Annotated in this window: 196 protein-coding genes, 3 tRNA genes, 1 pseudogene and 1 riboswitch (2 of these 201 only partly in view); of the genes and pseudogenes, 88 read left to right on the top strand and 112 right to left on the bottom strand. The window is 34.8% G+C overall.

The annotated features are described in order from the left end of the window. The 16 genes from sprA to ACP7AT_RS03435 form a co-directional block, all read right to left on the bottom strand. Positions 1-598, bottom strand: the 5' end (the start) of a protein-coding gene (gene sprA / locus ACP7AT_RS03510) for a cell surface protein SprA (protein WP_426062967.1). It extends 6,587 nt beyond the left edge of the window; the window shows 598 of its 7,185 coding nt (coding positions 1-598); it begins with the start codon at positions 596-598; its stop codon lies beyond the left edge, outside the window. 25 nt (positions 599-623) lie between these two features. Beyond that, positions 624-1,205, bottom strand: a complete 582-nt coding sequence (gene ruvA, locus ACP7AT_RS03505) for a Holliday junction branch migration protein RuvA (RefSeq protein WP_426062966.1) — start codon at positions 1,203-1,205, stop codon at positions 624-626. Between the two features lie 94 nt (positions 1,206-1,299). Next, positions 1,300-3,588 carry an NADP-dependent malic enzyme gene (locus ACP7AT_RS03500; RefSeq protein WP_426062965.1) on the bottom strand — a complete coding sequence of 763 codons (2,289 nt, stop codon included), beginning with the start codon at positions 3,586-3,588 and terminating at the stop codon, positions 1,300-1,302. Between the two features lie 156 nt (positions 3,589-3,744). Continuing rightward, on the bottom strand, positions 3,745-4,170 hold the full coding sequence (locus tag ACP7AT_RS03495) for a CBS domain-containing protein (protein ID WP_426062964.1): 426 nt from the start codon (positions 4,168-4,170) through the stop codon (positions 3,745-3,747). Between the two features lie 71 nt (positions 4,171-4,241). Then, positions 4,242-6,107, bottom strand: a complete 1,866-nt coding sequence (locus ACP7AT_RS03490) for a trehalase family glycosidase (protein WP_426062963.1) — start codon at positions 6,105-6,107, stop codon at positions 4,242-4,244. Further along, positions 6,104-7,318, bottom strand: a complete 1,215-nt coding sequence (locus ACP7AT_RS03485) for an MFS transporter (RefSeq protein ID WP_426062962.1) — start codon at positions 7,316-7,318, stop codon at positions 6,104-6,106. The genes ACP7AT_RS03490 and ACP7AT_RS03485 overlap by 4 nt, the downstream gene beginning before the upstream one ends. 43 nt (positions 7,319-7,361) lie before the next feature. After that, positions 7,362-8,300, bottom strand: a complete 939-nt coding sequence (locus ACP7AT_RS03480; RefSeq protein ID WP_426062961.1) for a carbohydrate kinase family protein — start codon at positions 8,298-8,300, stop codon at positions 7,362-7,364. Beyond that, a complete protein-coding gene (locus tag ACP7AT_RS03475) occupies positions 8,301-9,479 on the bottom strand; it encodes a fructofuranosidase/invertase (protein WP_426062960.1) in 1,179 nt (392 codons plus the stop codon). Further along, entirely contained in the window at positions 9,472-10,782 is a 1,311-nt protein-coding gene (locus ACP7AT_RS03470) for an MFS transporter (RefSeq protein WP_426062959.1), read from the bottom strand. Before ACP7AT_RS03470 ends, ACP7AT_RS03475 begins: the two co-directional genes overlap by 8 nt. A gap of 136 nt (positions 10,783-10,918) precedes the next feature. Continuing rightward, positions 10,919-11,836: a GyrI-like domain-containing protein gene (locus tag ACP7AT_RS03465; RefSeq protein ID WP_426062958.1), complete on the bottom strand. Its 918-nt coding sequence runs from the start codon at positions 11,834-11,836 to the stop codon at positions 10,919-10,921. After that, entirely contained in the window at positions 11,836-13,191 is a 1,356-nt protein-coding gene (locus ACP7AT_RS03460) for a vanadium-dependent haloperoxidase (RefSeq protein WP_426062957.1), read from the bottom strand. The genes ACP7AT_RS03465 and ACP7AT_RS03460 overlap by 1 nt, the downstream gene beginning before the upstream one ends. A gap of 34 nt (positions 13,192-13,225) precedes the next feature. Further along, positions 13,226-16,486: a VCBS repeat-containing protein gene (locus ACP7AT_RS03455; RefSeq protein ID WP_426062956.1), complete on the bottom strand. Its 3,261-nt coding sequence runs from the start codon at positions 16,484-16,486 to the stop codon at positions 13,226-13,228. After that, positions 16,479-19,811, bottom strand: a complete 3,333-nt coding sequence (locus ACP7AT_RS03450; RefSeq protein ID WP_426062955.1) for a VCBS repeat-containing protein — start codon at positions 19,809-19,811, stop codon at positions 16,479-16,481. Before ACP7AT_RS03450 ends, ACP7AT_RS03455 begins: the two co-directional genes overlap by 8 nt. A 143-nt stretch (positions 19,812-19,954) precedes the next feature. Continuing rightward, a complete protein-coding gene (locus ACP7AT_RS03445; protein WP_426062954.1) occupies positions 19,955-21,484 on the bottom strand; it encodes a RagB/SusD family nutrient uptake outer membrane protein in 1,530 nt (509 codons plus the stop codon). Between the two features lie 10 nt (positions 21,485-21,494). Further along, positions 21,495-24,482, bottom strand: a complete 2,988-nt coding sequence (locus ACP7AT_RS03440) for a SusC/RagA family TonB-linked outer membrane protein (RefSeq protein ID WP_426062953.1) — start codon at positions 24,480-24,482, stop codon at positions 21,495-21,497. Between the two features lie 715 nt (positions 24,483-25,197). After that, positions 25,198-27,204, bottom strand: coding sequence for a glycosyl hydrolase family 95 catalytic domain-containing protein (locus tag ACP7AT_RS03435; RefSeq protein ID WP_426062952.1), 2,007 nt, complete (start codon positions 27,202-27,204; stop codon positions 25,198-25,200). 196 nt (positions 27,205-27,400) lie between these two features. On the opposite strand from ACP7AT_RS03435, the gene ACP7AT_RS03430 reads away from it, so the two are divergent. The 5 genes and pseudogenes from ACP7AT_RS03430 to ACP7AT_RS03410 all read left to right on the top strand — a co-directional run bounded on the left by ACP7AT_RS03430 (position 27,401) and on the right by ACP7AT_RS03410 (position 33,439). Further along, positions 27,401-28,990 carry a glycoside hydrolase family 32 protein gene (locus tag ACP7AT_RS03430; RefSeq protein ID WP_426062951.1) on the top strand — a complete coding sequence of 530 codons (1,590 nt, stop codon included), beginning with the start codon at positions 27,401-27,403 and terminating at the stop codon, positions 28,988-28,990. Between the two features lie 43 nt (positions 28,991-29,033). Next, positions 29,034-30,362 (top strand): sugar porter family MFS transporter, encoded by a 1,329-nt coding sequence (locus tag ACP7AT_RS03425; RefSeq protein WP_426062950.1) that lies wholly within the window; start codon positions 29,034-29,036, stop codon positions 30,360-30,362. 2 nt (positions 30,363-30,364) lie between these two features. Then, positions 30,365-31,276, top strand: a complete 912-nt coding sequence (locus ACP7AT_RS03420) for a carbohydrate kinase family protein (protein WP_426062949.1) — start codon at positions 30,365-30,367, stop codon at positions 31,274-31,276. A 79-nt stretch (positions 31,277-31,355) separates the two neighbouring features. Next, positions 31,356-31,883: pseudogene (locus tag ACP7AT_RS03415) on the top strand (alpha-amylase family glycosyl hydrolase); the annotation flags it as partial. 524 nt (positions 31,884-32,407) lie between these two features. Continuing rightward, entirely contained in the window at positions 32,408-33,439 is a 1,032-nt protein-coding gene (locus ACP7AT_RS03410) for a LacI family DNA-binding transcriptional regulator (RefSeq protein WP_426062948.1), read from the top strand. A gap of 7 nt (positions 33,440-33,446) precedes the next feature. Here ACP7AT_RS03410 and queG read toward each other — a convergent pair whose 3' ends face one another. The 10 genes from queG to ACP7AT_RS03360 form a co-directional block, all read right to left on the bottom strand. Then, entirely contained in the window at positions 33,447-34,382 is a 936-nt protein-coding gene (gene queG / locus ACP7AT_RS03405; protein ID WP_426063065.1) for a tRNA epoxyqueuosine(34) reductase QueG, read from the bottom strand. A 106-nt stretch (positions 34,383-34,488) separates the two neighbouring features. Then, positions 34,489-35,511 carry a Holliday junction branch migration DNA helicase RuvB gene (ruvB, locus tag ACP7AT_RS03400; RefSeq protein WP_426062947.1) on the bottom strand — a complete coding sequence of 341 codons (1,023 nt, stop codon included), beginning with the start codon at positions 35,509-35,511 and terminating at the stop codon, positions 34,489-34,491. Positions 35,512-35,664: 153 nt separating this feature from the next. Next, complete coding sequence (locus ACP7AT_RS03395; RefSeq protein ID WP_426062946.1) at positions 35,665-37,461, bottom strand: cytochrome c oxidase subunit I; 1,797 nt, start codon at positions 37,459-37,461, stop codon at positions 35,665-35,667. A gap of 28 nt (positions 37,462-37,489) precedes the next feature. Further along, positions 37,490-38,647 (bottom strand): cytochrome c oxidase subunit II, encoded by a 1,158-nt coding sequence (locus tag ACP7AT_RS03390; protein WP_426062945.1) that lies wholly within the window; start codon positions 38,645-38,647, stop codon positions 37,490-37,492. A gap of 19 nt (positions 38,648-38,666) precedes the next feature. Beyond that, positions 38,667-40,142, bottom strand: coding sequence for a quinol:cytochrome C oxidoreductase (locus ACP7AT_RS03385; protein ID WP_426062944.1), 1,476 nt, complete (start codon positions 40,140-40,142; stop codon positions 38,667-38,669). Between the two features lie 27 nt (positions 40,143-40,169). Next, complete coding sequence (locus ACP7AT_RS03380) at positions 40,170-40,715, bottom strand: c-type cytochrome (protein ID WP_426062943.1); 546 nt, start codon at positions 40,713-40,715, stop codon at positions 40,170-40,172. Between the two features lie 7 nt (positions 40,716-40,722). Continuing rightward, the gene (locus tag ACP7AT_RS03375) at positions 40,723-41,247 is read right to left on the bottom strand and encodes a DUF3341 domain-containing protein (RefSeq protein WP_426062942.1); all 525 of its coding nucleotides are present in this window, start codon (positions 41,245-41,247) and stop codon (positions 40,723-40,725) included. Further along, positions 41,240-42,643 (bottom strand): NrfD/PsrC family molybdoenzyme membrane anchor subunit, encoded by a 1,404-nt coding sequence (gene nrfD / locus ACP7AT_RS03370; RefSeq protein ID WP_426062941.1) that lies wholly within the window; start codon positions 42,641-42,643, stop codon positions 41,240-41,242. The genes ACP7AT_RS03375 and nrfD overlap by 8 nt, the downstream gene beginning before the upstream one ends. Positions 42,644-42,680: 37 nt before the next feature. Further along, positions 42,681-45,737: a TAT-variant-translocated molybdopterin oxidoreductase gene (locus tag ACP7AT_RS03365; protein WP_426062940.1), complete on the bottom strand. Its 3,057-nt coding sequence runs from the start codon at positions 45,735-45,737 to the stop codon at positions 42,681-42,683. A 29-nt stretch (positions 45,738-45,766) separates the two neighbouring features. Then, complete coding sequence (locus tag ACP7AT_RS03360; protein ID WP_426062939.1) at positions 45,767-47,101, bottom strand: c-type cytochrome; 1,335 nt, start codon at positions 47,099-47,101, stop codon at positions 45,767-45,769. A gap of 215 nt (positions 47,102-47,316) precedes the next feature. On the opposite strand from ACP7AT_RS03360, the gene ACP7AT_RS03355 reads away from it, so the two are divergent. After that, positions 47,317-47,706 (top strand): SPOR domain-containing protein, encoded by a 390-nt coding sequence (locus ACP7AT_RS03355; protein ID WP_426062938.1) that lies wholly within the window; start codon positions 47,317-47,319, stop codon positions 47,704-47,706. A gap of 519 nt (positions 47,707-48,225) precedes the next feature. On the opposite strand, the gene ACP7AT_RS03350 is transcribed toward ACP7AT_RS03355, so the two are convergent. The 4 genes from ACP7AT_RS03350 to rimP all read right to left on the bottom strand — a co-directional run bounded on the left by ACP7AT_RS03350 (position 48,226) and on the right by rimP (position 54,145). After that, positions 48,226-49,326, bottom strand: coding sequence for a DUF6563 family protein (locus ACP7AT_RS03350; RefSeq protein WP_426062937.1), 1,101 nt, complete (start codon positions 49,324-49,326; stop codon positions 48,226-48,228). Between the two features lie 77 nt (positions 49,327-49,403). After that, positions 49,404-52,301 carry a translation initiation factor IF-2 gene (gene infB, locus ACP7AT_RS03345; RefSeq protein WP_426062936.1) on the bottom strand — a complete coding sequence of 966 codons (2,898 nt, stop codon included), beginning with the start codon at positions 52,299-52,301 and terminating at the stop codon, positions 49,404-49,406. A gap of 112 nt (positions 52,302-52,413) precedes the next feature. Then, positions 52,414-53,667 (bottom strand): transcription termination factor NusA, encoded by a 1,254-nt coding sequence (gene nusA, locus ACP7AT_RS03340; protein ID WP_282710868.1) that lies wholly within the window; start codon positions 53,665-53,667, stop codon positions 52,414-52,416. Positions 53,668-53,680: 13 nt separating this feature from the next. Continuing rightward, positions 53,681-54,145, bottom strand: a complete 465-nt coding sequence (gene rimP, locus ACP7AT_RS03335) for a ribosome assembly cofactor RimP (protein ID WP_426063064.1) — start codon at positions 54,143-54,145, stop codon at positions 53,681-53,683. 175 nt (positions 54,146-54,320) lie between these two features. Here rimP and ACP7AT_RS03330 point away from each other — a divergent pair, with 175 nt between their 5' ends. Then, positions 54,321-55,145 (top strand): universal stress protein, encoded by an 825-nt coding sequence (locus ACP7AT_RS03330; RefSeq protein WP_426062935.1) that lies wholly within the window; start codon positions 54,321-54,323, stop codon positions 55,143-55,145. A 131-nt stretch (positions 55,146-55,276) separates the two neighbouring features. Here ACP7AT_RS03330 and ACP7AT_RS03325 read toward each other — a convergent pair. Next, a tRNA-Gln gene (locus tag ACP7AT_RS03325) sits at positions 55,277-55,347 on the bottom strand. Positions 55,348-55,585: 238 nt separating this feature from the next. Here ACP7AT_RS03325 and ACP7AT_RS03320 point away from each other — a divergent pair. Both ACP7AT_RS03320 and ACP7AT_RS03315 read left to right on the top strand, forming a co-directional pair. Beyond that, positions 55,586-58,867, top strand: coding sequence for a glycosyltransferase family 117 protein (locus tag ACP7AT_RS03320; RefSeq protein ID WP_426062934.1), 3,282 nt, complete (start codon positions 55,586-55,588; stop codon positions 58,865-58,867). Between the two features lie 72 nt (positions 58,868-58,939). Next, positions 58,940-59,596, top strand: coding sequence for a polysaccharide deacetylase family protein (locus ACP7AT_RS03315; RefSeq protein ID WP_426062933.1), 657 nt, complete (start codon positions 58,940-58,942; stop codon positions 59,594-59,596). Here the strand turns inward: ACP7AT_RS03315 and ACP7AT_RS03310 are convergent. From ACP7AT_RS03310 to ACP7AT_RS03300, 3 genes are all read right to left on the bottom strand, one after another. Continuing rightward, a complete protein-coding gene (locus tag ACP7AT_RS03310) occupies positions 59,593-59,889 on the bottom strand; it encodes a thioredoxin family protein (protein ID WP_114754879.1) in 297 nt (98 codons plus the stop codon). The two genes, ACP7AT_RS03315 and ACP7AT_RS03310, sit on opposite strands and share 4 nt — an antisense overlap. A 73-nt stretch (positions 59,890-59,962) precedes the next feature. Continuing rightward, complete coding sequence (locus tag ACP7AT_RS03305; RefSeq protein WP_426062932.1) at positions 59,963-61,198, bottom strand: metallophosphoesterase; 1,236 nt, start codon at positions 61,196-61,198, stop codon at positions 59,963-59,965. A 204-nt stretch (positions 61,199-61,402) separates the two neighbouring features. After that, entirely contained in the window at positions 61,403-62,896 is a 1,494-nt protein-coding gene (locus ACP7AT_RS03300; protein WP_426062931.1) for a hypothetical protein, read from the bottom strand. A 368-nt stretch (positions 62,897-63,264) separates the two neighbouring features. Here ACP7AT_RS03300 and polA point away from each other — a divergent pair, with 368 nt between their 5' ends. Continuing rightward, the gene (polA, locus tag ACP7AT_RS03295) at positions 63,265-66,108 is read left to right on the top strand and encodes a DNA polymerase I (RefSeq protein ID WP_426062930.1); all 2,844 of its coding nucleotides are present in this window, start codon (positions 63,265-63,267) and stop codon (positions 66,106-66,108) included. Between the two features lie 83 nt (positions 66,109-66,191). Here polA and ACP7AT_RS03290 read toward each other — a convergent pair whose 3' ends face one another. From ACP7AT_RS03290 to ACP7AT_RS03275, 4 genes are all read right to left on the bottom strand, one after another. Then, positions 66,192-68,837: a hypothetical protein gene (locus tag ACP7AT_RS03290; RefSeq protein WP_426062929.1), complete on the bottom strand. Its 2,646-nt coding sequence runs from the start codon at positions 68,835-68,837 to the stop codon at positions 66,192-66,194. Positions 68,838-68,852: 15 nt separating this feature from the next. After that, positions 68,853-69,677, bottom strand: coding sequence for a GLPGLI family protein (locus ACP7AT_RS03285; RefSeq protein ID WP_426062928.1), 825 nt, complete (start codon positions 69,675-69,677; stop codon positions 68,853-68,855). Between the two features lie 51 nt (positions 69,678-69,728). Further along, positions 69,729-70,055 carry a hypothetical protein gene (locus ACP7AT_RS03280; RefSeq protein WP_426062927.1) on the bottom strand — a complete coding sequence of 109 codons (327 nt, stop codon included), beginning with the start codon at positions 70,053-70,055 and terminating at the stop codon, positions 69,729-69,731. 544 nt (positions 70,056-70,599) lie between these two features. After that, positions 70,600-71,622: a LacI family DNA-binding transcriptional regulator gene (locus tag ACP7AT_RS03275; protein ID WP_426062926.1), complete on the bottom strand. Its 1,023-nt coding sequence runs from the start codon at positions 71,620-71,622 to the stop codon at positions 70,600-70,602. 435 nt (positions 71,623-72,057) lie between these two features. Between ACP7AT_RS03275 and ACP7AT_RS03270 the strand changes: the two genes are divergently transcribed. The 17 genes from ACP7AT_RS03270 to ACP7AT_RS03190 all read left to right on the top strand — a co-directional run bounded on the left by ACP7AT_RS03270 (position 72,058) and on the right by ACP7AT_RS03190 (position 86,201). After that, on the top strand, positions 72,058-72,801 hold the full coding sequence (locus tag ACP7AT_RS03270) for a ferritin-like domain-containing protein (protein WP_426062925.1): 744 nt from the start codon (positions 72,058-72,060) through the stop codon (positions 72,799-72,801). A gap of 19 nt (positions 72,802-72,820) precedes the next feature. Next, complete coding sequence (locus tag ACP7AT_RS03265; protein WP_426062924.1) at positions 72,821-73,627, top strand: ferritin-like domain-containing protein; 807 nt, start codon at positions 72,821-72,823, stop codon at positions 73,625-73,627. 229 nt (positions 73,628-73,856) lie between these two features. Further along, positions 73,857-74,312, top strand: a complete 456-nt coding sequence (gene rplM, locus ACP7AT_RS03260) for a 50S ribosomal protein L13 (RefSeq protein WP_091202984.1) — start codon at positions 73,857-73,859, stop codon at positions 74,310-74,312. Continuing rightward, positions 74,312-74,698 carry a 30S ribosomal protein S9 gene (gene rpsI / locus ACP7AT_RS03255; RefSeq protein WP_091202987.1) on the top strand — a complete coding sequence of 129 codons (387 nt, stop codon included), beginning with the start codon at positions 74,312-74,314 and terminating at the stop codon, positions 74,696-74,698. The genes rplM and rpsI overlap by 1 nt, the downstream gene beginning before the upstream one ends. Before the next feature lie 219 nt (positions 74,699-74,917). Next, positions 74,918-75,724, top strand: a complete 807-nt coding sequence (gene rpsB, locus ACP7AT_RS03250) for a 30S ribosomal protein S2 (RefSeq protein ID WP_426062923.1) — start codon at positions 74,918-74,920, stop codon at positions 75,722-75,724. A 110-nt stretch (positions 75,725-75,834) separates the two neighbouring features. Then, positions 75,835-76,659, top strand: a complete 825-nt coding sequence (gene tsf, locus ACP7AT_RS03245; RefSeq protein WP_426062922.1) for a translation elongation factor Ts — start codon at positions 75,835-75,837, stop codon at positions 76,657-76,659. Between the two features lie 153 nt (positions 76,660-76,812). After that, a complete protein-coding gene (locus ACP7AT_RS03240) occupies positions 76,813-77,466 on the top strand; it encodes a queuosine precursor transporter (RefSeq protein WP_426062921.1) in 654 nt (217 codons plus the stop codon). Positions 77,467-77,468: 2 nt separating this feature from the next. Continuing rightward, positions 77,469-78,029 (top strand): DNA-3-methyladenine glycosylase I, encoded by a 561-nt coding sequence (locus ACP7AT_RS03235; RefSeq protein ID WP_426062920.1) that lies wholly within the window; start codon positions 77,469-77,471, stop codon positions 78,027-78,029. Positions 78,030-78,121: 92 nt separating this feature from the next. Continuing rightward, positions 78,122-78,218, top strand: a riboswitch (TPP riboswitch). A 63-nt stretch (positions 78,219-78,281) separates the two neighbouring features. Continuing rightward, positions 78,282-78,488 (top strand): sulfur carrier protein ThiS, encoded by a 207-nt coding sequence (thiS, locus tag ACP7AT_RS03230; RefSeq protein WP_426062919.1) that lies wholly within the window; start codon positions 78,282-78,284, stop codon positions 78,486-78,488. A gap of 285 nt (positions 78,489-78,773) precedes the next feature. Next, a complete protein-coding gene (gene thiC / locus ACP7AT_RS03225) occupies positions 78,774-80,597 on the top strand; it encodes a phosphomethylpyrimidine synthase ThiC (RefSeq protein ID WP_426062918.1) in 1,824 nt (607 codons plus the stop codon). A 38-nt stretch (positions 80,598-80,635) separates the two neighbouring features. Next, complete coding sequence (locus tag ACP7AT_RS03220; RefSeq protein ID WP_426062917.1) at positions 80,636-81,235, top strand: thiamine phosphate synthase; 600 nt, start codon at positions 80,636-80,638, stop codon at positions 81,233-81,235. Continuing rightward, complete coding sequence (locus ACP7AT_RS03215) at positions 81,208-81,963, top strand: hydroxymethylpyrimidine/phosphomethylpyrimidine kinase (protein ID WP_426062916.1); 756 nt, start codon at positions 81,208-81,210, stop codon at positions 81,961-81,963. Before ACP7AT_RS03220 ends, ACP7AT_RS03215 begins: the two co-directional genes overlap by 28 nt. Next, complete coding sequence (locus tag ACP7AT_RS03210; protein ID WP_426062915.1) at positions 81,956-82,588, top strand: thiamine phosphate synthase; 633 nt, start codon at positions 81,956-81,958, stop codon at positions 82,586-82,588. Before ACP7AT_RS03215 ends, ACP7AT_RS03210 begins: the two co-directional genes overlap by 8 nt. Next, on the top strand, positions 82,575-83,345 hold the full coding sequence (locus tag ACP7AT_RS03205) for a thiazole synthase (RefSeq protein WP_426062914.1): 771 nt from the start codon (positions 82,575-82,577) through the stop codon (positions 83,343-83,345). Before ACP7AT_RS03210 ends, ACP7AT_RS03205 begins: the two co-directional genes overlap by 14 nt. Positions 83,346-83,654: 309 nt before the next feature. Continuing rightward, entirely contained in the window at positions 83,655-84,032 is a 378-nt protein-coding gene (locus tag ACP7AT_RS03200) for a GxxExxY protein (protein ID WP_426062913.1), read from the top strand. Positions 84,033-84,152: 120 nt separating this feature from the next. Further along, positions 84,153-85,295 carry a 2-iminoacetate synthase ThiH gene (gene thiH / locus ACP7AT_RS03195; protein WP_426062912.1) on the top strand — a complete coding sequence of 381 codons (1,143 nt, stop codon included), beginning with the start codon at positions 84,153-84,155 and terminating at the stop codon, positions 85,293-85,295. A 195-nt stretch (positions 85,296-85,490) separates the two neighbouring features. Next, complete coding sequence (locus ACP7AT_RS03190; protein ID WP_426062911.1) at positions 85,491-86,201, top strand: HesA/MoeB/ThiF family protein; 711 nt, start codon at positions 85,491-85,493, stop codon at positions 86,199-86,201. A gap of 3 nt (positions 86,202-86,204) precedes the next feature. Here the strand turns inward: ACP7AT_RS03190 and aat are convergent, their stop codons facing one another. The 3 genes from aat to ACP7AT_RS03175 form a co-directional block, all read right to left on the bottom strand. Next, the gene (aat, locus tag ACP7AT_RS03185; protein ID WP_426062910.1) at positions 86,205-86,843 is read right to left on the bottom strand and encodes a leucyl/phenylalanyl-tRNA--protein transferase; all 639 of its coding nucleotides are present in this window, start codon (positions 86,841-86,843) and stop codon (positions 86,205-86,207) included. Between the two features lie 107 nt (positions 86,844-86,950). Further along, positions 86,951-87,328, bottom strand: coding sequence for a DUF3127 domain-containing protein (locus tag ACP7AT_RS03180; RefSeq protein ID WP_426062909.1), 378 nt, complete (start codon positions 87,326-87,328; stop codon positions 86,951-86,953). Between the two features lie 32 nt (positions 87,329-87,360). Then, a complete protein-coding gene (locus ACP7AT_RS03175) occupies positions 87,361-88,233 on the bottom strand; it encodes a flavin reductase family protein (protein WP_426062908.1) in 873 nt (290 codons plus the stop codon). A gap of 172 nt (positions 88,234-88,405) precedes the next feature. Here ACP7AT_RS03175 and ACP7AT_RS03170 point away from each other — a divergent pair, with 172 nt between their 5' ends. Continuing rightward, positions 88,406-89,557 carry a sensor histidine kinase gene (locus ACP7AT_RS03170; RefSeq protein ID WP_426062907.1) on the top strand — a complete coding sequence of 384 codons (1,152 nt, stop codon included), beginning with the start codon at positions 88,406-88,408 and terminating at the stop codon, positions 89,555-89,557. On the opposite strand, the gene ACP7AT_RS03165 is transcribed toward ACP7AT_RS03170, so the two are convergent. From ACP7AT_RS03165 to greA, 3 genes are all read right to left on the bottom strand, one after another. Then, positions 89,554-90,720, bottom strand: coding sequence for a transglutaminase domain-containing protein (locus ACP7AT_RS03165; RefSeq protein WP_426062906.1), 1,167 nt, complete (start codon positions 90,718-90,720; stop codon positions 89,554-89,556). The genes ACP7AT_RS03170 and ACP7AT_RS03165 overlap by 4 nt on opposite strands. Positions 90,721-90,819: 99 nt before the next feature. Continuing rightward, entirely contained in the window at positions 90,820-91,209 is a 390-nt protein-coding gene (locus ACP7AT_RS03160) for an HIT family protein (RefSeq protein ID WP_426062905.1), read from the bottom strand. A 34-nt stretch (positions 91,210-91,243) separates the two neighbouring features. Next, entirely contained in the window at positions 91,244-91,720 is a 477-nt protein-coding gene (gene greA / locus ACP7AT_RS03155; RefSeq protein ID WP_426062904.1) for a transcription elongation factor GreA, read from the bottom strand. A 162-nt stretch (positions 91,721-91,882) separates the two neighbouring features. Between greA and ACP7AT_RS03150 the strand changes: the two genes are divergently transcribed. Then, positions 91,883-92,296, top strand: a complete 414-nt coding sequence (locus ACP7AT_RS03150) for a hypothetical protein (protein WP_426062903.1) — start codon at positions 91,883-91,885, stop codon at positions 92,294-92,296. Between the two features lie 90 nt (positions 92,297-92,386). On the opposite strand, the gene ACP7AT_RS03145 is transcribed toward ACP7AT_RS03150, so the two are convergent. The 7 genes from ACP7AT_RS03145 to ACP7AT_RS03115 form a co-directional block, all read right to left on the bottom strand. Next, positions 92,387-92,836, bottom strand: a complete 450-nt coding sequence (locus ACP7AT_RS03145) for a hypothetical protein (RefSeq protein ID WP_426062902.1) — start codon at positions 92,834-92,836, stop codon at positions 92,387-92,389. A gap of 371 nt (positions 92,837-93,207) precedes the next feature. After that, complete coding sequence (locus ACP7AT_RS03140; protein ID WP_426062901.1) at positions 93,208-95,376, bottom strand: TonB-dependent receptor; 2,169 nt, start codon at positions 95,374-95,376, stop codon at positions 93,208-93,210. A gap of 265 nt (positions 95,377-95,641) precedes the next feature. After that, on the bottom strand, positions 95,642-96,046 hold the full coding sequence (gene arfB, locus ACP7AT_RS03135; protein WP_426062900.1) for an alternative ribosome rescue aminoacyl-tRNA hydrolase ArfB: 405 nt from the start codon (positions 96,044-96,046) through the stop codon (positions 95,642-95,644). A gap of 13 nt (positions 96,047-96,059) precedes the next feature. Beyond that, complete coding sequence (locus ACP7AT_RS03130; protein ID WP_426062899.1) at positions 96,060-98,183, bottom strand: DUF4301 family protein; 2,124 nt, start codon at positions 98,181-98,183, stop codon at positions 96,060-96,062. Next, positions 98,132-98,767 (bottom strand): nicotinamide riboside transporter PnuC, encoded by a 636-nt coding sequence (gene pnuC, locus ACP7AT_RS03125; RefSeq protein WP_426062898.1) that lies wholly within the window; start codon positions 98,765-98,767, stop codon positions 98,132-98,134. The genes ACP7AT_RS03130 and pnuC overlap by 52 nt, the downstream gene beginning before the upstream one ends. Further along, positions 98,767-99,486, bottom strand: coding sequence for a geranylgeranylglyceryl/heptaprenylglyceryl phosphate synthase (locus tag ACP7AT_RS03120; RefSeq protein WP_426062897.1), 720 nt, complete (start codon positions 99,484-99,486; stop codon positions 98,767-98,769). The genes pnuC and ACP7AT_RS03120 overlap by 1 nt, the downstream gene beginning before the upstream one ends. Before the next feature lie 144 nt (positions 99,487-99,630). Beyond that, entirely contained in the window at positions 99,631-100,272 is a 642-nt protein-coding gene (locus tag ACP7AT_RS03115; RefSeq protein ID WP_426062896.1) for a 4'-phosphopantetheinyl transferase family protein, read from the bottom strand. Between the two features lie 230 nt (positions 100,273-100,502). Here ACP7AT_RS03115 and ahcY point away from each other — a divergent pair, with 230 nt between their 5' ends. The 3 genes from ahcY to ACP7AT_RS03100 all read left to right on the top strand — a co-directional run bounded on the left by ahcY (position 100,503) and on the right by ACP7AT_RS03100 (position 102,830). Further along, positions 100,503-101,819, top strand: a complete 1,317-nt coding sequence (ahcY, locus tag ACP7AT_RS03110; RefSeq protein WP_091203022.1) for an adenosylhomocysteinase — start codon at positions 100,503-100,505, stop codon at positions 101,817-101,819. 326 nt (positions 101,820-102,145) lie between these two features. Then, positions 102,146-102,484 (top strand): DoxX family protein, encoded by a 339-nt coding sequence (locus ACP7AT_RS03105; RefSeq protein WP_426062895.1) that lies wholly within the window; start codon positions 102,146-102,148, stop codon positions 102,482-102,484. A gap of 7 nt (positions 102,485-102,491) precedes the next feature. Continuing rightward, positions 102,492-102,830, top strand: coding sequence for a DoxX family protein (locus ACP7AT_RS03100; protein WP_091203024.1), 339 nt, complete (start codon positions 102,492-102,494; stop codon positions 102,828-102,830). A 212-nt stretch (positions 102,831-103,042) separates the two neighbouring features. Here the strand turns inward: ACP7AT_RS03100 and rpmA are convergent, their stop codons facing one another. Together rpmA and rplU are read right to left on the bottom strand one after the other, a co-directional pair. After that, positions 103,043-103,309 (bottom strand): 50S ribosomal protein L27, encoded by a 267-nt coding sequence (gene rpmA, locus ACP7AT_RS03095; RefSeq protein WP_086453627.1) that lies wholly within the window; start codon positions 103,307-103,309, stop codon positions 103,043-103,045. Positions 103,310-103,332: 23 nt separating this feature from the next. After that, complete coding sequence (gene rplU / locus ACP7AT_RS03090; RefSeq protein WP_426062894.1) at positions 103,333-103,755, bottom strand: 50S ribosomal protein L21; 423 nt, start codon at positions 103,753-103,755, stop codon at positions 103,333-103,335. 238 nt (positions 103,756-103,993) lie between these two features. Between rplU and ACP7AT_RS03085 the strand changes: the two genes are divergently transcribed. Together ACP7AT_RS03085 and ACP7AT_RS03080 are read left to right on the top strand one after the other, a co-directional pair. Further along, positions 103,994-105,319: a M16 family metallopeptidase gene (locus ACP7AT_RS03085; RefSeq protein WP_426062893.1), complete on the top strand. Its 1,326-nt coding sequence runs from the start codon at positions 103,994-103,996 to the stop codon at positions 105,317-105,319. Between the two features lie 11 nt (positions 105,320-105,330). Next, positions 105,331-107,379 (top strand): insulinase family protein, encoded by a 2,049-nt coding sequence (locus ACP7AT_RS03080; RefSeq protein ID WP_426062892.1) that lies wholly within the window; start codon positions 105,331-105,333, stop codon positions 107,377-107,379. Positions 107,380-107,465: 86 nt separating this feature from the next. On the opposite strand, the gene ACP7AT_RS03075 is transcribed toward ACP7AT_RS03080, so the two are convergent. Beyond that, positions 107,466-108,332, bottom strand: coding sequence for a DMT family transporter (locus ACP7AT_RS03075; RefSeq protein WP_426062891.1), 867 nt, complete (start codon positions 108,330-108,332; stop codon positions 107,466-107,468). Positions 108,333-108,442: 110 nt separating this feature from the next. Between ACP7AT_RS03075 and ACP7AT_RS03070 the strand changes: the two genes are divergently transcribed. Further along, positions 108,443-108,847: a heavy-metal-associated domain-containing protein gene (locus ACP7AT_RS03070; RefSeq protein WP_426062890.1), complete on the top strand. Its 405-nt coding sequence runs from the start codon at positions 108,443-108,445 to the stop codon at positions 108,845-108,847. A gap of 174 nt (positions 108,848-109,021) precedes the next feature. Here the strand turns inward: ACP7AT_RS03070 and gldD are convergent, their stop codons facing one another. The 5 genes from gldD to mutY form a co-directional block, all read right to left on the bottom strand. Continuing rightward, complete coding sequence (gldD, locus tag ACP7AT_RS03065; protein WP_426062889.1) at positions 109,022-109,585, bottom strand: gliding motility lipoprotein GldD; 564 nt, start codon at positions 109,583-109,585, stop codon at positions 109,022-109,024. Between the two features lie 90 nt (positions 109,586-109,675). Continuing rightward, positions 109,676-110,971: a gliding motility-associated protein GldE gene (locus ACP7AT_RS03060; RefSeq protein WP_426063063.1), complete on the bottom strand. Its 1,296-nt coding sequence runs from the start codon at positions 110,969-110,971 to the stop codon at positions 109,676-109,678. Between the two features lie 23 nt (positions 110,972-110,994). Beyond that, positions 110,995-111,435: a single-stranded DNA-binding protein gene (locus ACP7AT_RS03055; protein WP_426062888.1), complete on the bottom strand. Its 441-nt coding sequence runs from the start codon at positions 111,433-111,435 to the stop codon at positions 110,995-110,997. A 97-nt stretch (positions 111,436-111,532) separates the two neighbouring features. Then, positions 111,533-112,309 (bottom strand): GLPGLI family protein, encoded by a 777-nt coding sequence (locus ACP7AT_RS03050; protein ID WP_426062887.1) that lies wholly within the window; start codon positions 112,307-112,309, stop codon positions 111,533-111,535. Between the two features lie 113 nt (positions 112,310-112,422). Further along, a complete protein-coding gene (mutY, locus tag ACP7AT_RS03045) occupies positions 112,423-113,460 on the bottom strand; it encodes an A/G-specific adenine glycosylase (RefSeq protein ID WP_426062886.1) in 1,038 nt (345 codons plus the stop codon). Positions 113,461-113,593: 133 nt separating this feature from the next. Here mutY and ACP7AT_RS03040 point away from each other — a divergent pair, with 133 nt between their 5' ends. Together ACP7AT_RS03040 and ACP7AT_RS03035 are read left to right on the top strand one after the other, a co-directional pair. After that, complete coding sequence (locus ACP7AT_RS03040; protein ID WP_066080765.1) at positions 113,594-113,884, top strand: HU family DNA-binding protein; 291 nt, start codon at positions 113,594-113,596, stop codon at positions 113,882-113,884. Between the two features lie 312 nt (positions 113,885-114,196). Next, positions 114,197-115,741 (top strand): Rne/Rng family ribonuclease, encoded by a 1,545-nt coding sequence (locus ACP7AT_RS03035; protein ID WP_091203035.1) that lies wholly within the window; start codon positions 114,197-114,199, stop codon positions 115,739-115,741. Positions 115,742-115,971: 230 nt separating this feature from the next. Here ACP7AT_RS03035 and pbpC read toward each other — a convergent pair whose 3' ends face one another. The 4 genes from pbpC to ACP7AT_RS03015 all read right to left on the bottom strand — a co-directional run bounded on the left by pbpC (position 115,972) and on the right by ACP7AT_RS03015 (position 125,724). Further along, positions 115,972-118,347, bottom strand: coding sequence for a penicillin-binding protein 1C (pbpC, locus tag ACP7AT_RS03030; protein ID WP_426062885.1), 2,376 nt, complete (start codon positions 118,345-118,347; stop codon positions 115,972-115,974). Positions 118,348-118,604: 257 nt separating this feature from the next. Continuing rightward, complete coding sequence (locus ACP7AT_RS03025) at positions 118,605-119,195, bottom strand: transposase (protein ID WP_426062884.1); 591 nt, start codon at positions 119,193-119,195, stop codon at positions 118,605-118,607. Between the two features lie 128 nt (positions 119,196-119,323). Next, the gene (locus ACP7AT_RS03020; RefSeq protein ID WP_426062883.1) at positions 119,324-124,981 is read right to left on the bottom strand and encodes an alpha-2-macroglobulin family protein; all 5,658 of its coding nucleotides are present in this window, start codon (positions 124,979-124,981) and stop codon (positions 119,324-119,326) included. A gap of 299 nt (positions 124,982-125,280) precedes the next feature. Then, positions 125,281-125,724, bottom strand: a complete 444-nt coding sequence (locus tag ACP7AT_RS03015; protein WP_426062882.1) for a nucleoside deaminase — start codon at positions 125,722-125,724, stop codon at positions 125,281-125,283. A 61-nt stretch (positions 125,725-125,785) separates the two neighbouring features. Between ACP7AT_RS03015 and ACP7AT_RS03010 the strand changes: the two genes are divergently transcribed. From ACP7AT_RS03010 to ACP7AT_RS03000, 3 genes are all read left to right on the top strand, one after another. Next, positions 125,786-126,637, top strand: a complete 852-nt coding sequence (locus ACP7AT_RS03010; RefSeq protein WP_426062881.1) for an energy transducer TonB — start codon at positions 125,786-125,788, stop codon at positions 126,635-126,637. Between the two features lie 185 nt (positions 126,638-126,822). Continuing rightward, the gene (locus ACP7AT_RS03005; RefSeq protein ID WP_426062880.1) at positions 126,823-128,604 is read left to right on the top strand and encodes a 1-deoxy-D-xylulose-5-phosphate synthase; all 1,782 of its coding nucleotides are present in this window, start codon (positions 126,823-126,825) and stop codon (positions 128,602-128,604) included. A 38-nt stretch (positions 128,605-128,642) separates the two neighbouring features. After that, on the top strand, positions 128,643-129,677 hold the full coding sequence (locus ACP7AT_RS03000) for a DUF3078 domain-containing protein (protein WP_426062879.1): 1,035 nt from the start codon (positions 128,643-128,645) through the stop codon (positions 129,675-129,677). Between the two features lie 3 nt (positions 129,678-129,680). Here ACP7AT_RS03000 and dgt read toward each other — a convergent pair whose 3' ends face one another. Both dgt and ACP7AT_RS02990 read right to left on the bottom strand, forming a co-directional pair. Further along, entirely contained in the window at positions 129,681-131,027 is a 1,347-nt protein-coding gene (gene dgt / locus ACP7AT_RS02995; protein WP_426062878.1) for a dGTP triphosphohydrolase, read from the bottom strand. A gap of 134 nt (positions 131,028-131,161) precedes the next feature. After that, positions 131,162-131,623 (bottom strand): Lrp/AsnC family transcriptional regulator, encoded by a 462-nt coding sequence (locus ACP7AT_RS02990; protein ID WP_426062877.1) that lies wholly within the window; start codon positions 131,621-131,623, stop codon positions 131,162-131,164. A gap of 157 nt (positions 131,624-131,780) precedes the next feature. Between ACP7AT_RS02990 and metE the strand changes: the two genes are divergently transcribed. Next, positions 131,781-134,105 (top strand): 5-methyltetrahydropteroyltriglutamate--homocysteine S-methyltransferase, encoded by a 2,325-nt coding sequence (gene metE, locus ACP7AT_RS02985; RefSeq protein WP_426062876.1) that lies wholly within the window; start codon positions 131,781-131,783, stop codon positions 134,103-134,105. Positions 134,106-134,188: 83 nt separating this feature from the next. Here metE and ACP7AT_RS02980 read toward each other — a convergent pair whose 3' ends face one another. From ACP7AT_RS02980 to ACP7AT_RS02955, 6 genes are all read right to left on the bottom strand, one after another. Then, complete coding sequence (locus tag ACP7AT_RS02980; RefSeq protein ID WP_426062875.1) at positions 134,189-134,884, bottom strand: type 1 glutamine amidotransferase; 696 nt, start codon at positions 134,882-134,884, stop codon at positions 134,189-134,191. Between the two features lie 56 nt (positions 134,885-134,940). Further along, complete coding sequence (locus tag ACP7AT_RS02975; protein ID WP_426062874.1) at positions 134,941-135,435, bottom strand: RDD family protein; 495 nt, start codon at positions 135,433-135,435, stop codon at positions 134,941-134,943. A 274-nt stretch (positions 135,436-135,709) separates the two neighbouring features. Beyond that, positions 135,710-138,124 carry a ribonucleoside-diphosphate reductase subunit alpha gene (locus tag ACP7AT_RS02970; RefSeq protein WP_426062873.1) on the bottom strand — a complete coding sequence of 805 codons (2,415 nt, stop codon included), beginning with the start codon at positions 138,122-138,124 and terminating at the stop codon, positions 135,710-135,712. A gap of 243 nt (positions 138,125-138,367) precedes the next feature. After that, positions 138,368-139,345: a ribonucleotide-diphosphate reductase subunit beta gene (locus ACP7AT_RS02965; protein WP_426062872.1), complete on the bottom strand. Its 978-nt coding sequence runs from the start codon at positions 139,343-139,345 to the stop codon at positions 138,368-138,370. A gap of 252 nt (positions 139,346-139,597) precedes the next feature. Then, positions 139,598-140,173: a DUF3109 family protein gene (locus tag ACP7AT_RS02960; RefSeq protein WP_091203042.1), complete on the bottom strand. Its 576-nt coding sequence runs from the start codon at positions 140,171-140,173 to the stop codon at positions 139,598-139,600. Between the two features lie 445 nt (positions 140,174-140,618). Continuing rightward, positions 140,619-140,750 (bottom strand): hypothetical protein, encoded by a 132-nt coding sequence (locus ACP7AT_RS02955; RefSeq protein WP_426062871.1) that lies wholly within the window; start codon positions 140,748-140,750, stop codon positions 140,619-140,621. Between the two features lie 521 nt (positions 140,751-141,271). On the opposite strand from ACP7AT_RS02955, the gene ACP7AT_RS02950 reads away from it, so the two are divergent. From ACP7AT_RS02950 to ACP7AT_RS02940, 3 genes are all read left to right on the top strand, one after another. Further along, positions 141,272-141,850 carry a MarC family protein gene (locus ACP7AT_RS02950; RefSeq protein WP_091203045.1) on the top strand — a complete coding sequence of 193 codons (579 nt, stop codon included), beginning with the start codon at positions 141,272-141,274 and terminating at the stop codon, positions 141,848-141,850. A 130-nt stretch (positions 141,851-141,980) separates the two neighbouring features. Beyond that, complete coding sequence (locus ACP7AT_RS02945; protein ID WP_113634088.1) at positions 141,981-142,181, top strand: hypothetical protein; 201 nt, start codon at positions 141,981-141,983, stop codon at positions 142,179-142,181. A 480-nt stretch (positions 142,182-142,661) separates the two neighbouring features. Further along, positions 142,662-142,793 (top strand): hypothetical protein, encoded by a 132-nt coding sequence (locus ACP7AT_RS02940; protein WP_426062870.1) that lies wholly within the window; start codon positions 142,662-142,664, stop codon positions 142,791-142,793. Positions 142,794-142,812: 19 nt separating this feature from the next. On the opposite strand, the gene ACP7AT_RS02935 is transcribed toward ACP7AT_RS02940, so the two are convergent. Genes ACP7AT_RS02935 through ACP7AT_RS02920 form a run of 4 tightly spaced genes read right to left on the bottom strand, consistent with a single transcriptional unit; the run spans position 142,813 to position 145,617 of the window. After that, the gene (locus ACP7AT_RS02935) at positions 142,813-142,977 is read right to left on the bottom strand and encodes a hypothetical protein (protein ID WP_426062869.1); all 165 of its coding nucleotides are present in this window, start codon (positions 142,975-142,977) and stop codon (positions 142,813-142,815) included. 38 nt (positions 142,978-143,015) lie between these two features. After that, positions 143,016-144,590 carry a S41 family peptidase gene (locus ACP7AT_RS02930; RefSeq protein ID WP_426062868.1) on the bottom strand — a complete coding sequence of 525 codons (1,575 nt, stop codon included), beginning with the start codon at positions 144,588-144,590 and terminating at the stop codon, positions 143,016-143,018. Next, positions 144,591-145,022, bottom strand: a complete 432-nt coding sequence (locus tag ACP7AT_RS02925; protein ID WP_426062867.1) for a deoxycytidylate deaminase — start codon at positions 145,020-145,022, stop codon at positions 144,591-144,593. A 1-nt stretch (position 145,023) separates the two neighbouring features. Then, a complete protein-coding gene (locus tag ACP7AT_RS02920; protein ID WP_426062866.1) occupies positions 145,024-145,617 on the bottom strand; it encodes a HupE/UreJ family protein in 594 nt (197 codons plus the stop codon). 180 nt (positions 145,618-145,797) lie between these two features. Here ACP7AT_RS02920 and ACP7AT_RS02915 point away from each other — a divergent pair, with 180 nt between their 5' ends. Continuing rightward, a complete protein-coding gene (locus ACP7AT_RS02915) occupies positions 145,798-146,229 on the top strand; it encodes a TerB family tellurite resistance protein (protein ID WP_426062865.1) in 432 nt (143 codons plus the stop codon). A gap of 60 nt (positions 146,230-146,289) precedes the next feature. Here ACP7AT_RS02915 and fbp read toward each other — a convergent pair whose 3' ends face one another. Further along, the gene (fbp, locus tag ACP7AT_RS02910; RefSeq protein WP_426062864.1) at positions 146,290-147,309 is read right to left on the bottom strand and encodes a class 1 fructose-bisphosphatase; all 1,020 of its coding nucleotides are present in this window, start codon (positions 147,307-147,309) and stop codon (positions 146,290-146,292) included. A gap of 170 nt (positions 147,310-147,479) precedes the next feature. Between fbp and ACP7AT_RS02905 the strand changes: the two genes are divergently transcribed. From ACP7AT_RS02905 to ACP7AT_RS02890, 4 genes are all read left to right on the top strand, one after another. Further along, complete coding sequence (locus tag ACP7AT_RS02905; RefSeq protein WP_426062863.1) at positions 147,480-147,986, top strand: GNAT family N-acetyltransferase; 507 nt, start codon at positions 147,480-147,482, stop codon at positions 147,984-147,986. 29 nt (positions 147,987-148,015) lie between these two features. Continuing rightward, entirely contained in the window at positions 148,016-149,272 is a 1,257-nt protein-coding gene (locus ACP7AT_RS02900) for an aspartate kinase (RefSeq protein ID WP_426062862.1), read from the top strand. 193 nt (positions 149,273-149,465) lie between these two features. Beyond that, positions 149,466-152,897, top strand: a complete 3,432-nt coding sequence (locus tag ACP7AT_RS02895) for a hypothetical protein (protein ID WP_426062861.1) — start codon at positions 149,466-149,468, stop codon at positions 152,895-152,897. Between the two features lie 96 nt (positions 152,898-152,993). Next, positions 152,994-154,061 (top strand): glycosyltransferase, encoded by a 1,068-nt coding sequence (locus tag ACP7AT_RS02890; protein WP_426062860.1) that lies wholly within the window; start codon positions 152,994-152,996, stop codon positions 154,059-154,061. 79 nt (positions 154,062-154,140) lie between these two features. Here ACP7AT_RS02890 and ACP7AT_RS02885 read toward each other — a convergent pair whose 3' ends face one another. Next, positions 154,141-155,190 (bottom strand): sensor histidine kinase, encoded by a 1,050-nt coding sequence (locus tag ACP7AT_RS02885; RefSeq protein ID WP_426062859.1) that lies wholly within the window; start codon positions 155,188-155,190, stop codon positions 154,141-154,143. Further along, positions 155,191-155,874, bottom strand: a complete 684-nt coding sequence (locus ACP7AT_RS02880) for a response regulator transcription factor (RefSeq protein WP_426062858.1) — start codon at positions 155,872-155,874, stop codon at positions 155,191-155,193. A gap of 175 nt (positions 155,875-156,049) precedes the next feature. On the opposite strand from ACP7AT_RS02880, the gene ACP7AT_RS02875 reads away from it, so the two are divergent. The 4 genes from ACP7AT_RS02875 (at position 156,050) to ACP7AT_RS02860 (ending at position 161,782) form a co-directional block, all read left to right on the top strand. Further along, positions 156,050-158,830, top strand: coding sequence for an outer membrane beta-barrel protein (locus ACP7AT_RS02875; protein ID WP_426062857.1), 2,781 nt, complete (start codon positions 156,050-156,052; stop codon positions 158,828-158,830). A 193-nt stretch (positions 158,831-159,023) separates the two neighbouring features. Beyond that, on the top strand, positions 159,024-160,211 hold the full coding sequence (locus ACP7AT_RS02870) for a hypothetical protein (RefSeq protein ID WP_426062856.1): 1,188 nt from the start codon (positions 159,024-159,026) through the stop codon (positions 160,209-160,211). A 104-nt stretch (positions 160,212-160,315) separates the two neighbouring features. Continuing rightward, positions 160,316-160,654, top strand: a complete 339-nt coding sequence (locus tag ACP7AT_RS02865; RefSeq protein ID WP_426062855.1) for a T9SS type A sorting domain-containing protein — start codon at positions 160,316-160,318, stop codon at positions 160,652-160,654. A 147-nt stretch (positions 160,655-160,801) separates the two neighbouring features. Beyond that, entirely contained in the window at positions 160,802-161,782 is a 981-nt protein-coding gene (locus ACP7AT_RS02860; RefSeq protein WP_426062854.1) for an acyl transferase, read from the top strand. Positions 161,783-161,851: 69 nt separating this feature from the next. Here ACP7AT_RS02860 and tyrS read toward each other — a convergent pair whose 3' ends face one another. Further along, complete coding sequence (gene tyrS, locus ACP7AT_RS02855; protein ID WP_426062853.1) at positions 161,852-163,144, bottom strand: tyrosine--tRNA ligase; 1,293 nt, start codon at positions 163,142-163,144, stop codon at positions 161,852-161,854. Between the two features lie 183 nt (positions 163,145-163,327). Between tyrS and ACP7AT_RS02850 the strand changes: the two genes are divergently transcribed. Next, on the top strand, positions 163,328-164,317 hold the full coding sequence (locus ACP7AT_RS02850) for an NAD-dependent epimerase/dehydratase family protein (protein WP_426062852.1): 990 nt from the start codon (positions 163,328-163,330) through the stop codon (positions 164,315-164,317). 13 nt (positions 164,318-164,330) lie between these two features. On the opposite strand, the gene ACP7AT_RS02845 is transcribed toward ACP7AT_RS02850, so the two are convergent. The 3 genes from ACP7AT_RS02845 to ACP7AT_RS02835 are packed head-to-tail and all read right to left on the bottom strand — an operon-like array spanning position 164,331 to position 166,845. Beyond that, entirely contained in the window at positions 164,331-164,756 is a 426-nt protein-coding gene (locus tag ACP7AT_RS02845; RefSeq protein WP_426062851.1) for a DUF4296 domain-containing protein, read from the bottom strand. Positions 164,757-164,766: 10 nt separating this feature from the next. After that, positions 164,767-166,107, bottom strand: a complete 1,341-nt coding sequence (locus ACP7AT_RS02840) for a dihydroorotase (RefSeq protein WP_426062850.1) — start codon at positions 166,105-166,107, stop codon at positions 164,767-164,769. A 12-nt stretch (positions 166,108-166,119) separates the two neighbouring features. Then, entirely contained in the window at positions 166,120-166,845 is a 726-nt protein-coding gene (locus ACP7AT_RS02835; protein ID WP_426062849.1) for a polyprenol monophosphomannose synthase, read from the bottom strand. A 103-nt stretch (positions 166,846-166,948) separates the two neighbouring features. Here ACP7AT_RS02835 and ACP7AT_RS02830 point away from each other — a divergent pair, with 103 nt between their 5' ends. The 3 genes from ACP7AT_RS02830 to ACP7AT_RS02820 all read left to right on the top strand — a co-directional run bounded on the left by ACP7AT_RS02830 (position 166,949) and on the right by ACP7AT_RS02820 (position 169,145). Continuing rightward, positions 166,949-167,620 (top strand): DUF4271 domain-containing protein, encoded by a 672-nt coding sequence (locus ACP7AT_RS02830; RefSeq protein WP_426062848.1) that lies wholly within the window; start codon positions 166,949-166,951, stop codon positions 167,618-167,620. 12 nt (positions 167,621-167,632) lie between these two features. Then, positions 167,633-168,382 carry a uroporphyrinogen-III synthase gene (locus ACP7AT_RS02825; protein ID WP_426062847.1) on the top strand — a complete coding sequence of 250 codons (750 nt, stop codon included), beginning with the start codon at positions 167,633-167,635 and terminating at the stop codon, positions 168,380-168,382. A 292-nt stretch (positions 168,383-168,674) separates the two neighbouring features. Continuing rightward, complete coding sequence (locus tag ACP7AT_RS02820) at positions 168,675-169,145, top strand: Lrp/AsnC ligand binding domain-containing protein (protein ID WP_426062846.1); 471 nt, start codon at positions 168,675-168,677, stop codon at positions 169,143-169,145. Between the two features lie 93 nt (positions 169,146-169,238). Here the strand turns inward: ACP7AT_RS02820 and ACP7AT_RS02815 are convergent, their stop codons facing one another. The 5 genes from ACP7AT_RS02815 to ACP7AT_RS02795 form a co-directional block, all read right to left on the bottom strand. Beyond that, positions 169,239-169,925: a zinc metallopeptidase gene (locus tag ACP7AT_RS02815; protein WP_426062845.1), complete on the bottom strand. Its 687-nt coding sequence runs from the start codon at positions 169,923-169,925 to the stop codon at positions 169,239-169,241. Between the two features lie 94 nt (positions 169,926-170,019). Further along, complete coding sequence (locus ACP7AT_RS02810) at positions 170,020-170,616, bottom strand: hypothetical protein (protein ID WP_426062844.1); 597 nt, start codon at positions 170,614-170,616, stop codon at positions 170,020-170,022. Continuing rightward, positions 170,606-171,076, bottom strand: a complete 471-nt coding sequence (locus ACP7AT_RS02805; protein WP_426062843.1) for an RNA polymerase sigma factor — start codon at positions 171,074-171,076, stop codon at positions 170,606-170,608. The genes ACP7AT_RS02810 and ACP7AT_RS02805 overlap by 11 nt, the downstream gene beginning before the upstream one ends. 2 nt (positions 171,077-171,078) lie before the next feature. Further along, entirely contained in the window at positions 171,079-171,927 is an 849-nt protein-coding gene (locus ACP7AT_RS02800; protein WP_426062842.1) for an alpha/beta fold hydrolase, read from the bottom strand. A 179-nt stretch (positions 171,928-172,106) separates the two neighbouring features. Next, positions 172,107-175,163: a leucine--tRNA ligase gene (locus ACP7AT_RS02795; protein WP_426062841.1), complete on the bottom strand. Its 3,057-nt coding sequence runs from the start codon at positions 175,161-175,163 to the stop codon at positions 172,107-172,109. Between the two features lie 376 nt (positions 175,164-175,539). Between ACP7AT_RS02795 and ACP7AT_RS02790 the strand changes: the two genes are divergently transcribed. The 4 genes from ACP7AT_RS02790 (at position 175,540) to truB (ending at position 178,282) form a co-directional block, all read left to right on the top strand. Next, complete coding sequence (locus tag ACP7AT_RS02790; RefSeq protein WP_426062840.1) at positions 175,540-176,415, top strand: cell division protein FtsX; 876 nt, start codon at positions 175,540-175,542, stop codon at positions 176,413-176,415. A gap of 73 nt (positions 176,416-176,488) precedes the next feature. Continuing rightward, positions 176,489-176,731 carry a DUF3098 domain-containing protein gene (locus tag ACP7AT_RS02785; RefSeq protein WP_426062839.1) on the top strand — a complete coding sequence of 81 codons (243 nt, stop codon included), beginning with the start codon at positions 176,489-176,491 and terminating at the stop codon, positions 176,729-176,731. Continuing rightward, positions 176,732-177,553 (top strand): undecaprenyl-diphosphate phosphatase, encoded by an 822-nt coding sequence (locus ACP7AT_RS02780; RefSeq protein ID WP_426062838.1) that lies wholly within the window; start codon positions 176,732-176,734, stop codon positions 177,551-177,553. A gap of 6 nt (positions 177,554-177,559) precedes the next feature. Then, on the top strand, positions 177,560-178,282 hold the full coding sequence (truB, locus tag ACP7AT_RS02775) for a tRNA pseudouridine(55) synthase TruB (protein ID WP_426062837.1): 723 nt from the start codon (positions 177,560-177,562) through the stop codon (positions 178,280-178,282). A gap of 350 nt (positions 178,283-178,632) precedes the next feature. On the opposite strand, the gene ACP7AT_RS02770 is transcribed toward truB, so the two are convergent. Next, positions 178,633-179,232 (bottom strand): thioredoxin family protein, encoded by a 600-nt coding sequence (locus ACP7AT_RS02770; RefSeq protein WP_426062836.1) that lies wholly within the window; start codon positions 179,230-179,232, stop codon positions 178,633-178,635. Between the two features lie 105 nt (positions 179,233-179,337). On the opposite strand from ACP7AT_RS02770, the gene ACP7AT_RS02765 reads away from it, so the two are divergent. From ACP7AT_RS02765 to frr, 3 genes are all read left to right on the top strand, one after another. Beyond that, the gene (locus ACP7AT_RS02765) at positions 179,338-180,117 is read left to right on the top strand and encodes a patatin-like phospholipase family protein (RefSeq protein ID WP_426062835.1); all 780 of its coding nucleotides are present in this window, start codon (positions 179,338-179,340) and stop codon (positions 180,115-180,117) included. Between the two features lie 68 nt (positions 180,118-180,185). Further along, positions 180,186-180,893: a UMP kinase gene (gene pyrH, locus ACP7AT_RS02760; RefSeq protein WP_426062834.1), complete on the top strand. Its 708-nt coding sequence runs from the start codon at positions 180,186-180,188 to the stop codon at positions 180,891-180,893. A gap of 74 nt (positions 180,894-180,967) precedes the next feature. Further along, positions 180,968-181,531, top strand: a complete 564-nt coding sequence (gene frr, locus ACP7AT_RS02755; protein ID WP_426062833.1) for a ribosome recycling factor — start codon at positions 180,968-180,970, stop codon at positions 181,529-181,531. Positions 181,532-181,615: 84 nt separating this feature from the next. Here the strand turns inward: frr and ACP7AT_RS02750 are convergent, their stop codons facing one another. Together ACP7AT_RS02750 and ACP7AT_RS02745 are read right to left on the bottom strand one after the other, a co-directional pair. Beyond that, the gene (locus ACP7AT_RS02750; protein WP_091207029.1) at positions 181,616-181,945 is read right to left on the bottom strand and encodes a DMT family transporter; all 330 of its coding nucleotides are present in this window, start codon (positions 181,943-181,945) and stop codon (positions 181,616-181,618) included. 1 nt (position 181,946) lies between these two features. Further along, complete coding sequence (locus ACP7AT_RS02745; RefSeq protein ID WP_426062832.1) at positions 181,947-184,217, bottom strand: cation:proton antiporter; 2,271 nt, start codon at positions 184,215-184,217, stop codon at positions 181,947-181,949. A gap of 197 nt (positions 184,218-184,414) precedes the next feature. Between ACP7AT_RS02745 and ACP7AT_RS02740 the strand changes: the two genes are divergently transcribed. From ACP7AT_RS02740 to ACP7AT_RS02715, 6 genes are all read left to right on the top strand, one after another. Next, the gene (locus ACP7AT_RS02740; RefSeq protein ID WP_426062831.1) at positions 184,415-186,832 is read left to right on the top strand and encodes an efflux RND transporter permease subunit; all 2,418 of its coding nucleotides are present in this window, start codon (positions 184,415-184,417) and stop codon (positions 186,830-186,832) included. Between the two features lie 539 nt (positions 186,833-187,371). Beyond that, positions 187,372-191,202, top strand: a complete 3,831-nt coding sequence (locus tag ACP7AT_RS02735; protein WP_426062830.1) for a T9SS type B sorting domain-containing protein — start codon at positions 187,372-187,374, stop codon at positions 191,200-191,202. 320 nt (positions 191,203-191,522) lie between these two features. Beyond that, positions 191,523-192,959 (top strand): asparagine--tRNA ligase, encoded by a 1,437-nt coding sequence (gene asnS / locus ACP7AT_RS02730; RefSeq protein ID WP_426062829.1) that lies wholly within the window; start codon positions 191,523-191,525, stop codon positions 192,957-192,959. 373 nt (positions 192,960-193,332) lie between these two features. Next, positions 193,333-193,728 (top strand): GxxExxY protein, encoded by a 396-nt coding sequence (locus ACP7AT_RS02725; protein ID WP_426062828.1) that lies wholly within the window; start codon positions 193,333-193,335, stop codon positions 193,726-193,728. A 130-nt stretch (positions 193,729-193,858) separates the two neighbouring features. Continuing rightward, positions 193,859-195,325, top strand: coding sequence for an RNA polymerase factor sigma-54 (rpoN, locus tag ACP7AT_RS02720; RefSeq protein WP_426062827.1), 1,467 nt, complete (start codon positions 193,859-193,861; stop codon positions 195,323-195,325). 395 nt (positions 195,326-195,720) lie between these two features. After that, positions 195,721-196,308, top strand: a complete 588-nt coding sequence (locus tag ACP7AT_RS02715; RefSeq protein WP_426062826.1) for a Uma2 family endonuclease — start codon at positions 195,721-195,723, stop codon at positions 196,306-196,308. A 114-nt stretch (positions 196,309-196,422) separates the two neighbouring features. Here the strand turns inward: ACP7AT_RS02715 and ACP7AT_RS02710 are convergent, their stop codons facing one another. Further along, a complete protein-coding gene (locus tag ACP7AT_RS02710; RefSeq protein WP_426062825.1) occupies positions 196,423-197,013 on the bottom strand; it encodes a thymidine kinase in 591 nt (196 codons plus the stop codon). 248 nt (positions 197,014-197,261) lie between these two features. Between ACP7AT_RS02710 and ACP7AT_RS02705 the strand changes: the two genes are divergently transcribed. The 7 genes from ACP7AT_RS02705 (at position 197,262) to ACP7AT_RS02675 (ending at position 204,131) form a co-directional block, all read left to right on the top strand. Continuing rightward, positions 197,262-198,341, top strand: coding sequence for a hypothetical protein (locus ACP7AT_RS02705; RefSeq protein ID WP_426062824.1), 1,080 nt, complete (start codon positions 197,262-197,264; stop codon positions 198,339-198,341). A gap of 76 nt (positions 198,342-198,417) precedes the next feature. Continuing rightward, positions 198,418-199,131, top strand: coding sequence for a 16S rRNA (cytidine(1402)-2'-O)-methyltransferase (rsmI, locus tag ACP7AT_RS02700; RefSeq protein ID WP_426062823.1), 714 nt, complete (start codon positions 198,418-198,420; stop codon positions 199,129-199,131). 2 nt (positions 199,132-199,133) lie between these two features. Beyond that, a complete protein-coding gene (locus ACP7AT_RS02695; RefSeq protein WP_426062822.1) occupies positions 199,134-200,186 on the top strand; it encodes a flavin monoamine oxidase family protein in 1,053 nt (350 codons plus the stop codon). A 13-nt stretch (positions 200,187-200,199) separates the two neighbouring features. Continuing rightward, positions 200,200-200,544 carry a HopJ type III effector protein gene (locus tag ACP7AT_RS02690; protein ID WP_426062821.1) on the top strand — a complete coding sequence of 115 codons (345 nt, stop codon included), beginning with the start codon at positions 200,200-200,202 and terminating at the stop codon, positions 200,542-200,544. A 116-nt stretch (positions 200,545-200,660) separates the two neighbouring features. Further along, positions 200,661-202,352, top strand: a complete 1,692-nt coding sequence (gene recJ / locus ACP7AT_RS02685) for a single-stranded-DNA-specific exonuclease RecJ (RefSeq protein ID WP_426062820.1) — start codon at positions 200,661-200,663, stop codon at positions 202,350-202,352. Between the two features lie 9 nt (positions 202,353-202,361). Beyond that, entirely contained in the window at positions 202,362-203,630 is a 1,269-nt protein-coding gene (locus tag ACP7AT_RS02680; protein WP_426062819.1) for an MFS transporter, read from the top strand. 144 nt (positions 203,631-203,774) lie between these two features. Beyond that, positions 203,775-204,131, top strand: a complete 357-nt coding sequence (locus tag ACP7AT_RS02675; RefSeq protein WP_426062818.1) for a hypothetical protein — start codon at positions 203,775-203,777, stop codon at positions 204,129-204,131. Positions 204,132-204,187: 56 nt separating this feature from the next. Here ACP7AT_RS02675 and ACP7AT_RS02670 read toward each other — a convergent pair whose 3' ends face one another. From ACP7AT_RS02670 to ACP7AT_RS02650, 5 genes are all read right to left on the bottom strand, one after another. Further along, on the bottom strand, positions 204,188-204,919 hold the full coding sequence (locus tag ACP7AT_RS02670; protein WP_426062817.1) for a hypothetical protein: 732 nt from the start codon (positions 204,917-204,919) through the stop codon (positions 204,188-204,190). Between the two features lie 163 nt (positions 204,920-205,082). After that, positions 205,083-205,835: a UDP-2,3-diacylglucosamine diphosphatase gene (locus ACP7AT_RS02665; protein ID WP_426062816.1), complete on the bottom strand. Its 753-nt coding sequence runs from the start codon at positions 205,833-205,835 to the stop codon at positions 205,083-205,085. A 4-nt stretch (positions 205,836-205,839) separates the two neighbouring features. Continuing rightward, positions 205,840-206,304, bottom strand: coding sequence for a 6-pyruvoyl trahydropterin synthase family protein (locus ACP7AT_RS02660; protein ID WP_426062815.1), 465 nt, complete (start codon positions 206,302-206,304; stop codon positions 205,840-205,842). Between the two features lie 33 nt (positions 206,305-206,337). Then, the gene (locus tag ACP7AT_RS02655; RefSeq protein ID WP_426062814.1) at positions 206,338-206,511 is read right to left on the bottom strand and encodes a hypothetical protein; all 174 of its coding nucleotides are present in this window, start codon (positions 206,509-206,511) and stop codon (positions 206,338-206,340) included. Positions 206,512-206,517: 6 nt separating this feature from the next. Then, on the bottom strand, positions 206,518-207,285 hold the full coding sequence (locus ACP7AT_RS02650; protein ID WP_426062813.1) for an enoyl-CoA hydratase/isomerase family protein: 768 nt from the start codon (positions 207,283-207,285) through the stop codon (positions 206,518-206,520). 125 nt (positions 207,286-207,410) lie between these two features. On the opposite strand from ACP7AT_RS02650, the gene ACP7AT_RS02645 reads away from it, so the two are divergent. The 6 genes from ACP7AT_RS02645 to ACP7AT_RS02620 all read left to right on the top strand — a co-directional run bounded on the left by ACP7AT_RS02645 (position 207,411) and on the right by ACP7AT_RS02620 (position 209,227). Beyond that, positions 207,411-207,487: transfer RNA gene (locus ACP7AT_RS02645), tRNA-Ala, on the top strand. Positions 207,488-207,536: 49 nt separating this feature from the next. Beyond that, positions 207,537-207,791 carry a GIY-YIG nuclease family protein gene (locus tag ACP7AT_RS02640; protein WP_426062812.1) on the top strand — a complete coding sequence of 85 codons (255 nt, stop codon included), beginning with the start codon at positions 207,537-207,539 and terminating at the stop codon, positions 207,789-207,791. Positions 207,792-207,895: 104 nt separating this feature from the next. Continuing rightward, positions 207,896-208,150, top strand: coding sequence for a GIY-YIG nuclease family protein (locus ACP7AT_RS02635; RefSeq protein WP_426062810.1), 255 nt, complete (start codon positions 207,896-207,898; stop codon positions 208,148-208,150). A gap of 104 nt (positions 208,151-208,254) precedes the next feature. Then, positions 208,255-208,509 carry a GIY-YIG nuclease family protein gene (locus ACP7AT_RS02630; RefSeq protein ID WP_426062811.1) on the top strand — a complete coding sequence of 85 codons (255 nt, stop codon included), beginning with the start codon at positions 208,255-208,257 and terminating at the stop codon, positions 208,507-208,509. A gap of 104 nt (positions 208,510-208,613) precedes the next feature. Further along, complete coding sequence (locus tag ACP7AT_RS02625) at positions 208,614-208,868, top strand: GIY-YIG nuclease family protein (RefSeq protein WP_426062810.1); 255 nt, start codon at positions 208,614-208,616, stop codon at positions 208,866-208,868. 104 nt (positions 208,869-208,972) lie between these two features. Then, positions 208,973-209,227, top strand: coding sequence for a GIY-YIG nuclease family protein (locus ACP7AT_RS02620; RefSeq protein WP_426062809.1), 255 nt, complete (start codon positions 208,973-208,975; stop codon positions 209,225-209,227). A 133-nt stretch (positions 209,228-209,360) separates the two neighbouring features. Here ACP7AT_RS02620 and mtgA read toward each other — a convergent pair whose 3' ends face one another. Together mtgA and ACP7AT_RS02610 are read right to left on the bottom strand one after the other, a co-directional pair. Further along, the gene (gene mtgA, locus ACP7AT_RS02615) at positions 209,361-210,107 is read right to left on the bottom strand and encodes a monofunctional biosynthetic peptidoglycan transglycosylase (protein WP_426062808.1); all 747 of its coding nucleotides are present in this window, start codon (positions 210,105-210,107) and stop codon (positions 209,361-209,363) included. After that, positions 210,107-211,219: an NAD(P)/FAD-dependent oxidoreductase gene (locus ACP7AT_RS02610; protein WP_426062807.1), complete on the bottom strand. Its 1,113-nt coding sequence runs from the start codon at positions 211,217-211,219 to the stop codon at positions 210,107-210,109. The genes mtgA and ACP7AT_RS02610 overlap by 1 nt, the downstream gene beginning before the upstream one ends. Positions 211,220-211,454: 235 nt before the next feature. Here ACP7AT_RS02610 and ACP7AT_RS02605 point away from each other — a divergent pair, with 235 nt between their 5' ends. Next, a complete protein-coding gene (locus ACP7AT_RS02605) occupies positions 211,455-213,356 on the top strand; it encodes an alpha/beta fold hydrolase (protein ID WP_426062806.1) in 1,902 nt (633 codons plus the stop codon). Positions 213,357-213,417: 61 nt separating this feature from the next. Here the strand turns inward: ACP7AT_RS02605 and accC are convergent, their stop codons facing one another. From accC to pdxA, 6 genes are all read right to left on the bottom strand, one after another. Then, positions 213,418-214,764, bottom strand: coding sequence for an acetyl-CoA carboxylase biotin carboxylase subunit (gene accC, locus ACP7AT_RS02600; protein WP_426062805.1), 1,347 nt, complete (start codon positions 214,762-214,764; stop codon positions 213,418-213,420). 84 nt (positions 214,765-214,848) lie between these two features. Continuing rightward, positions 214,849-215,328: an acetyl-CoA carboxylase biotin carboxyl carrier protein gene (gene accB / locus ACP7AT_RS02595; protein WP_426062804.1), complete on the bottom strand. Its 480-nt coding sequence runs from the start codon at positions 215,326-215,328 to the stop codon at positions 214,849-214,851. Positions 215,329-215,351: 23 nt separating this feature from the next. After that, positions 215,352-216,350, bottom strand: coding sequence for a beta-ketoacyl-ACP synthase III (locus ACP7AT_RS02590; RefSeq protein WP_426062803.1), 999 nt, complete (start codon positions 216,348-216,350; stop codon positions 215,352-215,354). Positions 216,351-216,520: 170 nt separating this feature from the next. Then, on the bottom strand, positions 216,521-216,715 hold the full coding sequence (gene rpmF, locus ACP7AT_RS02585; RefSeq protein WP_007137315.1) for a 50S ribosomal protein L32: 195 nt from the start codon (positions 216,713-216,715) through the stop codon (positions 216,521-216,523). Positions 216,716-216,724: 9 nt separating this feature from the next. Next, on the bottom strand, positions 216,725-217,267 hold the full coding sequence (locus tag ACP7AT_RS02580) for a YceD family protein (RefSeq protein WP_426062802.1): 543 nt from the start codon (positions 217,265-217,267) through the stop codon (positions 216,725-216,727). An 85-nt stretch (positions 217,268-217,352) separates the two neighbouring features. Then, entirely contained in the window at positions 217,353-218,402 is a 1,050-nt protein-coding gene (gene pdxA / locus ACP7AT_RS02575) for a 4-hydroxythreonine-4-phosphate dehydrogenase PdxA (protein WP_426062801.1), read from the bottom strand. Between the two features lie 58 nt (positions 218,403-218,460). On the opposite strand from pdxA, the gene ACP7AT_RS02570 reads away from it, so the two are divergent. Continuing rightward, positions 218,461-219,048, top strand: a complete 588-nt coding sequence (locus tag ACP7AT_RS02570; RefSeq protein ID WP_426062800.1) for a riboflavin synthase — start codon at positions 218,461-218,463, stop codon at positions 219,046-219,048. Positions 219,049-219,080: 32 nt separating this feature from the next. Here the strand turns inward: ACP7AT_RS02570 and ACP7AT_RS02565 are convergent, their stop codons facing one another. The 3 genes from ACP7AT_RS02565 to mce form a co-directional block, all read right to left on the bottom strand. After that, positions 219,081-219,308: a hypothetical protein gene (locus tag ACP7AT_RS02565; RefSeq protein ID WP_426062799.1), complete on the bottom strand. Its 228-nt coding sequence runs from the start codon at positions 219,306-219,308 to the stop codon at positions 219,081-219,083. Between the two features lie 195 nt (positions 219,309-219,503). After that, positions 219,504-219,577: transfer RNA gene (locus ACP7AT_RS02560), tRNA-Ile, on the bottom strand. A 142-nt stretch (positions 219,578-219,719) separates the two neighbouring features. Further along, the gene (gene mce / locus ACP7AT_RS02555; protein ID WP_426063062.1) at positions 219,720-220,121 is read right to left on the bottom strand and encodes a methylmalonyl-CoA epimerase; all 402 of its coding nucleotides are present in this window, start codon (positions 220,119-220,121) and stop codon (positions 219,720-219,722) included. Positions 220,122-220,331: 210 nt separating this feature from the next. Between mce and ACP7AT_RS02550 the strand changes: the two genes are divergently transcribed. Continuing rightward, positions 220,332-221,984: an Ig-like domain-containing protein gene (locus tag ACP7AT_RS02550; protein WP_426062798.1), complete on the top strand. Its 1,653-nt coding sequence runs from the start codon at positions 220,332-220,334 to the stop codon at positions 221,982-221,984. Positions 221,985-221,987: 3 nt separating this feature from the next. On the opposite strand, the gene ACP7AT_RS02545 is transcribed toward ACP7AT_RS02550, so the two are convergent. Further along, positions 221,988-222,758 carry a nitrilase family protein gene (locus ACP7AT_RS02545; RefSeq protein ID WP_426062797.1) on the bottom strand — a complete coding sequence of 257 codons (771 nt, stop codon included), beginning with the start codon at positions 222,756-222,758 and terminating at the stop codon, positions 221,988-221,990. Positions 222,759-222,831: 73 nt separating this feature from the next. Here ACP7AT_RS02545 and ACP7AT_RS02540 point away from each other — a divergent pair, with 73 nt between their 5' ends. Continuing rightward, positions 222,832-223,395 carry a hypothetical protein gene (locus tag ACP7AT_RS02540; RefSeq protein WP_426062796.1) on the top strand — a complete coding sequence of 188 codons (564 nt, stop codon included), beginning with the start codon at positions 222,832-222,834 and terminating at the stop codon, positions 223,393-223,395. A 117-nt stretch (positions 223,396-223,512) separates the two neighbouring features. Here the strand turns inward: ACP7AT_RS02540 and ACP7AT_RS02535 are convergent, their stop codons facing one another. From ACP7AT_RS02535 to ACP7AT_RS02520, 4 genes are all read right to left on the bottom strand, one after another. Then, a complete protein-coding gene (locus ACP7AT_RS02535; RefSeq protein ID WP_426062795.1) occupies positions 223,513-224,259 on the bottom strand; it encodes a succinate dehydrogenase/fumarate reductase iron-sulfur subunit in 747 nt (248 codons plus the stop codon). Positions 224,260-224,347: 88 nt separating this feature from the next. After that, a complete protein-coding gene (locus tag ACP7AT_RS02530) occupies positions 224,348-226,348 on the bottom strand; it encodes a fumarate reductase/succinate dehydrogenase flavoprotein subunit (protein WP_426062794.1) in 2,001 nt (666 codons plus the stop codon). Between the two features lie 13 nt (positions 226,349-226,361). Continuing rightward, the gene (locus tag ACP7AT_RS02525) at positions 226,362-227,027 is read right to left on the bottom strand and encodes a succinate dehydrogenase cytochrome b subunit (protein WP_426062793.1); all 666 of its coding nucleotides are present in this window, start codon (positions 227,025-227,027) and stop codon (positions 226,362-226,364) included. Between the two features lie 464 nt (positions 227,028-227,491). Then, positions 227,492-228,973 (bottom strand): helix-turn-helix domain-containing protein, encoded by a 1,482-nt coding sequence (locus ACP7AT_RS02520; RefSeq protein ID WP_426062792.1) that lies wholly within the window; start codon positions 228,971-228,973, stop codon positions 227,492-227,494. A 161-nt stretch (positions 228,974-229,134) separates the two neighbouring features. Here ACP7AT_RS02520 and aceB point away from each other — a divergent pair, with 161 nt between their 5' ends. Next, positions 229,135-230,686 carry the 5' portion of a malate synthase A gene (gene aceB / locus ACP7AT_RS02515; RefSeq protein WP_426062791.1) on the top strand. It continues 50 nt past the right edge of the window, so only the first 1,552 of its 1,602 coding nucleotides appear in the window; the start codon lies at positions 229,135-229,137; the stop codon falls past the right edge of the window.

Genomic DNA, 230,686 nt, shown 5'->3' with positions numbered 1-230,686 from the left:
CAAATGTAGACTGCGTATCATAATTGGCATTCACATTTAGTCGTGTTCCTACTTTCCCCATCAAGCTCATACTTATTCTTTGATCAAAATCGAAAGAAAGATTGGATCTGTTTCTTGGAGAAAAAGATGGATTATCTTGTTTGGTGTAGCGCATTCCCAAATCCATTTCTACAGATCCGGTAGGTTTTACATCAATTGTGTTACTTCCAAAAATAGATTCAAACAGTCCTGATTTTATGTAATATCTGGGTAACAAATCTCTTTTTGCAAGTTCGCTTCCTTCTTTTTTTCCATCAATTGCGTCTACCTTTTTCTTAAAATAATCACGCATCGATTCTTTCAAAACAAGGCTTTCATACTCTTTTGGTGTTAAAATAATAGGGTAATTGATAGAAAATCCATCAACAGAATTAGTGTAAACATAACGATCCGTAACAGGATCATACGTGTAAGCAGAAAGAATGCTTTGAGGGTTTTTTAGTTGAAGTTTCCCAATAGAAAAACCAGTTTTGACGGTATCCTGAGCTGCTTGTTCTACTTGTGCCTGCGACACTACTCCACAAAATAAAACAAGTAAAAAAATACAAATTTTATGCATACAACTCGTTTTTCTTGAATACCTTTTATAGGTTTTTTAAAGCTTTTTTGATAATTGATTCTACAGAAGCATCTGGATCTTCTTTGACTATTTTTTCAATAATTTTTTCTGAAGTTTTTCGTACAAACCCAAGAACTTCCAAAGCTGATAACGCTTCATCTCGATTAGTATTGCTTTGCGACATAGAAACTTCATCTAAATCATATAATTTTAATACTTTTTCCTTTAAATCCAATATTACCCTTTGAGCTGTTTTACTGCCTATTCCTTTTATTGATTGAATAGTTATTACATCCGCAGATGCAATGGCATTTGTAATTTGTTTTGGATCTAATGAGGAAAGCATGGTTCGGGCAATACTCGCTCCTATGCCGGAAACAGATAATAAAAGCCTAAAAATTTCTCTTTCTGACTTTTCCATAAAACCAAAAAGCGTATGCGCATCTTCTTTTATCTGAAGATGCGTATAGACTTTTATTAAATCTGTGTTTGGTAATAAGGAATACGTATGTAAAGAAATGTTTACATGGTAGCCAACACCGCCGCAATCAATGATTATTTGTGTCGGCGATTTCTCTACCAATTTGCCTTGTAAATGTGCTATCATGAAGTGTTAATATATTTCCAAATATAACAAAATTAGCATCGGGTTAAATTAAATTTATAATTTTAACGATGTTTGTTGTCTTCTGTGTATTAAATTAAATTTGTTTGGCTTTTTTCATTTCTTTTTCCTGTGCATCAATCACCGCAATTGCAGCCATATTGACCATTTCCTCAACACTTGCACCCAATTGAAATATATGGACTGGTTTTCCCATTCCCAGCATGATAGGTCCTATTGAATCTACTTTATTTAATTCTTTTAAAAGCTTATAGGTAATGTTTGCTGATTCTAAATTTGGAAAAATCAAAGTGTTTACTTTTTTACCTGCTAATTTTGAAAAAGGAAATTTTGCTTTCAGCATTTCTGGGTTTAAAGCAAAATCTGCCTGAAGCTCACCATCAATGATCATCTCCGGATGATTTTTATGCAAATAAGTTACCGCTTCTCTTACTTTGGCTGCGCTTTCACTTGTAGACGATCCGAAATTAGAGAATGATATCATTGCAATTACCGGTTCTACCCCAAACATTTTGGCTGTTTTAGCCGTCATTATGGCAATTTTAGCTAAATCATCTGCTGATGGATTAATGTTTATTGCAGTATCGGATAAAAACATGGGCCCACGAGCCGTCATCATCATGTTAGTAGTAGCTATAATAGAAGCTCCTGGCGCTTTTTCGATGAGTTGCAACATGGGTTTAACAACTGAAGGATAACTTCTTGAATGTCCTGTTACCAATGCATCTGCTTCTCCTTCATTGACCATCATTGCGGCAAAATAGTTTCTTTCACGCATTAATTTTTGAGCATCTAAAAAAGAAATTCCACGTCTTTGTCGAGTGGACCAATACGTATTTGCAAATTTATTTCTTCGTGCTTCTTCTTCGTTAATTTTAGGATCTATAATCTGAACATCGGCATCAAAACCGATTTCTGCTTTTAATTCTAAAATAATTTCTTTGTTCCCTAATAAAATTGGGAAACCGATACCTTCTTCCCATACAATTTGCGCTGCTTTAAGAACATCTAAATGATCTGCTTCAGCAAAAACAATTTTTTTAGGATCCATCTTAGCTCTATTGGTAATCAAACGAACCATTTTATTATCATTCCCTAAACGGTCTAATAATTCTTCTTCGTATTTTTTCCAATCTGTAATATGATTTAACGCTACACCAGAATCCATCGCTGCTTTTGCAACAGCTGGCGCAACAACAGTTATCAATCTAGGATCGAATGGAGAAGGAATTATATATTCTTTTCCAAAAACCAATTTTGTAGCGCCGTAAGCAATATTCACTTGTTCCGGAACCGATTCTTTCGCTAATGCCGCTAAGGCTCTTACTGCAGCCATTTTCATAGCCTCATTTATTTTGGTTGCACGAACATCTAATGCGCCTCTAAAAATATAGGGGAATCCTAAAACATTATTTACTTGATTAGGAAAATCAGAACGTCCTGTTGCCATTATAATATCTTTACGAGTTGCAATCGCAAGATTATAATCAATTTCCGGATCTGGATTTGCCATCGCAAAAACAATTGGATTTTCGGCCATCCCCAGCAACATTTTTGGAGTCATGATATTGCCAGATGACAATCCTAAAAAAAGATCTGCGCCCACTAATGCTTCTTCAAGACTTATCGGTTTTATGTCTTGTGCATATTTTTGTTGCAAAATAGATAAAGAAGGATTGTCTTTTGTCAAAACTCCTTTACTGTTAAACATTAATATATTCTCAATTTTTACACCTAATAAAACGTACATATTAGCACAAGCTAAGGCAGCAGAGCCGGCTCCAGAAACAACCATCTTTACATCTTCTGATTTTTTACCTGCCAATTCTAATGCATTCAACAGTGCCGCAGATGATATGATGGCAGTACCGTGCTGATCATCGTGCATTACAGGAATATTCAGCTCTTCAACCAGTCGTCTTTCAATTTCAAAAGATTCCGGTGCTTTAATGTCTTCTAAATTAATTCCACCAAAAGTGGGGGCTATATTTTTTACGGTCTGGATAAATTCTTCTATATCCTTTGTTCCAATTTCAATGTCAAATACATCAATATCAGCAAAGATTTTGAACAGTAATCCTTTCCCTTCCATTACTGGTTTTGATGCTTCCGGGCCAATGTCACCCAATCCTAAAACTGCAGTTCCATTGGTGATTACTGCAACTAAATTCCCTTTTGCGGTATATTTATAAACGTTGTTTACGTCTTTGGCTATTTCTAAACACGGCTCAGCTACACCAGGAGAATATGCCAAAGATAAATCTCTTTGTGTTGCATATTTCTTAGTAGGAACTACTTGAATTTTACCAGGAGTTGGCTTTGCGTGGTATAATAATGCTTCTCTTCTTTTGCTATTTTTGTCCATTGTTTTTAGATTTTATTCTAGTTCACAAAGATAGAAGACTTGCTTTAAAAAGTTTACTTTTATCCTATTCTTTTGTAAAAAACCCCTTTTTTGATTCCAAAAAAAAAAAGCTACATCAACTGTAGCTTTTTGTAATTATATCTTTTTAGATTGTTTTTATTGCGTAATGTAAGAGTTTAAATGTTGAATAGTATCTTTTTGCATTTCGATTATGGCTTTTACTACGTCACTGATTGAGATAATCCCAATTACAATCTGATTTTCCAAAACTGGCAAATGTCGAACTCTTTTTGTACTCATTAACTCCATGCAGTACTCTAAATTATCCGATGGATTTACCGTAACTACATCAGTTTCCATAATTTCATAAACAAAAGTTTTCTTTGAAGATTTTGCTTTCAAAACAATTTTTCGAGCATAATCTCTTTCAGATAAAACCCCTTTCAAAACTGTATCTTCAATGATAAGAATAGCTCCGATATTTTTTTCGCTCATCACTGTTAATGCTTCGTATACAGTGTTTGTAGAAAGTATGGAATAAACATCCTTTCCTTTGGTACTTAAAATTTGATTAACAGTCATAATTGATTCATTTAGTGAATCATAAAGTTAAAAAAAATATACATTCAAACAACAAAAAATATTTTTCAGTGCTAAAAAATAGTATCGGGAGAAATCAATTCTCCTAATTTCTCTTTTAATTCTTCGCTTAAAATTTGCAATCCATATTGATAAGACGCATTTACCCACCCAAAACCTTCTTTGGCGATGTAATCAAATTCGGTTCCCACATTTCCATATTCGGCAAAAACTTTATGCGAATTGATTTCCAAATCAAATTTTTCTGGAATTGTTCCATTATAATCCACTGCATTTTTTGTAATTAACCACAACCATCGGTACACCATTTCTTGTGCTTTATCCAAATAATTATAGTTAATCAATCCTTCCCATAGCAACATTTGGTGCGGTGCCCAACCAAAAGGATAATCCCATTGTCGCTGCGGAGCGTCTTTTGGAGCATTTGCAACACTTGCTTTGGTACTTCCCGTAATTCCTCCTGTTTTTATAAATTGCGGTAAGGCAACTTCCACTAATTTTTTAGCCTGATTTTCATCACACAACCCAGCCCACAAAGGAAAAAATGTTGTTGCTGCTTCAAACGCAAATTGCTCATGATTCACAAAATCATAGTCAAAATACATGCTTGACGCTTCGTTCCAACACAATTCATTGATTTTAGTTTTTCTGGAAAGTGCCTTTTGTTCCCATTCTTTTGAAGTGTAAACTACATTACCAACCTGAAAAGCAGTATCGAAATGCTCTTTTATTAAATAAGCGACATCTTTTTCATATTTATAAAGAAAACTGTTTACATCTACTGAATTCAAATTGGCACACCTATTAATGAGTCGGTTCGTGGTGTCGTGTCCACTTTCCCTCATGCTTCTGTCGTGAACAAAGTACTCATCCAGTTCCGCATCTACAACCGTTCTTTGTAAATATTGCTTTTCAAATTCTCGAACAGGCAAATTGTATTTTTTAGCAAAAGGTTCTAAAATATCATCAAAATGTCCCGGCTCCACTTCAAATGGCATACCAATTCCATCGGCTTTATATCGGTTTAAACTTGTTGGCGTCAATCGATTTCCTTGCACCATCCAAACCGTATTGTATTCTAAAATGACCGTTTCCAAATGACTTCTTAACCAGTCTAAACTTGGCATCTTCTTTTTTGCAATTTTAATTAGCAAAGAAGAATATAACGGTGGTTGCGTTCTTGTCAAATAATAACTTCTATTTGCATTCAAAATTTTTCCGTAATGAATAATTTGGTATTTAAAATTCTCAGCAATCGCCATTGCTTTATTTACTTGACCGTCTATCAATAAACCAACACCAATAAAATAGCTGTCCCAACCATACATTTCGTTAAATCTTCCGCCGGGAACCACAAAAGGAACACCTTGCAGACTGTATGTTTTTTGTTCCAAAGCCAAAGCTAGAATTCCCGGTTTCTCATTTAAAGTTTCCACATATTCCATCGAATAATTTTCCGGCAGAATTTCAACTTTAAAATTTGGCAATTCCTTTTCCAATTCTTGAAAATAAGCCACTCCCTGTTTGTCTTTGGCAGCAACATAAAGCCTTGCCACATCAGCAGATGTTTTTTCGTCTTCAATAATTTGCGTCAACCCTTTTTTATCAATGGTTCGAGTGAGCTCCTCCCAATAATCATCCTTAATTTTTCTTGAAATTCGGTGTACAGGATTCTCTTGAATACGACTTAAATCAACTTCCCCCAATGATAAATTCTCCTCCTTAAGCTGAGCTAATTCTTGCAATAAATTTGACAAATGATACGTCCCTGTGATAACCGCTTCTTGTTTCGTATTTTCGTCTACCAAAACAAATTCTTTAGGCCCATTATCGTCTTTAGTAATTTTTTTATCCTGATCTGTATCCTCTTGAAGCAATAGTTCTTGGAATACTTTGTCTATGTTGAGTACGAATTTCATTGTTTTGCGGTAAGTTTTTTTAGAATAAAGAAAGAGACAAGTAAAAGCCCCATTGGAATTAAGGTGTAATAAAATGCATTTTCCGGACCTTCGTTTTTAAATAGATAACCAATTACTCTGGAACCTAAAGTACCACCAAGTGCAGAAAATACTACAATTAAACCTGTCATTGAGCTATGTAATTTTTTGGGCAGTGCGCTTAAAACTACGGAATTTAAAAGCGGATAAATTGGCGCAATAAAAAGTCCCACTAATGGAAAGGCAAATCCTATCAAAGGAATATCCCCAAGCGAATTAATGTCTTTAACATTTAATCCAACTGCTTTTGGAAGTACAAAAACCACAATAAGCATTGCCGCTATAATACTACAACTAAGTACCCAAAACCAATTGACTCTTTTTGTAATAACGCCGGCCAAAAGTCGTCCAACAGCTAATGAAATAGCCAAAATACTTGCCATCATAATACTGATATTCTCTGGAAGATGCAATACCTTGCTGTTGAAAGTTGGCAGCCAAGACATGATTCCTTGCTCGATCATTACAAAAAGGAACGCACTGATTACAAAAACGATGGTTAATAGTTTCGTGAACAATTTGAACATTTGTTTAAAATCATCAACTAAATCAACACCCGGAATGTCCGTTTGACTTTCGAATTTGGTAAAAAATAAAAAGCCAAAAGACACAGCTGAAATTCCCGCCAATAGCCAATACACGTTCAACCAAGCATCTGGATTCGCATCAGAATTAAAAGCAGGAAATAAGAAATACGCCAACGCAATTCCTATCATAAACACGCCTTCAATGCTACTCATCAAACTATTGTGCTCCTGCTGATTCTCTGTTATGGTTCCAATAAGCGAATACACCGATACTTTTATCAGTGCAAAAGAAACGCCAACGGTAGCAAAAAGCAATTTTGCCGTTCCAAAAGAATTTCCGAAATACATACTGACGCAAGCTGCTGAAACCAAAGCCAAACCAATAAGCATAGCTCTCTTATATCCAATTCTGGGTAAAAACGAAGCGATTAAAAACGAAACAATGGCAATAGGTAAATCCTTGAAAGCTTCTAGAACACTGGCTTGCAACTCATCTACCCCATAATTTTTTTGTGCCTTTAATATCACAATTCCCACGCTGTTCAGCAGAATAGCAAATACAAAGTAATTGAGATACATGGCAATTTTAACCGTACTTTTTTTCATCTTTTACCTAATATTTTGAGTTGAATTAGCATTTAAATTTGGACTATACATTTATATTTAAATATTCCTGAATGTCTATTCCTTCCGGCAATCTGCCTACATTCTGAAGTTTCAATACTGCCAGTTTTTGAGCAATTGTAATGGTTTCTTCAAAGTTTTTATTGCGTAATTGAGCGTATAAAAAACCTGTCCAAAAAGCATCTCCTGCGCCTGTTGTGTCTTTGATATCTTCAACCGGTAAAGCTTTTTGATGAAACATTCCGGAATCAACATTCGATAAAACAACACCATCCTTCCCTTTTGTCAAACAAATGGTTGAAGCGCCTAAACTATGAAAATAATCAAAAATAAAATCTTCGGTTTTTGCTTCCGCAAAAAGACGGTAACAGTCGTCTTCGCTTAATTTTACTAACGGATCAGTTGACAAATATTCTCTCAAAACCTGTTTTGCTTCTTCACGATTCGGCCAAATCCTTTCCGAAAAATTAATATCAATGCTTGTTTGTAATCCTAACGCTTTTGCTCGTTTAGCACTTTCGACAATAGTTGTTCGAGCTGGATTTTTGCTTAAAGCAAAGCAAGTCGTATGGAAAATTTTAGCATTTTCCAGTAAGTCATTCGGTATTTGACTTTGCTGAATTTGACAATCAGCTTCTCGGTACGGAATAAAATCTGGCGTACTGGTCGATTTTGAAACAAATATTACAGAAGTGGGATGACTTTCTGATTTTCTAACATGTGATGTAATAACATGATTCGCTTTTAACTTCCTAACAATATATTCGCCTAATCCATCTTCTCCACAAGTAGCTACTAATACTGATTTCAAACCCAAGCGCGTTGCATTTACAGCAACATTTGTAGGTGAACCTCCCAAAAAACGATGGTAATCTTTGGTCCTGTTTATAGACGTATTCATTTCGTGACCAATAAAATCAATCAAAACTTCGCCTGCACATATTATGTCTATTGTCTTTTCCAATTAAACTAAAAATTTAAAATTTGTATGTAAACTTTGGTGTAAAAGCACCGTTGCCGCACCACTCCAAGCGCAAAAAGGAACACCGTTGGGCTCTTTGGTTTCACTATTGAAGTTTTCGTAAAAACTGAAATTTTCAGTAGCATTAGCGCTATTTATAGCTGTTAAAAGTGCATCAGCTTCCTTCTTCTTCCCTTTTGAAAGCAAGGCCAGACCATAAAAGCCATTGACCATTGACCAGCTTCCTCCATTATGAAACTCATTAGGGTAATTTCTAAACTCGTATTTGCAATTGTTTTTAAGCAAATTCCAGTCTAAATCAGTTTCTTTTATTGGTGGCCAAAAAGCAGGCAACAACTGCAATTTCATTTCGTTTATGAGCGCAATTGAATATTCTAAAATTGAATTTTGAAAATCTTCGGAACCAATGTTCAAATACAAAGCCAGCGAATTTGCAAAAGCATCAAACTGTGTTTTGTATCCTGCAGGCGAAAAGGAACATGGCATATATTTTTGAATATTTATCTCATTGTAAGCTCGTTCGTGGTATTTTTCACCTGTAGAGTTTGGTGTGAAATTAATTTCCAGTTGCTTTGTTATTGTGGCAATCTTTGCGGTAATAACCTCGTCATGTGCAAAATGATTGTAGCTCTTCAGAGCCCAAATTCGGAGCAATTGATCGTACAAAACATAACCGTCTGTAATGTATTCATCTGCCCAGTTTCCTGATAATGGCACATATAAAAGTCCTTTATTGTTAAATTCCCAAGCATCCAGGAGCGCAAAACACTTTTCAATTTCAGTATCGTATTTTGCCACGAAGGTAATGTCTTTTGTATAATAGGCATATTGGCAAATCCCAATTACAAACCAAGTCACCGCATCAACTCTTCCTGCCAATCCGCCATAACTAACCTCAACTTGGTCGCCATTTGTCATCACATTTGATGGAATAGTTCCGCTTTGATGTTGATTATTGGCTAATGTTTCTAATGTTTTACGAAATGTTACAATTAATTTCTCATCTCCTGAAGCTAAAGCCGCCAATCCACAAATCACTCCATCTCGCGCCCAAACTCTTCTGTAGTTGGAAATATTTTGTGCACTCGCCAAAAATCCTTCGGATGAGGAAACTTTCTCAAGCAACTCAATTGCTTTACTATAATTCAAATCACTATTCATACTTTGCTATTGAAACTTTTTTACTTTTAATCAAAAGGGTACAAAAAGCACTGATTAGCATCAGAACACCAGCAAAAGTAATGGCTTGGCGAGCATCATTGTCTAAGAAGTTCTTTAAAATATAACCAAAAGAGAGATTTTGGATAATCATTGGAATAACAATCATCATATTAATAATACCCATGTACACTCCATAACGCTCTTTTGGAATAACAGCAACGACCATTAAATATGGTATTCCCATCATACTTGCCCAAGCAATTCCGTAGCCAATAATTACCGCAAAAAACACATATTGATTTTGTACCATTGGAAACCATAAAAAAGAAACGGCTCCAAATAACAGACAAACAAAATGAATCATTTTCGCACCATGCTTTTTGGCTAATTTTGCCAAATAAAAAGCAATTGAAAACGTAACTATAAATCCAAAAGCACCGATTAACCCGTTCCATTCTACCGCTTTTTCGTAGCCCATTGCATTCATTGGGGTTACATTCCATACGGATAAAGCAATACTTTTTGAATTGTTTTGCCAATAACACATCATCGCATACCATTGAAACAAATAAACAAGAAATAGTTGCCACATTACAGTTGGCATTTCTAAAACTGCTTTATATATATCGATGAAAGGTGAAAAAATATGTAATGGTTGCGCTTTTAAAATTGCTATTTCTTCCGCTGTAGGCGGGATTTCTTTTGTTTTACCCATACTCCACCAAATGGAAGTTACAGAAAGGATCGCTCCTAAAAAGAAGGAGGCGTAAATCCAAGTGGGTAATGATCCGGTATATCCAACAAAAACAATTGGAAATAGAAACAGAGAAATATAGGCCAGAAACTGTCCGAAACCAGTAAAAAAACTTTGCGCCTGAAAACCTATTGGCTGTTGTTCTTCGTCCAGCGTATCCGCAATAAAAGCGCGATACGGTTCCATAGCGGTATTGTTACCGACATCCAGGATCCAAAGTAAACCCGCAGCCATCCACAAGGAACTGCTGAATGGGAATAGAAATAAAGCGATACTACAAATTATGGCTCCAATAAAAAAGTAAGGTTTCCGTCTTCCCCATCTTGGATGCCACGTTTTATCGCTCATCGCACCAATAATAGGTTGAATCAATAAACCAGTTAAAGGTCCCGCAAGATTTAGCATCGGGATTTGATCCGGGCTTGCATGTAGAAAATCGTAAATAGGATTGACGGCACTTTGTTGCAACCCAAAGCTGTATTGAATGCCAAAAAAACCAACATTCATATTGATTATCTGCCAAAAGCTCAATTTCACTTTTAAATTCATTCTGATTGGTTAATTTGTTAATTTTTACTAAAATTAATTTTAATAACGCTAATTAAAAACAGAATAAAAACAAAAACGTTTTCGGAAGAACCGAAATCGTTTTCGATATATGTAAATTACCTAAATAAACTGCTCTTTATTTGGACGCAAAAGGAATAATTATTTTAGTTTCCCATTCCAGCTCTGTTCCACCATTATAAGGATTTGACAAGAAATGCTCCAATACTTTATTTTCCAATTTAAGTTTGTGCTTTTTTGCATAATCAAGCAACGCAAACCAAGCTCTGTCTGAAGTTCTGAAATTACCATAATAAGTCGCTTTCAATCCTTTGAAGGCAGGTAAGGTTTTGAATTTTACATCGTTATTTACAATATTTGTTTTGGGTTTTTCAACTGGAAAACAATAATTAAAATCGATTGTTTCTTTATCAAGATCCCATTTTACAATTTCCAAGTAGGGTGTACCTATTATTTTTATTTGATTCTCGAAAAGAAAACCAGTAATAGTAGCGTCATTTGCAATCATATTTTGTGCTTTTTCCTGTAAAACACTTTTCAAATTGATGTAGGCAACAAATGTTTCTTCTGATGTACCTTCTCCATCAATTCTGACTTTGAAATTCTTCAAATGTTCGCTTAATCCTTTTTTAAAATCACTTATTTTTTTGATTTGTTCTTCCTTGAATTCAGTATTAAAAAAAGGTGCGGTTAGTTTATTGTACCAACTGTGATTTAAATCTTTGATGCCAATACTCACTTTTGTCATTGAATCGTTTACAGGAGTAATGTCCCAAGTGTAGTGCATTTGAACTTCTTTTTTGGTCATTTCGTGTTTGATAAAGTCAAAATTTCTTTTTTCTAAAATCACATACCTTTCAGACTCCTTTAAACCTTGAGCATTTGACCACTCCTGAATACCTTGAAATACGGTTCCTGTAGCTGCATTTACTTTAAAAGATATACAATAATCGGCCCGCTTTAGAAAGAAATACCAAACTAAAAACAAGGAAAACAAAATACTAAAACCAATTATAATTTTTTTTCTGACTGTCATTATTTTTTACTCATCTTTAATGTATTATTAATGTAATGCCCAATATTATTGCCTTGTACAATACCATTCTCAATAGCGGCTCTGTAATGAATTCCTCCATAAAGCCTACTTATTGAAGCTTCTGCTGCAGCTTGTTTAAATGATTTAAAAGGTCTTTTAGGCAATCCAAAAGAAACTTCTGAGTCATCGATATAACTAAAATTATCTCCAAAAATAGAGGTTAGAATAATTGCCGAGCACGACGAAACCACAGAATGTCCACTTACATATTCCGGAAAAGGAGGTGTTTGTAATTGTGGTCTCCAGTTTTCATCTATGTTTTGATTGATATACGTTTCAGGACGCACAACATTACTCCTATACTTTTCATCCCAACAACTAATGAAGCTCTCAAAAATTCCGATAGATGTTATAGTATAAGCAAAAACAGTAGTTTCAAAATCTGATTTTGATTTTTTTAAAGCAATTTTAGTAACATTAATCCAATGCGCGTCAGGTGTGTTTTTCTTCTTTGCAAACATCATATGCCCTTGTATGACGGTAGCATACGGATTACAATCCCAAAATGAAGCGATTGCAGATTCTTCAGGAATTGATTTGCTTTGGTTTTTCTCTACTTCAATTAATTTTTCGGAAATCATATTTCCTAAATCATAGGTTTCTTTTGCATCTTTATAAAAAGCAGAATTTTTATCGGTGGAAAATGGATAAGGTTTAATGGGTTTAAATTGAGACGCCGAATCCATAACTAAAGTTCTTATTTCGCCCCAATGAGGTTCAACACCATCCATGTAAGATGGAGGAGTTGGTTGCCATCTTCCAGCTTGATCTGCATAAACTGAAAATTTAGAAGAAGTCCGAGTTTGTTTATAATTATCTTTCCCCATCCACATTTTAATTCTGTCCACCACTTTTAACGCGTATTCTTTAGATACATCAAATTCTTTTTGATTTTCAGAACCCCATTTCTCATACAAACTATCTCTATATTTTTCTAAAGCTCCCTCCGAAAAAATCAATTGTTTACTTACCTCAATGTGAGCAATAATCGCTGCTAAATTTTTATTTACGCCACTTTTCGGATTTAGTTTAGGAATTGAATCTAATCCTTTCAACTGCCCTTGTAAACTTTCATATTTAGTATTGTTTTGAGCCATAATTTCATAAGCGGCAACATTAGGATAAACATAAATTCTACTCGCAACTGGAGGTGAAAATATATCATGAACCATAATTCCTGTTACTGTATCAACTGCCGCACAGAAATCATCTGTTGTTACCTTAATTGGTGTCTCTTTCTTACATGAAGTAAAAAAAAACATTATAAGTCCTAAAAGATAAATTTTAGAGTTCATGGTATTGGGTTTAATTGTTCTGTATGTCTTTGTATTATTTTATAGATGAAGGCATTTCATATACCTCAGCTTTTTTATTGTTGATGGTGACCAACATGAATTTTTTACCGTTGAAATTTACAATATCAAGATGTCTAACTGCTTTTTGGGTTAAATCAATTCCTATTTGATTTCCTAAAAATACGGTTTTGTAATTTTTAATTAAAGCGCCTGAAAACCCATCAAATCTACTGTGATACGGCGAAACTCCAAAGTAATTTCCTGCCGCAAAAACTTCTTCTTTCGCATCTGCATCAAAATTAGATTTCAGAAAACTGGTAATGGGAGCAACTTGCATTTTATTCGAAAAAGGAACAAAAGTAAATTTCCCTTTATAATTTCTTAAATAACCTGATTTTAAATTATGAACTTCAAACAATTTTCCTTTCTCGAGCATTTTTGGGTCAAAAACTTCTTCCAGTGTTTTTCCTGCAAAGGATTTGTAACTATTGAATTTCTTTTTTAGCATCCCGCTAAATTGCTCGGCTAATTCATCGAGGCCCAAAGTAGTGTAATATTTGCCGTTTTTTTCTATTGCCACTATCGTTTCAAAATATCCATTTCCATCAAAGTCATCATAATACATTTTCATAGGAAACTCTTGCGATGCTTTAAATTTAGAATTCTTGCCCCAGTTCCCAACCAAATAATCTTCATCGCCATCCTGATCAATATCAAAAGGAATTATTGATTGCCACAATCCATTATTTTTTCCTGGAAAAACAGCGTCAGATACATTACTGAATTTACCGTTTTTATTGGCAAAAAAAGTAGGCTTCATCCATTCTCCTATTACAATTAAATCTGTTTTTCCGTCGTTGTTAAAATCCGTAAAAACGGCATCTGTAACCATTCCTATTTTTGAAAAAGTTTTACTGTCGGCTACAGTAAACACTCCTTTATTATTGTTTAACAAATAACAATCCGGCATACTACCAAATCTATTATTTATTGAATTATTCCCAACAAAAATATCGAGATCCCCATCTTTATCATAATCAAACGCCTTAACTACTGATGCATTCTGGGCCAGCTTAGTTATGGTCGATTTTACAAATTGATTGCCTTTAATTACATACAATCGACTTTGTAAATTAGAAGCATTTTCACCTCCACCAGAAGCAACATACAAATCATTTAGTTTGTCATTATTAAAATCCCCAATGACAGCGGAACCATCTTCAAAAATAGAATCCTGTTCGATTTCAGCAACTCTTTTTTTAGCAAAACCATTTGAATTTTGAATGTAAATTGCTGCTTTTTTATCTTTGGAACCACCAAAAAAGATATCCTCTTTTCCATCTCCATTTAAATCCCCTACTGCAGTAGCCGGGCCGCGATCAGAACGTTGATATGGAATCAGTTTTTGAACTAAGAAATCAATGTATTCATTTTCCTGATGTATAAAGTCGATGCCCAATCCCGTTTCTACCTTTTTAAAAATTGGTAATACTGCTGGGTGTAACTTTCTGTAATCAAAAAATTTTCTATCCTTATTCGCTTTTATGGTAAGGGTCTGGTTCGCCTTCACATTTTTTAAAGTCTGAAAGGTTTTATCAGGCCAAATCACTACAATAGAATCTATCTTGCTTGTTTTACCATAACCAAAATGAAGTATTGACTCTGATGATGACTGAAATCCTCTGGTAGTTTGTAATTCTTTAAATTGTTTTTTCCCTTTGGAATAGGAAATCACTTTAGCTCCAATTCCGAATGTGTTTTTCCCTGTAAAACGCAATTTTAATTTTAAGTAGTTTGCCTTTTTATTAGTTGTATTAACGTAAATGGAAGCAATCGCATTTGTATTATTGGTAATCACATCAAGATCGCCATCGTTATCAATATCAGCATATCCACTTCCATTAGAAATTAACGAATCATTTTCTATCCAATCCTTCGATCGGTTTTTAAACTGCAAATCAGCTGCTCCTTGAAAAACATAATTGGTTACATTTCCCTTTGGCATACGCTTCAATGCTTCTTTGTCTAATAATTTTGTCGTATTGATTTTACTTTTAATCTGATCATTTGAATAGTATTTCACGTAATCCAAATCGTTAGGACGCTTTGGAATTCCGTTACACACAAATAAATCCTGTTCGCCATCTTGATCATAATCCCCAAATAATGTACTCCAACTCCAATCAGTAGCCGCCACGCCACTTAATAAAGCAGTCTCCGTGAAATGATTACCTCCTTGGTTCAATTGCAGCATGTTTCTGCTGTATTGATAATGATAGCCTAGTTTTTCGGTTCTTATTTTTAACATTTGAGAATTGTCATCGCCCAATGAAGATTTCAATACTTTTTCATCTTCCGGAAGCATGTCTAAGGTGAGAATATCTGGAAAACCATCATGATTAACATCCGCCACATCTACTCCCATGGAGAACCTGCTGGTATGCCCAAAATAGTTTTTTAAACTTTCTGTAAAAGTTCCATCTCCATTATTCAAATAATAATAATCATCTTCATGAAAATCATTCCCTACATAAATATCCGGATACCCATCTAGATTAAAATCGGAAACTGCCAATCCTAAACCGTACCCATTGGCACCACCAAAAATTCCTGCCTGTTCACTTACATCGACAAATTTTCCATTATCATTGCGAAATAATTTATCCCCGCACTCGTAACTTCGTTTATTTCTGGTATCGGCGTTCCCAAAAGATAATTCGGAGTGTACCGCATGATTCAGTAAATACATGTCTAAATCTCCATCTAAATCATAATCAAAGAAAGCGGCTGAAGAACTGTAGTTGTCCAAATCTAATCCATATTCAGCAGCACTTTCGGTAAATGTATTGTCCTTGTTATTTATGAACAATTCGTTTTGACCTTCAAAACCATTAATTCCTACGACAGCACAAACATAAATATCTAAATATCCATCTCCATTTACATCTGCCATTACCGTCCCCGTGTTCCAATCACTCTGGCTTTCCACTCCTGCTTTTACAGAAATATCTTCAAATTCATTACTGCCTTTGTTTAAGTATAATTTATTTTTTCCTTGATTTGACGTAAAATAAATATCCACTAAACCATCATTATTAATGTCACCCAGCGATACGCCTCCCCCATTGAAATAATAGAGATAATCTAAAATCGAAATATTCTTGGATTCTAATAATTGGTTGTTGAAGGTAATATTACTTTTCTCAGAAGACAATTTTTCAAATAATTGCGCTTCTTTTTTGGAACAACCCATAAACAGCAATGAAGCCAGTCCTATTCTAAAAAAATTATTCATTGCGTCTAAATATTTTAGGGGTATTATCATTTATAACTGCTATAATTGAAACTTTTTTATTCTTATCCTTTATTATTTTTACCTGTTTTACTTCACCTTTTACAAAGAAACCGGACTGATTATAAGGTACCCATGAAAAAGTTTCATTTTTATTTCCTAAAAGTACGCTGCCATAATTAGCGTCTAATCGGGAGAATTGCGGTTTAAACTCATATTGATTTCCACCCAAGATTAAATCCAAAATCCCATCCTTATTCACATCCAATGCAGTAATAGAGTTCACGCAGGAAAACTGAACTTCTTTTGGAAGTGCTTTTATTTCAAACTTACCATTTCCTTTGTTGATTGCAATTACACTTTCCTGAATGTTCACAGTCTTTTGAATTGAATTATCCACTACTTCCTTTGCAAATAATTCCTGAAATGTTTTCTTGGAATAATCCGAATAGTTCAAATTTTTCTTCTTAATCGAAGGAATTTGTTTGGCTAATTCTTGTTTTAGGCTTACCGGTAAATCCTTTCCAGCATTAGATCGAGTTGTAATTTGTTCAATGGTTCCGTTATTATCAAAATCATTGATAAATAATTTCATCGGATTAGCATTGGTCGCTTTATAGCTTGTATTTGTTCCTTTATTTCCCAGAATCAAATCTTTTTTACCGTCATTGTTCAAATCTACACAGCTGACTGCATTCCAAAAACCATGAAAATTCGTCAGATTCGATTTGAATTCTACCAATCTTCGTCCATTGTTTTTGAAAATCATTGGCGCTGTCCAATCCCCAACTAAGATTAAATCTTTTTTGGAATCATTATCTATATCTTCCCAAACTGCATCGGTAATCATTCCAACCGAGTTAATTTTAAATGCTTTTTTATCCGTTACATTTGTAAAATTTCCTTTTCCTTCATTTTCCAATAATAAATGTTTAGGATCAATTCCATAAACTCCCGGTACACTTCGGCTTCCTATAAATACATCGATATCGCCATCATTATCAAAATCATTTGGCGCAATTACCGAAACGTTATTGTTTGTAGTTGGGATATTGGTTTTACTTTTGATAAATATACCTTTCGCATTATTCAAATACAGACGATTTTTATAATTAGCCTGATCCGTTTTTTCGTTACCACCGGAACCAACTAATAAATCCATATCGCCATCATTATCCGCATCAAAAAAGCTGGCGGCAGTATCTTCAAAATTAGCATCTGCATCAAAATCTTTTTGATCCGTAATTGAATAATTACCATTCCCTTTATTTAGATATATTTTACCGGCTTGTCCTTTGGCTCCGCCAATAAAAACATCTTCGTTTCCATCGCCATTTATATCAGCCACCGCAAGTGAAGGCCCCTCTTGCGAAAGCATTTTAGAGATTAGCCCTTCATGATCAAAATCGACGTAATTATTTTCTTTATGTGCGATAAAAGGAGTTTTACTTTCCGTAAAGAAGGATTTTAAATTAACAGCATTCGGAGTATAATTTAATTTAGCATTTTTAATATCCAAATTTATTGTTGAATTATTAGTAATATTTTTAACCGTTTGAAATTTATCATTAGGCCAAATTACGTGTAGTGAATCTATTTTTTTGGTCCCAATTCCAAAAGTCATTACATAATCAACTGAAGACTGAAAACCTCTGGAAGGAATTAATTCTTGTCTGAGAATTTCTTTACCCGAGAATAATTCAACAATACTTCCTACAGCAAATTTATTCTGGTTATCTCCTTTTAGTTTTACTTTGACGTAATGATTTTTTTTGTTCTTCTCTGAGTTGTTTCTGTAGACAAAAGATTCCATATTAACATTATTGACAACTAGATCTAAATCCCCATCATTATCTAAATCTGCATAAGCAGCTCCATTAGAAAAACTAGGAGTATCCAGTCCCCACTTTTTGGCTTCATTAGTAAACGTTAAATTTTTATTGTTCTTGAAAGCGTAATTTGGAATCGGTGTGCTTGGCATTTTACTGATAATAGTCTGGATTTCTTCTTTTTTACCGGTTACCACCATTTTTTGCATAAACTCATTGGCAAAAAAATCTACAAAATCTTGATTGGTCAAATCATTATAAATTCCGTTACAAACGTAAATGTCTTTGTAACCATCATTGTCCATATCAAATAATAATGCGCCCCAACTCCAGTCGGTTTTGGCAACGCCAGCGTGATTAGCTATTTCAAGAAATTGATTGTCGCCGTTATTAATTTGCAGCGTATTTTGCATATATTGATTATAAAAACCAAGATTTACTTTTCTGATAAATAAATCATAGTTTTCAAAATTTGTAGTCGTTTTTAAGCGTTCGTCCGGTTCCGGTAACATATCCGTTACAAAAATATCGGCTTTCCCGTCATTGTTTACATCGGCCATATCAGCACCCATTGAAGATTGACTGATGTGTGCTGTCCATCCCTGAATTTGTTCGGTAAAGGTTCCGTTTTTGTTATTTATGTATAAATAATCTCTTTCATAAAAATCATTCGAAATATAAATATCCGGATACAAATCCCCATTTACATCGCCTACGGTAACGCCCAGACCAAAGCCAATTAAACTGCCATAAATGCCTGATTTTTCACTTACATCAACAAATTTTCCATTGTCATTACGCATTAGTTTATCACCGCCTCCTTTTAAAATTTCAGCAACATCCCAATCTTTATCTCGTAAGTCTCTTTTATTGGAATAATTAAGACTACTTACCGGAATAAAACTGTTGTTTAGAATATAAACATCTAAATCCCCATCTTTATCATAATCAAAAAAAGCGGCATGTGTTGTAATTCCAGTATCTGCAAGATTGTATTGTTCGGCTTTATCTGTAAATGTCAAGTTACCGTTATTAATAAAAAGTTGGCTTTTTCGTACCGAGTTAATAGTATTCCCAGCGTTACAAACATAAATATCAAGCAATCCATCTCCATTAAGATCAACCATAACCACGCCTGTCGACCATGACTTGTATCCTTCGACACCCGCTGTTTTAGAAATATCTTCGAATTTAAAATTTCCTTTATTTAAGTAAAGTTTGTTAGTTCCTAAATTTGAAGTAAAATATATATCCGAAAGACCATCATTATTAATATCGCCAATAGCTACACCACCGCCATTATAAAAGTTTCTGTATTTAAATATATTCATATCTGCACCGTTTTTAACTTCATTAATGAAATTAATTCCGGTTTGGGAAGCATCTAGTTTAGAAAACAAAGCGTCTTTGTTTTCTGAATTTTCTTTGGAGCAATTGGAAAAAAATAGAAGAATTAGGAGTAATAAGACAAAACGATTTGACATATTATATTGTAGCATTTTAGTTAGGTAATTGCTTGATTAGAATTGCCTAATTTATGTAATATTGATATAAAAAAAGAATAAAATAGATATAAAATAAAGAGGGTAATAAATACCCTCTTTATAACTAACTCAAAAAACAATTAATAGTAAACAAATCTTTAGTAACCAGGGTTTTGTACTACATTAGGGTTAAACAATGCATCCGCCGGAATTGGATACAATGCATATTTACCATTTGAAGCAGTTGGTTTTAACTCTCTTGGAGCTAAAAATTTCTCAAAACGGATCATGTCATTTCTTCTCCAGCCTTCATACCATAATTCTTTACCTCTTTCTAAATAAACAGCATCTAAAGTTGGTAAGCTTGCACTTGGCGTCAATTTGGCTCTAACATTTATTTGATCAATTATTATTTTAGCAGATGCTGCTCCACCTGCACCGCCTCTTAAGGCCGCTTCAGCTTTCATCAACAAGGCATCAGAATAACGCATCAAAACATAATCATTAGCAGGATTCCCTAGATTAGCATTATCTGGCTCATATTTTTGAGTACGTATACCAGCTGTTTCTAAAGTAGTTCCGCTTGTAATCATGGTAACTGCTGAAGTATAAAACAATGGTCTACCAGTTCTGTCTTTCAAAGGAGTTACCCCTCCTGGAGCAAACATTTGTCCTGCTTGAAAACCAATTGGATTACCAAAATTAGCGATGATCGATGAAGAAGTATGTTGTCTTCTGTCATCCGTCGCAGCAAACCTGTTGTAATATTCTGCTACCGTTGCAAAACCATTCCAACCATCTGGAGTTTGATTGTAGTGCATACTCATTCTCCATCTGGACTGAATACCTCCACCAGTGCCAAGTACATTTTTAGAAGAAAATAATATTTCTCCAGATGTATTGTTGGTTGGCGCAAAGTTACTCCAGTATTCTGATGCTAATGAACTATTAATCGCATTAACGTGAGTGATTACTTTATTCATGTCAGCGGCATCAAAAGTATAAGGACCTGAAGCGTTATCAGCATTAAAAACTCCTTTATTTAAATACAGTTTCGCTAATAAAAAATTACCTGCATCTTTATTTGCAATACTTGCGTCATTGGCAACACGTGCTGGCAAATCAGCTAAAACAGCTTCTAACTCGCTAATAACAAATGCAGTAGCTTCTTTTCGAGACCAGAATTTTGGATTTTCTGTAATAAGTGACCCTACTTCTCTGTAAGGCGCTTGACCAAATAAATCAATTACGTTATAATAATAAAAGGCTCTTAAAAAACGAGCTTGCGTTTTTTGTTGTGCAGTTGCCGTATTATTAATAACTAAATTACAATTATAAACATTTGTCAGCAAGGAGTTCCATGCATTTCTAATTTCAACATTGTCTGATCCCCAAGTATGAACGTGAAATTGTCTCCACTTAGCATTATCATCCCAGTCGCCTCCTCTGGTAGGGCCTACCAATCCATCACCAGACATTTCGTTCATTGTAAACATTTTGTCTTGATCCTGAAAACCTCTTAATCCTTCATAAGCTGATTGCAGAAAGTTTCCCGTATTTACATTTCCACCAGCGCCATCAGCAGTGATATAGCCATCTAACACTTCTTCTTCTAAATTTGTACAACTCACACTACATGCAATTGTACCTATAAAAAAGATGCTTTTTATAATATTTATTCTTTTCATTTTTTGTTAATTAAAATGTTACATTAAGTCCAACAGCGATACTTTTTTCTCTAGGATAGGATAAATAATCCATACCGGCAGAAGGTACTCCATTTAAAGCTTTATCGGTATCCACCTCTGGATCAAATCCAGAATATCCGGTAATAACGAATAAGTTTTGTCCACTTACAAAGAAACGGGCTGATTTAATTTTTAATTTTTCTAAAACATTCCCTTCAAGAGTATATCCTACAGTTAAATTCCCCATTCTTAAGAAATCACCACTTTCTAAATATTTTGTCGACGGTGAGTTTGGATCAGACTGAATCTGAGGAGTAGCCGCTGCCTCTGGAGTTACGTTTCTTCCTCCGATTAATGCTCCTTTAAAGAAATAAGCATTAGCCGTGTTATTGTACAAATAATGACCAAAAGCACCATAAAACGAAGCTCCTACATCAAATTTCTTGTAAGAAAAATTAGTGGAAAATCCTAAATTTATTTTTGGCAACGGTTGTTTGTCTAATAATTTTTTATCTGCATTACCTAAACCTGTATCAGATCCATCAGCAGCAGCATAAATAGAATTACCTGATGCGTCATACCCACGGAAATCATATAAAAAATAAGTATATAATGGGTAACCATCTTTGATAATTTCAGCATTAGCACCGGACAAACCTTGACCATTTACTCCACCTGCTAATAACGATACTGAACCAAAATTTTTAATTACGTTGTCTAAAAAAGCAACATTCCCTGAAATGTCCCAGGACATGTCCTCAGTATCGATAACTTTATAATTTAAAGCGACCTCAAAACCTTTGTTAATAAGATTCCCCGGTAAGTTAACACTTCTGTTTGATCCTGGCCCTGGTTGAGCTGTGGCTTGCGGTACAGGAGCAATTAAATCCTTTGTATCTCTATTGAAATAATCCAATGAACCTGTTAAGCGATTTTTTAAGAAGGTAAAGTCACTACCCACACCATAGGATCTAGTAGTTTCCCAACGCAATAAATTATTAGCTCCCGATATAGTATTTGGCGAACCACCATTTCCATAATTAGCTTTAGAAACCGCTGAATTTACAGCAAATTCCTGATTTCCTGTTACCCCATAATTTCCTCTAATTTTAAAGTCATTAACCGCCCCGTCTTTGCTGCTTATCAATTTGTAAGCTGCACCTACAGAAGGGAAATAACCCCATTTATTATCCGCACCCAATTTAGTGGATCCATCAGCACGTACTGTTCCTGTAAGAATCAAATCTTTATAAACAACAAATTCAGCTCTTGCAAAATAGGATTGTAATTCTGTTTTATTTCTAAAAGACGAAGCTCGAAATTCTGCTTGAATACCGCCTTGAATATTGTCTATTAAATTTGTTTGTTCTTTAACATATCCATGACCTCTTGCACTACTACCATCTACATCATAGGAATAATAGGAATAGCCTACTAATCCATTTAAAGATAAATTATCACTAAAATCGTTTGTGTATGTAAGTGTATGTTCTAATGTTTTATTAAACTTAGTTAAATCCGCAATTTCAGCAAAACCTCTTTTGGTAATACCACCATTAGCAGCATCACTTTTTACAAGATCTTGACTATTAATTTGGATGGTAGGAGCTATTTGTCTTTTTCTTATCGATGTTGATGTTTCAATACCGAATAAAATTTGATACTTTAAATGATTCGTAATCTTTAACGTAGCATTAATATTTCCTAATATCTTGTTCGTATTTGTGTAATCTTTATAGGCATTTAATAACTGCACCGGATTTAAATAATCATTCCCAACAAATGTGTAATCACCATTGTCCTGATAAATTGGCAAAGTCGGATTCCAGTAAAGGGCACTACCAATTAAATTTCCTATATAGCCCGCATTATTACTTAATAAAGTTGTTTCATCCTTTATCGCAGCATACAGCAACCTTGATTCTACTTTTAAGGCTTTATTGAAAAACTCATTCGTGTTCGCAAAAGACGCCGTATATTTATCAATACCCGTATTTTTTACAATTCCATCTGTTACATTAGCTCCAAATGAAAGTCTTGTATTTGAGTTATCAGTTGAACTACTGAATGCGATATCATGATTATTTGAGAAACCTCCACGCAAAATAGCATCTTCCCAATTGTAAGACCTTGATCCCTTGTCAATTCCACCAGCAGCAACAAATTCATCCCCGTTAAGCAACTTAAAATCACCTGATATTTTACTAAAACTAACAGAAGTATTATAAGTTAGCTGAGGAATTTTTGACTTCCCCTTTTTAGTCGTAATTACAATAACTCCATTCGCACCACGAGAACCATAAATAGCGGTAGAAGAGGCATCTTTTAAGATACTCATACTCTCGATATCATTTTGATTCACAAAATTTAATGGGTTTTTAGCCGAAGAAGCCCCTAAATCAGCAATCTCAGAACCTCCGGAAGAAACATTTCCTCCGTCAAGAGGAACTCCATCAATAACGATTAATGGTCCATTCCCTGATCGTATAGAAGAATTCCCTCTAATTCTGATAGAAACACCTGCACCTGGCTCTCCACTTGACTGTGTAACCTGAACTCCTGACACTTTACCTCTCAATAATTCAGCAGGCGATGTCGCAGCAACATTATCAAAATCTTCTGAAGTAATAATGTCTACCGCTCCAGTTGCGTCTTTCTTTCTAACCGTCCCATAACCAATGACAATTACTTCATTCAGTTGAGCCGAATCTTCTTTTAATTCTACATTAATTGTACTTTTCCCCGCCACATTTAGCTCTTGAGTTTTAAGACCAATGTAACTAAAAACTAAAACTGCGTTTGAGCCAACGTTTTTGATAGTAAATTTTCCATCGAAATCAGTTTGCGCTCCATTTGTTGTTCCTTTAACTATGATAGAAGCCCCTGGAAGCGGACCACTAGCATCAGATACTGTACCAGACACATCTTGCGAATACGTCAAACTTGTACAAAGTACCGTTAGAAACACCATCAAGCCTTTAATTAGACTATTTTTCATACGTAATAAATAAGTTGGTTAATAATTTGTTTAAATGGTTTGTTTAAATATTAACATCAAACATAATTATAATTTTGTGATAATATTAAGATATTAACAAACTATAACGTTTTCGTTGCAACGAAAACGTTTTCGATTTTAAAATTAATACCTTAAAAATTTAATACTAAAATTATATAAAACACAAAAAAAAGAGATTAAAAAACTTATTATAACAAATAAATAGCTTGTGAGTTAGAAATTAATTACGGATCAGTCAATAAACGATCCTGCTAGAAAATAAGATTGCGAATTATTCATCGTAATGAAGTTTTTTACGATAAATTGACAATTTAGTTCGATTTGCATTATAAGCTTCAAAATATCACTCCTTACATACCGTATCCGTTTTTTTATCTAAGTTTAAGTTGCTAAAAATATCACAATTATAAAACGTATTGTTAAAAAATTTAACAATTTCAAAAATAAATTTGGAAGAAATAACTTAAAAAAATAATTTTATTGTTCCGTTTTATTTTTTTAATTTAAATAATAAGTAGCAAAATAGTAAAAAAACGTAATTGTCTGGTTTCTTACACATTGTTTGAAATGCTTTTTATTGAAAATTTGCGTGCTGTCAAAATCCATTGGAAGATAAAAACAAAAAAGCCACGAATACAGTAACAATCCTCAAAATAGAATGATTATGCGTTCGTGGCAAGATTTCTTTATTTTATTACTTTATAACAATCGTTTTATCGTCAACTCCAATTCCTATAATCTTTAACGATTTCCATTGTTTTGGCAGCAATCCTTTGTTATATTTTAATCCCATATCTGTTTGTTCCACTCCGCCAAAACCATAAATAACCGCCTGAAGCATCGCTCCCGCTCCTGTTGCAAAATATGGGTTGTTACTGTTGGCTGATTCCGAAAACACACCAAACGGCGGTCGACTATTTGGCAAATAGGATTTTACAAAATAACGATACGCTTTTTCTCGATCTCCTAATCGCGCATACAAAACTGATAAAACACCAGAAGCCATCGCCGGACCATCTTTTTTGTCAATTTTCTCAGCGTAGTATTCCAAATCTTTTTCAATTTGAGCCTTGTCTGTAATTATGTGTAAAGGATATGCTAGCAAATTCACATCGGCTTGTTTTATCATTTGGCCCTGATAGCCTTTATAATTTTGAGTAATCCCATTTTCCCTGTGAATGAGTAATTTCTCCGAAACTTCTTTCCATAACGGACTAATTGGTTCGTTCAAAATTACGGCTGCTTTAATCGTATTTTTCAAAGACTCAATTGCTGATGCGTTTGTAAAGGCATTATCATCTACGTGTTGTGCGTATTCATCGGCACCAACAACATTCAAAATAGAGAAACTCCCGTCTTGATTTTTAACTACACGACTTACCCAAAAATCAGCCGTTTCTTTTAGAACCGCCCATTCTTTTTTCAACCAGACTTTATCTTGTGTATAGCTGTAATAATTCCAAAAAGCAATCGAAACATCGGCTGTAATATGTTGTTCAAAAATCCCGGTCAATGCCCAAGTTGGCGTTGCTTCTTCTCCAGTGTCATCTGATTCCCAAGGATACATCGCACCTTTATAACCATAAATAAAAGCTTTTTGCTTTGCTTTTTGCAAACGGTCTGAACGGTAATCCAAACACGATTTTGCCATATCTGGCTGCAACGCTAAAAGTGTGGGGTACATCCAAAGTTCCGTGTCCCAAAAAATATGTCCGTTATATCCCTGTGAAGACAAACCCATTGGCGCAATACTCTGTCTGGTTTCCGGACGGATATACGAATACAAATTGAACAAGGCAAAACGTACTCGTTGTTGCGCATCTAAATCGCCTTCGATTTGAATATCACCTGTGTTCCATAATTCGGCCCAAGCCTGTTTGTGACGATTTAATAATTTATCAATTCCTTCCTGCAAAGCGTATATTGGCTGTCTTTCGGATTCGTTCAAAGGATCCGTAACATCTTTCGAAGTGCAGATTCCTCCTGCAACTGCAAATCGGTATTTTTTACCTTTTTGCAATTTTTTAGTAAACCCAACTTCATTTTTAGTTTGCTTTAAAGTTTCTCCCTGACCGTCAAAAAGAAAAGTTGTTGAAGCCGCAACGGTATATTTTCCAGTTCGCGTTTTAGCAACTGTTCCAAAAACCGGCATTAAATACTGATTGTCTTTTAAAACCCGAAATTGACTTTTCGCCTCTTTCAATTCTTCAGGAACTACCATGTAATTATTAGCCGTAATTTCTATATCCTCATTTGGGGTAATTTCAACGATTGCCATTGCTGAAAAAGGAATAGCTCTATTAGCCAAAATTGTATAATTAATAGTTGCCAAATCTTTAAATGAAAATGAAGTGGTACTTGTCCCCTCTTTCATAGAAACCACTTGGCTCCAATTATCAATATTGTCTGATTTAATTTCTTGATTGTTTATGTTCAAATGCAGATTCAAAAACTCAATTCCTCGAACAATCCTGCTAATGCCATTTTCGGGGCTGCCATCGTAAACTCCGTTCAGAATAATTTCTTTTGTTTTCAGAGGAGTATCATCTGTAACAATTCCTATTTGACCATTTGCCATGGCTACACCATAATAATTTTCCCTAGAATTTGCCTGTAAATGCCATTCGTCTGATTTAGTTTGACCAAAAACAGTTGGACTAACTAAAAGCAGGAAGACTAGACTCTTGAATGTTGAAATCATAGTTGTATTTTTTTAATAATATTTTCAAACTTATATAATTTATTTCTTTAAAAAATGAATAGTTCCATATAGTACATGGAATACAATTCGAAAACGTTTTCGACTTACCAAAAACGTTTTTAGTGAAACGATTTTAAATTATTATAAAATAGAATTCTATTTTTATAAAGATAAAATAATAATAAATTTTTTTTTGATGAAATTTGCAACCAACACACTGTTAATTTTTTTTTTATTTGGAAGTATATTATTACTGCTTTCTTGTAAAAAAGAAGAAGGCCGTACAACCATTGCCATTATCGTATCTGAAAAAATAAAAATTGATTCCTCACAGGAATACAAAGAGCCGTTTAGACCTCAATTTCATTTTTCTCCAGAAAAAAAATGGATGAATGACCCTAACGGTATGGTTTTCTACAAAGGGATTTATCATTTGTTTTACCAATATTATCCGGACGATATTGTCTGGGGACCAATGCACTGGGGACACGCTACCAGCACCGATTTAATTCATTGGACACATAAAAAAATTGCTTTATTTCCTGATACATTAGGAATGATATTTTCAGGAAGCGCGGTTGTAGATCTAAACAACACCTCCGGCTTGGGAACAACCGATAATCCACCGATGATAGCAATTTTCACCTATCACAATATGGCAGGCGAAAAAGCGGCCAGAACGGATTATCAAACGCAAGGGTTGGCTTATAGTTTAGATGAAGGTGAAACTTGGTTGAAGTACGAAAAAAATCCCATTGTTAAAAATTCCGGTTTAAAAGACTTCAGAGACCCTAAAGTTTTTTGGAATAAAGAGACTAATCTTTGGAATATGGTTTTAGTAGCCGGAGATCATGCTCAATTTTATACCTCTGAAAATTTAATCAAGTGGAAATTCGAAAGTGAATTTGGCAAAATAACCGGTGCTCATGGCGGTGTTTGGGAATGTCCCGATATTTTTAAATTGAAAGTAGCTGGCTCAAAAGAAGAAAAATGGGTTTTACTCATTAGCATAAATCCTGGCGCACCACATGGCGGTTCCGGAACACAATATTTCGTGGGTGATTTTGATGGGAAAAGTTTTAGAACTACCCAAAAAGAGATAAAATGGATTGACAATGGCACTGATAATTATGCAGGAATTACTTATAACAATACTCCAGACAACAAGAGAATATTTATAGGCTGGATGAGCAATTGGCTTTATGCAAGAAATACACCCACAAAAAATTGGAGAAGCGCCATGACATTGCCTCGAGAGCTTTCTCTTGTAAAAATAAACAATAATTATGTCCTAAAAAATAGTCCTATTGAACCATTCAAAAAACAACTGGTTTTAGAATTCTCAGAGGATTTGTTGATTATTAAACCAATGCAAAAAATCAAATTTACTTATGATAATTTCAACCAATCTGAAATAAAATTTAAAGCAGCTTCAAAAAATTTAAAACTGGTTTTTTCTAATGAAGTCAACGATTCATTGGTTTTGAATTACGATGCTGCACAGAAAACTTTTTCAATAGACCGACGCCATTCCGGAATAGTAAATTTCGAAGAAAACTTTGGAAAAGAAATCCATACAACTGCAACGCCATGGATCATTTCGAAAAATGTGGACTTCCAAATTATTTTGGATTGGTCTTCTGTAGAAATTTTTCTGAACGGCGGCGTTTATAGTTTTACGGAACAAATTTTCCCGAACAAGCCGTACACAAAACTGAGCATTCAATCAGATGAAAAACAAGAAATAAAAAACCTTACTGTTCATAGAATTAAAGGAATCTGGTAACAATCTAAATCATTGATTCAACCAAAACTATAAATTATAAAAAATGAATAACAGAAAAATACTCTACTGGTCCATTATTGTTGCGTTTGCAGGTTTTTTATTTGGATTTGATACCGTAGTAATTTCGGGAGCGGATAAACAACTGCAACAATTGTGGGGTTCTTCAGAATTATTTCATGGATTAGTAGTGATGTCATCGGCATTATGGGGAACGGTTATTGGAGCTGTTTTTGGTGCTTTCCCTACGAATATTTTAGGTCGAAAAAAGACGTTGATAATCATTGGCTTATTGTTTTTTGTTTCCTCAGTAGGTACATCATTCGCCAATGACCCCATTTTCTTTTCCCTTTTTAGATTTATTGGCGGAATAGGAATTGGCGCTTCAACCATTGCTGCTCCAACCTATGTTTCTGAAATTGCTCCTGCTAAAGACCGAGGAAAACTGGTGGCTTTATATCAATTTAATATTGTTTTTGGTATTTTGATTGCCTTTACATCTAACTATTACTTACAGGATATCGGCGAAAATGCATGGCGATGGATGTTAGGAATACAAGCGTTCCCTTCTTTCCTTTACACTATTTTAGTATTTGGAATTCCGGAAAGTCCCCGTTGGATTTTAGAATATAAAAAAGACCGAGAAAAAGCAGTCGCTATTTTGAAACAAATCAATAGTGAAGCAGCAGTTGAAGCGGAAATTACAGCTATTGAAAAAGAAACATCTCACGAAGTAAAAAACGAATCTATTTTCATGGCAAAATACAGAAAACCATTACTCTTGGCGTTTTTTATTGCATTTTTCAATCAATTGTCCGGTATTAATGCCTTCTTGTATTATGCTCCCCGAATTTTTGAATTGGCCGGGTTAGAGAAATCAGCTTCTTTTTTGAGCAGTATTGGAATTGGAGTGATTAATTTAATATTTACCATGATTGGAATATCGCTAATTGACAAATACGGAAGAAAAACTCTTATGTATTTGGGTTCTATAGGATACATCATTTCTCTGGGATTAGTAACAACCGCTTTTCATTTTGAATGGAAAGGAATGGCTGTTCCATTATTTTTCTTCCTATTTATCGCTTCTCATGCCGTAGGTCAGGGAGCAGTAATTTGGGTCTTTATTTCTGAATTATTCCCTAATAAATTAAGAGCCGCCGGAACTTCTTTTGGCACGTCGGTTCACTGGATTTTAGCAGCTTTAATTCCATCATTTATTCCGTTTTTGTTTAAAGAAATTGGAACTACAATCGTTTTTGCCATCTTCTGTATTATGATGGTGTTCCAACTGATTTGGGTATTTACAAAAATGCCGGAAACCAAAGGAAGAACATTGGAAGAACTATCTGAAAGTTTATCAAAAAAAGAATAATCATGACCAAAAAAATAATTTGTTTCGGAGAAGTTTTGTTTGATGTTTTCCCAACACACAGAAAAATTGGCGGTGCACCACTAAATGTAGCATTAAGACTCGCATCACTTGGCGTAAATGCTCAAATAATCAGCCGCATTGGAAAGGATGAGATCGGAAAAGAAATACTAGCTTTTATTGAAAAAAACGGAGTTGATACCGATTCGATTCAAATAGACGAAAACTTATCTACCGGACAAGTTATTGTTGAATTGAACGAAAAAGGTTCTGCTTCATACACCATTAATTATCCGGTTGCCTGGGATAAAATTATTTGTATTCCAGAAGACAAAATCAAGCTCAAAAAAGCGGATGCGCTTGTTTTTGGCACCCTTGTGTGTAGAGATTTCGTTTCACATGCCTCACTTTTAGAAATGATAAATTTTGCAAAATACGCTGTTTTCGATGTTAATTTACGTGCACCTTTTTACACGCAACCAATACTGATTGATTTAATGATGCAGTCTGATTTTATAAAATTCAATGATGATGAGTTGTATGAAATCAGTGCTGCTATGAATTCCCCCTATCATTCACTGGAACAAAACATACTTTTTATTGCAGAGCTAACTAACACAAAACACATTTGTGTAACCAAAGGAAGTCATGGTGCGGTTTTGTATTACAATGAAAAAATGTACTACAATAGTGGCTACAAAATTAATGTTGTAGATACGGTAGGTTCCGGAGATTCCTTTTTGGCAGGACTACTTTCTAAACTATTAAATAATGCTACTCCCCAACAGGCAATTGATTTTGCTTGCGCGTTAGGGGCGATTGTAGCAAAAAACGAAGGGGCAAATCCAAAAATCTCCAATCAAGAAATCAATGCTTTTATGAATCCGATAAAAAAAACAAACACTCCTACATTTTAAATCAATGAAGCTGAAATTTACGACAATTACTGCAGTGGCACTATTACAACTTTTGAGTTTTTCATCCTGTACTTCTTTAATGGCGCAGAAAACAGCTTCTGCACTAGAAAAAAAATGGTGGAAAGAAGCCACTGTATATCAAATATATCCTAGAAGTTTCAAAGATAGCAATGGTGATGGCGTTGGAGATATAAAAGGAATTGTTTCTAAACTGGATTATGTGAAAAGCTTAGGAATTGATGCGGTTTGGAACAATCCTATTTACACGTCTCCAAATGATGACAACGGTTATGATATTAGTAATTATCGTGAGATCATGAAAGATTTTGGAACAATGGAAGATTTTGATCTTTTATTAAAAGAAATGCACAAAAGAAACCTTAAACTCATCATGGACTTAGTGGTAAATCACAGTAGTGATGAGCATGAATGGTTTCAACAATTCAGAAGTTCCAGAGACAACAAGTACCGCGATTATTACCATTGGTGGCCAGCCGAAAAGGGAAAACCGCCTTACAGATGGAGCTTTTTTGATGTAAATAGTAACGCTTGGAAATATGACGCCCAAACGAATTCTTATTACCTGCATTATTTTTCTTACAAGCAATCGACGAGCGCCCTAAAATCGACGCTATTTTTGCCGTTACAAATTTAGGTCCCTCAGGAATCATCAGATCCTTTAATGAAACAGAGATTACAATTCCACAATGCATCGGTGTTTTAGGTTTCAGCAATTGCTTTATGTAAAGCGTTATATCCCAAAAACTCTCCTCAATTGACTAACCGGGTTTTGAAATTGGAAGAAGAACAACATCGATTCTATTTGAAAAAATTAATCAAAAGAAAAAATTTGCCAGTGATTTTTCAGTTAATTAAATTAGAAACCAACATCATTGAAAGAGAATCAACATAACAAAATCGAATCCGCTGGTAATAATCTTGCTCTTCTTTATTTTATATAACGAATCAATATTAATTTGTTTATTTTGACAAAAAAAGTACAATTAAGATAAAAATTAATATCTTGGTAACGAATATTTAAAGTAAAAGTCGTTTCTAGTAAACATCAGAAAACTTAAAAAGTCATTTCTCAAATTATTTTCCAAAATTAAATACGTAGAAATTCGATTCATGAAAGATATTACTCTTAAAGAAATTGCAACAAAACTAGGAATTTCGATAACTACTGTTTCAAAAGCGCTAAAAAATTATCCCGATGTTAGTAAAAAAACTAAAAATTCGGTAATCGAACTTGCTCAGAAACTAAATTACACCCCTAATAGTTTTGCCGTAAATTTGAGAACAAAAGAGTCAAAAACTATCGGTTTAATAATTCCTGAAGTGGTGCATCACTTTTTTTCGAATGTCGTAAATGCCATTATTAACGAAGCACAAAAAAACGGATATCTTGTCATTATTTTACAATCCAATGAAACTCTAGCTTTGGAAAAAAAACAAGTAGAATTACTCATCAACAAGAGAGTCGATGGCATAATTATGTCACTTTCTAACGAATCTAACAATGATGATCATATCAAGGAAATTATTAGTAGAAACATTCCTTTTGTGATGTTCGACAAGATTGCCAAACTTTCTAAATGCTCAAAAGTGGTAATTGATGACCAGAAAGCAGCCTTTAATGCTGTCCAGCACTTAATTGATAATGGCTGCAAAAAAATCGCTCATATTCGTGGACCATTGAATCCTCAAAACGCGATAGACCGTTACATTGGCTATAAAAAAGCGTTAGAAAGTAACAACATTACTTTTGATACTAAATTAGTTTATACTTGTGAACACGTAACTTTTGAAGAAGGAAGAAATTTTGCGAAACAAATTATTACTGAACATCCTGACGTAGATGGTGTTTTTGCCATTACGGACTTAGTTGCGGTGGGCGCGCTGGCTTATTTCAATGAAAATAAAATTAATGTACCGGAACAAGTAGCAGTAATTGGATTTAGTAATTGGTTTATGTCACAAGTGCTAACGCCCAAATTAAGCACTGTAGATCAGCCCAGTCATCAAATGGGAATTGAATCTTTTAATTTATTATTAGAAGAAATGAATTGCCATAAAGAAGGAATTCCTTTTACTCCAAGAACTATAGAACTGGAAACTAAGGTTATCGTTAGAAAATCTTCAACTAAAATTAAAATTTAAGATACAGTTATTTTAAAAAATCTATATTTCTTTTCATACCTTGAAACTTTGCCCTCTTTAATGGCGAATTTTTAAAAATTACTTTAAATGTTTCTTCGGTTAATTCGATCCAGTCTTTCTTGGACATCGAAAGTAATTCTGGATTTGGGTTAAAAAGAGGTTCATTATGTGGTTTTGAAAACTTGTTCCAAGGACAAACATCCTGACAAACATCACAACCAAAAGCCCAATCATCAAACCTACCTTTCATTTCCTGTGGAATATTTTCTTTTAATTCAATCGTAAAATAGGAAATGCATTTACTGCCGTCGACCACATAAGGTGAAACTATTGCTTCTGTTGGACAAGCGTCAATGCAAGCGGTACAAGTTCCACAATGATCCGTTGTGGGGTTATCATAATCTAAATCTAGATCGATAATGAGTTCCGCAATAAAGTAAAAAGAACCAACTTTCTGAGTCAGTAAATTACTGTTTTTGCCTATCCAGCCTAAGCCACTTTTGGCAGCCCAAGCCTTATCGAGTACTGGTGCGGAATCGACAAAAACACGTCCAGAGACTTCTCCAATTGTTGATTGAATGGAAATTAAAAACTCTTTTAACTTTTCCTTAATTACAAAATGGTAATCCTGTCCATATGCATACTTTGAAATTTTATAAGAATCAGTTCCCACGCTCCGGGATTGTACTTCTTCAGGGTAATAATTAAGCAACAGTGAAACTATACTTTTGGCATCATCGACCAATAAAGTTGGATTTAGACGCTTGTCAAAGTGGTTTTCCATAAAAGACATTTGACCGTTTCTATTATTATTCAACCAGTTTTCTAAACGTGGCGCTTCATGTTCCAAGAAACCAGCTTTGGAAATTCCACAAGATAGAAAACCGAGGCGTTGCGCTTCAGATTTAATAAATTGCGTGTATGTAGTCTTGTGGTTGATAATAAAAAAAATAGAAGTTGATAAACGGAACTCCCTAGCCCTGATAGCAGCGGCATCCCGCGCTTTTTCTGCGCGGATATAGCGAATAGCAGGAAATAGCTCTTAAAAATTAGAATAAACCGCCTTGAACGTTTGATTTTAATTTTCCCAAATGTTTATAGGCCTTGTCAGTAACTTCACGACCTCGAGGAGTTCTCATAATAAATCCTTCCTGAATCAAAAACGGTTCGTAAACTTCTTCGATTGTTTCGCTACTTTCTGACACCGCTGTCGCTAAAGTAGTTAAGCCAACCGGTCCGCCCTTAAATTTATCGATAATTGTAGTTAGAATTTTATTGTCCATTTCATCTAGACCATGAGCATCTACATTAAGCGCTTTTAAGGCGTATCGGGCAATTTCTATATCAATTGTTCCATTTCCTTTGATCTGGGCAAAATCCCGTACACGACGCAGCAATGCATTAGCGATACGTGGTGTCCCTCTGCTTCTACCTGCAATTTCTATAGCTGCTTCCATAGATATTGGCATTTTAAATATGGTAGCACTTCTTTGCACGATCGTGGTTAATAACTCTGTGGTATAATATTGTAAACGGGAGGAAATTCCAAAACGAGCTCTCATGGGAGCAGTCAATAAACCGGAACGTGTAGTGGCTCCAATTAATGTAAATGGATTTAAATTAATTTGCACCGTTCTAGCATTTGGTCCTGATTCAATCATAATATCAATTTTGAAATCCTCCATTGCGGAATACAAATATTCTTCTACAATCGGACTCAAACGATGAATTTCATCAATAAATAAAACATCTCTTTCCTCAAGATTAGTCAACAAACCTGCCAAATCTCCGGGTTTGTCTAAAACTGGACCAGAAGTAATTTTGATACCCACTTGTAATTCATTAGCAAGGATATTAGCTAACGTAGTTTTTCCTAAACCGGGAGGACCATGAAAAAGCGTATGATCAAGTGCTTCATTTCGTTGATTTGCCGCTTGAACAAAAACTTTCAAATTTTCTAATATTTGATCTTGTCCTGCAAAATCATCAAAAGAAAGTGGTCTTAATTTTTTTTCAAGATCGATTTCTTCCGAATTATAACCGTTTGATGTTGGATCTAAATTTTCATTCATGTAACAAAGATAACAAAGCAAATTTGAATTTTAAATTTTAAATTTTAAATGCTCTAAAAATTAAAAAGTAAATGTGTGAAAGGATAACGCTTTGCTAAACAAAATAAAAAGCATAAAAAAGCCTCTACTTTCGCAGAGGCTTATCATAATGTTTTAGTGGTGTAAAACTTCTTCACCTTCTTTCATTGGAATATTTTGAGGTACAAAATCTACATCGTGTGCTGGATTACTATAGTCATAAGGCCAACGGTACACATGAGGAATTTCACCTGGCCAGTTACCGTGAATGTGTTCTACTGGAGCAGTCCACTCAAGTGTATTCGATTTCCATGGATTCATTACAGATTTTTTACCGTAAAAAATACTAACGAAAAAATTGTATAAGAAAACCAATTGAAAAGCTCCACCAATTAATGCAAATGTTGTTATCAAAACATTCACGTTTTGCAAATCATCAAATAACGGAAAGTTCGTGTTTGTGTAATAACGTCTTGGTAAACCAGCTAGTCCGATAAAGTGCATTGGAAAGAAAACTCCGTAAGCACAGATTGCAGTGACCCAAAAGTGTACATAACCAAGATTTTTGTTTAACATTCTTCCAAACATTCTTGGGAACCAATGATAAATTCCAGCAAACATACCATAAAGAGCAGAAATACCCATTACTAAGTGAAAGTGCGCTACTACAAAGTAAGTATCATGCACATTGATGTCCAAGGTACTATCCCCAAGAATAATTCCTGTTAAACCACCTGTAATAAATGTAGAAACTAATCCAATAGAAAACAGCATAGCAGGATTCAATTGTAAATTTCCTTTCCACAATGTGGTTATGTAATTAAACGCTTTTACTGCCGATGGAATAGCAATTAATAAAGTTGTAAAGGTAAATACTGAACCTAAAAATGGATTCATTCCAGAGACAAACATATGGTGTCCCCAAACAATAGTCGATAGAAATGCAATTGCGATTATTGACATAATCATCGCTCTGTAACCAAAAATTGGTTTGCGCGAATTTGTCGCAATCACTTCAGAAGTAATACCTAAAGCTGGTAGTAAAACAATGTATACTTCCGGATGCCCTAAAAACCAAAATAAGTGTTCGAACAATACTGGCGAACCACCTTGATAATGTAAAACTTCTCCAGCAATATAAATATCCGATAAGAAGAATGAAGTTCCAAAACTTCTATCAAAAATCAACAACAAAGCTGCCGATAAAAGAACCGGAAAAGAAACTATACCTATAATAGCAGTAACAAAGAAAGCCCAAATCGTAAGTGGCAACCTTGTCATCGACATTCCTTTTGTTCTAAGATTAATAACCGTCACAACATAATTCAACGATCCCATCAGGGATGAAGCAATAAATATTGCCATAGAAATCAACCATAAAGTCATACCTAGACCTGAACCAGATATTGCTTGTGGTAATGCACTTAAAGGAGGATAAATTGTCCATCCGGAATTCGCTGGTCCTGACTCAATGAATAATGAACTTATCATTATAACACTTGATAAAAAGAATAACCAATAGGAAATCATATTCATGAATCCTGATGCCATATCTCTTGCTCCAATTTGCAGTGGAATTAATAAGTTACTAAATGTTCCACTTAGAGCCGCTGTAAGAACAAAAAACACCATTATTGTTCCATGTATCGTAACCAATGAGAGGTAAATATCATTTGTCATCACTCCGTTTGGAGCCCATTTATCCCCAAGAAGAATATTAAAAATTTTAAATGATTCTTCTGGCCATGCCAATTGCATTCTAAATAGCATAGACATTCCAACTCCAATAATCCCCATGAAAATACCCGTAATTAAGTATTGCTTGGCAATCATTTTATGATCGATACTAAAGATATATTTAGTAATAAAAGTGTCTTTATGGTGATGTTCGTGTTCGTGATCTATCGTGTGATCGTGACCTTCTGCTGACATATATGTTTACTTTAAATTTTCTTGTTAATTATTTCATAGCCGTTACGACAGCCGCTGCAGTATCTTTTCCTTTTGTAGAATCGGTAACAGTTCCTGCATCTGTTGTAGCAGGTTCAGCCAAAGCAGCTTTTACTTCGCTTACGATAGTAGCTTTATCTTTCAACCATGCTTTATAGTCTTCAGGTGTATCTACAATAATTTTCATTTGCATGTTATAATGTGATGCCCCACAAATTTTATTACAAAGCAATAAGTAGTCAAAAGTATAAGGATCTAAAGCAGTTTCACCCTTCGCAACTAAATCAATACTTTTCTTCGTTCTCAAAGCATTAATGTTAGCTACTTTTTCTACCATAAAAGGTAATTCTCTGTATTCTGTTGTTGTATAAATAGGTTCAAAAGCAAATTGAGTAACCATACCTGGAACACAATTCATCTGAGCTCTAAAGTGAGGCATGTACGCTGAATGCAAAACATCTTGAGAACGCATTTTGAACAGAATTTTTTTACCCTTAGGGATATGCAATTCAGTTACCACAATATCATCTTGTGAATATGGATCAGCTAAATCAACTCCGACAGCGTTTGCTCCTTCAATAAATCTAACATTAGCCTTACCTAATACATTATCATTGCCTGAATATCTTGCTTTCCAGTTAAACTGTTGTGCATACAATTCTATAACAATAGTATCTTCATCTTCATCAACAAACATAATATTTGTCCAAGCGAAAAGTCCATAAAGAATCAAACCTGCTAAAACAACCGCCGGAATAACACTCCAGATCGCTTCTAACTTATTATTATCAGCAAAATAAAGCGCTTTTTGATCCTTTTTACCCCTGTATTTGAAAGCAAAGTAATGCAATAAAACTTGAGTAACAGCCTGTACTATAAAGATGAGAACCCATGTTATATTCATCAAGTTATCTACTTCACCACCATGCGCCGAAGCAGGTGTGTGAAGAACTAAAGGACCCCATTTAAACAATCCATAAATTGAAAAAATATAAATGAAAGCTAAAAACCCGAACATCAAATAACCTTGAACGTTATTGTCGTTATCTGTAGCTACTTCCGAACTATCTGAATTGGAACCAACTTGCGTCAGATCGAATATTTTAGTCAATTGCCATAAAGCAACAGCTAATAAAACTAAAACTATAATTACCAACAAACTTGTCATCTGTTTTTTTTATTAAATATTAATAATGAAAATGTTTACTTTCCTCAATAAAAGGATTTCTTTTTGCCAACAAAGGTGATTTAGTTAATGCCGTGAAAACAACATATATAAATAATCCTAAGAAGAAAAGAACGGATGCTATTTCTGATATACCTATGAACCATCTGTCTCCTACGGTTCCCGGCATAATCATATTAAAGAAATCAATATAATGGCCAGCTAATATAACAACTCCAGCCATAACCAATACCCAAGTAATTCTTTTAAAATCTGTATTGATTAATATCAATAAAGGGAATAAAAAATTCATTGCAACAGCACCAAAAAATGGAAGATTGTACAATTCAATTCTGGTTATAAAATACGTCACTTCTTCAGGAATATTAGCGTACCATATCAACATGTACTGTGAAAACCATAAATAGGTCCAAAAAACACTAAAACCAAACATGAATTTCGCTAAATCATGAATATGACTTGTATTGACATACTCTAAAAATCCTCTTGATTTCAAGTACAATGTAACTAAAGCAATAGTAGTTATAGCACTCACAAAAAAGCTAGAAAAAACATACCAACCAAACAATGTACTAAACCAGTGCGGATCGATTGACATTATCCAATCCCACGACATTATAGATTCAGATACTATAAAAAACACAAGGAACATTGCTGAAAGCTTAAAGTTCTTTTTGTAGTTAAGATCATCATTTGCCTCATCTTGCGCCAAACAATTTTTTCTTGAGAAATATTGGTATAAACTCCAACCCGTCAAAAATATAGCAGCTCTGACAATCCAAAAAGGAAAATTCAAATAACTTGATTTGTTCGCAATTAATTTATCATTCGCAACAACTTCAGGATCTAACCATATAAAAATGTGATTCAAATGTAATCCACACAATATTAAAATTACGAAAAAGATAACTGAACCCACAGGTAAATATGCCGTTATACCTTGCATAACTCTGAACAAGACCGGAGACCAACCGGCCTGCGCTACTTGTTGAATTGCATAAAAAACTAAAACACCTAATGAAACAAGCATAAAGAATATACAAGCAACATACAAAGCAGACCATGGTTTATTTTGTAATTGGTGCAGAACATGATTCAAATGTTCTTTATGTTCAGTCTCTTCACTAACTTCATGACCGTCCTTTTTTACAACCGACTCAATTTGAGTTTCTTCAATAGCTTTAGCTGTGTCAACCGCCATCGAATCAACAGTTGGATTAACTACTGTTGTAGATTCCACCACTTTAATGTCTTCAGTTGCTTCACCATGGCCAACAGCAACTTCATGCGACGATTCGACTGAATTAGCCCCTTCGTGTTTTGCTTCGCCATGTCCACCATGACTCTCGGCTGCAAGAAGTTTTTCAACGTCTTGAATATCTTTTGGTGCAGTTAAAAAACCATATCCAATTCCTAATATACCTATGGCCATTAAGATGAAAGAAAGAGTTTTTAATTTACTTGAAAATGTATACATATCTATTACGATCAGTTTGTTCAACAATTATAATTCGCTTTTTAGTTTTAGAACATAGTCAGTAACTAACCAACGTTCATGGGCACTCAATTGGTTTGCATGGGAACCCATTGAATTTAAACCATAAGTTATTACGTGAAAAATACTTCCTTCAGTGATAACTCTATCTTTATAACTAGGAACACCCAGAAATTTCTCTCTTTCAACAAGCTTTCCTTTACCATTTCCAGAAGCACCATGACAACTGATACAATATATTTCAAAAAGCGCTGCGCCTTTTTCAGCGTCTCTACTTAAAGAATCCAGTGGAGATTTGAGATTCGCTTTCGCCAACTCATATCCAGCTGTAGAATTTTCGTATTCAAACGGCTCAGTACCTCTATCTAAACTTCCTTCAGCTGGAAGTTGTCCTTCTTTACCATTTTTAAATGCATCCGATTCAGCATAAGTTTCATACCCTACTGATTCATACATATTTGGAAAATACTGATAGTTTGGTGCCGCATTATTATGGCATGATGAAACTAAAATAGTAAAACCAAATAAAAGTGTTATTTTATATACGCTTTTCATATCTATATTAATGCTTATCTATTACTTTAACTTCCACAGCTCCCGTACTTTTAAAAAAAGAAATCAATTCTTCTTCATTATCATTTACAGCAACTTCCATTAAAAAATGGTCATCCGTAGTTCTTACATCTGGATTCTCCGCATCTTTAAAAGGCCATAATTTACTCCTCATATAAAAAGTAATAACCATAAGATGGGCAGCAAAAAATACAGTAAGTTCAAACATAATCGGCACGAACGCCGGCATATTTTCAATGTAACTAAAACTAGGCTTACCACCAATATCCTGCGGCCAGTCTTGAATCATGATATAATTCATCATAGCTGTACCTACCGCCAGTCCAACACAACCATACAGAAAAGCGCAAACCGCTAATCTTGTCGGTGCAATTCCCATAGCTTTGTCCAAACCGTGAACCGGAAATGGAGTAAAAACCTCTTCAATATGATGATGAGCAGCTCTGGTTTTTTTCACCGCATCCATCAAAATATCATCGTCATTATAAATGGCGTATATTACTTTATTACTCATGATGTAAATCTTTATTTGCTTCTCTTGCTCTTTTGTAATTATCTCCAGTCCCTTTCAAAATCGTTTTCACCTCTGCCTGCGCGATTACAGGGAACGTACGTGAATATAATAAAAACAATACAAAAAAGAAACCTATTGTTCCAATGAAAATACCAATATCAACAAATGTAGGTGAAAACATTGTCCACGAAGATGGTAAATAATCTCTATGTAAAGAAGTTACAATAATCACAAATCTCTCAAACCACATTCCAATATTTACAACGATCGAAATAATAAACGAAAACAAGATACTGGTTCTTAATTTTTTAAACCACATAAACTGTGGAGAAAAAACATTACATGTCATCATCGACCAATATGCCCACCAGTATGGTCCTGTAGCTCTGTTCAAGAAAGCATATTGTTCGTATTCTACACCTGAATACCATGCCACAAACAATTCTGTTATATAAGCAACACCAACAATTGAACCCGTAATCATAATAACGATATTCATCAATTCAATGTGTTGAACCGTGATGTACGCTTCTAGATTAGATACTTTTCTCATGATAATCAGCAAGGTATTTACCATTGCAAATCCTGAGAAAACAGCTCCAGCAACAAAATATGGAGGAAAAATTGTAGTATGCCACCCCGGAATTACAGATGTAGCAAAATCCATCGATACAATAGTATGCACAGATAGTACAAGTGGAGTAGCTAAACCTGCGAGTACCAAAGATACTTCTTCAAAACGTTGCCAGTCTTTTGCTCTACCGCTCCATCCAAAACTTAATATAGAATACACTCTTTTGTTAAAAGGTGTAATAGCTCTATCACGTAACATCGCAAAATCAGGTAATAATCCAGTCCACCAGAATACTAATGAAACCGATAGATACGTTGAAATTGCAAACACGTCCCAAAGTAATGGCGAGTTAAAGTTTACCCAAAGAGAACCAAATTGATTCGGAATTGGCAAAACCCAATACGCTAACCATGGACGTCCCATGTGGATAATTGGAAACAAACCTGCCTGGATAACAGAGAAAATTGTCATTGCTTCTGCAGAACGGTTAATCGCCATTCTCCAACGCTGACGAAAAAGTAATAATACAGCAGAAATAAGAGTTCCCGCGTGACCGATACCAACCCACCAAACAAAGTTCGTGATATCCCAAGCCCATCCAACAGTTTTATTTAAACCCCATGTTCCAATACCTGTAGATACGGTGTAAATTATACAGCCAAGTCCCCAAAGGAAGGCTATTAATGCAATTGAAAACACAATCCACCAATGTTTGTTTGCTTTACCTTCTACAGGTGCGGCTACATCTACAGTTACATCGTGATAAGTTTTATCACCTATAACTAAGGGTTTTCTAATAGTTGCTTCGTAGTGAGACGACATAATCCTTAATATTGATTCTTAATTAATTATTTTTGTACTAGGTATTTCTAACTTTAACGTGATAAATCACATTTGGTTTTGTTCCAACATGCTCCAATAAATGATACATCCTTTCGTCAGTAGCTAATTTAGATACTACGCCTTCTTTATCATTTATATCGCCAAATTTCATTGCCCCATTAGAACAAGCATTTGAACATGCCGTTTGAAATTCACCATCAACAATAGCTCTTCCATCGTTTTTAGCTTTCAAAATTGTCGCTTGGGTCATTTGAATACACATTGAACATTTTTCCATAACTCCACGAGAACGAACATTAACATCTGGATTTAATACCATACGTCCTAAATCATCATTCATGTGATAATCAAATTCGCTGTTTTTGTTGTACAAGAACCAGTTAAAACGACGCACTTTATAAGGACAGTTGTTAGCGCAATAACGTGTTCCAACACATCTGTTGTAAGCCATGTGATTTTGACCTTGACGAGAGTGTGAAGTCGCAGCAACTGGACAAACCGTTTCACAAGGCGCATGATTACAATGTTGACACATTACCGGTTGAAAAGAAACCTGTGGGTTATCACCCGCTTTTTCCATTTCATTAAATGTAGACAATGAACTTGATAGACCTGCGATATTTTCTTTTCTTTCGTTATCGCCTTCAAAAGTGCTTTCAGAAGAATAATATCTGTCAATACGCAACCAGTGCATATCACGACTTCTTCTTACTTCTGATTTTCCAACAACAGGAACGTTATTTTCTGCATGACATGCAATTACGCAAGCGCCACAACCAGTACAAGCATTCAAATCAATTGAAAGATTAAAATGATGACCTACCGAACGATCAAAAGAACTCCATAAATCTACTTTAGTTGCCTCAACTTCTTTGTGATCCAATGAAACCATTGGTTGTTCATTCCAAACGTGAGCATCTTTTGTATTGAAAATTTCTAGAGAAGTTTCTTTAATGATATCTCCTCTTCCCATTAATGTTTTCTGACCTTGAACACAAGCAAACTCATGTTCTCCTCCGGCTTTCGCCAAAGTTACAGATTGTACATTATTAAAACCTTTATATAAAGAGTAAGCGTTTAAACCTACCATCATTTCTTCTTTCAAAGCCGCTTTACGACCATAACCTAATGCTAAACCAATAGTCCCAACAGCTTGACCTGGCTGAACAATTACCGGAACATTTTCTAATTTAAGTCCATCAACAGTAGTAATAGTGGCATAACTTCCGTTCAAACCACCGTTTGCTACAATTTCATTAGATAGTTCATATTTCTTTGCATCTGCATTCGAAACAGTAACATAATTATCCCAAGAAACTCTAGTAATTGGATCAGGAAACTCTTGCAACCAAGGGTTATTGGCTTGTTGTCCGTCTCCCATACCTGTTTTTGTGTATAAAACAAGTTCTAATCCTTGAGCAGCTTTTGATTGTGCCAAAGCATTTGCAGCAGCAGCAAAATCGGCAGAACCACCAGCAGAACCTGTAACAGCTCCTACGTAAATACCATCATGCAACACTTTATTCCAAGAGGAACCAGCTATTATTGTTGATGCATTAGCTTTAATGTAATCATAAAACGCTACTGTTGATCCATTCAATGACAACAATATATCTTGAAATTGTTTTGTATTAAAAAGTGGACGAATTGTAGGCTGAGTAATTCCATAAGTACCTTTTGTGATACTTACATCATTCCATGATTCTAAATAATGAGGAACAGCGGCAGCAATAGTACTTATTAAAGCCGTTTCATCTTCTTTTAATGAAAACGCCACTGATGTTTTTACTTTTTTAAGTCCTTCAACAAAAGAAACACTATCTGCTAAAGTATACACCGGATTAACACCACTCATTAACAAAGTATGAACACTACCCGCTTTCATATCATTGACTAACTGTGTAACTTTTGCATCAGAGCCTTTTCTGATTTGTCGTACTCCAGAAGTACTGAAAGCTTCACTTGCCAGCACTTGGTTGATTGCCAAAACTAACAATTGAGCATTTTTATCTTGAATACCAGAGACTAAAACTCCTTTTGAACCAGCAGCTTTCAACTGTTGAGCCGCTTTTGTAACTTCTGCTTTAAATTTATCTTCTAAACTTACAGCAACAGCAGAACCCGTTACAATATTATAAATATGAACTAATGCTTGTTTTTGATTCGCAGTAGACATTGGCAAACGCTTATCAGCAGCAGCACCAGACAAAGTCATATTTGCTTCTAATTGGAAATGACGAGACATTTTGCCTGCCTTAGGAATTCTTCCTTTAGCATAACCCGAATCATAACTTCCACCTTGCCAATCTCCAAGAAAATCAGCTCCAACAGAAACAATAAGTGAAGCTTTAGAAAAATCATAATCAACCAAAGCTCTTTCTCCATACACTGTTTCGAAAGCATCTAATGCTGCAGATTCAGATATAGCATCATAAACAATATGTTTAGCATTTGGATTTTTACCGATAAATTCAGCTATCAATTTTTCAGTTGACGGACTGGCTAATGTATTCGTCAAAAGCACTACTTGACCACCTTTTGCAGTGGCATCAGCTATGCTTGATTTAATTTTAGAATCAACAGCAGACCAAGTTGAATTTTTACCTTCAATTTTAGGTTCTTTCAAACGCATGCTATCATACAAAGAAAGAATTGAAGCATGAATTCTTGCGTTAGCACTAAACTTAGCTCCCGCAATAGTGTTATTGTCTATTTTAATAGGACGCCCTTCACGAGTTTTCACTAAAAGATTAGCAAAATCAAATCCATCAAAAACAGAAGTTGCATAATAATCCGCCACTCCAGGGATGATTTGTTCCGGCTGAAGAACGTAAGGTATAGACTTGTTCACAGGACCTTCGCAAGCTGCAAGCGTCGCTGCCGCAGTACTAAAACCAACGTACTTTAAAAAATCACGACGTGATGTTGACGAAGATGACAAAGCGTCATTATTTCCTAAAAATTCATCAGTAGGAATTTCTTCAACAAATTCGTTATTTCTAAGCGTCTCAACAATAGAACTATTTTTGTCTAGTTCTTCAACACTTTTCCAGTATTTTTTGTTTGATGACATATATAAATATTAAAATCTTAATAATTTGATTAATAGTGGCATTTACCACATTCCAAACCTCCCATTTGTGCCGCAGTCAACTTGTCTACGCCATATTTTTTAGAAAGTTCATCATGAATTTTTGTGTAATATTCGTTGCCTTCCATCTTAACCTCTGTTTTTCTGTGACAATTAATACACCAACTCATTGTGAGTGGAGCAAATTGTTTTTGGATTTCATACTCCTGAACAGGACCGTGACATGTTTGACATTCAATTCCAGCAACAGTTACGTGTTGAGAGTGGTTGAAGTAAACAAAGTCAGGCAAATTATGGATACGAACCCATTTAACGGGTTGCGTTTTACCAGTGTAAGTCTGTGTTGTTTGATCCCAGCCAACAGCTGTATACAATTTTTGAATTTGTTCATCATAAAAAGCTTTGCTATACTCCGGTGTAGCTGTCGATTCGGCAACTTCCGCAATATTTTTATGGCAATTCATGCACACATTTAAAGATGGTATTCCACCATTTTTACTAACTCTTGCCGCAGAATGGCAATACTTACAGTTAATTTCATTGTCTCCAGCATGTATTCTATGTGAATAATGGATTGGCTGGATTGGAGCGTAATTCTGATCTACACCAATTTGCATTAGATACCCATAAATAAAATAAGCACCAGCCAACAGCAAAAATACCGAAGTGACTAGGACCAGAAATTGATTTCTGGCAAATGCTTTCCAAATCGGAGTTGTTGGTGTTTTTGGAGCTATAACGATGCCATTAACTTTAGCAACTTTTGTTAAAACTTGATTCACCAAGAACAGCATTACAACTAAAATAATCATAACAAGAGCTAGAGCACCTAAGATAATGTTATTAGACATTCCATTGTCTGCTACGGCAGCACCAGGTACCGCTTCAGTCCCACCAGCAACTGCAGCAGGCGCTTCTGCTTTTGGCTCTGACGTGTATGCAATGATATTATCAATATCAGCATTAGATAACTGAGGAAAAGCCGACATCACTGCCTTGTTATTTTCTTCATAAACCTTTACAGCCTGAGCATCTCCAGACTTAATCAAGTCAGAACTGTTTTTAATCCACTTGTAAAGCCACGGCATATCATATTTACCAGCTATACCTCTTAGAGCAGGACCTGTAGCTTTAGCATCTAATTTATGGCATGCAGCACAATTTGCATTGAACAATTCTTTACCTTTTACAGCATCTCCACCAGTTACCGCGGCAGGGGCCGCAGCTGCATCAGTCACCGCAGGAGCAGCTTCTTGAGCAAATGAAGTTAAAGAGAAAATTACCGATGAGGCTAAGCCCAGAAATAATTTCCTTGTGATCGAATTATGGTTACCCACCTTTTTCATATAGTATAAAGATTATCTACTAAAATTTGGCACAGTTTTTTCTAAATGAATTGTAAAAACTGCTCCTTTATTTTAAAACTTGGACAAAAATACGACTTAAGAACTGTTCTCAAAACCTTAAAATAGTCTTAATTTCAATTTATATCTATTCTAAATAACATTTGACGTTTAGCATCATTCCTTAAATATTACTTTTGCACAAAAACAATCACATTATGAGAATTTTAGCCATTCAAAAAGCCTTTTTTATCTTTATTACAATATGTATTTCAAGCCTCAGCGCAAGTGCACAAGGTGGAAATATTACAATAAAACAAGATTCCAAATTCGAACAATTATTAAACGAAAAGCGAAAAACAAATATTTCTACTGCAGAAAATGACCGATATAAAATTCAAATTTTCAGTGGTGAAAGTGATAAAGCTAAAAACACATTGAATCAATTTAGGCAAGAATTCAGCGACTTAGATGGCACCATTATCTTTTTCACTCCCATTTACAAAGTTTGGATTGGAAATTTTAAAACACGAATTGAAGCTGAAAGAAACTTAATCGAAATTAGAAAAAGATACACTAATGTACATTTGATAAAACCTGTAAGCTAAAAATTATACTTCTTTTACATTGCAATTTTCAATGGATATAGGAAGGTAGCAGCAAGCAAAAAAGCAACACGTCTAGAGTTGCTTTTTTTGCTTTTTGTCTATCCTTTTAAACCAAAATCCAAAGATATTTACGCAACATTTCACCTTAAATTTAGCAAAGTAAGGAAATTCATTTTTTGTTTGAATTTGTCAACTGACACCGTTTACAAATTACTTAAGATTGACGATATATCCTCGCTAGGGATTTCACAAAGTATGTATAGTAAAAAAGATTACTTATGTTGTATAAGTTCAAACTTCTTTTATAAAATACTTACATGGGTGTGTTTTATTGTAAAGATAAACCGAGTTAGATTAATTAATAATTGAGATAAATAAATGTACAATCTAATATAAAACAATATCAATTATATTAAATTTTAACAAAATGAGCCCGATAAAATATCGAGCTTATCAAAATCATATTATTCATGAATTTATTTAAAATTTTGCTGCAGTTCAAATCAGGTATCTTTTTTATTAATGAGCTATTGTTTCTTGATAATATTTTTTAAGAATAGTTTTTCTATCCGAACTGCTTTTCTTGCTGTTTTTAAAATCTTTGAAGAGTACTGGATATGGCACCAGCATTGCTTTCATTTCATTATTTGATAAAAAAGAAGGCTGACCAGAATAACAATCAATAAGCATTGGCACTGAAGAGCTACTTGTCGCGGAAGCAATGACTACACCAATTAGCCCGAACATTGCGCCCATAGCAACAACATTATTGGTATTATAAACTACATTTTCTACATAATATTTACTTCCAATTATTTCGGTTTTCGCATAATATTTTGCGTTTGCATACTTTGATACATTTACATAAAAAACGTTTCCATCACTGAATCCGTAATAATTCAACTCTTTCGATTTAGTCGTTTTATTAAGCAAACAAAATCGCTCATTTTTGCTCGTCATTTCAAAATTACTATCGTTAAGCGGATTATTATTTAAAACGTCGACGTAGGTCAAATAAACACCCTTAGACGGAACCGCATCAAGTGTTTTACTTTTAATATTCTGATCAACATCAAAAACTATAGAAGTCTTATCATTATCGCTCGTTTTCATATAATTAGTTAAACATTCCTGCAAAACTTTTTTCAATCTTTCATCGTGTTTATTAGTAACATCCATACCACTACTTTCTGCCGAAGCGGCATATGTCCCTACGATATAGTCAATCCCTTCTTTAGGCTCAATAATATCGACGACTAAAGTCGCATATCCTGTTTCAGACATTGCTCGAGTAAGTTCAGAAACATATAATTCATTAATACGAATAGAGATTTCAGACTTATTTTTTTCTTTTGGACAGACAATAGCAAGGTAACCCGAAAATTCATCTATTATTGGATTTTCAAAATTCGCTAAAACTTTTCTGTTGAATCCTCCTTTTTGAACGGTACCAATATTTTCTTTAAACTGTCTACCATCGTAAACATTTTCGACATAAAAATTAAATTCTGAAACTTTATCATTTTTGTCTTTTAAAGATATTTTATGATATTCCGTTATATTTTGAGAACATGCAACGGTGTTAATTCCAATAAAAAATAATATAAGTAATTTATTCATGGATCAATTTTTTAGTAAGTTATAAAAATAAAAAAAATCCCGATTGCTCGAGATTTTAGTTTTATAATACTGAAATTTTATTTCAACTTCTTTTTGATAGCTACTTCATGGTACGATTCAATAACATCTCTCTCTTCGATGTCATTATATCCTTTTACTTGAATACCACAATCATAACCTTTGGCAACTTCTCGCACATCGTCTTTAAATCGCTTTAAAGCTAAAAGCTCTCCGGTAAAGACTACCACACCATCTCTGATAATTCTCATTTTGGCGTTCTTAACAATTTTACCATCCATTACCATACTTCCGGCAATTGAACCTACTTTAGAGATTTTAAATATCTCTCTGATCTCAGCTGTACCCAGAATTTCTTCTTTCATTTCCGGAGCTAACATTCCTTCCATGGCATCTTTCAAGTCATCAATGGCAGCATAGATGATAGAGTAGTAACGGATATCGATTTCCTCTTTGTCTGCTAATTGTCTTGCATTTCCAGCAGGACGAACATTAAATCCAATAATAATTGCATCTGAAGCAGAAGCTAACATTACATCAGTTTCAGTAATTGCTCCAACACCTTTGTGGATAATATTAATTTGAATTTCTTCAGTAGATAATTTAGAGAATGAATCAGACAAGGCTTCAACAGAACCATCCACATCTCCTTTAAGGATAATGTTTAATTCTTTAAATTGACCCAATGCAATTCTACGTCCAATTTCATCTAACGTAATATGACGTTGTGTACGTACGGATTGTTCACGCATCAACTGAGAACGTTTTGAAGCAATTTGTTTCGCTTCTTTTTCGTCTTCAAAAATATTGAACTTATCACCCGCAGTTGCTGCTCCATCAAGACCAAGAACTGAAACCGGAGTCGAAGGACCCGCAACAGTTACAATGTTCCCTCTTTCATCATGCATGGCCTTAATTTTACCATGATGCTTACCCGCCAACATATAATCTCCAATTTTCAATGTTCCGTTTTGAACTAATATTGTACTAACATATCCTTTTCCCTTGTCAAGGAAAGCTTCAACAACAGTTCCAGAAGCCGCTTTATTTGGATTTGCTTTCAAATCTAAAAGTTCCGCTTCTAATAATACTTTTTCTAATAATTCTTTCACGCCTGTTCCCACTTTCGCAGAAATATCATGAGATTGAATTTTTCCACCCCAATCTTCTACAAGTAAATTCATACCTGCTAATCTTTCTTTTACTTTTTCAGGATTAGCATTTGGCTTATCAATTTTATTGATAGCAAAAATGATTGGAACTCCAGCAGCTTGAGCATGGCTAATTGCTTCTTTGGTTTGCGGCATAATGTCATCATCAGCAGCAATCACAATAATAGCAATATCTGTGACTTGAGCACCACGCGCACGCATCGCAGTAAACGCTTCGTGACCCGGTGTATCTAAGAATGCGATTTTTTGTCCGTTATCCAAAGTTACTCCGTAGGCACCAATATGCTGTGTAATTCCTCCAGATTCACCTGCAATAACATTTTCTTTACGAATGTAATCCAGTAACGATGTTTTACCGTGATCGACGTGACCCATTACGGTTACAATTGGAGCTCTGAAAACTAAATCTTCTTCTCTGTCTTCAACGACCTGAATTGCTTCTTCGATGTCTACAGTGATAAATTCAACTTCATAACCAAATTCATCAGCAACTATAGTCAAGGTTTCTGCATCAAGACGTTGGTTCATGGTAACCATGATTCCAAGTGACATACATGTACCAATAACTTTAGTAATTGGCACATCCATCATGATGGCAATTTCACCAACTGTAACAAATTCAGTAACCTTTATAGTTTTACTTCCTTCGTCAATCGCTCTTTGTTCATCATCAGACTTCTGACGGTGCGTATCTCTTTTGTCTCTTCTATATTTAGCCGCTTTAGATTTACCACCTTTACCTTGTAGTTTCTCTAAAGTCTCTCTAATTTGATTTTTAACTTCTTCCTCAGTAGGCTCAACTTTGGCAACAATTGCAGGTCTGTTTCCTTTTACAAAACCAGGTCTTGCACTTCTGTTTGCGTTGAATCCACCGCCACCTACATTAGGTGTAATCTTGTTAGGATTTGGTGCACCAGGAACTCCTGGTACTGCAGGCGGTCTTGGAGCACCTGGTTTGGGAGCAATCCTTTTACGCTTGTTTTTATTTGCATTGGCTGCAGCCGAACCTGGAGCACCCGGTTTATTCGGAGTGATTTTTGGTTCTTCTTTTTTCTTTTTCGGTTTATTGAATTGCGATAAATCAATTATTTGACCAGTTAAAGTAGTTCCCGATAGTTTTTGATATTGCGTTGTGATAGTTTCATCAACAGGCGCTTCATCAACTTTAACTGCTTCGGTTTTGGCAACAACTTTTGGTTCCGCAGCGACTTCTTTTACAGCCTCTGTTTTCACCTCTTTTATTCCAACAACAGGTTTTGCCTCTTTTTTGTCTGTAACAACTTTTTCTTCCAAAGGTTTTTCTGCTGACGGTTTTTCAGCTAAAACTTCTTTTTGAACAGCTTTTACCTCAGCGATCTTAACAACCGGAGCCTCCACTTTTTCAACAGCTTTTACAGGCGGTACTATTGAAGGTTTCTTACGATTCAGATCAATCTTACCAACTTGAACAGGAGCAGCTATTACCGCTCTCGCTTTTATAACCTCTTGTTGCTTCAGACGATCTTCCTCTAGCTTACGTTTGTCTTCAATTTCTTTTTCTCGTTCTAAACGCAAAGCTTCTTTTTCTTTTCTTTTCTCTTCGCCAACTTCTTTTGAAGCTTCTTTATTCCCCTTGTCACCAGCAAACTGACCGCACAAGACATTGTATACATCATCAGAAATTTTTGCGTTTGGATTTGCTTCAATAGCAATCCCCTTATCTTTTAGATAATCCACAGCTCTTTCTAAAGAAATATTCAATTCCCTTAAAACTTTGTTTATTCTAATAATTCTCTCTTCAGACATAAAACCTTTTTATTATTACCTTTTTTGTTATTCCTCACTTTACTCCCAACTCGATACCTACCGAGCAAGAATTAATTGTAAAGTGGCATGTTTATCGTTGAAGACACATTGACTAACTATCAAATTCTTCTTTCAATATTCTCATTACATCCAGAATTGTTTCCTCTTCTAGGTCTGTTCTTCTTACTAAATCTTCTACATCTTGTTTTAAGATACTCTTTGCTGTATCCAAACCAATTTTTGCAAACTCTTCAATAACCCAGTCTTCAATTTCATCCGAAAACTCTGTTAATTCAACATCATCCTCATCAGCTGTAGCACCTGCAACATCTCCTTCACGAATAACATCTAACTCATAGCCAGTTAATAAACCTGCTAATTTAATGTTATGCCCACCACGACCAATAGCTTTTGAAACCTCTTCCAGTTTCAAGAAAACTTCTGCTCTTTTTGTATCTTCATTAATTTTAATAGAAGACACTTTTGCAGGACTTAATGCCCTTGTAATAAACAACTGTATGTTGCTGGTATAATTGATAACATCGATATTTTCGTTTCCTAATTCCCGAACAATTCCGTGAATACGAGACCCTTTCATACCTACACAAGCTCCAACAGGATCAATTCTGTCGTCATAAGAATCTACGGCTACTTTTGCTTTCTCACCAGGTATCCTTACCACTTTTTTAACCATAATTAAACCGTCAAATACCTCAGGAATTTCTTGTTCAAACAATTTTTCCAAAAACTTCTCAGAAGTTCTAGACATAATAATTTGAGGCTTATTTCCTTTTAATTCAACGCTTTCTATTATTCCTCTAACATTATCTCCTTTACGGAAAAAGTCAGAAGGTATTTGTTTTTCTTTAGGTAAAATGATTTCATTTCCTTCATCATCAACCAAAATCACAACTCTTGGGCGCACGTGGTGCACTTCAGCAGTATAAATATCGCCTATTAAATCTTTAAATTGTTTGTAAAGATTTGTATTATCATGTTCATGAATTTTAGAAATCAAATTCTGACGTAAAGCTAAAATTGCTCTTCTTCCTAAATCAATTAATTTTACTTCTTCGGAAACTTCTTCACCAATTTCAAAATCAGGCTCAATTTTTCTAGCTTCAGTTAAAGTAATCTCAAGATGGTCAAAATCTAAGTCTTCATCCGCAACGATTACTCTTCTCTGCCATATCTCCATATCTCCCTTATCAGGATTTATAATGATATCGAAATTATCATCTGAACCGTATTTTTTCTTCAATGCATTTCTAAATACATCTTCTAAAATTGCCATAAGCGTTACACGATCAATAAGTTTATCATCTTTAAACTCTGAGAATGAATCGATTAATGCTAAATTTTCCATGCGAATTCTTTAATTAAAATGTTACTGTAACAATTGCTTCTTTAATGTCTCCGTAATGAAGTTGTAGTTCTTTTTGAACTGTTTCCTTTCCTTTACCTATTTTTTTCGGCTCTCTTGCTTTCCATGACAAAACTACAAAATCATCATTAGCTTCCACTAATTCTGCTTCAATTAATTCTGCCCCAGTCTTCAAAATCAATGTGCGCCCTATATTTTTCTTGTATTGTCTTATTAATTTCAATGGCGAACCTACTCCTACCGACGCTACTTCTAAAGAGTAATCCTGCTCTTCGCGATCCAGTTCATTATCTATAAAACGACTTACATCGATACAGTCCTGAAGTGCTACCCCATTATCCCCATCTAAAGTTACAATAACCTTGAAAGCATCAGTAATAATAAGGTCTATCAAAAAAATTGATGGCTTTTCTAAAAGGCATTCCGCCAATAACGAATTTACTTTTTCTTTAAATGTCATATTTTTATAAAAAGAGGGGACATTTAGTCCCCTCATTATCTAGATTTTAATAAATAATGGTGCAAATATAGTGTTTTTTTTGTAAACTAAAATAATCGATTGCTGTAAAATAATTTCTTACCTTTATTAGTGTATCAAAATAGCAGTAATTACCATAATTTAACACTTCTTAATTATGAAACGCATTTTAGTCCCGATCGATTTCTCCGAACATGCTGAAAACGCTCTAAAAGCAGCTGCCATAATCGCAAAAAAGAACAAATGCGAGATCTTTTTACTACATTTATTAGAACTACCAAACCAAATGAGTGACGCCATGAAAAATGGCGGCAGTATTCCTGAAGTAATGTTATTCATTAAAAAAGCGAATGAAACCCTGCAAAAAATAACCGAACAACCCTTTTTAAACGGACTCTCTATAAATACTACTATTCAATTTGAAAGAGCATTTGACGGAATTTTATCGTTCAACAAGAAAAACAAGATTGACTTAATTGTTATGGGATCTCACGGAACTTCCGGAATCGAAGAAACACTTATTGGTTCTAATACCGAAAAAGTGGTGCGCCTCTCCGAAGTTCCAGTTTTAGTTATAAAAAAAGATGTTGGCGAAATAAAATTTAAAAACATTGTATTTGCATCTGATTTTTCAACAGAAATCAAAAAACCTTTCAAAAAAATGATTGAATTCGTTGAAATTTTTGATGCAAACCTGTTGTTAGTGATGATTTGCACCCCAAATAGCTTCAAGGCTACTGTTACTGCTGAAAAAACAATGAAAGAATTTATCGAAAACTATGATATAAAAAACTACTCTTTACATATTTTTAATGATGCCAATATTGAAAGTGGTATTTCCAATTTTTCAAAGACTGTTGATGCAGATTTAATTGGTCTTTGCACTCATGGCAGAACCGGATTGGCACATTTTTTTAACGGAAGCATAAGTGAAGACTTAGTGAATCACACCACAAAACCTGTAATTACTTTTAAAATCTGATGGATGTGAAATTTGAACTGTAATAAATAATCAATCCTAAAATTGATAAATCCAGGAACAAGGTATTAAGTAGATAATTCTGTTTAAAAATAAAAAAAAAAAACCTCTCAAATTATGAGAAGTTTTCTTTGTTGGTCTACAAGGACTCGAACCTTGAAAGACTGCACCAAAAACAGTTGTGTTACCATTACACCATAGACCAGTGTTGCTGTTAAGCGAGTGCAAATTTATACTAATTTTTAGTTTGCGCAAACTTTTTTCGTCTTTTTATCAAAAAATATTTTTCTAAAATTAAATTTAATTTCAAAAACAAACGAAAAAGATTCATAGTCAACACGTTATTCAATTACATTACTTTTCCAGAAAATAGTGTTAATGCTATGCAGGTTAAACAAAAAAACATTTTCTTTGTGACTTACAATTAAATTAAACTTTAGTACATGGATAAAGCACCATTCAATTTTAATAAATGGAATACAATTATTGGTTGGCTTACATTTGGAATCGCATTATTGACCTACACGCTCACCGTTGAGCCCACCATGAGTTTTTGGGATTGCGGCGAGTACATTGCCACAGCGGCCAAATTAGAAGTTGGCCACCCACCAGGAGCTCCTTTATACCAGATGATTGGTGCTTTCTTCGCCATGTTTGCTGCAGATGAAACTAAAATTGCCTTAATGGTGAATATGATGTCCGTGTTTTCAAGTGCTTTTACCATTTTATTCCTATTTTGGTCTTCCTCGATGATCTTAAAAAAATTAGTCTCCCGATTTTCAGAATTAAACAGAAACAATGAAATTGTAATCTTAGGAAGCTCGCTTGTAGGCGCTTTGACGTATACTTTTTCTGATAGTTTTTGGTACAATGCTGTTGAGGCCGAAGTTTACGCCATGGCTTCCTTATTTATTGCTTTATTATTTTGGCTCGGATTACGCTGGGAACAAGACATGAACAAACCGAGAGGAAATAAATGGTTATTAATCATTTCACTTGTTGTTGGACTCTCGTTTGGAGTTCACTTCATGGCTCTATTAACAATCCCTGCAATTGGATTTTTATACTTTTTCAAAAACTATAAAGTTGTTACAGTCAAAAGTTTCCTTATTGCGAACGTGGTGGTAATCGCTATTTTACTTTTTATATTCAAATTACTTCTTCCTATGACCATGGGATTCTTTGGTAAAACCGAAGTTTTTATGGTGAATAGCTTAGGATTACCGTTTGACTCCGGAACTATATTAGTCACTGTTTTACTGGCTGCGCTGTTTTATTTTGGATTAAAATACACCAACAATAGAGGTCTTGCAAATTACAACACTTTAATTCTCTGTGTTCTTTTTATCCTAATCGGATTTTCTACCTGGACAATGTTACCAATTCGTGCCAACGCTAACACCGTTATTAACGAAAACAAACCTTCTGATGCACGTGAAGTTCTTGCGTACTATAACAGAGAGCAATACGGTGTAAACCCATTGTTTTACGGTCCTCAATACACCGAAGCTTTTTCAGGTTTAGACGAAGACAATCCTTATCTGGACAAAGCCCCCAATTATGAAAGAGATTACAATACAGGAAAATATGTTATTGTCAATAATTTCAAAAATGCCGAACAAAATACGGATGACAACCACAAAACTATTTTACCAAGAATGTGGAGTGGTGATCATATTGAAAACTACATGAATTTCACAAATCCGCCAGAGTTCAGATTAAATCCTAATTATTCGTACGAAGACGATCTGGCCAAATATGGAATTGACCCAAGTCAACTTAGTGAAGAAGAATATAATAAAGCGATCGCACAACTGAAAAATGAAACCGAAAAAATCGTTAACGAATTTAGACAAGCTTACGCTCAAAAACAAATTGACAACGAAGGTTATATTAAATTTTTAAAAAGTTACGGTGATTATTTATTGGTTGACAAACCAACAACCGTTGATAATATTGGCTTTATGGTTGAATACCAATTTGGCTATATGTATTGGAGGTATTTAATGTGGAATTTCGTTGGTCGTCAGAATGATGTTCAGGGAAGGTACGATTACTTAGACGGGAATTGGCTTAGCGGAATTTCATTTATAGACGAATTACACTTGGGCAGTCAAGAAAATTTACCATCAGATGTATTGAACAACAAGGGTAGAAATGTCTATTTCTTTTTACCGTTTATTCTTGGTTTAATAGGTTTAATGTACCACGCCAATAAGGATTTAAAAAGTTTTTACGTTCTGCTGGCTTTATTTCTTTTTACAGGAATAGCATTAAAAATATACTTGAACGAAAGACCTTTTGAACCACGAGAACGGGATTATGCGTTAGTTGGCTCTTTTTACGTGTTTGCCATCTGGATTGGTTTTGGAGTTTATGCATTATACGAAAGCATCCAAAAATATTTAGCTCCAAAAATTGCCGGCCCAATAATTATCTGCGCCAGCTTATTGGCTGCTCCTGTATTAATGGCTGCTCAAAACTGGGATGATCACGATCGTTCAGGAAAATCTACTGCTGTAGCCATGGCAAAAGCATACCTTACTTCGTGTGATCCTAATGCTATTTTATTTACCATTGGTGATAACGACACTTTTCCGCTTTGGTACGCCCAAGAAATTGAAAAAGTAAGAACGGATGTCAAAATTGTAAATACTAGTTTATTCATGACGGATTGGTATATCGATCAGATGAAAACCAAAACATACGAGTCAGATCCATTACCTATTTCATTTACACACGATCAGTATGTGGGAGATAAATTGGATTATGTGGCACATATTCCAAAAGTGGAAACCCGTTGGGATATAAAAGATTTTATTGATTTTATAAAAAATCCAAAATCAACGGTTGAAATGCAAAACGGACAAACCATTCATTTTTATCCTACGAATAAAATTAGGATTCCAGTTGACAAAAACGTCATTATGCAAAATAAAGTAGTTTCTGCTAAATACAATGATTCTATTGTTCCCTATATTGATTTGGATATAAGTAAAAATGCATTGTACAAAAACAGATTAATGATGCTGGATATTGTTGCCAATAATAATTGGAAACGACCTATTTATTTTAGCGGAGGCGCGTTTGATGACGAAGATTACATCTGGATGAAAGAGTATCTTCAATTGGAAGGAATGGTATACAAATTAGTACCGATAAGAACAATTATTCCTAAAGATGGAGGCCCGCTTGAAATGGGACAAATAGACTCCGATAAAATGTATGAAAAAGTAATGAAATGGGATTGGGGAAACAGCGAAAGCAAAACCATATATCACGATCCTGAAACAAGAAAAAACAGCATTAATTATCGTTCATACCTTTCAAGATTAATGAATCAACTGATTATTGAAGGCAAAAAAGACAAAGCAAAAATCATAATTGATTTGGCTATGACAAAAATGCCTTTGGAATATTTCGGTTATTACTCTCTTTTAGAGCCTTTTGCTGGTGGTTATTATAAAATTGATGAAAAAGTAAAAGCACGACAATTGCTGGAAAAACTAATCGGTAAGTATCAAGAAAACCTCAACTATTACGGTAAACTTAAATCTTCCGAGCAAAGTAGTATTGCAACTCCTATAATAATCGATATCGAGCGTTATAGAAGCCTTTTGCAAGCCATGAAAGAAAATGGAGATTTAGATTTTTACAAGAAGCATAAAATCACTTTCAACACGTACATCAAAATGTTTGAACGTTTTGGAAGAGAGAAAGAGTAATTTTAAATTCAATTAGAAAAAATAGCGGTGTTGAAAAATGTCGCTATTTTTTTTTAATCTTAAAACTAAAAAATGAAATTTTACTGGGTCAAGACAAATTGGATCATCAAAAAAATATTTTCTAATTATACTTGGGATGTTTCCAATTCAGGAAATACCGTATATCTCACTTTCGATGACGGACCTATTCCAGAAATTACAACATGGGTTTTGGAAGAATTAAAAAAATACGACTTGAAATCTACTTTTTTTTGTATTGGAGAAAATATTGAGAAGCATCCCGAAATATTCAAAAAAGTAATCAGCGAAGGTCATGCCATAGGAAACCACACTTTCAATCATTTAAACGGATGGAAAACGCCGACTGAAGCTTACATTAAAAACATTAAATTGTGCGAAGAAGTAATCGAAAAAACTACAGATTACAATTCAAAATCTAAATTATTCCGTCCGCCTTACGGCAAATTAAAAACCGCTCAAGCAAGAGCAATAGAAAAATTGGGATATGAAATAATTATGTGGGATTTACTTAGCGCAGATTTTGATACAACACTATCTAAAGAACAATGTTTAAATAATGTGCTGTCAAAAGTAAAACCCGGAAGTATTATTGTGTTTCACGATAGTATTAAAGCCTTCAAAAATCTTGAATATGTTTTACCAAAAACACTGGCTTTTTTAAAAGAAAATAATTTTAATTGTGATGTTTTGCGACATAAACAATTTTAGAATTGTTCCTGAACGATTCCAATAAGCGTATTGGCATCTAATTCGCCAGATTGTCTCCAGATCATTTGACCTTGTTTGTAAATCATCAATGTTGGCAAACCTTTGATGCGCAAAGCATCTGCTAACTCTTGATTTTTATCTACATCAATTTTTATCACTTTCGCTTTATCGCCAAGAGCTGCTGCTACATCTCTGATAACAGGATGCATTGAAACTGAAGATTCGTTCCACTCTGTATAAAAATCAATTAATACAGGCACTTGAGTATTTATAAGTTCTCCAAATTTTGACATAAAACCAAAAATTTAATTTTTAAAATTCACTAAAAAGAGATATTTATTTTACAAATGTAGCATTTTAAACGAATTATGCCACATTAACGCCTTTTTTTAGTTCAATGACTGTTATTTCCGGCATAATACCTACTCTACCTGGATATGCGTGGAAACCAAATCCTCGATTGACATAAACGTATCGTCCAAGATTTTCATATAAACCAGCCCATTGCTTGTAAACATATTGAGCCAGGCTCCATTTGAAATAACCCGGAATTTCGATACCAAATTGCATTCCGTGCGTGTGACCAGAAAGCGTAAGGTGATAATGTTTCTCATCATGTTGCACGACATGCTCCCAATGTGAAGGATCGTGACTCATCAAAATCTTGAAATCTTCTTTCTTTAACGGTCCCCCAGCTTTATTTAAATCTCCGGCCTGCTTGAAGTTATGACCCCAGTTTTCGACACCAACCAACGCTATTTTAGCTCCTTCTTTTTCGATAAAAGTATGTTCATTCAGCAACAAATTGAAACCAATTTCCCCATACAAACTTTTTATAGCTTTAAAATTCTCTTCTTTGGCAGCCTCTGTTGGCCATGTTACATATTCGCCGTAATCGTGATTCCCCAAAACGGAATATTTACCATATTCGTGTTTTTTAATTCTATTGAAAGTTTCTATCCAAGGATGCATTTCCTTGGCATCCGTATTTACGATATCACCCGTAAACAAAATCAAATCTGAATTTTGTTCATTAACTAAATCAATAGCGTAATTAATTTTTTCCGGGTTATCAAAACTTCCGCTGTGAACATCCGATATTTGAGTAATCTTAAACCCATCAAAAGCTTCTGGCAAATCCGGGAAAAAAATACGTTGTTTGATTACTTTATAATTGTATTTTCCAATGGTCACACCATAAATTAAAGATAAAAAAGGAACTGCCGCTAACCCTAATCCTATTTGACTGACGAACTTTCGTCTGGAGTTGAGGAAATCCGTGCTCTTGTCATAATCGACAAAATAATTTACGGTTCCTGCTCCCAATCTAAAAATATCTTCGCTCATTAGGACAAGAGTCAAAATCAATTTGGGAACATAAACAATAAGCAGTAAACCTACAACACCCATCAATTGCCTAGTTTGCCCTGAATTTCGATCAAATTGCATCAAAGAATAAACAATATATACTAAAACCAGTAGGCTTATAAGCTGAATTGAAAATAATACTGGCTTTGATTTTATTAAAGTTTTTAATACCTGAAAAGTATATAGCTCAATAATAAGAAGGATGAGACACAAGAATACGATACGAAAGATCATTTTAATCAAATTTTACACAAAATAACAAAACAATTGATGAAAACGGTTTCTAATTAATTAAAATTTAACGGTTTCCCATCCTTCTTAATTGTGTGTCTATTTTTTTAATTAATATAAATCACTTAGTAAAATTCGATTTCAATTTAAAAAACCGCATTATTTAAAAAATTAAATAATGCAGCTTTTCTTTTTCACTAATTCCAACTATTTCAAAACTAAGGTCATGTTTGGGGTTATTATAATATCCGTATTCACTGTTGAAGTAAAACGTTGCGCATATACTTCAATATAATCATTCGTAGTCAATTCTACCAAAGCATTTAGTGGCAACACAACAATATCACTTGCAACTGTACCTCGTCCATAAATTTTATATTGAGTAACAACCGCTCCGTTTTTCGCAATATAAATAATATAAGTCCCTGGATTTGAAACCTGAAAGGAAATAGCGCCTGTCACTTGAAAAAATCTCTTCTTCTTTCCTAAATAGACTAATTTATTGTTGGTCAAACCGGTAGAAAATCTAAATAAATTTGTTGAAGCCGATTCCCCTAGAACTTTAGTAATATTACTAGGGTTATTTGTATTGAAATTAGTAGCGGCGCCAGATCCAACGGGATAGTCTACCGAAAACTCTCCTACAGCTGTAGCATCAGTTTCAGTGGGTATGCCTGCACAACGAACATTCCAGTTATTATTAAAATTATATCCCGTATAGCCCCCAATTGTGTATCCATTTACATATTTTCCGGTAGACAATGCACCTGTAAAAACAACGGTCTCCATAACTGCATCTCCAGTGATTGTTGGATTAGAAGAAACGTCAAAGCCAATACTCGTTCCAGAAACCTCGCTGAAACCTCCTTGTTTTTGCACTAAACCAAACGTCCCTTGTAATGTTTCATAAGTCCCTGTATTGTTGCTAAACCAACCTGCATTACCAATTAATAATTTACTGATAGTATTATAAACGATACCAGTAGTATTCCCAACAAATTGAACAATATTAACGAATACTAAGCCAAAACCAGTTATGGAACCAACATTTGAAGAAGCTACAACAATAGCGTCCCTAAAAATTAAATTTTGCGTTGCCGCTCCACTTAAGTTAAATACCTTTCCCCCTCCAGTGACCTGAATTGTTACGTTGCGAATACTCCCTCCTGTTGCGCCATCAAACAGATTTCCAGATGTTCTGACCAACTTATCCTCATTTACATCCTGACCAGAAACATAAGCATTATTCAATTCTATCGGCAAATCGACCATGATGGTTCCGTTAATTTCATATAAGGTTGTTGCATCCAAAAGATATTTATTTCCATTTCCTGCAGATTTCTCGGCCGCCAAAACCGTTGATAATACATCTGTAGATTTAATTCTCTTAAATTTTAATCTACCGGTAGTACCGCTATTAATAACATTCCAAGACGTTATAGAAGAATTGTAATGATAAAAAGATTTTAAATCCGTGTCGTACACCATTAAACCGTCAGCTGGAGATACAATGGCAACACGTTGTGCCGTTGTCATTCTGGGTGTCAACAATCCTTGAGTTGTAGAGGACACATCTAACACAGAACTCGCATTCGGAGTAATAGTTCCAATGCCTACTTGAGCAAATACATTTGTTGTTATTGTCATAAAAAATAACAAACAGGCTGGTAATACTTTTTTAGTAAAGTAATGTTTTTTCATTACGAATAAATTAAATTATTAAACTTCAACACTATAATTCAGCTTTTTAAGCTAAAGCTCAAAATTATACTTTACATCGATTAAATACTAATTTAATCGATTAAACACACTTTTTTAAATTTATTATGCTCATAATCTTACATTTTAATAATACTAAAAATATCCATTTTACTTTTTGTAATTATTTTCTTGTGTATAAAAGATGGTAAAATATCTATTCCAAACAAAATGATAAAATTTAGATTGTACTTTCAATTTATTCATTTCAAAATTGGATTTCATGGCGCATCTTAAAAGAAATAATTCGAACCTTTACTCCTTTATCTGCCAAGTTTCGTACTTTTGAAAACTTTACAAAATCACAATTCATGTCACAACAGAAACGACTTTTTCTCCTCGATGCTTATGCCTTAATCTTTAGAGGTTATTATGCTTTCATAAAAAACCCAAGAATCAACTCTAAAGGACTCGATACATCAGCCATTATGGGATTTATGAATTCCTTGATGGATGTTATAAAAAGAGAAAAACCAGACCATTTAGCCGTTGCATTTGATAATGGAGGAAGCCAATTGCGAAATGACATATTTCCCGATTACAAAGCCCATCGAGATGCCACTCCCGAAGCCATAAAAATTGCCATTCCATACATACAAGAACTATTGAAAGCCATGCACATTCCTATTATTGAAGTAAAAGGATATGAAGCTGATGATTTAATTGGGACTATTGCAAAACAAGCTGAAAAAGAAAACTACAAAGTCTTTATGGTTACACCAGATAAGGATTTTGCACAGCTTGTTTCCGAAAATATATTTATGTATAAACCCGCCCGAATGGGAAATGGAATAGAAATTTGGGGGATTCCTGAGGTTTTGGCAAAATTTGAAATCGAACGACCAGATCAAGTAATTGACTTTCTTGGAATGATGGGCGATGCTGCCGATAACATTCCGGGACTGCCCGGCGTGGGAGAAGTAACGGCTAAGAAACTTTTAAAGGAATTTGGAACTATGGAAAACCTTCTGGCCAACACAGACAAGCTGAAAGGAAAAATGAAAGAGAACATTGAAGCCAACAAGGAAAAAGGATTATTGTCCAAAACTTTAGCAACTATTCTTCTGGATTGTCCCGTTATTTTTGACGAAACAGATTATGAATTATCCACTCCTGATGTCGAGAAAACGGATGCGCTATTCAACGAATTAGAATTTAGACGAATGGCGGAACAATTTGACGCTATATTTAAAAAAGGCGGAACTGCCTCTAACAACACCAACCCAGTTGATGAAACCAAATTATACAAAAAACCTCAAGCTAAAAACGAAGAACAGTTCGACCTTTTTGGAACTACCATTCATGACGATTCTTCTGAAGAAACACGTCATCAATATTACAGTTCATTAGCAAATACAGAACATTCGTATCAGATAATCCTAGGGGATTTAGGACTGAAATTGCTGTTACAAAATTTACAAAAACAAACTTCAGTATGTTTTGATACCGAAACAACGGGTTTAGATGCTTTACATGCAGAGTTGGTTGGAATATCATTCTCTTACGAAAAAGGAAAAGGATTTTATGTTCCGTTTCCGGAAAATCAAGAGGAAGCACAGGCTTTAATCGAGAAATTCATTCCTTTTTTCGAAAATGAAAGCATCGAGAAAATTGGTCAAAATTTAAAATATGATTTAAAAATTCTTTCTAATTATAATGTTACCGTAAAAGGAAAGCTATTCGATACCATGATTGCACATTATCTTATTAATCCGGATATGCGTCATAATATGGATATTTTATCGGAAACGTATTTAAAATATTCGCCTCAATCCATTGAAACATTAATTGGAAAAAAAGGAAAAAACCAGAAATCAATGCGCGATGTTGAACTGGAAGAAATCAAAGAATATGCCGTTGAAGATGCCGATGTAACCTTGCAACTCAAAGAGATATTCACTTTGGAATTAGACAAAACCGGTACCAAAAAACTTTTTGAGGAAATCGAAATTCCATTGGTAAAAGTCTTGGCTGATATGGAAAAAGAAGGTATTCGTGTAGACGTAAATTTCTTGAAATCGCTTTCGAAAACATTGGATGATGATATTAAAATTTTAGAAGCGAACATATTTGAAACTGCCGGTGAAAAATTCAATCTCGCTTCCCCAAAACAATTAGGTGATGTTTTATTTGACAAATTGAAAATTGGTGGTGCAAAGCAAAAGAAAACCAAAACCGGTCAATACGCAACGGGAGAGGAAATCTTAAGTTATTTAGCCGCCGAAAACCCAATTGTAAAGGACATTCAGGACTGGCGACAATTAGTGAAACTGCAAAACACCTATGTTGATGCGCTGCCCAATCAAGTAGATGAAATCTCTCGCCGCATTCACACCGATTACATGCAAACTGTTGCCGCAACAGGTCGTTTAAGTTCCAATAATCCTAATTTACAAAATATTCCGATTCGTACGGAACGTGGTCGACAAATACGGAAAGCATTTGTGGCCCGAGATGAAAATTACACTTTGGTTTCTGCGGATTATTCTCAAATAGAATTGCGTGTAATTGCCGCATTAAGCGGGGAAGAAAACATGATAAAGGCATTCCAAAATCATGAAGACATTCACAAATCTACTGCTTCTAAAGTGTTTAATGTCCCGCTTGAAGAAGTGACACGTGAGCAACGAAGTCATGCCAAAACGGTAAATTTCGGAATTATATATGGAGTTTCAGCTTTTGGACTGAGCAATCAAACTTCATTGTCCAGAAGTGAAAGTGCGGCTCTGATTGAAGCGTATTACCAAACTTATCCAAGATTAAAATCCTATATTCAGGAACAAATAGAATTTGCCAGAGAGAACGGCTATGTGCAAACAATCCTTGGCCGTCGCCGTTATTTAAAAGATATCAATTCACAAAATGCCATTGTTCGTGGCGGTGCAGAACGAAACGCGGTAAACGCGCCGATACAAGGAAGTGCCGCCGATATTATCAAAATTGCGATGATTAACATTCATCAAAAACTAACCTCCGAAAACTGGAAAAGCAAAATGCTGCTACAGGTTCATGATGAACTTGTTTTCGATGTGCATAATTCGGAACTCGAAAAAATCAAACCAATGATTAAACACGAAATGGAACATGCTTACACACTTGCTGTTCCGTTGGATGTTCATTTAGGATCAGGAAAAGATTGGCTGGAAGCGCATTAAAATTATCTTTTATTCTACCCAAAAAAAATCTCTAATCATTTAAAAACGAGTAGAGATTTTTTTGTTAATTGTCGTGTTCAAAACTAGAAATTCCAAGAAAAAGTTACCAGAAAATATCTTGGCAGTAAAGTGCTTCTAAAAATATTGGTAGAATAATCGTTATTCTGAATTTGCTCAAAGTTTTTTTCATTAAATAAATTTTTCAATTCTACACCTAACCGCCACTTATTCTGTTTGGCTTGATAATCAAAACTACTGCTTAAAAATAAAAAATCGATACTTTTATCGTCACTATTTGGAAGAAAATAATCCGCAGAAACAGTCCATTTCCATCGCTTAAACGGGGTCACCAAAACGCTAAAGGTTTCTTGAAAACTAGAATTAGTGAATTGTTTCTGTTGACCTTGACTTTTTGCGACTGAATTTTGAAAAACAGAAGTGCTTTCAAAATTCACAGCAAAGTCAAATGCAGTTTTACAGAATAATTCATTTCTAAAAAAATTAATTTCATTATTTCTTAATTCCGAACTATTTATAATGTTTTTAAAATTAGAATAATTGAACGTGGAAGTTAATTTAAATGTAGATTCTAGAAAAGGAATGTATTTTGAAACTCTCATGTTCGCAGTCAAATCATTTGTCCATTCCGGCAAAAAGAAATTATTAACTACGGTTGTGTTTTCTGTGATGATTGCGTTAGAAAAGAAGTTCCCTTTAACTTTTTGGAAATTAATATCGGTAATAAATTCAAATTGATTAAACAAATCATTTCTTGTATAATCTAGGCTGTAATGTTGCCTTTTTTGTAATTCAAGCGAAGGTGTGTTGTTGTAACTAACTCGGTTATTAACAAGTATTGGATTTTGAAACAAGAAGGCTTCAGAATTATACAACTGCTTATATCCCATTGATGCATTCAAACTTGCTAGGGTCGAAATACGATAGGAAGCACTCAAACTAGGCTCAAAAATAAAATCCCGTTGTACATCACTTTGATCTACAACATAATCATTCCTTTTTTGCAACAAGTAGCGAAAGCTGCCACCAGGAGAAATACGCCACCTACCTTTATTAAAATGATAATTAGTGGAAAGAAAAATAGATTGTTGCACATAATTAAATCTGTTTTCGCTAATCTGATTATTCTCTGAGACTAAATTAGAATTAAAAGGATTTTCCTCTAAAATAGATCCTAAATTAAAATCGTATTTATTTTTTTTGATAGAGCCAAAAAATTTAAAAGTCCCTTCTAAATAATTTTTTCTAAAAGCACTTTCTTGCGTATCAATTCCATTTCCTGAATTAAACACTGATGGGGATATAATTAATTTTTGGGGACGATAATTGGTTGCTTGATAAAATGAGCCTTGAATTGCTTTGTTTTCGCTGAACTTATTTGTCCACAGCAACCGTTGCTTAAATAATATATCCTTCGAGGTTAAATTGGAACTAAACACATCCACTTCGTTTCTAAGAATACTGATTGGTGTCGCTATACTTTCTTCCTTTATCCTAGAGGTATATTCCAATGAAGATTTTTTGGACATAGTATATTTAATTTCTAAATCACCTCTATACTGTTCAGGCTTTTTAATATGGGAAGTATAATCTGATGTAGCAAAAGATTGATTGTTGATTTGAAATTGGTTTTCAACTAATTCGTTCCTGACTATTATATCCCTAATATAATAACCGTTTGTTTTTATACTTAAATGTTTTCCTATTTTAAAAATGCTGTTAAAATTACCAAAAAACTGGTTGTTAATATTCGCCCGCTCATTTCCCAGAGCACTAGAAAACATTGTTTCAGGTATTATTTTCATGGCATTTATGTCCCGCTCACGCAATTCCTCTGGATTTAAGTTAAAACCTGAATAATCAAATGGCGAAGTATTTTTGCCGATTGTATTGTAATTTAATGTGCCAAATGATTTGAAATTTTTAGTGATTCCTAAAAGCGTGGCACTGTCATCATGCGCCATCTTTCCTTTGTCGAAAAGACCTACTCCAGTCGTTATATCACCTGAAAAATCCAGTCGGCCCTTTTTTAAGATCAAATTCAAGGAAACCTTATCGTTTTGTTCTATTCCTTTAAGCAAAGGGTTTTCTGCATAATGATCGACTGCCTGCACTTGGTCGACCATATCTACATTGATATTTTTAGTTCCAACTGTATAGTTGTACCCAAATAAATTATCGCCTTCTAGTGTAACAGTCTCTATTTCTTTTCCCTTATATTTTATTCTACCTGAATTAGGCTCTACTGTTATACCAGGTAACTTTTTTATGATATCGTCTATCTTTCGTTCACTCCCATCGCGATATGCTGTCACATTATATTTTACAGTATCCTCAACTATCTCAAATCCTTTTTTCTTGGCAAGAATAACTACTTCTTTAAGATTTATTTTTTGCTCATTTTCTATTCTAAATTCTAGATTATAACTCTTGAGCGGTTCAGGATTTTCTATTATTTGTGTTGGAATTACAAATCCGTTTATTTGTACCTCGACCATGATTGCAGTGTACTTTTTTTTCAGAGAAATTGTAAAATTACCCTTTTTTACAGGAGTAAATTCCTTAATAAGTGCTGTGTTAGCAGCATCTTTAAACAATATATTAGCTGCATTGATCGGGTTGTTGTTTGCATCATAGACACGCCCCTTAATTGTTTGAGCGCAAATACTACTAGTCACGAATACGAGTAAAAAAGAGTAAAGTACCTTCATTAATACTACTTATGATTACTTATTTCCGTTCATTATTTTTTTCATCACTTTATCTGCTTGGTAGTCCTTATCATCTTCTTCAATGTAGCGCTCCACTCCCATTCTTGCTGTGACAATATTTAATTTTTCTCCTTCTTTGGTTATATACTTACTTGCAGCTATTGCTTTTTCTTTATACAACAACTTAAATTCAGACCACGTTAAAGCTTTATCTAAAACAAAAGGATTTTCAGGTTTAGGATAATCTGTTTTTTGTTTATTTGCAATTATCCCAATGGCTTCCCAACTTACATAATCATCTAATGCTTTTACCTCTAATATAGCTCCTGGTAAACTATCGAACTTCCAGGGCCCACAAACAGGTAGTGCAGTAGTAAACCATGCTTTATAATTTCTACCTCTAAAAGTAGTAGTCGCGGCTTGGCAATTATATCCCAGAATTGTTTTCGTTTCTTCTTTTATATCCCAATCAAAAATAGTTAAGGAATCTTTTTGAACAAAAAAACGAAAATTAATATCACTTTTCAAAAACATCTCATTTCCTGCATAATTCTTATATAGGGTTAAAAGATTTTTCCCTTTTGGCTTCCATTCAATCACAGCTGAATTACTTACTGGACTCTCTACCTTAGGAGCAATATTTTCCTCTTTATCATAGACAGATATTCCAAAATCTGAAAATAGTACTAAATTATACCCTCCTTTATAAGTAATATTTTTGGCAGCATTACCCCTTACTGTGTAATTATATTTTATAGTAAGCGACTGAATAGAATCTTTTTGTGCCCAAACGGTTGAGCTGACCATAAAAAGTAAACTTAAAACATACAAATTTCTCATATAAACTAAATTTTAATAGAGGCTTATAAAAAGCCTCTATATTGAACATTATTACATAGATATCTCAGCTTCGGCGATGTACGTTTGAGCTTTTGCATTTGCCTCTTGCAAACAGTTAGTTTGTGCGGTAACACAATCACCAGCAGTTGCAGATGCAAATACAGTTGTTCTGTATACCCCATTGAAATAGATATCTCCATAACAACTTGCAGAACAACTATCATCAATGCTCTCCTCTGTTGTAAATGCATCTATTGTCTTTTGCAGATAAACAATAGCTCCATTATCTACAACTGTATACAATTTGTCTTTTACTACATTTGCAAAAGACATAGCGGTAACCAAAAAGAATACCGTTAAAAATAAACATTTTTTCATTTTACTTTAAATTTTGTGATTAATAAATAAATCTGTTTGCAGACTGTCTGCCATTTAAGGGCGAAAACTTTAGCAACATGTAATAAATTAGATTAATTTCTTTCGCCCCGTTGACTTTACTTCCTTTTTAGAACATCCTTGCAAGGTTAGCTTACTATATTCGCGACTATCGTTTAGCTAATGCTTATATCGGGAGGTAAATCAACTTAAGAACCTGAACAACAAGTTCTCCAGTAAGACAAATATGAAAAAAAAAAAAAAAACGAATTAACGAATTATCTTATGATTTAACATATAATTAACAAGTTTAACACTTCAAACTATTTACATCATAATTTTAAAAGACTTCCTTATTAATTTATTACGCCGGCTCTTTAGAGCATAAATAAAAAACTTTTCCGCTGGATGTTTCGCTGGATGTAGATTTAGGATCAGGAAAAGACTGGCTGGAAGCGCATTAAAATTATCTCTTATTGTGCCAAAAAAAATCTCTAATCATTCCGAAACGATTAGAGATTTTTTTGTAGTTATAGTAAACAAGTTGCTACAATTTTCTTGTTGACTCTCTTTCTTTCAATTTTGTTTTAATGACAACGGTTTCATAAGGAACATGCTCTTCTTTGGATTCTAATCTGTCGATGAGCAATTTAGCAGCTACTTCTCCTATTTCTATTCCGTGTTGACTTATAGTTGTCAAACTGGGCGACAATCTACGGGAAGCAAGAATTCCATCGGCAAAACCAATGATTGAAATATGTTCTGGAACTTTAAATCCTTTTTTAAGCGCGATTCGTAATGCGGCAACAGAATCATTTTCTTCCAAAGCAAAAATCCCATCAATTTTATTTTCAAAAACTTTTTCGATTTTCTCTTTTAAATCTTCTTCAGAGTCCGTTCTTAGGATTACGGCGCTATTCACAGCAATATTATTTTTTTGCAAAGCTTTCAAATACCCTTCTGCTCTTAACTTACCAACACTTAAATTATCGATAGAAGACAACAAAGCGATATTTTTGCAGCCCAAATCAATTAAATGTTGGGTGGAATTTAAAGCAGAATCAAAATCATCTACAATTACTTTATCACAATCAACGCCTTCCGCAATTCGGTCAAACATAACAATGGGAGTTCCATCATTAATAATTGCTGAGAAATGACCGTAATCCTGATTTTTTTGTGCTTCCTCAGAAACTGAAACAATAAAGCCATCAATAGTTCCATTACTCAACATTTCCAGTGTATGCGCTTCTTTCTCTGACGATTCATTGGAAATACACATAATAACGTTGTATCCTTTTTCGTCCGCTACTTTTTCAATACCGCTAAATACTTTGGCAAAAAAAGAATTTAAAATATTTGGTATGATGACACCAATGGTTTTTGTTTTTCTGTTTTTAAGATTCAGACCAATAACATTGGGTTTGTAGTTTTTTAGTTTTGCGTATTCTTTAATTTTCACTTTAGTTACCTCACTAATTTCCGGACTATCATTAAGCGCTTTTGAAACTGTTGAGACAGAAACGTTAAGTTCTTTTGCTATTTGTTTTAATGTAGCTTTGGCTTTCATATATTTTAAAATATTAAAGGGAAACGAGAAGATGATATGGTAATTATACAAACTATTTCAACAATTCTATAATAATAATCAATATAATTACATCAATTTTACATTGTAATTAATTGAAAATCAATACACAAGACGTGGCTTATTATCATTATCTTTGTAATAACAATTCATCAATCGCAAATATACATATTAAATCATTAATCAGAAAGAATACAACTACTAACCTTTTAAATGTTCACAGTATGAAAAAATAGAGTTTTGATTCAATAAGTTAAACCAAAAACTACTCCTAATCTGCCCGAAAAATTACCGTAATTAAGTTTTTTATGTGGTATTATAAAAAAAATATAAAAATCTAAAACTGAACACCTTAAGAATTCGTTTATACCTACTAAACGTGTAATTACTATTAATAACCCTTAAAGAAAGTAAATTATGAAAAATGTAGTTTCGATTCAAGAAGTAAAACCATCTTGCACAAACAGAAGGAGCTTCCTGAAAATTAGTGGCCTCACACTTGTGGGCACCAGTTTGTTATTAGCGGGCTGTAATAATGACGATGATGAAAATAAACCAGTAAATCAGTTTCCCGGAGCACGAAATGGAGTTTTTGATTTAGGAGGCGGAGATTTTGGTGTTTTAACCTATGCTTATGCATTGGAACAATTAGAAGCCGATTTTTACACTAAAGTAGTAAACTCTTCAGGATTCACGACGAATTTCACAGCGCAAGATCAAATAATTCTTACCGATTTGTATCGTCATGAAGTAATTCACAGAGAATTTTTCAAGGCTGCCTTAACCGGTGCTTTACCCGACTCTAAAACTCAATTGCTACCCAACTTGTCTTTTACCTACGGAACCTTGAATTTTAGCAACCGCACCCAAGTCCTGGCTACAGCCAAAGCTTTAGAAGACACAGGAGTAGCTGCTTACAACGGTGCTGGAAAATTATTAGCTAGTCCTGACTACCTTTTATTAGCAGGGAAAATAGTTTCTGTTGAAGCAAGACACGCATCGGCTATTAGAAGTTTAATTAATCCAAATTCAAAAGATTTTGCCGGCGATGATGTTGTAAATGTAACTACGGGATTAGATGTTGCAAGTAATCCATCGCAAGTAATTCCAATAGCTGCCGGATTTATTACCACAAAATTTACTGCTCAGTATTTACCTTAAACTTTTAAATTTAGAAATTATGAACATATTAAAATTTATAGAGTCTCTTGCAGATGAAAGTGTAATGCAAGCTAAAGGCTCCAGAAGAGAAAGTTTAGGCCAATTCAGTAAATTAGGTAAAAATTTAGCACTAGCAGCTATCCCTTTCGGATTAGCATCAACTTCAGCCTATGCTGCTGATATTTCGCCAACTCCGAGTACGCCAATTGGAGCTTTACAATTGGCCTTGACATTAGAATATCTTGAAAAAGAATTTTATCAGATGGGTTTAGATTCCGGAGTCATTCCTCTACTTGAAAATTCAGGTCGTGATAGGAAAGTTTTTGAACAAATCTCCAAACACGAAACTAGTCATGTAACTTTTTTAATCGCAGGGTTGGGCGGTACGGCAAGTGCAAATTTTGTACCTAAACCCACTTTTGACTTTACAGTTGGCGGTGCTTTTAGACCCTTTAACGACTATCCAACATTTCTTGCCTTGGCGCAAGCCTTGGAAGACACAGGAGTAAGAGCGTACAAAGGACAGGCTGGAAATCTAATTTCAACTCCCGACTTGTTAACCGCTGCATTACAGATTCACTCTGTTGAAGCCCGACATGCCTCGGAAGTAAGAAGATTAAGAGGATTAAAAGGATGGATTACAGGAAATCAAAGAGGTGCAGGTATGCCCGCAGCAACACAAGCCGTATATGACGGTGAAGAAGTGACACTGCAAGCAGGATACAATACAGCTACACTATTTGGAGCAGATGCAGGTTCAGAATCTTATGACGAGCCATTGACTACAGCTCAAGCGGTAGCAATAGCAAATATTTTTATCGTATAAAACAATTGCGCTCCTGATTAAAACCATTTGAATTTATAATTCGAATGGTTTTTTTATGTATCACACTATATATTACCGTATTATTACATTTATTATCATTATTTTCATAAAATAATAATCTATGGATTCCTCGTTAAAATTATCTTTTACAGGTGTTTGTATTTAAAATAATTAATTGTACTTTTGCAACCCCTTTATTGGGGATGGAATGTTTAATTAAAAATATATTATGGACGCATTAAGCTACAAGACACAATCAGCAAGCAAAGCCACCGTTACAAAAGAGTGGATTGTTGTAGATGCTGATGGTCACAACTTAGGTCGTCTTGCTTCAAAAGTCGCTATGATTTTGAGAGGTAAGTACAAGCCAAGTTACACACCACACGTGGACTGCGGAGATAACGTAATCGTTATCAACTCAGAAAAAATTAACCTTACAGGTAACAAAATGGATGAAAAAACATACATCCGTCACACTGGTTACCCTGGAGGTCAAAGAACTTTAACTGCTAAAGTATTGCAAGCGAAGAATCCTGCATTACTAGTAGAAAAAGCGATAAAAGGAATGTTGCCAAAAAATAAAATTGGCGCTGAACTTTTTAGAAATTTAAATGTTGTTGTAGGATCAGAGCACAAACAAGGCGCTCAGAAACCTAGAACAGTTAACCTTAACGATCTTAAGTAATGGGAGTTATTCACAAAATCGGTAGAAGAAAAACCGCTGTTGCACGTGTTTATGTTTCGGAAGGAACAGGAGTAATCGTTGTAAACAAAAAACCATTCGAAACTTATTTCCCAACTGCAACTTTACAGTACAAAGTATTACAACCAATGTCTATGACAGAAAATGTAAGCAACTTTGACGTAAAAGTGAACGTTTACGGAGGTGGTTCAACTGGTCAAGCAGAAGCTGTAAGAATGGCATTGGCACGTGTTATGTGTGAAGTAAATGCTGAAAACAGAGCTATCTTGAAACCACAAGGTTTATTGACAAGAGATCCAAGAATGGTTGAACGTAAGAAATTCGGTCAGAAGAAAGCTCGTAAGAGATTCCAATTCTCTAAACGTTAATATTCAATCTGAACTTGTTTCAGATTATCAAGTTCATACGCTGGTTTTATTATCAGCCTAAAGTGAAAAGATGCTGAAATAAATTTAGCATAAAAATTTAAAAAAAACAGTTGTTGTTGCTCTCCTACTGAGGTAGGAAATAGTTTAGCATCTAAATGTATAAAGCCGAGAAATCGCCATTTATTCATTGCTAATCAACAGAACGTAAACTAGAACAAAATGGCAAACAAAGTAGAAGTAAAAGACTTACTAGAAGCAGGTGTTCACTTTGGACACATGACTAGAAAATGGGATCCAAACATGGCTCCTTACATCTATATGGAGCGTAATGGTATTCACATTATCAATCTATATAAAACTGCAGCAAAAATTGAAGAAGCGAATGAAGCTTTGAAAAAAATCGCTGCATCAGGTAGAAAAATATTATTCGTTGCTACCAAAAAACAAGCAAAAGACATTGTTGCTGAAAAAGCAAAAGCTGCAAACATGCCTTACATCACAGAAAGATGGCCTGGTGGAATGCTAACTAACTTCGTAACTATCCGTAAAGCTGTTAAAAAAATGGCTACTATTGATAAAATGAAGAAAGATGGTACATTCATGACTCTTTCTAAAAAAGAGCGTTTGCAAGTAGATCGTCTTCGTGCTAAATTAGAGAAAAACTTAGGTTCAATCGCTGACATGTCTAGACTACCGGCTGCATTGTTCGTAGTTGATATCAAAGCGGAACACATTGCAATAAAAGAAGCACAAAAATTAAACATTCCAGTTTTCGCAATGGTGGATACCAATTCTGACCCAAGAGAGGTTGAATTTGTAATCCCATCTAACGATGATGCTTCTAAATCAATTGATAAAATTTTAACTTTAGTTACAGCTGCAATTGTTGAAGGACTTTCTGATAGAGGTTCTGACAAGGAAGGTGATGCTACTGCTGAAGTTGTTGCTCCTACTGCTGAAGTTACTCCTGCTGTAGAAGCCGCTCCTGCTGCTGAAGCTGCTGCGCCGACTGCAACTGAAGAATAAATAAAATAAATTTAAAGATTGAAGGGTTTAAAGATTAAAAATTATTGATTGTAGAATTAGTAATTAAATCCTTAAATTTTTCAATCTTTTAATCTTTAAATATAAAAATTATGGCAACAATTACTGCTGCAGACGTAAATAAATTAAGAACAATCACTGGTGCAGGTATGATGGACTGCAAAAAAGCCTTGGTTGAATCAGAAGGAGATTTTGATTTAGCAATCGAAAACTTACGTAAAAAAGGACAAAAAGTAGCTGCAAACCGTTCTGACAGAGAATCTACTGAAGGTGCTGCAATTGCTGTTGTAAACGCTGATAAAACTGCTGGAGTTGTTATCACATTGAACTGTGAGACTGACTTCGTGGGGATGAATGAAAACTTTGTAAAAATGGCTACTGAAATGGCTAATTTAGCATTGAACTTCAATACTAAAGAAGAATTTTTAGCGGCTGATTTCAACGGAATCACTGTTGCTGATAAATTAATCGAGCAAACAGGAGTTATTGGTGAAAAATTAGAAATCAGAACTTTCGAGAAATTAGAAGGTGCTTTTATCGGATCTTACATCCACTCTGGAAACAAAATCGCCACTTTAGTTAGTTTATCAGCAAAATTAGAAGGTGCTGATGAAGTAGCAAGAAATATCGCTATGCAAGCTGCAGCTATGTCTCCTATTGCTTTAGACGAAAATGGTGTTGATGCTGAAACTATCGCTAAAGAAATCGAAATTGCTAAAGATATCTTACGTCAAGAAGGAAAACCAGAAGCAATGTTAGACAATATCGCTAAAGGTAAACTGGCTCGTTTCTTCAAAGACAATACTTTAGTAAACCAAGATTATATCAAAGACAACAAAATGAGCGTTGCTGCTTATGCTAAATCTTTAGATAAAGATCTTATCGTTACCGGTTTCAAAAGAGCTGCGTTAGGATAATCTATTCAAAATTTATTACAGAATCTTAAATTTATTTATATTTTGTTTAAAAATTCAAAATCCCATTCTTCAAATCGAATGGGATTTTTTTATTCCTTAAAACCACTTCTAAAAAAAAATTAAAACACTAAATTTGAAATTTAAATTTTATTTATGTTCAAAACCAAAAAAGACCTTGTCTTTGTTATTCTGGCCGGAATCTTCATTACTAACGCCGTTACAGCAGAACTAATTGGTGGAAAATTGATACAAATAGGTCCGTTTGTAATGAGTATAGGTATTTTGCCTTGGCCTATCGTTTTCCTGACGACTGATTTAATCAATGAATATTTTGGTGAAAAAGGAGTAAAAAAACTGTCCCTAATCACAGCCTGTTTAATTTCCTATTCTTTCCTTGTTTTACTTTTTGCAATCAATATTCCTGCAGCAAAAGGAATAAGCCCGGTAAATGATGAACAATTTTTTGCAGTTTTTGGTCAAAGCATGTGGATTATTGTAGGTAGCATTATTGCCTTCATGGTTTCTCAATTAATAGATGTGACTGTTTTTTGGTTTTTCAAAAACCGTACGGGAAACAACAAAATCTGGCTCAGAGCAACAGGCTCCACTATAATTTCTCAGTTGTTCGATTCATTTATTGTGTTGGGAATCGCTTTTTGGCTACCGGGAAAAATAAACTTTGATACTTTTATAACTTCGGCATTGACTGGTTATACATTCAAACTCGGAATTGCCATTCTCTTGACTCCTTTAATTTATTTGGGTCACTATTTAATAAAAAATTACTTGGCCTCTGAAAAAGAATAATTATGGATGAGAAAATGCGATGTGGTTGGTGCTCCTCAAGTGATTTATATAAAAAATACCATGATGAAGAATGGGGAGTTCCTGTTTATGAGGATCAAAAATTATTTGAATTTCTAATCTTGGAAACGTTCCAAGCTGGACTAAGTTGGATTACAATCCTAAGAAAAAGAGAAAACTTTAAATTAGCTTTTGATGATTTTGACTATAAAAAAGTAGCACTTTACACCGAAGATAAAATCCAGGAATTACTTCAAGATGCCGGAATAATTCGCAATCAATTAAAAATTCGTGCAGCTGTTTCCAATGCGATTGCCTTTATGAAAGTCCAACAAGAATTTGGCAGCTTTTCCAAATACATTTGGGAATTCACCGAAGGGAAACCCATTCAAAACAACCGGCAATCTTTACAAGAAGTTCCTTCAACCACGCCACTTTCTGATGAAATAAGCAAAGATTTGAAAAAACTCGGCTTCAAATTCGTCGGTTCTACGGTAGTTTATGCACACATGCAAGCAACCGGAATGGTCGATGATCATGTAGTCAATTGTTGGAAAAAACAGTAATTTTTCAAAAATCAATAACAAAACAAGTTTAAAAAGTTTCTTTTTTTTTTCAAAATTTAAGAATTACATCTAAAAAAATATCCTACATTTGTTTAACACTTTAGGGGTGTCTACAACATTGTAGGCTGAGAATTACCCTCTGAACCTGATCTAGTTCATACTAGCGTAGGGAAAAGTAAGATGACTTCCTGGTATATTTATGTACTCCTATAGCCATTCCTAAAGTATAATTGTATACTAAATTCAAAAGGAATGGAACTCAAAATCAACAATCAAACAAAACAATTTGCGACTGACAGTCTAACTCTTCAGGCACTTCTCGACTTGGAAATTCCCATTAAACAAAATGGAATTGCCGTAGCCATTAACAACACCGTTATTCCAAAATCCAACTGGAATTCTCACCGAATACAAGAAACCGACGACATTCTAATTATCTCTGCAACTCAAGGAGGATAGTTTGGCTGCTCGGGCGGGCTATCCATTTTAAGTCCGCAGTTACAATCCTATAAAACATAGTCTTAGTCAAAGCTTCCTTATGGTCGCTTCACTAATCCTTGTTTTATCTGGCTTTCAACTTTACGGGCTTTCCATTACTATCCCTAGCAGAACTATATGTCCGAAAAAATTACTATATAAAAGAGTTCAAAACGATTTAAGAAACAAGAGTCAAGACAAAAAAATCTGCTCCATCTCCCGAATCTGCGTGAAAAAATAGTTCAATAAACTTTAAGACCACTACAAATGAAATCCGAAGAAAAAATATCAACCACTCCTTTTCCAAACTCTACAAAAATTTATGTAGACGGAACCCTTCATCCCATAAAAGTAGCGATGCGGGAAATTACATTGGCTGACACTAAAATGTCAAATGGCCGAATAGAAAAAAATCCTCCCGTAACCGTTTATGATACTTCCGGTCCATTTACCGACCCGAATATCGAAATTGACATTCGAAAAGGACTGCCCCGAATTCGGGAACAATGGATTCTGAATCGTAATGATGTAGAAGAGTTAACTGAAATTTCTTCCGAATACGGTAAAAAGCGTTTGAATGACGAAAAACTAAACGAATTGCGTTTCGAATATTTACACAAACCCAAGCGTGCCAAAAAAGGAGCTAACGTATCCCAATTGTATTATGCAAAACAAGGAATCATTACTCCCGAAATGGAATACATTGCCATTCGTGAAAACCAACGCTTGGAGTTGATAAACGAACAAACCAAGGCAATGCAATGCCAACACAATGGAAATAGTTTTGGAGCCAATACGCCAAAATCTAAAATCACACCTGAATTTGTCCGCAGCGAAGTAGCCAGAGGCCGCGCCATTATTCCAAATAACATCAACCATCCCGAAAGTGAGCCTATGATTGTAGGTCGCAACTTCTTGGTAAAAATTAATGCTAACATTGGGAACAGTGCCGTAACCTCAACTATCGAAGAAGAAGTAGAAAAAGCAGTTTGGGCTTGCCGCTGGGGAGCTGACACGATTATGGATTTGTCTACGGGTAAAAACATTCACGAAACCAGAGAATGGATTATTCGAAATTCTCCAGTGCCAATTGGAACAGTGCCTATTTACCAAGCGCTAGAAAAAGTAAATGGCGTGGCCGAAGACTTGACTTGGGAAGTTTATCGGGATACGTTAATCGAACAAGCAGAACAAGGTGTTTCATATTTTACAATCCATGCTGGTGTTCTATTGCGTTACATTCATTTGACTGCGGAACGTGTTACCGGAATCGTTTCCCGTGGCGGTTCTATTATGGCAAAATGGTGTTTGTTTCACCATCAGGAAAACTTTCTTTACACCCATTTTGAGGAAATTTGCGAAATCATGAAACAATATGATGTAGCGTTTTCATTAGGAGACGGTTTGCGCCCAGGTTCTATTGCCGATGCGAATGATGCCGCTCAGTTTGCCGAATTAGAAACACTTGGTGAACTGACAAAAGTAGCCTGGAAACACGATGTTCAAGTATTTATTGAAGGCCCTGGTCACGTACCAATGCACATGATAAAAGAAAACATGGATAAACAACTGGAACATTGTGACGAAGCTCCGTTTTACACTTTAGGACCATTAACAACGGATATTGCTCCAGGTTATGACCACATCACTTCTGCCATTGGCGCGGCTATGATTGGTTGGTACGGTTGTGCGATGTTGTGTTACGTGACTCCAAAAGAACACCTTGGTTTACCCAACAAAAAAGACGTTAAAGACGGCGTAATCACGTATAAGATTTCGGCTCATGCCGCTGATTTGGCCAAAGGGCATCCCGGATCGCAATACCGTGACAATGCTTTAAGCAAAGCTCGTTTTGAATTCCGTTGGGAAGACCAATTCAACTTATCCTTAGATCCAGATACAGCTCGTGAATTTCATGATGAAACATTACCGGCAGATGGCGCCAAAGTAGCTCATTTTTGTTCCATGTGCGGACCAAAATTTTGTTCTATGAAAATCTCCCAGGAAATTCGTGATGTAGCCGAAACCGAAAAAGGAATGAAAGAGAAATCACAAGAATTTGTGGAAAGCGGAAAAGAAATTTACATATAAAAAATTAGAAGATCTAGAAAAGAGAATAGAGCAAAGTCATGATCGTAATCACAAATCCCCTTCCTGTAATTAATGAAATCGACACCATTCATTCTCTTTTTGAGAATGGACTGGAGTTGCTTCATATTCGGAAACCTGATTTTTCAGAAACAGAAACGAACGCTTTTTTATCCGAAATAAAATCCGATTTCAGACAGCAATTGGTTTTGCACAGTCATCATCAACTGGCTTCCGCAGCTGGAATACATCGGATCCATTTTACAGAAAAAGCAAGAATTGAAACATCCGAGAAAAGTTTAAAAATCTGGCAGAAAAACGGATTTTCACTCTCTACTTCGATTCATCAAATGATTGATTTTGAAGAACTATCTACTGTTTTTGCTTATGCTTTTTTCGGACCAGTTTTCGAAAGTATTTCTAAACCAAAGTACATTTCGAATATTGACTTTGTAAAGGAATTGGAACAAAGAAAGAATAACGAAACTTCATTAGTAGCACTAGGAGGAATTACTTATGATAAAATCAAAACCGCATTAAAATATGGCTTTGATGATGTGGCCCTTTTAGGAACCATTTGGAACAGTAATCATTCAATAGAAAATTTTAAACTATGTCAGAAAATAGGTCTTTCGTATTAACAATTGCAGGCTTTGATCCGTCTGGAGGCGCAGGGGTTTTGGCAGACATCAAAACATTCGAGCAACATCACGTTTATGGTTTTGCTGTCAATACCGGCAATACCATTCAAACCGAAAATCAGTTCTTCGAAATGGAATGGACTGACCAAGCTTATGTTTTGAAAACACTGGATAAACTGTTTAAAAATTACAGTATCAAAGCAGTGAAAATTGGAATTGTTCCTTCACTGGATTACCTGAAAGATATTGTTTTTGCTATAAAAAAGCTTTCGCCAAAAACAAAGATCGTTTGGGACACCGTTTTAAAATCTACAACCGAATTCCCTTTTATAACGATAGACAATCAAACTCTTTTGATTGAAATAGTAGAACAAATAGATTTGATAACACCCAATTACAATGAAATATTACAGTTTTCTACAGCAGAAAAAAATCCGAATTTAATTGCTCACGATGTATCAAAACATTGTGCTGTATTACTAAAAGGGGGTCACAATCCTCTGGTAATTGGTGTTGATTGTTTATATACTGGAAAGGAAATCTTCAGGCTCGCGCCAAATACTACTTTGGTTTTCGAAAAACACGGCTCCGGCTGTGTATTATCATCAGCGATTACAGCCAATTTAGCTTTAGGACAAGATTTAAAAACGGCTTGCTTCAATGCCAAAAAATATATAGAAACCTATTTACAATCTAATCAAACCAAATTAGGATACCATCATGTTTAATAAGCTACAATACATTTCGCAAGGAAATACAGTCGAAGAACAATTGCACAACATTCACAAAGCACTGGATAATGGTTGTGAATGGATACAAATGCGATTCAAAAATCAAAACGCGCTTGAAGTTTTCACTTTGGCGGAAGCCGTAAAAATAGTATGCAAAGAATACTTAGCCACTTTTATCATCAATGACAACGTCCATTTAGCAAAGCAATTGGATGCAGATGGAGTTCATTTAGGTTTGAGTGACATGAGCGCTAAAGAAGCAAGACTCATCTTAGGAAAAACAAAAATCATTGGGGTAACTGCAAACACTTTTGAAGATGTGCTCCAAAGAACAGCCGAAAAGTGTGATTATATTGGTCTGGGTCCGTTTCAATTTACGACAACCAAACAAAATTTAAGCCCCATTTTAGGATTGGAAGGGTACCGATTAATAATCCAACAAACGAAAATAAAAAACATCCAAATTCCCATTTATGCCATTGGAGGAATTACACTTGAAAATGTAGAAAGTCTAATGAAAACTGGAATTCACGGCATAGCCGTTTCCGGTTTGATTACACAAAGCGAAAATCTATCTCAACTTATCACTCAACTTAACGTCAAATTATATGCTACCATTTAAAATAGGAGACAAAACCTTTAAATCCCGCTTGTTTTTAGGCACAGGAAAATTCGGTTCGAATCAACAGATGGAAGAAGCCATTTTAGCCTCTGGAACCGAGTTGGTAACCGTGGCACTAAAACGTATCGATTTAGAAACCAAAACCGATGCCATTTTATCCCATCTTAAACATCCAAGGATTAATTTGCTACCCAATACTTCTGGCGCACGTAATGCCAAAGAAGCCATTTTTGCGGCACAATTAGCGAGAGAAGCCTTGGAAACCAATTGGCTTAAACTGGAAATTCATCCCGATCCAAAATATTTAATGCCCGATGCAATTGAAACCTTAAAAGCTACGGAAGCTTTAGCCAAATTAGGGTTTATTATTTTGCCTTACATCCATGCAGATCCGGTTTTGTGCAAGCGTTTGGAAGACGCCGGAACTTCAGCGGTGATGCCTTTAGGTTCTCCAATAGGTAGTAACAAAGGATTAAAAACCATCGATTTTTTAGAAATAATAATCGAACAGAGCAACGTTCCCGTGATTATAGATGCCGGAATTGGCGCACCATCTGATGCTGCAAAAGCAATGGAACTTGGCGCTGATGCAGTTTTGGTAAACACAGCAATTGCTGTGGCAGGAAATCCAATATTGATGGCAGAAGCTTTTAGAGAAGCGGTTATTGCCGGCAGAAAAGCTTACGAAGCGCAATTAGCGCAAAAAGTAAATCGTGCGATAGCTTCAAGTCCTTTGACAGCGTTTTTGTACGAGTAATGTTTTTTGGTCTATTTACAAGAAAACCACTGAAAAAATGGCACGCAGATTTTACAGATTTACGCAGATGGTAAATAAAAAATCTGCTAAAATCCCTAGAATCTGCGTGCAACAAAAATTTATAAGCTAGTCGAAAGTTTAAACGTCGTAAAGTCAAAAGAAGTACTATTGTAAACAGTAATTTAAAATCAATCTATTGCGTCATTTTGTCTGATTTTAAAATACGAAATTATACAATAGCTGTTACTTAATTGTACGAAAATAACTATATTTAGTTTTTAATTAGCACTAATTCTAAATTCTTAAAAAATGACCGAAAACGACATATCATTCAAAATAAGAGGAGCCATTTTCAAAGTGTACAACACTCTCGGTCCAGGATTATTTGAATCTGTTTACGAAAGTGCTTTGTATTATGAATTAACTAAAATAAATTTAAAAGTTGAAAGACAACTTGAAATCACTATTCCTTACTGCGAAATTATATTAGATGTTGCTTTTAAAATTGATTTATTAGTAGAAGACAAAGTAATTATTGAATTAAAATCTGTCGAAGATTTAGCACCTATTCACTATAAACAAATTACAAACTATTTAAAACTTACTGATAAAAAATTAGGCCTACTTGTCAATTTTAACACAGTCACTATTTTAAATGACATTAAAAGAATTGCAAATAAATTATAATTGAGAATAAAAGATTAGTACTCAGATTTTGCAAATAAAATTGAGAAATCATAGAAAAATCTGCAAAAATCCGTAAAATCTGCGTGCCAAAAAACAGCATATTCTTTTTACAAAAAAACTATGAAAACATTTAATTCGGTTTTTAACACCTATGATTGGGATAGTATTAAATCCAAAATATACGGCACAACAACACTTCAAGTTGAACAGGCTTTATCCAAAAACAAACGCAGTCTCGATGATTTTTTGGCATTAGTTTCACCAGCTGCCAAACCTTACTTAGAGCAAATGGCACAGCTGACACATGAATTAACAAAAAAAAGATTTGGTAAAACGATTCAAATGTATGCTCCTTTATATTTAAGCAACGAATGCCAAAACATTTGTACGTATTGTGGGTTTAGTTTAGACAACAAAATAAAACGAAAAACGCTTACCGAAAATGAAATTACGCAAGAAATTGAGGTCCTGAAAAAAGCGGGATTTGATCATGTTTTGTTGGTTACTGGCGAAGCCAATCACACGGTAAATATCCATTATTTTCTAAAGGCAATTGCTCAAATAAGAAATGATTTCTCTACCATTTCAGCCGAAGTGCAACCGCTTTGTACAGAAGAATACGAACAATTACACGAAGCGGGTGTCTTTTCGATTTTAGTATATCAGGAAACCTATCATCGCGATGTTTATAAACAATACCATACAAAAGGCAAAAAATCCAATTTTGATTTTCGTCTAGAAACACCGGATCGAGTTGGAACTGCTGGTATTCATAAAATAGGATTAGGGGTTTTATTAGGATTAGAAGATTGGCGCACTGACAGTTTTTTTAATGCCTTGCATTTAGATTATTTACAAAAAACGTATTGGCAAACTAAATATGCAGTTTCATTTCCCAGATTACGACCGGCTGAAGGAGTTATTAAACCCAACTTTATCATGGATGATGCTGATTTGACCCAGCTCATTTGTGCCTATCGTTTGTGGAATGAAGACTTAGAAATTTCCCTGTCCACACGTGAAAACGAAAAATTTCGAGATAATATTATTCCAATCGGAATCACCAGTGTGAGTGCCGGTTCCAAAACTAATCCGGGCGGTTATGTAGTTGATCCACAGTCCTTGGAACAATTTGAAATCAGCGATGAACGTTCTGCTGCCGAAATTGCAAAAATTATTTCCAGCAAAGGGTACGAACCCGTTTGGAAGGATTGGGATAAAAATTTTAGTCAAAGGTCGAATGTCGAAAGTCAAAAAATTTAGTCAAAGGCCAAGAGTCAAGAGTCAATAATCTAAAAGTTTAGAAAGCAACATGGGTCCACACCTTATATCTATTACTAATAGCAACCGACTTTAAAAAAGTTCTCCAATGCGCTCGAACTGACCTGTTTTTAACCTTTGACTTTTCAACTTTATGACTTTCCAACTTTATGACTTTTCAACTTTAAGACTAAAAAAATGAGTATCATTCAAGATTTTTTACGATATAACCGCCAGATGATGCTGCCGGAAATAGGCGATTCCGGACAGGAAAAACTCAAAAAAGCTAAAGTTTTAATGATCGGCGCAGGCGGATTGGGTTGTCCAATCTTACAATATATTGCAACGGCCGGAGTAGGAACTATTGGCATAGTTGATTTTGACAAAATCGAATTGCACAACTTACACCGCCAAATTTTATACACGGAACAGCAAGTTGGCAAATCAAAAGCACTTACAGCAAAATCAGTTTTGGAATCTTTAAATCCATTGATTGATATTGTTGCTTTTGAAGAAAAACTAACTATGGAAAATGCTATGCAAATCATCATGAATTTTGATGTAGTTGTGGATGGGAGTGATAATTTTGCTACTCGCTATTTAGTAAACGATACCTGTGTGATCTTAGGAAAATCATTGATTTACGGCAGCATTTTAAAATTTGAGGGACAAATGGCGGTTTTCAACTATAATGGAAATAAAAATCTTCGTGACTTATTCCCTGAACCACCAAATCCTAAAGATGTTCCTAATTGCAATTTTAATGGTGTACTAGGCACGCTTCCGGGAATTATTGGCACAATGATGGCGCAGGAGACGTTGAAACTGATTATGAATTTGCCAACATTGAAAAATGAATTGGTTCTTTTTAATACGTTGGATTGGAGTTTTAAGAAGCTAAAATTTTAAATATTATTTACTTTTTAATATTTTCATAAAATCTGTTCTGTCAATTTCCCTGCAACCCAAACTTTCGAGATGAGGATTATAAACCTGACAATCCAAGAGTTTATAATCTTCCTTTTTTAATTGGTTGACCAACGCTATAAGAGCCACTTTTGACGCATTTGATACTATTGAAAACATACTTTCACCACAAAAAACATGTCCCAAATCGATTCCGTATAAACCACCAACTAATACTTTATCTTGCCAGACCTCAACTGATTTTGCTATTCCTAATTCATGAAGTTTACAATAGGCTTCTATCATGTCATTGGTAATCCAAGTTCCGTTTTGACCGTCACGTTCTATATTTTGACAGTTTGAAATTACGTCTCTGAAATTTTGATTGAAAGTAACAGTGAAAATATTCCTATTCAGAATGTTTCGCATACTTTTTGAAACAATCAATTCACCCAAAAATAGCACCATTCTCGGATTTGGTGACCACCACATAATGGGTTCGCCTTCTTCAAACCATGGAAAGATGCCGCTTTTATAAGAAAGCTGCAATCGTTCCAAAGATAAATCTCCGCCAATGGCCAAAACGCCATCCCAATTGGCTTCGGAAACAGGCGGAAAAAATAAATCTGAAGATAAATAATACATTTTTCAATTTCAAAAATTAATGGCAATCGCAATTTCAAAAAATAAAAAAGTCAGAAATTTAAGTAAAACTCAAACTTCTGACTTGTAACTTGTGACTTTTTTATCTCTTAGAATGGTAAATCGTCTGCTTCTTCTTCGTTTAGGTTTGTTGCTGGTGCAAATGCTTCAGCCGCTGGCATCGGAGGCATTTGCGCAGCAGTCGCTTCAGTCGATACTCTTTCTACTCTCCAACCTTGGATGGCGTTAAAATATTTAGTCACTCCTTGCGGATCAACCCATTCGCGTCCTCTCAAATTGATAGAAACTTTAACCGCTTCACCCACTTTAAAACTGTTCAATAAATCACACTTATCTTGTACAAATTCTACTAAAATATGTTGTGGATACTGCTCCTCAGTGGTTACAACTAATTCTCTTTTCAAGAAACTTCCGCTTCCCACATTTTTTGCATCCCCAAGCATTTTAATTTTTCCTGAAACTTCCATCTTCGTTGTTTTTAATGTTATTTATAATATTATTATTTTGCCAAAAGTACTTTCCAAGCCGATAAAACATCATTGTCATCCAGATATTTTTTTGCCGCCAAGTGTACTTTTTGCTGATCATCAGCACTTAAAACTCCTTTTACAGCAAAATTCTGTTGTACAAATATACTAACTTCTTCTGGTGTAGGCAAGGCTTCTACATTCCCCAACATACCTAAATCATTTCCGTTGAAAACCGGACTTTCTTTTACAAAATTAGGAATTGCATCCACTCCAATTCCTAATGTAGATAATGGTTTTGGCACTTCAAAAAGTCCTTGGTTCGATCTGGAATACCAATTGCCGCCTAATCTGGAAACCAAGTCAATTTTATATTGATCAATTGCTCTATTTTCGTCTAAAACAGACTCGTCAATATGAATACGAACTACTTCACAAAGCACTAAATTCCCAGCTCCACCCTCTGTCCCAAGCGGAATAATCTGAGTGACTTTACATTCAAATTGAACAGGCGATTCTTTTACTCGAAAGGGTTTTACTACCTCCGAAGCGATCGGCGTCAAGCCTGATTTTAAAAACTCATCAACACCATCAGCGTACTCCGTACTGGCCAAGGAAATCTGTTGAACCATATCATAATTCACCACATTAATGACTACTTCCCCAGTTGATTCAACATTAATTAACGTGTGTTTTATTGAATTGTCCCGAACGCGTCTTGCGGGTGAAAATATAAGGATTGGGGGATTCGCACTAAACACATTAAAGAAACTAAAAGGCGACACATTTGAATTTCCTTTTGCATCCATGGTACTGGCAAAAGCAATAGGTCTTGGCCCCACTGAACATTGCAAATAACCCTGTAATTTCGCCGTTTCAATGCTTTTTGGATCAATAGTAATCATATATTTCAAAATTTGCTTAAGATACAAAAGTAGACAAATCGATTTAGTTTTTGCAGCAGAAGTCCCAATTTGAATAAAATTATGTGTGGATTTATTTTAAAAAAAAATCTTTAAGTAAAACTAAAATACTGCAGCATTTATTTCGTTACATTTATAATTCAAATTTTCATTTATGCAGTTTTCTGAAAGAAGAAATACAACCCGTTGGATTATAATTTTCGCCTCTTTTTTAATCATTTCACTGATACTTTGGAACACCTACACCTTTTTTCAAATTTTCAAAAATGAAGAACGATTAAAAATGAATCTTTGGGCACAAGCTCAAAAAACACTGATTAACGCTGGTGAAAATACAGATGTTGACCTTCCGCTTCAAATTTTTAGTGACAATACATCGATTCCTATTATACTCACAGAAAATGACAGCATTATAAACACCGTGAACATTGATGAGGTTATTGTAAAAAACAATAAAAAGGCAGTCGCATTTTTGTATGATTTAAAAAGCGAAAACGTGCCTATTGTCATTGAATATGTCCCCGGAAAATTTCAAAAACTCTATTATGGAAATTCGGCTTTACTAAATAAATTAAAATATTATCCCGTTGCTTTAGTGCTAATTATTGTGCTTTTTGGCGGTTTAGTTTACAATTTTTATCGAAGTACCAAAATGGCAACGCAAAACAAACTTTGGGCCGGTATGGCCAAAGAAACTGCACACCAGATCGGAACCCCACTCTCTTCTCTAATTGGTTGGGTCGAACTTTTAAAATCCGAAAATGAGGATGAAAGCACCACTTTTGAAATTGAAAAAGACATTGAACGTTTGCAAACCATTACCGATCGTTTTTCGAAAATAGGCTCGGAACCCAAATTAGAAAACAAAGATATTGTAGCCGAAACACGGCAATCTTATGACTATTTACAATCCCGATTCTCCAAACAAATTGAGTTTTCGTTCACAGCGCCAAAAGCTCCTATTATGGTGTCCCTCAATCCCACCCTTCACAGTTGGACAATCGAAAATTTGGTAAAAAACGCCATCGATGCGATGAAAGGAAAAGGAAAATTAGCTTTAGAAATTGATCAAGAAGGAAATTATGTAAAAATAAACGTTTCAGATACCGGCGGTGGAATTAAAAAAAAACAGTTTAAAAGCATTTTTGAACCTGGCTTTACCACCAAAAAAAGAGGTTGGGGATTGGGACTTTCATTAACCAAAAGAATCGTGGAGGAATACCATAAAGGAACCATAAAAGTCTTAAATTCTGAAATTGGCAAAGGAACAACAATGCAAGTAAGTTTAAAAAAAAATCTAACTTAACGAGCTCCTAAACGGGACACTTTATAGAACATCGTTTTTCTGACTGTTTTAGAGGAATTCAAATAGTCTTGCACGAAAGAAGAATGCTCTTCGGCTTGCGACACAGCTCTGCTTATAGATTTTTTGATGGAAGCTACATTTGAAGCATTCTCACTGCCCACTGAGCCAACTTTGTAAATATCATTTTGACATTTGGATAATTTTTCTCTTGGTGCTTCAATCATACGGTAAATTTCATCATCTGAAAAAACAGGGCTGAACTTATTGTTTCTATAACGGACAAAATCATTTAATAACACAACGGCCTCATTCATTTCATTCACAATTGAATTTAATTTTTCTATATTAGTACTGTGTTGTAAATAGATTAATTGTTTCTTTTTACCTTCATACCGTGCTGAAATCATGCCGTTGATCAATCCGTTTTTTTCGATTCGTTGTGCTGAAGCAAATAATTGATCAGCTTCAGACAAGCCATTATATTTGGCGATTTCTTTCCCAAAATCAAAGTATTTCTTGCTTGTATTGATTTGGATTTTACCTTCATAAAACTCCTTATTAGTAATAGGATAATTCGAAAATTGCCATAAATAGTCAAATGGAATATGGGAAGCGATTATTTTAGAAGGTTCTGCTTTAAAATAAGCATTATCTAATTTTTTATAAAATCTCCCATTATTGACATAACCTGAGCCCCAGGTTGGGTCAAAAACATACCATTTTTTATCGATTTTTGCGGCAATCCAAGCGTGAGCCAGCTCACTTACTTTTGCATTCTGTTTAGTGTATCCTTCAATTATATAGGATTGAATTCCTATTTTTTGGGAGAGATCATTAAAAACAGAGGCGTAATGAATACAAACGCCTTTTCTGGTTTTTAAAGCCCTTGTGATTTTTTGTTGTACCGTCTCGCTAAAATTTACTGCATACATTCCGGGAACATCATAACTGATATTAGATGACGTCCAATAATATGCAGCTCGGATTTTATCCGTTTCTGTTTTAAAATTTGCATTGATATACTTTGCAATTGCTTGGGTTGAAGTTGTCGCTTTCTCGGGAATAGCCGCCATTTTAGCATCAATCAAAGAATATTCAGTGTTGACCTGTCCAAAACTAAAAAGTGAGCAAAAGAAAGAAAGAAAGAAAAAAATGTTTTTCATAGTATAGAATGAAGGCTTCATAAATCAGAAAAGGGAACAGGTTTTCACCTATTCCCTTTTAAACGAAAACCATACCAAAATATTTTATTTCTGCAACTATTATAAATTGGTTTTTATACTTTCTGCCAAAGCTTCAAATTCGTCTTTGGACAGCGATACTTTATTGTGAAAACGCATTTCATCCATTTCATTCAACGGAATCAAATGAACGTGCGCATGAGGAACTTCAAGTCCTACAACTGCCATTCCGATTCGTTTACAAGGAACCGTTTTTTCAAGGGCAATTGCTATTTTCTTAGAAAACTGCATTAGTCCCGCATACAAATCATCTTCCATCTCAAAAATCTTATTTATTTCCTGTTTCGGAATACAAAGCGTGTGTCCTTTTGCATTTGGATTTACATCCAAAAAAGCCAAGAAATTTTCATCTTCAGCAATTTTGTAGCACGGAATTTCTCCGTTTATAATTTTTGTAAAAATACTTGACATTGTGAAATGGGTTAATTGTTAAATCTTTCGCTGTTTAATCGCGTGAAATTTCTAAAATTTCAAATTTCAAAACACCGTTCGGAACCGTGATCTCAGCAAATTCTCCAACTGATTTTCCTAACAAACCTTTTCCAATAGGTGATGTAACCGAGATTTTACCTGTTTTTAAATCGGCTTCACTTTCGGCAACTAATGTATAAGTCATTTCCATTCCGTTGGTTTGGTTTTTAATTTTTACATTCGATAAAACCAATACTTTAGAAAGATCTAGGTGAGACTCATCAATTAATCGAGCGTTCGAATGTACGTCTTCTAATTTAGCAATACGCATTTCAAGCATGCCTTGTGCTTCCTTAGCCGCATCATACTCTGCGTTCTCAGAAAGATCGCCTTTATCTCTTGCTTCAGCTATATCCGCGGATGCTTTTGGACGCATTACGCTCTTTAAATAATCCAATTCTTCTCTTAATTTTTTTAAACCTTCTGCGGTGTAATACGATACTGTACTCATAAATTCCTCATTTATATAAATAGAAAAAATCCCATCAGGACGGGATTTCTTTCCACAAAGATATTATTATTTCTTTTTCGTCAATAAATATACGTTAATCATATATAATTCAAAGTTAAATAAATTAAATTTGTTTCACTAATACTTTGACACTATTTTAAAATGAAAAAAATTCTGTTGCTCTTCGTTGCTGTTCCTTTCTTTTTTTCGTGCAGTGATTCAGGTTTTGACAACACAAATCCTTTTGTCCCTAATTACACTTTTACGATAGATATTAATATGAATTTGCCAGCGTCTTCGAATCTTAAATACGTAAGCAATTCGGTTTATTATCCCGGAATAGGCGCACGTGGCATTATTATTTTTAATAGCGGCAGTGGTTACAATGCTTTTGATGCCGCATGTCCCAATCAAGCGATAAGTTCTTGTTCTACCATGACCATAAATGGTATAAACGCCGTTTGCGCATGTGACACTGAAGAATACAGTTTATTTACTGGACAGGGGACACTAAAATATCCTATGAAGCAATATAGAGTTCAAGTCAACGGAACGTCACTTCGGGTTTATAATTAAACCAAAAAATCAGGAACGTTTAAAAACTTTTCGGATTTTTTAAAATGATGACAAAGCGCTTGTTTTAAAAGGGAAATATTATATTCTGAGTTACAATTTTGAATTATTTTTTTTGTCAAAAGTATATCTAATACCAAAAAGGCTTCTGATAATAACATCATCTTCAAACCTAAATTCTGGTGCCAGTTCGAAAATTATCGCTATTTTTTTAAAATCCTTGATTGGAAAAATTTCTAATACGGCTGGAATCACAAATGAATTCATTTGATCAGGACTACTAAAGGGACTCAAATTAATCCCAAATCCAATGGAGAATCTGTGGTATTCTTTAGTTTTAAAATTATAAAACACAGTACCTTCTACCGGCATATCTTCTAAATAATTGTTGGTAAAAATCTTTATTTCAAAACTTACTGCCTTGTTTTTATTGGTATTTATTCCCAAAGCATAATGAGAATATCCTGTTACAGCGATTTGCGAATAACTTTCAAGGCTTAGAGAAAACAAAATGATGATGAATAAAGGTTTGAAATTTTTCATTGTAATAGTGATTGAGATTATAAATAGTTTTTTGTTTAACCATTGTAAATTTCAAAAAAAAAATATAATTTAAAGAATTGCCTTGTTTAATTAACTAAAATTTAACAAGTTTAATTTTATACTCATATTTCTAACTATCTTACATTTTGGTGTTTAAATCCAATAGATTTAATTCTATTACTACGAGAATTCAAATCCTATAAGAACAAATTTTATTTTTCTGACAAATTTAAAACAGAATATTTTTTTTCTAAAAAAATAAAATTAACTTTCAGATAGATTTGCATCAAAATTCCTTGCTAATAGTACTATTCAAAAAATCCTGACAGTTAAACTATCAGGATTTTTTTCATTATAACTGATATAATACGCTAAAACTTCAGTGTCAATCCGGCAAGAAAATTAATTCCCGCTTGCGGATAATAATACGGATAAATATCATACATATATCCATTAGAAACATATTTTTTGTCCAAAAAATTATTTACTAAACCCGTCAAAATAATCGATTTAAAAACCGATTTTGGCTTAAACTCAAACGCAACGTTCAAATCATTCACAAAATAATCTGCCAACTTTGCAGCCGGCAATTCGATATTATTCATGTATTGTTCCCCAACGAATTTTTGCAACCATGAAATATGAAGATTCTCTACTGGTGTATAAACCAAAATATTTCCTGCAATAATTGATGGTGAGTATGCGATTTCAGTAGTCCCATAATCCTGACCTTCAACTGCTAAATCAATATTTTTATTGGCACTCAACGTAAAATTAGGACGAATAATCAATTGGTTTGTTAACGCTATTGTAGCATCAACTTCCAACCCTAAACGATAACTTTTTTCGCTGTTGGAACGTATTGGAGCGCCTACATCATCTAAACTTCCTGTCAGAATCAACTGGTCTTTGTAGGCCATATAATACACATTCGAATTGAATTGTACTTTCTCTGCAACATATCTCCAACCCAATTCAAAGTCATTCAGCTTTTCCGGCTTTACATTTCCGCCTTCATAATCACTCCTATTCGGTTCGCGATTGGCTCTGGCATAAGACAAATACACCGAATTTCCAGAATTGATTGTGTAAGTAAATCCCGTTTTGGGGTTAAAGAAATTAAAAGTATCATCCACAACTGTTGACTGAACGCCGTTGGCTTTATAATTGACGGATCTATATTGCAAATCTCCAAATAAGCTTAATTGCTCCGTGATTTGGTAATTAGCTTTCGCAAAAATATTTCCGTCCGTTTTAATGGCATAATCATCATAATAGCGATCTCCTAACTCACTCTGCGAGGCATTTCGTGCCCAAATCACTTTACCAAAATGATCGCCTTCGTACTTGTTCCATCCACCACCAAAAATAACATCCAGTTTTTCATCTTTATAATTAGCAGAAAAGGTAGTTCCGTAGAAATCATTTTCTAACCATTTCTGACGCACTAAATCCGTCGTTGTTACTGCGCCAGCGGGCTGTAATCCATAATCAGCAAAATCAGCGTCTTCTTTATAATTTTCGTAAAATCCTTTTCCTTTGGTGTAATGCAAAGCAAAATTAGTATTCCAGTTTTCAGATATTTTTTCGTTCCAATGCAACTGAGAGTGATCTTGCTGGTAATTGTCGGTTTCATTGTCATAAAAACGAGCATTTCCTTGTTCGTCCGTAAAAGCACCTGCTGAATTGAATGTTCGATCATTTTGCAGCGTTTCTGCATCTATTCCGTTCCAAGACTGATACGTTTTTTCGGCACCTCCAAAAACCAATGCTTTTATCAAAGTAGTTTTACCCACGTACGTTCCCTGCAGGAAATACGATTTCAAATCAGATGCTCCACGATCCACAAATCCATCCGACTTGATAGCCGATAGTCGTCCCGCGATTTCGAAATGATTGTTCATTAAACCTGTACTAAATTTTACGGTGTGTTTTCTGGTGTTGAAACTTCCAAAAGAGTTGGAAAGTTCACCCGAGCTTTCTTTGGAAAAATTATCGGTAAGCATATTTAAGCTGGCGCCAAAAGCACCCGCTCCGTTAGTTGATGTTCCTACGCCGCGTTGCAATTGCAAACTCTCCAATGATGATGCAAAATCAGGCATATTTACCCAATAGGTTCCATGACTTTCAGAATCATTGTACGGAATTCCGTTGATCGTAACATTTACTCTGGTGGCATCGCTACCACGAACCCGAATTCCGGTATATCCTACACCATTTCCTGCATCAGAAGTCGTGACAACTGACGGCAAATAATTCATCAGAATAGGAATATCCTGTCCTAAATTACGGAATTTAATTTCTTTTTTACCTAAATTGCTAAAACTTACCGGTGTTTTTGTAGTAACCCGCACCGCAGAAACCAAGACTTCATCAAGTTGGTTTACTTTTGTGGTGTCTTTAATTTGAGAAAAACAGAGAAAAGAAAACAGAGAAAAGAAAATAGAAAATAGACGAATCGAAAGTGAGTTTGAAGGTTTCGCCTTTGCGCTTTGTGCTTTTTTGCCTTTGTGGCCAATAATATAAAGTAAAGTATTCATCCGTAAAAAGATTACGAATAAAAGGGGGAATTATTCTTTTGTTAAATTAAAAAATGATTGTTTTCTATGACAAATAAAGTAGTGTGCACGCTATTTTTTTATCATTTTTTCCCTTAACAGCATTACCTGTTCAGGTTCGTTGGGTATAATCTCAGCTCGTTATTTAGAGCACCCCTTTGAGACAGCGCAAATTTAGAAAAGATTTTTAGATATTCAGATAGTTTGACCGTTAGATTTTAAAAAAAAATAAAACTAAAAATTACAATTAATTTAAATCTGGTTTCCTGCGATTTTTCTTGACCTCAGAAATATTCTTTTTATCCTTTATTCGCTTTCTAATTACTGATTTTGGAATTTTAGTGGGCTTTCTTTCCTTAGGAATAAATAATGCATTTTTAATCAATTCCAAAAATCGCTTAATTACAATTTCTTTATTTCTAAACTGACTTCGGTGTTCATCGCAATTCAAGATCAGAACAGCATCAGTAGTCAATCTGAAAGATAATTTGGTTGCAACCAACAGTTTTTCCTCATCCGTTAACCCCTGAGAATGGTGCACATCAAAACTTAATACCACTTTCGAGGAAACTTTATTTACGTTCTGGCCGCCAGCTCCACTGCTGCGTACTGCTTTGAAACTTAATTCAGATAAGATTTTATCGATTTCCATTGCAAGTGATTTTTTAAGATTGATGTGCAGGTTTCAACAAATCATTCACTGTTTTTACTGGATTAAAAGTAATCAAAGGCACTTGAACAAAAACCGTCAGCCAGTTTGCCATTGCGCCGTTCCACAAACCGGGTAATTCGTATCCTTTGATACTTTCGCCCGACACATTTTTTTCAACAATAAAACCGCTGTTGTCGTCCACAAATTGAGTCAGATCAAAATTCTCATTTTTATAATTTTTAATGCCACAAACTAAATCAACCGGATTGAAATGCGTAGCGGCATTCAGAATTGCCTTTTGAGTATCATTATCCAAATCGAATTGAGAACTTTCTACTATTTGTAATGAAATCCCTCCTAGATCATCCCGTAACCAAAATGGACCACCGCCAGGTTCTCCCTCGTTTTTCACCATTCCACATACACGTATTGGTCTGTTTAAAATCGTTTGCAGTTCCGTAATTTTATTTTTCAAGCTTTTGGAATAAAAACCATCCTTCATTGAAACATTTAAATTATCCTTCAAAAAAAGAATAATTTCATCTATTAATTCGGGTTCAATTGAAACAGAATCCAAAGCGTTTAAATAACTAAAAACCTTTTGCTGAATCCCTAATAATAACCCCGCCAAGCCTTTTTTGTACAGAGAAATTTTCTCTAAATTATTTTGAATTACATTATCAATATTTTTGATAAACACAATATCAGCATCCAGATTATTCAAATTTTCAATCAAAGCTCCATGGCCTGCGGGTCTAAAAACTAATTGTCCGTTTTCATCTCGCAAAGGCTTATTTTTCGTAGTTACCGCAAGGGTATCTGTGCTTTTATTTTGATACGAATAACTAATATTTATTGTTACACCTGACTTATTTTCAATTTCAGGTTTAATGGTATCTATGATGTTTTCAAAATGTTGTTGCTGTGATTCTGAAACTGTAAAATGCAAATGAGAACTATTATTAGCACTTGAATAATGAGTGCATTCCAGCAAATGCTCTTCAACAGGAGTTGCGATATGGGTTTTATACTTGTGAAAAGGAAGAATGCCTTTTGGCTGATTTGCAAAATCAAAAGATTTCGATGACAAAAGTAATTTTATAAAATAGTAATTCTTAAAACTGCGGTCCAAAGAATCAAAATCTGTAAACTCCGCTCTCAGTTGCTTATCTATTGCTTTAAAAAAAGGAAATTGCTCCATTCCTACTATGAAAATAGAAAGTTTACTTGCTTTTTTTCGGTTGATGTAAGCGTTTATCGATTCGTTTTCAATATCAAATTCATTAATAAATTCCGTCAAAAACTTAAACATTCTGCTGGCTGCCCCAGAAGCTGGAACAAATTTGTTTAATTTTAGGTTTAATTTATGGGCATCAAAAAAATTAGCTTTTTCTTGAAAATCTTTTTCAGATAATTTCAAAATACCATTTGACAATGTTGCCGGATTAATGACATCCGCTTTTGGTATTCCCTCTTTAAAAAAATTCAATTGCTTTTGAATATTTTTCATTGGAATTCCACACTCCTTTATATATACAAAATCAGCTGATGAAAACCCTAATTCTCTCGCTAAATTCAAATCATCGATAATAGCAATTGCTTTTTGAAGTCGCAAATCCTTGTTTCCGGAAAGTGTTATGAATGGCTTATTATTATCGATCAATGATTGCTTAAACACCGCAAAAACAGACTCTCTGCCTTCGGCTTTGTCTCTCAAGTCGTCTCTTTCCCAAGGCACATCAATGTCCGTTAGAAAAAACAAATCATACTCGTGATTGCGAGCCGCTTCATTCAACAACGGGTCACAATAGTTATAATATACCTCCGAAAAAACTTTAGTCACCATTAAATTAGTATCACAAAAAAGATATTTATTGGCAATCAGCGTTCGCTCATTTTCTAATTTGGCTTGACCATAAGCAATTGAAAGCATGTCGTCAACAGTACATATTTGTTGAATTGAGTTCCATTTTTCTTGTAAATAATCGCGTGCAAACTCAGGAACCCATTCGGTTTTATAATATTCCGCAAGTTGTTTGGCCAATGTGGTTTTGCCAGTACTTTCGGGACCAAAAAGAGCAATTTTTATAATTTCTGTGGTTCCAGTTTGCTGGAGTTGTCTGAGATTTTCTTCCATTCTAAATAGCCAAAAATGGCAACTATTGTAAATACTACGTATTGAAAACTGGTAAAAGTATAGCCTTTTGCAAAATATAACGGAATGGAAATTACATCTCCAACAATCCAAAATATCCAATTTTCTACTTTTCTTTTGGCCATCAGCCACATTCCCACAAAGAAAATCCCTGTAATGAATGTATCTATATAGGCATACCAAGTGGTGAATTTATCAAAATAATAATAAACTGAGACAACGAAGGCGACAGTAAATATAAAAAGAATTATTGCAATTCGTTTTTCTGAACTCGAAATTTTTGAAATGGGAAATTCTTCAGTATCCCCTTTTTTGCGAGTCCAATGATACCAGCCATAAATACTCATAACAAAATAATAGCCATTTATCATCATATCTCCCCATAGCGTCCATTTCCAAAGCAAATATACAAATATGGATGTACTTACTAATCCGGTTGGAAAAACTAAAATATTATCTTTTTTGGCGTACCAAACACTCAATAATCCAAAAATGACAGCTATAATTTCCAATATAATGTCTAATGTTGGATATTCGCTGTATTGTGAAAAAAAATAATCTATCATTAATTATGGTTAAAAAAATTAATATCCTTTTCAAAAGCAGTTCCTATAATTACTAAATCAGCTCCGAAGTCATACGCATTCTTGATTCCCTGCAAATCTACGATTCCGCCGCCAACGAGTAATGGAACTTTAATATTTTGAGCAATTAATGCAATCATTTCAAGCGGAATGGCTTGTTTCGCACCGCTTCCCGCCTCTAAATAAATCAACTTATTGCCTAACATTTCGCCTGCTTGTGCGGTTGCCAATACTAAATCTAAATTGCTCCGGTCTAAAGGCTTGGTTTTACTTACACGTTCTACCGCTGTTTCTGTGCCACTGTCTATAAGAATATATCCCGTTGAAATAATTTCAAGTTTTGTTTGTTTTAAAATGGGCGCGGCTTTTACTTGATGTTCGATTAAATAATCCGGATTACGACCAGAGATTAATGACAAAAACAAAATGGCATCTGCTTCCGCTGAAATCTGGGAAGGATTTCCGGGAAAAAGAACTACTGGCAAATTACAGTTTTGTTTAATTTTTACAATTAGTTCGTCTAGAATAGTAGTTGTAACCTGGCTTCCGCCAATGAAAATATGAGTTGCCGGCGATTGATTTATTTTTGAAATTAAATCGGATAAATTTTCCAAAACTACTTTATCAGGATCCAGAAGAATCGCCAGAAGTTTTTGACGTTCGACTTTAGATTGAATGATTTCGTTATAAATGTTTGTCATTTTTGGCACGCAGATTACGCGGATTTTACAGATTTAAACTGATTTCTGTTAATTAGTATGATTAATTATTACCTGTGTTGTCATTGCTTGGCCATTTCGGGCACAACATGACAAACTGCGCGACGGAATACTGAATTCTGGACACTATTTTTGGAAAGCATAAACTAATGTAAAACCTTCTATTTCTTCAAAATGAATATTAAAATCCATAATCAAATTATTAAAATGAAGTTTCGCGTCATTTTGTTTAACATTTAATTCGAATGACTGAACGTTTATATGATTTTTGAAACTGATTCCTTTTTCGTTTCTAATTTTGAAAATGGCTTCTTTGGCACCCCAAATAACCGTTAATTTTCGAATGTATTCTTCACTGTCCATATCCAAGAACTTAAATTCCGAATTACAAAATTTATCTGCGATCCGGGTGATTTTATCTCTTTGCAATTCGATATCGATTCCTACGGTTTCGTCACTGATAATAATCGCCGAAAAGTTATGCGAATGCGTTATTGAAATATGCTTTTCTCCATAAAGATGCGGTTTTCCAAATTCATCGTAATACAAATCTAAATCAGTGTGGCCCGTTTCCTGCAATAATTTGCGAACACTGAGAAATGCGCGCTGGTGCATTTCGGATTTCATCCCGTCGAGCCGCATGCGATTGGTCTCGTTTAAGATTACTTGTTCTAATAATTCTGCATAGGATTCGGTTACCTTCCAAACAAGAATTTGCGTGGTGTTCCCGACGATTCGAGATAAATTTATCGTTTTGAAAAGTGGCATCGTGTTATGATCTAGATTTTTAGCCCCGATTGAAGTGAAAATCCTTTTTATTTTTTTTTAAAAATAAAAAGATTAAAACAAAAAGCGGGAAATAGCTCCTAATAAAAATTATTTAGTTAATGTTCAAAAGATTAGCCAATTAAACAATTCATAAATCTTTTGGAAAACAGTTAAATTCTAAAGTTATTACGTAAATTTGCAAAAAATTTACAATTACAAATATACTATAAATGAGTACTACAACTATGCCTTTTGTGGCTTTCAAAGTAAAAGACATTTCTCTAGCGGCTTGGGGAAGAAAAGAAATTGAATTAGCTGAAGCTGAAATGCCTGGTTTAATGGCACTTCGCGCTGAATACAAAAACGAACAACCACTTGCTGGTGCTCGTATTGCAGGATGTTTGCACATGACAATCCAAACTGCGGTTTTGATTGAAACTTTAATCGCTCTTGGTGCTGAAGTGACTTGGAGTTCTTGTAACATTTTCTCAACTCAAGATCAAGCTGCTGCTGCGATTGCTGCTGCAGGAATTCAAGTTTATGCTTGGAAAGGTTTGAACGAGGAAGATTTTGACTGGTGTATTGAGCAAACATTATTTTTTGGTGAAGACAGAAAACCATTGAATATGATTCTTGATGACGGTGGAGATTTGACTAATATGGTTATCGATCGTTTCCCGGAATTGGTTGCAGGAATAAAAGGATTATCTGAAGAAACTACCACTGGAGTTCACAGATTGTACGAAAGAGTAAAAGCGGGAACATTGCCAATGCCGGCGATCAACGTTAATGACTCGGTTACTAAATCGAAATTTGATAACAAATACGGTTGTAAAGAATCTGCAGTTGATGCGGTTCGTCGCGCAACTGATATTATGCTTGCTGCAAAAAGAGTAATCGTTTGTGGTTACGGTGACGTGGGTAAAGGAACTGCGGCTTCTTTTAGAGGTGCTGGATCTATTGTTACTGTTACTGAAATTGACCCAATTTGTGCGCTTCAAGCCGCAATGGACGGTTTTGAAGTAAAAAAATTAGATACCGTTATTGCTACTGCTGATATTATCATTACCACTACTGGAAATAAAGATATCGTTTTGGGTTCTCATTTTGAAAAAATGAAAGACAAAACTATCGTTTGTAACATCGGGCATTTTGATAACGAAATTGATATGGCTTGGTTGAACACAAACCATGGTGCCTCAAAAATCGAAATTAAACCACAAGTTGACAAATATACTATTGCTGGAAAAGATATTCTTATCCTTGCTGAAGGTCGTTTAGTAAACCTTGGTTGTGCTACGGGTCACCCAAGTTTTGTAATGAGTAACTCATTTACAAACCAAACGCTTGCTCAAATCGAATTATGGAAAAACAGCGCGTCATACAATAATGAAGTTTACATGTTACCAAAACATTTAGATGAGAAAGTAGCAATGCTACACTTGGCTAAGTTAGGTGTTGAATTGGAGACTTTACGTACTGATCAAGCTGATTATATAGGTGTTCCAGTTGAAGGTCCATTCAAACCAGAATATTACAGATATTAGTCTGAAATTAGATTTTTAGATTATTGGATTTTTAGAACCCTTGCAGAAATGCGAGGGTTGTTTGTTTTTGGGCGTGACCACGTTACGCGACTTGTTGTTGTTAGTATGAGCATATCACGGATTTTAATTACTAATTAAAATGTGTAAAGACCAAGGTTTAATTCACATCCCAATAAAAGTAAAACCTATTATTAATAAATCAGTAACAGAATCATTATAATCTAAGTTTATGGTATATTTGAGAGAATTATTTTTGTTCAGGAAATTCAACTTATTGAAAAGACTTAATCATAAAACCGAAAAAAAATAACCTTAACTACAAAATCATGAATACTTATTCTATTATCGCCCAACTTGTAATCGCGCTGTCTGTAGGTTATGTTTGGATTTTTAGATTTGATAACATCGTTAAAGAATTTAAACAATATGGACTTTCTGATTTAACACGAAATATTGTAGGCGCTTCTAAAATAGTGTTAGCAACGTTATTAATAACAGGAATTTGGTATCCTGAATTAGTCTTTATACCGGCACTTTTAATGGCTTTTTTAATGGCAAGCGCACAATTTTTTCATTTTAAAGCAAAAAATCCCTGGTCTAAACATTTTCCATCTTTATTCCTTTTGGCGTTATCCCTTTTTGTCGCACTATTCGCTTCCAAATAATTAAAATATGAATTTCTTAAATGTACTTATTTTCTTTTCGGCAGCCTCGTTTCTTATTTACGGAATCGCTTATTTTGTTTCTACAAATATGAAAAACGAATTCAAACGCTTTGGCCTCGAAAAGTTTGGAATATTAACCGCTGTTTTAGAATTGACAGGCGCTTTTGGTTTATTTATAGGCATCCAGAATTACACTATTTTAGTTTTTGCCTCAGGCGGCTTAGCTTTGTTGATGCTGCTTGGTGTGGGCGTAAGAATAAAGATGAAAGATTCTTTGTTAGTTTCCTTACCCGCCTTTTTTTACTTTCTTTTGAACAGCTATATTTTATATAAAACCTTAGAATAAATAATCAGAAGTTTAGTTTTATTGCAGTCAGCGAGGTTTTTTAAAATAGCAACAACTTTTCTTAAATGAACATACAAACCCATTTAGGTATAAAAAATCTGCAATCGAAACTTCAAACATAATTCATGATATCAATTTTTCATGAAATATTAAAACCAAAAAACCCGTCCCGATAAAATCGGGACGGGTTTTTAAATAATTGAGAAAATCAATTATGCTTCAACTTCGAATGGAAGTATGGAAACATACGATTTGTTATCTCTTTTCTTTTGGAAGAAAACAACTCCATCTACTCTTGCGTGTAGTGTGTGGTCTTTACTAATGTAAACGTTTGCACCTGGATTATGTTTTGAACCTCTTTGTCTTACGATGATGTTCCCAGCAATAGCAGCTTGACCACCAAATATCTTAACGCCTAAACGTTTTGATTCTGATTCTCTACCATTCTTTGAACTACCGACACCTTTCTTGTGAGCCATGACGTATTAGTTTTATTTTGTTATTATTCTTGTGTATCTTCTTTTTTAGCTTTAGCTACCTTTTTCTTAGGAGCTTCAACTTCTTCTGTAGTTGCTTCAGCTGCTGCTTTTTTAGGAGCTGCTTTCTTTGCACCACCACCAGTAATACCTTCAATTACAATTTGAGTAAGATATTGTCTGTGACCGTTTCTCTTTTTGTATCCTTTTCTTCTTTTCTTTTTGAAAACGATAACTTTATCTCCTTTTAAGTGTTGTAACACTTTAGCTTCTACTGAAGCACCTTCTATAGCTGGGGCGCCTAAAGTGATTGTTCCGTTGTCATCTAATAAAAGAACTTTGTCAAAAGAAACTTTTGAACCTTCTTCATTAGTCAAACGGTGAACATAAACCTTTAAGTCTTTGCTTACTTTGAACTGTTGCCCTGCTATCTCTACGATTGCATACATACTGGATTGTTTTAATAATTTTTAAGGTTGCAAATATACAATTAAATATTTACCTCGCAATCTGTTGAAGAAAAAAAACATTCTTTACGTCACAATTCTATATTTCATTGACTTTTTAAAGCTTTTGTATGAAACATCTTGATGAACTAATGTTAAATCTCCCACGCCAAAATGATTTTTGTGTAACAAAAAATTAAATCTCCTACTAACTTAACATATTAACAAAATTATTAACCTTATGAAAAATTCATTAATGGCTTTAGGTGCTTTGTTTATGCTAGGAGGAGTCGCTTCAGCGCAGAAAGTAGCTTTTGAGGAATACAAATTAGACAATGGCCTGCATGTAATTTTGCACAACGATCCATCTGCTCCTACTGTTATTACGTCAGTAATGTACCACGTGGGTGCCAAAGACGAAAATCCGGAGAGAACTGGTTTTGCTCACTTTTTTGAACATTTGTTATTTGAAGGAACCGAAAATATCAAACGCGGTGAGTGGTTTAAGATTGTGACCGGAAACGGCGGTGTGAATAATGCGAACACTACTGATGACAGAACGTATTACTATGAAGTTTTCCCTTCTAACAACCTAGAATTAGGTTTGTGGATGGAAGCAGAAAGAATGTTGCATCCAGTAATTAATCAAATTGGTGTTAATACTCAAAACGAAGTGGTGAAAGAAGAAAAAAGACTACGTGTTGACAATCAGCCTTACGGAAACTTTTTAGCGGAAGTAAAAAAGAATATTTTTACAAAACACCCATACCGTTGGGCAACTATTGGATCTATGAGCCATTTAGACGCTGCAACATTAGAAGAATTCCAAGCTTTCAACAAGAAATTTTACATTCCGAATAATGCTGTTTTGATTGTTGCCGGTGATTTCAAAAATGAACAAGCCAAGGAATGGATTCAAAAATATTTTGGACCTATAAAAAAAGGAGCTGCTATTCAAAGAGAAAAATTTGTTGAAGAACCGATTACTCAAACCATCAAAGCTAAATTTGAAGATGCTAACATCCAAATTCCAGCAATTGTAGCAGCGTACAGAACGCCGTCTATGAAAACCAGAGATGCTAGAGTGCTAGACATGATTTCATCTATTTTAAGCGATGGAAAAAGCTCAAGATTATACAAAAAAATAGTTGACGACAAGAAAATGGCCCTACAAATTGGTGCTTTTAGTAATAGTCAAGAAGATTACGGAAGTTACATCATTTACGGCTTGCCACAAGCTCCAAACACTGCTGAGAATATTCTTGCCGAAATCGACTTGGAAATTGTAAAGCTTCAAACGGAATTACTTTCTGAAAAAGACTTACAAAAATTACAAAATAAATTCGAAAATCAGTATGTAAACAGCAACTCGACGATTGACGGTATTGCTGACAACTTGGCTTCGTACCATTTGTTATACGGTGATGTAAACTTAATTAATACCGAAATCGAAATCTACCGTTCCATCACTCGTGAAGAAATCAGAGATATTGCCAAGAAATATTTAAATCCAAACCAAAGATTAGTTTTGGATTACGTTCCATCTAAAGACAAAGCTCAAAACTAAGATATATCATTATGAAAAAATCAATATTAATTTTATCAAGCTTGTTCTTAACAGTAATCATGCAAGGACAAATCATCCCTCAGCCAAAACCCGGAGTCGCTCCAACCATAAAAATTGGAAAACCGATAACATTTGAATTAAAAAATGGTTTAAAAGTTATGGTGGTTGAAAACCATAAATTACCTCGAGTATCATTCAGTCTTACGTTAGACAATGATCCGTACGCTGAAGGCGACAAAAAAGGAGTTGCTGACATGACCAGTACTTTAATTGGAAGCGGAACTACTAAAATTTCTAAAACGGCTTTCAATGAAGAAGTAGATTTTCTGGGAGCCAACATCAATTTTAGTTCTAATGGTGCTTCTGCAAGCGCATTATCTAAATATTCTGGAAGAGTTTTAGAATTAATGGCTGATGGTGCATTAAACCCAAACTTCACCCAAGAAGAATTTGACAAAGAAAAAACAAAACTTATTGAAGGCCTGAAAGCAAATGAAAAAAGCGTTTCAGCAGTAGCAGCAAGAGTTCTAAATGTTTTGACTTACGGAAAAAATCATCCAGCGGGAGAATATGTAAGCGAAGCTACGTTGAAAAATGTAACACTTGCGGATGTAAAAGCAAATTACAATACTTATTTTGTTCCAAGTAACGCTTACCTAATTATTGTTGGTGATGTAAAATTCAAAGAAACAAAAAAAATGGTAGAGAAATTCTTTGGTTCATGGAAAAAAGCAGCTGCTCCTTCTATTTCTTACAACGATCCAAAAGATGTTTCGGCAACACAAATCAATTTTATTGATATGCCGAATGCAGTTCAATCAGAAGTTTCGGTAGGGAATATTTCGAAACTTAAAATGACTGATCCTGATTATTTTGCCGTTTTGATAGCAAACCAAATCCTTGGAGGTGATTTCAACAGTTACATTAATATGAACTTAAGAGAAGCTCACGGATGGACGTATGGCGCTAGAACTAGCATTTACGGAGACAAACGCGTTTCTAGTTTCACTGCTTCTACTCAAGTTCGTAATGCAGTAACAGACAGTACGGTTATGGAAATTTTCAAAGAATTCAAAAAAATCAGAACTGAAAAAGTGACTGACGAAATGTTAGCCAGCGTAAAAGCAGGATACATTGGACGATTTGTAATGCAAATTGAAAAACCACAAACGGTAGCTGGATATGCTTTGAGAATTCAAACTCAAAGTTTACCGGCTGATTTTTACGAAAATTACATCAAAAATATCAGCGCTGTAACAGCAAATGACATTTTAAGAGTAGCAAACAAATACTTCTTGGAAAATAATAGCAGAGTAGTAATTGTAGGAAAAGCAGCTGATGTAGCTCCTGGCTTAGAAAAATTAAAATTCCCGGTATCGTACTTTGATAAGTACGGAAATCCAACGGCTAAACCTGAATTCAAAAAATCGGTTCCCGCTGGAGTTACTGCAAAAAGCGTTATTGACAATTACATCAAAGTTATTGGTGGAGAAAAAGCAGCTTCGGCTGTAAAAACAATCGCAATGATTGGAACTACAACAATTCCACAAGCGCCTTCTCCATTAAATTTTACTTCTAAAATTGATGCTAAAGGAAAACTTATGGTTGAATTAGCCATGGGAACAATGAGCATAATGAAACAAGTAGTAAATGAAAAAGGAGCTTACGTAATGCAACAAGGACAGCGCCAAAACATCGAAGGAACAATGCTAACAGACATGAAAGCGGCTGCAACACCATTTGAAGAATTATCTCTTTCTAAAAAACAAGGATTAACTTTAGAATCTATTGAGTCTATAAACGGAAAAGACGCTTATGCTGTTAAAAACGGAAAAACTACTTTGTTTTATGACGTAGCATCTGGTTTGAAATTAGCCGAATCTAAAGTAGTTGAACAAGGCGGTAAAAGCATCACACAAACTACAAATTATGCAGATTACAAAGAAGTAAAAGGAGTAAAAGTTCCTTTTAATATCATACAAAATGTAGGTTTTGAATTGGATATAAAAATGTCTGATGTAAAAATTAATGAAGGTGTTTCAGATGCTGATTTTCAATAATCAAAATTTGAATGAGTGAATAAAGGCTGTCTATTTTTTGGACAGCCTTTATTTTTTTATGCTATTTAAACTTTTCAAATTAATCATTACTTCTTCGATGATAAATATACTCCGATTAAAATAATAAAGGCACCAAAAAACTGCACTGACGTAAGCATTTCATTGTCTAATAATCCCCAGCAAAAAGCAACAACAGGAATCAAATAGGTTACTGAAGTAGCAAAAACTGGTGAAGACATTTGGATCAATTTAAAAAACAAAATATTCGCAATTCCGGTTCCCACAACCCCAAGAATCATTATAAACATAATCGATTCCTGCACTTTCACATCATTTACTATTTCGAAGAAACCGGAGAAAAACAAGATTATGGATGCCGGAAAAAACAATACCATAAAATTCCCGGTAGTAATACTCAGCGGACTCAAATCATGCAAATATTTTTTGATTAAATTCACATTTACTGCGTAACATATCGACGCTATTAGAACTAAAATTGCATAATAATAGTTTTGTTCGGGATGATGCATGGCACCGTTCAAGATCAACAAGGCGCTTCCTAATAAACCAATTAGAATTCCAAAAATTTGATTTCTTTTGAATTGCAGTCCAAAAACTAAAGCGCCAAGAATTAATGTATTCAAAGGAGTTAGCGAATTCAAAATAGAACTCACGGAACTATCAATTTCAGTCTGTGCAATCGCAAATAAGTAAGCGGGTATAAATGTCCCGAATAAAGATGTTAAAGCAATGTATTTCCATTTATTCGCCGGAATTTTGGACAAACTTTTAAACCCTATCAATATTAAAAAAACAGCGGCAAAAATGATTCGCAACGATCCCAACTGTAAAGCCGTTAAACCAATTAATCCTTTTTTTATTAGTATGAATGAACTTCCCCACACCAAGGCAAGAACCATCAAGTACAACCATTTTAACTGCTTCGATTCCATAAAAATAATTTTGCCCCAAAATTGTAATTATTTTATGAATTAGTCCTTCTTTTTTTAATTAATTTTGTGAAATACAAACACGCTTTTAACCTTTAAAAATATACATCATAATGAATTATAAAAAATCAATCGTAACGCTAGTACTTGCAAGCATTTTATTTGTAGGCTGTAAAGAAAAAGAAACGGAAATGGTTTCAATAGAAACAGCAACTACAGAAGCTATAAAAATCGAAAAAGACCCGAACGATAGCGAACAGCCGAAGAAAATTGCAGCTGCCAATCTTCAGACAGCGAGTTTCTCTGTGGAAGGAATGACATGCGCTGTGGGTTGTGCCAAAACGATTCAAGAGGATTTAACCAAACTGGACGGCGTTCAGAAAGCAACGGTAGATTTTGAAAAAAAATTAGCTACTGTAACTTTTGACAAAACAGTTCAAACTCCAGAAAAATTGACAAAAGTTGTCGAAGCCGCCGCAGACGGTAAAACATACAAAGTCTCAAATATGAAGTCCTAATTCAGCCTTTTAAATTGCCAAAAAAAGCATTCGCCAGTAACCGAATGCTTTTTTTATACAAGAAAGTCAAATTCATTTAAGAAAGCATTGTATCCAATATTTACACGTTTGCTAGTGCTTAAATGTCTTGTATGATTATAAAAAAATATTGCTTGTTGAAAATTTACAGTGTTATTATTTCCATTTCAAGGTTTCCATCAGTCGCTGCATGTCATTTTTGATATAACTCGCCGCCGGCATAATAGAATCATAATTGGGTTTTGCATAGAAGTAAACGGAACCTGTCACAAAATGTCGCGTGCTGTCAGTAGCATAAAACTGTGAGTTTGTGGCCGCATTTCCCTCTACCTGATAAAACATACCGTACACTTTTTTATCGGAATTCAAATACGGTTGTTCAAGAATATCGTCCGCTTTTATCACATGTTCAAAAGTCAATTTTTGCGCATCCCGCAACAGTTCATTAATATTTTTCGCAACAGGTTTGTAGGTAAGATAAATAGTTGCTTTCATTTTTGGATACGTAATGGTAAAACCGCAATCCGTCTCTTTTTTGATAATGGCAGCCGAATTCATTTCAAAAGTAAAAGGACATTCATTTGCAAAATTTACATATTTAGCTTCCGGATAATCCAGACGAAGATGGCTGGAGGGTTTTGGCAAGACATCATCTTTACAACTGAAACTCAATAATGACATTATTACTATTGCCGAAAAAGTGATTATTTTTTTAAACATTTCTATTCTAAATTTATTTAATCTTTTATTTTTTTAAAGAATCGTATTCCACAAGAATTCCCTTTCCTTCGGAGGGGGCTAGGGGAAGGATTATTCAATTGTTACTTTTATTTGCTTCACCCGCTTTTGATCCACGGCTTCTATTGTAAACAGACAATTTTCGAATGAAATTCTCTGATTTTTTTTTGGAAAATTTCCTAAAATTTCAAGAATAAAACCAGCCAATGTCTCAGCTTCTCCTTTTTTTATTTCGAATAATTCTTCGTCGACATCAATTATTCTGTAAAAATCCTTAAGGTTTATTTTTCCTTCAAAAAGATAATTTTTATCATCAATTTGAGAAAAATTAATATTCTCATCGTCAAATTCATCACTGATATCCCCTACAATTTCTTCAATAACATCTTCAAGTGATACCAAACCGGAAGTTCCTCCATATTCATCGACAACTATCGCGAGATGGCTTTTCATACTCTGAAAATCTTTCAACAAATTGTCCAGTTTTTTATTTTCAGGAACAAAGAAAGGCTCTCGCAACAATGATTTCCAGTCAAATTCATTCGTGTTAATATGCGGAAGCAAATCTTTGACATACAAAACGCCTTCTATCTGGTCTATATTGTCTCGATACACTGGAATTCTGGAAAATCCTTTTTCTATGATTTTAGGACAAATAACAGAGAAGGATTCGTCTATTTCTAAAGCAAATATATCGATTCGGGGACTCATTACTTGCTTTGTATCGGTATTTCCAAAGCTTACAATTCCTTCTAAAATTTTTTGCTCTTCGGTAGAAGTTTGATCCGAAGCTGTTAATTCTAAGGCTTGTGATAATTGATCTACGGAGAAATTTGTTTTTTGCTTTCCCAATTTATTATGCAGATAAATTGTTGCAGCGCGCATGGGTAAACTTATTGGCGAAAGCAATTTGTCCAAAAAAGCAACTGGATACACAATCAATTTGGCAAACTTTCTATTGTTTCTACTGGCGTATACTTTTGGCAAGACCTGACCGAATAATAAAATTAAAAAAGTCGCGGTCAGTACTTCCAGAATAAATTTTAAAAGTGGTGCTGTTACTGCCGAAAAAATAGTTTTCCCAACAAATGAAAACAATAATACTACCGAAATAGTGATGAAATTATTAGCAACAAGAAGTGTCGCCACGAGTTTTTTTGGTTTTTCTAAAAGTGCAGCAATAAGTTTCCCTTTAGAGTTGTTTTCTTGCAGCGTTTCGTCAATGTCTTTTTGTGACAACGAAAACAAGGCTACTTCGGCACCTGAAATTAAAGCGGAACAAAACAGCAAAATAACTATTCCTGTAAAGCCAAATACTACATTAGTATCAATAACGTAAGCAAAAAATAAACTGGGCTCTGGGTCCAAATTAGTCAAGATTAATTAAACAATCAAAATGGCAAGTCATTAATAGGCAAGACATTATTTTCCGGGTCAAAATTAGTGTTTTTAGCAATATCAGCTGCAGGAATTTGTTTGTTGTTTTCACTGTCTTTTTTTGTGGAAAGAAAAGTAAATTCGGTTACCTGAATTTCAGAGGTGTGTTTTGTGCTTCCGTCCTCTGACTGCCATTGGCGGGACTTAATACGTCCTTCCACATATATTTTATCGCCTTTAGAAAGGTATTTTTCACAAAGTTCAGCGGCTTTATTGCGTACTACCAAATTATGCCACTCTGTAGAAGTGATTTTTTCATTCGTAGTTTTGTTGATATACACTTCGTTTGTTGCCAACTGAAATCTTCCGATACAATTGCCTCCGTCAAAATAATGCATTTTGACATCATCGCCAAGAAAACCAATTAGCATAACCTTATTTAATGTTCCGTTCATTTTAGAATGTAGTATTTTATCAAAGATACATTTTTTTAGAAACTCTATAATTCCTTTTCAATAAAATTATGAAGCACAATTTGTAACGTTTTACACTTTAATGACCTTCAATACTCTGCTTTTTGCTGGAAATTTTTATTCTAGTAATTGTGCTGTTCCCTCTAATTTCAGTGGTAGTTTTAGGTCCTGAATTAAACTCACTGACCTTAACTTTGACATAACTCTCAACTTGCGCCATAGTAACGGTTTCTTTAGGTGTTTCCGGTTTTACTATTTCAATCGGAGTCTTTTCAATTTTCAATGCAGTAGCGTGAGTTTCATGATATGCAGTACCAACATACAATATAAGCCCAGGAAGTCCATCGAATTTTTCTGGTCCGGCATTGATGGCAATATCCTCCGTAAACCAAGCTATAAAAAAATAACCAAAAGCATTTGACGTTGCTTTTTTACATTTAAAACCAAGAATTTCTTTAGTCTCGTTGGTGATTTTCCAATCCCATTTGAGTAAACTGTCTTTCCCATAAAAATTTTTACCATTATAAAAATTAAATAACAGCTCATTCTTATTGAAATCTTTATAATACCATTTCTCTATGAAATAATTGGTTAAATTGTACTGTGCTTCAGGTTCTTCGAAACCACCCTCTTCAATCTTTTCTATGTTCTTAGTTTCTGTACTATTTTTATATAATGAAATACCGTCTTGATATTGCATGATATAATTATGGGAAGCTAGCTTCATCTTTCTCGCAAACTTAGGAGTTGCTTCTAGGTTTTCTTTACTTAAAATGTTCTTCTCAGCATAATTAACCGTGACAGTTTGGGAATATCCAATAATCGACAATAAAAAAAGTAGATACGTAACTTTCATTTTTCTTATTTATTTAAATTAATTTTAAAAGATTGATGCCTAGCAATTTCATAAAATATAAAATTCCAAACATTCATTAAAGAAATGAATAAAAAACACTCGTCAAACAAATATTACAAATCCTTTTCAATAAAATTATGAATCACAATCGGGAAAGGATATGTTTTCAAAGTTTCCTGATCAATTCCGTTTTCAATTGTTCCTTTCACTTTTACGTTCCAAAACTTGATATGCAAATGTTGGTGTGACAATTTATGAATGATACTTTTCTCGTTGTATTCTAACATACTTATAACAGTATTATCTTTGAAATAATCACCCTGAACAGCTTCACTTACATAATCAAAATCTTCTTCTTTTTCTGTTTCGATCAATGGGTATTGATAGAGATTGTGCCATATTCCTTTGTCCGCTCGTTTCTGAATAATGGTATTTCCTATTTCATCGGCAACAACCAGAAAATTAAAATATCGTTTCCTCACTTTTAGTTTTTTGGATTTTACAGGCAACTGATCGACTTTATTTTTTTGCAAAGCGGCGCAACTTTCGTTGAAAATACAAATACCGCAATTCGGACTTTTAGGAACACATTGCAACGCGCCAAATTCCATAATAGCTTGATTGAAAGTCGCAGGATTATTTTTTGGCATCAGTTCCAAAGCCAAAGCAGCGAATTCTTTTTTGGCGGAAGCCTGAGCAATATCAGTATCCAAATCGAAATAACGGGATAATACCCGGAACACATTTCCATCAACAACGGGAACCGCCTCATTATAAGAGAAAGAAGCAATGGCGGCGGCGGTGTATTCTCCTACCCCTTTCAGTTTCAATAAGTCATTATAATTTCCTGGAAATACTCCTGATAATTCCTCTGCTATGTGCTGCGCGGTTTTATGCAAGTTACGGGCACGGGAATAATACCCCAGTCCCTGCCAGAGTTTCAAAACCTGTTCTTCATTGGCTTTCGCCAAATCAAAAACAGTGGGAAAAGCGTTCGTAAAAGACAAAAAATAAGGCATTCCTTGCGCAACACGCGTTTGTTGCAACATAATTTCAGAGAGCCAAATGGGGTACGGATCAGTGGTATTTCTCCAAGGTAAATCGCGTTTATTTTGTAAATACCATTGTATTAACACGTTAGAAAAAATCATGTTTTAATTATTTGTTAGCAAAAGTAAAAGTTTATGTGATTAAAATTTAACGAATTAGCTTGAATAATTGTTTTTTAAATTCCTATATTTGCAAACTCAAAAAAATAGTACAACATTATAAATAGGAAAGAAAATGACGAAAGCAGATATCGTAGCAAAAATTTCAGAAAAATTAGGTCTTGAAAAAGGAGATGTACAGGCAACTGTAGAGACTTTTATGAATGAAGTAAAAAATTCATTAGAAACTGGAGACAATGTTTATTTAAGAGGTTTTGGAAGTTTTATAGTGAAGACTAGAGCGGAAAAAACAGGAAGAAATATTTCTAAAAATACCACAATAAAAATTCCTGCACACAACATTCCTGCATTTAAACCTGCAAAAGTTTTTGTAGAAGGAGTGAAAACAAATAACGAAGCAAAATAATAATATTAATCATAAAATCGACAAGACATGCCAAGTGGTAAAAAAAGAAAGAGACATAAGGTAGCAACTCACAAACGTAAGAAAAGAGCGAGAGCTAACCGTCACAAAAAGAAAAAGTAGTTTTAAACTACTTTTTTCTTTTTAAACGTTCATTGAAATTGAAAGTTAGTCATCAGTATTCAGTTTTTAGTAGTCAGGCAACTGCGAACTTAACACTGCAATCTGCCAGCTAATTTTCCCCGGGTTCAATACCTGTTAAAATATTGTTTAATCCATTTGTTCGCTTTGGCGAATAAATAAAAAATTTACAGTGTGAATAAAGAATTAATCATTAGATCTAGTTCTGAAGCCGTAGATTTTGCCTTATTAAAAGATGGAAAACTAATTGAATTACACAAAGAAGAAGAAAAAAGCAACTTCCAGGTTGGTGATATTTTTATTGCCAAAATCAGGAAACCAGTTGCCGGACTTAACGCTGCTTTTGTAAATGTAGGCTTCGAAAAAGATGCTTTTTTACATTACCACGATTTAGGACCTAATTTAGCTTCCCAACTGAAATTCATAAAACTTGTAAGCGCAGGTAAATTAAAAGATTTCTCCCTAAAAACCTTCCAGTTTGAAAAAGAAATAGACAAAGATGGTACTATTACTGATGTAGTAAGTTCCAATCAATCTGTTTTAGTACAAGTCGTCAAAGAACCTATATCTACCAAAGGACCAAGAATCAGCGCCGAGCTTTCTCTTGCCGGAAGATTTATAGTTTTGGTTCCGTTTTCTGACCGAGTTTCTATTTCACAAAAAATAGAAGACAAAAAAGAAAAAGACCGTTTGAAACGATTAGTACAATCCATCAAACCAAAAGGATTTGGTGTTATTGTTCGCACAGTAGCCGAAGGCAAAAATACAGCCGAATTAGAAAAAGATTTGCAGAACCTGCTTAGCAGATGGACTGCAATGTGTAAAAAATTACCAACTGCTCATCATCCGTCTAAAGTATTGGGAGAACTCAACAGAGCTTCTTCAATATTGAGAGATGTATTCAATGATACCTTTAGTGGTATTCAAATTGATGACGAAGAGTTGTACAACCAAACAAAGGATTATTTGCAAGAAATTGCACCATCCAAACAATCAATCGTTAAGTTTTATCAATCAAAAGACACACCTATTTTTGAGAAATACAACATAGAGAGACAAATCAAAACTTCTTTTGGAAAAACAGTATCCATGAGTAAAGGGGCGTATCTTATTATCGAACACACTGAAGCTTTGCACGTCATCGACGTAAACAGCGGAAACCGTTCTAATAAAGCCACCAACCAGGAAGATACAGCCATGGAAGTAAATATGATTGCAGCTGCCGAAATCGCAAGACAATTACGTCTTCGTGATATGGGCGGAATCATCGTAGTAGATTTTATCGATATGTCAAATCCTGAAAATCGTAAAGTTTTGTTCGATTTCTTGAAAGAAGAAATGAGCGACGATAAGGCTAAACACAAGATCTTACCTCCGAGTAAATTTGGATTAGTTCAAATTACAAGACAAAGGGTAAGACCAGAAGTAAATATTAAGACCAGAGAAGAAGATCCAAACAATGAAAGTGGCGAAATTGAAGCGCCAATTCAAATCATTGATAAAATCGCTTTTGATCTGGAAAGAGTATTAAAAAACCACAAAGATGTTGTGCTTAATGTACATCCGTTTGTGGCCGCATACCTTACCAAAGGTTTTCCATCATTACGTTCAAAATGGTTTCTTGAACATAAAAAGTGGGTGAAAATCATACCTCGTGACGCTTACACGTATTTAGAATATCATTTCTACGACAAAAAAGAAAATGCTGTCATAGAATAAATAACAAACCGCCTTTCGTGAGATTGGCGGTTTTTTTGTGCGTTATTGCGAGATTTTTCGAAGCAATCTGTAATTTATAATTTATTTGTTTTAGGAGCCGATCCAGCTATACGTTACAATCTTTTCTTTTTTAAAGAAAAAAAGAAAAGGATTTCCACTGCTATCTGGGCTAAGGCAATCATTTTCAAAAAAACATTCTCTTTTAAAATAGGTATTTGGAATTTCATAAACTATTCTCTAATAATCTCAATTTTTCTCCGAATTTCGTTTCCAAATTCATCCACCACAGTGATGTAATGAAATCCTGTCGTGGGTAAAATAGGCATTTCGTGAAAGGTTTTGGTACTGCCTTTAAACACATTATCAACATACCAAAACAGCTTGCTTTCCCTTTGCGAATGCGCCACTTTTAAAATCACGGGCTGAACTTCGCTATTGAAATTCTTCGTAAGATAGATTTTACTGTTTGTTTTTGGATAAATAAAATCCATTATAGCCGTTTGTGTTCCCATACAGTCACTCCTGAACGGGGGCAAAGGCAAATACTCAATATGCTGACTTTTGTAATACCAAGCCATCAAGGGAGGCAAAACAAACCAGTTTTTAGTCACTATATTTTCTATGTTTTCACAACTGCTGTTGACTTGAACTTGTAATGATTTATCCAAATGTACTGTTTTATGATACGGACAAATAGATGTGTTTTTTCCTTTCTTCGGAACAAGTTGTTTTATCTTGGGACAACCGTCTTTAGCCAAATGACCGCTTAAATTACAAACTTCAACTTCTTCTAAATCCTTAAATGGAGTGTCAAACCATCGTTGTCTTGGCAATAAATTAAAAATATCAAATAAAATAGGTGCGGCACTGCTAACTCCCGTCAAGGTTGGCCTGCCCTCGCCTGTTGCATTCCCAACCCAAACACCTACAACATATCTCGCATTCGTTCCTATCGCCCACGCATCACGATTCCCGAAACTCGTTCCTGTTTTCCAAGCTATCTTGAGCGAACTGTCATAGAATTTCCAAGCCTCATCTCCTTCGGGGCGATTGACTTGTTCCATTGCTTTATACGTGAGCCAAATCGATCCTGAGCCTAAGATATTCTTTTGCATGGTTTCGTCGCCAAAATCAACTTGAAAATCATCTTGATAGTTTAATTCAGCAAATTCATTGGTTCTGTAATTTCCTTGATTTTTATTGAAAAAATTTAAAGTTGAAGACAAACCGGCGTAGGTTCGGCATAAATCCCATAAATTACTTTCGGCACCACCTAAAATAAGCGATAAGCCATAATGATCGGGCGGTTTTGAGATATCCTTTAATTTAAATCGTTGCAATTCTTCATAAAATTTATTCACTCCAAAATCCTGTAACATCAATACAGAAGGAATGTTCAAGGATCGCGCTAATGCCCGATGCGCTGGAACTGCTCCATCAAATGTCAGGTTAAAATTCTGAGGCGTATACCCCGCAATCTGCGTCGGAATATCTGCTACTAACGTATTGGGCAATAACTCCCCATCATCGAGCATACTGGCGTATAAAAGCGGTTTTAGAATACTTCCTGTACTTCTTGGTGCATCAATAATATCGACATCTTTTTGATGATTGCCGTCCGTAGGCGAGTTGCCCACATAGCTCATCACTTTTCTATTGGACACATCAATTACCAAAATAGCCAAATTATGTACTTCATTTTGCTTGTATTGATTGTAATAGTACTTTGCAATTTGATTGACTCTATTTTGCAACCCAATTTCTATTGTCGTTTTCACCCGAGTTCCTTCCTGATTCTTGGCAACACGTTGCAATAAATGAGCGGCAATTTGAGGTAAATCAAAAGGTTTTTGAGGTAATGGCTCATCTATCGAAAGCTCGTAAGTTTGTTTATCAATAATTCCTTCCTGGTTTAATTTCAACAAAAGTCGGTTGCGCTTGCTCAATAATTTGATTTGGTTTTTTCCCGGATAAATCAAACTAGGCGCATTTGGCAAAACGGCCAAAGTTGCACTCTCAGCCCAAGATAATTGATAGGATTTTACACCAAAATACCGCCAAGAAGCCATTTCGAGGCCCACCACATTTCCTCCAAATGGTGCATGTGATGCATATAATTCCAAAATTTCATTTTTAGAATACCCCAATTCTAATCGGGTAGCAAGAATGAGTTCAATTATTTTCTCAAAATAAGTTCTACCTTTCCCATTTCTAGACAAGCGAATGACTTGTTGTGTCAAAGTACTTCCTCCACGAACGACTTTGTCTGCCTTCCTGTTTTGCTGAAAAGCATTAACCATCGCAACAGGATTAAATCCGGGGTGTTTATTGAAATATTCGTCTTCAAAATAAACAATACACTTCTTAAATTTATCAGGAACACTGTCTTGTACTGGAAATCGCCATTGCCCGTCAAGAGCAATTTTGGCGCCAAGCAATTCTCCTTCTTTACTTTCAATTACAGTAGAATAAGGCTCTTGAAACAATGTTCGCGGCAACGAAAAATAATAAACCACCAACAGCAAAAAAGCTATTGATGATTTAATTTTATTTAATTTTATCCAATTGATTATGCGTTGCAGGAACGCTATGAGTTTGTTTTTCAAAGTAAACTTTTGTTTTTCTTCCTAAGAGGTTTTACTATCCTAACAGGTTTCCAAAACCTATTAGGTGTACATTCACTCCTCAATAAAAGATTAGTATAACCTAAATAAATACTTAACAGGTTTTGGAAACCTGTTTGGATAAGCAAAATTAACCTTCGCAATATTATCTCTTTTCATTAATTTAGGAAATTTTATTTAAACTAAAGATACCTAACAGGTTTTAGAAACCTGTTAGGATAAGTAAACCCAAATATAATTTATTCATCCATTTTATCAATCGCGTCAATTATACACTTATAAACCAATCTTCTTTCATTGTGATAAAACTTAAAATTCTCTAAACCTCCAAATAATTCGAGAATAAAATCCCTTTCAATACTTGTTTCTTTATTTGACAAATAAGAACGGTAAGATGAATTCAAATAGGTTTCGAATGATTCCGTAAATTTATGTTTTACAGGATTTAAATGAACATATACTATCAATTGCTTCAAATACTCTTCATTTTCAATTCTGTTTCTTTGCAAATGTTCTTGAAATAAACTTCCTGTTCGATTATAAGCAGTATTTATGCTTTTGGCATACGAATTAAAAAAATTAGAAAAAGGTAAATGAATTTTCTCTTTAAATTTTTCTGGCAACTCCTTTTGATCTTTAATTTTCAAAACAATATGAAAATGATTCTTGAGCAAACAGTAGGCATAAACATCTGCAATTGGCAAAAGATATTTCTTCATTTTTTCCAGAAAATAATTATAGTTTTTCTCTTCAATAAAAATATTTTCTTTGTTATTACCTCTATTGTGCATGTGATAATAATGACCTGATTCGAAAATATCTTTTTCCATATCTGATATACTTTTTTATTGTCCTAACAGTTTTCCAAAACCTGTTAGGTGTAACTTCATCCTAAAAATAAAAATCAATTTAATTCTTGTAATACCTAACAGGTTTTAGAAACCTGTTAGGATACGAATTACTTCACTACTTGTACCCAAAAACCTTTCGTCCTAGCCAAAAACGTATTGTCATACATTGCTTCGCATTGCAGTCCTGGCAAATAATAGGCTCCTAAATAAGAGGCATTTAGTAATATTCTAAAGGTTTTTACTTCTCTAGCTTTTAATCCAAAATAGAAATTGGTTCTATCATCGCGAATATCAATATAATCAGCAACATTATTGGTTACGTCACCGTAATCCGTGAAACGGGTATTTACAATTTCGAAACCGGAAGGCAAAATTTGGGACAACGCCACATTTTCTGCACGTTCATTTTTCAGGTTTTTAACGGTTACCTCAGCAACAAATTCAGTCCCTTGATTAATTTTAGACACATTGATAACGCTTCCTTTTCTGTTTTTGAAAACAATAGATGCCAAAACATTACTCTGAATTGCTATTTCTTGTCCAATTGGAAGAATTCCTGTATTCAGCGCGCGAACGTACAATCTATTCTTTCTGTTGTTTTTTAAAGTCACACTATTCATACCCGTTTTGACAAGCAGACTTCGGTCTGCGATGGTTTTCATCGTTTTAATTAATTGTGCTTTTCCGTCTTTACTAAACTGAACATCGATTCCTTTTGGACCATTGCTCGCAGAAAACTTAGTCATTGCATACAAACAATAAGCTGTAGTTTGTGTGCTCATCCATTGGTCGCTTGACATATCTTTTGCTAGTTTTGTTGCCATTGCAAATGCTTTTTGCTTTTGTCCAAGCAACAACATTGTTTCCAAAGCCATTGCACGATTCCTGTCGCTAGAACCATAATAGTAATAATTATAATTAGAATCGTCTTCTATATAACTGTTCAGCAGCAACGTCAAACCTGCTGATTTTTGCCCTGCCAATACATAAGCCGCTGCCAAACGCAATTTACTTTCGTTCGAAATTCCTTTGGTTTCACGCAATCTGTTCATCGAAGATAAATCGGGAGTACCAGCTAAAGCCAGAGTGTACAAGCGATAGGACTGCGCTAAATCATTTCCATACCTTGCCTCAAATCTCCATTGCTTAGCTTCTTTTTGCTGATATAAAATCCATTTGGATTTGAAATCGATTGGCAGAAAATAACCTTTTTTCTCTGCTTCAATCATAAAATGCCCTGAATACGAAGTGCCCCAATCATCTGCATCTGTTCCTCCTTGCCAATACGACATTCCACCATTCGATAATTGAAAACCTCCTAATCGTGTAATTGCAGCAGTCACATTTTTTTGAATTAATTGCTGACGCGTATCATCCAAATCGGCAATATCATTCAAATACAATTGTGGAAAAGCAGACGAAGTAGTTTGCTCGACACAACCATGTGGATATTGAATCAAATATTGTAATCGTCCGTTTAAATTAATTGTTGGCATCGAAGAAACCTCCAATTTTGCTTTGTTACTTCTAGCAATACCAAATGTTTTCCACGAAATAGTTTTAGTACTATTCGGTTCCAAAATCACATCGGTAAACGTATTGGTCACTGGATTCGGATTCGTCATGTCAATCTCTACATCGTATATTGATTTTTCCTTGCCGGAGGTCGCCACAATCTGCACTTTTCCAATCCCGGTAACAGAACCAACAGCCAAATTAAAATAAGCCATTTTTTCGTCTGGCTGTGCGAATGATAATTTTTGTATAGCACTTCCAATGACTTTTAAACCGTTATTCGTCTTAATCTGGATCGTAACATTTTTGATGTTTTTTTCCATCGCAAAAACAGTAACTGGAATGGTTACTTTCTCGGATGGAGAAATTTTCCTTGGCAACGACGCCAACACCATTAACGGACTGCGAACCGGAGTTGCTTTTTCGACACTTCCATACGCACTTGTAGTTGCATCTCCAGCCACAATCATTGTTTTTACAGCACCAATGTATTTCGGTAATTTTACTTGATGGGTTTTGGTTTGTCCTTTCTCCAATTTAAAAGGCCCCATATAAATCACAACCGGCTTGAATCGATTCGCCTTTTTGGCTTTTCCTCCACCCAAATCCTGATCTCCTCCAATGCTGAAAATCTGATTCACTCTTCCGCCATACGCTCCAATTACATCATCGTAAATGTCCCAGGTTTTTACACCCAAAGCTTCCCGAACATAAAAACTGTCCCAAGCATTTGGCGCTTTGAAACGGGTTAAATCTAATAATCCTTCATCAACAATGGCAATTGTGTAGGTCATTGCTTTTCCAGATTGTTCAAGCACTTTTAAAACAAATAATTGCTCGGGACGCAACACATCTGGCATTACTAATTTGGGAGCAAGGATGGTGTTTTTATCAACCACTTCGATAGGTACAATTCCATACATACGGATTGGCAAATCATTTTTGGTTGAAGCGTGTGGTTGCAACAGCGTAATATTGAAATACACATTTGGCGCCATAGAAGCTGTAATCGGAATGGTTATTTTAGTTTCTCCTTTTTGGGTCTTCGCCCAAAGCGTTTGTACTACTTTCGAGCCATTTTCGATAGAGATAAAAGCACGCCCTCCTGCACTAGATGGGAACGAAATTTGAGCATTTTCGCCCACGGCATACTTCTCCTTATCGGTTGAAAACACTAACATATTGGCTGTAGAAGCATCTGTATTTCTAGTTTTTCCAGACCATGTTGGCCAATCAATATTTACCGTCAAAGCCGTTGCGTGTGCCCCAGCAGCAGCAGAAATCCGAATCATATAACGTCCCCACTCTTCATCAGCCAAGGCAAAACGGACATTTCCTTTTCCACTAATATCGGTATTGACAATAAAAGTTTTATACGAAGTCGTCGCATTATCAGAGTTATAATTCGATAAATTATCGCTAGACGCATCCCACCACCAGCGCCATTCTACTTTGTACACTTTTACTTCCAGATTTCTAACAGACTTTGGTCTTCCGTTTTCATCGACCGTAACCACATCAAATTGGTTCATTTTACGGGTTTCTAGCATTCCGTATTTATTGGGCTCAGGTGACTTTATCCCCACATAAGTACTGTACGGAGAATAAGTCGTCGCTATAACATCAGCACTAAAATCGCCTCCTTCTTCATACACTTTGGTAATAAAGGACGCTTTCAACATTCCTGGTGCTTCTCCTTGTATTTTTGGGTCTATCGTAGCATTCGCTTTTCCATTAGCATCCAATTTCCCTGAGAAAACGGTAACTTCTTCGGTGCTGAATTTTCGAACCAAATCATCAAAAATATACTTTTCATAATTCTTAAAAGTCGTAGTTTGTTGCGAAAATTTGGCTTGCATTTCAACATTCAAATTTTTGGCCACAGCACCATGAAGCCAAGCTACTTCAAGATTGCTGGTATTAGGATACGATGATGAAAGTACAGCTCGTTTGAAAGTGTTTTTTATTTTTAACCGATTGGGTTTGATAGTTTCAATTTTTAGACTTTTATAAAACTTCGCACCACCTACGCTAACCATTGCTTCCCAATTTCCAGTAGGCGCATCACTTTCTGTTGGAACTGTAAACACATAATGATTCCATTCATTCGATTTTTGAACCGTTTGATAAGTTACTTTTCCATTTGGATCGGCTAGTCTAAATTTTATAGGATGTCCTAGTGGAATTTTATTCGAAGCATCGTTCAAAATGAAAGACAAATACAAATTGTCTCCAGGACGCCAAACGCCACGTTCTCCATAAATGAATCCTTTGAGTCCTTTTTGCAAAGTCTCGCCAGCCACATTAAAATTACTCACTGACAATGAATTCCCGTCGTCTAATTTAACATAAGTAGATTCCGCACCTTGAGTTACAATAGCAAAATAGGCAAATTTATCCAACTGAAAAGTTGCAATCCCATCGCCATTGGTGGTTCCTGTAGTTATTTTTTGCTGCTGAAAAGTATACAAATCTACTCTTGCATTTGTAACTGGCGCAGTGGTGACAATATTATTTACGGCAAACAAATATGATTTATTTCCGCCTCTTTTGGCAATTACCCCCAAGTCAGTAGCCAGAATATTGGTTGCTATTTTGGCATTATAAAAATAAGAACTCGAGCAAGGATCATGACTTTCTCGCCATTCGTAATCATCATAATCATCATCATAAGAGTTTCCGCTGTAATTGACATCATTCTCATCAATGTCTTCTTCCTCTTCGGTTGTATTTTCATCCGCTGTTTCGCATTTGTACAAAGAATATTTTTTCTTGTAAACAAATTCTACCCTATAAATCGCGCCTGGTTCAGGAGTAATTATTTTAGATAAATCTAAAGCAAAAGTGTTCCACTTACTCAGATTTATTAATGTATTTTCTTTTAAATTCAGGGTTGATTTGGCAACGGGTTGCGCAACTCTTTTCAGGTTTTGACTGCCATTGAGTTCGTTGTATTGCAAAAATTGCATGATGTTGTTTTTGTAAATTTTATACACTTTTATATCAACAGCACTCAGGTTTACAGCCTCAAAATTGAGTTTTAAATTATTAGAACTTGGCAGAATCGTTCCGTTTTTGATAAAACGAACGCTTGGCTTTATTTCATCAAATGATATTTTCTCGTTATAATTCTCATTTAACTTTCTACCGTATTCACTTTCTATTCCCTGAAAAACTTCCAACAACAGTTCTCCTGTAAGCTTTTGCAAATCAACAACCGGCTCAGGCTCAATTACGGCAACTTCTTCAGGTTCCTCAACCAAAGCACTATCCACAGCCACAGCCGTAGAATCAATAGTTACAACTTCCGCAACTGGTTCTGGAGCAACTTCAACCGGTTTTTGAATGGGTGCTTCATTTCTAAAATAAACTTTTAAAACATTTCCTTGTGCAGAAAACTTTAAATTACTTGTGTTTTGAATTGCAACCAATCCTTTAAAATCTTGTCCTTTTTCTAATGGCTCTGAAAAATTAATGGATAACGTTTGATTATCTCCTTCTTGAATTTCTGTCTTAACGACTTTGAACTCTTTCAATGCCGTAATCGGGAAATCGATAGTCCCTTTTTGATCGATATCAAAATCACTACCGTTGTATTTTATCTCAAGATTGCTTTTAGATTCCAATCGTTGAATGCTGTCAATTCTGAACTTGAATTCTTTACCAATTGTGTTCGCTTTTTCGAAAACAATTTTCAAATCGCTTCCATTATGCTCGGCTTCAATCAATTTTTTAGCAGTTTCCAAATCGATATTGTCTGCGGTTTTGAGCACACCATTCAGATATTGGTATTCTTGGCTATAGGATTGAACATAGAGCGTATTGACAACAAAATCCTGTTTTATAGTTTTTACCGTAAAATTGAAATTGGAAAGTTCCTTGCTTTTCTCGGCAACCTTTGGATTCAGTTTATCCAAATGCAAAGTCACTTGATATTCCGTGCCCGATTCTAGCTTTTTTTCGGGAATAAAAGCAATAGTATTGTTCGAAAGGGCAATTACTTTTCCGTCTATAGTAGGAGAAATAGTAAACAAATCGCTATCTAAAACCTCATTGATTTTCCATTCTTTTTTATCAAAAGCCAAAATTACCCTAATATCAGATTCTGAAGAAACAATTCCTCCCGTAAAACTAACGACAAACTCTTTGAATAATGAGAAATCTGAATTAAAATCGGCGACTGATTTTCTACCACACGCTTGAAACAAAAAAAACACAGAAAATACGTAAATTAATCCTTTTGTTTTCACTTTTATCTAGAGTTAATGGGTTATAAATTAAATTATTGTAACATCTCACAAGTAACACCAAAATTGGGATGTTACCGTTATACTGTAGTAAATGTAGATTATTTAATTTATTATTTTAGGAAGAAAATTCAACAATGTGAACAATTTAATTTTCCTTCACATTTCAGATTTACAAGGAGCTATTTACTTCGTCAGTTCAATACCGCTTGTGTCCTGCTGTATACTTGTATCTTTTTATTTTTAAAGAAAAAATAAAAAGGATACCGTTCCCATCAGGGCTAGCAAACATCTTGAATAGTTTACTTCCTTCTCTCCAGAAAAAATCGCTTAATCAACACCGACGCTTCATTCGCCATAATTCCAGAAACGACAGTTGTTTTAGGATGCAATTGCGTTCCCATTTTTACAAAACCACGATTTTCATCAGTGGCTCCATACACAACTCTTGAAATCTGACTCCAGTACAAAGCTCCGGCGCACATCTGGCATGGCTCCAGTGTGACGTACAGCGTACAACCCATTAAATATTTTCCGCCAAGATAATTCGCAGCAGCAGTGATGGATTGCATTTCGGCGTGAGCCGTAACGTCATGAAGTAATTCGGTTAAATTATGACTTCTGGCAATGACTTTATTATCAATTACAATTAGAGCGCCAACAGGAATTTCGCCCTTTTCAAAAGCCATTTCGGCTTCCTGCAAAGCTTTTTTCATGAAATATTCGTCGGTGAAAGGATTTATCATAAATACAAAAATAGGGCTTTACAATTTATTTTTTAGTACATTTAAATATTGAAATTTAAAAATGGAAAGAAAGTACAAAATAGCGATTCCCGAACCTTGTAGCGAAAACTGGGATGAAATGACTCCAAAGGAAAACGGTCGTTTTTGCTTAAGTTGTTCCAAGTCAGTTATCGATTTTACTACAATGTTTCCTGATGAAGTACAGCATTTTTTCATTCAAAATCAAAACAAAAATATCTGCGGAAGATTTAGAAAATCACAATTAGATACGATAACAATTCAAATCCCGAGTCATGCACTTTATATTCAAACTCAGTATCACAAAATGTTTTTGTTAGCATTGTTTATCACAATGGGAACCACTTTGTTTAGTTGTGCCGATAAAAATGGAAACAAACAAAAAATTGATGCTGTTGAAGTGGTTAGAGACAGTACAAAAGCATCTCGAATAACTGTTGGCATGATGTTGCCAGAAAAAAACAATACCCAAAATCATGTTCAACCTCCTGCACCAGCAACCAAGGTAAATCATGTAAAATTTATAAATCCCCAAACAATTGCTTGCGAAGAAACAACAAAGAACGAGACTGTTGTTGAAGATGTAATTTACAACGGAGGTATCGGTTTCGAATTCCCTCCAGAATATAAAGGCGGGATTGAAAAATTTTATACTTTTTTTAAAGAAGAGTTCAAACATCCAGAAAATATAAAAAATAAAATTACCGAAATCTCAATCTCATTCGTAGTGAATCAAGACGGCTCATTAACCTATGTCAAACCCCAATCCGAAATTAACGAGGCTTTAGAAAGTGAAATTATTAGAGTTTTGAAATTATGTCCTAAATGGAAACCAGGTGAACAAAATGGTAAAAAAACACGAACATTATACACTGCACCTATTTCTTTGATCTAAACAAAATAGTTTTGACAAAACATATTTATACCATAACTAATCGTAGCTGTTTCAAAAAGCAGCCAATCTAGACTTAGTTAACCCATTTAATAAACTACCTGTATATCGTAAGACAGGTATTAGAATCGTCTTAAATTGAAAAAAAGATTCCAATTTAAAACCGTAAATTTGCTTTTTATAAAACAATGAAAAACAGTTTACTTTCAAACATAAATAACCCAACCGATTTACGTCTGCTTGACAAAGCCCAACTTCCTCAAGTCGCTCAAGAGTTACGTAATTTTATTATCGATATTGTGGCTGTAAAAGAAGGACATCTTGGCGCAAGCCTAGGAGTTATCGAATTGACTATTGCATTGCATTATGTTTTTGACACACCAAATGATTTATTGATTTGGGATGTAGGCCATCAAGCTTACGGACATAAAATACTCACGGGCCGAAGAGAAAGTTTTCACACCAACCGTCAACTGGGAGGTATTTCCGGTTTCCCAAAAAGAAGTGAGAGTATTTACGATGCTTTTGGCGTAGGTCACTCCTCTACTTCCATTTCGGCAGCTTTAGGCATGGCAATTGCTTCTAATCTCAAAGGCTATTTCAACAAACAACATATAGCGGTGATTGGCGACGCTTCTATAGCCTCAGGAATGGCTTTTGAAGGCTTAAATCACGCCGGAGTTACTGACGCAAACTTATTGGTAATTCTGAACGATAACGCCATCGGAATTGATCCAAGTGTCGGCGCTTTGAAACAATACCTTACTGCCGTAAAAGAAGGAAAAAATCCGAGGCAAAACAACATGATTAAATCCTTAAATTTTAACTATTCAGGTCCAATAGACGGCCATAATATTTTTGCCGTTATCAAAGAACTGAAACGTTTGCAAAAAATAAAAGGACCAAAATTTCTTCATATCATTACCACCAAAGGAAAAGGCCTGCAACAAGCCGAAGAAGACCAGGTAAAATACCATGCTCCCGGAAAATTTGACGCTGTAACCGGAGAAATCCACATTAAATCAGAAGAAAATTTACCTCCGAAATATCAGGATGTTTTTGGCTTGACGGTTTTGGATTTGGCCAGAAAAAATGAGAAAATAATCGGGATTACACCTGCAATGCCGTCCGGAAGTTCATTAAAATTTATGATGGATGCATTTCCTAAACGTGCTTTTGACGTGGGAATTGCTGAACAACATGCGGTTACATTGGCTGCCGGAATGGCAACTCAAGGAATGACTGTTTATTGCAATATTTACTCGACTTTTTTACAAAGAGCATACGACCAGATAATCCACGATGTGGCTTTGCAAAATCTTCCGGTAATTTTTTGTCTGGACAGAGCCGGTTTAGTGGGAGAAGATGGAGCAACGCACCACGGTGTCTTCGATTTGGCTTATTTGCGTTGCATTCCTAATATGATTATTCATGCCCCAATAAATGAAATTGCATTACAAAATATTTTATATACCGCACAATTGGGATTAGATCGTCCCATCGCCATTCGGTATCCGCGTGGTCGCGGCGTAACTGCAGATTGGCAAACGCAACATCTTGGAAAGTATGAAAAAATAGAAATTGGAAAAAGTATTTGCATTAAAGAAGGTTCGAAAGTCGCCGTTTTATCCAATGGGACTATTGGCAACAATGTCTCCTTGGCTATAGCCAAAATAAAGCATCCAGAAACTATCGCGCATTATGATTTTTCGTTTGTCAAACCATTGGACGAAAAAGCATTACACACCATTTTTAGTAAATTTTCAACTATAATTACCATAGAAGATGGTGTTGTAAAAGGTGGTTTTGGAAGTGCGATTCTCGAGTTTGCCTCTGAGAATAACTATACTTCAAAAGTAATGGTTCTGGGTATTCCGGATGAGTTTATTGAACACGGAACGGTCGCCGAATTGCAACAATACTGTAAAATTGACGTTAAAAGTCTTGAATTACTTTTTTCAAGTTGTTAAAATAATTATTTTGCAACCTCAAACACAACTACTCCAAAATGAAATTAATAACTTACGCCTTTCTCATACTTACCTGCACTATTTCTATTAATTGTTTTTCCCAAGAAGTAACAAACACCACTCTTTCCGATGGACTCACACCTGTAACAACACTAACAACCGCAGGAAAATCATTGCATGTCCCACTAAAAATACAAACCAAAACACACTACCTTCCTTTAACTTATTGGAGTAAAAAAAACAGTTTAGGCTTTGACATTTCCGAAGTGGCTTTCGTCAACTGGAGTGCTGGGGGGACAAGTTCCATTTCAGGATTATTAAAAGGTAAATTTCATAGAGTTTATACCCGTAGCAATTATATTTGGGCAAATGAGCTTTTAATTCGATATGGTTTGAACAAACAAGAACGCACCGAAGTAAGAAAAACAGATGATGCAATACAATTAAACTCTACATTTGGCTACCGTCAAGACACTTTATCCAACTGGTACCATTCTGCAAAATTCAATTTTAACACGCAGTTTACTAATGGATACGCCTATCCAAATACTAAAAAAGCGATATCAAAACCTTTTGCACCTGCTTATATTTTTATCGGAATTGGTGCCGAAAACGTAAACAAAGAGAAGAAAAGAATTTTTTACATCTCTCCATTTACATTTAAAACAACCTTAGTCTTAGATCAAACATTAGCCAATCAAGGTGCTTTTGGAGTTCCTAAAGCCACCTACGATCTGGATGGAAATTTGCTTACTGAAGGAGAAAAATCGAAAATGGAATTAGGGATATTAGCCTCTGGTCATATTAAAAAAGAAATTTTTAAGAATATCCATTTAGAAAACCGCTTAAGCTTGTATTCAGATTATGTAAATCGTTTTGGAAATATTGATGTGGATTATGATTTTCAAGTCGAACTTATTGTTAATCAATATGTAAAAGCTAACATTGGAGCACATGTTATTTACGATGATGATATCAAATCAAAAAGAGAAATTTCAGGCGTACAAGTAACCGAAGGTCCAAAAACGCAAGTAAGGCAAGCTGTAGGTGTTGGAATTGAGTATATTTTTTAAAAATTAATTCTTTTTTCGCCCATTAATAGTTTCAAATAATTCCAGTGCATTCCCATCGGTCAACAAAGATATAAAATGACAAATATGAAGTAATCGTCCGTACAAGTCTTCTTTTTCAAGATGATGTTTCTCAGGCAACATTTTCAGAATTAAAGAATCGTAATTAGACGCATTCCCGTTGTATTTATTATTAAAAGCCGTGATGAATTTATCTAGTAAGGTTTGAATAATCTGATAACCCACAATTTCTTTCTCAATCACTTCCCTACTTTGGTAAATATTATTAACACTAATCTTGATAATATCATCCATTTGTGCTTTATACTTACTTTTATCCATGATCGCAAAAGGAAATTTACCTTCCAGAATTAATAATTCATTTTCGATAAATACTTTTACGGCATCACTGATTAAACTACCAATAGCTAAGGCACGTAAATAACTGATCCGATCTTCTTTGGTGGTTAGCGTTTTATATTTGGAAGTGTCTATGCTGTCTTTTACCAATTTTATCAAATATTCTAAAGCAAAATCTTCGGAAACTAATCCTAAGTTTATTCCGTCTTCAAAATCAATAATCGTATAACAAATATCATCAGCTGCTTCCACTAAATAAGCCAAAGGATGTCGTTCGAAACCTATATTATCTCCCGATTTATTTGGAATCAATCCCATCTCATTAGCCACATCTTGAAAAAAAGCTTTGTCTGTTTGAAAGAAACCGTATTTTTTATCGGCAATATCTTTCGTTGGTTTTTTTGGCAAACTTTCTTTTGGGTATTTCGTAAATGCACCCAATGTTGCATATGAAAGTCGAATTCCTCCTTCTACTCCTGGTCTTGAACTGTTTAAAACTGAAAATCCATTAGCATTTCCTTCAAAATCAATTAAATCCTGCCATTCTTTAGCAGTAAGCTGATTTTTATATTTTTGTCCGTTTCCAATGGAGAAATATTCTCCAATCGCTTTTTCGCCAGAATGTCCAAAAGGTGGATTTCCAATATCGTGCGCCAAAGATGCGGCGGCAACAATAGCCCCAAAATCATTCATGTGATAGCCATGAACTTCTTTCAGATGCGGATATTTTTCTATGATTTTTTTTCCAACCAATCGTCCTAAAGAACGCCCCACAACTGAAACTTCTAAACTATGTGTCAATCTGGTGTGAACAAAATCAGTTTTTGACAACGGAATAACCTGCGTTTTATCCTGCAAACTTCTAAAGGCTGCCGAGAAAATAATACGATCGTAATCCACCTCAAAACCAAGTCGCGTATCATCTTGTTCTACACGTAATCTTTTGCCTTTGTCTCCCTGACGTTTTAGTGATAAAAGTTGTTCCCAGTTCATTATAATTTATAGTTTCAGATTAACGGATTTTAATTTAAAATTTAAAAAAACCAAAAATACATTTTATTTTAAGATTTCACCCTGCAATTAAAGTTCTCTCCAACCAAAAACTCCAATAAATTACTTTCGCATTATCAAATAGCCAATGCCGTACTGTGTTTGATTTCTCCCATTACAAAAACGCTTTGTGTATTCCCAATATTCTCGATAGTGGATAATTTATTCATCACAAAATCCTGATAACTGGACATATCCTCGACCAGAATTTTCAACATAAAGTCATAATCGCCTGCAATGTTGTAACATTCTATAATTTCCGGAAGGGCAACAATATCTTTTACAAAATTACTACCTACGTTTCTGGCGTGTTCTTTGAGCCGAACATTACAAAAAACAGTCATCCCAAGATTCAATTTTTTCTTGTTCAACAAGGCCACATATTTCATAATATAGCCGTCCCGTTCCAGTTTTTTTATACGTTCATAAACAGGTGTTACCGTAAGAAATAATTTACTGGCTAACTCTTTAGTATTGATGTTCGAGTTTTCCTGCAAATGCTTTAAGATTTGCAAATCAATGTTATCTATATTTTCCATAGTATTTTTTACTGTTAAAAATCATTTTTAAAGTTTCATTCCGAACTAAAACCTATCATCTATCATTATAATACTTTTATTCACTGAAACAATTCGCTAATTTAAGTTTTAATATCCAATACAATAACTTTGTTCCGTAAAAAATACTTTTTTAAAAATGAAAACAAACAATCTAGGTTATCCAAGAATTGGTAGCAACAGAGAATTAAAAAAAGCCTGTGAATCGTATTGGGCAGGAAAAATCTCCTCAGAAGAACTTTTAACTGTAGGCGCAACTATCCGCAAAGAAAACTGGCAATTACAAGCAGAAGCCGGAATTGATTTAATCCCTTCTAATGACTTTTCGTTTTACGACCAAGTACTGGATTTATCACTTACTTTAGGAGTTATTCCAAAGCGTTATCAAGAATTAGCCAAAACAAACTCCAATATCGATCTGTATTTCGCCATGGCCAGAGGTTCGCAAAAAGACGGACAAGATGTCATTGCCATGGAAATGACAAAATGGTTTGATACTAACTACCATTATATTGTTCCAGAATTCACTCACGATCAAGAATTCAAATTATTCTCCGAAAAAATAATCGACGAGTTTAAAGAAGCCAATGCTTTAGGAATCGTTACAAAACCAGTTATAATAGGACCCGTTACTTATTTACTTCTTGGAAAAGAAAAAGAAGAAGGTTTCCATAGAATTGACCTGATCGAAAAATTACTTCCGGTATATTTTGAAATCCTTCAAAAACTGGAAAATGAAAATGTGGAATGGATCCAATTTGACGAGCCATTTTTAGCTTTGAATCTAACAGACAAAGAAAGAAATGCAATAACTTATGTTTATAATGAAATCAACAAGCGTTTCCCTAAAATCAAATTAATTCTTGCGAACTATTTTGATTGTTTCGGAGAAAATCTTGAAACCGTTCTCGCTTTGCCTGTGCACACTTTACATTTGGATTTAGTGCGTTGTCATTCGCAATTGGATGATATCTTGGAATCGGGGCAATTGTCCAATACTGTCAGTCTTTCGCTTGGTGTTGTCGATGGTAGAAACATTTGGAAAAATGATTTTAAAAAATCGTTAGCCCTTATCAAGAAAGCCACTGATGCACTTGGCGAAAACAGAATCCTAATTGCACCATCTTGCTCCCTGATTCATTCGCCTTGTGATTTAGATTTAGAAACCAGTGGTACTACACTAACCCCTGAAATCAAACAATGGCTGGCTTTCGCCAAACAAAAAATAGAAGAAATAGTACTGCTACAAAATTTCGCTTCAGGTGAGATAACGCTCGTTGATTCTGTCCTATTTCAAGAAAACACAACCGCCAACGAAAACCGAAAAACATCTAAATTAATCCATAATGATGTGGTGAAAAATCGGGTTACCAGCATTGCAACTGGTGATGATCAAAGAGAAAATCCATTTTCAGTCCGTAGAAAAAAGCAAATAGACGTATTGAATCTTCCGTTATTCCCAACTACCACTATTGGTTCATTTCCGCAAACTACCGAAGTCCGAAGCTGGAGAGCGAAGTTCAAAAAAGGCGAATTAAGCCAACAACAATATGATGATTTACTCCAAAAAGAAACCGAAGAAACGATTCGCTTTCAGGAAGAAACAGGCATTGATGTACTGGTTCACGGAGAATTTGAACGCAACGATATGGTGGAATATTTTGGAGAGCAACTCGACGGATTTACGTTTACCAAAAACGGCTGGGTACAAAGTTACGGTAGCCGCTGCGTGAAACCTCCCGTTATTTATGGTGATGTATCGCGTCCCAACCCAATGACTGTGCAATGGTCGGCCTTTGCACAATCGCTTACGCCAAAATGGGTAAAAGGAATGCTAACCGGTCCCGTGACTATTTTGCAATGGTCTTTTGTCCGTAACGATCAGCCGCGCTCGGAAACTTGTAACCAAATTGCATTGGCGATTAGAGATGAAGTAGTCGATTTAGAAAAGGCAGGAATTAAGATTATTCAAATTGACGAACCCGCCATTCGAGAAGGATTGCCTTTACGCAAAGAAGAATGGGCAACCTATTTGGATTGGGCAGTAAAAGCGTTTAGAATTTCGGCCAGTGGTGTAAAAGATGATACCCAAATTCATACCCACATGTGTTACAGTGAATTCAACGACATTATTCAAAGTATTGCCGATATGGATGCCGATGTGATCACTATAGAATGTTCGCGTTCGCAAATGGAATTACTGAATGCTTTTTCCGATTTTAATTATCCAAACGAAATAGGACCTGGCGTATATGATATTCACTCGCCCCGTGTTCCTTCTAGTTCCGAAATGGTAAAATTATTAGAGAAAGCCTCGGCAGTGATTCCTGTAGATCAGCTTTGGGTAAATCCGGACTGTGGCTTAAAAACCCGCCACTGGGACGAAACCAAAAAAGCACTAATCGAAATGGTAGCTGCAGCTCAAGAAATGAGAATTGCTGTCGCAAACATTGCAATCGTTTAACAACCTGACTTCAGGTAAGCACTAAAATAAAAACCTAGTAGATGGTCGATTTACTAGGTTTTTATTTAAAAAACAATCGGGTTCTATTTAAACAAATTATCCAAAAGAGAAAACATCAGTCGATTATTTTCTTTTATAAATGTAGTATTACTTACGATCTCATCATAGGTTTGAACATACGTGTCTTTTACTAATTCTGATTGCTCATGAAAAGCCATTTGTTTCATAGCGGCATCCGTTACTTCCAAATGGAATTGAAGTCCCAATACTTGATCATTATATAAAAAAGCTTGATTTGCGCAGGCTTCTGATTCCATTAACCGAATCGCATTTTCAGGAATTGAAAACGTTTCTCCGTGCCAGTGAAAAACAGAAAATGATTTTGGATAAGCCTTCAGTATCGCAACATTTGAATCTAAAATTGTAATAGGAAACCAGCCAATTTCTTTATGTTTATTGTCAGTAATTTTTCCTCCCAACACATTTGAAATTAGTTGTGCTCCCAGACAGATTCCGATTATTTTTTTTCGCTGCTCAATTGCGGATTTGACGAATACTTTTTCCTCTTTTAGCCAAGGGAATATGGCTTCGTCATGAATACTCATGGGACCGCCCAAGATAATCAGAGCGTCTATCGTATCAAGATCCGGAAATTTAGGATTGTGGTATAATGTCGTATACGAAAGGGAATGCCCGTGCTCTTCAATCCAATTTTCTATACAACCCAGGCCTTCAAAAGGTACGTGCTGTAAGCAATGGATATTTAATTTTTTATTCATACTGTCTTGTGCAGGTTTTCTACAAAATTAATGAATCATTATCTTCAGAAATAGAATTATACTCCAATTTCATCCGATGGAACAAACATTTTCATTTTCTCGACAAACTCGTGTTTTTTTACCACATAAGTTGCGGATAAAGTGTCGTGTAAACCCCTTTCTGTTTTACCAAGAAATGAAAAAGGGTCCAAAGGATTAAGGCGGGATACTGCTCGTATCATAAAGTTTTTGGTATTGGGTTTAGATCCATCAACTCTTACTACAATAGTTTTGGTGAAATACTTAGCGAAGGTTCTGGAGAAATACATCTCCGTAAATACATAGTAAAAAAACAAAATAATAAGTCCAAAGAACAAATTTTCAATCAAACTTAATGATGAAACCCAATTCGATGCCCCATAACTGTTTGTTGTATCTCCAATTATATTAATGGTAGCAACAATACTTATTGCTATAATATAAATAATCAATACATCAATAAGGAGATTGAGGAGACGCTGGCTTTTGGAAGCTAATAAATCATCTGTAACAGTAAATTTTTTATTTTCCATATGATAAATGTAAAAAGGTTTATTTTTGAAGGGAACTATCTCAAATATAGTGAATTATTTACAAATAGTACTATTAACTCTTGGTGTTTTAGCCCCGATTGAAGTGGAAATCCTTTTTATTTTTTCTTTAAAAATAAAAAGATTGCAACGGAAAGCGGGAGATAGCTCCAAAAAAAAGCAGTTATCATTACAATAACTGCCTTTTTGTTTTAAAACCATTTAGTTGATGTCAACAAAATGGTTTCAAAATGAGTTTGCTTCGTTCCTCGCTGACCTACGACCCACACATTTCACATTCGTCAGGCCCTGCATTTTTAGACAATTCAAGCATAGCTCTGTATTCATCCGAAGTCATTTCTACTGCTTCAGCGACTGCAGGAACAGCGATTGATTGCTCTTTAATTTCGATTGGCTCTGCTTTTTTGTCATTGTTTAATGTAAATTTAATCGCATCCACCGCAGCTTTTGTTCTTAAATAGTACATTCCCGTTTTCAATCCAGATTGCCAAGCATAGAAATGCATTGATGTCAATTTTGAATAATTGGCGTTTTGCATGAATAAGTTCAACGATTGGGATTGATCCACAAAATAACCACGTTGACGGGACATATCGATAATGTCTTTCATGGACATTTCCCACACTGTTTTGTACAATTCTTTCAAGTCTTGCGGAATATTCAGGTCTTGAACGGAACCGTTATTTCGCATTAATTCTTGTTTCAATGTTTCATTCCACAAACCACGCTCCACTAAATCGTGCAACAAGTGTTTGTTTACCACAATAAATTCTCCCGAAAGTACTCTTCTGGTGTAAATATTAGAAGTATAAGGTTCGAATGCTTCGTTGTTTCCCAAAATTTGTGAAGTCGACGCCGTTGGCATTGGTGCCACTAACAAGGAGTTTCTCACTCCGTGTTCCATCACTTCTTTTCGTAACGAAGCCCAGTCCCAACGACCAGATAATTCCTCATCTTTCATTCCCCACAAATTATATTGGAATTCTCCTTGAGAAATTGGCGAACCTTCAAAAGTGGAATAAGGCCCTTCTTCTTTGGCCATTTCCATCGATGCGGTTACCGCTGCAAAGTATAATGTTTCAAAAATTTCCTGATTCAGTTTTTTAGCCTCGTCGCTCGTAAACGGCATACGCAACATAATGAAAGCATCGGCTAATCCTTGCACTCCAAGTCCAATTGGTCGGTGGCGTTTATTAGAATTTTCTCCTTCAATTACCGGATAATAATTTCTATCGATTACTTTATTTAAGTTTCTAGTTACCCGTTTTGTAACGGTATACATCAATTCATGGTCAAACTTTCCATTAGAAACAAACATTGGCAAGGAAAGAGAGGCTAGATTACAGACTGCAATTTCATCTTTGGATGTAAATTCCATAATCTCGGTACACAAATTCGAAGAACGAATCGTACCCAGATTTTTCTGGTTTGATTTTCTATTAACTGCATCTTTATACAACATGTAAGGCGTTCCGGTTTCGATTTGCGATTCCAGAATTTTCTCCCACAGTTCATGTGCTTTGATGGTTTTTCTACCTTTTCCACGTTTCTCGTAATCAATGTACATGGCTTCAAATTCTTCGCCATATACATCATACAATCCCGGACATTCATTAGGACACATCAACGTCCAATAACTATCTTCTTGAACTCTTTTCATGAACAAATCCGAAGTCCACATGGCGAAGAACAAATCTCTGGCGCGCATTTCTTCTTTTCCGGTATTCTTTTTTAAGTCCAAGAATTCAAAAATATCCGCATGCCAAGTTTCGATGTATATTGCAAAACTACCTTTACGTTTTCCACCACCTTGATCTACGTAACGGGCTGTATCATTAAAAACACGCAACATCGGAACAATTCCATTTGACGTTCCGTTAGTTCCACGAATATAAGAACCAGTTGCTCTTACATTGTGAATAGAAAGCCCAACACCACCAGCTGATTGCGAAATTTTAGCCGTTTGTTTCAACGTGTCGTAAATCCCGTCAATACTATCGTCTTGCATCGCCAAAAGGAAACAAGAAGACATTTGAGGTTTTGGAGTACCTGCATTAAATAATGTAGGCGTTGCATGCGTAAAGAATTTTTTCGACATTAAGTCGTATGTCTCAATCACCGAATCTAAATCATCTAAGTGGATCCCAACCGAAACACGCATCAACATATGTTGCGGACGCTCCACTATTTTTCCGTTTATTTTTAGTAAATAAGAACGTTCTAAAGTTTTAAACCCAAAATAATCATAATTAAAATCTCTATTATATATCACATGTGAATCCAAAAATTCAGCATTTTTCATAATCACCTGGTGCACCTCTTCAGATAACAAAGGTGCATCTTGTCCATTTCTCGGGTTTACATAATGAAACATATCGTTCATTGTTTCCGAAAATGATTTTTTAGTATTGGAATGCAAATTCGAAATTGCAATTCTTGCTGCCAATTGTGCGTAATCAGGATGCGCAATAGTCATTGAAGCTGCAGTTTCGGCCGCTAAATTATCTAATTCTGACGTAGATACTCCATCATAAAGCCCTTCAATTACTCGCATTGCGACTTTCACGGCATCAACCAAATCATTCAAACCATAACATAGTTTTTTAATTCTATCTGTGATTTTGTCGAACATTACCGGCTCTTTGTGCCCGTCTCTTTTTACTACGTACATACTTTTGTTTGTTTTTTAAAACAGAAAATCCCTTCGCTGTTTTTCGTTATTTGTAATTTATGCTGAACTTGTTTCAGCATCTTTTTATGGAGCTATTTCCAGCTATCCATTGCAATCTTTCTAGGCCTGAACTTGTTTCAGAATCCTGAAACAAGTTCAGGACTAGAAAGGATTTCCATTACTATCTGGGCTATTACGAGAGTAGCGCAAAAAATATTTAATGGATCGATAAGAATTCAAATTTTAAAAATCAGCGTCAAAAGATATTTTTTGAGCATCACCATCCGTGTTCATTACACCTGCTTTTTGATATTCGGCTACTTTCTTTTCAAAGAAGTTTGTTTTCCCTTGAAGTGAAATCATATCCATAAAATCAAAAGGATTTGAAGTGTTGTATTCTCTGTCGCAACCTAATTCCACTAATAATCTGTCAGCAACAAATTCTAAATATTGAGTCATCAAAACGGCATTCATACCTATCAAACTTACAGGAAGTGACTCGGTGATAAATTCTCTTTCAATATTTAAAGCATCCACAATAATACCTCTGATTCTTTCTTTTGGCACTTTATTCACCAAGTGGTGGTTGTGTAAATGCACGGCAAAATCACAGTGTACGCCTTCGTCACGAGAAATCAATTCGTTAGAAAACGTCAATCCTGGCATTAATCCACGTTTTTTCAACCAATAAATAGAACAAAATGCTCCCGAAAAGAAAATTCCTTCAACCGCTGCAAAAGCGATCAATCGTTCTGCAAATGAATCCGATTCAATCCATTTTAGAGCCCAGTCCGCTTTTTTCTTAATTGCAGGAAAAACTTCTAACGCATTGAACAAGTCATCTTTCTCCACTTCATCTTTTACATACGTATCAATTAATAAGGAATAGGTTTCGCTATGAATGTTTTCCATCATAATTTGAAAACCGTAAAAGAATTTTGCTTCCGCATATTGTACTTCGTTCACAAAATTTTCAGCTAGATTCTCATTTACGATTCCATCTGAAGCAGCAAAAAATGCCAAAATATGCTTGACAAAATAACGCTCATCATCAGAAAGTTTGTTATTCCAGTCATTTAAATCTTGTGACAAATCAATTTCTTCAGCAGTCCAGAAACTGGCTTCCATACTTTTATAAAATTCCCAAATATCATGGTGTTTGATTGGAAAAATTACGAAACGATTTTTATTCTCTTGTAAAATTGGTTCAACTTGTGCCATTATAGTAGTTTGTTTTTTTTGAGATTTTAACGGAATAAACACCGTTTTGAGAGTTACAAAGATTGTAAAATATTGCTAGAATTAAAAGCCAAACTTATTCACAATCGGTTATAGTTTTTAACAAATAGAAAAATAAAGAGAATTTTTATTAAAACGATAAAAAACTGTAAATCAGTTAATTAAAAATTAAAAAACACTGTAAAGTACCGTAAAATATAGGATTTTAAAAATAGATAACAAGGATTTTTTATTCTATTTTGAATTATTTTTAAGCTCTTCAGCAACTGTTTCGAGCTCTGCATACCAATCCTCTCCAAACCTTCTTACCAAAGCTTCTTTGACAAATTTATAAACCGGAACTTCTAACTCTTGACCTAAAGAACAGGCAGGATCACAAATATCCCATTTATCGTAATTAACGGCAGCAAATTCCGTAAAATCTTTTACCCGAACGGGGTACAAGTGGCAGGACACCGGTTTTTTCCAATCGATTATTCCTTGATTGTACGCTTGCTCGATACCGCATAAAGCCGTTTTACCGTCAAAAATTACATACGCGCAATCTTTATTATCTATTAAAGGTGTTTCAAGATCGCCATCAGTTCCTTTTACCCAAGTTCCTTGCGCTTCAATCGCAGCAATTCCTTGCTTGCGTAAAAATGGTTTTACTTTTGGATAAATAGATTCGAGGATTTGAGTTTCCTCCAAACTTAAAGGTGCTCCAGCGTCGCCGTCTACGCAGCAGGCGCCTTTACAAGCAGTCAAATTGCAAACAAAATCTTTTTGGAGTAAGTCTTCAGAGACGATGGTTTTTCCTAGTTGAAACATTATTACGAGGTAGTATGATTATAAAATGCAAATATAATCAAACTAAGACAAAGGGGAATTTTAAAATGTAATTTTAAAACACTACTTGAAGAATTATAATTTGAGTTTTGATGAGACATAATTATATAATTATTCTCGTATTTGTCGATGGTCATACGTTTTAAACCTCCAAAACTGCCGCCTGATTGAAAAGACGGTACTGCTCAAGCAAGTGTAATTTTACAAATAGAATTATTTAAATTACCCTCATATTCATTGACTTTGCTATCACATATTAAATTACTAGGACAAGATTCTAAATTAAAAATCAGCCAGCTGTGAGTACCTTTGGAACTTATTGAGGCAATATTTGAATAAGAAGTCTCTTTAGTATCAATTGTAAAATCTTTAATGATTCCATCATCTGAAGTAAATTGAGAAATATTTCCCGAGACATCTATCAACTTTAATCTTCCATCCAAAAAATCATTGACAAATAAATCCCTCTTTTTTTATCAAAAAACAAATCAGCAGCAGAAAAATCAACTTTTAAAAACGGAATGGCGTTTCCATACACACCAATTTTATCAATATTCAATAACGTATTTTTGGGTTTTAAAGCGAATAAATTGCCTTTGGAATCCAACGACACCCCCTAATAATTTTCTTTTACAAAAGTTGAAATGGCACCGGAAATAGCTATTTTATAAATTCCTTCATCTATTGATAAAAATAGAATGCCTGAATTATCATATACAAAAGCATGAGGAAAAGAAAGAATTTTATTGATATTTGAAGAATATGAAATTATGAAGGGATTTAGAACATTTTACAAATAAAAATACAGTGATTAAATATCAATATTACTCCTGCAAACATATCACACATTTTAACCAAATCAGCGAAAAAAATATTTGATTATGGAGTAAAAAACAACAAAACACAGAAATGCTTAATAATGACCATTTTTCCTATGTCCAGTAAATAATAAATTTAATTATCGCGAATTCTTAAAAATTGATAAAAATTATTTCTAGAGAAAATCTCTAAAGTGTTACAGTGAAGAAAACTAAAAGCAGATATAAGATTAAAAATATAACTTTGCAAACAAAAAAAGATATGTTAGAATTCGACATTAGAGAAATTATCACAGTGGGTATGGTACTTTTTGCCGTAATTGATATTGTGGGATCCATCCCGATAATTGTTGATTTAAGAACGAAACATGGACACATTGAGTCTGAAAAAGCTTCGATTGTTGCCGGTGTAATTATGATTGTCTTCCTTTTTGCAGGGGAAGAACTCTTAAAATTAATTGGTATCGACGTAAATTCTTTCGCCGTTGCCGGTTCATTTGTCTTATTCTTTTTGGCGTTGGAAATGATTTTAGGAATTCGGATTTATCGGGACGAGGAAGCTAGTTCAGCCTCGATTGTTCCGCTTGCGTTTCCTCTAATAGCCGGCGCGGGAACGATGACTACCTTACTTTCATTACGGTCTCAGTTTTACACAATTAATATTGTCATCGCCATCATATTGAATATCATATTGGTATACATCGTTTTGAAATCCTCTTCTAAAATAGAAAAAATGCTTGGCGAGAATGGACTTGGAGTCATTCGAAAGACTTTTGGAGTTGTACTGCTTGCTATTGCTGTTAAATTATTCGCTGCGAATGTTAAAGGTTTGTTTGTCTAAATTAAATTTACATAAATTTACCCTCCAATTCAATGCTACTAAATAAATTGGATTTTTTGGGAGTTTTATTTTCAGTTTAAAAAAAAATCTCAACTATCTGTTTCTTTTAAAACAAAAACAATAACGTATTATGAAAATTTTCACTAACATTTTGGTATTTTTAGCAATAGCTCTAATCCTTTTTAATGTTACTTTGCTGGATTTTAGAAATCCCTTTCAAGGAGAAAGTGTCGTTGCTTTTATTGGAATCGCGGCTTCGTTTTGTGCTGTAATGATTCTATTAATCTTTAGAATTTCAAAAAGAATTGAAGAAAAAACCAACGAAAAGTAATCCTTTATTTTGATGGACTTATTTTAGTTGCTGGTGTTTCAGAAATGTCGTGTTCGCTTATTTTAGATTCTGCTAAAAAGAGACCTCTTCTAGTCGATTAAAAAATCGGTGTTTATGCCCATCAAAAAATATCTAGATTTCAAGAAGCGCTGTTGAATGCTGTCTACGGAGAATATCTCATGCAACATTAGGCGCTGATTTATTGAATGAAAGCACGATACATTTTTAAGAAACGTATTCGAAGATTACACAAATCCCAAGTGAAAAGTACTGAAAATCGAAGGCAGTTTTCAGGAGTTTACAGTGACCACAAACAAAACTACCTACAAAACCAGTATAATTGTGGTAGAAATTAGTTCAGCTAACATTTTCTCCATTGAAATTTTGATGCAGTATATAGAACGGCATTAAAAATCACTTTTCGAAAAACAAAGAATACAACTCAAAACCATTGACCATGAAGTTGTTGAACGCATTTATGTGACAGAAACTTCAGCAGATTGGAGAATTCAACTGCTCATTGCTGCCGGAACTAGCGCCGCAGTCGCAACGGACATTCTTAGTTTACGAAGTGGCGAGATTAAAACGCAAGCAAATAACAGTATTAGGTAGAAAAAGTTGAATTAAACTTTTAATTATTCCTGAACGCTAAACTATTAGTTATTTCAATAATAGAATCTCCATTCAATTTAACTTTCTTTAAAATAGATTTAATTTTTTCAAAATCTTTTTGTTTTAGACAACTTTCAAATTCATTCGTGAGTCCTACAACGTACAAACGTTCATTGACTGTCATTCCAGAAAACTTAAATTGCATATTGTAGAAAATATTTATTATTTCTGATTTAAAACCTTTTTAACCATCGCATCATCTTTCAAAACAATTTGATAATAATAGTTTTCCCCGTACAATTGTCGGGCAAATTCAGCGGCCAAATATCTTTTTACCAGGTCCTTGCTTTTTCCAAAATTTAAATCCAAACCGTTTCCGAAAATAAATTTTTGAAACGCATTGAAATAGAAATCCGTTTTAGTCATTTTAGTTTTAAATTGATTGAAAGACAAGCCTTTAAAAGTGCTTCTATGTTTATCTAATTGTTCAAAAACAAAATTACCTACGATTCCGGATTGTAATAAATAAGCGGCACTTTCATTTCCGTGCTCCACTTCCAACGGTACAAAAACATCAGGTACAATTCCGCCGCCGCCGTAAACAATTTTACCTTTTTTAGTTTTGAATTTTATAGTGTCCGAAACTTTTATGCTGTCTTTTTCATATAATTCCCCATTTCCAAAACGGGCTTCAGATTCTTTGAAATACGCTTCATTCCCTTTTGAATATGGTTTTTGAATCGAACGACCTGTTGGCGTGTAATATCTGGCAATAGTCAATCGAACGGCTGAACCATCAGCAAAATTCATTTCTCGCTGTACCAATCCTTTTCCAAAAGAACGGCGCCCTACAATGGTTCCTCTATCATTATCCTGAACTGCTCCGGCAAGAATTTCACTGGCCGAGGCAGTGTTTTCATTGATTAAAATAAAAACATTCCTTTTTTCAAAATTGCCTTTTGCAGTCGCAAATGTTTTATCAATATTTCCGTTTTTGTTTTTTGTGAACACAATCAGTTGCTTATCCGTCAACAATTCATCGGCAATGGCAATGGCCTCTTCCATGTAACCTCCACCGTTATCTCGAACGTCAATGATAAGTGAATTTGCACCTTGCTGTTTCAGTTTTATTAAACCTAACATAAACTCACTGTAAGTCGTTTCCGAAAACCGATTTATTTTAATATAGCCTGTTTTATTACTTAAAAGCAGCGCCACATCCACACTTTTCAAAGGAATAATATCGCGCTTAATTTTCACTTTTAGTCTTTTGTCTTCCGATTTTCTGTAAATGGTAAGTTCAATATTTGATCCAACCGTTCCTTTCAATTTAGAATACAAACTGTCACTTGGCAATTTTCGCCCAAATAATTTTGTTTTATCGGCATATAAAATTCGATCACCTGCTTTAATTCCAGCTTTTGCCGAAGGGCCATTCTCCACTGGTTTTATAACCGCAACAGAATCTTTATACATGTAAAAATTTACGCCAATTCCCACGAAATTCCCCTTCATACTTTCCATCACTTCCTGCTGGTCGCTGGGGGGAATATAAACGGAATGTGGGTCTAATTTTGCCAAAATATTATCAACGGTAAGGTTTACAATAGAATCTGTGTTGACATCATCTACATATTCATTATCAATAAAATCGATGAGTTTATTCAGTTTATTTTTCGAATTATTTTTGACTAAATAATCCGTTGTATTAGGGAAATTCAAGAGCCCGCCCAGGACAATACCCAAAGCGAGTGTTGCAAAAATAAGAATGGGCAGATATTTAGTATTAAAGTTCATTTATTCTTCTAAAATTGAAATATGTTCCACTTCAACTCCTGCTTTTATCAAAAATTGAATTCCAGAATCATCGCGGTAACCTTTATGGTAAACCACTCTTTTTATTCCCGACTGATGAATCAACTTGCTGCATTCCTTGCAAGGCGAAAGCGTAATATATAAAGTCGCGCCTTCACAAGATTGCGTGGAACGGGCTACTTTCAGAATCGCATTTGCTTCAGCGTGTAAAACATCCCAACGTGTCAAGCCTTCTTCATCTTCACAGCAGTTTTCAAAACCAGTAGGTGTTCCGTTGTATCCGTCGGAAATTATCATTCTATCCCGCACAATAATCGCACCAACTTGTTTGCGTTTACAGTAGGACAAAAGACTCCATTCTTTGGCAATTCTGAGATACGCTTTATCGTATTTATTCAATTTTTTTTCGCTCATTTTATCTTTTCCAGATTTCACTTTCAACAATCATAGGGATAACTACTCCTATTATAAAGGCCGACATTACCAATGTCCAATCGCGTTTCGAAAATCTAAAAACGGTTTGAACTATGTACGATAAAATCAAAACCACAAAAACCACTACGATCTGAGCCGCTTCTATTCCTAACGCAAACTCGGACAATGGCAATATTTTAGAGGTAGCATCACCGCCCAGAATCGATTTGAAATAATTTGAAAATCCCAAACCATGGATTATCCCAAAGAAAAGTGTGATAAAAAACACCACATTTATACTTTCTTTCTTGCTTGATTTTCCTGCTGTAAAAAGATTAAACAACGCCGTTATTAGTATCGTAATTGGAATCAGCAACTCGACCACATTTACTTTTATAGCAATTATTTCAAAAACCGAAAGCATCAAAGCCATTGTGTGACCAATGGTAAAAAGGGTAACCAAAAGCACAACTCGTTTCCAATCCTTAAAGGAGAAAGGAACTGCTAGCGCTATTAAAAATAAAACATGGTCATAAGCATGAATATCTAAAACGTGTTTTAATCCTATTTGAAAGTAAATCCAAAATTCTGACATCGGTAATTAATTAGGTTGATAAAGGGGTTGTAAACTTACGATTAATTTTGAAAATGATTGATTTGATTATTTAAATAAATGCACTTCAAAAGACATCGGATGCAAAGAAAAAATATAAAAAAAATAAAAATTATTAATTTAAAAATAGATTTATCTTTGTAAGATATAAAACCAATAATTATGTCATTTTCAGATTTATTTGATAGCGAATTCAAGCAGAGAAATAAAGGCCATTTTGCATCAATTGTCCGTGTAGCACTTACTGACGAGGAATTTTCGCCAGAAGAAAAAGCATTTTTAGACAAACTGGCAGTTCGATTAGAAATTTCTCCTGCAGAATATGAAGAGATTCTAGAGAATCCTCTAAAATATCCAATCAATCCTCCTTATTTGTACGAACAAAGAATAGAGCGCTTGTATGATTTAGCCCGAATCGTTCACGTTGACCATCATTTAGGCGATAAACAAGAGCTGATGCTGAGAAAAATTGGTGTTGGTTTAGGGTTTAACACTGAAAATGTGAATTACATCGTAGATAAAGCACTGATTTTAGTGGATAAAGAAGTTGATTTCGACACTTTTCTCTTCGAAATGAAAAACATGAACAAGTAATTACAAATCATACGAAAAAAGCTCCCAGAAATCTGGGAGCTTTTTTTATAAACCTGAATTTCAGTATTTGCTTAATTTAGCTTCGTGCATAAATTCTTCCGCTTTTTCTACCATGTTGTAGCTTCCGCAAAAGAACGGCACCCTTTCATGTAATTCTGTCGGTTCAATTTCCATGATTCTGCTAAATCCATTAGAAGCTTTTCCTCCGGCTTGTTCCGCAATAAAAGCTAATGGATTGCATTCATACAACAATCGTAATTTTCCTTTTGGCGCTTTGGAACTCGTAGGATATAAATAAATCCCGCCTTTAATCATGTTTCTGTGAATATCGGAAACCAAACTACCAATATATCTTGAAGTATACGGCCGGTCTCCTTCCTCTAATTGGCAATATTTGATGTAATCTTTTACTCCTTGCGGAAAATGAACATAATTCCCTTCGTTGATGGAATAAATATGACCATCTGTTGGGAATTTCATTTTTGGATGCGATAAATAAAAGGTTCCAATGGCCGGATTCAACGTAAATCCATTGACTCCGTGTCCTGTTGTATAAACTAACATCGTTGACGTCCCGTAAATTACATATCCTGCAGCAACCTGATTAATTCCCGGCTGTAAAAAATCTTCAAGGGTAACTGGAGTTCCTATTGGAGTAATTCTTCTGTAAACCGAAAATATAGTTCCAACCGAAACATTTACATCAATATTTGATGAACCGTCAAGCGGATCCATTAGCACTACATACTTATTATTATGGCTGTTATCACTTCCTTCTACGGTGATGAAATCATCATTTTCTTCAGAGGCGATACCACAAACTATTTCGCGATTGATCAACGTTTGTATAAAAACTTCATTGGCATAAACATCAAGTTTTTGCTGATCTTCACCTTGTATGTTCTGTTCCCCCGCTGCCCCTACAATGTCAACTAATCCAGCTTTGTTCACTTTATAATTGACGACTTTGGCAGCCAATCGGATGGAATTAATGATTCGGGATAATTCGCCTGACGAATATTGAAAAGCGTTTTGATTTTCAATAATAAATTCTCCTAGTGTTTTGTTGCGTTCTTCCATTACGAAATCGATGTAGTTAATTTGAAGTCACAAATATCGTTTTTTTTGTGAAAATGATTTGAATAAAATTTAGTTAGTTTGCCAGTATTGTATATTTGCTGAATAAACCACAAAATTATTATGTAAAAATTCAATTTTTTTGCATTTTTGAACCATTAAAATAAAAATTTATGAATATTCGAAAAGGAACTCAGCAAGACATGCAAGCCGTTTTGGGCCTTATTCAAGAATTAGCTGCATTTGAAAAAGAGCCAGATGCTGTTCTTGTAACTGTTGACGATTTAATTCGGGATGGTTTTGGTCCTGTTCCTTTATTTCATGTTTTTGTTGCCGAAGTGGATGATGATAAAAGTGATAGCGAACCGGCGACGCAAATAGTTGGTATCGCATTATGGTATTACCGCTTTTCAACTTGGAAAGGAAAAACAATTCATTTAGAGGATTTAGTGGTAAAAGACAAAATGCGTGGAACCGGACTTGGATACGCGTTGTATTCTGAAGTTTTAAAACAAGCGAAAAAAGATCAGGTCCGAAGAGTGGAATGGAATGTGTTAGACTGGAATACACCGGCAATCGAATTCTATGAAAAATCAGGTGCAAAAGTGCTTCGAGATTGGTTTGTGGTACAAATGGACGAAATAGGAATCAACCATTTCGTGGAAGAAAAATTAAAATAAAGCATAAAGAACAATTTTTGGTTAAAACTATGAGAATATTCAAATTTGGAGGAGCTTCTGTAAAAGATGCCGCAGGAATTAAAAACGTATATGAAGTTTTACAAAAAGTGGGATACGAAGATGTATTGTTGGTCGTTTCTGCAATGGGAAAAACGACGAATGCATTGGAAATTGTCATAAAAAACTATTTCGACAAATCGGCTGAATTAAATTCATCTGTCCAAGAAGTAAAAAAATACCACAATCAAATTTTGATGGATTTATTTGAGGAAGACAAAAATGACGTTTTTGCCGCTGTAAATACACAATTTACTGATTTAGAATATTTCTTAACACACAATAAATCTCCCAATTATAATTTTGTTTACGACCAAATTGTAAGTTACGGAGAATTAATTTCGACTACTATCCTGAGTCATTTCATGAATTTCATGGGTATAAAAACGCAATGGTTGGACGTTCGTAATTTCATAAAAACAGACGCAAATTATAGAGATGCCGAAGTGGATTGGGAATTGACACAAAAAAATATTGCCAAAAACGTTAAACGAAAAATACTGAACATCACACAAGGTTTCTTAGGTTCAGATGAGAATAATTTCACTACAACTTTGGGTCGTGAAGGATCCGATTATACTGCTGCAATTTTTGCATATTGCTTAAATGCCGAAAGCGTAACTATCTGGAAAGATGTTCCCGGAGTAATGAATGCCGACCCAAGATATTTTGAAAATGCCAGCCTATTAAATCAAATTTCCTATCGCGAAGCCATTGAATTAGCTTTTTACGGCGCAACGGTTATTCACCCAAAAACGTTGCAGCCTTTAAAGAAAAAAGAAATTCCTTTGTATGTGAAATCCTTTATAAACCCATTATTAAAAGGAACAAGTGTTGCTAAAGGTGTCGATTTAGAACCGTATCTGCCTTGTTTTATTGTCAAAAGAAATCAACTTTTGATTTCGCTTTCCTCAATAGATTTCTCTTTCATCATGGAAGAAAACATTAGTGAGATTTTTGCATTGTTTCACCAATTCAAAATAAAAGTAAACTTAATTCAGAATTCTGCAATTAGTTTCTCAGTATGTGTGGAAGATAAATTTGATACTTTTAAAGCATTGAATGCCATTTTATCTAAAAAATTCAAAGTTGAATTTAATGAAAATGTCACTTTATACACCATTAGACATTTCGATGACAAAGCAACTCAAACTGTCGAAGAAAACAAAATTGTTTTGTTGAAACAAGTCAGTCGTGAAACCATGCAAGTCGTGACAAAAGAAGTTTAAAAACTGTTTAATACTATTGAAAAATGGGAATCGAAATTAAATTTTGATTCCCATTTTTTGTTGCTCAAAGTATATTAACAAAAGCTTAAAGCGAGAATATCATTATTTATATATCGACTCATTTTCTGATTGACACATGTTCTAATTATCGAATTATAAATACTACTTTTGATACTTTCGAGTTATAGTATTTATGTTGAAAAAATTACTTTTTTGGATTGTAATAAGCTGTTTTTCCGGGCTCCATGCCCAGGAAATAAATTCGTTGTACAAAACCAAAAAAATCCTTCCCTCACGCGATACGATTTACTTAGAAAAAGGAAGCATTAATTCCAGTTTTTTCAAATTGCTTGACGCCAATGGCAAGCGAATCGACAGCACATTATTTAAAATAAATTTCGAAAAAGGTACGCTCTTTTTAAAGGAAAACAGCAATTTTAGCTCCGATTCGCTTACAGTACAGTATCTTAAATTTCCGGCAATATTAACTCAAGAATACCATATTTACGACTCCAGCCGAGTTGTCAGTAATGAAGCAGGAACTGGAAATTTATACAAAATTGAAGAAAAAAAAACAAACAAAAATGTGCCTTTTGACGGATTGAACACTTCCGGAAGCATTACGCGTGGCTTGACGATTGGGAACAATCAAAATGCGGTTTTGAACTCCAATTTAGATTTACAAATCACAGGTAAAATTTCCGAAAAAGTAAGTTTAAGAGCCTCCATTCAAGACAGTAATATTCCGTTGCAGGACGGCGGCTATTCTCAAAAACTGGATCAGTTTGACAATGTTTTCATGGAATTGTTCAGCGAGGACTGGAATATTAGAGCGGGTGATATCTTTCTGGAAAACAAGAAAACCCAATTCCTGAATTTCAACAAAAAAGTACAGGGACTGGCAACCAATTTCAACTTTGGAACCGAAGATAACAAAACAAATGTATTTGCATCAGCGGCTTTAGTTCGAGGACAATATGCCAAAAGTGATATTGTGGGACAAGAAGGCAATCAAGGTCCTTACAAATTAAAAGGGCAAAATGGCGAATTGTATGTTGTCGTGGTTTCAGGTTCAGAGCGGGTTTATGTCAATGGAATTTTACTGAAACGAGGCGAAAACAATGATTATACGATAGATTACAATGCCGGTGAAATTGTATTTACGCCACTTTTTACCATCACTTCCGAAATGCGAATTGCTATAGAATACCAATATTCCGATCGAAATTACACGCGTTTTGTAACTTACACCGGAGCCACGCATGACAACAAGAAATGGAGTTTTGGAGGCTATTTATATTCGGAAAACGACTTGAAAAACCAACCGTTACAACAAAATTTGTCACAGGAACAAGCCCAAATATTGGTGAATTCCGGAGACAATCCAAGTTTGATGACTGCGCCTTCCGCCTATTCTGACACTTACTCCGAAAACAAAGTACTGTATCGAAAAACGCTCGTTAATGCCGTAGAAATTTTCGAATATTCAAATGACGCACAACAAGAATTATTCAATGTCCGATTCACTTTGGTAGGAACTAATAACGGGAATTATATTTTGACCAATGCAGCAACAATCACCCGAGTTTACGAATACAATGCTCCTATAAACGGGATTCCGCAAGGAAATTACGAACCCATAATTCAACTTATTGCGCCAACGAAGGTACAAGTCGCCACCTTTTTAGGGAAATTTAAACCCACTGAAAAAACAGCTGTAGATTTTGAAATTGGCATCAGCAACAATGATAAAAATTTATTTTCGACTATTGATGATGCGAATAACAAAGGTTTGGCTGGAAAAATAAATGCCAAACAACGGCTTTTTTCAAAAAAATGGCAAATGGATGCTTTCACTAATTATCAATTTGTGCAAAACAATTTCAGTTCTGTGGAACGGCTTTATAATATAGAATTTGACAGGGACTGGAATTTAGGAAATGCAGGCATTGGAAATCAAAGTTTATTAGTTTCCGGGTTGCAATTGGATTTAAATCCAAAACCAAAATCCACCAATAAAGGATTAGTACTGTATCAATTTGAAAAACTAGATTTCTCCGAAAATTTTTCGGGCAGCAGGCATATTTTAAATGGTTTGTTTCGGATTAAAAATTGGACTTTTCAAAACCAAGGCAGTTTTTTAAAAAGCGATGGAACTATTTTATCCTCGAAATTTTTAAGAAACCAGTCTCAAATGCGTTTTCATTTCGATAAAAATTGGGTTGGTTCCAGCTTGCGATTAGAGGATAATCAGGAAAAAGACAAAGTTAAAAATCGGTTTTCAGCTTTAAGCCAAAAATTTACAGAGTACGGTTTTTTCACTGGAAGAGGTGACAGCACCAAGGTTTTTATGGAATTGGGTTATCTTAGAAGAACCAATGATAGCTTACAGAACAACTTGATTCAGCGCGTAAATTCCTCCCAGACTTTTATGTTGAAATCAAAATTAATTCAAACCAATAAAAGTGATTTGTCCCTTTACGCCAATTACAGAGTCTTGGAATTTGTGGACGCTACACGAAAAAAAGAACCAACATTAAATTCCAGAATCGTGTATGCGGACCGTTTTTTCAATCAATTAATCCAAAGTACAACGGTTTACGAAACGAATTCCGGAACCATTCCGCAACAGGAATTTACCTATCTGGAAGTACCAGCCGGACAAGGCGTTTACACTTGGAATGATTACAACGGCAATGGAATTCAGGAATTACAGGAGTTTGAAGTCGCTCCCTTTATCGATCAGGCGAAATTTATCCGGGTGTTTTTACCCAATCGGATTTATATAAAAACATATCAAAATAAGTTCTCCCAATCCGTGACCTTAAACCCAAATCAATGGCAAAATGAGAAAGGAATAAAAAAATTACTTTCTTATTTCTACAATCAAACCGCTTTTTTAATCGACCAAAAAACGAGAAGTGACGGTGCTAATTTTGAATTAAATCCGTTTAGCGGTTCCAATGAAAATGTGCTGGGACTAAATTCCAGTTTAAGAAACAGTTTGTTTTACAATCGAGGAAAACAAAACCATTCGATTACCTATTCTTACTTTCAGAATAAAACGAAAAACTTATTGTCCATAGGTTCGCAGGCAGCTAGCAACAGTTCCCATCAATTGCAGTACAACCATTTATACAATAAAAGCTGGCTGTTTGGTTTTTTTGCCAAAACGATAAAAACCGCCATTCAATCGGAGAATTTCCCAGAGAAAAACTTCGACATCAACGGTTATCAATTGGCTCCAAAAATCAGTTATTTATTTTCCAAGAGTACCAGTTGGGATATCTTTTATGAATTACAAAAGAAAGAAAATCAAAGTGGCGGTACGGAAACGCTGCTGCAAAATCGCTTTGGGACCGCCTTTTCTTATGCAGGAACTAAAAAATTCACAATGAACGGAGAAGTTTCTTTTTACCAAAATAAATTTGATGGAAATGAATTCTCTTCAGTAGGATTTCAAATGCTGGAAGGATTACAAACGGGTCAAAACTTGACGTGGAGATTGCTTTTGCAAAAAAATATCACACAATTTTTAGATGTAAACGTTAATTACCAAGGTCGAAAAAGCGAAACAAGCCAAGCCATTCATACTGGAAACGTGCAATTAAGAGCTTATTTTTAATGAAATAATTTAATGGTTTGGTAATCCCTTAGAAATATGCGCAACGGGTTGATTACCTAACTTTCAAAGTAAAAACAACGAACTTATTTATCGCACATGGATTTGAAATCGGAACAAAAAACTATTTTAGTTGCACCTTTGAATTGGGGTTTAGGTCACGCAACACGATGCATTCCAATCATTAAAGCGTTATTAGAAAACAACTATATCCCAATAATTGCATCCGATGGGATAGCATTGGCATTGTTAGAAAAGGAATTCCCCAACATACAAACACTGGAACTTCCCTCATACCAAATAGAATATGCAAAAAAAGGACAAAATTTCAAATGGAAATTATTAAAAAATAGTTTGAGAACCCTAAAAGCTGTTCGCCAAGAAAAAAAAATAACTGAAAACTGGATTGAAAAATACGCCATTGACGGCATTATTTCGGATAACAGGATGGGTGTTTTCAATAAGAAAGTTCCCTCGGTGTATATCACACACCAATTGAATGTATTGACAGGGAACACAACTTGGATTACAAGCAAAATCCATCAATATGTTATGAATAAATACACCGAATGCTGGGTTCCGGATCATCCCGGCAATCTAAATCTGACGGGGAAACTGGGCCATATTGACAACGTGAATCCCAAAATCAAACATATTGGACCGGTAAGCAGACTGCAAAAGAAACTGTTGCCCAAAAAGTACGACTTGCTTGTGATTCTTTCGGGACCGGAACCTCAACGGGGATTATTAGAAACCCATTTAAAAAAAGAAATCGTTCGGTTTGAAGGAAATGTGATTTTTATCGAAGGAAATGTTGAATCTGAGCAGAAAATTGTTGTAAAAGGAAATGTAACCTATTATAATTTCATGAATTCAACAGCGCTGGAACAAGCTTTTAACGAAAGTGAAATGGTGCTTTGTCGTTCCGGTTACACCACAATAATGGATCTTGCAATCTTAAGAAAGAAGGCTTTTTTTATTCCCACACCCGGGCAATACGAACAGGAATATTTGGCTAAAAAATTAAAGAAAGAAGGCCTAGCTCCTTATTCGAATCAAAATGATTTCAGGTTGGATAACATTAAGGAAATTCACAATTATAAAGGGTTGCCACGATTAGATTCTAAAATAGATTGGACAAATTTATTTCAGGTTTTTGAGAAATAGCAAATTTTTTTAGGCATAAAAAAAACCAATTCTGATGAATTGGTTTTTAAAATAGTAAATCTTTATTAACTATATTTTCTTAATTGCTTCTTACTTTTTCAAGGGTAAAAGAAAATTCAGAGCCGACGCCAAAAGTACTGTCTACATAAATTTTCTCCTCATGAGCTTCGATTATGTGCTTTACAATAGATAATCCCAAGCCAGAACCTCCTTCTGTTCTAGCACCACTTTTATCTACTCTGTAAAAACGTTCAAAAAGTCTCGAAATATTTTTTTTCTCTATTCCTTCCCCGTTATCGGTTACTCGAACGATTACTTTTTCATCTGTTAAGTCTTCAATACTGACTTCGGTTGATCCCTTTAATTTTCCGTATTTAATAGAATTCACAATCAAATTCATGACCACTTGCTGGATTTTTTCCTGATCGCCCAGAACCATAATAGGTTTGTTGTATTTCATATCAAACATCAACAAAATATCTTTTTTGGAAGCTTTCATTTCAAGCAAATCAAACACATTTTGAACGAGTTTAACGATATCAAATTTAGCTACTTCCAAATTCAATTCGCCAATTTCGAGTTTGGAAATCATATCTAAATCCTGAACAATGTAAATGAGTCTTTCCACACCTTTTTCGGCTCGTTCTAAGTATTTTTTTCGAATTGTTTTGTCGTTCATGGCGCCGTCAAGCAAAGTTGACAGATAGCCTTGAACCATAAAAAGCGGAGTTTTGAGTTCGTGAGAAACATTGCCCAAAAACTCTCTTCTGTATTCTTCACGGACTTTTAATGTTTCTATTTCCAGTTTTTTATCCGTGGCAAACTTTTTGACTTCACGGGTAAGTGTGGCCATATCAGTAGTTATAGGCTGATTCCTAAACGTACTTGATTCCAATAAAGAAACATCATCGTATATTTTTTTTACCTTTTTATAAATGAAACGTTCCACCCGATATTGAATTACGACAAAGGAAAATGTAGCAATTGACAAGGCAAAAAGAAGGGAAAACTGATAAGAAATAGTAAAAAACAAGTAGGTGAGATAACTAACTAATCCTGTAGAAAAAAGAGTAATATATAAAGCCGACTTGACGGCAAAACGATATGTTTTTTTAAAATTTATTGTCATTTACACTTCAAACTTATATCCCACTCCTTTGATTGTTTTGAAGAAATCTTCGCCTATTTTTTCACGTAATTTTCTGATGTGAACGTCAATTGTTCTTCCGCCCACTACTACTTCATTACCCCAAACTTTATCCAAGATTTCGTCTCGTTTGAATACTTTTCCTGGTTTTGAAGCCAAAAGATAAAACAACTCAAATTCTTTTCTGGGTAATGCAATTTCAATATTATCTTTTACAATTTTGTATTCTTCCCGGTTAATTTCGATTCCGCCTACGTTTAGTGTTTCGCTGTTTTGCTCTTTTTCCTTTAATCGGCGCAACAAAGCTTTTACTTTACTAACTAATAATTTAGGTTTGATAGGTTTGGTAATGTAATCATCCGCACCAGCATCAAAACCAGCAACTTGCGAGTAATCTTCGCTTCTGGCTGTCAGGAAAGTGATTAGAACATTGCTAAGTTCCGGAATTTTTCGAATGTTTTCACAAGCCTCCATTCCATCCATTTCCGGCATCATAACATCCATTATGATTAGGTCTGGAATTTCCTTTTTTGCCTTGGCTACAGCTTCTTTGCCGTTTGCCGCTGTAAAGATTTGATATCCTTCCTGAGAGAGGTTGTACCCTACAATTTCTAAGATATCCGGTTCGTCGTCTACTAATAGAATCTTGGTGTGTTTTTTCTTCATAAAGCGCCAAAAATTGTTTTTGAATTGTAAATGTAATAATAAATGGAGTATTGAAAAGCTGTTAACCGTAATTTAATATTGGGTTCATTTTAGAGCACAAAACAAAACATAACCATAACAAGCCAGTAACTTACATTTTACATTTCGGGCGTTACTTTGCAAAAAAATTAAACAAATGAAACTCAAGTTACTATTTTTCACGTTATTACTAACAGGCATTTCTTTTTCACAAAATAAAGGAACAGTTACTGGAATGTTAACAGACAAAGATGCTAATAATCAATCCTTACCATTTGCTAACGTTGTTATTAAAGGTACAACAAATGGAACCAACACAGATATTGATGGAAAATATTCCATTGCTGCAGCACCGGGAACATATATTATTCAATTTAGTTTCGTAGGTTATGAATCCGTAGAAGTTCCCGTAACTATTGTTGCAAATGAAATTGTAACTATAAATCAAGCATTAGGTTCCGCCGGATATAAATTAGAAGACGTAATTGTTAGAGCTGCAGTAAATAGAGAAAAGGAAACTGCCTTATTATTAGACCAAAAACAAGCGGTTGTGATCAAACAAAGCATCGGCGCACAAGAAATGGCCCGTAAAGGTATTAGTGATGTTGAAGAAGGTTTGACAAAAATCACTGGAATTACTAAAGTTGACGGTAGAGGATTATTTATTAGAGGTTTAGAAGACCGTTACAATAACTTATTGATAAACGATTTACAATCACCGTCAAACAGTCCTTTCAAAAAAATCATTCCACTGGATTTGTTCCCTACAGATGTCGTAGGAGTTCTGAACATCTATAAAACCTTCAATCCTAATATTTCTGGAGATTTTGCTGGAGCAACCGTTAACATTGAAACACCGCAAGCAAAAAACATTACTAAGTTGAATATTGGTTTTGGCTACACAACTAACAATAATCTTAAAGATTTCCTTATTTCGGATGATTCAAACTCTACTAAAGGAACTTTAGGACTTATCGGAAAAGACAGAGCACTTCCAAGTATTTTTGGATCAGTTCCAAGTGGACAAAGACTTTCTCCAGCAGAACATGAAAATGGATTTGGTAACAAATCATGGGATGTCAACAGTACACAAAGTCCATTGAATTCCAGCATTGGTTTTTTACATGCACAAAAATTCAGTCTTAAGAATGAGAAAAATATCAGTTATATTATGTCATTTAATTTTGACAATAAATACACTTTCAGAGAAGGTGTAGACAGAACTTTTAATCTTGGACAAGGGAACTTCGACAATAATTTATACAATACACAATACAGTTACTTCACTACATTTTCAGGTTTAGCTGGAATGAAATACAAAACAAACCGTTTTAATTTAAATTTTAATACGTTTTTAATTAAAGCGACCGAAAGCAAAATTCAAGATCAATTAGGATACACAAACAGTTTAGCAAATCAAACGAATAATCTTATCCGATTAAATCAGTATGAGGAGTCTAATTACTGGAACACTCAATTGTACGGGGATTATAAATTATCTGAAGACGGCAAACACAGTTTGAAAGCCGGAGGTTCCTATATCAAAACTTCTTTTCAGCAACCGGACAGAAAATTTATTACTGGTATAAAAGTTAACGAAAATGACATCAATATGTCTTATGGTGGTAACAACCTGAACCGTCAATTCTTAGATGTAAAAGGAAACTTTTATTACTCATCACTTTTGGAATATAATTTGAAATTTGGAAACCAAGAAGATTCTAATACACTTTCTGTTGGATACAACAGTTCGCTGAACGACATGGAATCTTCGTACCGTTTCTTCTCAGGAAGAAGAAGTATTGAGAAAAATTATACTGCCGATTTAAATACTATTAGCCAAAACATCAACCAAGACATCAACAACGGAATTGTTTATGTTCAGGAAGAGTCTAATGGAGATTATAAATTTAAATTGAATCAGTTTATCAATGCAGGATATTTCAATTTGTTTATGAATCTTGGAGAAAAATGGGATTTGAATGCCGGAATTAGAGCTGAAAATTCTACTCGTGTAATAAAATACAGAAACCAAGGTGATGTTTTTGGAAGTGCTTTCCGCAAAAAGACCGATGATAAACTTGATATCTTACCGTCTGTAAATGCAAAACGCATTTTAAGTGAAAACAGTAATTTGAGACTTTCATTGGCAAAAACAATAACTCGACCAGTTGCAATGGAATTGTTACCAATAAACTACATTAATCCAGACGGAACTTCAGAAAGTGGTAATTCAGATTTGAAAGACAGTGAAAATTACAATGCTGATTTCAAATATGAATTATTCCCAAACAACAAAGAATTGTTTGCTGTAGGAGTATTTGGAAAAGTAATTAACAATCCTATTGAAAGAGTTTTCAAACCAACTGCAAACAGTGGTGGTCAAATCACAACTTTTAAAAACTCTGAACAAGCCGTTATTTATGGTGCCGAAATAGAAATGCTTTTACAATTGAGCAGAATTAACGAATCACTTTCTAATTTCTCCTTTGGTCTGAATACGTCATTGATGAGTACCGATGTAAAAGTAAATCCTACTAAACAAGGAAACGAATTAGAAAATAGTACTAACCGAAAATTACAAGGAGCATCAAGCTGGTTGATTAATTCCGATCTAAAATACGATTTTGTCTTGAGAAAAGACTGGAAAAACTCTATGACATTAGTTTATAATGTTTACGGAGACCGAATTTTCGCGGTAGGTTCATCAGGAATTGATCACATTTATGAAAAATCATTCAGTAAATTAGATTTCATCTGGACGAGCTCACTTTCAAAAAATGTCGAACTTAAATTTGGCGTAGACAACATCTTAAATCCAAGTTATAAAAAAGAGTTAGGAAGTAAAAGCACTATAAATATTACTGAAGACTCATTAGTGTTAAGAGAATTCAAAAAAGGTGTCGGATTCTCTGTTAACATCGGATACACATTTTAACAACAAAAAAATTATTGATAAGAAAAAGAGCTCCTAAAGCTCTTTTTTTTGGTTACCCAAGTAACATAAAATTTACATCAAATTGATTGTTATATAATACTTTAGTAACAATTACGTAACTAAATTACAGGAGACTCGATGTACTTTTGAATAAAATAAATAATAAAAAAATTATAATTTTAAAATCATTAAAATGAAAAAATTAGTATTCAGCCTTGCCTTATTAAGCTTAGTTTTTACAAGTTGTACTTCAAGTGACGATGATGTAGCGGTTACTCCACCCTCGGCAACAGGCGATATCACCGGTGACATTGCGGCATCAAAAACGTACATAAAAGGTGCTTACGCATTAAGCGGCACCGTGAGAGTAAAAAGCGGCGTTACTTTAACTTTTGAAGCGGGTTCAGTAGTTACTGCGGATGCTTCAAATGGTACAGATGCATTGTTAGTAGAAAACGGAGGAAAATTAAATATTGCAGGAACTGCTGCTGAACCAGTGGTGTTCACTGAAAAATCTAAAACTGCAGGTTCTTGGGGTGGTATAATCATGTTTGGTGATGCTCCAATTGTTTCTGGGAAAACTGCAGACGGATCGCCTATCACTAATGCAACTTCTGAAGATGGTACAAATATTGTTTACGGTGGTACAAATGCAGCACATAATGGTGGTTCACTAAAATATGTTAGAGTAGAATATGCTGGTAAAAAAATACTTGACGGAAATTCTGAGATGAATGGTTTCTCATTTTATTCAGTTGGCTCTGGAACAGTATTAGAAAATTTGGTTTCATATAAAGGCGCTGATGATGGATTTGAATTTTACGGAGGAACAGTGAGTGCTAAAAACCTTATTTCTTATGGAAATACAGATGATTCTTTTGACTGGCAAGATGGATGGCAAGGTCAGGCGAACACCAACTGGTATGCGTATCAAACTGGAGCTGGAAATTTTGGAATGGAAATCGAATCAAAAAGTGTAAATAATGCATTCTTTCCTAAAGTATCAAATATTACTTTAAGAAGAGCTGCAGGAACAGTTACTGAGGCAGGAAATCCTCTTGAAGTAGATGCAATCCAATTTAAAAAAGAAGGAAATGGAGAATATTCTAATGTAGTAATTTCTGGATATACATCAGCAAATGCGACTTCAGTTAGAATTCAAGATGCTGCTACAAACACCAATCAAGTTCTTACAGGAAAAATTAAAATGCTTAATGTAAAAATTGCAGACAATACTTCTTTATGGGGTGCTGGTACAACAACTTTCACAGTAACATTTTTACCTGCGAACTATACAACTAGTACTACTGCTAATGGAGCTGTATTGACTCCTGGTGCTTGGGCTATAGTTGATGGGGTTAACTTATTAGGAAATTTGTAAATAACAATCTATATTTCATATCAAACATCCTGAGCAATCAGGATGTTTTTTTTTGGTATGCTTTTTGAATTTATATTTGTACATTTACTTCTCAAACTTATCTGATGGCAAAAAACTACTTTTATATTATAACTGTATTGGTTCTTTTATTTTCTCTGAACGGTAGTGCTCAAGAAATTAAACAACAACCAAGAATGCAAGAAACCGCCACTATAGAAGGTTTAAGCTTGTACCCGAATCCTGTGAGTAATGGCAAAGTTTACATCTCTACAAAAAACGAACTTGATAAAGAAATAATTATTTTTGATGTCTTAGGAAAAAAAGTACTTCAAACCGTGATCAGCTCTAGAGAATTAAATGTTTCGAATCTTTCTTCAGGAGTTTACATTATAAAAATCAATGAAAGAGAAGCATCAGCAACCAGAAAATTAATTATCCGATAATTTCAAAAATACAGCACTAAAGCTCCAATTGCAATTGGGGCTTTTTTTTGTGTCTTGTTCAAAAGGAATTAATCCTAAGAATCAAGTTTATCCAATTCTGTTATTGGTTTGCCTTTGAATTTTTGATTACTTTTGCAAAAAAAATTCTTGATCACATCATCCGATATATTTACCATTTCCAGTCAAAAACAGTTTGAAAAAATTGCCTTGAAAATGTTTCGTTTCCAATATGAAAACAATAAAGTGTATCAGGAGTTTTGTGATTTTTTAAAAACAGATCCTCAAAAAGTAAAATCTCTTCAACAGATTCCATTTTTACCGATTCAGTTCTTCAAAAGTCACGAAGTGGTTTCGAATACCAATCCCATTCAAGAAACCTTCACCAGCAGCGGAACCACCGGAATAATTACCAGCAAACATCTAGTTACCGATGTCAGCTTGTATAACGAAAGTTATCGTAAAGGATTTTCTGAATTTTATGGCAATATTGAAGATTATGTTGTTTTGGCCTTGCTTCCATCCTATCTGGAACGAGATGGCTCTTCATTAATATACATGGTAAAGGATTTAATTGCAGAATCAAATCATACCGAAAGTGGTTTTTACCTGCACAATCATGACGAACTAATTGCTAAACTTATCGCTTTAGACGAGGTCGGCCAAAACGTCATTCTGATTGGGGTGACTTTTGCGTTGTTAGACTTAATCGAGAAACAACAGTTCCAACTGCAGCATACCATTATCATGGAAACGGGCGGTATGAAAGGCAAAAGAAAAGAAATGATTCGGGAAGAACTGCACGAACAATTGTGTAAAGGTTTTGGCGTTTCGGCCATACATTCAGAATATGGAATGACCGAATTACTTTCGCAAGCGTATTCTTTAGGAAACGGAGTGTTTGAATGCCCCTCTTGGATGCAAATCCTCGTTCGTGATACAGAAGATGCTTTGACCTACATCCAAGACGGAAAAACAGGCGGAATCAACGTGATAGATTTGGCTAACATCAATTCCTGTTCGTTTATTGCCACGCAGGATTTGGGCAAAAAAAATCCCAACAACTCTTTCGAGGTATTAGGACGTTTTGATAATTCTGATATTCGTGGTTGTAATTTGATGGTTTTGTAAGAAGGTTTATGGTTAATTTGCTTAGTCGGTTAACTGAAGTTACAATTAAACAATTTACCAGTTAAACGATTAAACCACTCGCACCACAAAATAATTTTTCTTTCCGCTTTGCAATAATACGAACTGATTGTTGATTAAATCTTTGCTCAAAAGCACGAATTCTTCAGCTACTTTTTCTTTATTTACTGAAATAGAATTGGCTGCCAAAGCTCGCCTTGCTTCACCATTCGATTTTAGAAATCCTGTTTTTTCGTTTAGAACGTCAACAATATTAATTCCAGTTTCAATTTCATTTCTGCTGATTTCCGCTTGAGGAACTCCATCAAAAACATCTAAGAAAGTGGCTTCGTCCAATTGTTTCAAATCATTCGAAGTAGAATTTCCGAACAAAATATTCGACGCTTTTATTGCATTTTCTAAATCTTCTATTGAATGAACCATCACCGTAATTTCTTCGGCCAAACGTTTTTGTAACAAACGCAAATGTGCTGCTTCTTTGTGTTTTTCGGTTAAAATTTCGATATCTTCTTTCGATAAAAAAGTAAAAATCTTGATGTATTTTTCCGCATCGATATCAGATGTATTCAACCAATATTGGTAAAATTTATATGGTGAAGTTCTTGCGGCATCCAACCAAATATTTCCGCCTTCGGATTTTCCAAATTTGGTTCCATCCGCTTTTGTAATCAACGGACAAGTCAACGCATACGCTTTTCCACTGGCGATTCTACGGACTAATTCAGTTCCCGTGGTGATATTTCCCCACTGATCACTTCCTCCCATTTGAAGCGTACAATTCTTTTGTCTGTACAAATGCAAAAAGTCATATCCTTGAACCAATTGATAGGTGAACTCTGTAAAAGACATTCCTTCGGCAGCTTCGGATGACAAACGCTTCTTCACAGAATCTTTTGCCATCATATAATTTACGGTAATATGTTTACCTACATCACGAATAAAATCCAGAAAAGAAAAATTCTTCATCCAGTCGTAATTATTCACTAATTCAGCCGCATTAGCCGCATCGGAGGTAAAATCCAAAAAACGAACCAATTGCCCTTTTATAGCTTCTTGATTGTGACGTAATGTTGGTTCGTCCAATAAATTTCTTTCATTCGATTTTCCTGATGGATCACCAATCATTCCTGTTGCGCCACCCACTAAAGCTAATGGCTTGTGTCCAGAAAGCTGAAAATGTTTCAACAACATCACGCCAACTAAATGTCCTATATGCAATGAATCGGCAGTTGGATCAATTCCCACATACGCCACACGCATTTGTTCCATCAAATGTTCTTCTGTACCGGGCATAACATCGTGGAGCATTCCTCTCCAAGTTACTTCTTCAATAAAATTCTTCATCTTTTTTAATCAATTTGCACAAAGATAATAATATCAATGGCAAAAATCAATTTCAATTACAATAACAATTTTTGTAAAAAAATTAATTTTAAAGTGCTAAATTGAAGTTGTGATTGAAAATGTCATCCGATTGAAATTGCTATTGCTATTGCCATTGAAATTGATTTCATTACATTTGTAAATATGATTTTAGTCACAGGAGGAACTGGTTTAGTAGGCGCGCATCTATTGCTTCATTTAATTGATAATGGAGAAAAGGTACGCGCTATGTATCGAAGTGTCGCTTCAATGCAGAAAACCAAATCATTGTTCGCTACCTATAAAAAGGAATTCCTATTTGAGCAAATCGAATGGATTCCCGCAGATATTACTAAAGTTCCTTCCTTAGAAATTGCCTTTCAAAATATTGACACTGTGTACCATTGCGCCGCTTTGATTTCTTTTGACCCCAAAGATGAAAATCTATTGCGAAAAACAAACATTGAAGGCACGGCTAATATTGTGAATTTCTGTATTTCTTATCAAATAAAAAAACTGTGTTTTGTCAGTTCCATTGCTACTTTAGGTGATTTACTGCCTCATGAAAAATTCATCACAGAAGAAACGGAATGGAATCCGGAAAAGTACCATACTGATTATGCCATTTCTAAATATGGCGCCGAAATGGAAATTTGGCGCGGACAACAAGAAGGTTTAGATGTTATAATTGTTAATCCTGGTGTCATTCTCGGGCCCGGTTTTAGAGAACAAGGAAGTGGGCAACTTTTTACGAAAGTAAAAAACGGGTTGAAATTTTATACAATGGGCTCAACGGGATTTGTTGCCGTAACTGATGTTATTCGAATGGCGCATCAATTAATGCAAAGCGAAATTAAAAATGAACGCTTTACTTTGATTGCAGAAAATAGTATTTTCCGTGACATTCTCAATTCTATGGCCGATTCATTTGGTGTGCAACGACCTAAAATTCATGCTAAACCCTTTTTTATGGAAATACTCTGGAGGCTGGATTGGTTTGTTTCAAATGTGTTTCAGCAAAAGAGAAAATTATCCCAAGCCACTGTAAGAGCTTCCTATTCGGTAAATAATTATTCTAATGAGAAGATTAAAGACCGATTGGAAACTGATTTCATTACTATTTATCAATACATAAAAGAGATTTCTAAACTGTAAAACTGCAGTTATATTATTTCAATTTCGTCGTGTCACCGACTATAGGAGATGGTTTTTTATTTTTTTGAAGAAGTAGTTTCTTTTTCTTTTTTTCTAAATTCACTAATGAATCGACGCTTTTTTTATTGGCATCCAGTCGTTTTGAAATCTGTTCAAACATCAATTTATAATCATCATAATCCGATGCGTAATACACATTGCTTTTGGCAAACTGAAGGCTGTCAATTTTATATTTTTTATAAATATAGTCTCTTGAATTTATTTTAAAAGTATCTAAAGAAGCTGGATTTTGATATTTTATCGCCTCCAAAACAGCTAAATCATACATCACATCAAGCATCACGTCTTTCTCGATAAGACGTTCTGGTTTTTGCACTACTACGTCTTTACAACTTGTTAAAAGAGTCAATATTGCTAAAAATGATACGATTTTTTTCATCTGATAAATTTTATCTTTCGAACAATAAACGTTTTCCTGCACGAATATCTTTCACTTTAAAAGCGTTGTAAACTAATTGTCCGTTCACAAAAGTATGGGTAATTCTGGATTTAAAAGTAAATCCTTCAAATGGAGACCAACCACATTTAGCCAAAATGTTTTCTTTTTTTACGCTCCAAGGCAAACCTGAATTTACAATTACCAAATCGGCGTAATAGCCTTCTTTAATAAAACCTCGTTTCTCTATTTTGAATATTTTTGCCGGATTGTGGCACATTTTCTCCACAATTTTTTCTACACTTATTTTTCCTTGGTGGTGCGCTTCAAACATAGCCACAACAGCATGTTGCACTAATGGTCCGCCGGAAGGCGCATTCAGGTACGATTGCTTTTTCTCTTCTAAAGTATGTGGCGCGTGATCTGTAGCAATCACATCAATTCGGTCGTCCAGTAATGCTTCCCAAAGCACTTTTCTGTCATTAGCGGTTTTCACAGCAGGATTCCATTTTATAAGGTTGCCCTTCGTAGCATAATCATCATTGGTAAACCACAAATGGTGCACGCATACTTCGGCAGTGATTTTCTTTTCTTCCAATGGAATTTTATTTGTAAACAAATCCATTTCTTTCGCAGTCGAAAGATGAAAAATATGCAAACGGGCGCCTGTTTTCTTAGCCAACGCAACTGCTTTGGAAGAAGAAATATAACATGCTTCCTCGCTTCGGATGAGGTGATGCGCCGTAACGGGAACATCCTCTCCAAACTCTTCTTTGTATTTGGCTAAATTATTTTTGATGGTCGCTTCATCTTCACAATGCACCGCAATAAGCATGGGCGTGCTCGAAAATATTTTCTCTAAAGTTGCTTCATTGTCCACCAACATATTTCCGGTTGACGAACCTAAAAATATTTTGATTCCGGCAACATTCTTTGGATTGGTCTTTAAAACTTCTTCCAAATTATCATTGGTAGCGCCCATCATAAACGAATAATTCGCATAGGACTTCTGGGCAGCCAACTCGTATTTTTGCTCTAATATTTCTTGGGTGACTGCATTAGGAATAGTGTTGGGTTGCTCTATGTAGGAAGTAATACCGCCTGCAACTGCCGCTCTGGATTCGGATTCAATATCGCCTTTGTGCGTCAGTCCAGGCTCTCTAAAATGCACCTGGTCATCAATTGCACCCGGAATCAAATAATTTCCTTCGGCATCAATAATCTTACAGTCCGAAAATTTGGCACTGATACTTTCTGAAATTTCAACAATTAAGTCATTCTCAATTAATACATCGCCTTCAAAAATCACTCCTTCATTTACTATTCTGGCATTCTTAATTAAAACCCTGTTCATCGTATCTTTTTCTTATAATGTGTTATATAATCTTTTTAATCTGAGCGCAATAACTCCAAAAACGGCTTCGACAATTATCGAATTACTCATTTTGGACTGCCCTTTTGTTCTGTCGGTAAAAATAATTGGAACCTCCGTAATTTTAAACTTTTTACAGTAGGTTCTGTACTTCATTTCAATTTGAAAGGCGTATCCAACAAATTTTATCTTGTCTAAATTGATCTCTTCTAAAACTTTTCTTTTATAACAGACAAAACCGGCTGTGGCATCATGAATTTTCATTCCCGTTATCATTCGCACATAAACCGATGCGAAATACGACATCAAGACGCGGCTTAAGGGCCAGTTTACCACATTTACTCCCGTCACATAACGGGAACCAATCGCTAAATCAGCATCACCAAAATAACAAGCGCTGTATAATTTTTCTAAATCATTGGGGTTATGGGAAAAATCAGCATCCATTTCAAAAATGTAATCATATTTTTGTCGCAGTGCCCATCTAAATCCATGAACATAAGCGGTTCCCAAACCTGCCTTCTTTTCTCTTTGTTCCAAAAACAATCTATCCTCAAATTCTGATTGAAGTAAAACGACCTTATCAGCAGTATGATCCGGCGAATTATCATCAATAATTAGAACATGAAAAGGTTTGTGTTGCGAGAGCACTGATCGAATAATGCTTTCTATATTTTCAATTTCGTTATAAGTAGGGATTATAACAATGCAATCATTCATATTTTGACTAATTTCCCTGCAAAAGTACCCTTTTTTTGCCATTTCAGCCTTAATAAAATTATAATAAAAAGAATGATAGAAAAATTAGTAATTTTGCAGCGTTATGATCGAAACTATTCTTCACCCCCGAATAACTGAGAATAAAGACTGGGCAACCGTACTTTTTGTTCTGTCTTTTGCAATTATTGCAATTACTAAATCTGTTTTCGAAAATCGATTTGGTGATTTTGCAAACCTAATTTTTTCCAACAAATACACCAAAGTTTATAGGGACAGCAGCCATATGAGAAGTGGATTTACTGTCGCCTTATTTTTTGTCCAAGTCATTTCTCTTGCATTTTTCATTCAAATTTCGCTGAGTTATTTTGGTCATGCCTTAAAAACAGATTGGTTGCTCTACATTCAGATATTTACGTTTTTGGTTTTCTTTATTTTATCGAAATATTTGATTGAAAAAATAATTGCCACATCCTTCAATATCGAAGAATTTATGGAACAGTTTAACTTGCAAAAAGTGACTTACAGAACGTATATTGGATTATTCATACTGCCTTTGAATATAATTTTGTTTTATTACGACTCAATTTCAAGAAATATTCCGTTAGTAATTATAGCTATAATACTGATAATAAACATACTAACTTATTTTGTTTCAATAAAAAATTATCAAAATTTAATATTCGGTAAGTTGTTTTATTTTATTTTATATCTTTGCGCTCTCGAAATAGCTCCGTATTATTTTATGTATTATTGGTTTACAAAAGAGAGTGCTTAGAAAACGTTATATATGAAAGTGAAAACAATTTTGGTGTCACAACCCGAGCCCAAGGTGGAAAATTCGCCTTACTTTGAACTTCAGCAAAAGTATAAAGTAAAAATTGATTTCAGACCTTTTATTCATGTAGAAGGAGTTAATGCCAAAGAGATTAGACTTCAAAAAATCGATCTCAATCATTACACCGCTATTATTTTAACCAGTAAAAATGCTGTTGACCATTTTTTCAGAGTTGCTGATGAAATGCGTTATAAAGTTCCGGAAGGATTAAAATATTTTTGTCAATCAGAAGCCATCGCTTTTTACCTGCAAAAATATGTAGTGTACAGAAAACGTAAAATTTACGTAGGACCAAAAGATTTTGCCGATTTATCTCCATTAATAAAAAAATACAAAGACGAAAAATTCTTGTTGCCTGCTTCAGACCAATTAAATGCCGATGCGCCTATTACGTTAAACGCATTAAAAGTAGATTGGACTCCAGCTGTTTTTTACAAAACGGTGATGAGCGATTTGTCTGATTTAGCTGATGTATATTATGATATTTTGGCTTTCTTCAGCCCAACCGGAATAAAATCATTGTTCAAAAACTTCCCAGATTTCGAACAAAACAACACTCGAATTGCCGTTTTTGGAAGCACAACTCAAAAAGAAGCTTTAGATCATGGTTTGAGAGTCGATATTCTTGCACCAACACCAGCAACGCCTTCTATGACAATGGCTTTGGAAAAATACATTATTGAAGCCAATAAAGGAAAGTAAAAAAATACTTTTTAGATACAATTACAAAAGCCATTCGCAATCTGAATGGCTTTTTTTATGGCGCCAAGTGTAAAATCGCGTTGTGCTTCTTTTTCATGTATTAACAATAAGTAGAAATTAGTCCTGCTGTCAGTTTAAGCGCAGTCCATAATAATTTTAGCATTTCGACTGCACTCTATGTGACAAAAAACTTGCAATTAAAACGTAGTAAATATCGAATTTAATCGTTTTTACATTAAATTTGATTTCCAATCTAAACTAAATTTTGTATTTTAGTTTAAAATAACAACTCATGAAAATTAATTCCTTAATTGTAGAAATTGACGGCATCGACAAAGAAATTTTACGCGACCTGATGGAAGATGCCCGAAAACCAATTCTTCAAATCGCCAATAAAATAGGAATTTCAGGAGCGGCAATTCATCAACGTTTGCGGAAACTGGAGCAGTCTGGCGTTATTTCGGGATCAAAATTCACCGTAAATAATAAAATTCTGGGTTACAATACGATGGCTTTTGTCGGGATTTATTTGGACAAAGCAGCACGAAATCCAGAAGCGGTGCGTGAATTAAAGAAAATCCCTGAAGTATTAGAATGCCATTACACCACAGGAAACTGGTCCATTCTGATAAAAATTATTTGTCGGGATAACGAACATTTAATGCATTTGCTCAACACCAAAATCCAAGCGATAGAAGGTGTTTCCAGAACAGAAACCTTTATTTCCCTGAATCAGCAAATCGACAGGCAGATTCAATTATAGTTCCGTTTAATCGAGCAAGTGTTGCGTTACTTATTGAACAAAAAAAACGTCTTGTTTTTAAACAAGACGTTTTTTTATTTTTAAACGAAAAATCTAATTTCTTCTTCCGCCCATATAAATCGAAACATAATACAACAAGGTTGCAATAGATCCTAAAGCAGCCACAACATACGTTCTTGCAGCCCATTTCAAGGAATCTTTAGCCCCAGCGTGTTCTTGTGGTGTCAACATTCTTTTGTTTTCTAGCCAAGCCAATGCTCTATTGCTCGCGTCATATTCGACCGGTAAAGTAACTATGGAGAACAACGTCGTCGCTGCAAAAATGATAATTCCTACCAGTAGTAATTGTGGAAAAGTCTTCATCATCAAGATTCCTCCAAGCAAAATCCATTGCATGTAGGTGGAAGCCACATTCACCACCGGCACTAATTTAGAACGCATCGTGAGCCACTGATATCCCACAGCATGTTGCACGGCGTGACCACATTCGTGTGCGGCCACAGCCGCCGCGGCCGCATTTCGTTGGTTGTAAACCGCCTCACTTAAATTCACTGTTTTATCCGCCGGACTGTAATGATCCGTCAAACGACCCGGTGTCGAGATCACTCTTACATCGCGAATCCCATTATCGGCAAGCATTTTTTCGGCAATTTCAGCGCCTGACATTCCGTTTTGTAATTGTAATTTAGAATAATGTTCAAATTTGCTTTTTAGTCTTGAACTAACTAACCAGCTGAAAAGCATAATAGCTCCGGCAAGAATCAAATAACCCATTCCCATATTTTTGTTTTTTATTTAAATGTTTAAAATAAAACATCAAATTTTGAACCATTTTTTTACAATGTCAAAATGGCACAAGAAAACAGCAATAACATTATTCATTAACACTCAACTGCTTATTCACAGCTTCAAATTTAGCGATCAAACCGTTGACTTTAGCCTGCTCTTTTTTGATTTCTTTTGGTCTTAAATAAAACCAAGTAAACCCAATCCATCCCAACATTACTACATAAGTAAAAATTCCCCAAAATATTGTCATACGGGATGTGTATTCATACATGTACAAACATAACCCGGATCCAAGCAGTATAAAATACAAACTCAACATGGTAGATTGCAAAAAATGCTGTTTTGTTTTAATCGAAATTAATTTTTGCAGGTATTCACTATTACTTTGAGTACGATCAACTGTTTTATAAAATCCAACTAATTTATTGTAGACGAACAAATACATCAGCATTGCGGAAATAGTCAAAATAATTCCGATTTTGGTTGAAATAAACTCAGGCTGATAAAAATACCAGATAAAAATAATAAATGCACTTGTCGCGATTAGTAAAACATTTGTTATAACTAATTTTCTAAGGCTTACTCTCTTGAAATATTTCAGTTTAGAAAGCAATTCCTCAATATTTGGCGGGCTTACGGCCTGTTGTTTCCATAAATCTTTAAAGTCTATATTATTGTCCATTTTCTTTAAACTTTTGAGTTAATTTTTCTTTTATTCTATGAATTTTTACTCTTGTATTGGCTTCTGAGAGTCCGACGATATTGGCAATTTCAGCTTGTTTTACATCTTCCAGTTCGAGTGAAATAATAATGCGATCGATTTCTGGCAATTCGGCAACGCATTTATACAAAAATAGAATTTGAGGTTCAAGCGAATAGTCCCTTTCTTCGGCAATATAAATCGGCAGTTCTGACTTGGGAAATCGTTTTTCTTTGTCAATCTGCCTCAAGCAATTGTTGGATGCAATTCGGAAAATCCAAGTTCCGACACCCGATTCATTTCTAAATGTGTCAAGTTTTTGCCAAACAATAATAAACGTTTCCTGCGCCATATCCTGTGCAATGTCATAATCATTTACGTAACCCATGCACAATCGAAAAACTTTTTGCCAATAGGATTTGTATAGTTGTTCAAACTCCATTATTATGCTTTTATAAAGTTGTTTAGTTGTGCTAAATACCATTCTTTATCATCATACATAATAAAGTGTAAACCTTTGTTCGAATATTGAAAACTAGCCGTTTTTAAGTTTTTGTATTGTGCTTCTATAGGCCCTTTGTAATTTGAAAAACCAAATTCCAATAATATCAAAGCAGGACATTTTATTGCCGTAATTTTATCTCTCAAATCCGTATTGGAAAAATCACAATACATTTTGCCGAAAATTTTTCGGTCTGATTTCATGCTCCAACTAATTGCTTCCTCTTGTTTTGAGGCATCTGCCAAAAGCATGGCCATATTTCTTTTTTGCATTTGATAAAATTCATCTTCAGACATAGTCGTTATTTGATTAACCATTGAAGAACAGTCGTTATTTTCTAACGATTTAAAAGATGGATTTCTAAAAGCGGCCAAACAAGGAAGCGCATCAACGACTACAATTTTGCTTATTAATTCAGGATAATCTGAAGCAATAGCCAACGCAAGCCCTCCGCCCATACTGTGACCAACTATAATTGGTTTTTCTATTTTGTTTGCTTTAATGTAGTTCACGATTTCTGTTTCCCAATTTATAAACGAAGCATCTGGTTGTGGTTTAATCCCAGCAAAACCCGCCATTGTAAATGTGTAACACGTAAACTCTTTTTCGAAATTAGATTTTGTTTCATTCCAGACATCTCCAGAACTGGCAAATCCGGGCAGGAAGATTATAGATTGTTTTCCCTTTCCTGTTTTGCTTATTTCAAACGGATACGATTTTATTTGTCCGAATACATTTAAATATAATGCTGAAAACAATAGAACTATAACCAAGAAGGAATACTTTTTCATTTTTAATAGATTTAAGTTGTTAAATGACCCAATTTTTCTTTTAGATACAGAATCTATTAAAATGTTACAAAAAGTTAAAAATAACACTTAATATATTATTTATTAGTTGTTTGAAAAACAAAAAAAATCCCGATTCTAAATGTTAGAATTGGGATTTTTTTATATAATAACACTATTTTTTACCCCACCAAATTGATGATTTTCCCCGGAACGATAATCACCTTGTTTGGCAATCTTCCTTCTAATTGCTTGATGGTTCTTTCGTCTTTCATTACGATTTCCTCGATTTGTTCTTTGGTTAAATCCAAAGGTAAAACCATCGTGAAACGCATTTTCCCATTGAAAGAAACTGGATATTCCTTTTCGCTCTCAACTAAATATTTAGCTTCAAAAACAGGAAAGGCAACCGTTGCAATAGATTCTGTATTTCCTAACAGCAACCATAATTCTTCGGCGATGTGCGGCGCATACGGTGAAATGACGATTGCTAATGGTTCCAGAATAGCACGTGAATGACAGTTTTGCGTGGATAATTCGTTCACACAAATCATAAACTGAGAAACCGAAGTATTAAAAGAGAAGCCTTCAATGTCTTCTGTTACTTTTTTGATGGTTTTGTGTAATGATTTTAAGTTGTCTTTCGTTGGTTCGTCATTGGTAACAATCAAACCATTATCATCAAAATACAAACGACAAAGTTTTTTCAAGAAACCAAAAACGCCTGAAATCCCTGACGTGTTCCAAGGTTTCGCTTGTTCCAATGGCCCTAAAAACATTTCGTACAAACGCAATGTATCGGCACCGTATTCATTACAAATATCATCCGGCGTAACTACATTGTATTTGGATTTCGACATTTTTTCGATTTCGCGGCCAACAATGTATTTTCCGTTGTCGTCAGTGATAAAAATTGCATTAATATATTCTTCTCTTGATTTTTTAAATTTTTCAACATCTAATTCGTCAGAAGAATTAACTAAAGAAACATCAACGTGAATAGGATTAATATGTTCAATTATGTAAGTTACTTCTTCATTAATAACATTATATTTTTCAAACAAAAGAGCATCTAATAAACTTTGATTTTCTGCACTATTAATTTTAAATTCTTGATCGAAACCAGTCTGCTTAGAAATAAAATTTTTAGTCCAAAATACTATTTCATTATAATTTTCAACATTATATTTTCCTTCATCTGTCTTACTTCTTTTCGAACAAAATATTGAAGCCTTGTAAACAAAAGCACTCATCCCCAAAATCATACCCTGATTAATCAGTTTTTTGAATGGTTCTTCGGTCGGCGCAAAACCTTTATCTTTTAGGAATTTGTTCCAAAAACGGGAATACAATAAATGTCCGGTGGCATGTTCGCTTCCGCCAATGTATAAATCGACGTTTTCCCAATACGCCAATGCGTCTTTGCTAACAAACTCCTTTTCATTTTGCGCATCCATATATCGCATCCAATACCAGGAACTTCCTGCCCAACCTGGCATCGTGTTTAGTTCCAGTGGAAAAATGGTTACATCATCAACTAACTGGGTACTAACCACTGAACACTGAACACTATCCCAAGCCCAAACCAAAGCGTTTCCCAAAGGCGGTTGTCCGTCTTCAGTTGGTAAATATTTCTCTACTTCCGGCAAGATGATTGGCAAATGTTTTGCGGCAATCATTTGCGGCAAGCCATTCACATAATATACCGGAAACGGCTCTCCCCAATACCGCTGACGAGAGAAAACGGCATCACGCAAACGGTAATTGATTTTTCCTTTTCCTTGGTTTAGTTTTTCTAATTCTTCTATCGCTTTTTTAGTCGCTTCTTTGTACGTCAGTCCGTTTAGGAAATTAGAATTGGCGATAATCACATTGTCTTTCGAACCGTATGCAACCTCAGAAATATCCACATTTGCAAAAATGTTTTTGATTTCTGTCATACCATTTTGACCCTTGAAAAAATTCGCAAAAGCATAATCTCTTTCATCGCCACAAGGAACGGCCATAACCGCGCCTGTTCCATAACCTGCCAAAACATAATCCCCAATCCAAACCGGAATAGATTCTTTGGTAAAAGGATGTTCAGCATAAGCTCCGGTGAATACTCCCGAAATGGTTTTTACATCAGCCATGCGTTCTCTTTCGGAACGTTTTGATGTTTTTTCTATATAAGCATCCACTTCCGCTTTTTGTTCTGGAGTGGTTATTTGTGAAACCAATTCATGTTCTGGAGCCAAGGTCATAAACGTTACTCCAAAAATGGTATCAGGTCTTGTAGTAAACACATCGATATATTGCTGCTCACTTTCAACGTTTGACTTTTGACTTTCGACTTTAAAAGAAACAGTTGCACCAACTGATTTTCCAATCCAGTTTCTTTGACTTTCTTTGATGCTTTCGCTCCAGTCAATAGTATTTAAACCTTGTAACAAACGTTCTGCATAAGCAGAAATTCGCATGCTCCATTGGGTCATTTTCTTTCGCACCACAGTAAAACCGCCACGCTCTGAAACACCATTTACGATTTCGTCATTTGCCAAAACAGTTCCTAATCCCGGACACCAATTCACTTCAGTCTCGGCTAAATAAGTCAACCTATATTGCAACAAAATTCTCTCCTGCTGTTCTTTTGCGAAAGCGTTCCATTCATTTGCTGAAAAAGCTTCAATATTTTCATCGCAAACCGCATTGACATTTGCATTTCCTTCTGTTGAAAAAACAGAAACCAAAGCAGAAATATCTTCGGCTTTGTCGCTGTTTTTGTTGTACCAAGAATTGAATAATTGGATGAAAATCCACTGCGTATGCTTGTAATAATCAGGATTTGAAGTGCGGACTTCTCTACTCCAATCGAAAGAGAATCCAATTTTATCCAATTGTTTTCTGTATCCCGCAATTTTATTTCCTTCCTTATCCGTCCCTCCGTCAATATTAACCGAAGTCGTATCCTCGGGACGTTGCCCCGTTTGTATTGCATATTGTTCCGCAGGCAATCCAAAACTGTCGTAACCCATTGGGTGCAACACATTAAAACCTTGGTGTCTTTTGTACCTTGAATACACGTCAGAAGCGATATATCCCAGCGGATGTCCGACGTGCAATCCCGCTCCAGATGGATAAGGAAACATGTCGAGTACGTAATATTTAGGTTTTTCTGAGTTATTTTCGGCTTTGAACGTTTCGTTTTCTAACCAATATTTCTGCCATTTGGCTTCTATTTCGTTTGGATTGTATTTCATTCCCTTTTTTTATTGTTTTTTTAATGGAGTCATGCTGTCGCGCACTCAAGTCATTCCTCTTTTTTATTATTTTTTAATGGAGTCATGCTGTCGCGCACTCAAGTCATTCCTCTTTTTTATTGTTTTTTAATGGAGTCATACTGTCGCGCACTCAAGTCATTCCTCTTTTTTATTGTTTTTTAATGGAGTCATGCTGTCGCACACTCAAGTCATCTTTATAAAAGTTGCAAAGGAACAAAGCCTCAAAAGGCTTTCTCACGATGACTATTTTTAGGTAGCAAATTTACATTTTATGCACGAAAATCGAAACTTTGAGCGTTATTAACTTCGAATAAAGAAATTCTTTATTATTTTTACCCAATAATTTCAATAAACTATGAGTTCTTCCTTTGATAATTTTCAAAAACGCCGGTTAATTTCCTCTTATTTTTCAGTAGTGCTAAGTGTATTCTTGGTTTTATTTCTATTGGGAATATTGGGACTTTTTATAATAAATTCTAAAAAATTAGCCAACGATTTCAAAGAAAATATCGCTATGACGGTTTTTTTCAAGAATGAAGCCAATGACAGTATTGTAAAAGCTTTTGGAACCCAAATAAAAGCAAGTCCATTCGTAAAATCATACACTTATATCACCAAAGAAGCGGCCGCTAAAGAACATACCGATATTATTGGTGAGGATTTTATGGAATTTCTAGGTGAAAATCCACTGCAAAACTCCTACGACATTCACCTAAAAGGAGATTATGTAATTAAGGACAGTATTACAAAAATTGAAGCTGGCTTGCGCAAAAACGCAATGATTTCGGATATTGTGTATGACAAACAATTAGTGAATTTAGTGAACGACAATATTAAAAAAGTAAGTATGTGGATTTTAGTAATAAGCGTATTCTTAGCTTTTATTGCCGTATTATTAATCAATAGTTCGTTGCGTTTGTCCATTCATTCCAACCGATTTATCATTAAAACCATGCAAATGGTAGGTGCTACAAAAGCTTTTATCAGAAAACCTTTTGTGATGCGAAGCATAAAACTGGGAATGATTGGAGCAGTTTTGGCCGTTCTGGCGTTAATAGGAGTTTTGATTTATGTTGAAACCAGTTTTCCAAATCTTGGGATTTTGGAAGACAAAGCTATGATTGGCTTGGTATTATTGGCCGTTTTAGGAATTGGCGTTTTAATAACATGGTTAAGCACGTATTTTGCAACACAACGTTTCTTGAACTTGAGAACTGACGATCTTTATTAATTTTAGATTGAAGATTAAAAAAAACCGCATTATCATTCAGCATTCTTAGTTGCTGAAATAAAATTTAGCACATATGGAAAACAATGAACAGCAACCAGAATTTCTTTTTGACAAAATAAATTACAAAATCTTATTAATTGGTATTGGAGTAATTGCCCTGGGATTCATTCTAATGTCAGGCGGCGGAAGTGAGGATCCTAATGTCTTTAGCGAAGATATCTTCAATTTTAGAAGAATTCGATTGGCGCCAACAACTGTTTTAATCGGTTTCGGAATTACCATTTATGCTATTCTCAAGAATCCCAAAAAAGCATAAATGAATACATTACAAGCATTTTTAATTGCTGTTATCGAAGGATTAACCGAATATCTTCCCGTTTCCTCGACCGCTCACATGATTTTTATGAGTTCTTATTTTGGAATTCAAGAAGATGATTTCGTAAAGCTTTTTCAGGTTTCTATCCAATTTGGAGCCATTCTGGCGGTTGTCGCTTTGTATTGGAAGAAATTTTTCGATTTCTCTTCAAAAAGTGTTGCAATCAGTTTTTATCTCAAACTTATTTATGCCGTAATTCCAGCGTTGGTGTTAGGGAAATTATTCGATGATAAAATTGAAGCCATTCTGGGAGACCCTATTCCCATTGCGATTGTATTAATTTTGGGCGGCGTAATTTTACTTTTTATCGACAGTCGTTTTCAAAGTCCAACTGTTATTAGAGAAGAAGATATTACAGTAAAGAAAGCTGTAATCATTGGTTTTTGGCAATGTTTAGCAATGATGCCGGGGACAAGTCGATCTGCTGCTTCAATCATTGGAGGAATGCAACAAGGATTAACGCGTCATGCCGCAGCGGAATTCTCTTTTTTCTTGGCAGTTCCTACCATGATGGCCGTTACTTGTTATTCTGTATTTTTGAAAACCTATGAGTCTTCGCAAATGAAAGGCTATGAATTGATTTTAAAATCAAACGAAAACATACAATTGTTCTTGATAGGAAACGTAGTTGCTTTTATCGTTGCTATTCTAGCGATTAAATTTTTCATAGAAATTATCAAAAAATACGGTTTTAAACCTTGGGGTTGGTACCGAATAATCGTAGGAATCTTTTTATTATTCTACTTTTCATACTTTAAATAAATTCCTTTGAAAACAGCCGAAGATTTCCAAGACGGACAAATTTTACTGATTGATAAACCCTTGAATTGGACTTCATTTCAGGCGGTGAATAAATTGAAATGGGCTTTAATAACCAAACTGAGTCTGCCAAAAAAATTCAAGATTGGTCACGCCGGAACTTTAGATCCGTTGGCAACGGGATTGTTGTTAGTTTGTACTGGAAAATTTACTAAAAGAATTACCGAACTTCAGGGTCAAGCCAAAGAATATACCGGAACTTTTTATATTGGAGCTACAACGCCTTCGTATGATTTAGAAACGGAAATCGACCAAACTTTCCCAACGGAACATATTGACGAAAATTTAATTCATGAAACCGTCAAACAATTTCTGGGCGAAATCGATCAAAAACCCCCTATTTATTCTGCTATAAAAAAAGATGGTGTTCGCTTATACGAACATGCCAGAGCAGGAGAAACCATTGAAATTGCCACGAGAAAGACAACTATTCACGAATTTGAAATCACCAGAATTGCACTTCCAGAAGTCGATTTTAGGGTCGTCTGCAGCAAAGGTACCTACATTCGTTCCCTAGCTTTTGATTTTGGAAAGGTGATGAATTCCGGTTCGCATTTAACCGCTTTGCGTAGAACAAAAATTGGAGATTACGACGTAAATAAAGCGATGGATTTGACTTTATTCGAACAAAATCTAATCTCTGAATTGCATTCAACAAGCAAAAACACATGACAAATACATAATTATATTTGCGATGTGTTTTTTCTAAAATTAAAAGTAATTTTAATTCATGATTTTTTGTCTACTTTTTTATGAGATGTTTTAATAATGACTTACGTCCTTACCTCCAAATAACAAATAGGACAAATAATCATAAATTCGATTGAATAGCTTCTTCATAATGATGTTTTTTTAAATTGTTAAACAATGTTTAAACACCAATAAAAAGTAAAGTAATGTACAATAGAGTTGGTTCAAGCGGTTAATTTACGCTTTTTATTTGATAATAAATAAATAAAACGATAAAAAATATAGCTAACTATTTAAAATATAGAGATTTATGAATAAAAGTAATTGTTCACTTAAAGATTCAACATCAAGTTGATCAATTCATTTTGAGTGGAAATTCCTTTATCATGCAAATACCAAAGTTGTAAATTGGTTTTAAGAGTTTCGTCAATAACTCCAAATTCTTTTCTGTAATCTGTTACTAAATCAGCTGCGGCTTGTGGTCGAGGCCCCCAATTTCCAAGCACACTTCCAGTTTCTTTATCGACAAAAATTAAAATAGGAATCGCTTTCTTTTTATTGGTTAAAAACAACTTCATCAATTCTTCATTTTCATCACGCAACACAATTCTTAAGTCAATTTTACCGGATTCAATTGCCATTTTATTGATAATTGGCAACAATTGCGCGGCATCACCGCACCAACCTTCAGAAATTACCAACCAAATGTATTCACGCGGTAAAGACTTTAATTTCAGACTGATTTGTTCGGTAATTTTAATCGTTTTATCCAAACGATTCATGCGCGTTTCATTCAGTTCACTGTAATGCGTTAAATCTTCCGATTGTTCGTCCCCAGTTGATTTTTTTTCAAATAGTAAATCTGAAATAAGTTTTCTGTATTCTAAATATGAATGGCTATTAAACAATGCTTTGGCTATTGGAATTTTCATAATGAATTATTTGTTTTCACAAAGTTACCATAAAATTGGAGCATAAATATGATATCTGTCACTTTCAATTCCACAAAAAGAGTAATTTTATAACAAATAGTTATAATGGATTTAAAAACAAAATCTATAGGATTAGTACTTTCCGGTGGCGGATCTAAAGGTTTGGCGCATGCTGGTGTCATTAAATTTTTGGAAGAGGAAAACATCAAACCCTCTCAAATCGCAGGAACGAGTGCTGGATCGATTGTTGGCGCGTTATATGCTTGGGGAAAAACACCCGAAGAAATTTTGGAGTTTTTTAAATCCATTTACCTTTTTCACTGGAAACACCTCACGTTTAAGAAAGCGGGATTAATTGATTCAGAATCCTTCCGAAGTTATTTTCACAGTATCTTTAAAGACGCCGTATTAAGTGATTTGAATATTCCAGTTCAGATTACAGCCACCGACATGATTCGCGGAAAACTAAAAATATTTTCTCCCAATACAAAAATCGTTGATGCCATTTTAGCATCTTCAGCGTTTCCCGGGATTTTGTCTCCTTATCAAATAGATGGCAATATCTATAGTGATGGCGGGATATTGAATCATTTTCCAACCGATATTTTACAAGGACAATGCGAAACTGTGATAGGTGTTTATGTAAGTCCGATTCAGAAAATTGAAGCCAAAGATTTGCGTTCCATTAAGGCAGTGACTACTCGGGCTTTTGATATTCTTTCAGCAAATTCAAATATGCATAAATTTAATATTTGCGATTGGGTTATAGAACCCAAGGATTTATGCTTATACAGCACCTTTGAAACCAGCAAAGTAAAGATGAATGCCGTTTTCAACATTGGCTATGAAGCCGCAAAAAAATCGTATGAAAAACTTAATTTATAAAATTTAAGCAACACTTTTTTTAAAAATCATAATATGTCTATATTTGCACCAATCAACTCAACACACACATGAAATACAAAAGAATTCTTCTGAAACTAAGTGGCGAAGCTTTAATGGGCGACTTGCAATATGGAATTGACCCAAAAAGACTCGCTGAGTATGCTGATGAAATCAAGCAAATTCATGATAAAGGAGTAGAAATAGCCATTGTAATAGGTGGTGGAAATATTTTTAGAGGAGTTGCAGGAGCAAGCGCAGGAATGGACAGAGTACAAGGTGACTATATGGGAATGCTGGCAACGGTGATTAACGGAATGGCATTACAAGGCGCATTGGAAGAAAAAGGTATGAAAACCCGTTTGCAAACGGCGTTAAAAATGGAATCCATAGCAGAACCATATATCAAAAGAAGAGCGGACCGTCACCTTGAAAAAGGAAGAATTGTAATTTTTGGAGCCGGAACTGGGAATCCATATTTTACAACCGATACCGCAGCGGTTTTACGTGGTATTGAAATCAATGCCAATGTGATTCTAAAAGGAACTCGTGTGGATGGAGTGTATGACTGTGATCCGGAAAAAAACGCATCTGCCATCAAATTCGATTTCATTTCCTTTGACGATGTCCTTAAAAAAGGATTGAATGTGATGGATACGACAGCATTTACGCTAAGTCAGGAAAATAAATTACCAATCGTAGTTTTCGATATGAATAAAGTAGGAAACTTATTGAAAATCTGCGAGGGAGAAAATATAGGAACTGTAGTAAACATATAGTATTCAGTCACAGTTTGCAGTCGCAAAGGCGGCTAGAACTGGAAACTGAGACGGAAAACTGAAAACTAAAATTTATGACTGAAGAAATTGAATTTATATTAGATAGTACCAAAGAATCCATGACGGGTTCTATTGCGCATTTAGAAAAAGAATTTTTGAATATTCGTGCAGGAAAAGCTTCTCCGGCCATGCTTGGAAGTGTTTTTGTAGATTATTACGGATCGGCAACGCCACTTTCGCAGGTATCAAAAATTAGTGTTCCTGATGCCAGAACCATTACGTTGCAACCTTTTGAAAAAAACATGTTGCACGTAATTGAAAAAGCAATTATGGTAGCTAATATTGGTTTTAATCCAATGAATAACGGTGATGTAATTATCATTAGTGTTCCTGCACTAACCGAAGAAAGAAGACGCGATCTTGCGAAACAAGCCAAAGTAGAGGCCGAAGATGCTAAAGTAGGTATTAGAAATGCACGTAAGGACGCAAATACAGATATTAAAAAATTAGAAAAAGAAGGAACCTCCGAAGACATTTGCAAAACTGCCGAAGATGAAGTTCAAAACTTAACCAATAGTTACATCCGGAAAATAGATGAACTTTTAGTGGTGAAAGAAGCTGAAATTATGAAGGTGTAATTCCCTTTTCAATTATATTAAAAATGCGTCGTGTTAGTTGAACACGACGCATTTTCTATTTAAAAAAATATTGAAAATTTCCTTTTAATGACTCGAAACGAATTTCAAACCAATAATAGAACTGATTAAAGTGGTGATGAAAAATATTCTCCAAAAATCAGCTGGTTCTTTAAAAACAAAAATTCCAACTAAAACCGTTCCCACTGCTCCAATTCCGGTCCAAACCGCGTATGCCGTTCCTATAGGCAGTGTTTGTGTTGCTTTATAAAGCAAGACCATACTTATTGTCAAACAAACCAAAAATCCGCCCAACCATAATGTTGCTGTCATTCCGGTATTTTCTTTGGCTTTGCCCAAACAAGTGGCAAAACCAACTTCAAATAAACCACCGATAATTAATAAAATCCAATTCATGTTATTGTTTTAAAATTAACACAGAAGGAACACCGCTCAACCAAATACTTCGGGAATCTACGAGTTCTTTCCAACTTTCGAGACTAATTAGCATTAAATCCTGCTGCGCCAAAAATTCCTCTTTAATTATTTTATCGGTTATCAAACCAATGTTGTTTGGATATTTTTGTTCCAAAGAATCAATAGCGCTGTTCATTACAAAATTAGTCGTAAGATGTCCATTTACATCCAAAATAACAATTTTTGAGTTGTTGTTGAACACTAATTTTTGAATATAATCAATCACAAAAGAATCTTCAGGACTGAAAATAGGGATAAAAACATGATTGACTTGCTGCAGATCTTTGTCTATCAAAATTCCGATTGGCATTTTGGTTTTAGAAATAATCTGTCTCGTTCTTTCATCAAAAGGCGAATTTTCGAACAAACCTTCTTTTCCGGTAAACTTATCAATTAAACGATCAGGATTAATGATTCGTGTTGTAAAACCAATTACTTTCCCAAGAATTGTACCTTCAAATATTGATTTTCCCAAGCCTATTAACAACAAATCATAATCGCCTTGATTGGCTATATCAGCAATCTCGGTTTCTATGTCCATCGTTGCTTTAAAAATAGTGGTAATATCCTGTTTCAATAGTTGGGATTCTTCAACAATTGGATAAAAACTATTTTTTTCTTTGTCTTCCAAGTTAAAAGTATGCACCTCATCACTCAAAGACAAATGCATCACGGTAATACTGGAGCTGTTTTTCTGTTTTTTTATAAAACTATTCGCCAGTCGCAACAAGGATTTACCCTTTTCATTGTTGCCAAACGAAATTAAAATTCGGTATTTATTATGGTTTGTTTGTTCAATAACTTCAACACCATCTTTCGTTTTGAAGATATAATTGATTAAATCCAAAGCCGGCCCCGTCATAAAAGTAGTGACCAATGCCATGATGACCATCATGGTAAACACTTCGGGTGTTAAAACTTTAAGTTCCAACCCGATGTTTAAAACAATCAATTCCATTAAACCTCTGGTATTCATCAAGGCGCCAATCGTCAAACTGTCACGCCAACTCTGCCCAACAAATTTGGCTGCCAAAGCACTTCCTATAAACTTGCCCACTACGGCCACTAAAATAATAAAACCAGTAACTTTCCATAAATACGGATCATTAAGTAGACCAATTTCTGTTTTTAAACCCGTGAATACAAAAAACAAAGGGAGTAAAAGGATCAACGACACATCCTCCACTTTTTCTATGAATATTGTTCTTAATTTTGGGACATCCGGCATAATTGCACCCGCCATAAATGCACCAAACAACGCATGAATACCAATAACCTCCGTTGCATAAGACGAAAGAATCAATACTAGAAAAAAGATTGCCACAACCGGTTTTACAATACTGTCTTTAGAACCATATAAATCTCCAATTCGTTTCAAAAATGGTTTTACAATATAAATCATCGCAACAACATAAAGTACTGCCAGCATAATAATGTACAACGAACTCACGAAAGTCCCTGCTTTTACAATCGCAATTACTACCGCCAAAATACACCAAGCAGTAATATCATCGGCAGCAGCACATGTAATCACTATAGAACCTAATTTAGTTTTATGAATACCTCTTTCCTGAACGATTCTGGCTAGAACTGGAAAAGCCGTAATACTTAACGCAATTCCCATAAACAAACTAAAAGCTAAAAACGTAACTCCCTCAGGAGCAAACCGATTATAAACAAAAAAAGCCAGACCGATCCCGAGTGCAAAAGGAATTACTATACTGGCGTGACTGATTACTACCGCTTCATTGGCTTTATTCTTCAGCACTTTCAAATCAAGTTCCATTCCTATAACAAACATAAAAAAAATTAATCCTATCTGACTCAAAAACTTTAAATTTCCTAAGGATTCAACAGGAAATAAAGCTACTGAAAATTCAGGAAAATACAATCCCAATAAGGATGGTCCAAGAACAATTCCCGCAATAATTTCCCCAATTACTGATGGCTGTCCTATCTTCTTAAAAATCCAGCCAAAAACTCGGGAAACAAGTATGATTGTTATTATTTGAGCCAAGAGAATAGCCAAAGGATCTTGAAAATTATGTTGCATAGCAGCTAAAAAATCATTCCAAGAACCATTGCCACTCTCTGGTGAAACTATTGTTTCTGTTGCCTCTAAGTTTTTCCCTTTTGTTATAATCCAGTACATTAATGCAATAAAACCGCCCGTAACACTCAAATAAAATATTGTATTTTTATAATTCTTCATAAACTTTTTTTTGTCATTACCAACATCCCCAAATAACGAAGATGAGAATTCAAATGTATCATTTATATCTTAAAAATTTATTTAATTACAAATAAAAAAAAGAACCTAAAATTAGACTTTAAACCTATAAAAAGTTTACGCTGAAACAAATGATTTATATCGGTTTTAACTACCTTTACAGCCGTTAAACAGGAAATATGGTCAAGTGGTTTAGTTTGGGATTTTGGGAATTGATAGCCCGAATTGTCCTTAGAAATAGGATTTTAATGTTGTCCATTATTGTTGCAATAACGGCGCTTTTAGCACTACAATGGAAGAATATTCACTTCGCTTTTACCGAAGCCAATTTATTACCGGATGACAATATTGTAAATATTGAGTACAATGCCTTTTTAAATAAATTTGGGGAAGAAGGAAATCTAGTCATCATCGGGGTAAAAGACAACGCCATATATACCCCAAAAGCCTTTGCTTCCTGGAGTAAAATGATGAATACGTTAAAAGGCGACAAAGCGGTTGATTTAGTTATTTCGTTAAATGACTTAAAGAAATTACAAAAAAATGATTCGCTGGCAACCTTTGAACTGGTTCCTTTTGTGGACCAAAGCAAAACTCTTGACCCGGCATATCTTCAAAAAATTAAAAAAGAGCTTTTCAATGATTTGCCTTTTTACGAAGGATTACTTTTTAACAAAAGATCGGGAAGCATTCGCTCCGCCGTTTACATGGATAAAAAAATTGTAAACACGTCGGCACGAAAAGATTTTATCTTAGAAAAGTTAGTTCCCGCAGTCGAAAAATTCGAAAAAGAAACCGGAATTGATATTCGTGTTTCAGGAATGCCTTACATCCGAACGCTGAATGCAAAAACCGTTACTGATGAGATCAGCATCTTTATTGGAGCCTCTTTATTAATCACCTCATTGCTTTTCTTTTTCTTTTTTAGAAGTTTTAAGGCAACGCTAATATCAATGATTATTGTTATTATTGGCGTGATGTGGTCTTTTGGATTTTTAGGATTATTAAACTACGAAATCACGGTTTTAACGGCTTTAGTTCCTTCATTAATCATTGTTATCGGAATTCCGAATTGTATTTTCCTGACCAATAAATACCATCAGGAATACAAAATTCACCACAATAAAGCCAAAGCATTACAGCGTGTTACGACCAAAGTAGGAATGGCAACCTTGATGACAAACCTTACCACAGCAATTGGTTTTGCTACGTTTGTCGCTTCAAATAATCAATTGTTACTGGAATTTGGGGTCGTGACTTCCATCAATATTATGGCACTTTTCTTTTTGTGTATCATTGTCATCCCTATTTTTCACAGTTATATTCCTGCTCCAAAAGAGCGCCACATCAAGCATTTAGACCGTAATTATGTGAAGGTTTTCATGGATTGGATTCTGAGAAACGTAAAATACAATCGCTTTTCAATTTATGTTGTTTCTATTATTCTATTAGTAATTAGTATTGTAGGAATTTATGAAATGCGCATTTCAGGCAGTTTGATTGAAGACATGCCTAAAAAAGAAGCCTTTTTTGAAGACATTATTTTCTTTGAGAAAGAATTTGACGGAGTGATGCCGCTTGAAATCATGATTGACACCAAACGAAAAAAAGGAGTCATGAAATTGTCTACGCTAAGGCGAATGGAAGAACTGGAGGAAACCATTGATGAAATACCGGAATTGTCAAAACCCATTTCGATTGTCAACCTGATTAAATATTCCAAACAAGCGTATTACAACGGAAATCCGGAATATTATGAATTGCCTACTTCGCAAGAACAGTCGTTTATTTTGTCGTATGCCAAAAATGCCACAAAAAACTCAAAAGACAATCTGATGAAAAGTTATGTTGATTCGACAGGACAATTTGCTCGAATCACGACTTTTATGCGCGACGAAAACGGCGATAATATTGCCAAAATTGAAGCTGAAATTCGTAAAGAAGCAGCTAAAATTTTCCCTGCTGATCAGTACAAAGTCACCATCACCGGAAAAGCACTGGTTTTCCAGAAAGGAACCGGTTACCTGCTGGATAATTTACTTTCGTCGCTGGCTTTCGCCTTTTTTTTGACCGCTCTTTTGATTGGTTTTATGTTCCGTTCGTTCAAAATGGTATTGGTTTCTATCATCCCAAATTTATTACCATTAATGCTAACAGCAGGAATTATGGGCTTTTTAGACATTCCGCTGAAACCGTCTACGATATTGGTTTTCGGAATTGCATTTGGTCTTTCGGTGGATGACACCGTGAGATTTCTGTCCCAATACCGCGAAGAATTAAAGAAAAACAACTGGAAAATCCGAAAATCTGTTTACGCCACATTTACGGATGCCGGCTTAAGCATGTTCTATACTTCTATCGTGTTGTTCTTCGGGTTTTCGGTGTTTATGTTGTCAAGTTTTGGAGGTACAATTGCACTTGGCGGATTGATTTCACTGACATTATTGTTTGGGATGCTGTCAAATTTAATGTTGCTGCCGGCTTTGGTTCTGACCTTGAATAAAACGCTTGCCAATGAACAGGATTTTATCGAACCCAAAATAGACATCATTGAACCAAGTGATGCCGAAATTGACGATTTAGAAAAAAATAAATAATCGTTGCGAGAAACATCGTAATCAGGCGCTAATTCCCGCTATTCGTTACAATTTTTTTCAATCCTGTCAGGGTTTTGAACCCTGACAGGATTTGGAAAAGATTTCATTTCTCTATTTTATCTCGAAAGATTACAAAACGGCGAAGGAAATTCATCCGAATGTTTCTAAAAAATCCTAAAAAACTCCATATGCTTAGCCCCGATAGTAGCGGCATCCTTTTACTTTTTCCTTTAAAAAGTAAAAGATATAGCGAATAGCGGGAAATAGCTCCTGATTGACTTAATTATATTTTAAAATTGAACTGGTCAATACTTTAAGTATTCATGGAACAACTTTACTCTATAATTCCTTACCAGGAAAAATGCTAAGAAGTAAAATAGTAACGTCAACACTTTTAACATGAAAAAAACTAATTTTAAAATTAATACCTGATGTCTATATTTCAGCATTATTGCAAATTAATACAGCAAATATTCCTATAAATTTTATGCTAACTCTTAAATTAAATGTACTTTTATTTACTATTCTAGGTTTATAGTATGAATAAATTTTTTACATTTTTGCTATTCTCGTTATCTCTATCAATATATGGTCAGGGCGAGGCTAATATTTGGTATTTTGGTGAACGTGCAGGATTGGACTTTAACAACGGTACCCCAGTTGCATTAACTAATGGAAAATTAAACACTTACGAAGGTTGCGCAACAATATCTAACAGTGCTGGTCAATTGTTATTTTATACTGATGGTGTATCTGTTTATAATAAAAATCATCTTTTGATGGAAAATGGAATCGATCTAAGGGGCAATAATACCACCACACAATCTGCTATAATAGTAAAAAAGCCTAACTCTTTAACGATTTATTATATTTTTACTTGTGCTGCACAAGGGAGTGACGAAGGACTGAAGTATTCTGAAGTAGATTTATCTTTCAATGGTGGTTTAGGAGCGGTTACTTCCAATAAAAATATTTTATTATTTACGCCAACTACTGAAAAATTAACAGCAGCTTTAAATAGAACGGGAGAGGGAGTATGGGTCATTACTCATGGATCTGGAAATAATAATTTCTACTCATTCTTTGTGGATAACTCAGGTGTAAATTCCATCCCAGTTATTAGCAGTGCTGGTGTAGAAGTAGCAGGAGATCAAGATTCCATTGGTAGCATGAAAGTTTCTCAAACAGGAGATAAATTAATTTGTGCTAATAATTCAAGTTTAACCGAACTATTTAATTTTAATAACGAAACTGGTGTCGTAAGTAATCCACGATTGATTACGGATAAACCAACTACTTATGGTGTAGAATTTTCACAATCTGGAAAAATTGCATATTTAACAACCGGTAGTAACGTTCCTGAGAAATATGAACTGAATCAATATGATTTAACAGCTACTAATATCCCCGTTTCTGAAATCAATTTACTAACTATAATCCATAGGGAATCTAACCCACTTGCCTTGCAGTTAGCTCCTGACGGGAAAATCTATGTAGCCCGTGACCTCGTCCCTTATTTAAGCGCCATTACTAATCCTAATGTTTTGGGTATTGGGTGTAATCTTCAATTAAAAGCTGTTGACTTAAACGGTAGACTCTCGTATGCTGGTCTTCCTCAATTTACACCATCTAATCTTCAAGTCACCATAAAAACGCAAAATAACTGTTTGGGCGAAATGACTTCTTTTTCATTAGATAGCAATCGAGAAATTATTGCTGCGCAATGGGATTTTGGTGATAGCAATTCCTCCACTAATCTCAATCCTAATCATTTTTATTCGTCAATAGGAAATTACACAGTTTCCGTAAAAGCAACATCAAATACAGGTGTAACAACAGAAACTAAAAACATTGTTATTTACGAAGTTCCTACAGCCTTTCAACCACAAAATATCTCAATATGTGATAACAATAATGATGGTTTTCGTACTTTTGATTTGACATCTCAAAATACTGCAATACTTAACGGTCAAGATCCCACTTTGAATAAGGTTGACTTTTATGTTAACGCTGCTGACTACAATGATAATTTAGCGATTAATAGCCCAACCACATATACAAACACAACAGCCTACTTGCCACAAACGATAATTGCTTTAGTATCAAACAAAGCTAATCCGTCTTGTAAAAGCAGTACTTCATTTTCAATTTCTGTTAATGAAAGTCCTATTCCAGAAATTTACACTTCTATATCAAACTATTTAGTTTGCGATAATACGAGTATTGGCAATGATACCGATGGACGTGTTTTATTTGATTTAACTCAAAAATCTTCAACAATTTTAAAGGGACAGTCAGCGACTCAGTTTTTACTTACCTATTACAAAGACATCGCTTTGACACAAAATATTGCAGCGCCATCAGCTTACGCGAATACCTACGCAACTGAAACTATTTATGTAAAAATGTATAATAAAGATAATCCAATTTGTTTTGCAACAACATCATTCAAAATACAAGTGAGTGCGTTACCTACTATCAATCAAAATGTTGATTTAAAACAATGTGACGATGATATTAATGGATTTACTATTTTTAATTTAGAGGAAGCAATCCCAAAAATAACAGCTAATGCTACAAACGAAAGCATCACTTTTTATACCACTCAAATTGATGCACAAAATAATCGTAACCCAATAACTAATCCCACTAGTTATAGCAATCAAATAATAAGTAACGACATTGTTTATACGCGAATTACAAACTCCAATGGCTGTTTTAAAATTGCTACAATACACTTAATAATTTCTACAACGCAAATTCCGATTAATTTCGTTAGAAATTTTATAGTTTGCGATGATGCCGTTTTGGGCACCTATACAGACGGTATTTCTAGTTTTGATTTTAGTAGTATAAACAATGAAATAAAAGCTATTTTTCCTGTAGGACAACAACTAGACATTACCTACTATCGCAATCTTAATGATGCTTTAACAGAAAAAAATACAATTTTAGATATTGTAAATTATAGAAATATAGGGTATCCAAATTCACAAAAAATTTATGTTCGTATTGACAGTAAACTTAACAATGATTGTTTGGGTTTAGGTTCTCCTATTCAGTTAACTGTTGAACCGATACCGGTTATGCAACCTATTAAGGAAATACAATGTGATGACAACCACGACGGATTATTTGCTTTTGACACCTCTACAATTCAAACACGATTATTGAATGGTTCAACTAACGTCACTTTGAAATACTTTGATGAAAATAATAATTCTTTATCAAGTCCGCTGCCTAATCCTTTTGTAACTCGTTCACAAATACTAAAAGTAGAGGCAACCAATACTGCAATGACTGCTTGTTCCTATGAAACAACATTAGAATTCGTGGTTTCTGATTTACCAGAAGCCTCTCCTATTCCGTCCAATTTATTAATTGTTTGTGATGATGAAATCGATCCTACTAAGCAAAACGGAAAATATGCTTTTGACACTTCAACCTTTCACAATACCATCTTAGGAGGTCAAACCGGAATAATAGTCAAGTATTATGATGCTAATAACAATTTACTTTCAAGTCCATTGCCCAACCCGTTTGTAACCATTTCACAAAATATTCGAGTGGAGGTAATTAATCCAAATAATGCTAACTGTAAAGCAACAATGTCAATACCATTCGTAGTTCATCTATTACCACCAATAACCTTGAATGGTGAGGAACGACTTTGCAGTAATATTAGTAATTTTACCAAAGTAATCAATGCAGCCCTTGTTGATGAATTATTAATAGATAATTATAAATATGAGTGGACTTATAACGGAAATCCAATTAGTGACGAAACAGAATACACTTTAACAATTGACAAAACGGGAACCTATACCGTGAAAGCAACTACTGATGGGGGATGTTCTAGAACTAGAGTAATTATAGTTTCTGCATCTAATATTGCTAAAATAGAAAACATAAAAATTGAAGATCTTACTTCTATTAATAGTATTCAGGTTTCCGCAACTGGTACAGGTGACTATGTATATGCGTTGGATGACGAAAATAGCCACTATCAATCAGAAAATCTTTTTACTAATGTTAGTGCAGGAATCCATACAGTTTATGTAAAAGACTTGAATGGGTGTGGTATTACCTTAAAAGAAGTAGCAATACTTGGAATACCGAATTTCTTTACTCCAAATCAAGATGGGTTTAATGATTATTGGAATATAAAAGGGGTCAACAATGCCTTTAATGCTAAAATAATTATTAATGTTTTTGATCGATATGGTAAATTAATAAGCAAGTTAAATCCTTTAAATCATGGTTGGGATGGAAACTTTAACGGGCGACCTTTGCCTTCTGACGACTATTGGTATACCATAGCACTAGAGGATGGTAGAATTTTGAAAGGACATTTTACCTTGAAAAGATAAAACAAAAAGCACAATAGGCTAAAATTAAACATTAATTTCCATTACCTTTAATAAGTCCAACTTTTAATTAATTAGAGATTCCTCAATTCCAATACTCTCTAGCCCTTGATTACTTCACTGTGCTCTTATTACATCGGAGTTCAGTGAACTGCGTTAGCAGAGACATCCTTTTACTTTTTTTCTTTAAAAAAGTAAAAGATATAGCGAATAGCGGGAAATAGCTCCTCATTCCCAAATTTTACTCAAGGACTTTTCAAACAAATCATTTATATTTGCAGTTCAGTCACAAGACACTATTTAATATCAATTATATACATAAAATGAGACATACAAAAGTTAAAGACTTACTAAACAGCACAAAAACGCTTCACGAAGTGAATGCAAAAGGATGGGTGAGAACTTTTAGAAACAATCAATTTATTGCTTTAAACGATGGCTCAACCATTGACAATATACAATGTGTTGTCGATTTTGAGAATACGCCAGATGAAACGTTGAAGCGAATTACAACTGGAGCAGCCATATCAGTGACGGGAACGTTGGTGGAAAGTAAAGGTGCTGGACAAAAATTTGAAATTCAGGTGGTTAAACTGGAAATCCTTGGAGACTCGGATGCCGAGAAATTCCCGATACAACCTAAAAATAAACCGAGCTTGGATTTCTTGCGTGAGAATGCGCATTTAAGAGTGCGTACCAATATGTTCGGAGCCATAATGAGAGTGCGGTCGGTATTATCGTATGCGGTGCACAGTTATTTTCAAGAGAAAGGTTTTGTATATGTGAATACGCCAATCATTACGGGATCAGATGCTGAAGGTGCCGGTGAAATGTTTAAAGTTACCGCTTTGCCATTTGACGCAACACCAAGAACTGAAGACGGGAAAGTAGATTACAAGGAAGATTTCTTTGGAAAAGAAACGAACCTTACCGTTTCGGGACAGTTGGAAGGAGAAACTTTTGCAATGGCTTTGGGACAGATTTATACTTTTGGACCAACATTTAGAGCCGAAAACTCGAATACTTCGCGTCACCTTGCGGAATTTTGGATGATTGAGCCAGAAGTGGCGTTCAATGATTTGAATGACAACATGGATTTGGCTGAAGATTTTATTCAGCATGTAATCAAATACACTTTGGAAAAATGTCCTGAGGATTTAAAATTCCTGGAAGGAAGATTATTGGATGAAGAAAAATCGAAACCAGTTGCGGAGAGAAGCGAAATGCCGCTTTTGGAAAAATTAAACTTCGTTTTGGAAAACAATTTCAAACGTGTTTCATACACCGAAGCAATTGACATTTTAAGAGAATGTACGCCTAATAAAAAGAAGAAATTCAACTATATCATCAATGAATGGGGAGCGGATTTACAATCAGAGCACGAGCGTTATTTGGTGGAAAAACATTTTAAATGCCCTGTAATCTTGTTTGATTACCCGGCAAATATCAAAGCATTTTACATGCGTTTGAACGAAGACGGAAAAACGGTTCGCGCCATGGATATCCTTTTCCCTGGAATTGGAGAAATCGTGGGAGGTTCTCAAAGAGAAGAACGTTTTGATGTTTTGGTTGAAAAAATGAAAGCCTTAGGAATTGATGAAGAAGAATTGTGGTGGTATCTTGATACCCGAAGATTCGGTTCAGCAGTTCACTCTGGTTTTGGACTTGGATTTGAAAGATTGGTATTATTTGTAACGGGAATGACAAATATTCGTGACGTAATTCCTTTTCCAAGAACACCAATGAATGCGGAATTTTAGATTTTACTACGAAGTTTTTTTGCCGCAAAGGCGCTAAGACACTAAGTTTTTTTTAGCAAAGTTGGAAAGAGGTTTTGCCACAAAGACAGTAAGTTTTTTAATGTGATGAATGAAAATTAAAAAAGCATAAAACTAAAAAAAAGGTTTTGCCGCAAAGGCACTAAGACACCAAGTTTTTTAATGTTAAGAATGAAAATTAAAAACTTTTGTAAAACTGAAAATAGATTTTACGTGAAGACATTAAGATTTAAAGAAATTGCAAAAAAACTATTGTTTTATCTGTGTTTTTGTGATAAATTATTTTCGATAAAGGGCTTTGTGACTTAGTGCCCTCTCGGTAAGAAAAAAAAGTTAGTGGTAAAAAAAATAAAATATGATTACAGTAAGAACTGAAGCCATTGCTAAAATAGTTGTTAATTCGGCTTTTAAAGTTCATAAAGAACTTGGACCTGGTTTATTGGAAAGAATTTATGAAGTTTGTTTGGCACACGAAATCAGTAAAGCGGGTCTTGCTGTAAAAAGACAAATAGACATTCCCATTGTTTACGATGGCATTGAATTTAGTGAAGGTTTACGACTCGATTTATTAGTTGAAGATTCTATTATTGTAGAAGTGAAAGCGGTAGAACAAGTAAATCCTGTTTGGGAAGCTCAAATCATAAGCCATTTGAAATTGCTAAATAAAGATTTAGGATTTTTAATCAATTTCAATGTTCCATTAATAAAAAGTGGCATTAGAAGATTTATTAATACAAAAAAGTATTATTGATAAACTTAACTCCTTTATGGCTGTAAAAATTAAATAAAAAAATTTGTGCCTTGTTATTATAAAAATTATGTAAAAACTTTGTGCCTTTGCGTCTTAGTGCCAAAAAAGCAAATAAATTAGTGCCTTAAATATGCTAAAGCAATTTCTAAATTTAAAATTATCACAGAAATTATCTCCTCAACAAATTCAGTTGATGAAGTTAATTCAATTGCCTACGCAAGCTTTCGAACAGCGTTTATTGGAAGAAATGAACGAAAATCCAGCATTGGAAGCCGGAAAAGAAGAAGATGAGTTCGAGAAAGACGAGTTCGAAAATGAAGATTATGACGATTATGATGACTCGGAATCGGATAGAATTGAAGCCGAAGACATCAATATTGATGAATATTTGAGCAACGACGAAACTCCGGACTATAAAACACAGGCCAACAATTATAGTGATGACGATGAAGATCGCGAAACACCTTTTGCTGCGCCAGTGAGTTTTCATCAGGATTTAATCAATCAATTAAACACTTTTATCCTGAACGATGAAGAGCGTGAAATTGCAGAATTTCTCGTAGGAAGTATCGATGATATGGGTTATATCCGTCGCAGCGTTCCTGATATGGTGGACGATATGGCGTTTACGCAAGGCATTTACACTGATGAAAAAATGGTGGAAAAAATGTTGCAGGTAATTCATGAATTGGAACCGTCCGGTGTAGGAGCGCGTGATTTGCAGGAATGTTTGTTGTTACAATTGAAACACAAAACACCAACGGAATACATAGAATTAGCCACTGATATTATCGAAAATCAGTTTGATGCGTTTACCAAAAAACATTACGACAAGTTATTACAAAAATACAATGTTTCGAACGAGCAACTGAAAAAAGCCATTCACGAAATAGAAAAACTAAATCCTAAACCAGGCGGATCCTTTACCGGTAACAATAAAGTAACGGAAAATGTGGTTCCTGATTTTGCGATCCGAATTGTGGACGGCGAACTGGAACTAACCTTAAATGGACGTAATGCACCTTCGCTGCACGTTTCAAAGGATTATCAGGAAATGATGCAAACATACAAGGATTCCCGAGATAAATCAGCACAACAAAAAGATGCGGTTCAGTTCATCAAACAGAAATTGGATTCGGCTAAATGGTTTATCGATGCGATACGCCAACGTCAGGAAACGCTCTTTGTAACCATGAATGCGATTATGCATTATCAGCACGAATATTTCCTGGATGGCGACGAAACCAAGTTAAAACCGATGATTCTAAAAGACATTGCGGACATGGTGGGTTTAGATATTTCGACCATTTCACGTGTGGCCAACAGCAAATATGTGGAAACGCCTTACGGTACGAAACTGATTAAGGAATTTTTCTCAGAGTCAATGAAAAATGACCAAGGTGAGGATGTTTCTACACTGGAAATTAAAAAAATTCTTCAGAATACGATTGAGGAAGAAGACAAGAAAAAACCACTTCCAGATGATCAATTAGCTGAAATTCTTAAAGATAAAGGCTATCCCATCGCAAGAAGAACAATTGCAAAATACAGAGAACAACTCGATATTCCGGTGGCGAGAATGAGGAAGAAGATTTAAATAATTACGAATTTGGAATTATTAATTACTACCCAAATTATATGTTTTATTATGGAGCTTTTTTTAGAAGCAATTTAAAAAAAACAATGTTTCTATAAAAAGATAAACCCTTTCAGAGTACTAAACTTTGAAAGGGTTTTATATTTTCAATACTTTTATATTTCAATCCATTCTCGGCTCCCTCTCCTTTGGAGAGGGTTGGGGAGAGGATTCACTTGTCCTGATCTTTGCGCATCGCGTGATAATATGCGGCACGGCTCAACGGTTCGTATTTTCGGATTCGCCTAACATGACGAGTTTATCATTTTCTGTTTTAGAAGAATTGTAATTCGACGGATTTTCAATACAAGACAAAATAGTATGTTTTTTTAGTAACTTTGTAAAAAAGAAGTTTTATGATAACGGATATCAATCAATTAGATTTAAATAAAACCTATTCCTATGCTGATTATCTAACTTGGCAATTCCAGGACAAACTAGAATTAATTAGAGGAAAGATATTTAAGATGAGTCCCGCACCAAGTACAGCGCATCAAAGAATTTCCGGAAAATTGCATGGTCGACTTTTTAATTTTTTTGAACCGCACGTCTGTAATCTTTTTGCGGCTCCATTTGACGTACGATTGATAGACAAAAAAAAGTCAACATTAGACCAAGAAATTTATACGGTGATACAGCCTGATTTGTGTGTCATCTGTAATGATTCGAAAATAGACGAACGAGGCGCTATTGGTGCCCCCGATTTGGTTATAGAAATTCTATCACCCGGTAATTCGAATAAAGAAATGAAGTATAAATTTGATTTATATGAAGAAGCAGGAGTTCTCGAATATTGGATCGTAAACCCAGCAGATAAAACGGTTTTTATATATGTTTTAAAAGAAAATCAGTTCATAGGAATGCATCCACTAATTGAGGAAGACACCATTCAAAGCAAATTATTCCCCGAATTAGACTTTAAATTAGAATACATCTTCAACTAAAAAAGATAAACCCTTTCAGAATTCTAAACTCTGAAAGGGTTTTTTATTGTGAATACTTTTATATTTCAATCCATTCTCGGCTCTCTCTCATTTGTATAGGGTTGGGGAGAGGATTTACTTCTCCTGATCTTTGCGCATCGCGTGATAATACGCGGCACGGCTCAACGGTTCGTATTCTTCTGTTTCGCCCAGCATAACGAGTTTATCATTGGCGGTTTTACGAAAGCTGTAATTCGCGAGATTTCCGGTGCGGGTACATACGGCATGCACTTTGGTCACATATTCGGCAGTTGCCATTAAGGCGGGCATGGGACCAAAAGGATTTCCCTTGAAATCCATATCTAATCCAGCAACAATTACTCGGATTCCCTGATTCGCCAAGTCGTTACAAATTTTGACAATTTCGTCATCGAAAAATTGCGCTTCATCAATGCCTACCACATCACAACCTTGCGCCAAAATAGCAATATTTGCGGCGGCTGGAACAGGTGTGGAACGAATTTCATTGGCGTCATGCGAAACTACCATATCGTCATGATAGCGTGTATCAATTTCAGGTTTGAAAATTTCGACTTTTTGCTTGGCAAATTGCGCTCTTTTTAAACGACGGATTAATTCTTCGGTTTTACCCGAAAACATGGAGCCACAAATGACTTCAATCCAACCAAATTGTTCTTTATGATTTACTGTATTTTCGAGAAACATTTTGTATTTTTCTGACTTAAAAAATGAATAGTTTTTATTACTTTGTAATAAACAAATCGACTTAAAATTTTTATACTTTTACGTCGTTTCAAAAGTATAAAATTTATATCAAATCGGAGATTTGCAAGCACTTATTTAAAAAAATAAAAATCGCCCGAGCAAAGATTCGCTTTTCTGAATACGGTACAAAAAGTACTACAAAAAAGCATCAAAAAAGACCCGCCTAACACCCTGTAATTTTAACAATTATGAAAAAAAAATTGGAAGCCGATTTAATTAGCATTGCACACAGAATATTACAATTAAAAAATAAATCTGACATCAATCAATTATATCTGGAAACACGGAAGTTATACGAAAAACTTTCTGTCTTACGATTTGTAGACGAACATTTCAGTGAGGCGAAACCAACTATTGGTCTTACTGAAATCAGTAAAGAAATAGAATCTATTTTTGATGTAACCGAGTCAGTTCAACCAGCAGCAGAGCCTTTTACAGAAGAAATTGTTGTAGAAAAAACAGCCGAAACGACTTTGGAACAAACAGAAGAAACAACTCTTTCTGTTGAACAAGAACCAGTTACAATAGAGGAGGAAAGCCCTATTGAAGAGGAAGAAACGGTAACCGAAGAAGTAACTTTGGAAGAAACAGTTGTTGATGATACCATTGCTGAGAAAACTATCAAAACACCGCTGGAACCAAGCGAAGAAATACTTGATGAGAGAGACAGAGTAGAAGAAACATTTGCAGAAAAAGAAATAGTTACAGCTACGGAAGTCGAAATAGCGGATGAAACATCGGAATCGGAAGCACCATTTAAACCTACTTTTGAATTATCACAAGACAAAGAAGTAGAAATTAAGTCGGAAATGCCTAAGAAAGCTGAGGCGGTTCAAATCTCTTTTGAAGATTTATTAGGAGGCAATTACCATGACACGCTTTTTGTAAAAAAACAACAAATAGAAAATATTCCAACTACAATAGTTATTGAAACTCCAAAAGAAGTAGTAGAACCTACAGAGCCACAATTAGAAAATGTTTCATCAGAATCTGGCGAAAAAACGGAACCAAAAACAGTTTCGTTGAACGAAAAATTAGCCAAGGGAATTAATATCGATTTGAACGACCGTTTAGCATTTATAAAACACCTTTTCGGCAACAGCAGCGAGGATTACAACCGCGTTTTAAGTCAACTTATCACGTTTGATACATTCTATGAAACCCGAGATTTTGTTCAGGAAATGGTCAAGCCCGATTACAACAACTGGGACGGAAAACAAGATTATGAAGATCGATTCATGGATATTATAGAGAAGAAATTCTTGTAAATTTCGTTGCACTTTTCTGAATATTCCTTTCAACAAATACAGATTTAACCTAAAATTTGTATTTAATTACTTATCTATGTCAAAATTATATATTGTTCCTACTCCAATCGGCAATCTCGAAGACATGACTTTTCGTGCGATTCGAATTCTTAAGGAAGTTGATTTGATTCTAGCCGAAGACACGCGTACGAGCGGAAAATTGTTAAAGCATTTTGAAATCGGCACGCACATGTACAGCCACCACATGCACAACGAGCACAAAACCATCGAAAATTTAATATCGAGATTGAAAGCCGGAGAAAATATCGCTTTAATATCCGATGCGGGAACGCCTGCGATTTCGGATCCTGGTTTTTTATTAACTCGCGCTTGTGTTGAAAATGGCGTTGAAGTAGAATGTTTGCCAGGCGCAACAGCCTTTGTTCCGGCATTAGTCAACAGCGGTCTACCCAATGACAAATTTATTTTTGAAGGTTTTTTACCCGACAAAAAAGGGAAACAAACCCGTTATTTAGCATTAGCAGAAGAAACCAGAACGATGATTTTATATGTTTCTCCACATAAATTACTAAAAACTTTAGCAGAATTCATCACTTATTTTGGAGAAGACCGTGCGATTTGTGTTTGTAGAGAATTATCAAAATTGCACGAAGAAAATGTTCGAGGAACAGTACGAGAAGTTTTGACTCATTTTGAAAAAATAGCTCCAAGGGGAGAAATTGTTGTGGTTGTAGGTGGAAAACCAATAACAAAAGAACCTAAAAAATCAAAATTCTCAGCTGAAGAATAATCATGGAAAAGGAAAAAGTTATTCTAATTGGTGCAGGACTTTGTGGACTTTACACCGCTTTTTTACTCCAAAAAAAAGGAATTGAAGTCTTGATATTAGAAGCCAATATCCTAATTGGAGGTCGCATAAAAACCATATCCGGCACAACAGGCGTCACGATGGAAATGGGTGCGACTTGGTTTGGAAACCAACACAGCCATCTTTTAGAAGTACTCCACACTTTAGATCTCCCCTATTTTAGACAATATACCCAGGGCATTTCTTTATTTGAAACGATGTCTTTTGTACCACCACAAAAATTTGAAATCTCAGATTCTGAAGAACCTTCTTTTCGGATTGAGGGCGGAACAGCAACGATAATAAAGAAATTAGTATCTGAAATTGGAATACAACATATTAAAACACAAACCAAAATAGTCTCAATAAAAGAGGAAAAAAATCAATTAATCTTAACGAATTCAAGCGGGAATAGTTATTTAGCTAATAAAGTGATTAGTACCATTCCACCGAATTTGTTAGTGAATTCGGTTGTTTTTGAACCTAGATTGCCAGAGAATTTTACACAACTAGCCAAGAAAACACATACTTGGATGGGCGAATCCATTAAATTCGCTGTGGAATATAAAACTCCTTTTTGGAAACAGAATCACTATTCCGGAACTTTATTCAGCCAAGCCAGCATAATTCAGGAAATGTATGACCACAGCACCGCTGATAATTCTGGTTTCGCATTGAAAGGATTCCTGAACGCTGGAACCGCAGTCCTATCTTTGAAAGAACGCAAAGAAAAAGTAATTGCGCAATTGACTACTTTTTTTGGGCCAGAAGCCAACGAATATGTCGCCTATTATGAGAACGTTTGGCGGGATGAAACCTTAACGTTTCAACCTTACGAGCAATTTGTATTGGCACACCAAAACAACGGACATTCTTTATTTAAAATCCCATTACTAAACGGAAAATTATATGTTTCCGGTGCAGAAACAGCTACTAAAAATCCAGGTTATATGGATGGAGCTATTTTTGCCGCGAAAACAATTGCTTCTCAATTCTAACAATTAAATCAATATGACTATAGCCGCTTTTTTAGAAAAATTAACAGAAACTCCTGAAGCCATCATCTTTTTAGAAACCATTGCGGTTATTGAAGCAAATTACGATTTTACGCCTACAGCATTTGAGAACGGACTGCAACACAATGCCGCAGGAGACAATTCAGGATCCTGTAAATTGTTTGCTTTCGCCGAAATTCAAAACCTATCTGAAGCAGCTACATTAGCTTGTTTTGGAGCATATTACTGCGAAGATGTTTTAAAAAATCCAAACGGGACAGATCATCAGAATATTCGTAATTTCATGAAAACTGGTTGGGACGGAATTGCATTTTACGGAAGTGCTTTAGTATTAAAATAAAATAGTTAAACCGCTAATTCATAAATTAAAAAGACAAAACTAATTAATGAATTAGCGGTTATTCTTTTTAAAAGTTTCTAAAATCCTAATTTCAAAATCTAAAATCCCAAATCAATATGCGTTGGACCCTCAAACAAAAACCTTCCGAAGATACTGTAAAACAGTTGGCGAAAGCTTTGAATGTCGAAGATTTTGTCGCCACTTTATTAGTGCAACGCGGTATTGAAACATTTGAGGATGCCAGACGATTTTTTCGTCCGAGTTTAGCCGATTTGCATGATCCATACCTGATGAAAGATATGGAAAAAGCAGTCGCCCGAATCGAAAAAGCAATTGAAAACGAGGAAAATATTCTTGTTTTTGGCGATTATGATGTCGACGGTACCACCGCAGTTTCTCTCGTTTCTTCCTATCTAAAAACCTATTATCCTAACGTGGCGACCTACATTCCGGATCGTTATGATGAAGGGTACGGAATTTCTTTCAAGGGGATTGACTTTGCTGATGACAACGGATTTTCACTTATTATTGCTTTGGATTGCGGTATAAAATCCATCGATCATGTGGCTTATGCCAAAGCGCGAAATATCGATTTTATCATTTGCGACCACCACAGACCGGGAGAGTTTTTACCCGAAGCCATTGCCGTTCTCGACCCAAAAAGAGACGATTGTACTTATCCGTATGATGAATTGTGCGGTTGCGGCATAGGCTTCAAATTAATTCAGGCTTTGGGCCAAAACCGAAATGAAACTATTGATGATTTGATTCCGTATCTGGATTTAGTTGCTGCCGCAATTGCCGCTGATATCGTCCCGATGACTGGCGAAAATCGGGTGTTGGCTCACTTTGGATTGCAAGTTATCAATACTGATCCAAGACCCGGAATCAAAGCCATCATCCATCAAATAAAAAAACAAACCTTAGATATTACCGATGTTGTTTTTATCATCGCACCCCGAATAAATGCCGCCGGACGCATCAAACATGGCAATCATGCGGTAGAATTGTTAACCGAATTTGATTTTGAACAAGCCCAACAATTTGCTTCTGAAATTGAAGCCTATAATTCGGAACGGAAGGATTTAGACAAATTAATTACCAAAGAAGCGTTACAACAAATTGAGGAAAACAATGAAAAAGAACGTTTTACATCCGTAGTTTTTCAAGAAGATTGGCACAAAGGTGTAATAGGAATTGTCGCTTCCCGACTAATTGAAACCTATTATCGTCCGACACTTGTTTTCACCAAAAGTGGTGATAAATACGCGGCTTCGGCACGTTCCGTAAAAGGATTTGATGTCTATAATGCACTCGAAGCGTGTACCGAGCATTTGGAACAGTTTGGCGGTCACATGTATGCCGCGGGAATGACTTTGGCGGCAGAAAAGTATCAAATCTTCAAAGATGCTTTCGAAAAGGAAGTTGAAAAAACCATTCATCCGGATATGTTGACGCCTGAAATTGCAGTTGATGCCGAGATTGATTTTGCTGATATTACTCCAAAATTAATCCGAATACTGAAACAATTTGAACCGTGCGGACCACAAAATATGACACCAATTTTCCTGACCAAAAACATCAAAGACACCGGTTATGGGAAACCGCTTGGTCAGGATGAAGAACATTTAAAACTTTTTGTCAAACAAAATAACTCTGAAGGTCTTGCTGCAATTGGTTTTAATTTGGGAACTAAAATCGAAGTGACTACTCATCAAAAACCTTTTCAAGCCGTGTATTGCATAGATGAAAACGAATGGAAAGGCAAAATAAGTTTGCAATTGCGATTGCGAGATATTAAAGAATGATTTTTTGTTATGAAAAAAAAAGACCCTTACTCGGCGCTGCGTTATAAAGAATTCAATATTTTTTTGTTATTGCGTTTTGCCATGGTTTTTGGCTGGTCGATGCAGTTTATCGTCATTGAATGGGAAGTTTACAGTTTGACCAAAAATCCGTTGTCGTTGGGAATCATCGGATTAATGGAAGTCATTCCAGCCATTTCGATGGCTTTGTTTGCCGGACACATCGTCGATCAAAAGGAGAAAAAAGGATTGCTTTTCAAATGTATTTTAGGATTTTCAATTATTAGTTTGGGCTTATTTTTATTTACGTGGCCACCCTTTATAAAAGACTTTTCTACCCAAACTATTTTATATTCCATTTACTTTTTTGTGTTTTTAGGCGGATTGGTTCGTGCTTTTCTTGGCCCGACGATATTTTCTCTTTTGGCATTGATTGTTCCTAAAAAAGAATATCCGAATGCTGCCACTTGGAGCAGTTCGGTTTGGCAAATAAGTTCGGTTTTAGGTCCTGCAGTAGCCGGTTTTTCGATTAATTGGATTGGTGTTCATTGGTCCATGTCAATTGTTTTGGGATGTTCACTACTTGCGTTAATCGCTTTAACCCAAATTGCAACAAAACCAATTTTGAATCCAAAAATTGGTGAACCCATTATGGAAAGCTTGAAGGAAGGTGTGAAATTTGTTTTCAACAATAAAACGATTTTAGGTGCTTTATCACTTGATATGATTGCTGTTCTTTTTGGAGGAGCCGTTGCGCTGTTGCCCATTTTTGCACAGGATATTTTAAAAGTGGGACCGCAGGGATTTGGCGTTTTGAGAGCCGCTCCGGCAGTTGGCGCATTTTTAATGCTAATAATATCCGCTTATATTCCTTTTACCAAAAATGCGGGTATGAAATTGCTGTTCGCAATTTTTGCGTTTGGAATTTGTATTATCATTTTTGGACTTTCGTCTATTTTTTGGTTGTCCGTTGCAGCTTTATTTTTAAGCGGCGTTTTCGACGGGATTTCGGTGGTGATACGCCAAACTATTTTGCAATTAAAAACACCGGATCACATGAGAGGCCGAGTTGCGGCCGTGAACTCTATATTTGTGGGTTCCTCTAATGAATTGGGTGCTTTTGAAAGCGGATTAACCGCAAAGCTTATGGGAACTGTTAGCGCAGTGGTCTTTGGCGGAAGCATGACACTGATCACCGTATTAATTACCGGAGCTGTATCCCCTACTTTTAGAAAACTGGACTTGCAAAAAGATATTGAGGAACATGAAAAGAGCGAATAATAATTAAATCTTTATAACTTACTATCGATAATCATTCGGTAAAATAATCTCAAGATTTCTTACCGGCTTTTTTATGTCTTTTTTATGTTTTATTATTTAGAACAAATATAAATAATACTTACATTTGTTTCAAAATGATAACATATGCAAGAAATAAAACAAATATATCATAACAATTTAGGCACGGCTTTTTACTGGAGAAAGGATAATGGCCTTATATTGAACAAAGTTCAACTGGTTTTTCGAGAAATGGGATTTTATTTTACCCATCAGGAATTGCAACTATTTAAACGCTGTATTGAGGACAGCTACAATCAAAATAAATGCTGCGACGATTGTGAACTGAAAAACAAATGCCACAAATTTTTACTGAAAACGCCATGTTCTCAAATTGATTTGGCCGTTTCCATGGAAGAATTAAATGCCGTAAAAGACTTAGTGGAAGGGACTTTGTTTAAAATAAATCTGGATGAATATTTGCATGGTGCGGGAATGAATTAGGGATTGGAGTTTTTTTTAGACATACACGAAGTGGATACTTACTAAAGATGGAAAAATTAACCTTGTCCATTTACTGAAAAAGCATAAACTTTTCCAGTAGACAGATTTATTTTTATGTTAAAATATGAATCTCCTCCATCATGCACTTTTATAATCTTGGTCTGCCACCTATCAAAACTATAATTACTGTTTTTTGCTACACAATTAACCCATACTTCTTTCTCGTTATTCTCATTCATAATTGAAATACATTGTTTGAAATATTCATTTTGGTCAGAATGCCGATAAAAATATTTAGATTTTTTAATTTGATTCTGAATTAATAAAATTATTTTTTCTAAATCCTCAATATTTAAATCAGCGCTATTGCCTTTTTTAAATATATTTTCAAAATTTTTATTATACGTAAAAAAAGAAAAATCTTTATAATTTTTTAATTCACTACCAGAGTTTTTTGAGGTTAGATTCCCTTTTAATTTAATTTTAAACTGGTCATCTAAAAATTCAATATAACCATTTTTTAAAATCGCCTTTTTTATTTGTTTATCACGTAGAAAATAAATGGTGTCTTTTTTAATAGAATATTTGTCAGCATAAATATGTGGTTCTGCTATGGTCGCATTAACAGGAATGAATGACAAAACATAACTGCTATCTCTTAACATAACTAGCTTTGTAATATAACCTAATGCATCATTCTCAATATTTTCTGCAATAATTATTTTGTCTTCTGGATGATTACATCCTAAGCATAAGACAATTAAAAACATTGTTATTTTTCTATTCATATTGTTTAGATTGCCAATTACTCATTTAAACGTCTAACAAGAACATCTAAATCAAATATATACAAAAAGAAGACGCTAATGGATAACCACTAGCATATTTGTAAGTTTTTTTACACAGTCGAAACAAAAAAGGAAGGAATGGAAAAGAACCAATTAAAATTTATTAATACTTTTTAATCTCAAAATTTTCACCATCAAAAACACCATAGGTAAAATACGTAATCCAATCGCCTAGATTCACATATTCAGCATTTTCACCCACAGTAACTTTCATTGGCAAATGACGATGCCCAAAAATAAGGTAATTGTAGTGTTTGGTTTCCAGTTTTCTTTTGGAATAGAGAATGAGCCATTCATTATCTTCACCAAGAAAAGTCACATCTTCATCGCCAGAAATCAGTTTGTTTTTTACCGAAAGGTATTGCGCCAGTTTCACGCCAATATCCGGATGAAGCCATCTAAAAAGCCATTTAAAAAACGGATTTGTAAATATCTTTTTCATGCGTTTGTATCCTAAATCGCCGGGACCTTTTCCGTCACCGTGGCCAATTAGGAATGTTTTATCCCCAAAAGTATATTCTTGATTGACATGAAACACAGGAATATTAAGTTCTTTCTGGAAATAATCTTCCATCCACAAATCATGGTTTCCCACAAAGAAATAAATAGGAATACCTGAGTCTCGGATTTCGGCGAGTTTGCCTAAAATACGGACAAACCCTTTTGGGATTACGGTTTTGTATTCGAACCAAAAATCAAATAAATCGCCCAATAGAAAAATAGCTTCAGCATCGCTTTTTACTTCGTCCAGCCAAGCCACAAATTTTTGTTCTCTCGGAAAACTCAATTCGGATGTTGGCGCTCCAAAATGCTGATCGGAGGCGAAATATATTTTTTTGTTATTGGGTAATTGCATGGAGCTACAGTATGGATTTCACATTATCGCTGGCAAACCATTCGGCGAAAGAAGAATCCGTTTCTTGTAATTTTAACGAAAAAAGAGAGATTCCCTCGGGTAATCGGCTAATGATTCTTTGAGAAAAATCAACTACCATGTTTTCGCTCGTTGGTTGGTACTCTACTAAAATAACGTGATGTCCGCGGGTAATTAATTCGTTTGCCAATTCAATATGCGGCGTTGTTCCGTTGAAAACTGTCGCATGGTCAAATTGATCGACAATTTCTTCTTTTACAATTTTCTTTAAATCTGTGAAGTCAATCACCATTCCAAATTTCACATTAGAACGATCTGTTATTGGAGTTCCAATTACCGTTACTGACAATTTATAACTATGTCCGTGGACATTTTTACATTTCCCGTCATAGCCGTATAAGGCGTGTCCGGTTTCGAAACTAAATTGTTTTGTAATTCTGATATTGCTCATCGGAGTTTAATTTTGATGCAAATTTAATAATAATTATAGGTCTTTGTCTCTTTTTTTTGCACTGGTGTACATCCAGTAAGCCAAAGCAAGTAAAACAACAAAAGGAATAAAGGATCCAACAACAATCCCTATTTGATAATTGCTGTCTGTTGCATTTTTTAGTTTTTCTTCAATGTTTACTCGTTGAACAAGCATTAGAATTTTCATAACAAACTATTTTTTAAATTGTAATAATGCTTTTTTGGTAAAATCAGATAACACCAATCTTCCAGAAATAGCGGCTCTCTCTAACAAAAGTGTTTTCCATTCTTGGGTACCGTCCCACAACACTTTTTTCATTGCGGCTAATGCTTCAGGATTATAACTGGATAATTTAGCGCTAAAATCAGCTATTGCTGCATCCAACGCTTCGATGGTTTCAAAAGTATTAGCATACAATCCTTTGGCTACAGCCCAATCAGCAGTTTTCCATTCGTGAGCTGCCAGCGTCATTTCGGCCATTGCCGTTTTTCCAATTTTCTTTGAAACGACAGGTTCTATTACAAAGGGACCAATTCCGATAGCCAATTCTGATAATTTTATTGATGCATTTTTTGTAGCCAATGCATAATCACAAGCGGAAGCAATTCCTACGCCGCCACCAACTGCTTTTCCGTGAATGCGCCCCACGATAAGCTTGGAACACAAACGCATTGCATTGATTAAATGGGCAAATCCAGAAAAGAACTCGGTTCCTTCTGATTCACTAGAAACAGCCAAAAGTTCATCAAATGAAGCACCTGCACAAAAAGCACTTGTGCCTTCACTTTGTATAACTATCACCGAAACAGTAGGATCGGCACTTAAATTATTGAATTCAGTAGTGAGTCGGTCTAACAATTCTCTCGGAAAAGAATTACTTGAAGGATGACCAAATGTAACAGTTGCAATTTTATTCTCGATAGTTGTAACGAGTGAGCCTGTTGGGTTTTCTGATGCCATAGCGGGGATTTTGATGTAAAGTTAAAAAAAGTAAAGCAGGATTTGACTTTTTTTAAAATAGAATGGATTTGTATTTTGAAATTTGCTTTTTGGAAAATTTATATGTTATATTTGCCGTATAATTTGGGGGATTAGCTCATTTGGCTAGAGTGCTTGCCTGGCAGGCAAGAGGTGATCGGTTCGAATCCGATATTCTCCACCAGCAATACCAAGCCTTACAGCAATGTGAGGCTTTTTTTATTTTAAAGCCCATGTTTTATACTTATATTATTTTCTCTAAAACTCTGGATAAATACTACACAGGTTCTTGTGAAAATATTGAAAACAGACTTAATGACCATTTAAATAGTAGAAGCACATATACAAAAGTGGCTAAAGATTGGATTCTAGTTTATTTTGAAAATTTTGATTCTCGGTCGTTAGCTGTACAAAGAGAAATGGAAATCAAAAAGAAGAAAAGCAGAAAATATATTGAATTTATAATATCAAAAAAATCATTTGAATAGAGTGTCCCGAAAGCTTTCGGGAAGGTGATCGGTTCGAATCCGATATTCTCCACCAGCAATACCAAGCCTTACAGCAATGTGAGGCTTTTTTTATTTTAAAGCCAATGTTTTATACTTATATTATTTTCTCTAAAACTTTGGATAAATACTACATAGGTTCTTGTGAAAATATTGAAAACAGACTTAATGACCATTTAAATAGTAGAAGCACTTATACAAAAGTGGCTAAAGATTGGATTCTAGTTTATTTTGAAAATTTTGATTCTAGGTCGTTAGCTGTACAAAGAGAAATGGAAATCAAAAAGAAGAAAAGCAGAAAATATATTGAATTTATAATATCAAAAAAATCATTTGAATAGAGTGTCCCGAAAGCTTTCGGGAAGGTGATCGGTTCGAATCCGATATTCTCCACCAGCAATACCAAGCCTTACAGCAATGTGAGGCTTTTTTGATTTTAAAGCCTATGTTTTATACTTATATTATTTTCTCTAAAACTCTGGATAAATACTACACAGGTTCTTGTGAAAATATTAAAAACAGACTTAATGACCATTTAAATAGTAGAAGCACTTACACAAAAGTGGCTAAAGATTGGATTCTAGTTTATTTTGAAAATTTTGATTCTCGGTCGTTAGCTGTACAAAGAGAAATGGAAATCAAAAAGAAGAAAAGCAGAAAATATATTGAATTTATAATATCAAAAAAATCATTTGAATAGAGTGTCCCGAAAGCTTTCGGGAAGGTGATCGGTTCGAATCCGATATTCTCCACCAGCAATACCAAGCCTTACAGCAATGTGAGGCTTTTTTTATTTTAAAGCCCATGTTTTATACTTATATTATTTTCTCTAAAACTTTGGATAAATACTACATAGGTTCTTGTGAAAATATTGAAAACAGACTTAATGACCATTTAAATAGTAGAAGCACTTATACAAAAGTGGCTAAAGATTGGATTCTAGTTTATTTTGAAAATTTTGATTCTAGGTCGTTAGCTGTACAAAGAGAAATGGAAATCAAAAAGAAGAAAAGCAGAAAATATATTGAATTTATAATATCAAAAAAATCATTTGAATAGAGTGTCCCGAAAGCTTTCGGGAAGGTGATCGGTTCGAATCCGATATTCTCCACCAGTAATACCAAGCCTTACAGCAATGTGAGGCTTTTTTTATTTTAAAGCCTATGTTTTATACTTATATTATTTTCTCTGAAACTCTGGATAAATACTACACAGGTTCTTGTGAAAATATTGAAAACAGATTTAATGACCATTTAAATAGTAGAAGCACTTATACAAAAGTGGCTAAAGATTGGATTCTAGTTTATTTTGAAAATTTTGATTCTCGGTCGTTAGCTGTACAAAGAGAAATGGAAATCAAAAAGAAGAAAAGCAGAAAATATATTGAATTTATAATATCAAAAAAATCATTTGAATAGAGTGTCCCGAAAGCTTTCGGGAAGGTGATCGGTTCGAATCCGATATTCTCCACAGAACAAAACCGTAATATCTTTTAAGTAAGAGTTTACGGTTTTTTATTTTTAGAGATTGTATTTTCATACTTAATTCAAATTATTTTGGATATTCAATTTTTCCTACTTGACGCATCACGCGTACAATTTTTGCTTTTCGCCTGTTAATGTATGTGGAAGAACTTGTAGCAGAATATTTTCTTGGATTAGGCAAAATCGCTGCTATTCCTGCGGCCTGCATTAGTGTTAAACTGGAAGCATCTTTTCGGTACCAATGTTCTGTGGCTGCTTGTGCTCCATAGACCCCATTTCCCATTTCGATACTGTTCAAGTACACTTCCATGATGCGTTCTTTTCCCCAAATGATTTCAATCAGAACAGTGAAATACGCTTCAAGTCCTTTTCTCAAATAACTTCGGCCTTGCCAAAGAAATACATTTTTGGCCGTTTGTTGCGATATTGTGCTTCCACCTTTTATTCTGCGGCCACGTTCATTGCTTTTATACGCTTTTTGCATGGCCACAAAATCAAACCCATTGTGTTTTAGAAACGTTCCATCCTCACTGGCGATTACGGCTTTTTGAAGATTCATCGAGATATTTTCAATTGGTTCCCAGTCGTGGCTAAAGAAAACTTCTTTTCCAGCAACCTTATTTTCAATTCCACGGATCACCATTAATGGGGTAAACGGAACGGGTACAAATTTAAAAAACACCACAAAAAACAAAGAGATTCCGACGAACCACAATACTATTTTGAGTAAAAAACGAGTTAGTTTGCTCATAAAAGAGGTTGGTTCTTTTTTAATGGGTTGTTTTGATTTCCTGGGCGTTATTTTTGTTGCCATTACACTAAATCTGCTAATTCTGTTCCAATTAAACTTCCTATTGCCACTCCCATTCCACCCAATCGCACACCACAATAGACATTATCAGACAGTTGTGAAACGATAGGATTCTTACTATTGCCAATACCCATGATACCGCTCCAACGGTGTGCAATTTGGAAATCCTGATTCGGCAAAATTACTTCTTTTAATAATTGTTCCAATTTATTTTGGACAATTTCTGTTTGTCCAAATTCAGTTGTATTTTCCGTCTCAAAATCGAGGTTTCTGCCCCCGCCCAAAAGTATTCTATCGCCAATATTCCTGAAATAATAATACCCTCTATCCAAGTGAAAAGTCCCTTTTATATCTAAATTTTTAATCGGTTCTGTAATCAAAACTTGCGCTCTGGCAGGTTTAACCGCGCCATTTGTCAATGTATTCCCAAAACCATTAGTTGCAAATAGTATTTTTTGGGTACTAAAACTAAAATCATTGAGCGCAACTTCCACTTCATTTCCTTTCTCGAAATAGGATGTAACAGTTTGTTGGTTTAGGATTAAAATATTTTTAGAAACCGCTTCTTTTAACAGCGCTTGCATCATATTTCCAGTATCTATTTGTGCTTCAAACGGATTGAAAACCAGATATTCCTGTATGCCACGAAACCCAAATCGATCAACTTCTTTGGCAAAAACATCGGCTTTGAATAGTGGTCTTAAAATTTCATTGATAAATGGTAATTTCCCAACACAATCACTAAAACAACTTTCGTCGTCTTTTAAAAACAACTCATATCCGCCGTAGGGCTTAAAATCTATCGTGTCATCACCCAATCTTTTTCGCAACAACTGCAGGCCTTTCCATCGTTTTTGAACGAGCTGCATAACTTCCTCTTCCGAGTGGGATTTTAAATCGTCTATAATTTCTGAAAGACTTCCAAAACATGCAAAACCGGCATTTTTAGTACTCGCGCCTTGCGGTAACATTCCTTTTTCTAACACTAAAATTTTGCTTTTAGGGAATCTTTCGCGCAAGCGTAATGCAGCATGCAAGCCTACAATCCCACTTCCTACAATCGTATAATCTACATCAGTAAACCAGTTTTTTAATTCCCAATAGCTCAAATCCATGTCCAAATTTTTTCATAAAAATAATAATTTTTTGGATTTATTCTGGATTTATTTCAGAAGCTAATCCCGCTATCCGTTCCAATCTTTCTAGTCTTGAACTTGTTTCAGGATCCTGAAACAAGTTCAGGACTAGAAAGGATTTCCACTGCTATCAGGGCTAAAAAGCAAGTGTTAAAAACGAAAAAACATTAGATTAAATTGGCTAATTTTATCATTCGAAAAAACTATTTTTAAAATGAAAAAAGTACTGCTTATACCCTTATTAATGATGAGTTTAACTACTATGGCACAAAATGTAATGACTCCAGAACTGCTTTGGAAACTAGGGAGAGTAGCTCCTTTAGGCATTTCCAAAGATGGAAAAAATGTAGTTTATAAAGTGACAACTCCTTCTGTTCAAGAAAATAAATCGGATACAAAATTGTACACTTTGCCTGTAAATGGTGGAAATCCAACCGAAGTAAAAGATACTAAAGACCTATTAAAAGACAAAAACAGTTCTCCTGACGGGAAATATATCGTTTACAATGAAGAAGTAAAAATCGAAAAAGTTCATGGAAAAGATTTTTATCCGGAACTGGAAAAATCAGATGTTCAAATCTACGATGGGTTGAATTACCGTCATTGGGATACTTGGAACGAAGGCAAATTTAATCATGTTTTTTATAAAGAGAACAAAGATGGCGCCGTGGGAATTGACATTCTAAAAGGTGAAAATTTTGACAGTCCTCAAAAACCTTTTGGTGGCGATGAAGATTACATTTGGTCGCCAGACAGCAAAAGCATCCTTTATGTGAGCAAGAAAAAAGCAGGAACTGACTATGCTCTTTCTACCAATACCAATATCTTCGAATATAACTTAGAAACTGGAAAAACTATTAATAGAACTGAAGAAAACCTAGGATATGATACCGCTCCACAATTTTCGCCCACAGGAAATTTAACTTGGTTACAAATGAAACGAGACGGTTATGAAGCCGATAAAAACGATCTGATTGTTAGCTTTAAAGGAATAAAAATTAACCTTACAGCAAATTGGGACGGAACTGTAGACAATTTCATGTGGAGTATTGACGGGAAAAAAATATTTTTTGTCGCGCCTGTAGATGGAACAAAACAGTTGTTTGAAGTTAATTTTCCGGGGATGACCAAAATAGCAATTACCGTTCGCCAAATCACTACGGGAGAATTTGATGTCAATGATCTGGTTGGTTTTTCCGGCGGTACCATTATCGTGACGAGAACCGACATGAATCATGCTGCGGAAATATTTTCTTATAATCTAAAGAAAAACACATGGAAACAACTGTCCAATGTCAATACAACAACCTATGCTTCTTTAGCGCAAAGCAAAACCGAAAGAAGGTATGTAACGACAACCGATGGCAAAAAAATGTTAGTTTGGGTGATTCTTCCTCCTAATTTTGATGCTTCTAAAAAATACCCAACGCTTCTGTATTGTCAAGGCGGACCACAATCTCCGTTGACACAATTTTATTCGTACCGATGGAATTTACAGTTGATGGCCGCGAATGGTTATATTGTTGTGGCTCCAAACCGTCGCGGCATGCAAGGCCATGGCGTAGCATGGAATGAGCAAATCAGCAAAGACTGGGGCGGACAGGTAATGGATGATTACCTATCAGCGATTGATGACGTGTCTAAGGAAAAATATGTTGACGCAAATCGTTTGGGATGCGTTGGTGCCAGTTACGGTGGGTATTCTGTTTTTTATTTGGCTGGAATTCACAACAACCGATTCAAAACTTTCATTGCCCACGATGGCGTTTATAATACTCAAAGCATGTTTGGAACCACCGAAGAAGTATTCTTTAGCAATTGGGATTTTGGCGGTGCTTATTGGGAAAAAGACAATGCCATAGCTCAAAAAACTTACACGACATTTAACCCAATGACCAGTGTAGAAAAATGGAATAAACCTATTTTAATTATTCAAGGCGGAAAAGATTTTCGTGTACCAATAGGTCAAGGTCAAGAAGCTTTTCAAGCAGCACAAATGCGCGGAATAAAAAGCAGATTCTTGTATTTCCCAGAAGAAAACCATTGGGTGCTGAAACCACAGAATGCTCAGGTTTGGCAAGGAGAATTTTTTAGATGGCTGAAAGAAACTTTGTAGATTAATTATAAACAAAAAAACCTTGCATTCCTGCAAGGTTTTTACTTAAATAAAGTGTTTTTTATTCTGGATCGTTCATTTTGAAAGTATCCATAAATGCAGTAGTATAATCTCCGGAAATATAACGCGGATCATCCATTAACTGTCTGTGGAAAGGAATAGTAGTTTTTATACCTTCGATAACAAATTCATCTAAAGCTCTTCTCATTTTACTGATTGCTTCCTCGCGAGATTGAGCTGTAGTAATAAGTTTTGCAATCATTGAATCATAATTTGGCGGAATAGTGTACCCTGAATATACATGAGTATCTAAACGAACTCCATGTCCACCTGGCATATGCAATGTTGTTATTTTTCCTGGAGACGGACGGAAATCATTATAAGGATCTTCCGCATTGATGCGGCATTCAATAGCATGCAATTGAGGTAAATAATTTTTCCCTGAAATTGCAACCCCTGCGGCTACCAGAATTTGTTCACGAATTAAATCATAATCAATAACTTGTTCTGTAATAGGATGCTCTACTTGGATACGAGTATTCATTTCCATGAAGTAGAAATTACGGTTTTTATCAACCAAAAATTCTACAGTTCCAGCACCTTCATATTTAATGTATTCAGCTGCTTTTACAGCTGCTTCACCCATTTTAGTACGCAATTCATCTGTCATAAATGGTGAAGGCGTTTCTTCTGTCAATTTTTGATGACGTCTTTGTACGGAGCAGTCTCTTTCAGAAAGATGACACGCTTTTCCATAAGAATCGCCTATAACTTGAATTTCAATATGACGAGGCTCTTCAATTAATTTCTCCAAATACATTCCGTCATTCCCAAAAGCAGCTGCGGATTCCTGACGTGCACCTTCCCATGCTTTTAACAATTCCTCTTCTTTCCAAACGGCACGCATCCCTTTTCCACCACCACCAGCAGTTGCTTTCAGCATTACTGGATAACCAAAATCTCTTGATAATTGCAAGGCTTGATCATATGACTCTAAAATACCTACTGAACCAGGAACGCAAGGAACTCCTGCTTCAATCATAGTTGATTTTGCAGAGGCTTTGTCTCCCATCCTATCAATCATCTCTGGAGATGCTCCAATAAATTTGATCCCATGTTCCTGACAAATTTTTGAAAATTTAGAATTTTCAGAAAGGAATCCGTATCCTGGATGTATTGCATCTGCGTTTGTAATTTCGGCAGCGGCAATAATATTTGACATTTTTAAATAGGATAAGTTGCTTGGAGGAGGCCCTATACAAACCGCTTCGTCAGCAAACTTTACATGAAGACTTTCGGCATCAGCAGTAGAATAAACAGCTACTGTTTTGATCCCCATTTCCTTACATGTTCTAATTACGCGTAACGCAATTTCCCCTCTATTTGCAATTAATATTTTTTTAAACATCTTATTTTAAATTTAAAATTTAAAATTCCAATAGTCAAAATTCAATTTGGAATTGGAATTTTGACTATCGGAATCTCAAAAATATTATGACGGATCTACTAAGAATAAAGGTTGGTCAAATTCAACTGGTGACATATCATCAACCAGTATTTTCACAATTTTACCAGAAACTTCAGATTCAATTTCATTAAATAATTTCATGGCTTCGATCACACAAAGAACGTCACCTTGAGCAATTGTTTTACCTACTTCAACAAACATTGGTTTATCCGGAGATGGTTTTCTATAAAAGGTTCCAATGATTGGTGATTTTATAGTAATGTAATGAGAATTTTCTACTACTGGAACTTCGGGTGCAGCTGCCACCGGTGCAATTTGCTGTGGCGCTACCGCTTGTTGAAGTGTTGCTTGAGCAGGCATTTGTTGAACATACGTGGTTTCTGTTACATTCCCTTCTAAAGTTGTTCTGATAGTGATTTTCACATCATCCATCTCTAACTTAACTTCTGCAACTCCTGAATTTGCTACAAACTTGATTAGATTTTGAATTTCTTTTAAATCCATAATTATTTGTTTTTAGTTTAAATTTATTTTTTATCGTATGCCCATTTTAGATAAATAGATCCCCATGTGAATCCACCTCCAAAAGCGGCCAAAATTATCGTGTCTCCTTTTTTTAATAAATGTTCGAAATCGCTGAGTACTAATGGTAAAGTTGCAGATGTGGTATTTCCGTATTTTTCGATGTTCATTAAAACCTTCGAATCTTCTAAATTCATTCTGTTGGCAGTAGCATCAATAATACGTTTGTTGGCCTGATGAGGAACCAACCAATCTACATCTTCATTCGTCAAATTATTTCTTTTCAAAATTAATTCGCTTGAATCTGCCATATTGGTCACTGCATATTTAAACACTGTTTTACCGTCTTGGATAATATTGTGTTTGTTATCTTTTACTGTTTCAAAAGAAGTTGGGTGAAGCGATCCACCGGCGTCGATTTTCAAAAAGTCTCTGCCAATTCCGTCACTGCGTAAGTACTCGTCTTGCAATCCTAAACCTTCATAATTGGGTTCAAATAAAACTGCACCCGCGCCATCACCAAAAATTATACAGGTTGACCTGTCAGTGTAATCAACGATAGAAGACATTTTATCAGCTCCAATCAATAGTACTTTCTTATATCTTCCTGATTCTATATAAGCAGCGGCAGTTGACATTCCAAATAAGAAACTGGAACATGCAGCCTGTAAATCATAAGAAAAAGCATTTGTTGCTCCAATTTGAGTGGCAACGTATACTCCTGTTGAGGCTACCGGCATATCCGGTGTTGCGGTTGCCATTATCAATAAATCTATTTCCAAGGGATCTATATTCGCTTTAGCTAATAAATCTTGCGCGGCTTTTATAGCCAAAAAAGAAGTTCCCTTGTCTTCATCTTTAAGGATTCTTCTTTCTTTTATTCCTGTACGAGAGGTGATCCACTCGTCATTGGTATCAACCATAGCTTCGAGCGCTTTGTTCGTTAGTACAAAGTCTGGAACGTAGGCTCCAACAGCGGTTATTGCGGCTGTGATTGTATTCATCGTATGCGTTTATTTCTTGTCAAATGTTCCCATTTGAAATTTTTTAAAAGACTTGAAAATTACAAAAAAAATTCCATTCTCTTTGATTTGGAACTTCTTATTTAATTAAATTATAGACAACAAAAAAACTCTCACGATGTGAGAGTTCGAATATCATTTACAAAAATGTATTAAGCAACAGCTACAGACTTATCTATAACAACTTGCCCTCTGTAATACATTTTACCTTCATGCCAATACGCTCTGTGGTATAAATGTGCTTCTCCAGTGATAGGACAAGTAGCGATTTGTGCTACGGTAGCTTTGTAATGTGTTCTTCTTTTATCTCTTCTTGTTTTGGAGATTTTTCTCTTAGGATGCGCCATTTTACTATATTATTTATCCGTTAATAGTTGCTTTAATTTGTCCCATCGCGGGTCAATATTTTCTTCTTCTTTATTTTCTACTTTTTCTTCCTTGATTGTAAGTTCATTGAGCTTAGTCAAAGCTTCTGTTTTTAAGCTTCCGTCTTTTATACCGGGATGAACCCGTCTTAGAGGGACTGATAACACAATCATTTCATAGATATATTGTGCAATATCTATCTCAAACTCCCCATGAGGTAAAATCAATAATTCCTCATTGTCATTATTATATTCTTCACCAAAACGAACTACTAATTTCATCTTACCTTTTATTGGCAGATCGAAATCTTCACTGGTAAGATCACAAGGTACATTTACGGTACCTTTATGCTTAAAATTCAACTCTAACAGCGTACTTTTTTTCTCTAAAACTACATTTACTTTGATATTTGAATCTTGATATTCGATATAATCAAAGATTTCAAAGAACGCATTACTGATTTGATACTCAAAATGATGTTTCCCTAGCTTTAATCCTATAAAAGGAATTAAATATTCTTTTGTGTTCTTCATTTCAACAACAATTTGCCCCTAAACTTCGGGAGTGCAAAGATATAAAATTATTGCAAATCTAATAATGTTATTCACTTTTTTTTGTTCACAACTGCTTTTCTTTTGTTTTCAATGGTTTTGCACTGATTTCGGCATATTGATTTCTTGAATGGTAAATATCTATCGCCAGATATACCGCCTCTTTGAACGAGTTGAAATCCGCTATCCCTTTGCCCGCTATATCGTAAGCGGTACCATGGTCAGGTGAGGTTCTAATTTTATTTAAACCCGCAGTGTAATTTACTCCCTTACCAAAAGATAATGTTTTAAAAGGAATCAATCCCTGATCGTGATAGATAGCGATAACCGCATCATAATTATCGTATTGGTTATTACCAAAAAAGCCATCTGCTGGAAAAGGCCCAAAAACCATAGTTCCTTTATCAAATATCTTTTTTAAAGCCGGTTTTAGTATCAAATCATCCTCTGTACCAATAACACCACCGTCGCCACAATGCGGATTTAACCCCAGCACCGCAATTTTAGGCTTATTAATACTGAAATCCTGAATCAAAGACTGTTTGACTGTTTCAATTTTTTTCTTAATCAATTCTTCCGTAAGATGAGAAGCCACTTCGCTTAAAGGAATATGATCCGTCATTAACCCTACTCTCAAATTATCCTGAACCATCAACATAAGTGCATTTCCCTCTAATTCTTGGTCTAAATAATCCGTATGTCCAGGAAACTTAAATTCCTCAGATTGAATATTGTATTTGTTTATTGGCGCAGTTACTAACGCATCGACAAGTCCGTCCTTTAAAGCTTTGGTTGCAGCAACAAAGGATTTTATTGCATATTCTCCCGCTTTTGGATCACTTACACCCGGACTCAAATCAACTCCTTCGCGCCAAACATTCAAGACATTAATTTTTCCAGGAACAATTTGATCCAGTTTATCAATACCGTGCAGCAAGGAAGTTGATTGAAAACTTTTTTTTACAAAGGACAACAACTTCACATTCGCAAAGATAACAGGAGTACACAATTCTAACATTCGAGCATCCTCGAATGTTTTTAAAACAACCTCGCTTCCAATACCGTTTAAATCTCCAATAGAAATTCCTACGATTATATTTTCTGCTTTTTTCATCATGACATACCGTTATTTATTGCTAATTTTGAAGTGCAAATTTAGTAAAATAAAACAAGAAATGTTTACAGGAATCATAGAAACCCTTGGCACCATCCAAGAAATAAAAAAAGAGAACACTAACGTGCATATCACAATGAATTCATCAATTACCAGCGAACTTCAAATAGATCAAAGTGTCGCTCATAACGGGATATGTCTCACTGTTGTTGCTATAGAAGACAGCTCGTACACCGTAACTGCCATAGGAGAAACGATAAAAAAAACAAATTTATCGGATTGGAAAGTTGGCGACAGCGTTAACTTGGAAAGAGCAATGAAATTAGGCGACAGACTTGACGGGCACATAGTCCAAGGTCATGTTGATCAAACAGGAATTTGCATCACTGCCGAAGCAACTGACGGAAGCTGGTTGTACACATTTGAATACGACGAAAGCCTGAACAACATTACCATCGAAAAAGGGTCAATTACAGTTAATGGAATAAGCTTAACAGTGGTAAACTCAGCGAAAAATCAATTTAGCGTAGCGATTATCCCTTACACGCATGAACATACTAATTTCAAAAATTTTGAAGTTGGCACAAAAATTAACCTTGAATTTGATGTAATTGGAAAATATGTTTCCCGATTGTATGCCAACAAATAACAATTCTATTCTTTAAAACAAAAAACTCCAATTTAAATTGGAGTTTTTTGTTTTAAACTAAAGCTATAAATGACGTAAATTCCAAGCAACAAAGCAATCAACATCAGTATTAAAATATTTTCATCAATAGGTAATCCAGGAGGCGGAGGTGGCCTTCTTCTTCCAACTGGAGAAGGCGGCGCTTGATTGGCTGCAAAAGCATTAGAAATGCCTATTACAAAAATCATTAAGGAAAAAAAAACGATTTTAAAAAACTTCATAAATTTTGCAAAATAAAAGAGAAATTATTCTTACTGATTAATTTTCAGTAACATAGAATTTTCTGTAAAATAAACACATAGTTCTAACAAAAACAACATTACTCTTAATAAAAGCATCTTTTTTGATAAAAAAAGCGCTTAAGCCTACTGTAAATAAAAAAATCTTTCAAAAATTTGAAAGATTTTTCTTTAATGTGGTCCCACCTGGGCTCGAACCAGGGACCACCTGATTATGAGTCAGGTGCTCTAACCAGCTGAGCTATAGGACCGGTTTAGAGTTTGCAATATTACCACTATTTTTCATTTGCTCCAAATATTTTGGACTTAGATTTTAAGATAGTTCAATTATTAACTTATTTTCCACAGAAATCAACTGACTACTAACATACTACCTTGATGTCTATATTTAAATTATTTTATTTCCTGACACAATTCAATTAAGACACCATTGGTGCTTTTAGGATGCAAAAATGCAATTAACTTATTATCAGCACCTTTTTTTGGAGTCTCATTCAAAACTATAAATCCTTCTTTTTTCAAACGTGCTATTTCTGAAACAATATCCTCAACATCAAAAGCAATATGATGAATTCCTTCTCCTTTTTTTTCTAAAAACTTAGCGATAGGACTTTCTGGGTTAGTTGCCGCCAAAAGCTCAATTTTATTTGGTCCATTCATAAAAAAAGAGGTAGTGACTCCTTCCGTTTCTACATCTTCAAATTTGTAAGCCGGAGCGCCAAAGAGTTTTTCAAAAACTACATTAGAAACTTCTAAATCCTTAACCGCAATCCCAATATGTTCTATTTTTCTCATCATTTACACTATTAATTCAACGTTGGTTTCAAATTCATAAAGCACACTAACTGCAATAAAATTTGTTTGACGTAAAATTAAACATTAAAAAGAAAAAACAACTGCCCTGATAAAAGATAAGTTGCATCAAACCCCTCATAATAATTCGATAAAAAATACCAATCGCACGAATTATAATTGTTATTTTGTAAATTCTAATTTAGAATTGATATGTTAAAAAACAATTTAAAATACGCCCTGTTCGTATTGCTTTTTATTGCTGCAGGTTGCGCCAAAAGAGGTTCTATCACTGGCGGATTGAAGGATACCATCGCCCCTGTTTTGAAAATGAGTTTCCCAAAAAACTTCAGCACTAACTTCGAAGGAAATGAAATCAAGTTGGTATTTGATGAAAATATTAAACTGAAAAACCTAAATAAACAGTTGATTATTTCACCACCTATGAAAAATGAGCCGCTAATTTTACCAACAACGGCAAGTAAAACGATTTCGATCACGATAAAAGACACGCTTCAACCTAATACAACGTACAGCTTTAATTTTGGACAAAGTATTGCTGACAACAATGAAGGAAATCCTTTGAATCAATTCCAATATGTATTTTCAACTGGTGACTATATTGACTCTTTGAGCCTTGGCGGATCAGTAAAAAGCGCTTATGATAAAGAAGTCGAACCATTCGTTTCCGTCATGCTTTACGAGGTGAATGATAGCTTTAAAGACTCTATTATTTATACCCAAAATCCAAGATACGTTACCAACACTTTGGACAGTTTGACAACATTTCGTTTAAACAACTTAAAAGCTGGAAAATACCTTCTCGTAGCCATGAAAGACTACAACAGCAACAATAAATACAATCCAAAAACAGACAAAATTGGGTTTAGCAAAGGCTTTATTACTATTCCAAATGATACGCTTTACGAAATAGAGTTGTTTAGAGAAACCCTTCCTTTTAAAACTTTCAAACCAAGTCAAGCATCCGGAAACCGATTGCTCATTGGATTTGAAGGCAAAATAAATTCTGCTGCTGCAAGACCAAAAATAATTTTAAAAAACAACAACGATATTCTGTCATCTGTCATTACTAAATTTCCAAAAAAGGATTCCCTTCAAATCTGGTATAAACCTATTAAAGCTGATTCGCTAAATTTGGCTGTCGCCAAAGACCAGTACGCAACCAATTTCACTTTTAAAATAAAAGACCAAAAAAAGGACACGTTGAGTATTTCAGCCATACAAACAAACGATTTGAAATTTCGAGACCGGTTTACTTTAGAGAGCAAAACTCCGTTAATCAGTTTCCAAAATTCAAAAATAAATCTGACCAATAATGCAAAAACAGAAGTGCCTTTTACTACTGAATACGATGAATTTAATCAAAAATTGTATTTTGATTTTAAAAAAGAACCATCAGAAAGTTATACTTTTAAAATTTTACCCGGGGCATTAACTGACTTTTTTGAACAAACAAACGACACTTTAACGTATAAATTAAACACTAACAATACTGCTGATTATGGGAATCTTACCGTGCTGTTGCAAAATGTAAAACAATTCCCGGTCATTGTTGAGCTCACGAATGCAAAAGGGGATGTTTTAGCTACTGAATTCACCCAAGAAAACACCACAATAAACTTTAATTTAATTGACCCCGAGCTGTACACCCTGCGAATTATTTATGACACCAATAAAAATAACGAATGGGATTCCGGTAATTACCTTAAAAAACGCCAGGCCGAAGCGGTGCTCTATTTTTCCAAAGAAATTGATGTTCGTGCAAATTGGGATGTGAATCAAACATTTGATTTGAGTCTTCCGTACATCCCGGAACCTAAAAAGAAAACCGACAAGAAGAATTAAAAACTATCTGTTTTCTATTTCAAAAAAATCTCTATCGTTCAAAAAACCTAATTTTAGTCGGGTTTCCAACATTTTTTGCTTATCTAATTCTACCGGAAATAAACCTTCCGTCTCTAATGGAATTTGAATATAATTTCCAAGAAAATCGATTGCTTGTGAATGGCCAATGTATTCATAGCCATTTGCGTCAGTACCGATTCTGTTGACTCCAATCGCATAACTCATGTTTTCTATCGCTCGTGCTTTCAATAAAGCATCCCAAGCATTAGTTCTTATTTTTGGCCAACTCGCCACATAAATCAACACGTCATAGTCCTCTGAATTTCTTGAAAAAGCAGGAAAACGTAAATCATAACAAATCAACGGACAAATTTTCCATCCTAAGTAGTCCACAACTATCTTTTGGTCACCACTTGTGTAGACTTTGTCTTCGCCAGCCAAAGTAAACAAATGCCTTTTATCATAAAACTGAATTTCTCCGGAAGGAAACACAAATACTAATCTATTGTAAAAATTCCCGTTTTCTTCTATAACTAAACTTCCAGTAATAGCAAAGTTTCTGGCTTTCGCCAAAACTGTCAGCCACGTTATCGTTTCGCCTTGCATAGATTCAGCGACATGTTCAGGATTCATCGTAAAACCGCTGCTAAACATTTCCGGCAATACAATTAAATCAACTGCTAAAGTGATTTCATTAATTTTTGCCTCGAAATAATTTCGGTTGGCTTTTGGGTTTTCCCAAATTAAAGAAGCTTGAATCAGGATGACTTTCATTTTTTTATTTTTTATAAAAATAAGAAATATCACAACACCATAAGTTCATTATATTAGCAAAAAAAAGAACTTTATGAAAAAGATACTTCTTGTATATGCACTGTTGTGCTCTTTTTTGATTTACGGCCAGGAAAAATCAGGCGCGAAACAATTTTGGGAAAACCTGCAAAAACAATGCGGCAAATCATTTATAGGAGAAGTCAAAGAAGGCGCTTCTGATAATACTTTTAGAGAGAAAAAAATGGTAATGCATGTTAGTAATTGCGACAAAAACACGATTCGGATTCCGTTTTTTGTCGGAGACGACAAATCAAGAACTTGGGTATTGACGTACAAAAATGACCCTATTCAATTGAAACATGACCATCGTCACGAAGATGGCTCCGAAGATAAGGTGACACAATACGGTGGGACAACCACAAATTCCGGATCACCGATGCTTCAGTTTTTTCCGGCAGATCAAGAAACCAGTAATCTTATTCCAAACGCTGCTGCAAATGTCTGGTGGATTACTTTAGACGAAACTTCTTTTACATACAATCTAAGGCGCATTGGATCAGACCGATTGTTTACTGTGAAATTTGATTTGACAAAAACGATAGCATCACCGCCGGCTCCTTGGGGATGGAAAGACTAAAAACTTTAAAACAGACCATTTTTAAATAAAAAAAACGCATTCAATTTTAATATTGAATGCGTTTTGAATTATTATCTAATCTTTCGACCGTAAACTTTGGATATTAAGACCATGTGATTACCCTTTCAAACTTGCAGATAAATATTCTCTATTCATTCTTGCAATATTTTCAAGAGAAATTCCTTTTGGACATTCTACTTCACAAGCTCCAGTATTGGTACAATTACCAAATCCTTCTGCATCCATTTGGCTTACCATGTTCAACACACGGTCAGTAGCTTCCACTTTTCCTTGCGGTAATAAGGCAAACTGAGACACTTTCGCAGCAACAAATAACATAGCTGAGGAGTTTTTACAACTCGCCACACAAGCTCCACAACCAATACATGTTGCTGCATCAAAAGCTCTGTCCGCATCATGCTTAGGAATAGGAATTGTATTGGCGTCAATAGTGTTTCCAGATGTGTTCACAGAAATAAAACCACCAGATTGCTGGATTCTATCAAATGCGCCTCTGTCAACCACTAAATCTTTTATTACAGGGAATGCTTTTGCTCTAAAAGGTTCGATAAAAATAGTATCGCCATCTTTAAATTTGCGCATGTGCAATTGACATGTTGTAACCAGACGATCAGGTCCATGCGCTTCACCATTGATGTATAATGAACACATTCCGCAAATTCCTTCGCGACAATCATGGTCAAAAGCAACAGTATCCTCTCCTTTTACGATTAATTCATCATTCAAAATGTCAAGCATTTCAAGAAAAGACATATCTGGTTCAATTCCATCAATTGGATATTCAACTATTTTTCCTTCTGAGGCGGCATTTTTCTGACGCCATATTTTTAATGTGAGTTTCATATTTTAAGTTTGAAAGTCATAAAGCCGAAAGTCGAAAGTCGATTGACATGGAGCCGTTTGACTTTAAGACGTTAGACATTAGACTAAATTATTTATAACTTCTTTGAACTAGTTTAACATTTTCGAACTTCAACTCTTCTTTATGCAATACTGCATCGCTAGGATTACCTTTGTATTCCCATGCTGCAACATATGCAAAGTTTTCGTCGTCACGTTGTGCTTCACCTTCCGGTGTTTGATATTCTTCACGGAAGTGACCTCCACAAGATTCATTTCTATGTAGGGCATCTTTGGCAAACAACTCACCTAATTCAAGGAAATCAGCAATACGAAGTGCTTTAGCCAACTCCGGGTTAAAACTGTCCGCTGTTCCAGGAATTTTTACCTCTTTATAAAATTCTTCTCTAATTGCTGCAATTTCACTTTGTGCTTCAGTTAAACCTTCAGCATTACGCGCCATTCCAACTTTATCCCACATGATTTTTCCTAATTTCTTATGGAAATAATCCGCTGGTTTAGAACCTCCGTTATTCATTAAAGCCTCAATCTGGTGCTTAACATTATTCTCCGCTTGTTCAAATTCTGGAGAATCAGTAGAGATTGTACCCATTTTAATATCCGGTGCTAAATAATCTCCAATAGTGTAAGGAAGAACAAAATATCCATCTGCCAAACCTTGCATCAGTGCAGAAGCTCCCAATCTGTTCGCTCCGTGGTCTGAAAAGTTAGATTCTCCAATAGAGAAACAACCAGGGATTGTAGTTTGTAAGTTATAATCAACCCAAGTTCCTCCCATCGTGTAATGCACGGCTGGATAAATCATCATAGGAGTTGAATATGGATTCTCATCCACAATTTTCTCATACATCTGGAACAAGTTACCGTATTTATTAGCCACAACTTCTGTTCCTAATTTAATAACCAATGCGTTATCATTTTCGTCTAAATGCTTTAATCTTGCTTGATCCACTCCGTATCTTTCAATTGCAGCAGCAAAATCAAGATAAACAGCTTCTCCTGTTTTGTTAACACCATAACCAGCATCACATCTTTCTTTAGCCGCACGAGAAGCAATATCTCTAGGTACTAAATTTCCAAAAGCAGGATATCTTCTTTCTAAATAATAATCTCTATCAGCTTCTGCAATTTGAGTTGGTTTTAATTTTCCATCTCTAATCGCTTTTGCATCTTCTAATTTTGCAGGAACCCAAATACGTCCATCATTACGCAAGGATTCTGACATTAGCGTCAATTTTGCTTGATGATCTCCAGAAACCGGAATACAAGTTGGGTGAATTTGTGTGTAACAAGGATTGGCAAAATACGCCCCTCTTTTGTGAATTTTCCAAGCTGCAGTTACGTTACTTCCCATCGCATTGGTTGAAAGGAAAAAAACGTTCCCGTAACCTCCGGAAGCAATAACTACAGCGTGAGCAGAGTGTCTTTCGATTTCTCCTGTAACCAAGTTGCGCGCTATAATTCCTCTTGCTTTACCGTTTACGATTACTAAATCCAGCATTTCGTGACGGTTGTGCATTTTTATTTTTCCACGACCTATTTGGCGGTTCATTGCTGAATACGCCCCTAATAATAATTGTTGTCCTGTTTGTCCTTTGGCATAAAAAGTTCTAGAAACTAATGTACCTCCAAAAGAACGGTTGTCAAGTAATCCGCCATATTCACGGGCAAAAGGTACACCTTGAGCCACACACTGGTCAATAATATTGGTAGATACCTCAGCAAGACGGTGAACGTTTGCTTCACGAGCGCGATAATCGCCTCCTTTTACAGTATCATAAAACAAACGGAACGTTGAATCTCCATCTCCTTGATAATTTTTTGCAGCGTTAATTCCCCCTTGTGCAGCAATCGAGTGCGCACGACGCGGTGAATCTTGAAAACAAAATGCTTTTACGTTATATCCTAACTCTGCCAACGTTGCAGCAGCCGAACCTCCAGCTAAACCTGTACCAACAACAATAATGTCTAAATTACGTTTGTTAGCAGGGTTTACTAAATTAATATGATCTTTATAATTTGTCCATTTGTCCGAAATTGAACCTTCTGGAATTTTTGAATCTAATGCCATTTATAATTGAATATTAATGATTGAAATAATGAAATAATGCAATGAAAATAAATCCAAAAGGAACTACAATTGCAAAAGCGTAACCTAATGTATGCAACGATTTTGAATATTTATTATTAAAACCTACAGATTGGAACGAAGAATTAAAACCGTGCCACAAGTGTAGCGATAACAAAAGAAACGAAACGCAATAAATTGCCGTTCGAACACCACTTTCAAATTTATGCGTCAACTCAGCATAATATCTGGTTTCGTCAAGCGGATTAACCTCTACATATTTATATACCATTTCAGGAACCCAGAAATCGTAAAAATGTAGTCCCAAGAAAGCTAAAACAACTGCCCCCGAAATAATCATATTTCTGGAAGCCCAAGAAGAGTTAGCCGCCCCGTTATTCTTTGCATAAGAAATTGGTCTTGCACTGTTATTTTTAATTTCCAAAACGATACCCATTATAAAGTGGAAAACTACACCAAAAATAAGAATTGGTTGAAACACAAACTGAACCAATGGATTATTTCCCATAAAATGAGAAATAGAGTTAAAAGTATCAGGACTAAAAACCGAGGTACTGTTTATAAAAAAATGTTGTGCTAAAAATAAAATTAAGAAAAGTCCAGAAAGCGCCATAGCGACTTTTTTTGCTATCGATGACTTTAATAATGCAGATTTTGCCATAGGAATTTGAGTGAATTAATTTAAAAATCATACAAAAATAGAGCAATTAGTGATGAACTACAACCTTTTCGCTATAATTTATAATGATTTTAAAGTGTTAATCCCTACAACTCTACAATTCGCTAACAATCAATACTTAAGATGCTAAAAACTTGTGGTTTAGTTAAACAAAAGTATATAATTATGAAATTAAACCAATCCGCGGAATAACAATAATACTTAAAAAATCCTGCTAAATTTATAATATCGATAATTTTGGTCATAATTAAATTTCAAATTCCTAAAAGTTTAATAAAAACTATTTTTACAGTCTTAAATAAATTGTCATCAAACTCCTAAATTTTACTTTTTTAAGCAAAAATTTTATGATTAAAATAGGAATTTACACTATTTTTTTTATCCGTTAAACGAATAAAATTTACAGTTGAACTTTCGCTGCTTTTCTCTTAAAAGATATTATTTACTTAACTGAATTTTGTCATGTATTGCTGCACGATTGAATCCGTGTTTTCATGGCGCATTTTTTGCTCCAATTGAATTGGCGGCGAAGCTCTTTCCAAACAATTCTTAACCGCACAGGTTTCACAGGTAACCCCAACAATCTGTTTCTTAAGAGAATTATTTTCGATAAACTTAAATTTTTTCTTCATTCCCGGCGTAATCAATATACCTACCGAAATACTGCGGATACAATCTACCTTAAACGGATCCGGTGTTGCGGACGAAAAAACAAGATATTCATTTTTACTGTTTTCATAACTGGAGATTTGTGCATCAAAAAAGTGGTTTTTATTTTGCTTCAAAGACTCCTCAATTGTGCGTATAGAAACCCATCTTCGGCAGTAATGCTCATTCATTTCATTCGCATGCGGCTCTTGCTGATTGGTGATGTGTAATTCTTTCTTTATTTGATAGGTGTCCGTTCCTTTTTGATGAGACAGTCGTAGAAAAAAGAGGTTTTTCAGCTGAAAATCTTTTGGTAAAATGTTAGTCAATCTTTGATAAAACGATTCCGGAGAAACATTAAACCCGCTCATCAAAGCAATCATTTCATGTGGTTTCGGATTTGTTTTTGACAAAAATAAATTCAGTTCGTCTATCAGTTTTTGTCTCGGAATAAGCAATGCTCCCGCAAAGTATGAAGCGTAAAAATTATTCAAAACTTGGTCAAAATTATCAAATTTAATCCAACTGAACGTATACAACCTATCGGTAATCTCAAGATAATTATAGGCTATTTCTTTGGCTAGAATAAATGCTTTTTGGGGTTCGTCAATGTCTAATGAAAGTAACAATGTCTTGCTTTTTGGCACAAAAATCGATCTCAAATCCCCCAATTGTTCTTGTTCAGAAAAAACGAGTTCTTTTATCGTGTAGCCATATTCTTCAATTAATATCGCAGTGAGTTCTTCGATCGAAATTTTGGTGTCAATATTTACATGAAACGCTTTGGAAAACTGCAAAACCTTTTGCTCTAAATCTTCAAAATAATTCGTGTGCGCTTCTTGATACGAGCGCAACGAAGCCAAAAAGAAACTCTCTCTGGTCAAATTATAGTGTTGCGCAATCTCAATAATTGTACTTATAAACGCATTGACTTTTGCAGGAGCGTTCGCAATAATATCAATAAGGTCATTTTCCTGAATCCCAAAAATCTCGAGCGGAATCTCTTTTAAGATGCCCGATTTTAGGATTTCTCCAATGGGCGCCAAATTATTATCCAGTTTTAATGAAACCATATTGTCATAAGAAACATCCAGCTTTTCAGACAGTAGAATGATTTTATCCGTTTTGGGATACTTTTTACCTTTTTCAATTTCGTTCAAATACGATTTTGAAAGCTCCGTTATTTTTGCCAACCCAAATAAAGACAGATTCTTATTCGTACGTGCCTGCTTAAGTTTTAATCCAAAAATCAACTTGATATAATCCTTTTCTATGTTCATATCTCAAAGATATGCTAAAAAATATTTAAGCCAAAAAAAATATTTTTACTTTTTAGCGTACGTTCGCTTGTTTAGTAAAAAACTTTTTGTATCATTGCACTGTTAAACAATCACAAATTATCAACAAACATTCATTATTGTTAAATTAAATACGTTTTAAAATGGATTTTAAAGAAGTATATTCGAAAAATTTGTTAAATTTTTCAGAAGAAACCACCGAGTATTACCCGGAAATCTTAACTGACGAAGCAATGACTTTTTTGTCTCTACTTCATGAAAATTTTAATGAAAAAAGACTAGCGCTTTTAGAGGAACGAAAAAAGCAACAAGTTTTATTTGATCAAGGTGCATTACCCACTTTTCCTGCTGAAACAAAAACCATCAGAGAGAGCAACTGGGAAGCTGCTAAAACTCCTGAAGATTTACTAGATCGACGAGTCGAAATAACCGGACCAGTAGACCGAAAAATGGTGATCAACGCATTGAATTCGGGTGCAAAAACCTTCATGGCTGATTTTGAAGACAGCACTTCACCAACATGGAGCAATTTAATGACGGGGCAACAAAATCTAAAAGACGCGGTGAATAAAACCATTACTCTGGAAGACCCCTTAAAAAACAAGAAGTACAGCCTAAACGATAAAACTGCTGTACTGCTTGTTCGTCCAAGAGGATTGCATCTACCTGAGAAAAATATTTTGATTGACGGAGAACAAGCTTCTGGTTCATTAGTTGACTTTGGTTTGTATGCTTTTCATAATCACAAGCAACTTATTGAAGATGGAACGGCACCGTATTTTTATATTCCAAAATTAGAACATTATTTGGAAGCGAGGTGGTGGAATAAAGTTTTCGAATTCACGCAAGAATATTTGGGAGTAAAAAACGGAACATTCAAAGCAACAGTTTTAATCGAGACGATAACTGCCAGTTTTCAATTAGACGAAATCATTTTTGAACTGAAAGATCATATCGTAGGTCTTAATTGCGGGCGATGGGATTATATTTTTTCGTACATCAAAAAACTAAGAAAAAACCCGGCTTTCATCGTTCCAAACCGAGATCAAGTGACCATGACTGCACCATTTATGAGTGCGTATTCACAATTAGTTATTCAAAGATGCCACAAACGAAACATTCATGCAATAGGTGGAATGGCCGCTCAAATTCCGATAAAAAATAATGAAGAAGCCAACAAAACAGCTTTCGACAAAGTAATTGCCGACAAGGAACGTGAGGTTAAAAATGGACATGATGGAACTTGGGTCGCGCACCCCGATTTGGTTTCGCTGGCCATGAAGGTATTCGATAAATACATGCCGACCAAAAATCAGATTCATGTAAAAAGAGAAGACGTACACGTTGCCGAAAGCGATTTACTCGAAACTCCAAAAGGAACTATTACCGAAGAAGGCGTTCGAAAAAATATCAGTATTTCGGTTTTATATATCGCTTCATGGCTTAACGGTCAGGGCGCCGCGGCGTTGCACAATTTAATGGAAGATGCCGCTACTGCTGAGATTTCGAGATCACAATTGTGGCAATGGCTTCAAAACGGAGTGGTTTTAGACAATCAAAAAGTGTTAAATGAAAAATATTATCACCGATTAGCCATGGAAGAATTTGAAAAAATCAGAAAGCTAGTTGGATATGAAAATCATGAAAAACAAAAATACAGACTAGCCGAACAATTATTAGACATTCTGGTCGTGA

Source organism: Flavobacterium sp. DSP2-3-1, from assembly GCF_049896865.1.
In the GTDB taxonomy this organism is placed as follows: domain Bacteria; phylum Bacteroidota; class Bacteroidia; order Flavobacteriales; family Flavobacteriaceae; genus Flavobacterium.
This window is presented reverse-complemented; position numbering and strand designations above follow the sequence as displayed.

Bases quoted from the DNA above. Each gene is read 5' to 3' on its own strand.
- ruvA (WP_426062966.1), bottom strand. From the start codon at position 1,205: ATGATAGCACATTTACAAGGCAAATTGGTAGAGAAATCGCCGACACAA.
- ACP7AT_RS03500 (WP_426062965.1), bottom strand. From the start codon at position 3,588: ATGGACAAAAATAGCAAAAGAAGAGAAGCATTATTATACCACGCAAAG.
- ACP7AT_RS03495 (WP_426062964.1), bottom strand. From the start codon at position 4,170: ATGACTGTTAATCAAATTTTAAGTACCAAAGGAAAGGATGTTTATTCC.
- ACP7AT_RS03490 (WP_426062963.1), bottom strand. From the start codon at position 6,107: ATGAAATTCGTACTCAACATAGACAAAGTATTCCAAGAACTATTGCTT.
- ACP7AT_RS03485 (WP_426062962.1), bottom strand. From the start codon at position 7,318: ATGAAAAAAAGTACGGTTAAAATTGCCATGTATCTCAATTACTTTGTA.
- ACP7AT_RS03475 (WP_426062960.1), bottom strand. From the start codon at position 9,479: ATGAATAGTGATTTGAATTATAGTAAAGCAATTGAGTTGCTTGAGAAA.
- ACP7AT_RS03470 (WP_426062959.1), bottom strand. From the start codon at position 10,782: ATGAATTTAAAAGTGAAATTGAGCTTTTGGCAGATAATCAATATGAAT.
- ACP7AT_RS03465 (WP_426062958.1), bottom strand. From the start codon at position 11,836: ATGACAGTCAGAAAAAAAATTATAATTGGTTTTAGTATTTTGTTTTCC.
- ACP7AT_RS03460 (WP_426062957.1), bottom strand. From the start codon at position 13,191: ATGAACTCTAAAATTTATCTTTTAGGACTTATAATGTTTTTTTTTACT.
- ACP7AT_RS03455 (WP_426062956.1), bottom strand. From the start codon at position 16,486: ATGAATAATTTTTTTAGAATAGGACTGGCTTCATTGCTGTTTATGGGT.
- ACP7AT_RS03450 (WP_426062955.1), bottom strand. From the start codon at position 19,811: ATGCTACAATATAATATGTCAAATCGTTTTGTCTTATTACTCCTAATT.
- ACP7AT_RS03445 (WP_426062954.1), bottom strand. From the start codon at position 21,484: ATGAAAAGAATAAATATTATAAAAAGCATCTTTTTTATAGGTACAATT.
- ACP7AT_RS03440 (WP_426062953.1), bottom strand. From the start codon at position 24,482: ATGAAAAATAGTCTAATTAAAGGCTTGATGGTGTTTCTAACGGTACTT.
- ACP7AT_RS03435 (WP_426062952.1), bottom strand. From the start codon at position 27,204: ATGATTTCAACATTCAAGAGTCTAGTCTTCCTGCTTTTAGTTAGTCCA.
- ACP7AT_RS03430 (WP_426062951.1), top strand. From the start codon at position 27,401: ATGAAATTTGCAACCAACACACTGTTAATTTTTTTTTTATTTGGAAGT.
- ACP7AT_RS03425 (WP_426062950.1), top strand. From the start codon at position 29,034: ATGAATAACAGAAAAATACTCTACTGGTCCATTATTGTTGCGTTTGCA.
- ACP7AT_RS03420 (WP_426062949.1), top strand. From the start codon at position 30,365: ATGACCAAAAAAATAATTTGTTTCGGAGAAGTTTTGTTTGATGTTTTC.
- ACP7AT_RS03410 (WP_426062948.1), top strand. From the start codon at position 32,408: ATGAAAGATATTACTCTTAAAGAAATTGCAACAAAACTAGGAATTTCG.
- ruvB (WP_426062947.1), bottom strand. From the start codon at position 35,511: ATGAATGAAAATTTAGATCCAACATCAAACGGTTATAATTCGGAAGAA.
- ACP7AT_RS03395 (WP_426062946.1), bottom strand. From the start codon at position 37,461: ATGTCAGCAGAAGGTCACGATCACACGATAGATCACGAACACGAACAT.
- ACP7AT_RS03390 (WP_426062945.1), bottom strand. From the start codon at position 38,647: ATGACAAGTTTGTTGGTAATTATAGTTTTAGTTTTATTAGCTGTTGCT.
- ACP7AT_RS03385 (WP_426062944.1), bottom strand. From the start codon at position 40,142: ATGTATACATTTTCAAGTAAATTAAAAACTCTTTCTTTCATCTTAATG.
- ACP7AT_RS03380 (WP_426062943.1), bottom strand. From the start codon at position 40,715: ATGAAAAGCGTATATAAAATAACACTTTTATTTGGTTTTACTATTTTA.
- ACP7AT_RS03375 (WP_426062942.1), bottom strand. From the start codon at position 41,247: ATGAGTAATAAAGTAATATACGCCATTTATAATGACGATGATATTTTG.
- nrfD (WP_426062941.1), bottom strand. From the start codon at position 42,643: ATGTCGTCTCACTACGAAGCAACTATTAGAAAACCCTTAGTTATAGGT.
- ACP7AT_RS03365 (WP_426062940.1), bottom strand. From the start codon at position 45,737: ATGTCATCAAACAAAAAATACTGGAAAAGTGTTGAAGAACTAGACAAA.
- ACP7AT_RS03360 (WP_426062939.1), bottom strand. From the start codon at position 47,101: ATGAAAAAGGTGGGTAACCATAATTCGATCACAAGGAAATTATTTCTG.
- ACP7AT_RS03355 (WP_426062938.1), top strand. From the start codon at position 47,317: ATGAGAATTTTAGCCATTCAAAAAGCCTTTTTTATCTTTATTACAATA.
- ACP7AT_RS03350 (WP_426062937.1), bottom strand. From the start codon at position 49,326: ATGAATAAATTACTTATATTATTTTTTATTGGAATTAACACCGTTGCA.
- infB (WP_426062936.1), bottom strand. From the start codon at position 52,301: ATGTCTGAAGAGAGAATTATTAGAATAAACAAAGTTTTAAGGGAATTG.
- nusA (WP_282710868.1), bottom strand. From the start codon at position 53,667: ATGGAAAATTTAGCATTAATCGATTCATTCTCAGAGTTTAAAGATGAT.
- rimP (WP_426063064.1), bottom strand. From the start codon at position 54,145: ATGACATTTAAAGAAAAAGTAAATTCGTTATTGGCGGAATGCCTTTTA.
- ACP7AT_RS03330 (WP_426062935.1), top strand. From the start codon at position 54,321: ATGAAACGCATTTTAGTCCCGATCGATTTCTCCGAACATGCTGAAAAC.
- ACP7AT_RS03320 (WP_426062934.1), top strand. From the start codon at position 55,586: ATGGATAAAGCACCATTCAATTTTAATAAATGGAATACAATTATTGGT.
- ACP7AT_RS03315 (WP_426062933.1), top strand. From the start codon at position 58,940: ATGAAATTTTACTGGGTCAAGACAAATTGGATCATCAAAAAAATATTT.
- ACP7AT_RS03310 (WP_114754879.1), bottom strand. From the start codon at position 59,889: ATGTCAAAATTTGGAGAACTTATAAATACTCAAGTGCCTGTATTAATT.
- ACP7AT_RS03305 (WP_426062932.1), bottom strand. From the start codon at position 61,198: ATGATCTTTCGTATCGTATTCTTGTGTCTCATCCTTCTTATTATTGAG.
- ACP7AT_RS03300 (WP_426062931.1), bottom strand. From the start codon at position 62,896: ATGAAAAAACATTACTTTACTAAAAAAGTATTACCAGCCTGTTTGTTA.
- polA (WP_426062930.1), top strand. From the start codon at position 63,265: ATGTCACAACAGAAACGACTTTTTCTCCTCGATGCTTATGCCTTAATC.
- ACP7AT_RS03290 (WP_426062929.1), bottom strand. From the start codon at position 68,837: ATGAAGGTACTTTACTCTTTTTTACTCGTATTCGTGACTAGTAGTATT.
- ACP7AT_RS03285 (WP_426062928.1), bottom strand. From the start codon at position 69,677: ATGAGAAATTTGTATGTTTTAAGTTTACTTTTTATGGTCAGCTCAACC.
- ACP7AT_RS03280 (WP_426062927.1), bottom strand. From the start codon at position 70,055: ATGAAAAAATGTTTATTTTTAACGGTATTCTTTTTGGTTACCGCTATG.
- ACP7AT_RS03275 (WP_426062926.1), bottom strand. From the start codon at position 71,622: ATGAAAGCCAAAGCTACATTAAAACAAATAGCAAAAGAACTTAACGTT.
- ACP7AT_RS03270 (WP_426062925.1), top strand. From the start codon at position 72,058: ATGAAAAATGTAGTTTCGATTCAAGAAGTAAAACCATCTTGCACAAAC.
- ACP7AT_RS03265 (WP_426062924.1), top strand. From the start codon at position 72,821: ATGAACATATTAAAATTTATAGAGTCTCTTGCAGATGAAAGTGTAATG.
- rplM (WP_091202984.1), top strand. From the start codon at position 73,857: ATGGACGCATTAAGCTACAAGACACAATCAGCAAGCAAAGCCACCGTT.
- rpsI (WP_091202987.1), top strand. From the start codon at position 74,312: ATGGGAGTTATTCACAAAATCGGTAGAAGAAAAACCGCTGTTGCACGT.
- rpsB (WP_426062923.1), top strand. From the start codon at position 74,918: ATGGCAAACAAAGTAGAAGTAAAAGACTTACTAGAAGCAGGTGTTCAC.
- tsf (WP_426062922.1), top strand. From the start codon at position 75,835: ATGGCAACAATTACTGCTGCAGACGTAAATAAATTAAGAACAATCACT.
- ACP7AT_RS03240 (WP_426062921.1), top strand. From the start codon at position 76,813: ATGTTCAAAACCAAAAAAGACCTTGTCTTTGTTATTCTGGCCGGAATC.
- ACP7AT_RS03235 (WP_426062920.1), top strand. From the start codon at position 77,469: ATGGATGAGAAAATGCGATGTGGTTGGTGCTCCTCAAGTGATTTATAT.
- thiS (WP_426062919.1), top strand. From the start codon at position 78,282: ATGGAACTCAAAATCAACAATCAAACAAAACAATTTGCGACTGACAGT.
- thiC (WP_426062918.1), top strand. From the start codon at position 78,774: ATGAAATCCGAAGAAAAAATATCAACCACTCCTTTTCCAAACTCTACA.
- ACP7AT_RS03220 (WP_426062917.1), top strand. From the start codon at position 80,636: ATGATCGTAATCACAAATCCCCTTCCTGTAATTAATGAAATCGACACC.
- ACP7AT_RS03215 (WP_426062916.1), top strand. From the start codon at position 81,208: ATGTCAGAAAATAGGTCTTTCGTATTAACAATTGCAGGCTTTGATCCG.
- ACP7AT_RS03210 (WP_426062915.1), top strand. From the start codon at position 81,956: ATGTTTAATAAGCTACAATACATTTCGCAAGGAAATACAGTCGAAGAA.
- ACP7AT_RS03205 (WP_426062914.1), top strand. From the start codon at position 82,575: ATGCTACCATTTAAAATAGGAGACAAAACCTTTAAATCCCGCTTGTTT.
- ACP7AT_RS03200 (WP_426062913.1), top strand. From the start codon at position 83,655: ATGACCGAAAACGACATATCATTCAAAATAAGAGGAGCCATTTTCAAA.
- thiH (WP_426062912.1), top strand. From the start codon at position 84,153: ATGAAAACATTTAATTCGGTTTTTAACACCTATGATTGGGATAGTATT.
- ACP7AT_RS03190 (WP_426062911.1), top strand. From the start codon at position 85,491: ATGAGTATCATTCAAGATTTTTTACGATATAACCGCCAGATGATGCTG.
- aat (WP_426062910.1), bottom strand. From the start codon at position 86,843: ATGTATTATTTATCTTCAGATTTATTTTTTCCGCCTGTTTCCGAAGCC.
- ACP7AT_RS03180 (WP_426062909.1), bottom strand. From the start codon at position 87,328: ATGGAAGTTTCAGGAAAAATTAAAATGCTTGGGGATGCAAAAAATGTG.
- ACP7AT_RS03175 (WP_426062908.1), bottom strand. From the start codon at position 88,233: ATGATTACTATTGATCCAAAAAGCATTGAAACGGCGAAATTACAGGGT.
- ACP7AT_RS03170 (WP_426062907.1), top strand. From the start codon at position 88,406: ATGCAGTTTTCTGAAAGAAGAAATACAACCCGTTGGATTATAATTTTC.
- ACP7AT_RS03165 (WP_426062906.1), bottom strand. From the start codon at position 90,720: ATGAAAAACATTTTTTTCTTTCTTTCTTTCTTTTGCTCACTTTTTAGT.
- ACP7AT_RS03160 (WP_426062905.1), bottom strand. From the start codon at position 91,209: ATGTCAAGTATTTTTACAAAAATTATAAACGGAGAAATTCCGTGCTAC.
- greA (WP_426062904.1), bottom strand. From the start codon at position 91,720: ATGAGTACAGTATCGTATTACACCGCAGAAGGTTTAAAAAAATTAAGA.
- ACP7AT_RS03150 (WP_426062903.1), top strand. From the start codon at position 91,883: ATGAAAAAAATTCTGTTGCTCTTCGTTGCTGTTCCTTTCTTTTTTTCG.
- ACP7AT_RS03145 (WP_426062902.1), bottom strand. From the start codon at position 92,836: ATGAAAAATTTCAAACCTTTATTCATCATCATTTTGTTTTCTCTAAGC.
- ACP7AT_RS03140 (WP_426062901.1), bottom strand. From the start codon at position 95,376: ATGAATACTTTACTTTATATTATTGGCCACAAAGGCAAAAAAGCACAA.
- arfB (WP_426062900.1), bottom strand. From the start codon at position 96,046: ATGGAAATCGATAAAATCTTATCTGAATTAAGTTTCAAAGCAGTACGC.
- ACP7AT_RS03130 (WP_426062899.1), bottom strand. From the start codon at position 98,183: ATGGAAGAAAATCTCAGACAACTCCAGCAAACTGGAACCACAGAAATT.
- pnuC (WP_426062898.1), bottom strand. From the start codon at position 98,767: ATGATAGATTATTTTTTTTCACAATACAGCGAATATCCAACATTAGAC.
- ACP7AT_RS03120 (WP_426062897.1), bottom strand. From the start codon at position 99,486: ATGACAAACATTTATAACGAAATCATTCAATCTAAAGTCGAACGTCAA.
- ACP7AT_RS03115 (WP_426062896.1), bottom strand. From the start codon at position 100,272: ATGCCACTTTTCAAAACGATAAATTTATCTCGAATCGTCGGGAACACC.
- ahcY (WP_091203022.1), top strand. From the start codon at position 100,503: ATGAGTACTACAACTATGCCTTTTGTGGCTTTCAAAGTAAAAGACATT.
- ACP7AT_RS03105 (WP_426062895.1), top strand. From the start codon at position 102,146: ATGAATACTTATTCTATTATCGCCCAACTTGTAATCGCGCTGTCTGTA.
- ACP7AT_RS03100 (WP_091203024.1), top strand. From the start codon at position 102,492: ATGAATTTCTTAAATGTACTTATTTTCTTTTCGGCAGCCTCGTTTCTT.
- rpmA (WP_086453627.1), bottom strand. From the start codon at position 103,309: ATGGCTCACAAGAAAGGTGTCGGTAGTTCAAAGAATGGTAGAGAATCA.
- rplU (WP_426062894.1), bottom strand. From the start codon at position 103,755: ATGTATGCAATCGTAGAGATAGCAGGGCAACAGTTCAAAGTAAGCAAA.
- ACP7AT_RS03085 (WP_426062893.1), top strand. From the start codon at position 103,994: ATGAAAAATTCATTAATGGCTTTAGGTGCTTTGTTTATGCTAGGAGGA.
- ACP7AT_RS03080 (WP_426062892.1), top strand. From the start codon at position 105,331: ATGAAAAAATCAATATTAATTTTATCAAGCTTGTTCTTAACAGTAATC.
- ACP7AT_RS03075 (WP_426062891.1), bottom strand. From the start codon at position 108,332: ATGGAATCGAAGCAGTTAAAATGGTTGTACTTGATGGTTCTTGCCTTG.
- ACP7AT_RS03070 (WP_426062890.1), top strand. From the start codon at position 108,443: ATGAATTATAAAAAATCAATCGTAACGCTAGTACTTGCAAGCATTTTA.
- gldD (WP_426062889.1), bottom strand. From the start codon at position 109,585: ATGTTTAAAAAAATAATCACTTTTTCGGCAATAGTAATAATGTCATTA.
- ACP7AT_RS03055 (WP_426062888.1), bottom strand. From the start codon at position 111,435: ATGAACGGAACATTAAATAAGGTTATGCTAATTGGTTTTCTTGGCGAT.
- ACP7AT_RS03050 (WP_426062887.1), bottom strand. From the start codon at position 112,309: ATGAAAGTTACGTATCTACTTTTTTTATTGTCGATTATTGGATATTCC.
- mutY (WP_426062886.1), bottom strand. From the start codon at position 113,460: ATGATTTTTTCTAACGTGTTAATACAATGGTATTTACAAAATAAACGC.
- ACP7AT_RS03040 (WP_066080765.1), top strand. From the start codon at position 113,594: ATGACGAAAGCAGATATCGTAGCAAAAATTTCAGAAAAATTAGGTCTT.
- ACP7AT_RS03025 (WP_426062884.1), bottom strand. From the start codon at position 119,195: ATGGAAAAAGATATTTTCGAATCAGGTCATTATTATCACATGCACAAT.
- ACP7AT_RS03015 (WP_426062882.1), bottom strand. From the start codon at position 125,724: ATGATAAATCCTTTCACCGACGAATATTTCATGAAAAAAGCTTTGCAG.
- ACP7AT_RS03010 (WP_426062881.1), top strand. From the start codon at position 125,786: ATGGAAAGAAAGTACAAAATAGCGATTCCCGAACCTTGTAGCGAAAAC.
- ACP7AT_RS03005 (WP_426062880.1), top strand. From the start codon at position 126,823: ATGAAAAACAGTTTACTTTCAAACATAAATAACCCAACCGATTTACGT.
- ACP7AT_RS03000 (WP_426062879.1), top strand. From the start codon at position 128,643: ATGAAATTAATAACTTACGCCTTTCTCATACTTACCTGCACTATTTCT.
- dgt (WP_426062878.1), bottom strand. From the start codon at position 131,027: ATGAACTGGGAACAACTTTTATCACTAAAACGTCAGGGAGACAAAGGC.
- ACP7AT_RS02990 (WP_426062877.1), bottom strand. From the start codon at position 131,623: ATGGAAAATATAGATAACATTGATTTGCAAATCTTAAAGCATTTGCAG.
- metE (WP_426062876.1), top strand. From the start codon at position 131,781: ATGAAAACAAACAATCTAGGTTATCCAAGAATTGGTAGCAACAGAGAA.
- ACP7AT_RS02980 (WP_426062875.1), bottom strand. From the start codon at position 134,884: ATGAATAAAAAATTAAATATCCATTGCTTACAGCACGTACCTTTTGAA.
- ACP7AT_RS02975 (WP_426062874.1), bottom strand. From the start codon at position 135,435: ATGGAAAATAAAAAATTTACTGTTACAGATGATTTATTAGCTTCCAAA.
- ACP7AT_RS02970 (WP_426062873.1), bottom strand. From the start codon at position 138,124: ATGTACGTAGTAAAAAGAGACGGGCACAAAGAGCCGGTAATGTTCGAC.
- ACP7AT_RS02965 (WP_426062872.1), bottom strand. From the start codon at position 139,345: ATGGCACAAGTTGAACCAATTTTACAAGAGAATAAAAATCGTTTCGTA.
- ACP7AT_RS02960 (WP_091203042.1), bottom strand. From the start codon at position 140,173: ATGTTTCAACTAGGAAAAACCATCGTCTCTGAAGACTTACTCCAAAAA.
- ACP7AT_RS02950 (WP_091203045.1), top strand. From the start codon at position 141,272: ATGTTAGAATTCGACATTAGAGAAATTATCACAGTGGGTATGGTACTT.
- ACP7AT_RS02945 (WP_113634088.1), top strand. From the start codon at position 141,981: ATGAAAATTTTCACTAACATTTTGGTATTTTTAGCAATAGCTCTAATC.
- ACP7AT_RS02935 (WP_426062869.1), bottom strand. From the start codon at position 142,977: ATGACAGTCAATGAACGTTTGTACGTTGTAGGACTCACGAATGAATTT.
- ACP7AT_RS02930 (WP_426062868.1), bottom strand. From the start codon at position 144,590: ATGAACTTTAATACTAAATATCTGCCCATTCTTATTTTTGCAACACTC.
- ACP7AT_RS02925 (WP_426062867.1), bottom strand. From the start codon at position 145,022: ATGAGCGAAAAAAAATTGAATAAATACGATAAAGCGTATCTCAGAATT.
- ACP7AT_RS02920 (WP_426062866.1), bottom strand. From the start codon at position 145,617: ATGTCAGAATTTTGGATTTACTTTCAAATAGGATTAAAACACGTTTTA.
- ACP7AT_RS02915 (WP_426062865.1), top strand. From the start codon at position 145,798: ATGTCATTTTCAGATTTATTTGATAGCGAATTCAAGCAGAGAAATAAA.
- fbp (WP_426062864.1), bottom strand. From the start codon at position 147,309: ATGGAAGAACGCAACAAAACACTAGGAGAATTTATTATTGAAAATCAA.
- ACP7AT_RS02905 (WP_426062863.1), top strand. From the start codon at position 147,480: ATGAATATTCGAAAAGGAACTCAGCAAGACATGCAAGCCGTTTTGGGC.
- ACP7AT_RS02900 (WP_426062862.1), top strand. From the start codon at position 148,016: ATGAGAATATTCAAATTTGGAGGAGCTTCTGTAAAAGATGCCGCAGGA.
- ACP7AT_RS02895 (WP_426062861.1), top strand. From the start codon at position 149,466: ATGTTGAAAAAATTACTTTTTTGGATTGTAATAAGCTGTTTTTCCGGG.
- ACP7AT_RS02890 (WP_426062860.1), top strand. From the start codon at position 152,994: ATGGATTTGAAATCGGAACAAAAAACTATTTTAGTTGCACCTTTGAAT.
- ACP7AT_RS02885 (WP_426062859.1), bottom strand. From the start codon at position 155,190: ATGACAATAAATTTTAAAAAAACATATCGTTTTGCCGTCAAGTCGGCT.
- ACP7AT_RS02880 (WP_426062858.1), bottom strand. From the start codon at position 155,874: ATGAAGAAAAAACACACCAAGATTCTATTAGTAGACGACGAACCGGAT.
- ACP7AT_RS02875 (WP_426062857.1), top strand. From the start codon at position 156,050: ATGAAACTCAAGTTACTATTTTTCACGTTATTACTAACAGGCATTTCT.
- ACP7AT_RS02870 (WP_426062856.1), top strand. From the start codon at position 159,024: ATGAAAAAATTAGTATTCAGCCTTGCCTTATTAAGCTTAGTTTTTACA.
- ACP7AT_RS02865 (WP_426062855.1), top strand. From the start codon at position 160,316: ATGGCAAAAAACTACTTTTATATTATAACTGTATTGGTTCTTTTATTT.
- tyrS (WP_426062853.1), bottom strand. From the start codon at position 163,144: ATGAAGAATTTTATTGAAGAAGTAACTTGGAGAGGAATGCTCCACGAT.
- ACP7AT_RS02850 (WP_426062852.1), top strand. From the start codon at position 163,328: ATGATTTTAGTCACAGGAGGAACTGGTTTAGTAGGCGCGCATCTATTG.
- ACP7AT_RS02845 (WP_426062851.1), bottom strand. From the start codon at position 164,756: ATGAAAAAAATCGTATCATTTTTAGCAATATTGACTCTTTTAACAAGT.
- ACP7AT_RS02840 (WP_426062850.1), bottom strand. From the start codon at position 166,107: ATGAACAGGGTTTTAATTAAGAATGCCAGAATAGTAAATGAAGGAGTG.
- ACP7AT_RS02835 (WP_426062849.1), bottom strand. From the start codon at position 166,845: ATGAATGATTGCATTGTTATAATCCCTACTTATAACGAAATTGAAAAT.
- ACP7AT_RS02830 (WP_426062848.1), top strand. From the start codon at position 166,949: ATGATCGAAACTATTCTTCACCCCCGAATAACTGAGAATAAAGACTGG.
- ACP7AT_RS02825 (WP_426062847.1), top strand. From the start codon at position 167,633: ATGAAAGTGAAAACAATTTTGGTGTCACAACCCGAGCCCAAGGTGGAA.
- ACP7AT_RS02820 (WP_426062846.1), top strand. From the start codon at position 168,675: ATGAAAATTAATTCCTTAATTGTAGAAATTGACGGCATCGACAAAGAA.
- ACP7AT_RS02815 (WP_426062845.1), bottom strand. From the start codon at position 169,925: ATGGGAATGGGTTATTTGATTCTTGCCGGAGCTATTATGCTTTTCAGC.
- ACP7AT_RS02810 (WP_426062844.1), bottom strand. From the start codon at position 170,616: ATGGACAATAATATAGACTTTAAAGATTTATGGAAACAACAGGCCGTA.
- ACP7AT_RS02805 (WP_426062843.1), bottom strand. From the start codon at position 171,076: ATGGAGTTTGAACAACTATACAAATCCTATTGGCAAAAAGTTTTTCGA.
- ACP7AT_RS02800 (WP_426062842.1), bottom strand. From the start codon at position 171,927: ATGAAAAAGTATTCCTTCTTGGTTATAGTTCTATTGTTTTCAGCATTA.
- ACP7AT_RS02795 (WP_426062841.1), bottom strand. From the start codon at position 175,163: ATGAAATACAATCCAAACGAAATAGAAGCCAAATGGCAGAAATATTGG.
- ACP7AT_RS02790 (WP_426062840.1), top strand. From the start codon at position 175,540: ATGAGTTCTTCCTTTGATAATTTTCAAAAACGCCGGTTAATTTCCTCT.
- ACP7AT_RS02785 (WP_426062839.1), top strand. From the start codon at position 176,489: ATGGAAAACAATGAACAGCAACCAGAATTTCTTTTTGACAAAATAAAT.
- ACP7AT_RS02780 (WP_426062838.1), top strand. From the start codon at position 176,732: ATGAATACATTACAAGCATTTTTAATTGCTGTTATCGAAGGATTAACC.
- ACP7AT_RS02770 (WP_426062836.1), bottom strand. From the start codon at position 179,232: ATGAAAATTCCAATAGCCAAAGCATTGTTTAATAGCCATTCATATTTA.
- ACP7AT_RS02765 (WP_426062835.1), top strand. From the start codon at position 179,338: ATGGATTTAAAAACAAAATCTATAGGATTAGTACTTTCCGGTGGCGGA.
- pyrH (WP_426062834.1), top strand. From the start codon at position 180,186: ATGAAATACAAAAGAATTCTTCTGAAACTAAGTGGCGAAGCTTTAATG.
- frr (WP_426062833.1), top strand. From the start codon at position 180,968: ATGACTGAAGAAATTGAATTTATATTAGATAGTACCAAAGAATCCATG.
- ACP7AT_RS02750 (WP_091207029.1), bottom strand. From the start codon at position 181,945: ATGAATTGGATTTTATTAATTATCGGTGGTTTATTTGAAGTTGGTTTT.
- ACP7AT_RS02745 (WP_426062832.1), bottom strand. From the start codon at position 184,217: ATGAAGAATTATAAAAATACAATATTTTATTTGAGTGTTACGGGCGGT.
- ACP7AT_RS02740 (WP_426062831.1), top strand. From the start codon at position 184,415: ATGGTCAAGTGGTTTAGTTTGGGATTTTGGGAATTGATAGCCCGAATT.
- ACP7AT_RS02735 (WP_426062830.1), top strand. From the start codon at position 187,372: ATGAATAAATTTTTTACATTTTTGCTATTCTCGTTATCTCTATCAATA.
- asnS (WP_426062829.1), top strand. From the start codon at position 191,523: ATGAGACATACAAAAGTTAAAGACTTACTAAACAGCACAAAAACGCTT.
- ACP7AT_RS02725 (WP_426062828.1), top strand. From the start codon at position 193,333: ATGATTACAGTAAGAACTGAAGCCATTGCTAAAATAGTTGTTAATTCG.
- rpoN (WP_426062827.1), top strand. From the start codon at position 193,859: ATGCTAAAGCAATTTCTAAATTTAAAATTATCACAGAAATTATCTCCT.
- ACP7AT_RS02715 (WP_426062826.1), top strand. From the start codon at position 195,721: ATGATAACGGATATCAATCAATTAGATTTAAATAAAACCTATTCCTAT.
- ACP7AT_RS02710 (WP_426062825.1), bottom strand. From the start codon at position 197,013: ATGTTTCTCGAAAATACAGTAAATCATAAAGAACAATTTGGTTGGATT.
- ACP7AT_RS02705 (WP_426062824.1), top strand. From the start codon at position 197,262: ATGAAAAAAAAATTGGAAGCCGATTTAATTAGCATTGCACACAGAATA.
- rsmI (WP_426062823.1), top strand. From the start codon at position 198,418: ATGTCAAAATTATATATTGTTCCTACTCCAATCGGCAATCTCGAAGAC.
- ACP7AT_RS02695 (WP_426062822.1), top strand. From the start codon at position 199,134: ATGGAAAAGGAAAAAGTTATTCTAATTGGTGCAGGACTTTGTGGACTT.
- ACP7AT_RS02690 (WP_426062821.1), top strand. From the start codon at position 200,200: ATGACTATAGCCGCTTTTTTAGAAAAATTAACAGAAACTCCTGAAGCC.
- recJ (WP_426062820.1), top strand. From the start codon at position 200,661: ATGCGTTGGACCCTCAAACAAAAACCTTCCGAAGATACTGTAAAACAG.
- ACP7AT_RS02680 (WP_426062819.1), top strand. From the start codon at position 202,362: ATGAAAAAAAAAGACCCTTACTCGGCGCTGCGTTATAAAGAATTCAAT.
- ACP7AT_RS02675 (WP_426062818.1), top strand. From the start codon at position 203,775: ATGCAAGAAATAAAACAAATATATCATAACAATTTAGGCACGGCTTTT.
- ACP7AT_RS02670 (WP_426062817.1), bottom strand. From the start codon at position 204,919: ATGAATAGAAAAATAACAATGTTTTTAATTGTCTTATGCTTAGGATGT.
- ACP7AT_RS02665 (WP_426062816.1), bottom strand. From the start codon at position 205,835: ATGCAATTACCCAATAACAAAAAAATATATTTCGCCTCCGATCAGCAT.
- ACP7AT_RS02660 (WP_426062815.1), bottom strand. From the start codon at position 206,304: ATGAGCAATATCAGAATTACAAAACAATTTAGTTTCGAAACCGGACAC.
- ACP7AT_RS02655 (WP_426062814.1), bottom strand. From the start codon at position 206,511: ATGAAAATTCTAATGCTTGTTCAACGAGTAAACATTGAAGAAAAACTA.
- ACP7AT_RS02650 (WP_426062813.1), bottom strand. From the start codon at position 207,285: ATGGCATCAGAAAACCCAACAGGCTCACTCGTTACAACTATCGAGAAT.
- ACP7AT_RS02640 (WP_426062812.1), top strand. From the start codon at position 207,537: ATGTTTTATACTTATATTATTTTCTCTAAAACTCTGGATAAATACTAC.
- ACP7AT_RS02635 (WP_426062810.1), top strand. From the start codon at position 207,896: ATGTTTTATACTTATATTATTTTCTCTAAAACTTTGGATAAATACTAC.
- ACP7AT_RS02630 (WP_426062811.1), top strand. From the start codon at position 208,255: ATGTTTTATACTTATATTATTTTCTCTAAAACTCTGGATAAATACTAC.
- ACP7AT_RS02625 (WP_426062810.1), top strand. From the start codon at position 208,614: ATGTTTTATACTTATATTATTTTCTCTAAAACTTTGGATAAATACTAC.
- ACP7AT_RS02620 (WP_426062809.1), top strand. From the start codon at position 208,973: ATGTTTTATACTTATATTATTTTCTCTGAAACTCTGGATAAATACTAC.
- mtgA (WP_426062808.1), bottom strand. From the start codon at position 210,107: ATGGCAACAAAAATAACGCCCAGGAAATCAAAACAACCCATTAAAAAA.
- ACP7AT_RS02610 (WP_426062807.1), bottom strand. From the start codon at position 211,219: ATGGATTTGAGCTATTGGGAATTAAAAAACTGGTTTACTGATGTAGAT.
- ACP7AT_RS02605 (WP_426062806.1), top strand. From the start codon at position 211,455: ATGAAAAAAGTACTGCTTATACCCTTATTAATGATGAGTTTAACTACT.
- accC (WP_426062805.1), bottom strand. From the start codon at position 214,764: ATGTTTAAAAAAATATTAATTGCAAATAGAGGGGAAATTGCGTTACGC.
- accB (WP_426062804.1), bottom strand. From the start codon at position 215,328: ATGGATTTAAAAGAAATTCAAAATCTAATCAAGTTTGTAGCAAATTCA.
- ACP7AT_RS02590 (WP_426062803.1), bottom strand. From the start codon at position 216,350: ATGAATACAATCACAGCCGCAATAACCGCTGTTGGAGCCTACGTTCCA.
- rpmF (WP_007137315.1), bottom strand. From the start codon at position 216,715: ATGGCGCATCCTAAGAGAAAAATCTCCAAAACAAGAAGAGATAAAAGA.
- ACP7AT_RS02580 (WP_426062802.1), bottom strand. From the start codon at position 217,267: ATGAAGAACACAAAAGAATATTTAATTCCTTTTATAGGATTAAAGCTA.
- pdxA (WP_426062801.1), bottom strand. From the start codon at position 218,402: ATGATGAAAAAAGCAGAAAATATAATCGTAGGAATTTCTATTGGAGAT.
- ACP7AT_RS02570 (WP_426062800.1), top strand. From the start codon at position 218,461: ATGTTTACAGGAATCATAGAAACCCTTGGCACCATCCAAGAAATAAAA.
- ACP7AT_RS02565 (WP_426062799.1), bottom strand. From the start codon at position 219,308: ATGAAGTTTTTTAAAATCGTTTTTTTTTCCTTAATGATTTTTGTAATA.
- mce (WP_426063062.1), bottom strand. From the start codon at position 220,121: ATGAGAAAAATAGAACATATTGGGATTGCGGTTAAGGATTTAGAAGTT.
- ACP7AT_RS02550 (WP_426062798.1), top strand. From the start codon at position 220,332: ATGTTAAAAAACAATTTAAAATACGCCCTGTTCGTATTGCTTTTTATT.
- ACP7AT_RS02545 (WP_426062797.1), bottom strand. From the start codon at position 222,758: ATGAAAGTCATCCTGATTCAAGCTTCTTTAATTTGGGAAAACCCAAAA.
- ACP7AT_RS02540 (WP_426062796.1), top strand. From the start codon at position 222,832: ATGAAAAAGATACTTCTTGTATATGCACTGTTGTGCTCTTTTTTGATT.
- ACP7AT_RS02535 (WP_426062795.1), bottom strand. From the start codon at position 224,259: ATGAAACTCACATTAAAAATATGGCGTCAGAAAAATGCCGCCTCAGAA.
- ACP7AT_RS02530 (WP_426062794.1), bottom strand. From the start codon at position 226,348: ATGGCATTAGATTCAAAAATTCCAGAAGGTTCAATTTCGGACAAATGG.
- ACP7AT_RS02525 (WP_426062793.1), bottom strand. From the start codon at position 227,027: ATGGCAAAATCTGCATTATTAAAGTCATCGATAGCAAAAAAAGTCGCT.
- ACP7AT_RS02520 (WP_426062792.1), bottom strand. From the start codon at position 228,973: ATGAACATAGAAAAGGATTATATCAAGTTGATTTTTGGATTAAAACTT.